The sequence below is a fragment of the Pseudomonas sp. GW821-FHT10C09 genome (assembly GCF_059415465.1).
In genome coordinates, this window is record NZ_JBWKNG010000002.1 from 1 (window position 1) to 230686 (window position 230686).

General features: G+C 59.3%; 194 protein-coding genes, 1 tRNA gene and 1 pseudogene (1 of these 196 cut by a window edge). 99 read left to right on the forward strand and 97 right to left on the reverse strand.

The annotated features are described in order from the left end of the window. The 3 genes from AC07N8_RS01475 to AC07N8_RS01485 all read right to left on the reverse strand — a co-directional run. Positions 1-377: DUF6124 family protein (locus AC07N8_RS01475; protein WP_493142277.1), on the reverse strand; the 377-nt coding region annotated here is incomplete at its 3' end. 535 nt (positions 378-912) lie between these two features. Continuing rightward, a complete protein-coding gene (locus tag AC07N8_RS01480; RefSeq protein WP_493142278.1) occupies positions 913-3321 on the reverse strand; it encodes a glucose/quinate/shikimate family membrane-bound PQQ-dependent dehydrogenase in 2409 nt (802 codons plus the stop codon). A 203-nt stretch (positions 3322-3524) separates the two neighbouring features. Beyond that, positions 3525-4907 carry a carbohydrate porin gene (locus tag AC07N8_RS01485; protein WP_493142279.1) on the reverse strand — a complete coding sequence of 461 codons (1383 nt, stop codon included), beginning with the start codon at positions 4905-4907 and terminating at the stop codon, positions 3525-3527. Between the two features lie 284 nt (positions 4908-5191). Here AC07N8_RS01485 and AC07N8_RS01490 point away from each other — a divergent pair, with 284 nt between their 5' ends. Continuing rightward, positions 5192-5422 (forward strand): VF530 family protein, encoded by a 231-nt coding sequence (locus AC07N8_RS01490; protein WP_007944895.1) that lies wholly within the window; start codon positions 5192-5194, stop codon positions 5420-5422. Between the two features lie 2 nt (positions 5423-5424). Beyond that, complete coding sequence (locus AC07N8_RS01495; RefSeq protein WP_493142281.1) at positions 5425-6063, forward strand: Pr6Pr family membrane protein; 639 nt, start codon at positions 5425-5427, stop codon at positions 6061-6063. A 138-nt stretch (positions 6064-6201) separates the two neighbouring features. On the opposite strand, the gene AC07N8_RS01500 is transcribed toward AC07N8_RS01495, so the two are convergent. After that, the gene (locus AC07N8_RS01500; RefSeq protein ID WP_493142283.1) at positions 6202-6999 is read right to left on the reverse strand and encodes a siderophore-interacting protein; all 798 of its coding nucleotides are present in this window, start codon (positions 6997-6999) and stop codon (positions 6202-6204) included. Then, a complete protein-coding gene (locus AC07N8_RS01505; protein ID WP_493142285.1) occupies positions 6996-7574 on the reverse strand; it encodes a PadR family transcriptional regulator in 579 nt (192 codons plus the stop codon). Before AC07N8_RS01505 ends, AC07N8_RS01500 begins: the two co-directional genes overlap by 4 nt. Positions 7575-8047: 473 nt before the next feature. Between AC07N8_RS01505 and AC07N8_RS01510 the strand changes: the two genes are divergently transcribed. The 6 genes from AC07N8_RS01510 to AC07N8_RS01535 all read left to right on the forward strand — a co-directional run bounded on the left by AC07N8_RS01510 (position 8048) and on the right by AC07N8_RS01535 (position 15047). Continuing rightward, positions 8048-8539: a CS1 type fimbrial major subunit gene (locus AC07N8_RS01510; RefSeq protein WP_483841921.1), complete on the forward strand. Its 492-nt coding sequence runs from the start codon at positions 8048-8050 to the stop codon at positions 8537-8539. Positions 8540-8648: 109 nt separating this feature from the next. After that, positions 8649-11171, forward strand: a complete 2523-nt coding sequence (locus AC07N8_RS01515) for a TcfC E-set like domain-containing protein (RefSeq protein ID WP_493142286.1) — start codon at positions 8649-8651, stop codon at positions 11169-11171. A gap of 40 nt (positions 11172-11211) precedes the next feature. Beyond that, positions 11212-11952: a molecular chaperone gene (locus tag AC07N8_RS01520; RefSeq protein WP_493142288.1), complete on the forward strand. Its 741-nt coding sequence runs from the start codon at positions 11212-11214 to the stop codon at positions 11950-11952. Between the two features lie 4 nt (positions 11953-11956). Next, positions 11957-12457, forward strand: coding sequence for a CS1 type fimbrial major subunit (locus AC07N8_RS01525; protein ID WP_493142289.1), 501 nt, complete (start codon positions 11957-11959; stop codon positions 12455-12457). Between the two features lie 91 nt (positions 12458-12548). Further along, entirely contained in the window at positions 12549-13736 is a 1188-nt protein-coding gene (locus tag AC07N8_RS01530; protein ID WP_493142291.1) for a hypothetical protein, read from the forward strand. A gap of 66 nt (positions 13737-13802) precedes the next feature. Next, complete coding sequence (locus tag AC07N8_RS01535) at positions 13803-15047, forward strand: hypothetical protein (RefSeq protein WP_493142293.1); 1245 nt, start codon at positions 13803-13805, stop codon at positions 15045-15047. 45 nt (positions 15048-15092) lie between these two features. On the opposite strand, the gene AC07N8_RS01540 is transcribed toward AC07N8_RS01535, so the two are convergent. The 3 genes from AC07N8_RS01540 to AC07N8_RS01550 form a co-directional block, all read right to left on the reverse strand. Next, positions 15093-20174, reverse strand: coding sequence for an NEL-type E3 ubiquitin ligase domain-containing protein (locus tag AC07N8_RS01540; RefSeq protein WP_493142294.1), 5082 nt, complete (start codon positions 20172-20174; stop codon positions 15093-15095). A gap of 166 nt (positions 20175-20340) precedes the next feature. Then, on the reverse strand, positions 20341-23457 hold the full coding sequence (locus AC07N8_RS01545; protein WP_493142296.1) for a transglycosylase domain-containing protein: 3117 nt from the start codon (positions 23455-23457) through the stop codon (positions 20341-20343). A 334-nt stretch (positions 23458-23791) separates the two neighbouring features. Further along, positions 23792-24250 carry an REP-associated tyrosine transposase gene (locus AC07N8_RS01550; RefSeq protein WP_493142298.1) on the reverse strand — a complete coding sequence of 153 codons (459 nt, stop codon included), beginning with the start codon at positions 24248-24250 and terminating at the stop codon, positions 23792-23794. Positions 24251-24915: 665 nt separating this feature from the next. Here AC07N8_RS01550 and AC07N8_RS01555 point away from each other — a divergent pair. Continuing rightward, positions 24916-26337, forward strand: coding sequence for an amino acid permease (locus AC07N8_RS01555; RefSeq protein ID WP_483841912.1), 1422 nt, complete (start codon positions 24916-24918; stop codon positions 26335-26337). Positions 26338-26392: 55 nt separating this feature from the next. Here AC07N8_RS01555 and AC07N8_RS01560 read toward each other — a convergent pair whose 3' ends face one another. Beyond that, the gene (locus tag AC07N8_RS01560) at positions 26393-27517 is read right to left on the reverse strand and encodes an OpgC family protein (protein ID WP_493142300.1); all 1125 of its coding nucleotides are present in this window, start codon (positions 27515-27517) and stop codon (positions 26393-26395) included. Between the two features lie 243 nt (positions 27518-27760). Here AC07N8_RS01560 and AC07N8_RS01565 point away from each other — a divergent pair, with 243 nt between their 5' ends. From AC07N8_RS01565 to AC07N8_RS01575, 3 genes are all read left to right on the forward strand, one after another. Next, positions 27761-29266 (forward strand): glucosyltransferase domain-containing protein, encoded by a 1506-nt coding sequence (locus AC07N8_RS01565; protein WP_493142302.1) that lies wholly within the window; start codon positions 27761-27763, stop codon positions 29264-29266. Between the two features lie 108 nt (positions 29267-29374). Continuing rightward, entirely contained in the window at positions 29375-29749 is a 375-nt protein-coding gene (locus tag AC07N8_RS01570) for a GtrA family protein (protein WP_483841910.1), read from the forward strand. Then, entirely contained in the window at positions 29746-31293 is a 1548-nt protein-coding gene (locus AC07N8_RS01575; RefSeq protein WP_493142304.1) for a glycosyltransferase family 39 protein, read from the forward strand. Before AC07N8_RS01570 ends, AC07N8_RS01575 begins: the two co-directional genes overlap by 4 nt. Here the strand turns inward: AC07N8_RS01575 and AC07N8_RS01580 are convergent. Together AC07N8_RS01580 and AC07N8_RS01585 are read right to left on the reverse strand one after the other, a co-directional pair. Then, on the reverse strand, positions 31271-32890 hold the full coding sequence (locus tag AC07N8_RS01580) for an FMN-binding glutamate synthase family protein (protein WP_493142306.1): 1620 nt from the start codon (positions 32888-32890) through the stop codon (positions 31271-31273). The two genes, AC07N8_RS01575 and AC07N8_RS01580, sit on opposite strands and share 23 nt — an antisense overlap. A 90-nt stretch (positions 32891-32980) precedes the next feature. Beyond that, positions 32981-33781, reverse strand: coding sequence for a helix-turn-helix transcriptional regulator (locus AC07N8_RS01585; RefSeq protein ID WP_483841907.1), 801 nt, complete (start codon positions 33779-33781; stop codon positions 32981-32983). 129 nt (positions 33782-33910) lie between these two features. Here AC07N8_RS01585 and AC07N8_RS01590 point away from each other — a divergent pair, with 129 nt between their 5' ends. Then, positions 33911-34732, forward strand: a complete 822-nt coding sequence (locus tag AC07N8_RS01590) for a carbon-nitrogen hydrolase family protein (RefSeq protein ID WP_493142308.1) — start codon at positions 33911-33913, stop codon at positions 34730-34732. Between the two features lie 223 nt (positions 34733-34955). After that, positions 34956-36281 carry an APC family permease gene (locus tag AC07N8_RS01595; RefSeq protein WP_493142310.1) on the forward strand — a complete coding sequence of 442 codons (1326 nt, stop codon included), beginning with the start codon at positions 34956-34958 and terminating at the stop codon, positions 36279-36281. Between the two features lie 78 nt (positions 36282-36359). On the opposite strand, the gene AC07N8_RS01600 is transcribed toward AC07N8_RS01595, so the two are convergent. Then, complete coding sequence (locus AC07N8_RS01600) at positions 36360-36815, reverse strand: DUF4234 domain-containing protein (RefSeq protein ID WP_493142312.1); 456 nt, start codon at positions 36813-36815, stop codon at positions 36360-36362. A gap of 215 nt (positions 36816-37030) precedes the next feature. Here AC07N8_RS01600 and AC07N8_RS01605 point away from each other — a divergent pair, with 215 nt between their 5' ends. Genes AC07N8_RS01605 through AC07N8_RS01615 form a run of 3 tightly spaced genes read left to right on the forward strand, consistent with a single transcriptional unit; the run spans position 37031 to position 38646 of the window. Then, on the forward strand, positions 37031-37465 hold the full coding sequence (locus AC07N8_RS01605; RefSeq protein WP_493142314.1) for an NUDIX hydrolase: 435 nt from the start codon (positions 37031-37033) through the stop codon (positions 37463-37465). Positions 37466-37489: 24 nt separating this feature from the next. Further along, positions 37490-38128 (forward strand): LysE family translocator, encoded by a 639-nt coding sequence (locus AC07N8_RS01610; RefSeq protein ID WP_483841902.1) that lies wholly within the window; start codon positions 37490-37492, stop codon positions 38126-38128. Positions 38129-38130: 2 nt separating this feature from the next. Next, entirely contained in the window at positions 38131-38646 is a 516-nt protein-coding gene (locus AC07N8_RS01615; protein ID WP_483841901.1) for a GNAT family N-acetyltransferase, read from the forward strand. 172 nt (positions 38647-38818) lie between these two features. Here the strand turns inward: AC07N8_RS01615 and metR are convergent, their stop codons facing one another. Continuing rightward, positions 38819-39736 (reverse strand): transcriptional regulator MetR, encoded by a 918-nt coding sequence (gene metR / locus AC07N8_RS01620; protein WP_007944922.1) that lies wholly within the window; start codon positions 39734-39736, stop codon positions 38819-38821. A gap of 108 nt (positions 39737-39844) precedes the next feature. Here metR and metE point away from each other — a divergent pair, with 108 nt between their 5' ends. After that, on the forward strand, positions 39845-42169 hold the full coding sequence (metE, locus tag AC07N8_RS01625) for a 5-methyltetrahydropteroyltriglutamate--homocysteine S-methyltransferase (protein WP_493142315.1): 2325 nt from the start codon (positions 39845-39847) through the stop codon (positions 42167-42169). A 43-nt stretch (positions 42170-42212) separates the two neighbouring features. Here metE and AC07N8_RS01630 read toward each other — a convergent pair whose 3' ends face one another. Continuing rightward, entirely contained in the window at positions 42213-47393 is a 5181-nt protein-coding gene (locus tag AC07N8_RS01630; RefSeq protein ID WP_493142317.1) for a dermonecrotic toxin domain-containing protein, read from the reverse strand. 204 nt (positions 47394-47597) lie between these two features. Between AC07N8_RS01630 and AC07N8_RS01635 the strand changes: the two genes are divergently transcribed. Next, positions 47598-48632 carry an alpha/beta fold hydrolase gene (locus AC07N8_RS01635; protein WP_483841898.1) on the forward strand — a complete coding sequence of 345 codons (1035 nt, stop codon included), beginning with the start codon at positions 47598-47600 and terminating at the stop codon, positions 48630-48632. A 188-nt stretch (positions 48633-48820) separates the two neighbouring features. Here AC07N8_RS01635 and AC07N8_RS01640 read toward each other — a convergent pair whose 3' ends face one another. Continuing rightward, positions 48821-49177 (reverse strand): DUF6124 family protein, encoded by a 357-nt coding sequence (locus AC07N8_RS01640; RefSeq protein ID WP_483841897.1) that lies wholly within the window; start codon positions 49175-49177, stop codon positions 48821-48823. Between the two features lie 533 nt (positions 49178-49710). On the opposite strand from AC07N8_RS01640, the gene AC07N8_RS01645 reads away from it, so the two are divergent. The 3 genes from AC07N8_RS01645 to AC07N8_RS01655 all read left to right on the forward strand — a co-directional run bounded on the left by AC07N8_RS01645 (position 49711) and on the right by AC07N8_RS01655 (position 52085). Next, on the forward strand, positions 49711-50376 hold the full coding sequence (locus AC07N8_RS01645; RefSeq protein ID WP_483841896.1) for a DsbA family oxidoreductase: 666 nt from the start codon (positions 49711-49713) through the stop codon (positions 50374-50376). 108 nt (positions 50377-50484) lie between these two features. Continuing rightward, the gene (locus AC07N8_RS01650) at positions 50485-51180 is read left to right on the forward strand and encodes a hypothetical protein (RefSeq protein WP_493142320.1); all 696 of its coding nucleotides are present in this window, start codon (positions 50485-50487) and stop codon (positions 51178-51180) included. Continuing rightward, on the forward strand, positions 51177-52085 hold the full coding sequence (locus AC07N8_RS01655; protein ID WP_493142321.1) for a hypothetical protein: 909 nt from the start codon (positions 51177-51179) through the stop codon (positions 52083-52085). Before AC07N8_RS01650 ends, AC07N8_RS01655 begins: the two co-directional genes overlap by 4 nt. Before the next feature lie 37 nt (positions 52086-52122). On the opposite strand, the gene AC07N8_RS01660 is transcribed toward AC07N8_RS01655, so the two are convergent. The 5 genes from AC07N8_RS01660 to AC07N8_RS01680 form a co-directional block, all read right to left on the reverse strand. Then, the gene (locus tag AC07N8_RS01660) at positions 52123-53511 is read right to left on the reverse strand and encodes a sigma-54-dependent transcriptional regulator (RefSeq protein WP_493142323.1); all 1389 of its coding nucleotides are present in this window, start codon (positions 53509-53511) and stop codon (positions 52123-52125) included. After that, on the reverse strand, positions 53501-55273 hold the full coding sequence (locus AC07N8_RS01665) for a sensor histidine kinase (protein WP_493142325.1): 1773 nt from the start codon (positions 55271-55273) through the stop codon (positions 53501-53503). The genes AC07N8_RS01660 and AC07N8_RS01665 overlap by 11 nt, the downstream gene beginning before the upstream one ends. A gap of 103 nt (positions 55274-55376) precedes the next feature. Continuing rightward, entirely contained in the window at positions 55377-56270 is an 894-nt protein-coding gene (locus tag AC07N8_RS01670; protein ID WP_483841891.1) for an alpha/beta hydrolase, read from the reverse strand. After that, positions 56267-57661: an aspartate aminotransferase family protein gene (locus AC07N8_RS01675; RefSeq protein WP_493142327.1), complete on the reverse strand. Its 1395-nt coding sequence runs from the start codon at positions 57659-57661 to the stop codon at positions 56267-56269. Before AC07N8_RS01675 ends, AC07N8_RS01670 begins: the two co-directional genes overlap by 4 nt. After that, positions 57654-58352 carry an MtnX-like HAD-IB family phosphatase gene (locus tag AC07N8_RS01680; RefSeq protein ID WP_493142328.1) on the reverse strand — a complete coding sequence of 233 codons (699 nt, stop codon included), beginning with the start codon at positions 58350-58352 and terminating at the stop codon, positions 57654-57656. The genes AC07N8_RS01675 and AC07N8_RS01680 overlap by 8 nt, the downstream gene beginning before the upstream one ends. 219 nt (positions 58353-58571) lie before the next feature. On the opposite strand from AC07N8_RS01680, the gene AC07N8_RS01685 reads away from it, so the two are divergent. Further along, positions 58572-59324 (forward strand): MipA/OmpV family protein, encoded by a 753-nt coding sequence (locus AC07N8_RS01685; RefSeq protein WP_493142330.1) that lies wholly within the window; start codon positions 58572-58574, stop codon positions 59322-59324. Positions 59325-59444: 120 nt separating this feature from the next. Here AC07N8_RS01685 and AC07N8_RS01690 read toward each other — a convergent pair whose 3' ends face one another. From AC07N8_RS01690 to AC07N8_RS01750, 13 genes are all read right to left on the reverse strand, one after another. Next, positions 59445-59846: a DMT family transporter gene (locus tag AC07N8_RS01690; protein ID WP_493142332.1), complete on the reverse strand. Its 402-nt coding sequence runs from the start codon at positions 59844-59846 to the stop codon at positions 59445-59447. Beyond that, entirely contained in the window at positions 59839-60213 is a 375-nt protein-coding gene (locus tag AC07N8_RS01695) for a DMT family transporter (protein ID WP_493142526.1), read from the reverse strand. Before AC07N8_RS01695 ends, AC07N8_RS01690 begins: the two co-directional genes overlap by 8 nt. Before the next feature lie 151 nt (positions 60214-60364). Continuing rightward, complete coding sequence (locus AC07N8_RS01700) at positions 60365-60694, reverse strand: GlpM family protein (RefSeq protein ID WP_191624655.1); 330 nt, start codon at positions 60692-60694, stop codon at positions 60365-60367. Between the two features lie 8 nt (positions 60695-60702). Further along, complete coding sequence (gene aauR / locus AC07N8_RS01705; protein WP_493142334.1) at positions 60703-62031, reverse strand: two-component response regulator AauR; 1329 nt, start codon at positions 62029-62031, stop codon at positions 60703-60705. Continuing rightward, positions 62028-63929: a two-component sensor histidine kinase AauS gene (aauS, locus tag AC07N8_RS01710; protein ID WP_493142336.1), complete on the reverse strand. Its 1902-nt coding sequence runs from the start codon at positions 63927-63929 to the stop codon at positions 62028-62030. The genes aauR and aauS overlap by 4 nt, the downstream gene beginning before the upstream one ends. 221 nt (positions 63930-64150) lie before the next feature. Next, positions 64151-64885 (reverse strand): amino acid ABC transporter ATP-binding protein, encoded by a 735-nt coding sequence (locus tag AC07N8_RS01715; protein WP_123434954.1) that lies wholly within the window; start codon positions 64883-64885, stop codon positions 64151-64153. Further along, positions 64882-65553, reverse strand: coding sequence for an amino acid ABC transporter permease (locus AC07N8_RS01720; RefSeq protein ID WP_123434953.1), 672 nt, complete (start codon positions 65551-65553; stop codon positions 64882-64884). Before AC07N8_RS01720 ends, AC07N8_RS01715 begins: the two co-directional genes overlap by 4 nt. Continuing rightward, a complete protein-coding gene (locus tag AC07N8_RS01725) occupies positions 65553-66299 on the reverse strand; it encodes an amino acid ABC transporter permease (RefSeq protein ID WP_483841884.1) in 747 nt (248 codons plus the stop codon). The genes AC07N8_RS01720 and AC07N8_RS01725 overlap by 1 nt, the downstream gene beginning before the upstream one ends. Positions 66300-66492: 193 nt before the next feature. Next, a complete protein-coding gene (locus AC07N8_RS01730; RefSeq protein WP_493142337.1) occupies positions 66493-67407 on the reverse strand; it encodes a glutamate/aspartate ABC transporter substrate-binding protein in 915 nt (304 codons plus the stop codon). Between the two features lie 342 nt (positions 67408-67749). Then, positions 67750-69288, reverse strand: a complete 1539-nt coding sequence (gene glpD, locus AC07N8_RS01735; RefSeq protein ID WP_493142339.1) for a glycerol-3-phosphate dehydrogenase — start codon at positions 69286-69288, stop codon at positions 67750-67752. Between the two features lie 320 nt (positions 69289-69608). Beyond that, the gene (locus AC07N8_RS01740) at positions 69609-70364 is read right to left on the reverse strand and encodes a DeoR family transcriptional regulator (protein WP_007943555.1); all 756 of its coding nucleotides are present in this window, start codon (positions 70362-70364) and stop codon (positions 69609-69611) included. Between the two features lie 94 nt (positions 70365-70458). After that, positions 70459-71964 (reverse strand): glycerol kinase GlpK, encoded by a 1506-nt coding sequence (gene glpK / locus AC07N8_RS01745; protein WP_483841881.1) that lies wholly within the window; start codon positions 71962-71964, stop codon positions 70459-70461. Positions 71965-72038: 74 nt separating this feature from the next. Beyond that, positions 72039-72890, reverse strand: coding sequence for an MIP/aquaporin family protein (locus AC07N8_RS01750; RefSeq protein WP_483841880.1), 852 nt, complete (start codon positions 72888-72890; stop codon positions 72039-72041). 371 nt (positions 72891-73261) lie between these two features. Between AC07N8_RS01750 and ybaK the strand changes: the two genes are divergently transcribed. Next, complete coding sequence (gene ybaK, locus AC07N8_RS01755) at positions 73262-73732, forward strand: Cys-tRNA(Pro) deacylase (protein WP_123434948.1); 471 nt, start codon at positions 73262-73264, stop codon at positions 73730-73732. A 15-nt stretch (positions 73733-73747) separates the two neighbouring features. Further along, positions 73748-74530 (forward strand): PhzF family phenazine biosynthesis protein, encoded by a 783-nt coding sequence (locus AC07N8_RS01760; RefSeq protein ID WP_483841879.1) that lies wholly within the window; start codon positions 73748-73750, stop codon positions 74528-74530. A 55-nt stretch (positions 74531-74585) separates the two neighbouring features. Here the strand turns inward: AC07N8_RS01760 and AC07N8_RS01765 are convergent, their stop codons facing one another. Both AC07N8_RS01765 and argF read right to left on the reverse strand, forming a co-directional pair. Further along, complete coding sequence (locus AC07N8_RS01765; protein ID WP_483841878.1) at positions 74586-75695, reverse strand: ABC transporter ATP-binding protein; 1110 nt, start codon at positions 75693-75695, stop codon at positions 74586-74588. Next, on the reverse strand, positions 75692-76612 hold the full coding sequence (gene argF / locus AC07N8_RS01770) for an ornithine carbamoyltransferase (protein ID WP_483841877.1): 921 nt from the start codon (positions 76610-76612) through the stop codon (positions 75692-75694). Before argF ends, AC07N8_RS01765 begins: the two co-directional genes overlap by 4 nt. A 461-nt stretch (positions 76613-77073) precedes the next feature. Here argF and AC07N8_RS01775 point away from each other — a divergent pair, with 461 nt between their 5' ends. From AC07N8_RS01775 to grxD, 5 genes are all read left to right on the forward strand, one after another. Beyond that, positions 77074-77280 carry a hypothetical protein gene (locus AC07N8_RS01775; protein WP_140668357.1) on the forward strand — a complete coding sequence of 69 codons (207 nt, stop codon included), beginning with the start codon at positions 77074-77076 and terminating at the stop codon, positions 77278-77280. Then, complete coding sequence (locus AC07N8_RS01780) at positions 77270-77596, forward strand: hypothetical protein (protein WP_483841876.1); 327 nt, start codon at positions 77270-77272, stop codon at positions 77594-77596. The genes AC07N8_RS01775 and AC07N8_RS01780 overlap by 11 nt, the downstream gene beginning before the upstream one ends. 82 nt (positions 77597-77678) lie before the next feature. Then, complete coding sequence (gene plzR, locus AC07N8_RS01785) at positions 77679-77969, forward strand: PlzR type 4 pili assembly inhibitor (RefSeq protein WP_483841875.1); 291 nt, start codon at positions 77679-77681, stop codon at positions 77967-77969. A 134-nt stretch (positions 77970-78103) separates the two neighbouring features. After that, entirely contained in the window at positions 78104-80209 is a 2106-nt protein-coding gene (locus AC07N8_RS01790) for a molybdopterin oxidoreductase family protein (RefSeq protein ID WP_493142342.1), read from the forward strand. A 97-nt stretch (positions 80210-80306) separates the two neighbouring features. Then, entirely contained in the window at positions 80307-80648 is a 342-nt protein-coding gene (gene grxD, locus AC07N8_RS01795; protein WP_007943565.1) for a Grx4 family monothiol glutaredoxin, read from the forward strand. Between the two features lie 85 nt (positions 80649-80733). Here grxD and bfr read toward each other — a convergent pair whose 3' ends face one another. Together bfr and AC07N8_RS01805 are read right to left on the reverse strand one after the other, a co-directional pair. After that, positions 80734-81210 carry a bacterioferritin gene (gene bfr, locus AC07N8_RS01800; RefSeq protein WP_046026484.1) on the reverse strand — a complete coding sequence of 159 codons (477 nt, stop codon included), beginning with the start codon at positions 81208-81210 and terminating at the stop codon, positions 80734-80736. A 198-nt stretch (positions 81211-81408) separates the two neighbouring features. Next, positions 81409-81627, reverse strand: coding sequence for a bacterioferritin-associated ferredoxin (locus AC07N8_RS01805; RefSeq protein WP_007943567.1), 219 nt, complete (start codon positions 81625-81627; stop codon positions 81409-81411). A gap of 314 nt (positions 81628-81941) precedes the next feature. Here AC07N8_RS01805 and AC07N8_RS01810 point away from each other — a divergent pair, with 314 nt between their 5' ends. Continuing rightward, the gene (locus AC07N8_RS01810) at positions 81942-82544 is read left to right on the forward strand and encodes a peroxiredoxin (RefSeq protein WP_483841873.1); all 603 of its coding nucleotides are present in this window, start codon (positions 81942-81944) and stop codon (positions 82542-82544) included. Between the two features lie 74 nt (positions 82545-82618). On the opposite strand, the gene rnt is transcribed toward AC07N8_RS01810, so the two are convergent. Together rnt and pyrC are read right to left on the reverse strand one after the other, a co-directional pair. After that, positions 82619-83296, reverse strand: coding sequence for a ribonuclease T (rnt, locus tag AC07N8_RS01815; protein WP_027922845.1), 678 nt, complete (start codon positions 83294-83296; stop codon positions 82619-82621). Continuing rightward, a complete protein-coding gene (pyrC, locus tag AC07N8_RS01820; RefSeq protein ID WP_493142343.1) occupies positions 83293-84339 on the reverse strand; it encodes a dihydroorotase in 1047 nt (348 codons plus the stop codon). Before pyrC ends, rnt begins: the two co-directional genes overlap by 4 nt. A 159-nt stretch (positions 84340-84498) precedes the next feature. On the opposite strand from pyrC, the gene AC07N8_RS01825 reads away from it, so the two are divergent. Together AC07N8_RS01825 and AC07N8_RS01830 are read left to right on the forward strand one after the other, a co-directional pair. Further along, positions 84499-85407, forward strand: coding sequence for a flagellar protein MotY (locus AC07N8_RS01825; protein WP_493142345.1), 909 nt, complete (start codon positions 84499-84501; stop codon positions 85405-85407). A 129-nt stretch (positions 85408-85536) separates the two neighbouring features. Beyond that, the gene (locus AC07N8_RS01830; protein ID WP_027922848.1) at positions 85537-86754 is read left to right on the forward strand and encodes an argininosuccinate synthase; all 1218 of its coding nucleotides are present in this window, start codon (positions 85537-85539) and stop codon (positions 86752-86754) included. A 154-nt stretch (positions 86755-86908) separates the two neighbouring features. Here the strand turns inward: AC07N8_RS01830 and AC07N8_RS01835 are convergent, their stop codons facing one another. Continuing rightward, positions 86909-87514 (reverse strand): hypothetical protein, encoded by a 606-nt coding sequence (locus tag AC07N8_RS01835; RefSeq protein WP_483841870.1) that lies wholly within the window; start codon positions 87512-87514, stop codon positions 86909-86911. A 592-nt stretch (positions 87515-88106) separates the two neighbouring features. On the opposite strand from AC07N8_RS01835, the gene AC07N8_RS01840 reads away from it, so the two are divergent. After that, positions 88107-88733 (forward strand): response regulator, encoded by a 627-nt coding sequence (locus AC07N8_RS01840; protein ID WP_483841869.1) that lies wholly within the window; start codon positions 88107-88109, stop codon positions 88731-88733. Between the two features lie 82 nt (positions 88734-88815). On the opposite strand, the gene AC07N8_RS01845 is transcribed toward AC07N8_RS01840, so the two are convergent. The 8 genes from AC07N8_RS01845 to metG form a co-directional block, all read right to left on the reverse strand. Continuing rightward, positions 88816-88995, reverse strand: a complete 180-nt coding sequence (locus AC07N8_RS01845) for a PA3496 family putative envelope integrity protein (RefSeq protein WP_007898493.1) — start codon at positions 88993-88995, stop codon at positions 88816-88818. 106 nt (positions 88996-89101) lie between these two features. Continuing rightward, complete coding sequence (nth, locus tag AC07N8_RS01850; protein WP_007943576.1) at positions 89102-89740, reverse strand: endonuclease III; 639 nt, start codon at positions 89738-89740, stop codon at positions 89102-89104. A gap of 30 nt (positions 89741-89770) precedes the next feature. Further along, entirely contained in the window at positions 89771-90280 is a 510-nt protein-coding gene (locus AC07N8_RS01855) for an Rnf-Nqr domain containing protein (RefSeq protein WP_493142348.1), read from the reverse strand. Then, positions 90273-90884, reverse strand: a complete 612-nt coding sequence (locus AC07N8_RS01860; RefSeq protein ID WP_493142350.1) for an RnfABCDGE type electron transport complex subunit G — start codon at positions 90882-90884, stop codon at positions 90273-90275. The genes AC07N8_RS01855 and AC07N8_RS01860 overlap by 8 nt, the downstream gene beginning before the upstream one ends. Beyond that, positions 90881-91870 carry an RnfABCDGE type electron transport complex subunit D gene (locus AC07N8_RS01865; RefSeq protein WP_483841865.1) on the reverse strand — a complete coding sequence of 330 codons (990 nt, stop codon included), beginning with the start codon at positions 91868-91870 and terminating at the stop codon, positions 90881-90883. The genes AC07N8_RS01860 and AC07N8_RS01865 overlap by 4 nt, the downstream gene beginning before the upstream one ends. Next, a complete protein-coding gene (rsxB, locus tag AC07N8_RS01870) occupies positions 91857-93071 on the reverse strand; it encodes an electron transport complex subunit RsxB (RefSeq protein WP_493142352.1) in 1215 nt (404 codons plus the stop codon). The genes AC07N8_RS01865 and rsxB overlap by 14 nt, the downstream gene beginning before the upstream one ends. Beyond that, complete coding sequence (locus AC07N8_RS01875; protein ID WP_493142354.1) at positions 93068-93637, reverse strand: electron transport complex protein RnfA; 570 nt, start codon at positions 93635-93637, stop codon at positions 93068-93070. Before AC07N8_RS01875 ends, rsxB begins: the two co-directional genes overlap by 4 nt. Before the next feature lie 142 nt (positions 93638-93779). Then, entirely contained in the window at positions 93780-95831 is a 2052-nt protein-coding gene (metG, locus tag AC07N8_RS01880) for a methionine--tRNA ligase (RefSeq protein WP_493142356.1), read from the reverse strand. Positions 95832-96118: 287 nt separating this feature from the next. Here metG and apbC point away from each other — a divergent pair, with 287 nt between their 5' ends. Then, positions 96119-97213, forward strand: a complete 1095-nt coding sequence (gene apbC, locus AC07N8_RS01885; RefSeq protein ID WP_493142358.1) for an iron-sulfur cluster carrier protein ApbC — start codon at positions 96119-96121, stop codon at positions 97211-97213. Positions 97214-97343: 130 nt separating this feature from the next. Here the strand turns inward: apbC and AC07N8_RS01890 are convergent, their stop codons facing one another. Then, positions 97344-98102, reverse strand: a complete 759-nt coding sequence (locus tag AC07N8_RS01890; RefSeq protein WP_493142360.1) for an SDR family oxidoreductase — start codon at positions 98100-98102, stop codon at positions 97344-97346. A 165-nt stretch (positions 98103-98267) separates the two neighbouring features. Between AC07N8_RS01890 and AC07N8_RS01895 the strand changes: the two genes are divergently transcribed. The 4 genes from AC07N8_RS01895 to groL all read left to right on the forward strand — a co-directional run bounded on the left by AC07N8_RS01895 (position 98268) and on the right by groL (position 101775). Continuing rightward, complete coding sequence (locus AC07N8_RS01895) at positions 98268-98999, forward strand: HugZ family pyridoxamine 5'-phosphate oxidase (RefSeq protein WP_123434931.1); 732 nt, start codon at positions 98268-98270, stop codon at positions 98997-98999. Positions 99000-99065: 66 nt separating this feature from the next. Beyond that, the gene (locus tag AC07N8_RS01900) at positions 99066-99542 is read left to right on the forward strand and encodes an FxsA family protein (protein WP_123434930.1); all 477 of its coding nucleotides are present in this window, start codon (positions 99066-99068) and stop codon (positions 99540-99542) included. A 246-nt stretch (positions 99543-99788) separates the two neighbouring features. Next, entirely contained in the window at positions 99789-100082 is a 294-nt protein-coding gene (locus AC07N8_RS01905) for a co-chaperone GroES (RefSeq protein ID WP_019827816.1), read from the forward strand. A 49-nt stretch (positions 100083-100131) separates the two neighbouring features. Then, positions 100132-101775: a chaperonin GroEL gene (groL, locus tag AC07N8_RS01910; RefSeq protein ID WP_008155543.1), complete on the forward strand. Its 1644-nt coding sequence runs from the start codon at positions 100132-100134 to the stop codon at positions 101773-101775. A gap of 154 nt (positions 101776-101929) precedes the next feature. On the opposite strand, the gene AC07N8_RS01915 is transcribed toward groL, so the two are convergent. Both AC07N8_RS01915 and AC07N8_RS01920 read right to left on the reverse strand, forming a co-directional pair. Further along, positions 101930-102673 carry a phosphatase PAP2 family protein gene (locus tag AC07N8_RS01915; RefSeq protein ID WP_493142363.1) on the reverse strand — a complete coding sequence of 248 codons (744 nt, stop codon included), beginning with the start codon at positions 102671-102673 and terminating at the stop codon, positions 101930-101932. Between the two features lie 53 nt (positions 102674-102726). Further along, positions 102727-104676, reverse strand: coding sequence for an LTA synthase family protein (locus AC07N8_RS01920; RefSeq protein ID WP_483841858.1), 1950 nt, complete (start codon positions 104674-104676; stop codon positions 102727-102729). A gap of 203 nt (positions 104677-104879) precedes the next feature. Here AC07N8_RS01920 and colR point away from each other — a divergent pair, with 203 nt between their 5' ends. From colR to AC07N8_RS01945, 5 genes are all read left to right on the forward strand, one after another. Further along, positions 104880-105563 (forward strand): two-component system response regulator ColR, encoded by a 684-nt coding sequence (gene colR / locus AC07N8_RS01925; protein WP_123434926.1) that lies wholly within the window; start codon positions 104880-104882, stop codon positions 105561-105563. Beyond that, a complete protein-coding gene (locus AC07N8_RS01930; protein ID WP_483841857.1) occupies positions 105553-106836 on the forward strand; it encodes a sensor histidine kinase in 1284 nt (427 codons plus the stop codon). Before colR ends, AC07N8_RS01930 begins: the two co-directional genes overlap by 11 nt. A gap of 161 nt (positions 106837-106997) precedes the next feature. Further along, the gene (locus AC07N8_RS01935) at positions 106998-107666 is read left to right on the forward strand and encodes a class I SAM-dependent methyltransferase (RefSeq protein ID WP_483841933.1); all 669 of its coding nucleotides are present in this window, start codon (positions 106998-107000) and stop codon (positions 107664-107666) included. A 4-nt stretch (positions 107667-107670) separates the two neighbouring features. After that, complete coding sequence (locus AC07N8_RS01940; protein WP_483841856.1) at positions 107671-108384, forward strand: lipopolysaccharide kinase InaA family protein; 714 nt, start codon at positions 107671-107673, stop codon at positions 108382-108384. 2 nt (positions 108385-108386) lie between these two features. After that, entirely contained in the window at positions 108387-108614 is a 228-nt protein-coding gene (locus AC07N8_RS01945) for a hypothetical protein (RefSeq protein WP_483841855.1), read from the forward strand. A 176-nt stretch (positions 108615-108790) separates the two neighbouring features. On the opposite strand, the gene AC07N8_RS01950 is transcribed toward AC07N8_RS01945, so the two are convergent. The 7 genes from AC07N8_RS01950 to AC07N8_RS01980 all read right to left on the reverse strand — a co-directional run bounded on the left by AC07N8_RS01950 (position 108791) and on the right by AC07N8_RS01980 (position 120558). Then, positions 108791-111826 carry a multidrug efflux RND transporter permease subunit gene (locus tag AC07N8_RS01950; RefSeq protein ID WP_483841854.1) on the reverse strand — a complete coding sequence of 1012 codons (3036 nt, stop codon included), beginning with the start codon at positions 111824-111826 and terminating at the stop codon, positions 108791-108793. Positions 111827-111839: 13 nt separating this feature from the next. Next, positions 111840-112988: an efflux RND transporter periplasmic adaptor subunit gene (locus AC07N8_RS01955; RefSeq protein WP_483841853.1), complete on the reverse strand. Its 1149-nt coding sequence runs from the start codon at positions 112986-112988 to the stop codon at positions 111840-111842. Between the two features lie 169 nt (positions 112989-113157). Continuing rightward, entirely contained in the window at positions 113158-114255 is a 1098-nt protein-coding gene (locus tag AC07N8_RS01960; RefSeq protein WP_493142367.1) for a DUF1513 domain-containing protein, read from the reverse strand. 14 nt (positions 114256-114269) lie between these two features. Next, complete coding sequence (locus AC07N8_RS01965) at positions 114270-115334, reverse strand: imelysin family protein (RefSeq protein WP_027922870.1); 1065 nt, start codon at positions 115332-115334, stop codon at positions 114270-114272. A gap of 27 nt (positions 115335-115361) precedes the next feature. Continuing rightward, complete coding sequence (locus AC07N8_RS01970; protein WP_493142369.1) at positions 115362-116789, reverse strand: di-heme oxidoreductase family protein; 1428 nt, start codon at positions 116787-116789, stop codon at positions 115362-115364. A gap of 218 nt (positions 116790-117007) precedes the next feature. After that, entirely contained in the window at positions 117008-118357 is a 1350-nt protein-coding gene (locus tag AC07N8_RS01975; RefSeq protein ID WP_493142371.1) for an imelysin family protein, read from the reverse strand. Positions 118358-118506: 149 nt separating this feature from the next. Then, entirely contained in the window at positions 118507-120558 is a 2052-nt protein-coding gene (locus tag AC07N8_RS01980) for a putative bifunctional diguanylate cyclase/phosphodiesterase (protein WP_483841849.1), read from the reverse strand. Positions 120559-121776: 1218 nt separating this feature from the next. Here AC07N8_RS01980 and AC07N8_RS01985 point away from each other — a divergent pair. Then, positions 121777-122145: a DUF6124 family protein gene (locus AC07N8_RS01985; RefSeq protein ID WP_493142373.1), complete on the forward strand. Its 369-nt coding sequence runs from the start codon at positions 121777-121779 to the stop codon at positions 122143-122145. Between the two features lie 204 nt (positions 122146-122349). Here the strand turns inward: AC07N8_RS01985 and AC07N8_RS01990 are convergent, their stop codons facing one another. The 3 genes from AC07N8_RS01990 to AC07N8_RS02000 form a co-directional block, all read right to left on the reverse strand. Continuing rightward, positions 122350-122946, reverse strand: coding sequence for a superoxide dismutase (locus tag AC07N8_RS01990; RefSeq protein ID WP_008034365.1), 597 nt, complete (start codon positions 122944-122946; stop codon positions 122350-122352). A 176-nt stretch (positions 122947-123122) separates the two neighbouring features. Beyond that, positions 123123-123725, reverse strand: coding sequence for a LysE/ArgO family amino acid transporter (locus AC07N8_RS01995; RefSeq protein WP_493142375.1), 603 nt, complete (start codon positions 123723-123725; stop codon positions 123123-123125). 5 nt (positions 123726-123730) lie between these two features. Continuing rightward, positions 123731-124132: an ACT domain-containing protein gene (locus AC07N8_RS02000; protein WP_483841846.1), complete on the reverse strand. Its 402-nt coding sequence runs from the start codon at positions 124130-124132 to the stop codon at positions 123731-123733. A 110-nt stretch (positions 124133-124242) separates the two neighbouring features. Between AC07N8_RS02000 and AC07N8_RS02005 the strand changes: the two genes are divergently transcribed. The 4 genes from AC07N8_RS02005 (at position 124243) to AC07N8_RS02020 (ending at position 128322) form a co-directional block, all read left to right on the forward strand. Next, on the forward strand, positions 124243-125136 hold the full coding sequence (locus AC07N8_RS02005) for a LysR family transcriptional regulator ArgP (RefSeq protein ID WP_493142377.1): 894 nt from the start codon (positions 124243-124245) through the stop codon (positions 125134-125136). A 54-nt stretch (positions 125137-125190) separates the two neighbouring features. Then, the gene (locus AC07N8_RS02010; protein WP_493142379.1) at positions 125191-126183 is read left to right on the forward strand and encodes an NAD-dependent epimerase/dehydratase family protein; all 993 of its coding nucleotides are present in this window, start codon (positions 125191-125193) and stop codon (positions 126181-126183) included. A gap of 119 nt (positions 126184-126302) precedes the next feature. After that, positions 126303-127181: an ATPase gene (locus tag AC07N8_RS02015; protein ID WP_493142381.1), complete on the forward strand. Its 879-nt coding sequence runs from the start codon at positions 126303-126305 to the stop codon at positions 127179-127181. 292 nt (positions 127182-127473) lie between these two features. Then, positions 127474-128322, forward strand: a complete 849-nt coding sequence (locus AC07N8_RS02020; protein WP_483841842.1) for a cache domain-containing protein — start codon at positions 127474-127476, stop codon at positions 128320-128322. A 135-nt stretch (positions 128323-128457) separates the two neighbouring features. On the opposite strand, the gene AC07N8_RS02025 is transcribed toward AC07N8_RS02020, so the two are convergent. Beyond that, positions 128458-129975: an MDR family MFS transporter gene (locus AC07N8_RS02025; protein ID WP_493142384.1), complete on the reverse strand. Its 1518-nt coding sequence runs from the start codon at positions 129973-129975 to the stop codon at positions 128458-128460. Between the two features lie 78 nt (positions 129976-130053). After that, positions 130054-131247 (reverse strand): 4-hydroxybenzoate 3-monooxygenase, encoded by a 1194-nt coding sequence (gene pobA, locus AC07N8_RS02030; RefSeq protein ID WP_493142385.1) that lies wholly within the window; start codon positions 131245-131247, stop codon positions 130054-130056. Between the two features lie 179 nt (positions 131248-131426). On the opposite strand from pobA, the gene AC07N8_RS02035 reads away from it, so the two are divergent. After that, a complete protein-coding gene (locus tag AC07N8_RS02035) occupies positions 131427-132323 on the forward strand; it encodes a helix-turn-helix domain-containing protein (protein ID WP_483841839.1) in 897 nt (298 codons plus the stop codon). A gap of 9 nt (positions 132324-132332) precedes the next feature. On the opposite strand, the gene AC07N8_RS02040 is transcribed toward AC07N8_RS02035, so the two are convergent. Together AC07N8_RS02040 and AC07N8_RS02045 are read right to left on the reverse strand one after the other, a co-directional pair. Further along, positions 132333-132509: a hypothetical protein gene (locus AC07N8_RS02040; RefSeq protein ID WP_170219114.1), complete on the reverse strand. Its 177-nt coding sequence runs from the start codon at positions 132507-132509 to the stop codon at positions 132333-132335. Positions 132510-132651: 142 nt separating this feature from the next. After that, positions 132652-133557 (reverse strand): LysR family transcriptional regulator, encoded by a 906-nt coding sequence (locus tag AC07N8_RS02045; RefSeq protein ID WP_493142387.1) that lies wholly within the window; start codon positions 133555-133557, stop codon positions 132652-132654. A 114-nt stretch (positions 133558-133671) separates the two neighbouring features. On the opposite strand from AC07N8_RS02045, the gene AC07N8_RS02050 reads away from it, so the two are divergent. Next, the gene (locus AC07N8_RS02050) at positions 133672-134559 is read left to right on the forward strand and encodes an MBL fold metallo-hydrolase (RefSeq protein WP_493142390.1); all 888 of its coding nucleotides are present in this window, start codon (positions 133672-133674) and stop codon (positions 134557-134559) included. A gap of 108 nt (positions 134560-134667) precedes the next feature. Beyond that, positions 134668-135282 (forward strand): NAD(P)-dependent oxidoreductase, encoded by a 615-nt coding sequence (locus AC07N8_RS02055; RefSeq protein WP_493142394.1) that lies wholly within the window; start codon positions 134668-134670, stop codon positions 135280-135282. Positions 135283-135377: 95 nt separating this feature from the next. On the opposite strand, the gene AC07N8_RS02060 is transcribed toward AC07N8_RS02055, so the two are convergent. Further along, the gene (locus AC07N8_RS02060) at positions 135378-136259 is read right to left on the reverse strand and encodes a LysR substrate-binding domain-containing protein (protein WP_493142396.1); all 882 of its coding nucleotides are present in this window, start codon (positions 136257-136259) and stop codon (positions 135378-135380) included. Between the two features lie 161 nt (positions 136260-136420). On the opposite strand from AC07N8_RS02060, the gene AC07N8_RS02065 reads away from it, so the two are divergent. The 6 genes from AC07N8_RS02065 to AC07N8_RS02090 all read left to right on the forward strand — a co-directional run bounded on the left by AC07N8_RS02065 (position 136421) and on the right by AC07N8_RS02090 (position 143843). After that, positions 136421-138058, forward strand: coding sequence for a 5-guanidino-2-oxopentanoate decarboxylase (locus tag AC07N8_RS02065; RefSeq protein ID WP_483841834.1), 1638 nt, complete (start codon positions 136421-136423; stop codon positions 138056-138058). After that, entirely contained in the window at positions 138055-139503 is a 1449-nt protein-coding gene (locus AC07N8_RS02070) for an aldehyde dehydrogenase family protein (protein ID WP_493142399.1), read from the forward strand. Before AC07N8_RS02065 ends, AC07N8_RS02070 begins: the two co-directional genes overlap by 4 nt. 217 nt (positions 139504-139720) lie before the next feature. Beyond that, positions 139721-140824 (forward strand): ABC transporter substrate-binding protein, encoded by a 1104-nt coding sequence (locus AC07N8_RS02075; protein WP_493142401.1) that lies wholly within the window; start codon positions 139721-139723, stop codon positions 140822-140824. A gap of 192 nt (positions 140825-141016) precedes the next feature. Next, positions 141017-141925: an ABC transporter permease gene (locus tag AC07N8_RS02080; RefSeq protein ID WP_493142403.1), complete on the forward strand. Its 909-nt coding sequence runs from the start codon at positions 141017-141019 to the stop codon at positions 141923-141925. After that, positions 141922-142770: an ABC transporter permease gene (locus AC07N8_RS02085; RefSeq protein ID WP_123432993.1), complete on the forward strand. Its 849-nt coding sequence runs from the start codon at positions 141922-141924 to the stop codon at positions 142768-142770. The genes AC07N8_RS02080 and AC07N8_RS02085 overlap by 4 nt, the downstream gene beginning before the upstream one ends. Before the next feature lie 17 nt (positions 142771-142787). Further along, complete coding sequence (locus AC07N8_RS02090; protein WP_483841830.1) at positions 142788-143843, forward strand: ABC transporter ATP-binding protein; 1056 nt, start codon at positions 142788-142790, stop codon at positions 143841-143843. 114 nt (positions 143844-143957) lie between these two features. Here the strand turns inward: AC07N8_RS02090 and AC07N8_RS02095 are convergent, their stop codons facing one another. Next, on the reverse strand, positions 143958-144887 hold the full coding sequence (locus AC07N8_RS02095) for an AraC family transcriptional regulator (RefSeq protein WP_483841829.1): 930 nt from the start codon (positions 144885-144887) through the stop codon (positions 143958-143960). Between the two features lie 335 nt (positions 144888-145222). On the opposite strand from AC07N8_RS02095, the gene AC07N8_RS02100 reads away from it, so the two are divergent. After that, on the forward strand, positions 145223-145576 hold the full coding sequence (locus AC07N8_RS02100) for an antibiotic biosynthesis monooxygenase family protein (protein ID WP_483841828.1): 354 nt from the start codon (positions 145223-145225) through the stop codon (positions 145574-145576). A 41-nt stretch (positions 145577-145617) separates the two neighbouring features. Next, positions 145618-145848 (forward strand): hypothetical protein, encoded by a 231-nt coding sequence (locus AC07N8_RS02105; protein ID WP_483841827.1) that lies wholly within the window; start codon positions 145618-145620, stop codon positions 145846-145848. A 1-nt stretch (position 145849) separates the two neighbouring features. Here the strand turns inward: AC07N8_RS02105 and AC07N8_RS02110 are convergent, their stop codons facing one another. From AC07N8_RS02110 to AC07N8_RS02150, 9 genes are all read right to left on the reverse strand, one after another. Further along, positions 145850-146479: a flavin reductase family protein gene (locus tag AC07N8_RS02110; RefSeq protein WP_493142406.1), complete on the reverse strand. Its 630-nt coding sequence runs from the start codon at positions 146477-146479 to the stop codon at positions 145850-145852. Positions 146480-146611: 132 nt separating this feature from the next. After that, on the reverse strand, positions 146612-146803 hold the full coding sequence (locus AC07N8_RS02115; protein WP_483841825.1) for a hypothetical protein: 192 nt from the start codon (positions 146801-146803) through the stop codon (positions 146612-146614). 251 nt (positions 146804-147054) lie between these two features. Then, complete coding sequence (locus AC07N8_RS02120; protein WP_483841824.1) at positions 147055-148374, reverse strand: MFS transporter; 1320 nt, start codon at positions 148372-148374, stop codon at positions 147055-147057. A 301-nt stretch (positions 148375-148675) separates the two neighbouring features. Further along, on the reverse strand, positions 148676-150010 hold the full coding sequence (locus AC07N8_RS02125; RefSeq protein WP_483841823.1) for a sigma-54-dependent transcriptional regulator: 1335 nt from the start codon (positions 150008-150010) through the stop codon (positions 148676-148678). Then, on the reverse strand, positions 150004-151770 hold the full coding sequence (locus tag AC07N8_RS02130; protein WP_493142409.1) for a sensor histidine kinase: 1767 nt from the start codon (positions 151768-151770) through the stop codon (positions 150004-150006). The genes AC07N8_RS02125 and AC07N8_RS02130 overlap by 7 nt, the downstream gene beginning before the upstream one ends. Before the next feature lie 97 nt (positions 151771-151867). After that, positions 151868-154612, reverse strand: a complete 2745-nt coding sequence (locus tag AC07N8_RS02135; RefSeq protein WP_493142411.1) for an RHS repeat domain-containing protein — start codon at positions 154610-154612, stop codon at positions 151868-151870. Beyond that, a complete protein-coding gene (locus AC07N8_RS02140; RefSeq protein WP_493142413.1) occupies positions 154609-159108 on the reverse strand; it encodes a SpvB/TcaC N-terminal domain-containing protein in 4500 nt (1499 codons plus the stop codon). The genes AC07N8_RS02135 and AC07N8_RS02140 overlap by 4 nt, the downstream gene beginning before the upstream one ends. A gap of 237 nt (positions 159109-159345) precedes the next feature. Then, on the reverse strand, positions 159346-160869 hold the full coding sequence (locus tag AC07N8_RS02145; RefSeq protein ID WP_019581511.1) for a fumarate hydratase: 1524 nt from the start codon (positions 160867-160869) through the stop codon (positions 159346-159348). A 163-nt stretch (positions 160870-161032) separates the two neighbouring features. Next, positions 161033-161182 carry a hypothetical protein gene (locus AC07N8_RS02150; protein ID WP_493142415.1) on the reverse strand — a complete coding sequence of 50 codons (150 nt, stop codon included), beginning with the start codon at positions 161180-161182 and terminating at the stop codon, positions 161033-161035. An 82-nt stretch (positions 161183-161264) separates the two neighbouring features. Between AC07N8_RS02150 and AC07N8_RS02155 the strand changes: the two genes are divergently transcribed. The 3 genes from AC07N8_RS02155 (at position 161265) to AC07N8_RS02165 (ending at position 164179) form a co-directional block, all read left to right on the forward strand. Continuing rightward, the gene (locus tag AC07N8_RS02155; RefSeq protein WP_123433027.1) at positions 161265-162371 is read left to right on the forward strand and encodes a GGDEF domain-containing protein; all 1107 of its coding nucleotides are present in this window, start codon (positions 161265-161267) and stop codon (positions 162369-162371) included. Beyond that, positions 162364-163299, forward strand: coding sequence for an iron-sulfur-binding ferredoxin reductase (locus tag AC07N8_RS02160; protein ID WP_483841818.1), 936 nt, complete (start codon positions 162364-162366; stop codon positions 163297-163299). Before AC07N8_RS02155 ends, AC07N8_RS02160 begins: the two co-directional genes overlap by 8 nt. Positions 163300-163429: 130 nt before the next feature. Continuing rightward, on the forward strand, positions 163430-164179 hold the full coding sequence (locus AC07N8_RS02165) for an enoyl-CoA hydratase-related protein (RefSeq protein ID WP_493142418.1): 750 nt from the start codon (positions 163430-163432) through the stop codon (positions 164177-164179). Positions 164180-164377: 198 nt separating this feature from the next. Here the strand turns inward: AC07N8_RS02165 and pyk are convergent, their stop codons facing one another. After that, a complete protein-coding gene (pyk, locus tag AC07N8_RS02170; RefSeq protein ID WP_027922904.1) occupies positions 164378-165829 on the reverse strand; it encodes a pyruvate kinase in 1452 nt (483 codons plus the stop codon). 157 nt (positions 165830-165986) lie between these two features. Between pyk and AC07N8_RS02175 the strand changes: the two genes are divergently transcribed. Continuing rightward, complete coding sequence (locus AC07N8_RS02175) at positions 165987-166361, forward strand: tetratricopeptide repeat protein (RefSeq protein ID WP_483841816.1); 375 nt, start codon at positions 165987-165989, stop codon at positions 166359-166361. A 241-nt stretch (positions 166362-166602) separates the two neighbouring features. After that, complete coding sequence (locus AC07N8_RS02180) at positions 166603-166962, forward strand: PilZ domain-containing protein (protein ID WP_483841815.1); 360 nt, start codon at positions 166603-166605, stop codon at positions 166960-166962. A gap of 150 nt (positions 166963-167112) precedes the next feature. Here AC07N8_RS02180 and AC07N8_RS02185 read toward each other — a convergent pair whose 3' ends face one another. Next, complete coding sequence (locus AC07N8_RS02185) at positions 167113-167487, reverse strand: DUF6124 family protein (RefSeq protein ID WP_483841814.1); 375 nt, start codon at positions 167485-167487, stop codon at positions 167113-167115. A gap of 1022 nt (positions 167488-168509) precedes the next feature. Between AC07N8_RS02185 and AC07N8_RS02190 the strand changes: the two genes are divergently transcribed. From AC07N8_RS02190 to AC07N8_RS02205, 4 genes are all read left to right on the forward strand, one after another. Beyond that, complete coding sequence (locus AC07N8_RS02190; protein WP_493142421.1) at positions 168510-171185, forward strand: hypothetical protein; 2676 nt, start codon at positions 168510-168512, stop codon at positions 171183-171185. A 139-nt stretch (positions 171186-171324) separates the two neighbouring features. Next, positions 171325-174906 (forward strand): Tc toxin subunit A, encoded by a 3582-nt coding sequence (locus AC07N8_RS02195; RefSeq protein ID WP_493142423.1) that lies wholly within the window; start codon positions 171325-171327, stop codon positions 174904-174906. A gap of 76 nt (positions 174907-174982) precedes the next feature. Beyond that, the gene (locus AC07N8_RS02200) at positions 174983-179098 is read left to right on the forward strand and encodes a Tc toxin subunit A-related protein (RefSeq protein WP_493142425.1); all 4116 of its coding nucleotides are present in this window, start codon (positions 174983-174985) and stop codon (positions 179096-179098) included. Then, a complete protein-coding gene (locus AC07N8_RS02205) occupies positions 179095-183456 on the forward strand; it encodes a hypothetical protein (RefSeq protein WP_493142427.1) in 4362 nt (1453 codons plus the stop codon). Before AC07N8_RS02200 ends, AC07N8_RS02205 begins: the two co-directional genes overlap by 4 nt. A gap of 39 nt (positions 183457-183495) precedes the next feature. Here the strand turns inward: AC07N8_RS02205 and AC07N8_RS02210 are convergent, their stop codons facing one another. The 6 genes from AC07N8_RS02210 to AC07N8_RS02235 all read right to left on the reverse strand — a co-directional run bounded on the left by AC07N8_RS02210 (position 183496) and on the right by AC07N8_RS02235 (position 190364). Beyond that, on the reverse strand, positions 183496-184827 hold the full coding sequence (locus AC07N8_RS02210; RefSeq protein WP_493142429.1) for a DUF58 domain-containing protein: 1332 nt from the start codon (positions 184825-184827) through the stop codon (positions 183496-183498). A gap of 148 nt (positions 184828-184975) precedes the next feature. Next, positions 184976-185977: an AAA family ATPase gene (locus tag AC07N8_RS02215; protein WP_483841808.1), complete on the reverse strand. Its 1002-nt coding sequence runs from the start codon at positions 185975-185977 to the stop codon at positions 184976-184978. Continuing rightward, a complete protein-coding gene (locus tag AC07N8_RS02220) occupies positions 185974-187137 on the reverse strand; it encodes a DUF4350 domain-containing protein (RefSeq protein ID WP_493142431.1) in 1164 nt (387 codons plus the stop codon). Before AC07N8_RS02220 ends, AC07N8_RS02215 begins: the two co-directional genes overlap by 4 nt. Next, entirely contained in the window at positions 187134-188678 is a 1545-nt protein-coding gene (locus tag AC07N8_RS02225) for a DUF4129 domain-containing protein (protein ID WP_493142433.1), read from the reverse strand. Before AC07N8_RS02225 ends, AC07N8_RS02220 begins: the two co-directional genes overlap by 4 nt. Continuing rightward, complete coding sequence (locus AC07N8_RS02230) at positions 188665-189642, reverse strand: stage II sporulation protein M (RefSeq protein WP_483841805.1); 978 nt, start codon at positions 189640-189642, stop codon at positions 188665-188667. Before AC07N8_RS02230 ends, AC07N8_RS02225 begins: the two co-directional genes overlap by 14 nt. Then, positions 189639-190364 carry an RDD family protein gene (locus AC07N8_RS02235; RefSeq protein WP_493142435.1) on the reverse strand — a complete coding sequence of 242 codons (726 nt, stop codon included), beginning with the start codon at positions 190362-190364 and terminating at the stop codon, positions 189639-189641. The genes AC07N8_RS02230 and AC07N8_RS02235 overlap by 4 nt, the downstream gene beginning before the upstream one ends. 181 nt (positions 190365-190545) lie before the next feature. Here AC07N8_RS02235 and sbcB point away from each other — a divergent pair, with 181 nt between their 5' ends. After that, on the forward strand, positions 190546-191976 hold the full coding sequence (sbcB, locus tag AC07N8_RS02240) for an exodeoxyribonuclease I (protein WP_493142437.1): 1431 nt from the start codon (positions 190546-190548) through the stop codon (positions 191974-191976). Positions 191977-192088: 112 nt separating this feature from the next. Here sbcB and mvaT read toward each other — a convergent pair whose 3' ends face one another. Further along, positions 192089-192466 carry a histone-like nucleoid-structuring protein MvaT gene (gene mvaT / locus AC07N8_RS02245; protein ID WP_007945872.1) on the reverse strand — a complete coding sequence of 126 codons (378 nt, stop codon included), beginning with the start codon at positions 192464-192466 and terminating at the stop codon, positions 192089-192091. A 338-nt stretch (positions 192467-192804) separates the two neighbouring features. On the opposite strand from mvaT, the gene purU reads away from it, so the two are divergent. Then, a complete protein-coding gene (gene purU / locus AC07N8_RS02250) occupies positions 192805-193653 on the forward strand; it encodes a formyltetrahydrofolate deformylase (RefSeq protein WP_027922916.1) in 849 nt (282 codons plus the stop codon). An 86-nt stretch (positions 193654-193739) separates the two neighbouring features. After that, positions 193740-193916 carry a hypothetical protein gene (locus AC07N8_RS02255; protein ID WP_483841802.1) on the forward strand — a complete coding sequence of 59 codons (177 nt, stop codon included), beginning with the start codon at positions 193740-193742 and terminating at the stop codon, positions 193914-193916. Here AC07N8_RS02255 and gpgF read toward each other — a convergent pair. From gpgF to AC07N8_RS02280, 5 genes and pseudogenes are all read right to left on the reverse strand, one after another. Then, complete coding sequence (gene gpgF / locus AC07N8_RS02260) at positions 193903-194898, reverse strand: glucosaminyl phosphatidylglycerol flippase (protein ID WP_483841801.1); 996 nt, start codon at positions 194896-194898, stop codon at positions 193903-193905. The two genes, AC07N8_RS02255 and gpgF, sit on opposite strands and share 14 nt — an antisense overlap. After that, positions 194895-195671 (reverse strand): N-acetylglucosaminyl phosphatidylglycerol deacetylase, encoded by a 777-nt coding sequence (gpgD, locus tag AC07N8_RS02265; RefSeq protein WP_493142440.1) that lies wholly within the window; start codon positions 195669-195671, stop codon positions 194895-194897. The genes gpgF and gpgD overlap by 4 nt, the downstream gene beginning before the upstream one ends. Then, the gene (gene gpgS, locus AC07N8_RS02270; protein WP_493142442.1) at positions 195664-196776 is read right to left on the reverse strand and encodes an N-acetylglucosaminyl phosphatidylglycerol synthase; all 1113 of its coding nucleotides are present in this window, start codon (positions 196774-196776) and stop codon (positions 195664-195666) included. The genes gpgD and gpgS overlap by 8 nt, the downstream gene beginning before the upstream one ends. 185 nt (positions 196777-196961) lie before the next feature. Beyond that, the gene (locus tag AC07N8_RS02275) at positions 196962-197726 is read right to left on the reverse strand and encodes a methyl-accepting chemotaxis protein (RefSeq protein WP_430539927.1); all 765 of its coding nucleotides are present in this window, start codon (positions 197724-197726) and stop codon (positions 196962-196964) included. Between the two features lie 93 nt (positions 197727-197819). Then, a pseudogene (locus AC07N8_RS02280) lies at positions 197820-198851 on the reverse strand (HAMP domain-containing protein); the annotation flags it as partial. Positions 198852-199035: 184 nt separating this feature from the next. On the opposite strand from AC07N8_RS02280, the gene AC07N8_RS02285 reads away from it, so the two are divergent. Further along, on the forward strand, positions 199036-200523 hold the full coding sequence (locus tag AC07N8_RS02285; protein WP_493142444.1) for a helicase HerA-like domain-containing protein: 1488 nt from the start codon (positions 199036-199038) through the stop codon (positions 200521-200523). Between the two features lie 122 nt (positions 200524-200645). On the opposite strand, the gene AC07N8_RS02290 is transcribed toward AC07N8_RS02285, so the two are convergent. Beyond that, a complete protein-coding gene (locus tag AC07N8_RS02290) occupies positions 200646-201101 on the reverse strand; it encodes a DUF721 domain-containing protein (protein WP_123432965.1) in 456 nt (151 codons plus the stop codon). A gap of 307 nt (positions 201102-201408) precedes the next feature. Here AC07N8_RS02290 and secA point away from each other — a divergent pair, with 307 nt between their 5' ends. Continuing rightward, positions 201409-204144, forward strand: coding sequence for a preprotein translocase subunit SecA (gene secA / locus AC07N8_RS02295; protein WP_483841797.1), 2736 nt, complete (start codon positions 201409-201411; stop codon positions 204142-204144). Here secA and AC07N8_RS02300 read toward each other — a convergent pair. Continuing rightward, complete coding sequence (locus AC07N8_RS02300) at positions 204116-204268, reverse strand: hypothetical protein (RefSeq protein ID WP_185045018.1); 153 nt, start codon at positions 204266-204268, stop codon at positions 204116-204118. The genes secA and AC07N8_RS02300 overlap by 29 nt on opposite strands. On the opposite strand from AC07N8_RS02300, the gene argJ reads away from it, so the two are divergent. From argJ to AC07N8_RS02315, 3 genes are all read left to right on the forward strand, one after another. After that, positions 204267-205484 (forward strand): bifunctional glutamate N-acetyltransferase/amino-acid acetyltransferase ArgJ, encoded by a 1218-nt coding sequence (gene argJ, locus AC07N8_RS02305; RefSeq protein ID WP_493142447.1) that lies wholly within the window; start codon positions 204267-204269, stop codon positions 205482-205484. The two genes, AC07N8_RS02300 and argJ, sit on opposite strands and share 2 nt — an antisense overlap. 155 nt (positions 205485-205639) lie before the next feature. Beyond that, positions 205640-206272, forward strand: coding sequence for a glutathione S-transferase family protein (locus tag AC07N8_RS02310; RefSeq protein WP_493142448.1), 633 nt, complete (start codon positions 205640-205642; stop codon positions 206270-206272). Next, positions 206269-207219, forward strand: coding sequence for a Nudix family hydrolase (locus tag AC07N8_RS02315; RefSeq protein WP_493142450.1), 951 nt, complete (start codon positions 206269-206271; stop codon positions 207217-207219). Before AC07N8_RS02310 ends, AC07N8_RS02315 begins: the two co-directional genes overlap by 4 nt. Before the next feature lie 104 nt (positions 207220-207323). Here AC07N8_RS02315 and AC07N8_RS02320 read toward each other — a convergent pair whose 3' ends face one another. From AC07N8_RS02320 to AC07N8_RS02330, 3 genes are read right to left on the reverse strand one after another with little or no spacing between them, the layout of a single operon-like run. Then, positions 207324-207905 (reverse strand): cob(I)yrinic acid a,c-diamide adenosyltransferase, encoded by a 582-nt coding sequence (locus tag AC07N8_RS02320; RefSeq protein WP_493142452.1) that lies wholly within the window; start codon positions 207903-207905, stop codon positions 207324-207326. Between the two features lie 3 nt (positions 207906-207908). Continuing rightward, on the reverse strand, positions 207909-209945 hold the full coding sequence (locus AC07N8_RS02325) for a sensor histidine kinase (RefSeq protein WP_483841792.1): 2037 nt from the start codon (positions 209943-209945) through the stop codon (positions 207909-207911). A 45-nt stretch (positions 209946-209990) separates the two neighbouring features. Then, positions 209991-210908 carry a putative 2-dehydropantoate 2-reductase gene (locus AC07N8_RS02330; RefSeq protein WP_483841791.1) on the reverse strand — a complete coding sequence of 306 codons (918 nt, stop codon included), beginning with the start codon at positions 210906-210908 and terminating at the stop codon, positions 209991-209993. Positions 210909-211048: 140 nt separating this feature from the next. On the opposite strand from AC07N8_RS02330, the gene AC07N8_RS02335 reads away from it, so the two are divergent. Beyond that, positions 211049-211534: a YajQ family cyclic di-GMP-binding protein gene (locus AC07N8_RS02335; RefSeq protein WP_007906601.1), complete on the forward strand. Its 486-nt coding sequence runs from the start codon at positions 211049-211051 to the stop codon at positions 211532-211534. Between the two features lie 150 nt (positions 211535-211684). Then, positions 211685-212527: a mechanosensitive ion channel family protein gene (locus AC07N8_RS02340; protein WP_483841790.1), complete on the forward strand. Its 843-nt coding sequence runs from the start codon at positions 211685-211687 to the stop codon at positions 212525-212527. A gap of 142 nt (positions 212528-212669) precedes the next feature. On the opposite strand, the gene AC07N8_RS02345 is transcribed toward AC07N8_RS02340, so the two are convergent. After that, positions 212670-213998, reverse strand: a complete 1329-nt coding sequence (locus AC07N8_RS02345) for an OprD family porin (RefSeq protein WP_493142456.1) — start codon at positions 213996-213998, stop codon at positions 212670-212672. An 876-nt stretch (positions 213999-214874) separates the two neighbouring features. On the opposite strand from AC07N8_RS02345, the gene AC07N8_RS02350 reads away from it, so the two are divergent. Then, positions 214875-215300: an HIT family protein gene (locus tag AC07N8_RS02350; protein ID WP_493142528.1), complete on the forward strand. Its 426-nt coding sequence runs from the start codon at positions 214875-214877 to the stop codon at positions 215298-215300. Positions 215301-215303: 3 nt separating this feature from the next. Continuing rightward, positions 215304-215510 carry a SlyX family protein gene (locus AC07N8_RS02355; RefSeq protein WP_010457497.1) on the forward strand — a complete coding sequence of 69 codons (207 nt, stop codon included), beginning with the start codon at positions 215304-215306 and terminating at the stop codon, positions 215508-215510. Between the two features lie 61 nt (positions 215511-215571). Here AC07N8_RS02355 and AC07N8_RS02360 read toward each other — a convergent pair whose 3' ends face one another. Further along, the gene (locus AC07N8_RS02360; RefSeq protein WP_123432954.1) at positions 215572-216174 is read right to left on the reverse strand and encodes a cold-shock protein; all 603 of its coding nucleotides are present in this window, start codon (positions 216172-216174) and stop codon (positions 215572-215574) included. Positions 216175-216619: 445 nt separating this feature from the next. Here AC07N8_RS02360 and AC07N8_RS02365 point away from each other — a divergent pair, with 445 nt between their 5' ends. From AC07N8_RS02365 to nadA, 18 genes are all read left to right on the forward strand, one after another. Beyond that, positions 216620-216943, forward strand: a complete 324-nt coding sequence (locus AC07N8_RS02365; protein ID WP_483841788.1) for a ribbon-helix-helix domain-containing protein — start codon at positions 216620-216622, stop codon at positions 216941-216943. Positions 216944-217079: 136 nt separating this feature from the next. After that, positions 217080-217301: an FmdB family zinc ribbon protein gene (locus tag AC07N8_RS02370; protein WP_010457489.1), complete on the forward strand. Its 222-nt coding sequence runs from the start codon at positions 217080-217082 to the stop codon at positions 217299-217301. Between the two features lie 120 nt (positions 217302-217421). Beyond that, entirely contained in the window at positions 217422-219197 is a 1776-nt protein-coding gene (gene aspS / locus AC07N8_RS02375) for an aspartate--tRNA ligase (protein ID WP_027922935.1), read from the forward strand. A 117-nt stretch (positions 219198-219314) separates the two neighbouring features. Further along, positions 219315-220061, forward strand: a complete 747-nt coding sequence (locus AC07N8_RS02380; RefSeq protein WP_483841787.1) for a YebC/PmpR family DNA-binding transcriptional regulator — start codon at positions 219315-219317, stop codon at positions 220059-220061. 158 nt (positions 220062-220219) lie between these two features. After that, positions 220220-220744, forward strand: a complete 525-nt coding sequence (gene ruvC / locus AC07N8_RS02385) for a crossover junction endodeoxyribonuclease RuvC (RefSeq protein WP_007945844.1) — start codon at positions 220220-220222, stop codon at positions 220742-220744. Positions 220745-220860: 116 nt separating this feature from the next. Continuing rightward, positions 220861-221478: a Holliday junction branch migration protein RuvA gene (gene ruvA, locus AC07N8_RS02390; protein ID WP_059182263.1), complete on the forward strand. Its 618-nt coding sequence runs from the start codon at positions 220861-220863 to the stop codon at positions 221476-221478. Then, positions 221479-222540, forward strand: coding sequence for a Holliday junction branch migration DNA helicase RuvB (gene ruvB / locus AC07N8_RS02395; RefSeq protein WP_027922938.1), 1062 nt, complete (start codon positions 221479-221481; stop codon positions 222538-222540). Positions 222541-222668: 128 nt separating this feature from the next. Beyond that, the gene (gene ybgC, locus AC07N8_RS02400; RefSeq protein ID WP_027922939.1) at positions 222669-223136 is read left to right on the forward strand and encodes a tol-pal system-associated acyl-CoA thioesterase; all 468 of its coding nucleotides are present in this window, start codon (positions 222669-222671) and stop codon (positions 223134-223136) included. Beyond that, positions 223126-223821, forward strand: coding sequence for a protein TolQ (gene tolQ / locus AC07N8_RS02405; RefSeq protein ID WP_140667542.1), 696 nt, complete (start codon positions 223126-223128; stop codon positions 223819-223821). The genes ybgC and tolQ overlap by 11 nt, the downstream gene beginning before the upstream one ends. A gap of 23 nt (positions 223822-223844) precedes the next feature. Beyond that, positions 223845-224297, forward strand: a complete 453-nt coding sequence (gene tolR, locus AC07N8_RS02410; RefSeq protein WP_161807482.1) for a protein TolR — start codon at positions 223845-223847, stop codon at positions 224295-224297. Further along, positions 224297-225376, forward strand: coding sequence for a cell envelope integrity protein TolA (gene tolA / locus AC07N8_RS02415; RefSeq protein ID WP_483841786.1), 1080 nt, complete (start codon positions 224297-224299; stop codon positions 225374-225376). The genes tolR and tolA overlap by 1 nt, the downstream gene beginning before the upstream one ends. Positions 225377-225393: 17 nt before the next feature. Continuing rightward, positions 225394-226674 (forward strand): Tol-Pal system beta propeller repeat protein TolB, encoded by a 1281-nt coding sequence (gene tolB, locus AC07N8_RS02420; protein ID WP_483841931.1) that lies wholly within the window; start codon positions 225394-225396, stop codon positions 226672-226674. Between the two features lie 52 nt (positions 226675-226726). Then, positions 226727-227224 (forward strand): peptidoglycan-associated lipoprotein Pal, encoded by a 498-nt coding sequence (pal, locus tag AC07N8_RS02425; protein ID WP_003178634.1) that lies wholly within the window; start codon positions 226727-226729, stop codon positions 227222-227224. Between the two features lie 6 nt (positions 227225-227230). Beyond that, positions 227231-228082, forward strand: coding sequence for a tol-pal system protein YbgF (gene ybgF / locus AC07N8_RS02430; RefSeq protein ID WP_483841785.1), 852 nt, complete (start codon positions 227231-227233; stop codon positions 228080-228082). A gap of 166 nt (positions 228083-228248) precedes the next feature. Next, positions 228249-228896, forward strand: coding sequence for a 7-carboxy-7-deazaguanine synthase QueE (gene queE, locus AC07N8_RS02435; protein WP_046032066.1), 648 nt, complete (start codon positions 228249-228251; stop codon positions 228894-228896). A gap of 1 nt (position 228897) precedes the next feature. After that, entirely contained in the window at positions 228898-229590 is a 693-nt protein-coding gene (gene queC / locus AC07N8_RS02440) for a 7-cyano-7-deazaguanine synthase QueC (protein ID WP_493142464.1), read from the forward strand. 63 nt (positions 229591-229653) lie between these two features. Beyond that, positions 229654-229729: transfer RNA gene (locus AC07N8_RS02445), tRNA-Lys, on the forward strand. A 273-nt stretch (positions 229730-230002) separates the two neighbouring features. After that, positions 230003-230686, forward strand: partial view of a quinolinate synthase NadA gene (nadA, locus tag AC07N8_RS02450; protein WP_493142465.1) — the 5' portion only. The gene runs 375 nt beyond the window's last position; only the first 684 of its 1059 coding nucleotides appear in the window; it begins with the start codon at positions 230003-230005; its stop codon lies beyond the right edge, outside the window.

Consider the following 230686-nt stretch of genomic DNA (forward strand, 5'->3'; position numbering starts at 1 on the left):
TAGCGATGTGGCGCGGGTTTGGGCAGTACGAGGTTGTCCATCATCCGGTTTGCCGCCAGTTCGGCGAGCATGACGATTTGCTGGATGGCCATGGCGGTGTTGCGGTGCGGGCCTTCCAGGTAGGCGGCAAAATCGCCGGCCATGACGCTGGCCTGGGCCAGGGTTTCACAGGTGTGGGCCAGCAGGTCTTCGTCGTTGAGGTCCGGTGCAAGCATGAACATGGTGCTGGGTTTGCGGGTGGGTGGTGATTTCAGTACTGCGGGGTTGAGGTAGTGATTCAACGCGCGTTCAGCAGCGTCGTGGAATTTTTTGGAATCGACGGATTCGTAGGGGGAAACGTCGTCTGTTTCGGGGGGATTTGGTGTTTCTTTGATCATGGTGAAGCTCCAAGTAAGTAATGGAGCTGCCACTAATCGCCGCGAAGCAATGGAAGGTGGCAGCTGTACGCAGGTTCGCGGACCGAGCACTTGGTAAACCCGGCATACCCGAAGGTATCCCGCGCACAGCCACCATGAAACCAATCGACAAACTATGAAGGAGAGTCGGTTGAGGGCGGTGATTATGCACCAAGTAAGCTAATTCAGGCCGCGAAGCCCGGTCGCTGATTTTGCAGCGACACCCAGAGCCTATCCCCATGACTTCCGACACAACAACCGACACAGCCTGTCGGAATCCCCCTCAAAAACCGCCACGGCTGTAGGACCCCCACAGATTTTCCAGACCATCCTCCATCCAATTGTGGGAGCGAGCCTGCTCGCGAAGGCTGTTTAACATTCAACATGAATGGTGGCTGACACACCGCTTTCGCGAGCAGGCTCACTCCTATTTGATCCGTGGGGTGACAAAAATCGCGGCCACAAAAAAAGGCGACCCCCTCACAGGAGTCGCCTTTGCATTAACCGCCGCTAAACCTTATTCGGACAGTTTGTACGCCATCACATAGTCACCTTGCTTGGTGCCCAGCGACCCGTGACCGCCCGCAACGACTAGCACGTATTGCTTGCCGTCCTTGCCGGTGTAGGTCATCGGTGTGGTTTGCGCGCCTGCCGGCAGGCGGCCTTCCCACAGTTGCTTGCCGTTTTTCACGTCGTAGGCGCGCAGGTATTGGTCGAGGGTGCCGCTCAGGAAGCCAACGCCGCCAGCAGTGACGAAGGTGCCGCCCAGGCTGGGTACGCCCATGCTCAACGGGATCGGAACCGGTGAGCTGTCGCGCACGGTGCCGTTCTTGTGCATCCAGATTTTTTCATGGGTGGTCAGGTCGACCGCGGCCACGTAGCCCCACGCCGGTGCCTGGCACGGCAGGCCCATTGGCGACAGCAGAGGTTCGAGGATCACGCCGTACGGCGCGCCTTTGTTTGGCTGCACGCCTTCGGTCTCGCTTTTGCGCGGGCCTTGGGCGGCAATTTCCGCAGCCGGGATCATTTTCGATTTGAAGGCCATCCAGTCCGGGTTCACGAACAGGATCTGACGCACCGGATCGACCGAGACACCGCCCCAGTCGAATACGCCGAAGTTACCCGGATAAACGATCGAACCTTGCAGCGATGGCGGGGTGAACGGGCCGTCGTAGCGCAGGGACTTGAAGGTGATCCGGCAGACCAGTTGGTCGAATGGCGTCACGCCCCACATGTCGCGTTCTTGCAACGGCGGCGGCATGAAGTTGAGGTCGGACTTGGGTTGGGTCGGCGAGGTGTGATCACCGGCGACAGCGCCTTGCGGCACCGGCACTTCGTTGATCGGCACGATGGCCTTTCCGGTGCTGCGGTCCAACACGTAGATGCTGCCTTGCTTGGTGGACGCAAGCACCGCCGGCTTCACGCCGTCAGCGGTTTTCAGGTCCATCAGGGTTGGCTGGCCGCCGACGTCCATGTCCCACAGGTCGTGGTGGGTGAACTGGAAGTGCCAGCGCACTTGGCCGGTGGCGATGTCCAGTGCGGTCAGGCCGGCGGCGTGCAGTTCCGATTCCGGGGTGCGAGCGCCACCGAACTGGTCCGGGGTCTGGTTGCCCATCGGCAGGTAGAGCATGCCGAGTTTTTCGTCGACGGCGAACATGGACCACATGTTCGGCGAGTTGCGAGTGTAGGTCTGGCCTTCGGCAATCGGCGTGGTGTCGTCCGGTTTGCCGCTGTCCCAGTTCCACACCAGTTTGCCGGTGTGTACGTCGAACGCACGGATCACGCCGCTTGGCTCGTCGGTGGAAACGTTGTCAGTCACGTGGCCGCCAATCACCACCAGGTCTTTGGTGACCGCAGGAGGCGAGGTGGAGTAGTAACCGCCGGCGGTGAAGCCGCCGATGTTGGCGCGCAGGTCAATCTGGCCCTTGTCGCCGAAGTCTTCGCACATCTTGCCGGTGTCGGCGTTGAGGGCAATCAGACGGGTGTCGGCGGTCGGCAGGAAGATCCGGCGTGGGCAGGCATTGGTCACGGCGGCGCTGGCGCTGCCGGTCGGGCTCTGCTCGGAGGCGTAGACGGCGTCATCGTGATACGACACGCCACGGCAGGTCATGTGCGCCCAACCCTTGAAGTTCGCCGCGTTTTGCGTGGAGAGCTTAGGGTCGAAACGCCAGATTTCCTTGCCGGTGTCCGGGTCCAGCGCGATCACCTGGCTGTGCGGCGTGCACACGTACAGCATGCCGTTGACTTTCAGCGGGGTGTTTTCAGCGGTGGTTTCGCCAGGATCGTTCGGGCCCGGCAAGTCGCCAGTACGGTAAGTCCACGCCGGGACCAGCTTGTGAGCGTTTTGCGGAGTGATCTGCGTCAGCGGCGAGTAACGATCGCCGTGGGCGCTGCGGCCGTAGGAATTCCAGTCACCGTCGGGCATGGCCGGCGCGGTGTTGGTCATGCCGGGCACGCTGTCGCGGTCCAGTTGACCCTTGATTTCACCCGGGTTGGTGAATTGGCTGGCCAATGCGGCCACGCCTGCCACGACCACGGCGACGCTCAGGGCGCCAGTGCCCATCGGTGCAGCGCCTTCGCGCAGCAGCGGACGACGGAACCATGGCAGCAGCATGACGATACCCAGCGCAAACCACAGCGCCAGACGCGGCACCAGTTGCCACCAGTCGAGGCCGACTTCCCACAGTGCCCAAACGGTGCTGGCGAACAGCACCAGTGCGTACAGGCCCAGCGCAGCGCGGCGAGCCATGATCAGCAGCACGCCGGTCAGCGTCAGGCCGATACCGGCCAGCAGGTAATACAGCGAGCCGCCGAGCATGCTCAGCTTGATCCCGCCGGCCAGCATGGCCAGGCCCATTAGCAGAAGCAGGATGCCGAGCAGGCTCGGCAACAGACGGCTTCGACTCAAAGCACCATCAGTGCTCATAGTGTGGTTCTCCGTGACGTTTTAAGTAGTCCCGCGCAAGTTCACTGTAGATGACGATCTGGCGTGGGCATGGTTCAGTTGAAATCTGTTCGGTTGATGCATTCCCTTGTGGGAGCGAGCCTGCTCGCGAAAGCGGAGGTTCAGTCAACATTGATGTCAAGGCTGACGGCCTCTTCGCGAGCAGGCTCGCTCCCACTGGGGGGTTAGAAGGATGAAGTGATCTTGATCCCGCCAATCAGGGCGTCATCGACCTGGTCCACGCCACCGGGATGGCGGATGTATTGCAGGTTCGGGCGCACGGTCAGCCAGTTCGTCACATGCACGCCGTAATAGAGTTCGGCGCTGTATTCGGTGTCTTGCGGTGGCAGGAACGACGGGTCGTCGTAGTTGAAGACGGCGCGGGCCTGATTGGTCGCCTCGGCGTTTTTGCGGTAGGCCGGGTTGACGTGAACCCGGGCCAGGGCGAAGCCGATGTCGTCTTTGGCGCGCGCATCGAACAAGCCCTTGTAGACCACGCCAGCCTGGACGTAGTTGTCGATGGCATTGGTCTTCTTGTCGTGCATCGTGCCGTTGGCGAACACGTTCAAACCACGACTGTTATCGCTGGCGACGCTGGTGATCTGCTGCTGAATGCCGAGCCACACGCCGTGTTTGCTCGATGCACTGCGATACGCTTCACCACTCAGGGCCGCTGGCTGACCATTGCTGTCCTTATAGACATCGGTGGCGCTGGCGCTGCTGTAGTAATACCCGGCACGGTATTCGCCCGGCAGGCCGTTGAGCTTCGGCGTCCACACCAGTTCCACCGGCAAAATCGCGCCTTGGGTGCCGCTGCCACTGAGCTTGAAGCCGTTGTCGCGATCCAGGTTCGACGGGTTTTGCTCGTAGGCACCGACCTGCGCGTACAGCTCTGGCGTGAGGTGGTATTTAACGCGCAACGCCCATTGGCTGACCGGCCAGTTGTACCAGATGTCGCCGACCCAGTTACCGACTTGCGAGCCGCAAAACGCCAGGTTCTGGAAGTCGCAGGGGAAGCTGTTGAAGTCTTCGCCTTCGCCGAAACGACCGGCCTTGATGTCGAGCTTCTGGTCGAAGAATTTCTGCTGATACCACATCTGCGTCAGGCGCCAGGTTTGCCCGCGGCCCCAGACCTCCTGGGCCGAGGTGAAGCCGCCCACGCGTGGATCATTGATGCGGTCATTGCTGATGTTGTTGCCGTTGCGCTCGGTGATGGTCAGCTGAAATTCGGCGTCGTCCCAACCGAGGATTTTCTGCAAATCCAGGTGCGTGCCGAAACCGAACTGGTCGCTGTAACGCGCGGTGCGGTCATGGTCGTAGCCGCCGTGCAGGTTGCTGCCCATTTCGCCGGTGTAATCGACTTTGAAGTCGTAGCCTTTTTCCGCAAGTTCGGTGCGCGTGCCGTTCCAGTCGCCGAGCATCCACGGTGAATCGCTGTCGAAGGCGGGCGCCGCCTGGGTGCAGGTGGCGAAGCCCAGCGCGGTGAATCCACCGATCAGGTTCAGGGCTTTCCGGCTGGCAATAGCTGTGCAGACAGCGCTGTCTCGCGAAGTTTGAAAGTCAGGCATAGAGAAGAAATTCTGGGTCTTTTTCTAGGGAAAATACGGAGTGCAGCAGGCGTGAAGCAGTGTGCGGAAGCGTTTCAGCTTGGCGGGCGCAAGGATAATGTTCTGTTACAAATAGAGAAAGGGCTTTTACTGACATGGATCATTTCAGATTCGGTAACAGTGCCGGGCGGCAGTCTTATCAAGGTCACCTACAGTAAGAGATAGCGCACAGAGCGCTTCCACCCGATCACCCCCTCGGCTAAGGTGCGCGGCTTCCCACTCCTTACATCGCTCGAAGGCCCGGCATGACCGAACAGAACAACAACCCGCTGCATGGCGTGACGCTGGAACAGATCCTCAACGCCCTGGTTGAACATTACGAATGGTCGGGGCTGGCCGAGCGCATTGATATCCGCTGCTTCAAGAGCGACCCGAGCATCAAGTCGAGCCTGACGTTCCTGCGCAAAACCCCGTGGGCCCGGGAGAAGGTCGAGCGTTTGTACGTGAAGTTGATGCGCACCAAGCGACCGGTCTGAACATGCCGGGCTCGGTCGCGAGGCGTCGTTTTGTTGCCGTTGCGGCGGTACTGGGCTGGGCGGGACTGGCCATTCAGCTGTACCTGATCCTGTATTCACGCTGGACGCTGGATGCCAGGCTGATCGGCGGTCTGGTGAGCTTTTTCAGCTATTTCACGGTACTGACCAACACGCTGGTGGCGACGGTACTGACCTGCGAATGGACGTCCCGTGAGTCGGCGGCTCGCCGCTGGTTTTTGCAGCCGTGGGTGAGCAGCGCGATTGCCGTGAGCATCGCTGTGGTGGGGTTGGTGTACAGCGTGTTGCTGCGGCATTTGTGGCACCCCGAAGGCTGGCAATTTCTGGCGGATGAATTGCTGCACGACATCATGCCGCTGCTGTTTCTGGCCTATTGGTGGCGGTGCGTGCCCAAAGGTACGTTACGCCTGCGGCACATTGGCCTGTGGGTGATTTATCCGCTGGGGTATTTCGCGTATGCGTTGTGGCGCGGGCATCTGCTGGCGGTTTATCCCTATCCGTTCATTGATGTGGATAAGTTGGGTTATCCACAGGTGTTTGTGAATGCGGGGGGATTGTTGGTGGGGTTTGTGGTGGTCGCGCTGATAGTGATCGGGCTCGATAGATGGCAGGCCCGAAAGTGAACCTGATTTGTGGCGAGGGGGCTTGCCCCCGTTGGGCTGCGCAGCGGCCCCAAAGTCTGGGAGCGCTGCGCACTCCAACGGGGGCAAGCCCCCTCGCCACAGAAGCCCCCTCGCCACAGGATGCTTGTCAGGCTTCAGTTATTCATCGTCGCTGTCATCCAGCCGCCAGTAGCCGACCGCTTTGACCATTTGCTCGTTCAGCCCGTGCTCATCAAGCAGCACCCGCCGAATCTGACGCGACACTTTGGTTTCAGTCGCCACCCACGCATACAGATTGCCGCTCGGCACTTGCAGTTGCTTCACGGTGGTCAGCAGATTGTCCTTACCACCCTCGCGCAGCACCCAGATGACATTGACCTGCGCGGCGCTTTTGAGATGTTGCTGCTCGGCACCGTTCTCCACTTCTACAACCACCAACGCACGGCGATTGGCCGCCAAGCCTTCGAGGCGGCGGGCGATGGCGGGCAGGGCGGTTTCGTCACCGATCAGCAGGTAGCTGTCGAACATGTCCGGCACGATCATCGAACCGCGTGGCCCGCCGATGTGCAGGAACTGGCCGGGTTGGGCTTGCTCGGCCCAGGTCGAGGCAGGGCCGTCGCCGTGCAGCACGAAATCGATGTCCAGCTCAAGCGTGTCGAGGTCGTAGCGACGTGGTGTGTAGTCGCGCATCGCTGGCGGCATTATCGACGTTGCCCCGTTGTCTTTGCCGGCGCCGAGCACCAACGTTTCCAGCGCCGCGTGTTCCGCCGCGTTCTGCGGGAACAGCAGTTTGACATGGTCGTCCGTGCCGAGGCTGACGAAACCGGCCAGCTCCGGCCCGCCCAAGGTAATCCGGCGCATGCGCGGGGTCAGGTCGACCACGCGCAACACTTGCAGACGACGGCGTTTGATTTCATGCATGACGCGGTGGATGGATTGCACGATCACTTCAGTCATTCGGCTTTCTCCTGAGCGGGTGGAACGGCAGGGCCATCGACAATGGCTTTGGCAGTGTTATTGAGCAAGTCGCGCACCCGCAGGATTTCTTCCGGGCTCCAGCGGCCGTGGTGCATCTGCAAGGCATGACGCAAGTTATGCACCGCCTCGTGGATCTCGGCCGGGCGGTCGTGGCCTCGCAGCGAACGCTTGCTGACGTCGATGCGCATCCTCACGCCGTCCAGCGCAATCGCCTGCTCGGTCAGTGACAGACGTCCGGCGTCGGTGATGCTGTAGCGTTTTTTACCGCCATCGGCGTCGCCCAGGATCATTTCGCTTTCTTCCAGGAACGTCAGGGTCGGATAGATCACGCCGGGGCTGGGGCTGTACGCGCCGTCGAACATGCTTTCGATCTGGCGGATCAGGTCATAGCCGTGGCAAGGCTGCTCGGCGATCAATGCCAGCAGCAACAGTTTCAGGTCGCCGGGGGCGAACACACGCGGGCCGCGGCCGCCGCGTTCACGGCCGGGGCCTGGGCGTTTTTCGAAGCCGTCGCGGCTGTCGCTGTGCTCTCGATGGGAATGATGGTCTCTCATTTTACGTCTTCTCTCGTCGTGTTTAGATACAACTTAAGATATATCTTTAGGCAAAAGCAAGGCCCCGAGACGAACGGTCGACCGTTGAAAATGATGAGAAGTGTGCTCTTTTAGAGTAATTGAACTAATTGTAAGGCGCTGCTGTTTATCATTGGCTTACTATTTAGTGATAGTAGTATTGTTCTGACGGAAGTTTGATTAAGTATTATCTGTGTGCTTTTTTAGTTTGAACTGTGTGTAGTATTTTTCTGAGGGTAAAACAATCCAGTTGTTGTTTTTGAGGATTTTTTCCTGCTGTTCAAAAGTCATTGTTACTACATGTGCTTAGGAACTTACGTACTTACTTTCTCGAGCGATTGGCCGATCATTCTCTGGCGTCGAAAGTTAAGCGAATTCACCACCGCCTCACGGTATGGCATTCGCTTGCTCTAACTTTTATTCGCCCAATCCTTTGAAAAAACAGGTACTCAACAATGTTCAAGAAGTTTGCAATCGCCGTTCCGATGACTCTCCTGGCCCTCAGTTCTTCGGCGGCGTTCGCTGCGGGAGACGCGCACACTGTCATCAACATCAGCGCCACCATTCCAAGCAAGGTCTTCCATGCTCAGCCGCGCAACCCAGACTTCGGTAAAGCTGAAAAGATGGCCTACGTTCTAGGGGCAGGCACATTGACGCCAATTCGTGCGACTTACGATGTGCAACACACCAATGGTTCGGTTGGCGCTTACATCGAAGGTGGCCCGCAGCCGTTGTCCAACGGTACCAACACCATCGCGTTGACTTATACCTTCAACGGCATAACCCTGTCGGGCGTCTCGCAAGAAGTAGTAGGCGACACTGAGTCCAACGGCGGCATGCAGGCCGATCTGGTGATCGCCGCCGTCAAGCCGGCTGACGGTCAGAATGGTCTATATAACTCCACGCCGGTGTTGATGTTCGACGCAATCCCCCGCGTAACTCCGTAATACGGTTATGACTTAAGGCTTTGTCCTTATTGATAACACTTACCGGTTGGCGGGTAACTTCTGCCCGTCGATCGGGTTTCAACGTATTTATCTTCAGAGTATCCCGTTCATGTTCCCGATGACTCCCATCGCGACGGCGCTTGCCCTTTTTTTCTGCGCAACCGCAATCGCCGCGCCAGCGGAAAACGGCACTACACCTCGAAGTCTGCTGGCGCAGGCCAAGGGGTTGCCGACTGAGTTCGAAGAGCACTTCTTTGACGTGCCATTGGCCGTGCGTGTGGAACTTGACCAACAATTTCTCGGTGAGGCGATGGTGGTGTTATCCCGCGACGACCGCGTCACCCTGGTTGACTTCACTGACATCAGTGACAGTACGATCAAGCCCAGCGAGCGCGATACCTGGTCGACTTATTTGAAGCAAGGTGTGGCGCTGGGCAGTTGCGAGGCCAAGTGCCCCGAGCAGCTTCTGGCGGTACATTACAGTCTGGAAAACTCGCTGCTGTCGATCGTCACGCAAAACGCCGAGCGTGACGAGCAAGCGCAGCATTACTACACGTTGCCCGAAGGCGGCAGCACCGGTTTGATCGTGCGCAACCAGTTGAACCTCAACGGTGGCCAGAACCAGGATCTCGGCGGCCGTTATGGTCTGGAAGCCAGCAGCAGCCTGGGTAACTGGACCCAAGCCGTCAACGTTCAGTGGTCCCGACTGGGCGGCATCGATAACACGCTCTATCACGCCGTGAATGAGCTGTTTACCCAGCGCGAACTGCAAGGCAACTTTCTGCGCCTGGGCCTGTTCACGCCCTCGTCCGAAGGCCTGACCCGCCAGCCCAACACCTTTGGCACCAGCCCCGACACGGCGCTGGGCGTGATGTATGGCAGCTCCGACAGCCTGGCCCTGAACAACCCGAAGCCAGCGGTTTATCCCATTTATGTCACCGCCAATCGCCAGGGATCGGTGGAGATCTACCGCGACGGTTTGCTGATCAATACCCAGGCCGTGCCCGCTGGTTTGCAAACCCTCGATACGCGTCCGCTGCCGGGTGGCATCTATGAAGTGGAAGTGCGTCTGATCGAAGACGGCCAAATCACCTCCAGCACCCAGGAACTGATCTACAAGCCGAACAACTGGCGTAACCATGACGAGCGCTGGCGCTACAACCTCTTCGCCGGCCGTGAATCCAAGGTGCTCAGTAACTGGGACGAACAGGACGATGGCGACATGACCGCTGGCGCCGCGTTCAACTACTTGCTGCACCCTCGGGTGATCCTCGGCCTGAGCGGCCGTCAGGTGCGCGACAGCCTGCAATACGGCACGTCGATCGACTGGTCGATCATCAATAACGCCAGCCTGTTCGCCAACGTCTACCAGACCGAAGATTACGGCACCGGCTTCGATGTGCAGGGGCTCTATTCCTATGGCAGCGGCAGCATCGTCGCCAGCCACAACCGCAGCTGGCTCGACACGACGAAACTGTATGACACCCTGCCGGATGGCACGCGAGTGCGTCAGCGCAACGTGTTTGTCGGGCAGACCAGCAACTCTTCGTTGTCGCTCAACCATCGCTTGACCAGCAAAAGTTCGGTCAATGCCCGTGTGTCCCACAGCGAGGGCAACACCAACGGCACGGGGGTGGATCTGGGATGGACCCAGCGCACCCGGCTGTTTGGCAGCGATGCCAACTGGCGACTGTCGCTGTTCGATCGGCCCGGCAGTATCAGTTCGGATGACGACCGCAACCGTGGCGTCGACCTGAGCGTCAACGTTGCCTTGGGCGGCCCCGGTGAACAGATCTCCGGCAGCATCGGCTCACGCACCGCGCGCGAGGGCGGTCGGGATAACAACGCCTCGATCTCCTACCGCAAGGACCTGCAGGATCACCTGCTGCAAAGTGTCTCGGCCACGGTTCTCACCGACACCTACGGCGTGGGGTTGAACGCGATGGGGACGATGCAAACGGACCTGGTCAACGGCGACGGATTTGTCCAGCGCTCGTCCTTCAACAACGACTTCACCGGTGGCCTGAACCTGGACAGCACCGTGGCCGTCGGCGGCCAGAAAATGGTCGTGACCAGCCAGTACCACCGCAACGGTGCGGGCATGATTATCGATGTCGAATCGGACATCACCGACATCGCCTTGCGCGCCGACGATTTGAGCGGCAGCAGCACGGTACTCAAACCCGGGCGCAATTTTGTGCCGATCACTGCCTACAAAAGCAGCTCGGTCAGCTTCGATTTCGAGGGCAACCATGTGCCCGCCGCGACCATCCAGCCCGCCCGTTCCAGTTATCACTTGAACAAGGGCGGCGTGGAGTATCGCCAGATCAAGGTCATGCGCACCCTCACCGTGCTCGGTCGCCTGATCGACCCCGCGGGCAACCCGCTCAAGGGGCACCACATCATCAACCACGCCAGTCGCGGCGTGAGTGAAGTGGACGGCTTTTTCTCGATGGAAATGAACGCCGGCTCACCGACCCTGGAAGTGCGCCACGGTGATCAGTTGCTGTGTCAATTCCGCCTCGACCCGAGCAATGGCCGCACGGAAAACAACGTGCTGATGATCGGTGATTTGCGCTGCACGCCGGACACCTTGGCGGATGCAAGTTTTGTGGCTCGAACGGCGGGTTGATGGCCCGGCAGAACGTGATTAATCAACGAGGTAAAGGACGATGAAACGTCTGTTGGCAGTATTTGGTTTTTGTTTGATAACCCAAGCAACGCAGGCAACACCGAGCATCAATATCGGCACCGTTTACGACTATCTGGACGGCGACAAAAGCACCTTTTTGAAACGGGTGTTCAATGGCGGCGACAGCACGGCTTTCGTGAAGGTCAACATTCTCGAGATCCTCTATGACGCCGAAGGCAAATCGCAGGAAGTGCCGCTCAAGACCAGCACGGATGGCAGCGCCCGTGATGGCTTGATGGCCAGCCCGGCTCGACTGATCGTCCCGGCCAATGGCATGCAGGGCACGCGATTGTTGTTCATGGGGGAGCGCGACAAAGAGCGCTATTTCCGCGTGCGTTTTGTACCGGTGGTGCCCGAGAAGGAAGACGAGTTCGCCGTCTCCAAAGAAGAGCGTGACGACTACAAGAAAACCCTCTCCGCCGGGGTCAATGTACTGGCGGGTTACGGCGCGGTTTTTTTCGTACGACCCAAGCTGGCACGCTTTGACAGCGCGATCGAAAACGGCGCGGGCACTTATCGGATCCGCAACAACGGCAACACGGTCGTGGTGATCGATGAGTTCAAGGATTGCTCGGTTAAAAGCGAGCAGGACTGCCAGCCGACCACCAAGCATCACATTCTTGCCGGCCGTACGTTTACCTTCGAAAAACAGGCCGGACGCCAGTACCAGTTCACGCTGGTGGAAGGTGCAAACAGCAAAAAACTCGACGTGAAGGGTTGAAGCCATGACCAGGAAACTGATCTTCGGGTTGTTCGCGGTGGCTGCTGCGTGTGCGAGTCATCCGGCCTTTGCCGCCAGGGAAGTGCATCAGTTCGAAGTGTTCGTGACGATCCCGACGCAGGCGTTCTACGTGATTCCCTCCGACCCGACCTGGATCCATCGCGAGCAGCAACTGCCCTGGAACCTGACCGCGTCGACGCTGGGCGGTTTGCGCAAGCATTTCGACGTCAAGAACGAAGCCGGCTCGATCGAGGCAAGGCTTGAAGGTCGACCGTATCTGTCCAACGGCACCCCGGCCGATGACATTGGTTTGCGGGTGCTGTTCAACGGCACGTTGTTGAGTGAGCTTGAAAGCAGCGAAGTGGTGTCCCTGACCGATGCCGCCCCCGGCAAACGCGTCTTGCTGGAAATCGTCCCGATGCCGCCGGCCGACGGGGTTTACAAGCCCGGCAATTACTTTGGCAACGTCAACATGATCTTCAACGCGGTGATGCCGGGTGCTTGAGTGATAAACCATGAAACCTAAAAGAATGGAAAGAGTTGCGAGGCTTTTTGTCTGGAGTGTGATGGTAATTCTATGGAGTGTTGAGTCGGCCATGAGTGCCACCATGGAGATCAGGGCGGTATTTCGACCGGATCCCTCCAAACCTATGGAAAATAAGTTCGTTAATCAAACGCCTGTGACGGGGCATTGCCAATTACAACCGGAGTTCTGTAACGACAGAGGTCTGTTCTCACTTCTGATGCCGATCGATTTCGTGTCTGTGGCGCCCATTGAAGCCAAGCACCCTGATTCGCGCAAAGGGGCGATGTTTCGCGTGCCAAGTCACTGGCAGGTGCTTCGTGTCAGGAATGTCGATACTCAAGAGTATGCGGAGCTGGAGGTGCGCATAGCCTCGATCGGCGGCCGTTATATCCTTCCGGATACCGCCGAAAACCTCGTGGGTGAAGGTGAACCCACAACCGTTCAGGGCTGGCACACTCGATTATGGGGCGATTGGACATGGAATCCGCCGGCTCCCTGTCAGGGAACTGGCGGGATGTATACCGCGCCGAACAGTAGAACCTTTTTCTGGATAACACCGACCGCGAATCAATGTGCGGCAACCGCCAACTATCGCATTTCGAATCTGGCTTACGACAGAATGCAGATCGGCTATGAGCTGCGTACACCTAATCCGTTGGGAATGTCCTCCGGTCTATACACCGGAGATTGGACCTATTTCTTCGGACCGGGAAAGGACTTCGACATGGGCGACATCATGGAACCCACCAGTCCGACCCTGACGCTGAACTTCATCCTGGATGTTCAGCACACCCTCAAAGTGGAAATACCCCCGGGGGGCAACCGTGTGGAACTGGTGCCGCAAGGCGGCTGGCAGTCGTGGCTGACCCAAGGGCGCAAACCGACACGCCTGTTCCGCGACCAGACGTTCAATCTTTCCGCCAGTTCACGTTTCAAAATGCAGCTCGAATGCCAATACACGCAGGATGGACAGCATTGTTCCTTGCGCGAACCTGTCAGCGGTCACGCTGTTCCCCTGAATGTCAGCGTCAGCCTGCCCCATGGCTTGAGCGATGCCAGTGGGAAACCGGTCAGTCGTTTACCGCTGCGGATTGACGGCAGTGGCACGGAGCTGTTTCAACCGGGCATTTATGTGGATCGCAAACCGGGAACGCTGCACTTCGAGGTGCCTGCCGAGCAGGTGGCAGAAATGATTGGTCCGGGCGTGGCACGTCAATACTCGGGCAACGTGACAATGATCTGGGATTCGGATATTTAGCGCTCCGTCAAACGCTGCCACGGTTGCAACGGGCCGAGCATTACTATGATTTTTGAAGGAAAGACAATGAACTGTCTGCGTACGCAATCATTTGGAAAATTGACCGGCCTGTTGTGCGCCGTGTTGGCGATGTCGGCGCACGCCGTGACGGTGGACATCGAAGCAACCTTCAAGCCCGATTCGTCCAATCCGCAGAGCAATAAATTCATCAATCAGACACCGTCCGAAGGGTTCTGCCAACAGGTTCCGCAGGCCTGCGAGCCCTATGGGCTGTTCAGCCTGGGTGCGCCCATTTTGTTCACGGCCAATGCGCCGATCCTGGCCAATCACACCGACCCTCGTCAGGGCGGCATGGCCCGGGTGCCCTCAGAGTGGCGAGAGGTGCCGGTGACGCATGAGTCGGGTGATACCCGAATGCTTTCCATACGGATTGGCGGTATTGGACACGAGGCACAGACTCCGCTCCCCGTCAGAGAGTTGACCGGTGGCGGATACTGGGACCAGCTGTGGGAAGGAGGGGGATGGGCGTATGCGCCTGCGCCTTGTCAGGGTGTGGGTTGGTATACACATGGCTCGCGGGGTTACAACAGCTTCTGGAGAGTGCCGGAGAATGTGGGCGTGTGCAGCAAGAAGGCGCTTTTCGACATTCCGATGTCCTTCCGCTACCTGTACTTCGTTTTCGCTTATGAGCTGCGTACACCGGACCCGCTGAACATGAAGGCGGGTAAATACACGGGCTCCATCCCGTACTCGGTCGGTCCTCGCCAGGATTTCGACATGGGCGATGTGATGATTCCGGATGACGAGCAGTTGATCCTCAATTTCACGCTGGATGTTCAGCACACGCTCAAGGTGGACATTCCTCCCGGTGGTACGCGCATTGAACTGGTGCCGCAAGGTGGCTGGCAGGCCTGGTTGACGCAAGGGCGCAAACCGACGCGGTTGTTCCGTGATCAGACGTTCAATATTTCGGCTTCGAGCCGTTTCAAGATGAACCTCGAGTGCCAGTACGTCAGCGGCAATACCTGCGCGGTGCGGGAACCGACGGCGGGACATTCGGTGCCGCTCAACATCAGCGTCACCTTGCCCAGCGGTTTGACCGATGCCGCGAATCAGCCGGTCAACCACCGCCCGCTGTTGCTCGATGGCAGCGGCACACACTGGTTCCAGCCTGGCGTTTACGTGGATCAAAAACCCGGGACGCTGCATTTCGACGTGGCCCGGGACCAGGTCGAGGAGATGCTCGAACCGGGCGTTGCCCGAAGTTACTCGGGCAACATCACGGTCATCTGGGATTCAGAGGTGGGCTGATGCCAGTCCCTCAATGCCTGCGGCGAGACTGGCATCGACACGCATCTATTTCGACGGATCGGCCTTTTGCAGGGCTTCACGGGTCAAGCGTCGGCTCAACGCCTTTTCGTCATAGCCGATCTCGTTGAGCAACCGCTCATACACGGCATCGGTCATCTCGGCGCCGGTAAACACCACGTTGTGGGGTACGGGCAGTTGGTCGGCGAGATCCTGCAACTGTCGGCGCAACGGAGCCCGGTGCAGTTCCGACCATCGGGCGGAGTGTGCCCAGGCGCGTTGCGCATCGCGCAGCTGATCCAGCAGCTCGGGTTTGCCCCGGTAGATTCGGGCGTTACGGTGGTAGGCGTCGGGGTAGGCTTCACGCAGGTACTTTTCCCAGAAGGGCTGCTCGATCATTTCATTGACCAGCCCGTCGCCGGCCTCCATGGAGATCACGGTGTCAAACGCCGTATCGAGGTTTTTGGCGCTTACGCCGGCCGTGGTTTCAAAGAGCATCGTATTGGATTGCCATGGCAGGCCCAGGCGGTGGGCCAGGCCGGTTTCGTAGGCCAGGTATACCTCGACTTCATCGGGATTGCCCGCTCGGCTGCGGACATCGGCACCGGCGATGTCATCCACCCGTGCCAGGCGCGCGGCGCCTTTTGCCAGGGTCACCAGCCTGCTTTCCAGAATCTCGGCCGAAGCAGAGAGGGCATAAGCTTCGGCGGTGAGGACCTTGATCCCCATGTTGTTGAATAACTGGGCACCGGCATCGGCGCAGGTGGTAGGGGCGGAGGTCATCTCGAACAGCTCGGTGCGCAATTCAGTGTCCAGGTCCATGGCCTCGATCATGCGCCAGACGCGCCCGCTGAGGTGATCGCGCAGTGCTCCACCGGCTCGGTAGTCGGCCGTCTGCTTCAATTTTTCAATCAAAGCGAAGAAGTCTTTGGAGCCCGGCTCGCCCATCAAGTCGTGCCAGGCTTCTTCCTTGAACGTGCCCAATCCGGCGACGACCCGACTCCACCAACGGGAATCATCCGACATCGGCCAGGCATCGATCGCATGCTCGGCGGCACTGCGGTAGATATGTCTGGGGCTCAAGCCCACCGACTTTCGGTACTCCTCATAAGCGAAGCGGTTTGCATCGGAGAGCTGCTTGGTGAACAAACGCGTGCGGGCCACGATGCGTGCATCTTCGGAGCCGGGCGTCACGGCCGGCAGTTCAGTGAGCGGGTTCTCCATCAGGTCGAGGAGAAACCCCCGGGGGCGGCGTTTCTTGAACAGACCCTCAGGCCAGCGCGTCACCCCGGTGTTGCTCAAGCTGAGGATCATCAGTTTGGGCATACGCTCGACATTGGGCAGCAGGCCCAGCTTCGGGTTTTCATCGAGCCTGAGCGTTTCCATGCGGGTGAGGTTTCTAAGGATCTCGACAGCTTTGGGTGTCAGGGTGATGTGGTTGTCCGTCAGGCGCAGGGTGCGCAGAAAGTGCATCTTGTCGATGTCGTCCGGCAAGTGGGCCAGCCGGCAGCCTCTGGCACTGAGCTGCTCAAGCTGGGTGAATTTTTCCAGCAGGCTGCCGGCTCTGGGGTTAAAGGTTGCACGGTCCAGGTTCAGCGTGGTGACCTTAGACAGGTGGTGCTGGATGTCCGGCAGTTTGTTCCACCACAGATCGAGGTTGATGACATTGAATTCTGCCGACAGATCCAGCGTGTATCCACCGTCGAGGCTGGCGCTGCGCTCACCGAAGACCATCGATCTTCGTTCAAAACACTGCAACAATCGTTCGGCAATCAAGCTCCCGCCGTTGTACCTGAAACTCATCCATTCGGGGTCAACTTCACTGTCACCCGTGCCGTCATAGGGCGCAGGTTCCCAATTTTCCAGAGTCTGTCGCAGCTTTCCAAGTTCGTCCTCCAGCGCGTTCATGACCTTGAACGGCTCTTCTTTGGCATTCAAGGATTGAGCGAAGGCAGCCACTTCGCGTTCGTTCAGGTGGGGGTACAGATTGCGTACCCGATCCTCCAGTGTCGCGGCGGGCTTGGAAAACAGCTTGCCACGCAATAGGGTGACCGTTTCGGGGGGCAGGACGGGCACATTCGGCGGCTCGGCGAGCAGTACCCGACGCACGCTGGGCATTTCGGTCTTGGCCATGATCCATTGCTTGAAGAAAAGGCCTTGTCCGGGCCGGTAACCCAGTGCCTGACGCTTGTTGGCGGGCACAGCGTGGAGTACCGACTCCATAAAATCGTCGGCTTCATGCAGTTTGTTGTTGGCGCCGTCCCGCACTTCGTATTGGCCGGATTCCTCGCGGATCAGCAGTCGCACGGTCGTCGCACCCTCAGCACCGACGCTGCATCGCAGGGCGCCGTCGAAGCTGCCTTCGCGCACTTCAATGCGCAGCTCGGCGAAGGTGTCGCTGTGCAGCCGCAAGGTATTGAGCACCAGGCTTTCAGTATCTGGCCTCCACTGTGCGTCAGCATAAAATCCCTCATAGGCGTGGCTGAGCCGTGCTTCGAAGGCGGCTTCGCGGGCCAGGGTTTTCAAGCGCAGCGGCGGGCGCTGTTCTTTTGACAGGCGCTCCAGTTCAGCGCCACGGGCCCCGGCCAGCAGTGTTTCGGCCGTGCGCGCCGGCAGCTCCGGTACCGTTTGACGAAGCACGCGGATACGCGGGTTGTCCGAAGTTTGCCCGGCCTGGTAGAGATAATTGAAGATGTCTGTCCTGATCTCGCTGGCTTCATCAGCCAGTCGATTACGCAGGGCCTGCACGCGATCACCCTTGGCGACCTGCGGGCCGAGCAACGTTTCCAGCTCGGCGTCGTTGAAAAAGTCGACGACGCTTTGCGCAAATTGCTCGCTCGTGACATGGGCGAGACTGGTGGCGAGGGTCTGTTCGTCGCTGGCCTCGCCGTCGCCAAACTGGCGAAAATGCCCGCTCAGGTCGGTGTTTTCGTAAACCTTCAGCGCTTTCTCTGCGGGCCAGCCGTCCAGATAGGTCACCAGTGGCGCGAACCAGTAAGAGGTCGGTTCGAGGGACTGCCCGGCACGGATGTGTCCGATGGCGGTGTCGATCTGCCGGTCAATCTTCCAACGCTGCAGGCTGTCTGCAAGCAGCGGCGGCGGTGGCGTATTGTCGATGTACATTCGGCGCAGCGCATCGTCGTCGGTGCCGCTGGCGATGCGAACCCGCTCAAGCGCTGCATCGCTGATATCGTCCACGTCATGGCCAAGACGGCGCATCAATGTCGGGCCTTCCCAGTCCTGTGGGGTTTCGCCCTCATGGATCCAGGCACCCAGGCCATTGGTCTTCAATTCGGGTAAGTAGGCATTGGCGCGCTGAGGATGCTTGATGCGGTAGCGACCCTGCTCTACCTGGTGTTGCACGGCGTAGTGTTTGCCCTCCAGTGGCAACACACTTTGCCCCTTGTGCGAATGCAGGCCACGTTCATCCGGTCGCGAATCGTCCGGCAACGTGAGATCGGGCTGTTCGTAGGGTTTGAGATCTGGATGCCACAGCCGGGACTGACCGTTGGGCAGCCTCACCGGTTTCATGCCTTCGATCAAGGGCGAAAGCCTCAGGCGTGCGAATTTGCCAAGCTCCGCACCTGCCGCAATAGCCGCCAGTTGAATGATGTTCGTCACCACCTCGACGATGTGTTCGGCGGCTTCGGTCCATAACCCTTCGGCCATGTCGACGATGGATTCGACCACGTCACTGGTGATCTGGTAGGCGGTATAGGCCATCATCAACTCACCCAGGAAGGGCACGAACGGCGTGATGACAATCAGCGCGACGTTGAAGATGTCCGAAACGATCTTCTTGAAGTTGTCCCACCAGGCCCAGCGGGCATTGCTGTCGGCATCGGCGGTGGACACGGCGATGTGTCTGGCGTCGTTGAGAATCTTGTTCAGTTTCTGCTGATAGAGATGCGTCCACAGATTGTCGTTAATCAGTTCGGTACGAAAATGCAGCCGAGGGTGAGCCACCGGCTCTTCGCGCCATGGCGGACGCTGATCCAGTGGCTCTTTTTTGTGCCAGCGCACCTCGGTCAGGTTCTGCTGGAGTTCGGCGAAAAACAGCCCGCGTTGCTGATGGGGGACGAATTGACTGAAGTATTGGCGGTAGGTCATGCCGCTGGATCTGATCAGTTTGTTTTCCCGCAACTGGCGTATCAGTTCGTTCAGGAAGTCGGGGAGCGAGGGGTATGTTTTCAGCGGATGTTCGGGGTCTTGCGGGACATAGGCGATCACTGGCTCGATTTGCCATGTCCGATCCAGATCCGGGGCGATCAGGACGATGCCGGTCAACGCCGTGTCGAGCATCGACAGTTGGTGAAACCGCAAGGTCTTGCCTTTGAGTTTTATGGTTTGCTGGCTATCAAGCATCGCCAGGACAACATCACGGGTATGCGGTCCGATGTCACCGGTCACCACCGCCAGTTGCGTCGCCGCTTTGAAGGCGGCTTTCTGACTTCTGACGACTTTTTTCTTCAAGAGCGTTTTGGCAACGGCATCGTCGGGCAACAACCTGCTTTGCAGGTATTGGTTGTATCGGGCGCCGATATCCAGTTCGCGACACAACGTCTGGAACTGAGCGATGGACATCTTGCGTTTGATCGGTTTGATGTCGAACAGCCCACGTTCATCGGGTTGGCTGATGAAATCCGAATCGGCCTCGCAGGTTTCGGTACGGGCGAAGTTGTGCAGTGCGGCATCCAGCAGGGATACCGTTCGGGCGACCACACCTTTTGAAATATCGATGGCGTACCACGGCTGTTGCTTGGGTAAATAAAGATGCAGGAAGGTTGTTCTGACGTTGTCCTCGACGCCAAAGTGTTCCTTCAGTGCGGCACTCAATAAGGGTTCGGAAAACTCATAAACATTTTGCAACTTGTCGAGTAACTGGTCGACAGTGTTGTGTTCCGTCCATAGTTTCAGATTGGCGTCTTGTAACTGCTTGTGATCAGCGTCCGGAGTGGTTGGCCAGCGTGCCGTGGCTATTGGCGTAGCGGCGAGTTCCTGCGCTCTTCTTGGCGATGCACTTTTGAATACGTGAGGGATTCGGTTTTTTATAAGTTCGTAATGACGCCCGCTGTCTGCAGGTGTGTCAGATTGTGGCTGGTTAGTTATACGTCCTTGTAAGTCAGACATTGTTTTAGTGAGCCTTGAATATAAGTTGGAGTTCCCAGCCTACCGTTCATGGCTCAAAGTTAAAGTTTGAATTACTGCTGTTGAGTCGGTGTGGGTCCTTGAAAAAGCATTGGAATTATCAATGCCGAAAATAATTAATTACCGCCCGCCCGCCATGACCCTTGTGTTAACGCCGTACGACTTCAATCGGCAGGCAACCCGTGTTGCTGGCGGGTTGCAGGTACGGCGTCAGGATCGGCGCCATGCCCTTGAGTACCTGCACCGGCAACGCCGAGGTGAACGTGAATGTTTCGGCAGAGCGACCCGGCACGAAGGCGGTGAGGGTGCCGAAATGGTGATCGCCGATGTAGAACACGAAGGTCGCCGTGCGGTTCAGGGATTTCGAACTGATGACCTGCCCGCCGGAACCGATGGCGGAAATGCGGTTGTCGCCGGTGCCCGTCTTGCCGCCCATGGCCAACGGTTTGCCATCGGGCAGGGTGAAACTGCCGGACACACGTTTCGCTGTACCGGCGTCCACCACTTGCGACAAGGCTTCGCGCATGGCAGTGGCGACTTCGGACGGCATCACCCGTTTACCCGCGACCGGGTCATTGATCAGTTTGGTTTCGTACGGCGTATCGGCCGCGAAATGCAGCGTGTCGATGCGCAGTGTCGGCATGCGCACGCCGTCGTTGAGAATGGTCCCGATCAACTCGCCCAGCGCTGCCGGACGGTCGCCGGAGCTGCCGATGGCCGTGGCCAGCGACGGCACCAGGTGATCGAACGGATAGCCGACTTTCTGCCAGCGCTGGTGAATGTCCAGGAAGGCTTCGATCTCGAGCATGGTGCGGATGCGGCTGTCGCGGGCGCCCTTGTGCTTGCTTTTGAACAGCCAGCTATAGACTTCCTGACGTTCGAACTGGCTGGCTTTGACGATCTGGCCCCACTTCGCGTCAGGGTTGTTCAGCAGGTAGCCCATCAGCCACAGGTCCAGCGGGTGAACCTTGGCGATGAAGCCCTGGTCCGGCAGGTCGTAGGCGCCGGGGCTGTAACTTTCGTACAGCCGTTGCAGGCGTTCGTCAGTGAGTTTTTCGGTGAGCTTGGCGCCTTTGAGGTGCGAGCGCACAAAGGTGTTGAAGCTTTCCTGGCTGGCCTGTGGCTGCAGATACCGGTGGACCGCTGCCATGCGGATCGGCGTCGGGCGCATGCCGTCGAGGAAGGTGTCGAGCCGTGCCTGGGTGTCCTTGTTTTTGTACTTCTTCCAGAACTTCAGCAGGAACGAAGTGCCTTCTTTGTCGGCGAAATTCGCCAGGTATTCCTGACGGCGTGGGTCTCGGTCGTCCTTGAGCAGTTCGGCGCTGCTGTTGGGGCCGGAATACGTGGTGTAGCGCACCAGGTCGCGCATCAGCCGGATGAACGGCAGGTTGATCGATTCGCGCAGGGCATCGCGCAAGGTCGGTATGCGGCCGTTGTCTTCCTTGCGGAAGTTATGGAACACGTGCAAGCCGCCCCCGGTGAAAAACGCTTCGCCAGGGCTGGCCGAGTATTTGCGATCCAGCGCCGCGCCGAGCATGGCCGGCAGGTTGCGGTCTTTGTTTTCGATCAGGTAGTCGACGGCCCAGCGGCTCAGGCGGTCCTGGTCGGGGACATCGACTTTCTTCAGTTCAGGAACGGTCATCCCGGCATATTTATCGTGCAGCTCGGCGATGATTTGCAGGTAGGTGGTGAGCACGCGCATTTTTGCGGTGGAGCCCAGTTCCAGCTTGCTGCCTTCGTTGATGTCGAACGGCTGGTCGGTGCTGTCGGTCTGGATCCGCACGCGCGCGCCGTCCGGCGTCAGTTCAAACAGGGTGAAGCTGTAGCGCACCTGAGTGGTGCTGGTGGGCGTGAGCAAGCGTTCGCCCATCAAGCCGATCTGCGTGGCAAACGCCGGGTCGGCCAGATGCTTGAGGTACTCGGTGGCCCTGGTTTGCAGGTCGCCTTGCAGGGTGCTGGTGGCGGACAGGTCGAGGCGATCAAGGTCGTACAGCGGACGATTGAGCAACCCGCCCAGGCGACTGCGGGCCACGCTGATGCCTTTGTTGGTTTCGATCGGTTGAATGGTCGGTTGGGTTTGCCAGTCGCGGTAAGTGACCTTGCTGGCCAGCGCTGCCGCTGCGAACGGCGCATCGATCACGTTGTTCTGGGCGAGCAGGCGAATGTGACTGTCGGTGAGGTCGACCAGTTCATCACGGCCCTTGGTCAGGTAGTGGGAAGGGCGGCGCTGGGCAATCATCAGTGAGAGCATTTCACGCAGGGCCAGGCCTTTGGCGGCCATCGTCTTTGGGTCGGTGTCAGGGCTGTTCAGCGTCTCGTTGGCCTTGTCGAAGTCGGCGCCGTACCAGACGCGCAACCCTTCGGCCATTCCATGCACTTCACCATGGCCGGGCACGGCGGACAGCGGCACGCTGTTGAGGTAGTCGCGCACCACATTTTTCCGGGCCTCAAGGGTTTCCGGACCGGCCTGATAGGCGCGTACGGTGGCAGAGATCATCTGCCGGATCTTTTCCGCGCCCGACACCGTCAGGCCATCCGGTGAATGCCGATACTTTTCAAGCTGTGTCGCCAAGGTGCTACCGCCCGCCGACTGGCCTGGCAGGTGAATCAATTTGGCCACCTGCGACCACGCGGCCATGCCGAAGCGCGGCCAGTCCACGGCGGGGTTGGCCAAGGGTTGCTTGGGGTCGAGCAGGAAGCGGTTCTCGATGAACAACAGGCTGCTGACCACCACCGGCGGGATCGAATCAAAGCTTGAGTACAGCTGTTGCGGGTATTTGAACTGGTACAGCGGCATGGCACGGCAGTCGGTGATGGACAGGCCTGCCTGGATTTTCTCGGAGTAGGGCACGAATAGGCCCTTGCCGCTGTAATCCATCAACTTTTGGGAAAAACGGGTTTGGGCTGAAATCACGTAATCGCGCTTGAGCAACCGCGGCAGGAACTCATCCAGTGAGCTGTAGCCCAGACGTAAATCAAAAGGCCCGGCGCCAGGGTAACGAATGGCATCGCTGGGGCCTGGTTCCAGGGAATAGCTCAGGGACGCGGCAAATTTGCTGACTTCCCTGGATTGGAATTTCGAGGTGCGCATTTCCTTGGCGGCCGCCAGTCCCACGACAATCGCGATGATCAGCAGCAACAACCAAAACGCCTTCCAGCCGTGTTTGACACGACTGGTGCGAGGTTTTTCAGGTGATGGCGCTTCATCCACACGTTCAGTTGGGACCACAGTTTTACTCGTATCGGTTTGCCACAAAGCGCCCATAGCCGATTGATCCATTCACGCAGATTGATCTGACTTGTCTGAAGCTTAGACGGTGGTTGGCGATGGGGAAAAAATTGTGAGTGCACAAATATCGAATATTTCCCGTGACCTGCGGCGATGGTGGTGTTGTGGCGAGAGGGCTCCTGTGGCTAGAGGGCTGTTGTGGCGAGGGGGCTTGCCCCCGTTGGACTGCGCAGCAGTCCCCAATAGTTTAAAAACAAATCGACGACTGCTGCGCAGCCGAACGGGGGCAAGCCCCCTCGCCACAACAGCCCTCTAGCCACAGCAGCCCCCTCACCACTGCAAGTCATCACAAGGAGATAAGTGTGCGGGTTTACAGCCAGTTCGCATCCCACAACGGGTAATCACCTATTTTTTCCACCAGCCCGGCACGCAACGGGTTGGCAACTATGTAGCGGGCGAACGGTAGGAGCTCTTCGCCATCTCGGATTGCACGGTCGTGGTAGCCGGTTTGCCAGAACGATCCACTACGACCGGTAAGTTTGTTCACTGCCAGGGTGCTGCGTGACTTGATGGCGCCCACCATCCTGCCCAAATCCTTGTCCTTGAGCTGCATACGCCAGTGGACGTGATCGGGCATAACCACCCAGGCAATTGAATCTACTAGCCCTGTGTCGTGTGCTCTTCGCATTTCTGCTACCAGCAAACGCCCAATTCGCCAATCAGAAAATATGGGTTGGCGGTCGTGCACAACCGCAGTGATGAGATAGGCGCGGCCGTTCTCGGAGTTTCTGCCTAAGCGCAGGCGATGGGAGTTTGGTTGAGTAGGCAATCCATTGCTTCCTTACGTGATAGTCAAACGACGTTGTCAGGCTAGTAGGCGGTGGGCTGTATCGAAGCTGAGACTGTTGAACGAAATTTCTGACTCTCTTGAAGGACAGATGAGTTCCTTTAAAGAGGAGGGCTTTTGTGGCGAGGGGGCTCCTGTGGCGAGGGGGCTTGTCGGAACGCCGCATCGCCCCGTTCGGCTGCGCAGCAGTCGTCGATTGGTTTTTAGACTATGGGGACTGCTGCGCAGTCCAACGGGGGCAAGCCCCCTCGCCACAACAGCTCTTCTTGCCTGAGGGGGCGGTTGGTGTCTGAAATAGCTGAGCTAGACACGTCGTCTGGTAAATGCGGCGAAGGTCTGGGCATGACGATGCACCAATGCTGTGCAATACTCGGCGCCGTTTTCTGCAACGGGTGAAATCACTTTTAGCCAGTTAAAGCCTCTCCGTAAAAGCCGCTTTTACCGAGAGTTGTGGCTGTAATTTATGGTTTATAGAGTGAAAACACCTGAGCAATGCTTTTTATACTGCACGTCCCGCTGATCCTGGAGGTTTTGTCCTACAGGACGGTCCTGCTCACGAAGCAGGCCGGTTTCAGGCAAGCAATGGCTTATCGGTCAGCGCTTCGACACTCGGTGGCTATATCCAATAACAAGACGAGGATGTCCCTATGCCTGCTGGCAATCACCTGCCCCACGGCGAGACCGCTCAGGGCGGCCCGCTTAAACGCGAACTCGGCGAACGGCATATTCGCTTGATGGCACTCGGTGCCTGTATCGGCGTCGGCCTGTTCCTGGGTTCGGCCAAGGCCATCGAAATGGCCGGCCCCGCCATCATGTTGTCCTACATCATCGGCGGTCTGGCGATCCTGGTGATCATGCGTGCCCTCGGCGAGATGGCTGTGCACAACCCGGTCGCCGGCTCGTTCAGCCGTTACGCCCAAGACTACCTCGGCCCCCTGGCGGGCTTCCTCACCGGCTGGAACTATTGGTTTTTATGGTTGGTGACCTGCGTCGCGGAAATCACTGCCGTGGCGGTGTACATGGGCGTCTGGTTCCCGGATGTGCCGCGCTGGATCTGGGCGCTGTCGGCGTTGATCAGCATGGGCACCATCAACCTGATCGCGGTCAAAGCCTTCGGTGAGTTCGAGTTCTGGTTCGCCCTGATCAAGATCGTCACCATCATTGCAATGGTGATTGGCGGTATCGGCGTGATTGCATTCGGCTTCGGTAACGACGGTGTGGCGCTGGGGATTTCCAACCTCTGGGCGCACGGCGGTTTCATGCCCAATGGCGTGCAAGGCGTGTTGATGTCGCTGCAAATGGTCATGTTCGCCTACCTCGGCGTCGAGATGATCGGCTTGACCGCCGGTGAAGCCAAGAACCCGCAGAAGACCATCCCGGATGCCATCGGCTCGGTGTTCTGGCGGATTCTGCTGTTCTACGTCGGCGCACTGTTCGTGATCCTGTCGATCTACCCGTGGAACGAAATCGGCACCCAGGGCAGCCCGTTTGTGATGACCTTCGAGCGTCTGGGCATCAAGACCGCCGCCGGCATCATCAACTTCGTGGTGATCACCGCGGCGCTGTCGTCCTGCAACGGTGGCATCTTCAGCACCGGGCGCATGCTCTACAGCCTGGCGCAAAACGGCCAGGCCCCGGCCGGTTTCGCCAAGACCTCGAGTAACGGCGTGCCCCGTCGCGCCTTGCTGCTGTCGATGGGCGTGTTGCTGCTGGGCGTGTTGCTCAATTACCTGGTGCCGGAGCAGGTCTTCGTCTGGGTCACAGCAATTGCCACTTTCGGTGCGATCTGGACCTGGGTGATGATCCTGCTGGCCCAGCTCAAATTCCGCCAGGGCTTGAGCGCCAGCGAACGTGCCGGCCTCAAATACAAGATGTGGCTGTACCCGGTCAGCTCGTACCTGGCGCTGGCGTTCCTGGTGCTGGTGGTCGGCCTGATGGCGTACTTCCCGGAAACCCGCGTGGCGCTGTATGTCGGCCCGGCGTTCCTGGTGCTGCTGACGGTGTTGTTCTACGTGTTCAAGCTGCAACCGAGCAATGTGTCGCAAGGCGCAGTGCGTTCGGCTTCGTAAGACGTAACGCTTGAAACGCAAAAGCCCCGGTCGAGATGACCGGGGCTTTTTGGTTTCAGGCGACTGCGTTTTGCGGTGATCGTGTCAGGCGTTTATTGAACTCCAGCCAGACCGCCAACAACCCCATCAACCCGGCCCCCACCAGCGCGGTGAAAATCTGCATGGCAAACGCATCGTCGGTCAGGGCGTTGACCATGTCAGCCAACGGCGCCAGCAACACACCGAGGCAGAACACTTCCAGCGAGTAACGACCCATGCGCGAACATTGCCGGGCCAGCCAGTGTTGCGTCCAGCCCGTGTCCGGCAACAGTTTCGCCGTGACATACGCCAGGGCCAGAAAGTGCAGCAGGCGCACCGGCGACAGGTCGGTCTTGCTGATTGGGTACAGCAGGTTGCTCAGCAGGGAGGGCATCAGCGCGTCATGTATTTGCGGCCAGCGCCAGGACACGGTAATCACCCCGGCCAGCACCGCATAAATCGCCGCACTGACAAACAATGGCTGGCGCAGCAGCGCACGCGTCTCGGCCGATCGAGGCTTTTGCCCGTGAATCGCCGCCGCGCCGCCGAGCACAAACAGCAGTTGCCAGGTGACAGGGTTGAAGTACCACACGCCGTCCTTGATCGCGGCCAGGTTCCAGCCAAACGAAGGCGCCAGCAGGTAAACGGTCAACGACACTGCCACCACCGCCCACGCCTTGCGCACCAGCATCGGCAACACCAGCGGCAATCCGGCCAGCAACACGATGTACAGCGGCAACGGGTCCATCAGGTTCGGTTTGAAGCGCAGCAGCAGTTCATCCGTCAACGCCTGCTGCGGGTTGGTGATGAAGTGATGCAGACCCATTTCCTCGACCAGATCTCGGGTTTCCACATGGCTGTTAGCGAAAAACACGATGCCCATCAGCATCGCCAACAGGAAAATATGCACCACATACAGCACCCAGGCGCGGCGCAGGATTTTCACGCAGGCAATCAAGTAACCGTCGCGTGCAAGGATTTTGCCGTAGGCCAGGACCGCCGCATAACCGGCCAGAAACACGAAGATCTCCGCCGCATCGCTGAAGCCGACATTACGCAGGGTGATTTGACCCAAGGGGTTGTGAGGCACGTGATCCCAGAAGATGAAGATCAGTGCCAGGCCTCGGAAAAAGTCGATTCGGTGATCGCGTTCAGTCGTCATGGCGGCGGGCTCTTGAACGGTTTTGAAGTAGGAACGGGGCGCCATAAAGGTAACGCGCCGCACATCGGCGGCGCGCAGGGTGCCGTGATTTGGGGGTAATTGCAAAAGTCCGGGTATTACCGAATGTCTCTGAGCATTGCCGAAGGATAACCGCCTGTCTGAAAGACTTGCGGCCCAGTGATCTCTGGCGCGCGCCAGGTTCAAAGGTTTATTGATTTAACGCAGTTCCCATGAGGTTTCGGGATGAAAATCAGTGACTGGCTCGAAAAAGAATTGGGAGGCCGTCAGGTCTGGCTGAGTTTTCTTTTCGCAACGCTGCTATTCGTCCTGCCGCTGATCCTCGCGGATTACCCCTACATCGACGACAACTGGCGTTCCCTGGCCGCCGGCACGGCGTGGACGGAGGAGGGTCGCCTGTTCGCGCAATGGTTTTATCACCTGCTGACCTTCAGCGGTGCCGCGCCCAATATCTTCCCATTGCCGTTGTTGATCGCCACGCTGGCCATGAGCGCCGCCCTGACGCGCCTGACGTTCCACTATTTCCCCGAACCGACGTTTACCCATTGCCTGGTGTTGCTGCCACTTTGGTACAACCCGTTTTTTCTGCAAAACCTGTCGTACCAATACGACGGGCCGACCATGGCGCTGAGCGTGGTGGCGGTGATCTGCGCGATCACCTTCCGCAGCCTTTCGCGCGTTCAGCAACTCATCGTTCCGGCCCTGCTGATCGCATTGGCCATCGGCCTATATCAGGTCAGCATCAACGTGTTTCTCGGGCTCTGTTGCCTGGAACTGCTGCGGGGGGCCAGCGACCGATTAGCGTGGCCCGCATGGTGCAGATTGCTTGGCTGGAAAGGCGCGCAGTTGCTGCTGGCTGGCTTGATCTATTACGCCACGGCTTTTGCCTATATGAGTCAAGCACGCACCTCGATGCTGAACGGCGAGGCGGCACCGCTGCTGCAAGTTGAAATCAATGCTGGCCGGGTCCTGGAAAAAATCGTGCTGCTGTTTCATGGCGGATTTGCCTGGGTGTTCGGCGCGCTGTTGTTGTGCGCCATCGCCGGTGGCGTGTGCGTGGGGCGCGGTGTGCTGGCGCGGTGGGACTCGGGCCTGCACAAAGCGGTAATCGGTATCGCCTGTCTTTTAATGCTGCCGGTTTTGCTGTTGCTGGTGCCCGGCGCCTCCTTGTTTTTCCGCGACTTCAATGAAGGCGCCCGAACCTTGATGGGCTTCGGCGTCGTCCTGGTTTTGTTGTTCTACCTGAGTCATCGGGTGCTGGCGTCATTGCATGCAAAGCTGCCATTGCTGTTGTTGATCCCGCTGTTGGCGACGCTCTCGTTGTCCTTCGCCTATGGCCGCGTGCTGACCCTGCAAAAGACCTTCACGACTAACGCCTTGTACGCCTTGAGTGCCGACATCGCCTCTCGCCCGGCATTGCGCAACGCCAAGCGCATTTATCTGTCGGTCAGCTATTCGGATCACTGGCTGGTGGCGGCCGCCGGGTCATTCAAGCAAATGCCGGTGTTGCACTACCTGCTGAACATCGACTTCTACATGCTCGCGGAAAACCTGCCCAAAACCGGCATCACCAACGTGGTCAGGGAAAAGGAGCGGCGCAACGCCACGCGGGTGGGCTACCAGGGTTATCCACCGCTGGTGGACAGCCTGTTCTATCGCATTTATCTGCTGGGGGATTACGGCTTTATCGTCATGAAAGAACCACCCCGGGTCACCACGCTGCAGTGGTAATCGACCGCTGGTCTGGAAGGTCGCGCTACCTGATAGTTCTGACAGTAGACGCACACTTGCGCTGGCTTTAGGTTGACGCCTGAAACAGCAACCAGCCAGGGAGCGGACATGAAAGCCTTATGGAAGGAGTTTTCCACCTACGCGGTGGTTGGCGTGGCCAATACGCTGATTCATTGGCAGCTCTTTTATGTACTGAACACGGCCGCCGGATTTAGTCAGGCCGCCAGTAACTTTTCGGCATTTTGTGTGGCAGCGACGTTTTCCTTCTATGTGCATGCGCTGTACACATTTGAAGCCGGGGCGTCGGTGGTTCGTTATCTGGTGTATATCGGCTTCATGGGCGTACTGAGTGTTGTGGTTGGCCACTATGCCGATGTGTGGAAGCTCCACGGCCTGGTGACCGTCGCATCGTTCTCGCTGTTGAGCCTGGTCTGCGGGTTTTTCTTTTCGCGATTTATCTTGTTCAGCGAGCGCGAAGCGTGAAAATTTCGCGCTGCACTGGGGAGGTGGCGGCGCTGTTTGTGGTGGTGGCGATCGCGTTATTCGTGAGATTTCACGCCATCACCACGTCGCCCGTCTGGTTCCACGAAGCCTTTAGCCTGCTGCTCGCCGAGCGGTTGCCTGCGGATATCTGGAACACCACGGCTCGAGACGTGAATCCACCGCTTTACTACGTGATGTTGCATTACTGGATCCTGATGTTCGGTAATGGCGCCCTGGCTGCGCGTTCGCTGAGTGTCCTGGCCGATGTCGGCACGTTGTTGCTGTGCATCAAGCTGATGAGTCTGGTGGCGACACGAAGGGCAACCTGGATGGCTGCATTGTTGTTTGCGTTGCTGCCGATATCGGTTCGCTACAGTCAGGAAATCAGGATGTATGCCCTGCTTGGTTTCTGGCTGATGGGCGCCACCGTGGCGTTGGTGTGTTGGGTCAATTCACCGCAGCAAAAGCGTTTTGCGATCATTTATGTGCTGCTGATGACGGCAGCGTTCTATACCCATTTTTTCGCCGCGTTGTGTGTCGTCGTGCATTGGGTTTTTTGGTGGCGGTCGCGCGGTTTATCCGCCCGTGCATGGATAGGCGCCAACGCTGCCATTGTCGTGTTGTTCCTGCCGTGGTTACCCCATTTCATCGATCAACTGCAGTACGGAAATCGGCACGACTGGATACCGCCTCTTACGTGGGAGGTCGCACTGACGGTTGTTTGGTCATTCATGGCGATGAGTGATGTGCCAGCGTCTTTAGGGTGGCGTCTGGTGCCGACGGTATTGGTCGTTGCTTGCGCACTATTTGTGTTGTCGAAAGACCGGAGTCAACACCGCTACAGCGCGCTGCTGGTGAGTTACTTCTTCGTACCGGTACTGATTGTTTTTCTGCTGTCGCAAATCCTCCCCCTTTTCCTCCAACGATACCTTGTGTTCGCGGCTGCAGGATTACCCATGATCCTTGCTGTTGCGCTGGAAGGTTTGGGACGGCAATGCAGAATCCTCGCCACTTTGGCTTTTGTTCTGGTTGTCGGGGTGCAAACGTATGGGCTGACGGCGGTATACGAGCAGTCTGATGTAATGGGCGATGCCGTTTTTCGTCACGAGGCCAGGCTGGACGTGCTAGCGGCCGGGATCGCTCGCGAGGCTCGCCCGGATGATGAAATCGTGGTCGAAGGATTATTTTGGTACTTGCCGTTCATGTACTACAACACAACGGGCATCCAGCCGAAGATGTACGTTGTGAAATCGACCGGCGTGTCCTGCGACACCTACGGTTTTGGGGGGTGTGCGTTAGTCCCCGGGCGAGCAGAGGGCACCGCATTCATGGATTTTTCGGCCATGAAGCCGAAGGCGAGAAGGGTCTGGTGGGTAGCGGGTCAATCCGATCCTGAACACCGCCGATTATTTCCAAACGACTGGATACACGTACTAACGCTCAGGGGAGGAGAAAGCGAGGCCCGCTTGTTCGTCCTGGACGGCGCTCCTACTCCCCATGAAATCGTTTTTCAGCCGTTATTTACGCAGCAACTCCCTCATTAGGCTCAAAACTGTCCGCCCGCGCCATCTGCCACATCCGCGAGTAAAACTCGCCATTCACTTCACCCGTGAGTAATTCCCCCGGTTTCAAGAACACATGCAGCTGCGAGAACAACTTGATTTCGGTCGCCGACATGCGCCGTACCAGATGCTTGGCCGACAGTTGTGACGGGTGATCGAGACCGGCCGCCGCGAGCATTTCGGCCAGGGCCTTGAGTGTGTTGCGGTGGAAGTTGAACACGCGCTGGGCTTTGTCCGGGACCACCAGTGCGCGCTGGCGCAAGGTGTCCTGGGTGGCGACGCCGGTCGGGCATTTGTTGGTGTGGCAGCTTTGCGACTGGATGCAACCGATGGCGAACATGAAGCCGCGAGCCGAGTTGGCCCAATCGGCACCGATGGCCAGGACGCTGGCGATGTCGAAGGCGCTGACGATCTTGCCGCTGGCACCGAGTTTGATTTTGTCCCGCAGGTTCAGGCCGACCAGTGTGTTGTGCACGAACAACAAACCTTCGCGCATCGGCACGCCGATGTGGTCGGTGAACTCCACCGGCGCGGCGCCGGTGCCGCCTTCCTTGCCGTCGACGACGATGAAGTCCGGGAGGATGCCGGTTTCCAGCATGGCTTTGGCGATGCCCATGAATTCCCACGGATGGCCGAGGCAGAACTTGAAGCCCACCGGTTTGCCGCCGGACAGTTCACGCAGTTGCTGGATGAAATGCATCAGTTCGATTGGCGTGGAAAACGCACTGTGCCGCGACGGCGAGATGCAGTCTTCGCCCATCATGATGCCGCGGGTTTCAGCGATTTCCTTGGTGACCTTGTGCTTGGGCAGGATGCCGCCGTGGCCGGGTTTGGCGCCCTGGCTCATCTTGATTTCGATCATGCGCACTTGCGGGGTCTGTGCTTGGGCGGCGAAGCGTTCCGGGTCGAAGCGGCCGTCGGCGGTGCGACAGCCGAAGTAGCCGCTGCCGAGTTCCCAGGTCAGGTCGCCGCCATTTTCCCGGTGATAAGCGCTGATGCTGCCTTCGCCGGTGTCATGGGCGAAGTTGCCGAGCTTGGCGCCCTGGTTCAGTGCCCGAATCGCGTTGGCGCTGAGCGAGCCGAAACTCATGGCCGAGATGTTGAACACCGAGGCCGAGTACGGCTGGGTGCACTGCGGGCCGCCGACGATCACGCGAAAGGCGCTCGGATCGCTCAACGGCGCCGGGCGCATCGAGTGACCGATGAACTCGAAGCCTGATTGATACACGTCGATCAGGGTGCCGAAGGGCTTGTCGGCACTTTCGTTCTTGGCGCGCGAATAGACCAGCGACCGCTGGGCCCGGGAGAAGGGCAGGGCGTCGCTGTCGGATTCGAGCAGGTACTGGCGGATTTCCGGACGAATACCTTCCACCAGGTAACGGATATTGCCCAGGATCGGGTAGTTGCGGCGCACCGCGTGCGGGCTTTGCAGCAGATCGAACAGGCCGATCAGGCTGAGCACGCCGGTGATGGCGGTGATCGGCCAGAGCCAGTCGTATTCGAGGAAGGGCAGGCTGGCGAGGGTGAAGATCACGCAAGCGGCAAAGAAGGCGTAGCGGCTCAGGAGTGACAGGCTCATACGGTTTCCTTGGGTTCGGACTCAATTATTTCAACGCAGCAGGTGTTGGATACACACAGATCCCACAGTAAAAAGCACTCCGCGTTTCAGTCAGGCATTCTGCGCCTGCAGAAAAATCGAAAACAGCTCGGACTGGGATTTGATCCCCAGCTTGCTGTACATGTGTTTCTTATGGACTTTCACGGTTTCCACGGAGATTTCCAGCTTACGGGCGATTTCTTTACTGGAGCAACCGCTGAGCATCAATCGCCCGACGTCCAGTTCCCGAGCGGTCAGTTGCGCACCTTTGAGTTGCTGCACCGACGCTTCCAGCTGCACGCGCCAGTCAGGTTGCGGTGGCGACGGCGCGAGGGCCACGACTTCATTGATTTCGTAGGGCAGGCGCTGGCGCAACAGGCCCAGCACCCACGGCTGAATCAGCGACAGCAAGGCAATCTGCTGGGCACTGAAACGCTGCTTGCTGCCCAGTGACAGGCACAACGTGCGGTCGCCTTCGAGCTGGCAATTGAACTGGATTTCATCAGCGACCACATTCAGACGAAAGTAGCGCTGGTAATACTCGGTCAGCTCAAAGTGCTCCGGCGCCACTTCCGACAAGCGATAGAGGCCGGTGCGCGACTGCTCGCGGCACGCGATGTAGAACGGGTCGAGCAGGTACAAGCCGCGCAGGTAATCCTGAAACAGCTGATCCGGGCTGCCGTCCTCGCCGGGGCATTCGGCGAACACTTGCGGGTGCTGGTCGGCGCTGAAAAGCAGGGCCACCCAACTGTCGAAGGTCACGTATTGATCCAGCAGACGCACCAGTTGCGTCCAGAAATTGGGCTTGTCCAGCGCGTCGATCAGTTGCCCGACCGAACGGTGCCAAGCGATGTCGTCCAGCGAAAGTGTCATGCCTCTACCCCTATCGGGTTACCCCAGCGGCGTGATTCCCCGGCCGGTGGCTTGCTGCGCATACTGGCGCACAGAAACCGGCCGGGCAATCTTTCTGCCGCCCGGCCTCCCCAAGAACAAGGAATACCGATGAAAGTCGAACTCGCCCAGTTGGCGGGCCGTGACAACGGCACCGCGTACAACCTCGAACGCGCCCTGGCGGCGATTGCAGCCTGCGCTGCCGACACCCAACTGATCGTCTTCCCGGAAACCCACCTGATGGGCTTTCCGACCGCCGACACCGTGGCGCAAACCGCCGAACCGCTGACCGGCCCGACCGTCAGCGCGGTCCTTGCCGCCGCCCGCGAGCGCAACATCGCGGTGGTGATCGGCATGGCCGAAAACGACAACGGCCGTTTCTACAACACCACGCTGCTGATCACCCCTGAAGGCATCGCGCTGAAATACCGCAAAACGCATTTGTGGGCCTCGGATCGCGGCGTGTTCGAGCCCGGCGACCGTTACGCCACCTGCGAGTGGAACGGTGTGCGGGTCGGCCTGCTGATCTGCTACGACATCGAGTTCCCGGAAACCGCCCGCGCCCTCGCGCAACTGGGCGCTGAACTGCTGATCGTCACCAACGGAAACATGGACCCCTACGGCCCGACGCACCGCACCGCGATCATGGCCCGCGCCCAGGAAAACCAGGCGTTTGCGCTGATGGTCAATCGAGTGGAGCCGGGCGATGACGGGTTGATGTTCGCCGGCGGCAGCGCGCTGGTGGATCCGCTGGGCACGCTGTTGTTCGAGGCGGGGCGCGATGAAGGGCAATTTACGGTTGAGCTGGATTTCAACCGGCTGGACGCGGCACGCAAGGACTACCGGTATCTGGATGATCAACGGCTGAAGCTGCCGGGAGAGATTGTGGAGCGGGCTGGCGGGGTTCGGGAGTTGCTGATTCCTTCGCGCTGATCCGGAGGTTGCATTGCTCCGCCTGGCCCTTTCGCGAGCAGGCTCGCTCCCACATTGGATGTGTGTCCACTGGAGATCCCCTGTGGGAGCGAGCCTGAACGCGAAGAGGCCCTGACAGACAACACACCTGTTTGACCGATCACCCAAAACAACAAAGTAACGCCCGAAATTTAGCGCCGAACTCGGCTCTGCCATAAATCTAATAAATTCGGAGTAGTCGCTCATGGCTCGTTTGCAACGCACCCTGTCATTGGGTTCGGTGGTGCTGTTTGGCATTGCCTACATGACGCCGATCATTGTGCTCGGCACCTTTGGCATCCTCGCTCAATCCACCGCTGGCATGGTGCCGGCCGCGTACCTCGCGGCACTGGTGGCGATGTTTTTCACCGCCATGAGCTACGGCCGAATGGCCTCGGCGTTCCCCGTCGCAGGCTCGGCCTACAGCTACGTGCGCAAAGCCATCAGCCCGAAACTCGGCTTCATCGCCGGTTGGGCGGTGCTGCTCGATTACCTGTTCCTGCCGATGGCGATCTGGCTGATCGGCGCCGCCTACCTCAACTCCGCGTTCCCGGCCGTGCCGCAATGGCTGTGGGTGCTGGCGTTCATCGGCATCACCAGCGCGATCAACATCGTCGGCCTGAAACTGGCCAACGGCATCAACGCCTTGCTGATGTTGGTGCAAGCCCTGGTGCTGATCGCTTTCGTGGTGCTGTGCATCCACTACGTCGGTGGCGACGCGAGCACACCCTTGTGGTCGATCAAACCGTTCTTCAACGGCGACATGCAGATGCCGCTGATCATGAGCGGCGCGGCCATTGCCTGTTACTCGTTCCTGGGCTTCGACGCGGTCAGCACCCTGACCGAAGAAACCCGCGATCCGCGCCGCACCATCCCGCGGGCAATCATGCTGATCACCCTGATCGGCGGGCTGATCTTCGTCAGCGTCTCCTACTTCGTGCAGATCGCGCACCCGTCGTTCCAGTTCGACAACGTCGACTCGGCGGCCTATGAAATCGCCCGCAATATCGGCGGCGACCTGTTCGTGTCGATCTTCCTGATCGGCCTGATCGTCGGCCAGTTTGCCTCGGGCCTGTCGGCGCAGGCCAGCGGTTCGCGTTTGCTGTTCGCCATGGGCCGCGACGGTGTGTTGCCGAAATCGTTCTTCGGCACCTTGCACGAACGCTTCGGCACCCCGGTCAACAGCATCCTGTTGTGCGCCGTCGTCGCGTTGCTGGCGCTGAAACTGGACGTCACCACCTCGACCTCGTTCATCAATTTCGGCGCGTTCCTCGCCTTCAGCCTGGTCAACCTGTCGGTGATCTTTCACTACTGGATCGGCGGCGAGAAAAAAGGCCCGCGTGAACTGCTGCTGTTCCTGGTGTTCCCGTTCATTGGTCTGGTGGCGGACTTGTGGCTGATGGTCAGCCTCGACCACCTGGCGATTTACCTCGGCCTGAGCTGGCTGGCCATTGGCGTGGTGTACCTGGCGGTACTGACCGGCGGTTTCCGTCGCCAGCCTCCGGAGATGGATTTCCAGGAAGCCACGTAAATCCCCCCAAAAAACGCAGGATCATCGGTTACAGCAGTAAAAGGGCAGGCAACTTTCGGTTACCTGCCCTTTCTTGTTTCAGGCTTGAACGGAGTGGGATGTCGATGGTTTTTTGTCTTGGTGTTTTTGCTTGTCCCGGGGGAGGGAATTGATGCAGTAGTTAATGTGGAAAAAGGTGAACAGGACGGAGTAGACACGATTCATACGTAATTCGAAATTGTGTTCAGTCAAAGCGTAAGCCCTGAGCGCTCTTCGTACCCGAAAGCACCATGCAAGTGAGAGCAGCCAGACAGCCAGCGCCAGCGAGAAACCAAAAACAGGCGTGCTGCTCAGTACACCGCCAATACCACACAAAGTCAGATATCCAATCATGAATCTCGTGCTCAGGGTCTTGATACCCGTGAGGTCTTCCACCGCTACAGCGGTTTTGTACAACCAGACATTGGGATACAGTCCCATCGTCAATGCAGTCAATAGAATGAAGTGGAATGTCTTGAGGTTGTTCTTTTCTTTGAGCGTCGAGATATCGGACATGCAACATGTTCCTTGCGAGGCGAGGTAGGCAAATGACGGCTGAATAGATGTCGAACACGCTACCAAAACCACGCGTGGGAAATTTCCGAGCTGGTACGTGGATAGATCCTCTTGTTCAGGCGATTCGACTGTCAGAACTTGTAGTGTCCGTCGGATGACGAGCACCCGGTGAGCATGGGATCCTTGCGGTCTTTACCCAAGGCCCTCTCCGACCCATGACCCTTCCCTCCCCTGATTCGCCACGCATCATCCGCATCGCCGCCGCCCTGTTGATCGGTCCCGACGGCCGTACATTGCTGGTGCGCAAGCGCGGCACCGAAGCCTTCATGCAACCGGGCGGCAAGATCGAAATCCATGAACAACCGGTTCACGCACTGGCCCGTGAGCTGGAAGAAGAGCTGGGGTTGATCATCGATCCCGCGCACGCCAGCTACCTTGGGCAATTCTCGGCACCGGCGGCCAATGAGCCGGGATTTGTCGTACAGGCCGAGCTGTTTTTGCTGACCATCAATGCGGATGTCACCCCCGCTGCCGAGATCGAAGAAGTGATCTGGATCGACCCGGCCACCGACGGCGGTGTCACGCTGGCACCCTTGACACGGGACCTGATCCTGCCGTTTTATCGAGCATCGCTGACTGAACCTGCCTGATCATTTCCGGACGAAGGATTGCCCATGATCCCGCTTCAAGACCTACTGATTTTCGCCGCTGCTGCGTTGCTGATGGTGCTGACGCCGGGGCCGAACATGATCTACCTGATCTCCCGTTCGATCTGCCAGGGGCGCAAGGCGGGCGTGACGTCTTTGCTGGGCGTGGTCGCGGGCTTCTTTGTGCATTTGTTTGCGGCGGCGGCCGGTTTGACCGCGGTGTTTCTGGCGGTGCCGATGGCGTATGAAGTGTTGAAGTGGGCGGGGGCGTTGTATTTGCTGTGGCTGGCCTGGCAGGCGGTCAAACCCGGTGCCCGTTCGCCGTTCGAAGCGCAGCAGTTGCCGCCGGACTCGTCGCGCAAATTGATCACCATGGGCTTTCTCACCAGCGCGCTCAACCCGAAGATTGCGGTGTTCTACCTGTCGGTGTTTCCGCAGTTCATCAACCCTGAACACGGCTCGGTGTTCAGCCAAAGCATCATCCTCGGCCTGACCCAGATCAGCGTCAGCTTCTGCGTCAACCTGCTGATCGCGCTGTTCGCGGCGGGCATCGCTTCGTGGTTCGTCAGGAACCCGACCTGGCTGGCGGCGCAGCGCTATGTCATGGGGTTTGTGTTGGCGGCGCTGGCGGTGCGGCTGATGCTTGAGCAACGCAGGACGGCTTGACCATGTGGATTGAACGTCTGGACGCCAGTCATGCACTGGCTTACCGGGAGCTGATGCTCGAAGCCTATGACCGGCATCCGCAGGCGTTCACCTCCAGCGTGCGCGAGCGCGCGGCGATGCCGCTGAGCTGGTGGGAAGGGCGCCTGACCAGCAAACTGGATGTGGTGTTCGGGGCATTCGAGGAGGGCAAGCTGGCCGGCATCGTCGGTCTCGCCTTCGAACCTCGGGAAAAGGCCCGGCACAAGGCGACACTGTTTGGCATGTACGTGTCCGGTACGGTTCGTCAGCGCGGGTTGGGGTATCAGCTGGTGCAGGCGGCGTTGGCCGAGGCGCAACAGCATCCGGGGCTGAAGGTGATTCAGCTGACGGTTACTGCCGGCAATGAAGCCGCGTTCAACCTGTACCAGCGTTGCGGCTTCATCCAGTTCGGCCTGGAACCGCTGGCGGTGCGCGTGGGCGAGGACTACTTCGACAAAATCCACATGTGGCGCGAGATCACCACCGATCCTGCTGGATAAAAACTTTTGTGGCGAGGGAGCTTGCTCCCGCTGGGCTGCGAAGCGGCCCCAAACCTGCCACCGGATTTCTGAGGTAAACCAGCATTCACTGGATTTACGACTGCTGCGCAGCCGAGCGGGAGCAAGCTCCCTCGCCACAGGGATTGCTGTGGTCCTGTGGTCCTGTGGTCCGTCAGCGAACAGCGCTCACACCATCGAGCGTCGAGAACGACGTATCCTTCGCCGTCAGCAAGAAGTCGCGCATATACGGCGCATCCAGCATGTCCGCGCGTATCCCCGCGTACAACGTCGCAAACAAACCCTTCTCGCCCAGCCGCTTGGCCTTCACGTAACCCCGTGAGCTGTATTCGTGCAGCGCCCAATGCGGCATGCCGCATACGCCGCGACCGCTGGCCACCAGCTGCATCATCATCACCGTCAGTTCCGAGGTGCGGACCTGCGCCGGTTCGATGTCGGCCGGTTCGAGGAAACGGGTGAAGATGTCCAGTCGATCACGTTCCACCGGATAAGTGATCAAAGTCTCGGTGAGCAAATCTTCGGGAACGATGTACGCCTTGCTCGCCAAGCGGTGCTGGTTGGCCACCGCCAACATGGCTTCATAGGTGAACAGCGGCACATAGGTGATACCGGCGATGTCCAGCGGATCGGACGTCACCACCAGGTCCAGATCACCGCGAGCCAGCGCCGGCAGCGGCGCAAAGGAAAACCCGGACGCCAGGTCGAGCTCGACTTCCGGCCACGCATCGCGAAACTGGTCGATGGTCGGCATCAACCATTGGAAGCAACTGTGGCACTCGATCGCCATGTGCAAGCGCCCGGCAGTGCCGCCGGCCAACCGCGCGATGTCACGCTCGGCGCCACGCAGCAGCGGCAGTGTGGCGTCGGCCAGTTGCAGCAGGCGCAGGCCGGCGCTGGTGAAACGCACCGGTTTGGTCTTGCGCACGAACAGCGGCATGCCCATGCGCTCCTCCAGTTCCTTGAACTGGTGGGACAGGGCCGATTGCGTCAGGTGCAAACGGTCGGCGGCATCGACCAGGCTGTCGGCTTCACGCAAGGCGTGCAGGGTCTTGAGGTGGCGGATTTCAAGCACCGGATGGCTCCATGAGGAAAACTTGTGATCAACACGAAAAGGTTGAGTTTGTCTCATGTTGGGTTGGCTGTCGACAATAGCGCCATCTTTTACAAGGAGCAATTCACCATGGCCCTGGCCCACACACTTGGTTTCCCACGCATCGGCGCGGACCGTGAACTGAAAAAAGCCCTCGAATCCTACTGGAAGGGCGACATTGATCAGGCTGCCCTGGACCGCGTTGGCCGCCAATTGCGCGCCATGCACTGGCAATTGCAGAAAGGCGCCGGGATCGACCTGCTGCCCGTGGGCGACTTCGCCTGGTACGACCAGGTGCTGACCCATTCGCTGACCTTCGGTGTGATCCCCGAACGTTTCGACAGCACCAAGGATGCCGCCGGCCTACCGACCCTCGACACCTTGTTCGCCATGGCCCGTGGCGCCACGGCCAGTTGCTGCGGTGGCGAGCACAGCACCGCGCAATACGCCCAGGAACTGACCAAGTGGTTCGACACCAACTACCACTACCTGGTCCCGGAATTCAGCGCCGACCAACAATTCAAACTCAGCTGGGAGCAGTTGTTCGACGAAGTGGACGAAGCCAAGGCCCTCGGTCACACCGTCAAACCGGTGATCATCGGCCCTTTGACTTACCTGTGGCTGGGCAAGGGCAAATCCAAGGGCGGTGGCAACGACTTCGACAAGCTCGACCTGCTGGAACGCCTGCTGCCGGTGTACAACGAAATCCTCGGTCGCCTCGCCGCGCAAGGCGTGGAATGGGTGCAGATCGACGAACCGATCCTGACCCTCGACCTGCCGCAAGCCTGGAAAAATGCGTTCGAACGCGCTTACCACATCCTCCAGTACTCGCCGCTGAAAAAACTGGTCGCAACCTACTTCAGCGGTCTGGAAGACAATCTCGGTCTGGCCGTCGGCCTGCCGGTGCAAGGCCTGCACATCGACGCCGTGCGTGCGCCGGATCAACTGGGCCAGGTGCTCGATCGCCTGCCGACCTACAAGATTCTCTCGGTCGGGCTGGTCAACGGTCGCAACGTCTGGCGCTGTGAACTGGAGCAGGCGCTGGCTCAGCTGCAACCGGCGCAAGAGCGTTTTGGCGACAACCTGTGGGTCAGCAGTTCTTGCTCGTTGCTGCACAGCCCGGTGGATCTGCGCCGCGAAGACAAACTCGACCCGGAACTGAAAAGCTGGCTGGCGTTTGCCGTGCAGAAGTGTGGCGAAATCGCCGTGTTGCGCGACGCCCTCAACGATCCACAGTCGCCCAAGGTGCAAGCCGCTTTGGCCGAGAGCCGGGCGATCCAGGCCAGTCGCGCCGAGTCACCGCGTATTCATAAAGCTGCCGTGCAGGCGCGCATCAACGCCATCGGCACAGCGGACAGCCAACGCCATTCGCCGTTTGCCCAGCGCATCGAACAGCAACGCGCACGCTTGAAACTACCGGCATTCCCGACCACCACCATCGGCTCGTTCCCGCAGACCGGTTCGATCCGTCTGGCGCGTCAGGCGTTCAAGCAAGGCAAGCTGTCGGCCAACGACTACACCGATGCCATGCACAGCGAAATCCGCCACGCCGTGCAAGTTCAGGAACGCCTGGGCCTCGACGTGCTGGTGCACGGTGAAGCCGAACGCAATGACATGGTCGAATACTTCGCCGAGCAACTGGACGGCTACCTGTTCACCCGTTTCGGCTGGGTGCAGAGCTACGGCTCGCGCTGCGTCAAACCGGCGATCATCTACGGCGACCTCAGCCGTCCGAAGGCGATGACCGTCGACTGGATCACCTATGCACAGGGCCTGACCGACAAGGTCATGAAAGGCATGCTCACCGGTCCCGTGACCATGCTGATGTGGTCGTTCCCGCGAGAAGACGTGTCGCGCAAAATCCAGGCGCAGCAGTTGGCGCTGGCCCTGCGTGATGAAGTGGTGGACCTGGAAAACGCCGGCATCAAGATTGTGCAGATCGACGAAGCCGCGTTCCGCGAAGGTTTGCCGTTGCGCCGGGCGCAATGGCAGGAATACCTCGATTGGGCAGTGCAGGCCTTCCGCTTGAGTGCTTCTGGCGTGCGTGACGAAACCCAGATTCACACCCACATGTGCTACAGCGAATTCAACGACGTGATCAAGGCCATCGCCGACATGGATGCCGACGTGATCACCATCGAAACCTCGCGTTCGGACATGGAGTTGTTGGAGGCGTTCGAAGTGTTCGCCTACCCGAATGACATCGGGCCGGGTGTGTACGACATCCACTCGCCACGGGTGCCGGACACGGCCGAGATGGTCAAGTTGATGAGCAAAGCCGTGAAGCGAATTCCGGCCGAACGTTTGTGGGTGAATCCCGATTGCGGGTTGAAGACCCGGGCGTGGCCGGAGACCGAAGCGGCGTTGGTGAATATGGTGGCGGCGGCGCGTCAGTTACGTAGTCAGCTGGCATAAGGAACCCAAAACGGGAGCGGAAAAACCGCTCCCGTTTTGCGTTTTAAGCCGGGTCGAAATGTTTAAGCGCTACGGATTTCTTGCCGATGTCGGCGTAAGGCAGGTCGACGTTGTCCGCGTGTGTCAGAAACCGGTGCTCCGGCAGTTTGAGGTGGGCCTTTTCAAACTCGCCGAATGCAGGGGCTGCCTTACTGTAGTGAAAGTGGGCATACCACATCACCTTGGGCGGTGTTTGCGTCAGGTCTCGCACCTCGTATTCCTGCAGGTAGTCGGTGCGTCCGTCCGCACGTTTACCCAACGTTTCCATCGGTTTTTGTTTTTGGATATCGACGATTTTTTTCTCCGCGGAATTTTGCTGCATGAGGTAATCCAGCATGCCGTCGGTCGGGTTTCGACTGTTCATCGAGTACTCGATACGCAGTGCCCGTCCGGTATCGGTCAGTTCTGTGGCCTTGTCACGCAGCTGCTGGATGAGCGCATTAGCAGGCTGAAGATCTTCAATCATCCGGGCACGCCGGCCGAGTTCGCCTGCCTCGCTGAGCATCATGTGTTCCAGATCAACGGGTAGCATGTCCTGTCGGGCATAGGCCTCGACGCGGATTTTGTACGCCGCTTGCGCAGCAAGTCGGCGGCTCGCATCGGCCGTTAACACTCCAAGGTCTTGGTGAGCGGGGTGAGCACCCTGTTCCTGTGGATTGAGCAGGCGAAACTTGCCGTTTGTCCCTTGCTCCCAAACCTCCTCGAACCCGCCCTGGCCTGTCAGGGTGTATTGGCGCTTTTGGGTCGTCGGTTCCCAGCGCTCCTCCCCGATCAGCAATTGACCGTCTTCGGTGGTGAACACTTTTTTGCCGCGTTGCCCCGCGGGGGATGCAGGCGCGGGTTGATCGATGGCCTTGCGTGCCCGTTCGGCCATTTTCTCGATACCCAGCAGCAGTGGCCCCACGGCGTCCAGATGGAAGTGCTGGGGATAGCTGGCGGTCCAGGCATTCATGTTGCGGCGAAACTCCCCGTAAAGATTCAGGCACTCTTGCAATATCTGATTGCGCTGGGCTCGGGTGGCGCTCACTTCCGGCAGGCTGTGTTGGGTGAACAGGGCGCGATCGACTTTGGTTCGCAGCGTCTGTGCCTGCGTTTGCAGGTAGAACCAGGAAACATCGCTGGTGCTGTCGTAGCGTTTGACGATTTCCAGCAGTTGACCGGTTTTCAAGTACAGCTGACTGGCCTCATTGAGCCTCGCGTTCAAGTCCGCGAAGGCGCGGCTCAAGTTTGTTTTTGTCGGTTTGTCGGTAATGCGCGGGTACCACAGGTTGAGGTCGCGCATGTGGGCATCGATGGCGTCGAAGTCGCGCATTATCTCCAGACGCAGCGTCCTGACGTCCTCCAGAATACGCAAGCGCTGGCCCAGTGCCTGGGCAGGCAGTGCGTCCAACTGGTCCAGAAGATCGTCGATCCTGTCCGTCAGGGCCAGTGCCCGTTGACCGGTCAGGACCACCCGTTGTCTGGACCGATCGGCCAGTAAAAAGGCGACATTGCTTTGTATTTCCTTGATCTCGCGCATGTTGTTGCCACGCGTCATGGGTCGCAGCTCAGCCAGAGTCTGGTAATGCTTGCTGCCCAGTTCCATGTCCTTGATGCACGCGACTTCAAATGCCTGTGCCAGCGCCGGGCGAAGGTTTTCGGGGCTGGCGTTGTACGTTTCCATCAGGGCGGTGGTACGCGTCATCTGGGCGTCGAAGAGCGTGGCCGTGGCATTGGCGGATTCGCTCAGCGCTTGTTGGCGGCGCAAGGTCTGGTCGGTCCACCAACGCGGCAGACGTTCGCGAATGACGGCCGGCCAGAGAGGATCAAGGCCGTCCGCCAAGTGTCCGAGCACACCACCGCCCCCCAGCCCGCCGCCCTCGAACGTCACCCCATAGACACCGAAATAGGTGTCCCAGTTTCCGGCCTCATCGAGGCCGACCGGTTGCTTGTAGGTTTTTTGTCGAGTGCCGCAAAGACGCCAGTTGCGTGAATCGCTGCTGCGCTCAACCTGGAAGATACGGCCCTGGCGAACGATAAAGTCACCGTCGGCATGCCGGTAGACATTGCGGTAAATCCCTTGGGTCGCCGGTTCCAGGCCGGTCAGGGAGATCAGTTTTTCGTACTCATACCCGGCGAACCGCTGGACAACATGCCGGGCTCGGCGCTTCGACGGCGCTTGCAGTGCCCCGGCGTTTTTTCCCAAGGCGCGAAGCTGACGAATACGCGTCAGCGAGTGAGCGCCCTTGGCGGTTCTGGCACTGACGGACGCCCCCGGAAGAAGGTCCATGGCGGCATCGACCAGTGACAACAACACCGATTCAATCTCTGTCAGGCCGTCACCGACCTCACCGCGCAACAAGGACGCAACGGCGTGGTTGGCGCTGCTCCAGGCATCGTAGAGGGCGATGCCCGCTCCGACAAAGGGCACCATGCCCAAGGCCATTTTTATGTAGTTGAACGCCCTCGGCCCGCTGAGCGCATAGCGCTCTTGATATAAGGCATCGTTGGAACGCGAGGTGCCGCGATGCGCTTCGATCAGGCGTCCCATGTGCGCATTGAGCAGATGGGACGCCAGTGACGTGGTTTTCGGCCAAGGCAAGCCGACCCCGATCATCGCGTCGAAATGCTTGAGCACGGCCTGGTTGATGCGACTGGCATGGGCTCGCACGTCACCGATCAAGGCGCGTGCGGCCAGATAACTGACCATCTCGCTGCGCAGGCATAGATTGAACAACGCCCGGCGAGCAGTCTCGAGGTTGTCGTAGCGGCGCAGGAAACGGCCGTCAGGGCTGTCAGGCAGATACAACAGGGTCATCCCGCTGACTTGTTCTTGAACGAAGGTCACCCCGGACAAAGTTGTGCCTCCTTCGTTGGGTGTGTCCTTGCCCCCGGCGCTGAGGTACGCCGGCAGGAGCACGATGCGCTTGCCCGCAACGTTCCAGGCCTGCGGGGTATCGGCCGCTATGGCGATGTTCAACACCTGCCATTCATCCTGATTGATCTGCTTTTGCAGGCGTGCGCAGGTCCCCTGCAACTGGAGCATCAGGCGCCAGGGTTCTATCAGGCATTCACGCCGGTGTTCCTTCACGAACGTGGTCTCGGTGGCCGAACCCATGAAGGCATCGCGAATCAGGTTTTCGTAGGCTTGGGGCAGGTCCATTTCAGGCAGCACCTTGCGCAGCCAGGGCAGGGTGATACCGCGGGTCAACGCCCGGCGTTCGGTTTCATCCGCCGCCGTGACCTCAAGTCGCATAAAGCCCAGTCGCAGTGAAAGAGGCTCCAGTTGCATCGAGGGCGTGTTGTCGATGTTGAGCTGGGCGAGTGCTTCGAGTGACATTTTGCTGCGGGCTTTACTGGGCACCGCGACGAGTTTCTGCGGGGTTCCAGGGGCGGCGCCATCGGCCAGTTGTTTTTGCAGCGTCACCGCGTCGGGCAGATCAAGCTGCACGGCAAAATGCCCGTTGAGCGAGAAGTCCTTTCGCAGACGCGCCTGCACATGCTGGCGGGTGAAATCGTCACGCGGTGGCAGGGCGATTTCCAGTTGTGTGTGGCTGCGACGCATGGCCAGGAGGTAAGCCTCCACTAAACCCTTGAGTTCAACTCGCTCGGATGCAGACAAGGTGGCCAGCCAATCGGGCAACAGGGAGAAGAGTTTCGCGCTGCGGCTTTGTTCCAGCAGGTGTGCAAAGGCCAGGTTTCTGGCGGCTGGCATCGGGACTTGCAGGGTCACCAGCGTTTGTTTGCGCAGCGTTTCCAGTGGGTCTGCATGTTGGCGCAGGTGCGCGGCGTGTTCTTCGAAGTGGCTGACCTGCTTATCGAGGCTGTCATGCAGCGGGTCGGTGACGATGTTGTTCAGCAGCAAGGCCAGCATCTGGTCGTGGTCCTGGATCTTGAACAACTGTCGCTCCAGTTCTGCGCGGTTGGCAAACCGTTGCAAACCGCCGCCTGAACCTGGCCAGTACAGCAAAAGGCTGTGCGGCGATGGCGCATCTCGGGTGATGACGAAGGGACCGTTGAGTGCCTGGGTGGTGATGCCGCCATTAGCGTCGGTCATCGACAGCGTCAGGCTGGCGGCGGTGATGGCCGCGTCGCGATCAGCCGCCAGCGGCGAGTCCAGCACAGCCATGAGCAGGCTGAACTCATCGCCGTCGAGCTGTTTGAGCGCCAATTGAAGTTGGGCCTCGGCGCGCAGGCCATCCTTGTGCGCCTGATAGAGCGCGCTGAACTCGCGATTGAAGGTTGCAAAATCGAATGCGCGCGATCTGTAAAGCAGAGCGGTTGCCGCCGTGTTGGCGGCGTGCTCTGCCGTCTCCAGCGCCGTCAGTGCTGTTTTGAATGACGGGTGACGGTCGCTGTCGAGCTCGTCGCCCAACAGCGCTTCGAGCGCATCGCGCTGCCGGTTCAGTGAAGCCTGGCGCTGGGGCCAGGGAATGTCGGCAAACAGGCTGTCGAACAGCGGTGGTTCATCTTCTATCGGGCTGTCCGGCAGGGGGGGGTCAAGGTCTGGAGGCGCGGCGAAAACGATGGCGTTCGCATACGGCGGGCGTAAAAGCAGCTCTGTAATTGCGACCGTGAGCGGCTCGGCTTTCGCGGTGTATTCAAAGCGCACGTCATTGTCGGGCAGGCCCTGCGGGACGAGGGATTGCCCGGACAACCAGTCTTCCATGTCACTGCGCCGAGTGAAGTGCTGAATGGGCACAGGCCGGCCCGGCAGGTACAGCCACTGCGCGGCGGGTTGGCGATTGCCCACGCTGATGACCCACGCGGCGGGGAGTTTCAGGGTGCCGCTGTCGCTCAATACCAGGGTCAACTGCTCGGTCTGGATCGGTTGATCATTCAAGTGCAGGGCCGAGGCGGGCGGGTCCAGGATCAACAGCAACGGCTGCAGCTGTTGCGCCGTCAACGTTCGACGAGCGAATGCCACCTGGGCGCAGGCCTCGAAATGACTGCGGTACAACTGACTCGCCCGCTCGCGCCGCGACACCGGCGTACCGGGCGCCCGAGCGTCCCAATAGGCATTCCAGCGTTCGTTGAGCGCCGGTTCCGGGCGCTGACCTCGAAGCGGTGCGGTGTCGAACAACGCCTGCAAACCCTGGCTGCACTCGCGCCAACGCGCCCAAGCGCTCAGCAACAGGCTGTCATCAGGGTTGTTTTTCAGGAACGCAGTGGAAACGGGCAAGGTGCTGAACGCACTTTCAATCATGGCAACGTGGCTCTGTGCAGGGGAGCGGCGTATCCGCTCTTGAGCGCACCATTAAAAGGAACCTGCCGCCGTCCATGGCACTACATAGTTATCGCATTGACCATTGGGCAGCATTCACGAAATTGTCATGGAACTGTGGCAGCGCGCTTGAACAAACATCATCAGACTCGCGCTCTACTGGGGTTCTGCGTTTTGGTGTTTTTCATGGGTGTTTCATTTCTTTCAAGAGTTGTCTTTTTGGCCGCGCTGCTGTTCGGCCTGCCGTCTTTCGCGGCGTCGCGTTGCGATGTCAACGTTCCAACCGAACACGTCGATCTGGCGCAGGTGAGCCTGGCGTACCAGAGCATCGGCCGTGCGTCGGACCCTGCGCTGTTGCTGGTGATGGGCCTGGGCGGGCAGTTGATTCACTGGCCGGACGAGGTTGTGGTTGCGCTGTGTCAGCAGGGTTTTCGGGTGATTCGTTACGACAATCGTGATGTCGGCCTGTCCACCTGGCGGCAAACTCCGGCCGAGGCCAACCTGACCTTCGAAGCCTTGCGCTACAAACTCGGCTTGCCGGTGTCGGCGCCGTACACCCTGACCGACATGGCCGACGATGCGTTGGGCCTGATGGACGCCTTGCACGTCGAGCAATTCCACGTATTGGGCGCGAGCATGGGCGGGATGATTGCCCAGCACATGGCGGCGATGGCGCCGCAGCGTGTGGAAAGCCTGACCCTGATCATGACCAGCTCCGGTGCCGAGGGTTTACCGGCGCCGACTGCCGCGCTGGTGCAATTGTTGTCGAGGCGTGGCGCGCCGAATCGTGAAGTGGCGCTGGAACAACAGGCGGATTTGCTGGCGGCATTGGGCAGTCCGTCGGTGACGGACGACCGCCAGGCATTGCTGCATCAAGCGGCGCTGTCCTACGACCGGGCGTTCAACCCTGAAGGTGTGAAGCGCCAGATCATGGCGATCCTTGCCGAACGCAGTCGTGTGGATTTGCTCAACCACTTGCGTGTGCCGACGCTGGTGGTTCACGGCACGGCCGATCCGTTGTTGCCGGTGATGCATGGCGTGCATCTGGCGGCGCACATTCGTGGGAGTCAGTTGGTGCTGATTCCGGGGCTGGCGCATCGCTTCCAGGAAGCGTTCAAGGCACCGTTGCTGGCGGCGGTGCTGCCGTACTTGCAGGCCCATCGCGAAGACACTTCGCATTGGGCGCAAATCGACCCGGTGCCGTCCCCGAATCTCCTCTAATCCCCCATCCATCAGTTGGAACTAAATCCAACTGTGGGGCTAAATCCTGTGGCGAGGGGGCTTGCCCCCGTTCGGCTGCGCAGCAGTCGTAAATCCGGTGCATGCGATCTAATTTTGAAATGCTGGGGCGGCTTCGCCACCCAACGGGGGCAAGCCCCCTCGCCACAGAAAAACTCTTCAGCCAGGGGTTAGGTGGGGACGACGTTATCCAGCATCAGGTTCACCGCCAGTTCACCCAACATGACCGAGTTCTGAATACCGAGCACGGTGTTGCGCTGGGTGCCGTCGACCGTTGCGGCGAAGTTGCTCAACATCACGCTCGCTGACGCCAGGGATTCACAGGCGTTGACCAGCAGGGTTTCGTGATCGGTGTTGGGGGCGATGAAGTAGATGGTGCTGGGTTTGCGAGGCGTGTCTTTGGGGATGACCGGTTTCAGGTAGTAGTCGAGGGCGCGGTCGGCGGCTTTGTTGAGCTTTTTGGACTCAGGGGTTTCGTAGGGGGAAACGTCGTCGGTTTCCGGTGGGTTCGGCGTTACTTTGAACATAGATAAATTCCTCTAGTAGAGCCGCAACCATCTCGCTACTAAACGGAGGGTGGCGGCTGTGCGCAGGTTAGTAGACCGGGAGGAATCAAACCGGCGCGCCCGAGGGCGCCAAGCGCACAGCCACCATCAAGTGCAGGCGAAAACCTGACTGAATGACACTTGTGCTTCCGTTGAAACCTACCCGGGCTACTAAACCCGATCACTGGGAATCAGTGACAGAACCAAGTTACCGACGGCCCTCCAGGCGCACAAGCCGGCGGATTCTGACGTGCTTGTAGGCGATGGCGCAAGGCGCTGTAGCTTTCAGGAAGTAACCCTAAACAGAACTAAACACTCCCGCCAAAACACCGCCGTTCCCCCTGTGGGAGCGAGCCTGCTCGCGAAAGCGGTGTAACAGTCAATGCAGTATTGAATGACACGACGCCTTCGCGAGCAGGCTCGCTCCCACAGGGGATTGTGGTATGGCTGCCACCGTGGGCCTGTCGGGTGTATCGTTCCAGCTTTCCCGCGCGATCCAGCCAGCGAGGTGTGTGATGAGTACCCCTTTGAAAATCGATTTCGTCAGCGACGTGTCCTGCCCCTGGTGCGTTGTCGGCTTGTACGGCCTGACCCGGGCGCTGGAGATTCTGCGCGATGAGGTCCAGGCCGAGATCCGTTTCCAGCCGTTCGAACTGAACCCGAAGATGGGCCCTGACGGCCAGAACATCACCGAACACATCACCGAAAAATACGGCTCGACGCCCGAGCAATCCCAGAAGAACCGCGAAATGATCCGCGCCCGTGGCGCCGAGGTCGGCTTCGCGTTTCGCACCGACGGCAACAGCCGCATCTACAACACCTTTGATGCTCATCGGTTGTTGTTTTGGGCAGGGCTGGAAGGCTTGCAGTTCAACCTGAAAGAAGCGCTGTTCAAGGCGTATTTCAGCGACGGCGGTAACCCGTCCGATCACAGTCAGTTGGCGCAGATCGCTGAAAGTGTGGGGCTGAACCGGCAACGGGCCGAGGCGATTCTGGCGTCGGATGAATACGCCAAAGAGGTGGTTGAGGAAGAGCAATTGTGGCTGACCCGTGGCGTGAGTTCGGTGCCGACGGTGGTGTTCAACGGGCAGTACGCCGTCACGGGCGGGCAGCCGGTGGAGACGTTTGTCGGGGCGATCCGGCAGATCATGAGTGAGTCCAAGGGCGGGCAAGTGAACTGAAGCCCGCCCGCAGAGCGTTGCGCGTAAAAAAATATCAATGTGCCACTACAGTTGAAACAAAGGCTGCCGACACAGGAAGCACTGTTATCAATCATAGGGACTTGATCCATGACCTTTCGCGCGTTTCGTACTTGGGCTGCCATCACGTTGCTGGCCTGTCTGACCCTCACCGGGTGCGCCCACGTCCAGCCTCCCGTACCGCTGGACCATCAATTCTGGGATGCCAAAGAGCCGACCATCGGCGTGGCAATCACGGTGCTGCCAGCGCCGGTGCTGGCTCTGACCGGTAATCAGGGCCTTATCGATTACGCGATCAACCGCGGCGTCAACAGCAAGCTCAGCGACAACGTGGAGCATTGGCAGACCCGCGACCTTAATACGTTGCCGGATGTGATCGTCGCCAAGCTGCAAGCCAAAGGCTACAAGGCCAAGCGGATCGACGAGCCGCTGGACCTGCAAAAATTCAAGGAAACCAGTTTCCGCGAAGGCTACACGGTTCGCGACTTGACCCCGATCAAAACCGCTCATGGTGTCGATCGCCTGCTGTTGGTCAACGTCTTCGCCACCGGCGCCACTCGCAGCTACTACAGTGTCGTTCCAACCAGCGCGCCAATGGCCCAGGTGACCGGGCAGGGCATGGTGGTCGATCTGGCGGACAACAAACTGTTGTGGTTCCAACCTTTTGCCGCGGTACAAGCCGCTCAGGGCGAATGGGATGAGCCAAACTACGCCAACTTGTCCAACGCTTTCTACCAGGCCATGGACACGAGCCGTCAGCAAATGATTACCCCGTTCGCACAATGAAACGCTCAAGCGCAGCTGCTGCGGCGCTGACGTTGCTGATGTTGGGCGGTTGTGCGCAGAAACCGGGCCTCGAACCCGGTTTCAAGGATCAGGGCGCGTTGCCCTATGTCCAGGCTCACGGGCTGAAGGTTGAGGTGCAACTACCACCGACGTTTGTCGGTGCCAGCACGGTGATCGATACCAAGGCAGCCCAGGCCGCCGCGACCTCGAGTTACAACATGGTGGCGAGTTCGGGCAACAGTGCCGGGCTTGCTGGCGTGTTGGTTGCCAGCCTGGTCAATACTCAAATGGGCAGCGGCACCTTGCAGCGCGATGCCGAAAAAGCGGCGCTCAATGAGGCGCGGCCCATGGCCGACTTACTCTCCGGCATACCGTTACAGGAGCGTCTGCAACAGCGTTATCAACAGGCCTCGAACGTGGCCGGGCTCAAACAGGGCGAAGGGGCCGTCACCGCACGTTTGGTCATCGAACCCAAGCTGATGCTCGGCCCTGACCGTGGCAGTTTTGTGCTGATCAATCAGGTGCAGGTTCAGGATATCGCCGGTTCGGCGCTGTATCGCATGCGCATCGAAGTGGTCAGCCAACCGATCCGGCGCTGCGGCAGCCAGTGCATCGACGACGGCGGTCTTGACCTGGCGAAGGTCACGGCAGTGCTCAACGAGTGCATTGATGAGTCGATGCGGGTGCTCGCCACCGACCTGATGCAGCCAACGCCACCGCCGGCGGCCCAGGAAACCTTGCGTTATGTTCTCGATGGTCAGAGGGTGGTCGAGCGCGGTTATCAACTGGCCACCAACGGCAGCTACTGGCGCTATCGCAACCTCTACGGCGCGGTGAAATCGGTGCCGGTGCCCTTTGAAGACGCCATGAGCCAAGCACAGTTGCAGAAGGTGTATGCGCACTAGCCGTGCGACGATGGGCAATCGCCGCAGGGTTCAGTGATCAGCGGACAATCTTGTCCACATGTATCCCCAGTTTTTTCAGCCGATACCAAAAGCTGCGCTCGGAGATTCCGATCAACTGCGCCGCCGCAGCCTGCACGCCATTGCTCTGCGCCAACGCCGCCAGAATGTAGGACTTCTCCACTTGGGCCAGCGCCGCTTCCAGGTCCGCTGGCACACTGCCTTCCGCGATCAGTACACCGCTGTCAGCCGATCGCGACGCAAACAAATACGCCGGCAGATCATCCTCTTCAATCACCGCCGCGGACGCGACGATGGTCGCGCGCTCCACGCAGTTTTGCAGTTCTCGGATATTCCCCGGCCACGAATAATTGGCCATCGCCTGCAACGCCTCGGCGCTGAAACCGGTGATGCGTTTGCCCGCCGTGGCCCCCAGCGTATGGGCGAAATGCCGGGCCAGCGGCGCGATGTCTTCGACCCGTTCGCGCAGCGCCGGCAACGGGATCGGGAACACGTTGAGGCGGTAGTAAAGGTCTTCGCGAAACTCCTTGTTCGCCACCGCGTCCAGCAAGTTCTTGTTGGTCGCCGCGATCACCCGCACATCCACCTTGCGCTCGCGCGGATCGCCCACCGGTTCGATCACTCGCTCCTGCAACGCCCGAAGGATTTTCGCCTGCAAGGCCAACGGCATTTCACCGATTTCATCGAGAAATAACGTGCCCTTGTCCGCCTGCATGAAACGCCCGACCCGATCTGCCACGGCGCCGGTAAACGCGCCTTTGCGGTGGCCGAACATTTCGCTTTCCAGCAGGCCTTCCGGGATCGCCGCGCAGTTCACCGCGACGAATGGCTTGTCCGCGCGATTGCCGTGTTTGTGGATGGCGCGGGCGACCATTTCCTTGCCGGTGCCGCTCTCGCCGGTCAGCAGGATGGTCGCGTTGCTTTCACGCACCGAGTCGATGGCGTGCAGCACCCGTCGGAAGCTCGGGCTGTCGCCGATCAGGCTGTCGATCTGCTGGTGTTCATCGAGTTCGGCGCGCATGCGCTGGTTGTCTTTGAGGATGTCGCGAAACTGCAGGGCCTTGTTGACGGTGATGTCCAGTTCGTCGATGTCGAACGGTTTGGCGATGTAGTCGAAGGCGCCGTTGCGCATCGACTGCACGGCGTTTTTCACCGTGCTGTAGGCGGTCATGACGATCACCGGCAAGTGCGGATATCGGGTTTTGATTTCCGCGAGCAATTGCGGGCCGTCCATGCCGGGCATGCGCCAGTCGCTGATCACCAGGTCGATGTCATCGCACTCCAGCACCTTGAGCGCGTGCAGGCCATTGCCAGCGGTGAACACCTGAATGCCGCTCTGACTCAACGCCGATGCCAGCAGGTCGCACAGCTTGGGTTCGTCGTCGACTACCAGTACGTTATGTGTCATCACTGCCCCTGTCGAACGGTTCGCCGTTGGCCGGAATGTACAAGGTGAACGTCGCCCCGGCTTCTATTTCACTGACGCATTCGATGCGTCCGTCGTGACTTTCCATGATCGAGAAGACCTTGGCCAGACCCAGCCCGGTGCCGGACGCCTTGGTGGTGACGAACGGCGTGAAGATCCGTTCGAGCATGTCCGCTGCGATGCCCTGGCCGGTATCGCTGATGCGGATGACGGTGTAGTGCTGCTCGCTGCTGATCCCGACCGTCAGGCGACCGCCCCCGGGCATGGCGTCGATGGCATTGACGATCAGGTTCAGCCCGGCCTGCTTGAGTTGCCGCGCGTCGGCATACAGGGTCGCGGCCGGCGCCCGGTCGTCGATGTGCACTTCGATGTGGTGGCTGGCCAGTTCCGGCGCACAGAAGCCGATCAATTCATCCACCAGCGGGCGGGCCAGCTGCGTCGAGCGCATCGGTGCGCTGGGCTTGGCGAAGTCGAGGAAGTCGGTGATCAGGTCGTTGATGCGGCTGACTTCGCTGACCACGTATTCCAGGTGACGCTTGTCGGTCTCGGGCAAATCGGCGCGCCGGTGCAGCAATTGCGTGGCGGTTTTGATGATGCCCAGCGGGTTGCGGATTTCATGGGCCAGGCCCATCGCCACTTCGCCCAGCGCATGTAGACGGTCGCGACGGCGCAGCTGCGATTCCAGGTGTTGCAACTCGCCGAGGCGTTCGCTCATGTGGTTGAACGTGCTGCTCAGTTCCGCCAGTTCGTCGCCGCCGGTGACCTCCAGGCGCTGGCGGTAATCGCCGGCAATCACCGCTTGCACGCCTTTGGCCAAGCCGCGCAAGGGCTTGGTCAGGCGCTGCGACACCAGCCAGCCGACCGCCAGGGACGCCGCCGAGCTGAGCAGGAAAATCAGGATGAACAGGTTGCTCTGGTTCACTAGCCCGACCAGGCTGGTATGGCGCAGCAGGCCGCTGAAGATCACGCCTTGCAGCTCGCCGTTTTCATTGAGGATCGGTTGATAGATGCCGCTGTAGCGGTTGGTGAATTGTTCGATCGGTTGCTTGGTGGTGCGCAGGATCTGTTCGATTTTCTCCGGCACGGTCGTCGGGTGATCTTCGAAGCGCTGGGTGGCGAAGATCTCCGAGAAGTCGTCGGCCTTGGCCAGGTACAGGCGCAGATCAAGAGAATGCACGTCGGCCACGCTGGTGAGGAAACTGCTGTCGAGGTACGTCGCGACCACCAGTTTGTAGTCGACGTTGTCCTGATCGGTCTCGAAGGTCGAGACCACCGTCCCGGTCGCCACGCCGCCGACTTGCAGGGTCTGCAACACCGCTTTGGGCTCGGTGCTGATTTGCCGGACGATGTCGTCGGCGACGGTGCTGAACACCACTTTGTGATCGCTGTTGCGCACCAGCGCCACCACGTCGATGCCCATGGAGTCGGCAATGTCAGTGGTGAGTTTGTCGTGCCTGGCCGACAGTCGATCCGTGGGCGGGCGGGTGTAGCGCAGGAACAACTGCGCGGCCCGGGCGTTGTCGCGCAGGATCTCGCTGATTTCGTCTTCGACGATCTTGGTCGATTCCTGCAGCCAGATGCGCACGTTACTGTCGAAAATCTGCGACAGCGTGGTGGCCGCCAGTTCGGCGGCGATCATGGTCGGGATCACGCTGACCAGCCAGAAGGCGAGCACCAGTTTGCGTTGCAGGCTCCAGCCGGAGAGGGCGAACGGTCGGGCGGTGACGGGTGATTCTTTGGTCATTGGGTTTCGCTTATCGCAGCAAGTCCGATCGGATAAACCGTTTCAATACAGTAGCCGACTTCGCCCTGTAGCAGCAGGCTTCGCCAATTGCTACAGGTCGTGTTCAGGCCAGTTGGCGATAGTCCTGGCGAATGGGCTGCGGGGCGTAGCCTTGTTGCATGAAACGGTGCTGGATGAAATCCGCGCTCAGCTCCACCACGCGGCGGTATTGCAGGTCGACGGTGATCATGTGATAGCAATCGTCGAGCAGCACCTTCACCACCGGCCCGCCGAGTTTTCGCTCCACGTAATCGGCATTCCACGCGCTGGTGATGTCGTCTTCCCTTGAGTGCAGCACCAATGCCTGAGTGGTGATCTGCGGCATGCGTTTTTTCACCGCCGCCACTAACCGATGCAATTCGCGAACGCTGACCCCGGACATGGTCAGCAGTCCGGCATTGCTGCTTTCACCGGCCTTCATCTGCCGCTCGACAATCGCGCGCAAGCGTTCGTCCTTGATGCCGAACGGTGATTTTTCGTTGAAGCGGCACAGGTGCACGCCGTACGGAAGCGACATCACCAGGCTGCTCAATTTTGCCACCCAAGGCATGTTCCAGCCGTCGTACCGCAGGGTCGTCGAGTACAGCAACAAGCCTTCGATCTGCCCCGGATGCTCGGCGGCCAGGTACATCGACAACACCGCGCCCATGGACAGACCGCCGACAAACACATGCTCGTGCTTGCGTCGCACGCCGACGAAGGTGTTGCGCGCGCTTTCGTACCAGTCGCGCCAACCGGTGGCTTGCAGGTCGGCGTTGTTCCCGCAATGGCCGGCCAGGGTTGGCACATACACCGTGCACCCGGCCTTGGCCAGGCCCATGGCGACCCGACGCAACTCAGTCGGGGTGCCGGTGAGACCGTGGATCAACAACACCGCGACCTCCCCTGAACCGAGAACGAAACCGGCGCTGCCTTCGCCCATGTCGATCTGCACTTCGTCTTCAAAAACCGCGTTCATCGTTTCATGGCTCGATGCAGCAAGCGGTCGAGCAGGGCGATGCCGAGGTCGATTTCCTGGTAGCTGATTTCCAGCGAAGGCGCGAGGGTGATCACGTTTTTGTAGTAACCGCCCATATCGAGAATCAGGCCGAGGCGTTTACCGTCGATTTCGATGTCGCCCTTCATGCCTTCATCGACCATGAAATCCAGGGTCGCCTTGTCCGGCGTGAAGCCGTCCGGGCCGCAGATTTCGCAGCGCAGGGCCAGGCCCAGACCGTCGACGTCGCCGATGATCGGGTAGCGTTTCTGCAAGTCTTTCAGGCCTTCGAGGAAATATTTGCCCTTGTTCATCACCATCGCGCCGTAGTCGAACTCGCTGGTCATCTTGAACATTTCCAGGCCCACCGCCGTGCCCAGCGGGTTGGAAGCGAAGGTCGAGTGGGTCGACCCTGGCGGGAAGATTTTCGGGTTGATCAACTCTTCCTTGGCCCAGATGCCGCCCAGCGGATTGAGGCCGTTGGTCAAGGCTTTGCCGAAGACGATGACGTCCGGTTTGACGTCGAAGTGCTCGATCGACCACAGCTTGCCGGTGCGGTAGAAGCCCATCTGGATTTCGTCGACGACCATCAAAATGCCGTGCTGATCCAGCACATGCTTGAGTTCGCTGTAGAAGTTCATCGGCGGAATCACGTAACCGCCGGTGCCCTGGATCGGCTCGACGTAGAACGCTGCGTATTCACTCTGGCCGACTTTGGGGTCCCAGACGCCGTTGTATTCGGTCTCGAACAGGCGGGCGAATTGCTGCACGCAATGGCTGCCGTATTCTTCCTTGGTCATGCCTTTGGGGCCACGGAAGTGGTACGGGAACGGGATGAAATTGGCGCGCTCGCCGAAGTGCCCGTAGCGACGGCGATAGCGGTAGCTGGAGGTGATCGACGAGGCGCCGAGGGTCCGACCGTGATAACCGCCCTCGAAGGCGAACATCAGGCTTTTGCCGTTGGTGGCGTTGCGCACCACTTTCAGCGAGTCCTCGATGGATTGCGAACCGCCGACGTTGAAGTGCACGCGACCGTCGAGGCCGAACTTTTTCTTGGCGTCGACCGCGATCATTTCCGAGAGCTCGATCTTGCCTTTGTGCAGGTATTGGCTGGCGATCTGCGGCAGGGTGTCGATCTGTTGTTTCAGCGCGTTGTTCAGGCGCGGGTTGGCGTAGCCGAAGTTGACGGCCGAGTACCACATTTGCAGGTCGAGGTAGGCCTGGTCTTCGGTGTCCCAGACGTAGGAGCCCTTGCAACGGCTGAAAATACGCGGTGGGTCGATGTAGTGAACGGTGTCGCCGTAGGAGCAGTATTTGGCTTCTTTATCCAGGAGGATCTGGTCTTCAGGGGTCGCGATTCGAATATCAGACATGGTGGAAGAGTTCCTGTGTTTCAACGTTGAAAGTGGTGGCGTTGGCGGCGCTGGCGTTTGGCAGCAGGGCCAGCAGGGCAGGGAGTTCGGCGAAGCTGTCGAAGCGCGCATGAGGAATGCCGTTGCGCTCGCAGTGCTCGGCCAGGCGATCCTTGGCGAACACGAAATCGGCGGTGGCGGCCACGCACATGTCGGACTGGCCATCGCCGATCACCAGCACTCGTTTAGCGCTGGGGGTGGATTTGCATTTGCAGTTGCCGGACGCGGCGCGGCAGGCGTCGCTGGCATGCGGGAAGTCGATGCGCCAGCTGTCGTGGCCTTGCTGCCGCAAGCGGTTGGCGAGGATCGGCAACAAGCTTACATAGTTGCGCGCCAGGATCCGGGCGATGCCTTGCTCGATGCCGTCGCTGACCACTTCAAACGAAGCGCCGAGGCCGATGGCGTGGTCGACGAAGTCGGGGAAGTCCGGGTCGATCTCGATGGCGTCGAAGAACCCGAGCAGTTCACTGGGTGTGGCCTTGACCAGCGCGAGCTGGCGGCTGAGGCATTCACGGGAACCGATGCTACCGGCCAGCCACTCGTTTTCGATCGCTTCCCAACTCGGGTCGGCGAAGCGTTGGAGGATGCTGTCGATCACGTCGGTGCGGGTGATGGTCCCGTCGAAATCACACACGATATGCCAGTCAATCATCTGCAGTACCTATTGGGCGTTGCGCGCTGTCTGCGCTTGCCAAGGGAGTAGAGCAGGGACTGTGCCAACCGGGTCTGGCCCAGCAGGGCTGGGGTTGTGGCGGGATTTGAGCGCCGCGAAGCTACAATTTTTGTAGGTCGCTACAAACAACATGAGTGCTTGCGCGGGGGAGGTGAAACGGGGATTGATGCGCGCCTGTCCCGTACAAGGAATGGCCTCATGTCGAGGATCACTGTTGTTCTATTCGCTGCACTGACGTGCCTGTCGGCCAGCGTTTCAGCGGCCGGCATTACCGGAGAGGCCGGGGCCGGTCTCAGCTATCAGCCACACGATCCGAGCGGCAGTCGCTACGAAGTCCGGCCGGTGCCGTACCTCGATCTGGACTGGGGCGATGTCAGCCTCGGTACGGATGACGGCCTGACCTGGAATGCGTTGAAGGCCAACGGTTTCAGCGCCGGACCGTTCGTCAATTACCTGCCGGGACGGACTGCCAACGGTGAGCTGCAAGGCTTGCACGACGTGCCGGACATGGGCGAAGTGGGCGGGTTTGTGCAGTACGCACCGGCCGATTTCTGGCGAGTGTTTGCCTCGGTCGGGCAAGCGGTGGGCGCGCGTGGCGGGATGTTGGGCCGTGTCGGCGGGGAGGTGGGTTATCCCGTGGGTGGCGGGGTGATTGGCAGCTCCAATGTGACGGCGCGCTTTGCCAATGCCCGGCAGAATCAGGCGTTTTTTGGTGTCAGCGGGGATGAGTCGCTGGCTTCCGGGATTCGGCCTTATAACGCCGGAGGTGGCTTGCAGAATGTGGCGTTGACCCAGAGTTTTGAGTTTCCGCTGGCGCCGCATTGGTCGTTGTTGACCAGTGCGAGCTGGATTCACCTGACGGGATCGGCGGCGGATAGCAGCATCGTCAAAGCGGTCGGGGATAGCAATCAGGGGGAAGTGCAGGCGGCGATTGCTTACAAATTTCGGTGACTGGACTGACGCCTTCGCGAGCAGGCTCGCTCCCACAGTTGACCGCATTTCTCCAGAATGAATGCGTTCCCTTGTGGGAGCGAGCCTGCTCGCGAAGGCGTCTTCAAGTTCGATGGATATCTAGCTTTCTTCACCTTCAGCCAACAACGCAATCCCGCCAATAATCACCGCCACCCCCACCCAGTGCAGCCCGCTGATCTGCTCCCCCAACCCCAGCCACGAGCCGAGCAAAACCCCGACAAACACCAGCGAACTCAACGGAAACGCCAGCGACAAACTGCTACGTCGCAAGATCAGCATCCACACAAAAAACGCGCCGATACCGCAGCCCACGGCACTCAGTACGCCGGGGTCGACCACTACGGCTTGCAGCCATTGCAGGGTAAACGTCATCTGCCCCAACTGATCGCCGCCGACCTTGGTCGCAATCTGCCCGGCACTTTCCAGAACAATCAGCAGCGCCCACAGCACCACGGTTCCGAGCCGCCCGTGCAGCCAATCCATCGATCTGGAATCAGGCATGGCCGGCACACACGAGCATCACGCCCACCGTAATCACCAGGGTTGCCAGCCAGCGTCGGTGGCTGACGGTTTCGCCCAGCACCACTTTGCCCGCCAGCACCACGCCGCAATAGGCCAGCGCTCCGGCCGGGAACAACAGGCTCAAAGGGGCTCGGGACAACGCTTCAAGCCAGACGAAAAACTCCAGTGCATAGGCGCCGATCCCGCACCACAGCAGCGGCGCGTTGAACACCTGGCCCCAGAAGGCGTTCAGCCGAAAACCGCCTTCGAGTTCCGGCAAACGGTCCAGGCCGAGCTTGAAACAGAGCTGGCCGATGACGTCCAGCACGATGGAAAAAGCGACCAGCAGAATGACGGTGAAGGTCAGGTCGGGATCTAGGATAGGCACGGTCAGGATTCACCCTTGGCGGACGCTCCCGGACACCGGGTTCATCGAACATGAAGACCGGCCGGGAGGGCTTTGCGGGGTAAATGCAAGGGACGGGCCAGTGAGCCTGATGGAGATCCCCTGTGGGGTGTCAGGAGTGAAGGCGGACCCACACGGTGACGAGGATGGTCGCCGCGATCAACCAACCCACTGCCGCGACGGCGAGTGAAGCCTCCAGCCGCATCCGGTCCACCATCACATACAGCGTCGCCAGGTAAACGAAGTACGGAATGATCGACCACATGCCAAACACGATGGTGGTCTTCAAATCTTCCACCGAGCGTCCTTTGCCGACGATGAAATGCGCAATCAGCGCAAAGGTCGGAAACAACGGCACCAGCCCGGCGATGTAGTAATTTTTGGTCTTGGCCAGCGCCGCCAGAATCAGCACGACCGCCGCACCCAGAGCCGCTTTCAGAATCAGATCCATCAGTGGCTCAGCCCGTACTTTTTGACTTTGTCGAACAGCGTGGTCTTGGCCATGCCCAGTTCCAGGCTGGCTTGGGTCAGGTTGCCGCCGCTGCGTTGCAAGGCGTCGCCGAGCAAGGTGCGTTCGAAGGCTTCCACCGCTTCGGCGAACGCCAGGCCCTGATTACTGCCACTGGCGCCGGTTTTCTTGAAGGCCGGCAGGCCGAGGGCGAAGCGTTCGGCGACGTTGCGCAGTTCCCGCACGTTGCCCGGCCAGTCGTGGCTCATCAGGTTCGACAGGGTCTGGTTGTCCAGCTCCGGTACGGCGCGGTCAAAGCGCAGGGAGGACTGCTGCAAAAAGTGCTCGAACAATTGCAGGATGTCTTCGCGACGTTCGCGCAACGGTGGCAGTTCCAGGGTTACCACGTTCAAGCGGTAATACAGGTCGCTGCGGAACTCACCGGTCTTGCTGGTTTCGGCGAGGTCGGACTTGGTGGCCGCGATCACCCGGCAATCCACCGCCACGCTCTGGTTCGAACCGAGGCGTTCGAGGGTGCGTTCTTGCAACACCCGCAGCAATTTGATTTGCAGGGGCAGGGGCATGCTTTCGACTTCGTCGAGGAACAACGTGCCGCCATCGGCGTGTTCGATCTTGCCGATCCGTCGCTTGCCGGCACCGGTGAACGCGTTGGCCTCGTGACCGAAGATTTCGCTTTCGAACAGGTTCTCCGGCAAGCCGCCGCAGTTCAGCGCGACGAATTGTTTGGTGTGGCGGCGACTGAAGTCATGCAGGCAACGCGCGACCAGTTCTTTACCGGTGCCGGTCTCGCCTTCGATCAACACGTTGGCCGAGGTGTCGGCGACGTTGGCGATCAACTCGCGCAAGTTCTGCATGGCTGGCGAACGGCCGATGATCCGGCCTTCCAGCGAGTCGCGCTCCGCCAGTTGCCGGCGCAACGAAGTCACTTCGCGGGCCAGGCTGCGTTGTTCCAGCGCACGGCGGGCGACGTCCACCAGGCGTTCGGGGGAGAAGGGTTTCTCCATGAAGTCATAGGCGCCTTTTTGCATCGCGCCGACCGCCATGGAGATGTCGCCGTGACCGGTAATCAGCACCACCGGCAGGCTGCGATCGCGGGCCTTGAGGCGGTTCAGCAGCTCCAGGCCATCGATGCCGGGCAGGCGAATGTCACTGATGACGATGCCGGCGAAATTGTCGCCGACCCGTTCCAGCGCTTCTTCGGCGCTGCCGACCCCGACGCAGGGAATGTCTTCCAGGGTCAGCGCCTGTTGGCAGCCGAGCAGCACATGAGGGTCGTCTTCGACGATCAGCACACTAAGGTCGTTGTTCATATTGGCTCGGCGAGAGTGGGGCTTACCAACGGTAAACTGAGGACGAAGGTGGTACCACCGCTGGCCGGGTGTTCAACACCCAAGTGCCCGCCAGTGGCGGCGGCCAGGCTGGCGGACAGGGTCAGGCCGAGGCCCAGCCCTTGTTCGCCGGGTTTGGTGGTGAAGAAGGGTTCGAACAGGTGCTTGCGCGCTTCGGCGTCAATGCCGTGGCCGTTGTCGCGCACGCGCAGGCGATATTTGCCGTCGAAGACGTCGCCTTCCAGCCACAGTTCCGGCAACGGCTGGGCCTGCATGGCGTCGAGGGCGTTGCCGATCAGGTTGACCAGAATCTGTTCGAGGCGGGTCTGGTCGATCTGCACCTGCACATCGGCGAACTCCCGATGCAATTGCAGATGAACACTTTCCACCCGACCGCCGAGCAGTTGCAGAGCCGCGTCCACGGCTTTGCCGAGGCAGGCCTGGCCTTTGTCGTCGCCACGACGGGCGAAGGAGCGCAGGCTGGCGGTGATCCGGCCCATGCGGTCGATCAATTCGTTGATGGTCTTGAGATTGGTGCTGGCGACATCCAGCTGACCGCGCTCCAGAAAGCGCACGGTGTTGCCGGACAAGGTGCGCAGCGCCGCCAATGGCTGGTTCAATTCATGGGCAATGCTGGTCGACATCTGGCCGATGGCCGCGAGCTTGCCGGCCTGCACCAGTTCATCCTGGGCGCGGCGCAGCGTCTCTTCAGCCTGCCGGCGTTCGCGGATCTGCCCCTTGAGCCGCTCGTTGCTGGCGCGCAGGTCGGTGGTGCGTTCGGTAATCCGACGCTCCAGTTGATTGTTGGCTTCCTGCAAGGCTTCCCGGGCGGCGAGGCGGGTGGCGATGACCTTGCGCCGCTCGTTCCAGGCAATCAGCAGGAATGCAACGAGGGCAAACGCCACCGCCACCAGAATCCCTTGGTTGATTGCCTCGCGGCGCAAATCCTGCAGCGGGGTGAGCAGGGTGAAATTCCACGGTGTGTCGCTCAGGGGCCGGGTCTGGGCCAGGTAGCTGATGTCCTCTTCGTCAGACTCCACTTCGCTGTTGGCGGGGAAGGTCAGTTTCTCCACACCCTCGGCCAGGGTTTCACGGGCCAGCGGTTGCAGTTCGTTCAGCGGGAACCAGTAGTATTGGAGGCTGCGGGCGAGTTTTTCCTTGGTCTCGTCGCTCAGCGGCACGACCGACTTGAGGCGCCGCGCCGGATCGCTGGAGAGGATGATGATGCCGTTCTCGTCGCTGACGAACGCTTCGAGGCGCGCCCGTTGCCAGCGTTCTTCCATGGCTTCGAGGCGCACTTTGACCACCGCGACGCCGATGATCTTGCCGTGTTCTTCCAGGCCGTGGGCCAGGTAGTAACCGGGTTCGCCGTTGGTGCTGCCGATGCCGTAGAAACGACCGGGCTGGCCACGAATGGCGTTCTGAAAATAAGCGCGGAAGGAAAGGTCTTCACCGAGGTAACTGTCGACATCGCGCCAGTTACTGGTGGCCATGACACGGCCGGTGGTGTCCATCACATAGATAGCCCGACTGCGGCTGCGCCGGTTCAGGCCTTCAAGGTAATCATTGACCGTTTGCCGGTGTTCCGGCGACGGGTCGGCCAGCAGTTTCGACACACTGGATTCGAGTTCCAGCAGGCTGGGCAGGTAGGTGTACTTGCTGATCTCGCTCTCGACGGCGCGGGCGTGCAGTTCGAGCTGCCGCTGGCCGTTCTCGCTGAGGCTGCGAATGCCGTAGTGTTCACTGATCCAGAAGCCGGCATAACCCAATCCGATCATCAGGGCGATGATCAGCGGCGGCAGGAACAAATGGCGAATCAGACGGGGTTTCACGGCAAGTGATGGCGGCGCTGCGCGATGGAGAGAGGGGTCGCATTTCATCACAGATGCCTTGGGTCAACCACAACACTTGCTAGGCAATCACAGCCGGCCCCTTGTGGGAGCGACCTGTGGCGAGGGGGCTTGCCCCCGTTCGGCTGCGAAGCAGTCGTAAACCCGTTGAATGCGGTTTGACTTCGACACGCAGGGGTCGCTTCGCAACCCAACGGGGGCAAGCCCCCTCGCCACAAAGGCTCGCTCCCACAGGGGATCGGTAGCAGGGCTTAGTGCTGCAAAATTTTGTTGAGGAAGTGCTGTGTCCGCTCGGCACGGTGGCTGATGTCGCCGAAGAACTCTTCTTTCTGGCAGTCCTCGATGATTTTGCCCGCGTCCATGAAGATCACCCGGTCCGCCACTTTGCGGGCGAAGCCCATTTCGTGGGTCACGCACATCATGGTCATGCCTTCGTGGGCCAGTTGCACCATCACGTCGAGCACTTCGTTGACCATTTCCGGGTCGAGCGCCGAGGTCGGTTCGTCGAACAGCATGACGATCGGGTCCATCGCCAGCGCACGGGCAATCGCCACGCGCTGTTGCTGACCACCGGAAAGCTGACCCGGATGCTTGTGCGCATGGGCCGACAGCCCGACGCGCTCAAGCAGTTGCAGGCCTTTCTTGGTGGCTTCTTCCTTGCTGCGGCCCAACACCTTGATCTGCGCGATGGTCAGGTTTTCGGTGATGGTCAGGTGCGGGAACAGTTCGAAATGCTGGAACACCATGCCCACGCGCGAACGCAGTTTCGGCAGGTTGGTCTTCGGGTCGGCGATGGACGTGCCATCGACCACGATGTCGCCCTTCTGGAACGGTTCCAGCGCGTTGACGCATTTGATCAGGGTCGATTTGCCGGAACCGGACGGCCCGCACACCACGATCACTTCGCCTTTTTTGACCTCGGTGCTGCAATCAGTCAGTACCTGGAAGTCGCCATACCACTTGTTGATGTTCTTGATAGAGATCATACGGCAAACCTTTTTTGCAGACGCTTGACCAGCAGCGAGGCGGCAAAGCTGATTGTGAAGTACACGAGACCTGCGAAGACCAGGAACTCATTGGAGCGACCAATAATGTCGCCACTGGCACGCGAAGCATTGAGGAAGTCCACCAGGCCGACCGCGTAGACCAGCGAGGTGTCCTGGAACAGGATGATGCTTTGTTGCAGCAACAGCGGGGTCATCTTGCGGAACGCTTGCGGCAGGATGATCAGACGCATCATCTGGCCGTACGTCATGCCCAGTGCCTGGGCTGCGCCCATCTGGCCCTTGGGAATCGACTGCACGCCGGCCCGGACGATTTCGCAGAAGTACGCGGCTTCAAACATCATGAAGGCCACGATGCACGAAGCGAACGCGCCGATCGGGGTGTCTTCGCCGGTGATCCAGCGCAGTACGAACGGCACCGCCAGATAGAACCAGGTGATCACAAGCAGCAGCGGGATCGAGCGGAAGTAGTTAACGTACGCGCCGGCCAGGTTCGACAGCAGTTTGCTGTGGGACAGACGGCACAGCGCCAGGATGGTGCCGAGGATGATCCCGCCGATCACGCCCAGCGCCATCAGTTGCAGGGTCATGACCATGCCGTTCCACAAGCCCGGCAGGGACGGGATGATGCCCGAGAAGTCGAATTCCATCATTTACCCCCTACGGAGATCAGGCCCGGTACGGCGACTTTCTTCTCGACCATGCGCATCAGCAGCATCAGGCTCATGTTCAGGGTGAAGTAGATCAGGGTTGCCAGGGTGAACGCCTCGAACAAGTTGGCGGAGAACTCGGCGGTCTGTTTGGTTTGCGCGAGCAGCTCCATCAGGCCGATCAGCGAGGCCACGGACGTGTTCTTGAACACGTTGAGGAATTCCGAGGTGAGCGGCGGAATGATGATCCGGTAGGCCTGGGGCAGCAGCACGTTCCAGTAGATCTGCGGCAGCTTGAAGCCCATGGCGCGGGCCGCGGCTTCCTGGCCTTTGGGCAGGGCCTGGATACCGGTGCGCACTTGTTCGCAAACGCGAGCGGTGGTGAACAGGCCCAGGCAGACGACGACGCTGAGGAAAGCCGAAGTGGTCGGGTTGAGGTCCTGTTTGTACCAGTCCTGCAGGTTTTGCGGCAGCAGATCGGGTACCAGGAAGTACCAGATGAACAGCTGAACCAGCAGCGGCACGTTACGGAAGAGTTCGACGTAGCAGGTCGCGATGCCCGATACGATGCGATTCGGCACGGTGCGCATGACGCCCAGAATCGAGCCCAGTGTCAGGGCAATGATCCAGGCCACGATGGCGATGGCAATGGTCCAGCCCAGACCGGTGATGTACCAGTCGAGATAAGTCTCGCTGCCAACGCCGGTGGACTTGAAGAACACGCCCCAGTCCCAGTTGTAATTCATTAGGGTCTCCCCTCAGATCGATCGATGTACAAGTGCCCGCCTGGGGAAGCTCCGTTCCCGCCCGACCATGATAGTCAGGCACACACGAGCGGCTCGACAGCCACCGGTTCGAGTGTTTCCAAAAATGCCAGCAGGGAGTGACAAACTCCTGGGAGGGCAGCGGCCCTCTCAGGAGATAAGGGTAGTCAGAAAATCAGGACTTCTTGTCGTCAGCCGCTTTATCGGTCGGATTGGCGATCAGGGCCTTGAGCTCGTCGCTCATCGGGAAGTTCAGGTTCAGGCCTTTTGGCGGGATCGGAGCCATGAACCATTTTTCGTAGATCTTGTTGATCTCGCCCGACTTGTAGGTGGCGACGATGGCGTCATCCACAGCCTTTTTGAACGGCTCGTCGCCCTTGCGGACCATGCAGCCGTAGATTTCGTAGGACTGTGGAGTACCGGTTACGGCCCAGTCGGCGGCGTTCTTGGCTTTGGCAGCTTCGCCGGCCAGCAGGGCGTCGTCCATCATGAACGCAACAGCGCGGCCCGATTCCAGCATCTGGAAGGACTCGCCGTGGTCTTTGGCGGAGATGACGTTCATGCCCATTTGCTTGTCGGCGTTCATCGACTTGAGGATGCGCTCGGACGTGGTGCCCGCGGTGGTCACGACGTTCTTGCCTTTGAGGTCGGTGAAGTCTTTGTACGGCGAATCTTTCTTGGACAGCAGACGGGTGCCGATCTCGAAGATGCCAACGGAGAAGTCAACTTGCTGCTGACGCTCGACGTTGTTGGTGGTGGAGCCGCACTCGACGTCCACGGTGCCGTTCTGCACCAGCGGGATACGGGTTTGCGAGGTCACCAGGTTGTATTTGACCTGAAGGTTCGGCATGTCCAGGTCTTTCTTGATGGCTTCAACGATTTTCAGCTGCAGATCGTGGGAGTAGCCAACCGGTTTGCCGGAAGCGTCCGCGATGTAGGAAAACGGAATGGAAGCATCACGATGCCCGAGGGTGATGACACCGGACTCTTTGATCTTTTTCAGGGTGCCGGTGAGTTCGGCGGCGAAAACCGGAGTGCTGATCAGAGCGGCAGCAATGGCTGCGCCCAGGATATGGGGAACGATGCGCATCAAATTTTCCTCGACATTGTTTTTCTTATGGAGCCAGTTCGTCGGCCCTTTTGTGCTTCGAATCCCGGTGTACTCCTGAGGAGGTGCAACAGGCATTCGTCGAAGAAGTGTAGAGCATGACTCGTGCCAGGCCAGGCGTGATAGATCAACGTGTTGATTTATAAGGGTATTAAATATTTATGGCGTTATTTTTCGCGAGGAAAAATCCGGTTAACCGAATCGACTGACGGGTCGCGTTCGGAAAACCGAATGAGATCTCAGGCCTGACAGGTGGTGGCTGGGGGAAAGTAAAAAGCCCCTGAATCTCTCGATTCAGGGGCTTTGCTTTAACCGGCTTCCCGATCAGGCCGCTTCGATCTTGCTGCGATTCTGTTCAACCTTGCTCAGGTAATCCGCCAGCTTCTGCTGTTCGGCCGGGGTGGTGAACAGCCCGAGCTTGCTGCGACGCCACAAAATATCGTGAGCGGTGGTCGCCCACTCATCGCTGCACAGGTAATCGACTTCGCGGGTGTAGAGCCCGCCGCCGATATGTTCACCCATGTCACTGAGGTTCTGTACGCCTTCGAGCATGCGCCAGGTGCGGCTGCCATAAGTAGTGGCCCAGCGGCGGGCGATTTCGGTCGGTACCCAGTCGTACTTGTCGCGGATCAAAGCGCATAAGGCTTGCGGGGTGGTCATGTCTTCGCCACCCGGCAGCGTGGCGCTGGCGGTCCAGCTTGGCTTGATGTGCGTGAAGTACGGTGCCAGTTGTGCCAGCGCCGACTCGGCCAGTTTGCGGTAGGTGGTCAGCTTGCCGCCGAACACCGACAACAATGGCGCTTCTTCGCCAGTGCCCGACAGCGCCAGGGTGTAGTCGCGGGTGACGGCCGACGGGTTGTCGGATTCGTCGTTGCACAGCGGGCGAACGCCGGAATAGCTGTGCAGGATATCGTCGCGGCTGATCTGCTTCCTGAAGTGGGCGTTGACCACTTTCAGCAGGTAGTCGGTTTCGCCTTCGGTGATTGCCACTTTGGCGGGATCGCCGGTGTACTCACGGTCGGTGGTGCCGATCAGGGTGAAATGGTTCAGGTACGGAATGGTGAAGACGATGCGCTGATCTTCGTTTTGCAGAATGTGCGCGTGTTCGCCTTCGTACAGCTTCGGCACGATCAGGTGGCTGCCCTGGATCAGGCGGATACCGTATGGCGATTCCATCTTCAGGTCGTCACGAATGAACTTGGCCACCCACGGGCCGGCCGCATTCACCAGGGCCTTGGCGCGGATCGAAAACAGGCTGCCATCGGCACGCTCCAGGTGCAGGTGCCACAGGCCTTTGGTGCGACGAGCGCTGACACAACGGGTCTGGGTGTGAACGTGGGCGCCTTTTTCGCGGGCGGCCATGGCGTTCAGCACAACGAGGCGCGCGTCATCGACCCAGCAATCGGAGTATTCGAAGCCTTTGGTTATTTCGCTTTTCAGTGCGCTGTCCGCACCGAACTTCAGGCTTTTCGAACCTGCCAGTTTTTCCCGTTTGCCGAGGTGGTCATACAGGAACAGGCCGGCGCGAATCATCCACGCCGGGCGCAAGTGGGGGCGATGCGGCAACACGAAGCGCATCTGCTTGACGATGTGCGGCGCCTTGGCCAACAGCACTTCGCGCTCGGCGAGGGCTTCACGCACAAGGCGGAATTCGTAATGTTCGAGGTAGCGCAGGCCACCGTGGATCAGCTTGCTGCTGGCCGAGGACGTGTGGCTGGCCAAGTCGTCCTTTTCACAAAGGAACACCGAAAGACCGCGGCCGGCGGCATCCGCTGCGATCCCTACGCCATTGATCCCGCCACCGATGACGGCGATGTCGTAGACCTCAGCGAGAGGGGGCGTAGGCAAGGTGGAAGTGGGCATCGGCTGGCCTCGGTGCTTGTTTTATGTATTTGAATTCGAACATTAATGTTCATTTGCGAAAATGGTAGCCCATAAAGACGCCCACAGCCAGCTAACTTCGATTGAAAAAACTGATCGAAGGGTGGTTAAAGGAAAATTTTCGAACATTGAATGAAGGGGGTGCTGACCTTTGTGGCGAGGGAGCTTGCTCCCGCTGGAGTGCGCAGCACTCCCAAAAAGGGGATGTGGTTTACCTGGCAGACCGCATTGTCTGGTTTGGGGCGGCTTCGCCACCCAGCGGGAGCGAGCTCCCTCGCCACAGGGGAGCTGCTTCTGAAGGACTAAACGACTTCGAGTCGAATCTTGTGCTGACTCAACAACTGCGCCAACGCCGGCACCGGCGGCTGGTCGGTGACCAGGCAATCGATCAGGCTGATCGGCCCCAAACGAATCATGGCGTTGCGCCCGAATTTGCTGGAGTCCGCCGCTAGAATCACCTGCCGCGCATTGGCGATGATCGCCTGCGACACCCGCACTTCCTGATAGTCGAAGTCCAGCAGGCTGCCGTCTTCGTCGATGCCGCTGATGCCCACCAGCGCAAAGTCGACTTTGAACTGGTTGATAAAGTCGACACTCGCCTGACCGACCACACCGCCATCGCGCCGCACGTTGCCACCGGTCAGCAGAACGTCGAAGTCGTCCTTGGCGCTGAGCATCGAGGCCACGTGCAGGTTATTGGTGATGATTTTCAGGTGATTGTGGTTGAGCAGCGCCCGGGCAATCGATTCGGTGGTGGTACCGATATTGATGAACAGCGAGGCGTGATCGGGAATCTGGGCTGCAATGGCTTCACCGATACGCTGTTTCTCATCGCGCATCTGGTCGGCGCGCATGGCGTAGGCGGTGTTTTCGACACTGGAATCGTAGGCCGCGCCGCCATGGTAGCGACGCAACAGATTGGCTTCCGCGAGCTGATTGATATCGCGGCGGATGGTTTGCGGTGTGACGACGAACAGCGTGGCCATTTCCTCGATACTGACGTAACCGCGTTCGCGAACCAGCTCGAGGATTTGCTGCTGACGGGGAGGCAGATTCATGGGGCTTCCTTTGGGCTGCCGTGCAAAATTTGCCCATGATGCCGCAGGAATCCGCTCCCGACCAGTTACAACCTATTGCGAACCTGTTGTTGGCTTATTCAGCGCCTTCATGCGGTTCCCAATCGCGGGTGCGGCTGACGGCTTTTTTCCAGCCGGCGTAGAGTTTTTCCTTCGCGGCTTCGTCCAGGGTCGGTTCGAACTCGCGCTCGATCACGGCCTTGCCGCGCAGTTCTTCCAGGCTACCCCAGAAGCCACACGCCAGGCCGGCCAAGTAAGCGGCGCCGAGTGCGGTGGTTTCACGCATTTGCGGACGTTCGACCTGAGTGCCGAGGATGTCGGCCTGGAATTGCATCAGGAAGTTGTTCGCTACCGCGCCGCCATCCACGCGCAGGGCTTTGAGGCGTTCGCCGGAATCCTGCTGCATGGCGTCGAGCACGTCGCGGGTCTGGTAGGCAATCGATTCCAGGGCGGCACGAATGATGTGGTCCACGCGCACGCCGCGGGTCAGGCCGAACAGGGCGCCACGGGCATACGGGTCCCAATATGGAGCGCCCAGACCGGTGAAGGCCGGCACGAGGTACACGCCGTTGCTGTCCTTGACCTTGTTGGCGAAGTATTCGGTGTCATGGGCGTCGTTGATGATTTTCAGTTCATCACGCAGCCACTGAACCGTGGAACCGCCGTTGAATACCGCGCCTTCCAGCGCATACGCCACTTCGCCGCGTGGGCCGCAAGCGATGGTGGTCAGCATGCCGTGCTTGGATTTCACCGCTTTGTCGCCGGTGTTCATCAGCAAGAAGCAGCCGGTGCCGTAGGTGTTTTTTGCCTGGCCGGGCTCGACGCACATCTGGCCGAACAGCGCGGCTTGCTGGTCACCGGCAATACCGCCGATGGCGATGCCGCTTTTGGTGTGGCCGTAGATTTCCGAAGACGACTTGACGGTTGGCAGCATTTCGCGCGGGATATCCAGCACCTCCAGCATCTTCGCGTCCCACTCCAGGGTGTGGATGTTGAAGAGCATGGTGCGCGAGGCGTTGGTGTAGTCGGTGACGTGGACTTTGCCGCCGGTAAATTTCCAGATCAGCCAGCTGTCGACGGTGCCGAACAGCAGCTCGCCGTTGCGCGCACGCTCGCGGCTGCCTTCGACGTTGTCGAGGATCCACTTGAGCTTGGTGCCGGAGAAGTACGGGTCGGTGACCAGGCCCGTGGTGTCGCTGATGTATTGCTCGTGACCGTCGCGCTTGAGTTGCTGGCAGATCTCGGTGCTGCGCCGGCACTGCCAGACGATCGCGTTGTAAATCGGGCGGCCGGTGGTCTTGTCCCAGACCACGGTGGTTTCGCGCTGGTTGGTGATGCCGATGGCCGCGACCTGGTCGTGATGCAGGCCGGCTTGTGCCAGGGCCTCGACCATCACGGCGCTTTGGGTGGCGAAGATTTCCATCGGGTCATGTTCGACCCAACCGGCTTGCGGGTAATGCTGGGCGAATTCGCGCTGGGCGGTGCAGACCACGTTCGCATCGCGGTCGAAAATGATCGCGCGCGAGCTGGTCGTACCCTGATCGAGGGCAATGATGTAGTTCTTATTCTGAGTGTCGGTCATGTCGATTGCCTTGGACGAAATTAGGGAGTGAGGTCAGGCGCGCGCCACAGGGGCAGGGTCACGCGCCTACGGTATCAAGAAGTTCTTGGTTTGCCGTCAATGGCCGGTGTTGCTTCCTTTGTAGCAGGTGTGGCGCTGGGCAGATGACGGGCAATCAGCCCGCGATAGGCGGCAGCACCGAGGCAGGCACCGACAATCGGTGCAAAAACAGGAATCAGGAAATACGGGATATCACGCCCGCCGGTGAAGGAAATTTCACCCCAGCCCGCGAAGAAAGTCATCAGCTTCGGTCCGAAATCACGCGCCGGGTTCATCGCGAAACCAGTCAGCGGGCCCATCGAGCTGCCGATCACCGCAATCAGCAGGCCGATCAGCAGCGGCGCCATTGGCCCGTTGGGCAGACCGTTGTTGTCATCGGTCAGGGACATGATCACGCCCATCAGGATCGCGGTGATGATCACTTCCACCAGGAATGCCTGGGCCGTGGTCAGGGCCGGATTGGGGAAGGTCGAGAACACCGACGCCAATTCCAGGCTGGCTTGAGTGCCGCGGACCATGTGGTGGGTTTGTTCGAAATCGAAGAAGAGATTGCTGTACAGCGTGTAGACCAACAGTGCGCCGCAGAAGGCGCCCGCCACTTGGGCGAGGATGTAAAACGGCAATTTACGCTTTTCGAAGTCAGCGAAAATGCTCAGGGCAATGCTCACGGCAGGATTGAGGTGCGCCCCGGAAATCCCGGCAGTCAGGTAGATCGCCATGCTGACGCCGACGCCCCAGATGATGCTGATTTCCCACAAGCCAAAGCTGGCACCCGCGACCTTGAGCGCGGCAACACAACCGGTCCCGAAAAAGATAAGCAGGGCAGTGCCCAGGAACTCGGCCATGCATTGGCTCGAGAGCGACGGTTGTTGTAAAGCAGTTGTCATTGAAAACCTCAATTGTTTTTGTTGTCTGGCGCTTTTTTCATCATGGTCGAAGCGCGATTTTCACCAAGGCAGGATCCCCATCCTGGTCTTGGTTTACTGCCGGGTGCTGCTGTAGGACTTTCGTGCTGTATTCAGATTCGAAAAAATATAGACAAGAAACACTGCTGTCAAAGGTCGAAAGTGAACTGTCGGTCACAATCAAACTATTAGTCAGGTGAATGATCGTATTGTTCACGCAGTGGTTTCTGCACGGACGAACGGTAAAAGTCGGCGCGAGCCCTTTAAAACAGGGCCGCAATAGAGCCTTTTGCGAGGCAATGTCCTAGAATTCAGCGCAAGATTCTTCTTCTGCCGCTCAGTCTGGAACTGTCATGACCCCCGCATTGGATTTGTTGAAAAAAGTTCGAGCCGAACATCGCGTGCACAGTTACGAACATGACCCCAAGGCCGCGTCCTATGGATTGGAGGCAGCGGAAAAGCTCGGGCTCGACCCGGCGCAGGTGTTCAAGACCTTGCTGGCGGCCAGTGAAAAAGGTGAATTGCTGGTAGCGGTGGTACCGGTCGTCGGGAGTCTGGACTTGAAGCATCTGGCGCATGCGGCGGGAGTGAAAAAAGTCGAAATGGCCGATCCGGCGGCTGCGCAGCGAGCGACGGGGTATCTGTTGGGCGGAATCAGTCCGTTGGGGCAGAAGAAGCGTTTGCGTACCTTCATCGATAATTCGGCTCAGCCTTTCGCCAGCATTTTTGTCAGTGCCGGTCGACGTGGTCTGGAAGTGGAGTTGGCGCCGGCGGTACTGGCTGAGCACACTCAAGCGAAATTCGCCGATATCGGCCGCGCTTGAATCAGGGAGATGGTCATGCAGCTTGAATTTCACCAGGTCGACGCGTTCAGTGATCGGCCGTTCAGTGGCAACCCGGCGATGGTCTATCGGCTCGATGCCTGGCTCGCCGATGAGTTGATGCAGAAAATCGCCGCCGAACACAATCTCGCCGAAACCGCCTTTGTCGTGCGCGAAGGGCAGGGGTGGCACATTCGCTGGTTTACCCCGACCACCGAGGTGCCGTTGTGCGGCCACGCGACGCTGGCCAGCGCTTATGTGTTGTTTGAAGTCTATAAAGAACCCGCCGAACGCCTGGACTTCATTTGCAAGTCCGGCCCGTTGAGTGTGAGCCGCGAAGGTGAGCGTTTGTGGCTGGACTTCCCGGCGATCACGCCCTCAGAAGTGGGTGTCACCCTGGATGTCGAGCGCGCCCTGGGCGTCGAAGTGGTCGATGTGCTGGGTTCAAACGAGTTGTTTGTGGTGCTGGAGTCGGAACAGGCTGTGCTTGATTGCCAGCCAGACATGGCCGCATTGGCGAAGCTGCCGTGGCCCGGGGCGATCGTGACCGCCAAAGGCAACAAGCATGATTTTGTCTCCCGCTATTTCGCGCCAGCGATTGGTATCAACGAAGACCCGGTGACTGGCTCGACCCATTGCAGCCTGATTCCGTATTGGTCGAAACGGCTGGGTAAAACGAGCCTGACCGCGTATCAGTGTTCGAAACGCGGAGGGGAGTTGTTCTGTCGGTTGGAAGGTGATCGGGTGAAGATTGGCGGGAATGCGACGCTCGTTGCGAGCGGCACGCTGAAATTGGCCTGACGCAAAACAACTGTGGGAGCAAGCCCCCTCGCCACAGGGGCTCGCTCCCACATTGTCAGTTGGCGTTGCTGTAGCGGCGCACGCCCGATTCGACGACCGGGATCTGCGCGGCAATGCTGCCAGACGCCTGAAACAGCACCAGGTGATCAGCCGCCACACGAATACCAACGTCAGCACCGACCTGATGATCCGCATGGCTCGGGAAAATCGATTCCAGTTGTGCCCCGGTTGGCATCTGCAACCGATACAACGTCGACGCGCCCTGGAACGACTTGCCGACAATTCGCGCCTTCAACGAGCTGTCCGGCGCATAGACGATATCGTCCGGGCGCAACAACACGTCCACCGCACCACCCATCGGCCAGGTGTAAGCCCGATTGCCGCGCAATTCACCCAGCTCGGTCTGCACCGATTCCGGGCTGCTCAACTGACCACGGATGAAGTAACCCTGGCCAATGAAGCTGGCGACGAACGGTGTCTGCGGTTCGTGATACAGGTTGTAAGGCGTGTCCCACTGTTCCAGCCGACCTTCCTTGAACACGCCAACATGATCGCTGACGGCAAACGCTTCTTCCTGGTCGTGGGTCACCAGAATCGCGCTGGTGCCACGGGCCTTGAGAATGTCACGCACTTCATGGCTGAGCTTGCGTCGCAGTTCGCCATCAAGGTTGGAAAACGGTTCGTCGAGCAGCAGCAGTTGTGGTTCCGGTGCCAATGCCCGGGCCAGTGCAACACGCTGCTGCTGGCCGCCGGACAGTTCATGCGGGAAGCGCTTGCCGAGGTTCTTCAGGTTTACGAGTTCCAGCAGCTCCTCGATGACGCGATCCTTTTGCGGATGCTTGCGGATCCCGAAGGCGATGTTCTCGGCCACGCTCAAATGCGGAAACAGCGCGTAATCCTGGAACACCATACCGATCCGGCGTTTCTCCGGGGCGAGGGTGAAACCGGCGCGGGAAATGGTCTCGCCGGCCAAGGTGATTTCACCTTCGTGCACCGGTTCGAAACCGGCAATCGCCCGCAACGTGGTGGTTTTGCCGCAGCCCGAAGAGCCAAGCAGGCAACCGATGTCACCGGCATTCAAATGCAGGTTGAGGTTCTGCACGACCCGCTGGTCTTGATAGCCGCAGGCGAGGTTGCGCAGATTAAGCAGTAATGGCTGGCTCATGCGTGGTGATACGCCGGCTCGACGAGAAATTCGAGCAGGGCCTTTTGTGCATGAAGACGGTTTTCGGCTTGATCCCAGGCGACCGAGCGTTTGTCGTCGAGCAGGTCGACGCTGATTTCTTCGCCGCGGTGGGCCGGCAGGCAGTGCATGAACAGCACGTCGTCCGCAGCCAGGTCGAGCAGAGCACGATTGACCTGGTAGGGCGCGAACAGCTTCAGGCGCTTGGCGGTTTCTTCTTCCTGGCCCATGGAGGTCCAGACGTCGGTGCTCACCAGATGGGCGCCGCGTACGGCTTCCTTTGGATCGCGGACAATGGTCACGCGATTGCCGGCCTTGGTCACGAAATCAGGGTTGGGTTCGTAACCTTCAGGACAGGCAATGCGCAGCTGGAAGTCGAACTGGATCGCCGCTTCTATATAGCTGTTGCACATGTTGTTGCCGTCGCCGATCCAGGCCACGGTCTTGCCCTGGATCGAACCGCGATGTTCGAGGAAGGTTTGCATGTCGGCCAGCAACTGGCACGGGTGCAGGTCGTCGGACAGGCCGTTGATCACCGGCACACGGGAGTTGGCGGCGAATTCGGTCAGGGTGCTGTGGGCAAAGGTTCGGATCATCACGGCGTCGAGCATGCTCGACATGACGATCGCGCAGTCGCCGATCGGCTCGCCACGGCCCAGTTGCGTGTCGCGCGGCGAAAGGAAGATCGCCTGGCCGCCGAGCTGGATCATGCCGGCTTCGAACGAGATCCGGGTACGGGTCGAGGACTTCTCGAAAATCATCCCCAGGACGCGGTTTTTCAAAGGCTCGAACAGTACGCCGCGGTTACGCAGGTCCTTGAGCTCAACGCCTCGACGGATCACGCTGACCAGCTCTTCGGGCGTGCAATCCATCAGGGAGAGAAAGTGCCTTGCGCTCATCATTGACTACCTTTTTGCTACAAACCGCAGATGCTCAAAGCCTTGTTTAACGGAACAACGGGCGAGACCTGCGGCGTAAGCCGCACGGGGCGACGAAATAGGGGAAGGCGCGATCTTATAATTAAATGTCGCGTCTTACCAATAGGGGGCTCATTTTTACCACTTCGACAGGTTGCAGCGCTGCAACCGTTCTATGCAAACGATGAATTTTTGATCCTCGTCGCTCAGCATTTGTACACGGTGCCCAAGTGGGTATGCAACCACCCCTTTGATCAGGCTCGCGCATTGAACGCGCGCGTCTGCCCTGGGGTTGTGCGCCGAAGATGGCTTGTTTTCTCAGGGGCTGCGTTGTCTGTTGTTACGGTTTAGCGTGCGGGAATCAGACGGTACTCAGGTAATCTGCGCCTCGTTGCGTAATGTCGACTGAATCAAGTCAAACACTCCCAAGGAGGGACCCCCGTATGTCGATCAATAAAACCGGATACGCAGGCCTGACACGGCTTCGTCGGGTCTCTCCGGCGTTTGATATGGCAGTGCTGTCCACGGTCATGGGCTTCGCGATTATCGCCAGCACGATTTATCCCGGTGTTCCGAGCGCCGTGGTGGGGGCTATCGTCGGTGCTTTTATTGGTGTGAAGAATTTCAAGGACGACACGAGTGCAGATTGATTCGACCCAGTGTTTGGTAGTGGGTGGATTGATCGCAACGGGCATTTATCTGGGGGCTTCACTGCTCTACCGATCAACGCCTGACCTTAAGCATGGCGCTGCGTTGGTAGTTGCGTGGTTTACCGTGGTAAGCGTTGTCGATATTGCGTTGCAGGTCTATCAAGCGGAACCTCATCAACTGGGCATCCTGGCAAACCAGAAAGCAATCATCCTGATCGGCTCTGGAATCATGCTTTGGTTGGCCGTCGGAGGTATCTGGACGGCATTGATTTCACCTCTCAAGAAGAAAGCGTTGAAGGCTTCTGCGTCCCGGTAAAGTCCGGGTCAGGCCTGAAACATTTGCTAATGCAAAGTGCTGGGTTATAACTACCTGACGAGTGACGCAGGAAGCCTTCGAAATGGAATCGAAAGAACAGCTGTTAATGGATTTACTCGGCCTCACGGCCCGCTCGCTGACCCACCTCACCGCCTCAATGACCTCGATGTGCTTCGAGCTGATGCGCAGTGAGGACGAAGTGACCAAAGCCGCCGGTCGACGGATGATTGATCGCATGGCAACCATCAGCACCGGGCTCGACGAGCATTGGCGACTGATCGGCGAGCTCACCGGGGTGCATGTTCCCCAGGAGCAGGTCGAAACCCTTCAGGAAGTCCAGTTGCAGGCGCCACCCCGGTTGCCGCCGAACTGAGTGCACACGGCCATCGGCTGGCCTGATGGGCGCTGATTCACGAGACGAACGTCGCTGGCGCAGGAGCCTGTCTGGCGCCATAGTTTTGATCCCGCGGCCGATATTGCCCGCCCAGAACAAGACAGAGACTGGCCATGACCAAGACTCTCCATCACCGTGCGTGCCACTTGTGTGAAGCCATTTGCGGCCTGACTATCGAAACCACCGAAGCCGACGGCGCGGTGCAGATCACCTCGATCAAGGGCGACCCGCTGGATACGTTCAGCCGTGGACACATCTGCCCCAAGGCGGTGGCCCTGCAAGATATTCAGAACGATCCCGATCGTCTGCGGCAGCCGATGCTGCGAGTGGGCAGCGAATGGCAGCCTATTGCGTGGGAAGACGCCTTCAGCCTGGTAGCCGAACGCCTCGCGGCGATTCAGGAACGTCACGGGCAGAACGCGGTGGCGGTGTATCAAGGCAACCCCAGCGTGCATAACTACGGGTTGATGACCCACAGTAATTATTTCCTTGGCTTGCTGAAAACCCGTAACCGTTTTTCCGCGACGTCGGTCGATCAGTTGCCGCATCACCTGACCAGTCATTTGATGTACGGCCACGGCTTGCTGTTGCCGATTCCGGACATCGATCACACCGATTTCATGCTGATCCTGGGCGGTAACCCGCTGGCTTCAAACGGCAGCATCATGACCGTGCCGGATGTGGAAAAACGCCTGAAGGCGATTCAGTCCCGGGGCGGCAAAGTAGTGGTGGTCGATCCGCGTCGCAGCGAAACCGCCGCAATCGCCGATCAGCACCTGTTCGTGCGTCCCGGTGGCGATGCGGCGTTGTTGTTCGGGCTGCTCAATACCTTGTTCACTGAAAACCTGACGCGTGAGAGTCATTTACCGGTCGACGGTCTGGATGACGTGCGCCAGGCCATCGCCACGTTCACCGCCGAAGCCATGAGCCCGTTGTGCGCAGTGCCGGCCGAACAGATTCGCCAACTGGCGCGGGATTTTGCGGCGGCGCCGACAGCCGTGTGTTACGGCCGCATGGGCGTCTCGACCCAGGCGTTCGGTACGCTGTGCCATTGGCTGGTGCAATTGATCAATCTGGTCACCGGCAACCTCGATCGCGTCGGCGGTGCGTTGTGCACCGAGCCGGCAGTGGACCTGGTGGCGTCGACCTCGGGCGGGCATTTCAATCGGTGGCAAAGCCGTGTGTCCGCACGTCCGGAATACGCCGGCGAGTTGCCGGTATCGGCGCTGGCTGAAGAAATGCTCACCGAAGGGGAAGGGCAGGTCCGCGCGCTGATCACCGTCGCTGGCAATCCGGTGCTGTCGACACCCAATGGCCGGCAACTGGAACAGGCGCTGGATGGCCTGGAGTTCATGGTCAGCGTCGACCTGTACATCAACGAAACCACGCGCTATGCCGACCTGATCCTGCCGTCGACCTCGGCGCTGGAAAACGATCACTACGACACGACGTTCAACATGTTCGCCGTGCGCAACGTCACGCGTTTCAACCGGGCGATTCTGGCCAAGCCTGAAGGCGCACTGCATGACTGGGAGATCTTCGTCGGCCTGGCCAAGGCGTTTGCGGCGAAGACCGGGAAGGAACTGAAACCGACAATTGCGCCCGCGCAAATGATCGACCTTGGCTTGCGGATGGGGCTGTATGGCGATGCGTCGGAACACAAGCTGTCTCTCGCCACGCTGTTTGATCATCCGCATGGCGTCGATCTGGGCGCGTTGAAATCCAACCTCACGCCACGCCTGAAAACCGCCAATCAGCGCGTGCAGGCAGCGCCGCCGGAGATCCTTGCTGACCTTGCGCGTTTCGCTGCACTACAAGCACCGGCCGCTGATCAATTGCTGATGATTGGTCGCCGTCACGTGCGCAGCAATAACTCGTGGATGCACAACTATCACCGACTGGTGAAGGGCAAACCGCGCCATCAGCTGCTGATGCATCCGGACGACTTGTCCAGTCGCGGGCTCAGCGACGGGCAGCGTGTGCGGGTGAGTTCGCGGGTCGGGATGATTGAAGTGGAAGTGGTTGCCAGCCTGGACATGATGAAGGGCGTGGTCAGCCTGCCGCACGGTTGGGGGCATGCGCGGCCGGGTGTGCAGATGACAATTGCCAGTGGCCAGCCGGGATCCAGCGCCAATGACCTGACCGATGAATGTCAGCTCGACGAGCTGTCAGGGAATGCGGCGTTGAACGGCGTGCCGGTCACCGTGGCGGCGGCGTGATCGTGTCTGTCGGGGAGACCGAGCGTGGCGCTCGGGTTTCCGTTACAATGCGCCACCGTGCCGACCTCTGAGTCGGAAAGTTCAGCCGAGGTGCTTCATGGATATCATCGAAACGATTAAAGAGCAGATTGCTAACAACACCATTCTGCTTTACATGAAAGGTTCGCCGAATGCCCCGCAGTGTGGCTTCTCCGCGAAAGCCGCGCAGGCCGTGATGGCATGTGGCGAAAAGTTTGCGTACGTGGACATCCTGCAGAACCCGGAAATCCGCGCCAACCTGCCAAAATACGCCAACTGGCCAACCTTCCCGCAACTGTGGGTCGGTGGTGAGCTGGTCGGCGGTAGCGACATCATGACTGAAATGGCTGCTGACGGTTCGTTGCAGACCACGATCAAAGCCGCTGTTGAAGCGGCAGCTGCCAACAAGACCGAAGCTTGATTCGATCTTTGTAGGCAATAAAAAAGCCCCGCCTCTTTAAAAGAGTGTGGGGCTTTTTAATGCCTCGAGTTTAGCGGGCGCTAACTTACTCGTCTTCGCCCATCTGCGATTGCAGATAGTTCTCAAGACCGACTTTATCGATCAGGCCCAGTTGGGTTTCCAGCCAGTCGATATGTTCTTCCTCGGACTCGAGAATGTCTTCGAGCAGTTCGCGGCTACCGAAGTCGCCGACCGTTTCGCAATGAGCGATGGCGACTTTCAGATCGGCATGGCCGATGCGTTCGATACGCAGGTCGCACTCAAGCATTTCCTTGGTGTGCTCGCCGATGTGCAACTTGCCCAGGTCCTGGACGTTCGGCAGGCCTTCAAGGAAAAGGATGCGCTTGATCAGCTTGTCCGCGTGCTTCATCTCGTCGATGGATTCGTGGTACTCGTGCTTGCCCAGCTTGTTCAGGCCCCAATCTTCATACATGCGGGCATGCAAAAAGTATTGATTGATCGCGACCAGCTCATTGGCAAGGATCTTGTTGAGATGCTGGATGACTGTAACGTCGCCTTTCATGATGGGGTCCTGCCCTGAGTAGCTGTCTATAGGGCAGAGTTTGAGCCGCGTATGTAATAGTGTCAAACCTAAGTTATTGAAAATTATATGAAAATTAATCGGAATAAGAATGTTTGTGTTCCGCGTCTAGAGCGTAAGCGGTTGATTTTCAGACATAAAAAAACCGGACATCAAGTCCGGTTCTTTGAATCAGGGTCTTTACGCGGCAGTAAATTCTACCGGGAAAGGAATGGCTGCCTGGGCCGATTGCAATTTGGTCAGGGTTTCGCGAACCACTTCCTTTGCAAGGCAGGCGCATTTGCCGCATTGGCTGGCAACGCCGGTGGCCTGACGGACTTCCTTATAGCTGCAGCAACCTTCATAGATTGCATCGCGGATTTGACCGTCGGTGACGCCAGTGCAGAGGCAGACATACATAAGAAAAAACCGTCGCTGGTTGTGACTCAATTGCGATGGATCTTAATGTTAACGAGAATGATTGTCAAAGTGGTTTCTGAAAGCTTTGCGTTATAAGCGGGCGTGACCGACGAACGGTTTTCCCCCAGGCAATCTGCCAGTAATGCTCCCGATCGCAATTTTCACCCTGCGTAAAAAAACCGTTGAGGACAGCCTAAAAACGCCGTGTATGATGGTCGGTCCTTTGAAGGGGGATCGTGTCACAGGGCTGTCGCCTGAGGGTGGCAGGCTGATGCGAATCCAGTTCTTCACGTTAATAGACCAGGAGATATCCAATGAGCGTACTCGTAGGCAAACAAGCCCCGGACTTCACCGTTCCAGCCGTCCTCGGCAATGGCGAAATCGTAGACAGCTTCACCCTGTCGTCGGCCATCAAAGGCAAATACGGCCTGGTGTTCTTCTACCCACTGGACTTCACCTTCGTTTGCCCGTCCGAGCTGATCGCTCTGGACAACCGCATGGCTGACTTCAAGTCCCGCAACGTTGAAGTGATTGCCGTGTCGATCGACTCGCACTTCACCCACAACGCCTGGCGCAACACCCCGGTGAACAATGGCGGTATCGGCCAGGTTCGCTACACCATGGCTGCCGACATCAAGCAGGAAATCATGAAGGCCTACGACGTTCAGTCCGCTGACGGCGTTGCTTTCCGTGGCGCATTCCTGATCGACGACAAAGGCGTTGTCCGCTCGCAGATCATCAACGACCTGCCGCTGGGCCGTAACATGGAAGAGCTGATCCGTCTGGTCGACGCTCTGCAATTCCACGAAGAGCACGGCGAAGTTTGCCCTGCCAACTGGAAAAAAGGCGACAAAGGCATGAACGCTTCGCCAGAAGGCGTTGCTGCTTACCTGACCGAGCACGCTGCGGCGCTGTAAGCCCAAGCGTCAGGCATAAAAAAACCGGCCTCAGTGGCCGGTTTTTTTATGCGCGGGGATTAATCAGCGACAGATCAGTCGTTGAAATCTTCCCAGCCGCCCATTTGTTTCCAGCGATTGACGATGCCGCAGAACAGCTCCGCGGTCTTCTCGGTGTCATAACGAGCCGAGTGGGCCTCGCGACCGTCGAAGTCGATATCCGCCGCCTGACAGGCCTTGGCCAGTACAGTCTGACCGTAAGCCAGGCCGGCAAGGGTCGCGGTGTCGAAGCTGGAGAACGGATGAAACGGGTTACGTTTCATGTCCAGGCGTGCGACCGCAGCGTTGAGGAAGCCCAGGTCGAAGCTGCTGTTGTGGCCGACCAGAATCGCCCGTTTGCAGCCGTTGGCTTTCAGAGCCTTGCGGATGCCGCGGAAAATATCGGTCAGCGCCGCTTCTTCACTCACTGCCATGCGCAGCGGGTGATCGAGTTTGATCCCGGTGAACTCCAGCGCCGCTGCTTCGATGTTCGCGCCTTCAAAAGGCTCTACACGGAAGAAGTAGGTGTGATCGGGGTACACAAACCCTTTCTCGTCCATGGCGATGGTGGTTGCAGCAATTTCCAGCAGGGCGTCGGTGGCCGAGTTGAAACCACCGGTTTCTACGTCGACGACGACCGGCAGGTAGCCACGAAACCTGGCAGCCATTGGATGACGAGGACCGCCTCCACCGCCTTGACCGTCCTGTTCGTCGTCGAAATGGTCTTCACTCACGCGTGTTCCTCCAGCAGGCGCCAGCGCAGTTTTTCACCGGCGCGCAGCGGGATAACGGTCAACTCGCCAAATGGCAGGCTGGTTGGGGCGGTCCACTCATCGCGGACCAGGGTAATGCGGTCGGTGTTCGCTGGCAGGCCATAGAAGCGTGGGCCGTTGAGGCTGGCGAAGGCTTCGAGCTTGTCCAGCGCGTTGCGTTGTTCGAACGCTTCGGCGTACATCTCGATGGCCGCATACGCGGTGTAGCAACCGGCGCAGCCACACGCGGCTTCTTTGGCGTGCTGGGCGTGGGGGGCCGAGTCGGTGCCCAGGAAGAATTTTTCGCTGCCGCTGGTGGCGGCGTCGAGCAGGGCTTCCTGGTGCGTATTGCGCTTGAGAATCGGCAGGCAATAGAAGTGCGGCCGAATCCCGCCCACCAGCATGTGGTTGCGGTTGTACAGCAGGTGATGCGCGGTGATGGTGGCGCCGACGTTGGCCGAAGCCTCGTTGACGAACTGCACGGCATCGGCGGTGGTGATGTGTTCAAACACCACTTTGAGCGTCGGGAAACGCTCGACCACACGGCGCATGTGCTCATCGATGAAAAATTTTTCGCGGTCGAACACGTCGACATCGCCACGAGTGACTTCACCGTGAATCAGCAGAGGCATCCCGACGTCGGCCATGGCCTCTAGCGCAGGGAAGATCTTGTCGATGCTGGTTACGCCAGAATCCGAGTTGGTGGTCGCGCCGGCAGGGTACAGCTTGGCGGCGTACACGAAACCGCTGGCCTTGGCCTCGCGAATTTCTTCGGGCTGGGTGCGGTCGGTCAGGTAAAGCACCATCAACGGTTCGAAGCGACTGCCGGCCGGGCGTGCAGCGAGGATTCGCTGGCGATAGCCGTCGGCTTCAGCGGCGTTACGCACCGGAGGTACCAGGTTGGGCATGATGATGGCGCGACCAAAGGTGCGCGCAACATCCGCAACGGTATTGGTCAACACGGCACCATCGCGAAGATGAATGTGCCAGTCGTCGGGACGCAGCAGGGTCAGGCGGTCGGGCATGAGGGGATTCCAGGCGGGTCAAACTCAAGGGAATGCTACCGGAAAAGACTCTTGCAGGCACTCGCTATCAAGTTTTGCAGGAACCTACCGATATGAATCAGGTATGCCGGAAACATGCGTGTGTCGGTCTTTTTGTTGTAGAAGCCAGTGGAGCCTCCCGTGCGCCAGCGTTATTTAGCCTTGCTCAGTGTGTTTGCCAGCCTTCCTGCGATGGCGCTCACTTTCCAGACGCGTCTGGAGAGCATCGAGTGGACGGTCGAAGGTGACAAGTTCGAATGCCGCCTGACTCAGCCGATCACCGATTTCGGCTCGGGTGAATTCGTGCGCCGTGCCGGTGAGCAGGCGATATTTCGCCTGAATACCTACAACGCGATGATCGGTGGCGGTTCGGCAACCTTGCTGGCAGCCGCCGCGCCGTGGCAACCGGGGCGTGGCGACATCAATCTGGGCTCGGTACGCCTGGGCAGCGGTAATGTGCTGTTCAACAGCTCGCAAGCGCAGGCCGGGCGCCTGATCAGTGGCTTGATCGATGGCCGCAGTCCGGTGATCCGGCATGCCTCCGGTGATGGCCGGGTGTCGGAAGTGCGACTGTTGCCGGTCAAGTTCAGCAAGGCATTCAACGATTACCAAAGCTGCGTGGCGAAACTGCTGCCGAAGAATTTCGAACAGGTCAAACAGTCCGAGATCACCTTCACGGGTGCTGAAGGCATCGATCTTGATGCGCACGCCAAGGCGCAGTTGCAAGTGATGCTGGAGTTCATGAAGGCCGATCCGTCGGTCAATCACATCGAGCTCGACGGGCACTCCGACAACAGCGGCAATCGCCTGGCCAACCGTGAACTGTCGCGCCGCCGCGCATTGGCGGTGATGGATTACTTCAAGGCCAACGGCATTCAGGAATCGCAGATCACCATGCGCTTCCACGGTGAGCGTTACCCTGTGGCGCCCAACACCAACGCCGTCAACCGTGCGAAGAATCGCCGGGTTGCCGTGCGTCTGGAACGCGTTGCGCCGACCGAGAAAGTCGCGCCTCAAGTCGCTTCTGGTAATGCAGCAGCCACTTCCTGACTTGCCGGTCATCGTCGCGCTCTCGACAGATTCTGTCGCTTCGTCGTCATAAGCTGTCGCGCCACTGTAAATTATTTCGTATGACCGGTAGACTTCACGGCTTTCCGTAGAACCCCGTGGAGTGATGGCATGGCGGACGTAAACAAGGTCGTTCTGGCGTATTCCGGCGGCCTGGACACTTCGGTGATCCTCAAGTGGCTGCAGGATACTTATAACTGTGAAGTGGTGACCTTCACCGCTGACCTGGGTCAGGGCGAAGAGGTCGAACCTGCGCGCGCCAAGGCACAGGCCATGGGCGTCAAAGAGATCTACATCGACGACTTGCGCGAAGAATTCGTGCGTGATTTCGTTTTCCCGATGTTCCGCGCCAACACCGTTTACGAAGGCGAGTACCTGCTGGGTACTTCCATCGCTCGTCCGTTGATCGCCAAACGCCTGATCGAAATCGCCAACGAAACCGGCGCTGACGCCATTTCCCACGGCGCCACCGGCAAGGGCAACGACCAGGTTCGTTTCGAACTGGGCGCGTACGCCTTGAAGCCAGGTGTGAAAGTGATTGCTCCGTGGCGCGAGTGGGACCTGCTGTCCCGTGAAAAGCTGATGGATTACGCTGAAAAGCACAACATCCCGATCGAGCGTCACGGCAAGAAAAAATCCCCGTACTCGATGGATGCCAACCTGCTGCACATCTCCTATGAAGGCGGCGTGCTGGAAGACACCTGGACCGAGCACGAAGAAGACATGTGGAAATGGACCGTCTCCCCGGAGAACGCTCCAGACAAGCCGCAATACCTGGAACTGACCTACCGTAACGGCGACATCGTTGCACTGGACGGCGTCGAAATGACCCCGGCCACCGTGCTGGCGACCCTGAACCGTATCGGTGGTGAACACGGTATCGGCCGTCTCGACATCGTCGAAAACCGTTACGTGGGCATGAAGTCCCGTGGCTGCTACGAAACTCCTGGCGGCACCATCATGCTGCGCGCTCACCGTGCGATCGAATCGATCACCCTGGACCGCGAAGTGGCTCACCTCAAAGACGAGTTGATGCCCAAGTACGCAAGCCTGATCTACACCGGTTACTGGTGGAGCCCTGAGCGTCTGATGCTGCAACAGATGATCGATGCGTCCCAGGCCCACGTGAACGGCGTTGTTCGCCTGAAGCTGTACAAGGGCAACGTGATCGTGACCGGTCGCAAGTCTGACGAATCGTTGTTCGATGCCAACATCGCGACTTTCGAAGAAGACGGCGGCGCTTACAACCAGGCCGATGCGGCTGGCTTCATCAAGCTCAACGCCTTGCGTATGCGCATTGCCGCGAACAAAGGCCGCAAGCTGTTCTGAGCCTTTTGAGCGGGTAATAGAAGTGTGGCCTTGTCGGTGACAAGGCCACACCTCGAAAGGGGGATGTTCTGCCTGGCATTCATTGAGCATTCAGTTTTTTCTTGATGCCCGTTACACCTTCCTGCTGTTTTTCTCTCCTTGTGCTCTTCAAGAGCTATCTGCCGGTCTCTGCCGGATAAAACGTTTGCCCAATGATTGTCAGCGCTTGAGAGCTGGAATTAAAAGCAACGCAGAAGATGGAGCCGCTGCGCTTCTTTGTCAGTTTCGAATGCTTGAGCACGCTTTCTTTCAGCGATGTCTCCGAGTCTGCGCACGTGAGAAATACGATCACTTGCGCGAGGTTTTTCTGTGGAAGCTGAATGCTCTCCAGCAGCGAGCTGAACGCCAATGGCTGACCCGTCAAGCGTGCATCGACGATGTGCAGATCCTTCAGCCTTTCAGGCAGGCAAACGTAATGCCGGGCCGGAAGATTAGGTGGGGAGGGAGTATTGTCCTTGCGACCAGCGCTTTTCATGACTGTCAAAAAATCCTCGCCCTTTTCAAAATCAGAAGGCGCGTAAAGCGATCGATAGTTGAAGTTAAGGGTCGCGAAGAACAGGAAAAGCAAATAAAACGGAAAGCTGATCAGAAACCAGATATAGAGCGCTCGTTCTTCATCGTCGAGAAAGGGCAGTGACACGGCCGCCGATGCTTCAGACAGTGTTGCGAATATTGCAATGATAGTCATGGGGTTCGTAATTTTGCTTTTTAGTTTTATCATATTCTTTGCTCATTATGGTTTTAACTTTTGCTCGATGGGTTGAAGAGTTGTTTGTTGGGTGGTTGGTTATATCGTATGAAGGCTGTTAGTGATTTAACTTGGTGAGTCTCCACTTTGGGATTGTGTTTTTTTGGGGGGGATAGAGTAGCGTTATTGTTTGTATGTGAGTTGGGCGGGGCGTGTTTTACTGGAGAATATTGTGCGGTTGTCTGGTTTTTAAGTGTGTCCTTAAATAAGCGGTTAGCTGTTTCTGAAGGTGACGTTTTTTTGTGTAAGGCTTTTTATCGGTGGGGCGTGTCTTGCTTGTTTTAAGCGTAGCTCAGTCCAGGTTTGTTGTCGGAGGCGCGTGCGTGATGGATTGCGATTTTTTTTTGCCGTAATTCGATACAGAAAAATTTCCGGAAGGCCGACTGCGCGAAGTTTAATACCACGCAGGATGCAATTTGTTTTAAGAAATTTGTAGGACTAATCTTTTAAATTTGTAAGAAATGTCTCTGGCTGTGGGTGGCCGAGGGGGGCGGCATGCCATGGATGAAGCGACTAGGCTATTGTGCGGTCTCTAAAAATTCGAACAGCGAAATTGGACTTGCCCATGAATAAAGTGCTGATCGTGGATGATCACCCCGTCATTCGTCTTGCGGTACGTATGCTAATGGAGCGCCATGGCTACGAAGTCATTGCAGAAACAGATAACGGCGTGGACGCATTACAACTTGCCCGCGAACTTATGCCGGACATTGTAATTCTGGATATTGGAATACCCAAGCTGGATGGGCTGGAGGTCATTGCTCGACTGACATCGACGACGATGCCACTTAAAGTGCTGATATTGACTTCACAGGCGCCGGGGCATTTTTCCATGCGTTGCATGCAGTCGGGGGCTGCCGGCTATGTGTGTAAACAGCAGGACCTGACTGAATTGCTCAGTGCGATAAAAGCCGTGCTGTCAGGCTACAGTTACTTCCCGAATCAAGCGTTGCATACCGTGCGGTCAAGTCTTGGTAATGCCAGTGAAGCCGACATGGTGGATCGATTGTCCGGGCGCGAAATGATGGTTTTACAACAGTTGGCCCGAGGAAAGACCAATAAGGAGATTGCCGATGGAATGTTTCTCAGCAATAAAACCGTCAGTACCTACAAAACCCGCTTGTTGTTGAAGCTCAATGCGCGCTCCCTGGTCGATCTGATCGAACTGGCTCAACGCAATGGCCTGGTATAAGTACCACCCACGTCTGATGAAGCCATTTTCATCAGCGATTGGGGCTTAGTAAAAAGCCTCCGTTTCGGGAGGCTTTTAGGTGTTACAGGTCAAAATCATAATCGGCCAATTGCTTTTGCAGTCGGCGCTCCTCCAGCAAATTGTCGATGGTGCGACGTTTGCTCAGGTTGGTCTTTGCCACTTCTACCACCGGTTCCGCGTCATCGGCCTCAACGGGTGTGAAGTCGTCTTCTACGTCCAATTGCTCTTTGCCAGTGCTCATAGGTCAACTCCAGGCTAAGACTGCCTTTGGCGCCCCTTATATCGACAATCGCCCGGCGGGTAAAAAAGATTTTTTCAATCGATACATCAATAATTTTAATAGTGCCTCAATCGTCCGAAGTCTTTTGCTTGTATTCGCACAAGTCCTCGATCCGGCAGCTGCCGCAGCGGGGCTTGCGGGCCAGGCAAACGTAGCGCCCGTGAAGGATCAGCCAGTGATGGGAGTCGAGCAGGTATTGCTTGGGTACAAACTTCATCAGTTTCTGCTCAACCTCGACGACATTCTTGCCGGGAGCAATGCCAGTGCGGTTGCTGACCCGGAAGATATGGGTGTCCACGGCCATGGTCAGTTGGCGAAAGGCGGTATTGAGCACCACGTTCGCCGTCTTGCGGCCGACGCCAGGGAGCGCTTCCAGTTCCTCGCGGGTTTGCGGGACTTCGCCGCCATGGCGCTCCACCAGCAAGCGACAGGTTTCGATCACGTTTTTCGCTTTGCTGTTGAACAGGCCGATCGTCTTGATGTATTCCGACAGCCCTTCGACGCCCAGCGCGTGGATCGCCGCCGGAGTGTTGGCCACGGGATAGAGTTTGGCGGTGGCCTTGTTGACGCCGACATCGGTCGATTGAGCGGAAAGAATGACGGCAATCAGCAATTCGAAGGGTGACGAATAGGCCAGTTCAGTCTTGGGTTCCGGGTTGTCTTCGTGAAACCGGCGGAAAATTTCCAAACGTTTTGCGGCATTCATGGACGATGCGTTTCCCTAAAAAGCAGTCAATCAATGTGAGGGCGTCGAGCGAGCCCAAGCCTGGCGTGCGGCGATCAACACTCCCAGGAGGATGAACCCGCCGGGGACGAGCGTGGCGAGGTGCAGGCCACCGTTGCCAAGGAGTTGGCGCAGCAGGCCCAGGCCCAACATCAATGCGCCAAACACGGCGCACAGACGCAAGCGATCAAAGCGTGGGCTCTGGAAGAAACCGTTGTATTCCAGCACAACGCATTGCAGTGCGATCAATCCTGCGTAAAGCGCCACAGGCTGTTGCCATTGAAGTGACAAGACTTGTGCGGCCAATTGCGCGCAGCTGGTGAGCGTGGCGGCCAGCAGGACGCTGGCAAGCAAGCGGGCGGACGGAACCAATCGAGATCGCAACGCCCACATGCCAACGCCATAAGCACTGATGATCACGATGAACATCAGCCACAGCCCCAGCGCTGCCGCCCAGGAAGTCGTGGCACCGATCAGGGGCGCCAGCATCAATGACTTTTGCAGGGTCGACGACTTAGTCATGGGTGCTATTCCCGATCAAGGGTTGCCGGTGTTCATCGAAGTAGCGCAAGGCGTCATGAATGGCGCTGATCACCGCCCTTGACGTGATGGTCGCCCCTGCCACCTGATCAAATTGTCCCTGATCCTTTTTCAAGGCCCAGCCCGTGTCGCCGGGGTCGTTGCGGGACTTGCCGGTAAACGTTTGAAGCCATGCGTTCGGCCAGTCGGCGATCTTGCCACCCAGCCCCGGGGTCTCAGATTGCTTGAGGGTTTTGACCCCCAGCAACTTGCCGTTGGCATCAATGGCAATCATCAACTCGATTTTGCCTTCATAGCCCAGTGTCTGGCTGCGCAGCAACACAGCGCTCGGCTGGCCGGCCTTGGTCGCCAGGTAGCCGCCCAGCAGTGTGCTATTGGACAATTGGATGCTGGCGAGGTTGAGCGGCTGCTCCAGCGGCTGATTGTCGTAGCTTTGCGTCGGTAGCAGGTCCAGCAGGTTGCGACTGTCGATCAGCCGTTGTTCGGCGGCAATGCGCGGTGCGCTGGTGTAATGCGCGAGGTAAGTCGCGCCGATTCCCAATCCGGCCAACAGCACCGGAATCACCACACTGGACGCTCGGCTCATGGGGTCGCTGGCTCCTGCCTGGACGCTATAAAACGCTCCAGCGCCGGTACACAAAGGTTCATCAGCAATACCGCAAATGCCAATCCGTCCGGATAGCCGCCCCAGGTCCGTATCAGGTAAGTCAGCAAGCCCACACCGATACCAAAGAGCAATCGGGCACCTGCGCTTTTTGCCCCGGACACTGGCTCCGTGACAATGAAAAACGCCCCCAGCATGGTCGCGCCCGTGAGCAGATGAAACAGGGGTGAGCCATGGGAGTCGGAGCCCGAACCGTTCCAGCACAGCAGGCTGATGACAAACAGGCTGGCGAGCATGCCGACCGGCGCATGCCAACTGAACACCCGGCGTTGCAGGAGAAACGCGCCGCCGGCCAGAAAGGCCAGGTTGACCCATTCCACGCCGCGTCCGCCGAAATGGCCGAATGCCGGGTTGCCGGCGAAGAGTTCGTCCATGGTGAGGCTTTTGTTGATGCGCAGGCTGTCAAGCGCGGTGGCCTGGGCCCAGGCGTCTGGTGAGGCGCTGAGGTTGAAGCCGAATATCTGTTGCAGGCCGCCGAGCAAATCCATGCCGTGGGAGGACGGCCAATGCGTCATTTGTTGGGGAAAGGTCACGACTACCAAGGCGAAACCGAGCATCGCCGGGTTGAACGGATTCTTGCCCACGCCGCCATACAACTGTTTACCCAGTATCGCGAACGCCGCTGCACAGACCGTCAACCACCACGGGCAGTATGGCGGCAATGCCAGCGTCAGCAGCGTCGCACTGACCAGCGCGCTGCCGTCGCTCAACGTTGGTTTCAGCGGGCGCTGGCGCAGCCGCAACACGGCGCCTTCAACCGCCAGCACGGTGGCGGCCGCCAGCATCAGGTTGATCAAGACGCCCCAGCCATACAGCCAAAACAACGTCAGCATCCCCGGCACGGTGGCCAGCAGCACCAGCTTCATGGCCTGCTGGAGGCGTTCGTCCACCGATTCAAGGGGCGACATAGGCATCCACCTGGTGCTGGGCTTCCAGCAGCCGCGCGCGGGCCTTGTCGATCAATTCGCTCGGGGTGTCCGCACCTCGTTCGAGTTTGCTGACGTCGGCACGGGCGTAGGCCAATTCAGTTTTCAACTGTCGAAGCTGGCTGTCGATGGGACGCTTTTCGACGCGTGTCAGGTCCGGCAGCGGTTGTTCACTCGCCGCTTCAGCGACGTGCAAGGCCTGTTCGGCCTCGCTGAGTGCGCGTTCCAGGGCTTCGAGCTGTTCGGCCGGTGCTTCGTTGACCTGGGCTTTCTTGAGTTCGGCGCGGCGCATGGCCAACTGGATCTTCGCCCGCTTCAACTCGGCGTCCTTCGCCGGGGCAGCCGGCGGCGGGGGTGGCGCTGAAGCGCTTTCCAGTTGCGCCAAAGCCTGTTCGGCGGCCTCGAACTGTTGTTGCAGCACGATCAGTTGCGACTGCTGCTCGAAGGTCGGTGGATGACCAAAGGCCTTGAGCGACTTGTTCAATTGCGCCCGACTCATCGCCACATCGATCTTGGCCTTTTTCAGCGCCGCATCAGCGTTCGCCGCTTTTTGTGCGCGCACGCGTTCAAGCGCCGCTTGCACCGGGTCCGCCGTCGTCACTTCACTGTGTGCAACGGCGCGTTGGGCGCGGGCCTGACGTTCTGCGATTTTCTGTTGTTCCTCGCGCAGCAAGCGGGCGTTGCGTTGTTCAAAGCGGCGCCGTGCGTGGTTGCGTTTGGCGGCGCGAGCCCGTTGCTCTTCCAGGCTTGTGGCCAGGCCCCCGACAATCGGCAGCACGGTGGCCAGCGGCAACGGGCGCATCTCGATGCAGTCCACCGGGCAGGGCGCCACGCAAAGGTCGCAACCGGTGCATTCATCGACGATCACCGTGTGCATCAACTTGGCCGCGCCAACGATGGCGTCGACCGGGCAAGCCTGGATGCACTTGGTGCAACCGATGCATTCGGCTTCGCGAATATAGGCAATCTGCGCCGGGGCTGAACCGCGACTGGTGTCCAGTTCCAGCACCGGTACTTTCAGCAATTCGGCCAGGGCTGCAATGGTTTCGCTGCCACCGGGCGGGCACTTGTTGATTGGCTCGCCGCTGGCGATGCCTTCGGCGTAGGGCTTGCATCCGGGGTGGCCACACTTGCCGCATTGAGTCTGCGGCAGGAGGGCGTCGATGCGTTGAATCAGACTCATGTTTTGATCAGTCCGCTAAATCCGAGAAATGCCACTGCGATCAGTCCGGCGCCGATCAGCTCGATCGGCAGGCCACGAAAGGGCAGGGGAATATCGTTATCGAGTGTGCGCTGGCGCAAATCGCTGAACAGGCTCAGCACCAGCCAAAACCCCAGCCCGGCGCCAAGGCTCAGGAAGGCGGCGTGAAAGAATCCCTTGTCATCCTGAGCGTTGAGCAACGTCAACCCGAGCACACCAGCATTGCCCAAAAGAAGCGGCCAGAGCCCGTCGAACGTTAATTTTGGCAGCAGCCGAGACAGCGCTTTCAACAGCGGGCCGATCAACAAAACGCTTAAGGGCAAGAACACAAACAGGCGCAGCGACGTCAGCTCCAGCGGCACCAGCAACCAACGGTCGGCGGTATAGCCCAGCGTGCCAGCCAGCAGCATCAAACAGGTGGTCGCAATGCCCAGCGCATGGACTTGCCGATGCTCGTTACCCAGCAGCGGATCGGTGCCCAGCGGCCAGTGCAACACGACAGTGTTGATCAGGGCAGCGCTGATAAGCGTAAGCAGTATCTCGGTCATGATCGTGCCGGCAAGAACGGGGGCTTTTTAACGAGCGGTCTAAAAAGCTTAGGCATTATCCGGCAAGGACGGAGGGTGGGCCAGATATGAAAATCCCACAGTCGCGTCAGGCACGACTGTGGGATCGGTTTACAGCAAGACCTTACTTGATGCGCTGACCCGGCTTGGCGCCGCTATCAGGGCTGAGCAGGTAGATTTCTTCGCCACCGGGACCGGCCGCCATCACCATGCCTTCGGAGATGCCGAACTTCATTTTTCGTGGCTTGAGGTTGGCGATCATCATGGTCAGGCGACCATCGAGCTTGGACGGATCCGGGTAAGCGCTCTTGATCCCGGAGAACACGTTGCGTTGCTCGTCACCGATGTCCAGGGTCAGGCGCAGCAGCTTGTCGGCGCCTTCCACGTGTTCAGCCTTGACGATCAGTGCGACGCGCAGGTCGATCGCCGCGAATGCGTCGAACTCGATCTCTGGCGACAGCGGATCCTTGGCCAGTTCGCCGTTGCCGGCCGGTGCTGCTTCGCCGGTATCGGTTGCGCTGGCGGTCAGGTCTTCTTTGGACGCGTCGCTCATGGCCTGTACTTTTACCGGGTCTATACGCGTCATCAACGGTTTGAACTCGTTCAGCTGATGGTTGCTGAGCAGGGTCGCGTGGTCGTTCCAGGTCAGCGGCGCGACGTTCAGGAACGCCTCGGCATCGGCAGCCAGCAACGGCAGGACCGGCTTGAGGAAGATCACCAACTGGCGGAACAGGTTGACGCCCAAGGCGCAGATCGCCTGGACTTCGTCCTGCTTGCCTTCCTGTTTGTTCAACGACCACGGTGCCTTGTCGGCGATCCAGGCGTTGGCACGGTCGGCCAGGCCCATGATTTCACGCATGGCGCGGGCGAAGTCGCGAGCCTCGTAAGCCTCGGCGATGCTTGGCGCCGCGGCCAGGAACGCTTCGGTCAGTTCAGGCGCGGCATTGCCGGCCACCAGCACACCGGCGTTGCCTTTATGGATGAAACCGGCACAACGGCTGGCGATGTTGACGACTTTGCCGACCAGGTCCGAGTTGACCTTCTGCACGAAGTCTTCGAGGTTCAGGTCCAGATCGTCGACGCCACGGCTCAGCTTGGCCGCGTAGTAGTAGCGCAGGTATTCCGGCGACAGGTGATCCAGGTACGTCCGGGCCTTGATGAAAGTGCCACGGGACTTGGACATTTTCTGACCGTTGACGGTCAGGTAGCCGTGCACGTTGATGCCGGTCGGTTTACGGAAACCGGCGCCTTCGAGCATGGCGGGCCAGAACAGGGCGTGGAAGTTGACGATGTCCTTGCCGATGAAATGGTACAGCTCGGCGGTGGAGTCCTTGCCCCAGAACGCATCGAAGTCCAGCTCCGGCGTGCGGTTGCACAGGTTCTTGAAGCTCGCCATGTAGCCGATCGGCGCGTCCAGCCAGACGTAAAAGTACTTGCCCGGCTCATCGGGAATCTCGAAACCGAAGTACGGCGCATCGCGGGAGATGTCCCACTGTTGCAGGCCCGCGTCCAGCCATTCGGCGATCTTGTTGGCGACGGCGTCTTGCAGGGTGCCGCTGCGGGTCCAGGTTTGCAGCATTTCCTGGAAGTCCGGCAGCTTGAAGAAGAAGTGCTGGGAATCCTTGAGCACCGGGGTGGCGCCAGAGATCGCCGACTTCGGATCCTTCAGGTCGGTCGGCGCGTAAGTCGCACCGCATTTTTCGCAGTTGTCGCCGTACTGGTCTTCGGTGCCGCATTTCGGGCAGGTGCCCTTGATGAAGCGGTCGGCCAGGAACATTTTCTTTTCCGGGTCGAAGTATTGCGTGATCGAGCGCTGGGCAATGTGCCCGGCGTCGCGCAGCTTCAGGTAGATCTGGCTCGACAGCTCACGGTTTTCTTCGGCGTGAGTGGAGTGAAAGTTGTCGAAGTCCACCAGGAACTCGGCAAAGTCGGCGCTGTGTTCAGCCTGGACGTTGGCGATCAGTTGTTCCGGGGTGATGCCTTCCTTTTCCGCGCGCAGCATGATCGCCGAACCGTGGGCGTCGTCGGCGCAGACATAAATGCATTGGTTGCCGCGGTGCTTCTGGAAGCGCACCCACATATCGGTCTGGATGTATTCCAGCATGTGGCCAAGATGGATCGAACCATTGGCATAGGGCAGGGCGCTGGTGACGAGGATCTTGCGTGGCTCGGACATGGGGCTCGGCTACTTGATGAAACGGAGGTCGGCCACTATAAAGCGCCGGCACATATTTTTCACCCCTGTGGCGAGGGGGCTTGCCCCCGTTCGGCTGCGCAGCAGCCGTGAATCCAGGCAATTCGGTCTGTCTGACAGATTGAAAGGGGCCACTTCGCGGCCCAACGGGGGCAAGCCCCCTCGCCACAGGAAAGCGTTCGCAACAATTGATCTTCAGGCATGCCGATAGGAGAGTAGAACGGTTAGGATACCCGCCTGATTTTCCAGTCTTGCTATCGGAGTTGCCCATGAGCGCCGTCAATCGCGCAGCGGTGGAAGCCGTCCTTCGCCAATACACCGACCCTTATCTGAACCAGGACCCGGTCAGCGCCGGATGCGTGCGCACTATCGACATCCAGGGCGATCGCGTCAGCGTCCAGCTGGAGTTGGGCTACGCCGCCGGCCTGTTCAAGAGCGGCTGGTCGCAGATGCTGCAAATGGCTATCGAAGGCCTCGACGGCGTGACGACCGCCCGTGTCGACATCACCAGCGTGATTGCCGCGCACAAGGCCCAGGCGCAGATCCCGGGGCTGGCCAACGTGAAAAACGTGGTGGCCGTGGCGTCCGGGAAGGGTGGCGTGGGCAAGTCCACCACCGCTGCGAACCTGGCGCTGGCGCTGGCCCGTGAAGGCGCCAAGGTCGGGATTCTCGACGCGGACATCTACGGTCCGAGCCAGGGCATCATGTTCGGCATCCCCGAAGGCACCCGACCAAAGGTCAAGGATCAGAAGTGGTTTGTGCCGATCGAGTCCCATGGCGTTGAGGTGATGTCGATGGCGTTCCTGACCGACGACAACACGCCGATGGTGTGGCGTGGGCCGATGGTCTCCGGTGCGCTGCTGCAACTGGTCACCCAGACCGCGTGGGGCGACCTCGATTACCTGGTCATCGACATGCCGCCAGGCACCGGTGATATTCAGCTGACCCTGGCGCAGAAAGTCCCGGTGGCCGGTGCTGTGATCGTCACGACCCCGCAAGACCTGGCGCTGCTGGATGCGCGCAAGGGCGTGGAGATGTTCCGCAAGGTCAACATTCCGGTGCTGGGCGTGGTGGAAAACATGGCCGTGCACATCTGCTCCAACTGCGGGCATGCCGAGCATCTGTTCGGTGAGGGTGGCGGTGTGAAGCTGGCCAATCAGTATGGCGTTGAGCTGCTGGCCTCGTTGCCGCTGGCAATGGCCATTCGTGAGCAGGCCGATGGCGGCAAGCCAACGGTGATCGCCGAGCCGGACAGCCCGATTGCGCTGGTGTATCAGGAGTTGGCCCGCCACGTTGGTGCGCGGATCGTGTTGCAGGAAGCGGCGTCGCCGGCGATGCCGAACATCACCATCAGCGACGATTGATTCGCTGAGTAAAATGCGTCCCCTGTGGGAGCGAGCCTGCTCGCGAATGCGGTGCGTCATTCAACAGATTAGTTGACTGATCTACCGCTTTCGCGAGCAGGCTCGCTCCCACAGTTGTTTTGGGTGTTGCTTAGATCCGCAACCCGCCATCCATTTCGAGGATCCGGCCGGTGTAGTAGTCGTTCTCGAAAATGTACGCCGCCGAATGGGCGATCTCTTCCGGTTTGCCCATGCGCTTGAGCGGAATACCGGCCGTCATCTTCTCCAACGCTTCAGGCTTCATGCCCAGCGTCATCTCGGTTTCAATAAAGCCCGGGGCGATGCCCGCCACGCGAATGCCGTAGCGCGCCAGTTCCTTGGCCCAGGTCACGGTCGCTGCCGCCACGCCAGCCTTGGCGGCCGAGTAGTTGGTCTGGCCAACGTTGCCGGCACGCGAGATCGAGGAGATATTGATGATCGCGCCGCTGGTGTTCAGCTCGACCATTTTTGCCGCGACTTCACGGGTGCACAGGAACACGCCGGTCAGGTTGACGTCGATCACCGCCTGCCATTGGGCCAGGCTCATCTTGGTCATTTCGCCGTCCTTGACCTTCAACAGCAGGCCATCGCGCAGGATGCCGGCGTTGTTGATCAGGCCGTGGATCGCACCGAAATCTTCGGCGACCTGGGCAACCATGTGGGTCACTTGCTCTTCATTGGCGACGTTGCACAGGTAGCTGCGCGCCTCGACACCCTTGGCCTTGCACGCGGCGACGGCGTCGTCGAGCTTTTCCTGGTTCAGGTCTACCAGCGCCAGCTTCGCGCCTTTACCCGCGAAATACTCGGCCATCGAACGGCCTAAACCCTGGCAACCGCCAGTGATAATGATTACTTTGTCAGTGAGTTGCATTCGCATGCCCCAATAGCAGGTCAGAGTGGTTTCCTAGTAGAGGGCCTCTCGATCTGCACCTGATGTGGCCTGGCTGCACATGAGAACTGCCCCGATGGCGTTCTGGATACTTATCCCCAGGCGCCTGTCCGTTTTTTCGACGGATTCTATTTAAGGAGTCATAAATTGAGCGTAGAAGCGGCCAAGAATGCCCGAGAATTGCTTCTCAAGGAATACCGGGGAGTGCTTTCGACCCACTCCAAGTCGATGCCGGGTTACCCGTTTGGCTCGGTAGTTCCTTACTGCCTGGACGAGCAGGGCCGGCCGCTGATCCTTATCAGCCGCATCGCCCAGCACACGCATAACCTGCAAAAAGATCCGAAATGCTCGCTGTTTGTGGGCGAGCGTGAGGCTGATGACGTGCAAGCCGTTGGTCGGTTGACGTACCTCGCCGAAGCAGAAAAGCTCGAGGACGAGGCGGCCATTGAAGCGGCCGCCGAACGCTACTACCGCTATTTCCCGGATTCGCAGAGTTATCACAAGGCCCATGATTTCGATTTCTGGGTGCTCAAACCCGTGCGTCACCGCTACATCGGCGGCTTCGGCGCGATTCACTGGGTCGATCACCTGACCCTGGCCAACCCGTTTGCCGGCAAAGCCGAAGTGAGCATGGTCGAGCACATGAATGCCGATCACGCCAAAGCCATCGCGCACTACGTCGAACTGGCGGGCCTGCCGAAAACCGAACCGGCGCAACTGGCCGGCATCGACACCGAAGGCATGCATTTGCGCATCGGCCAGGCGCTGTACTGGTTGCCGTTTCAAGCGCCTTGTAATACGCCGACACAAGTCCGGGAAGCCTTGGTTTTCCTGGCTCACGCCGAGCATTGGCCCAAAAAAGAAGTCGCCGACGCTTGAATTCACGAAAGGGCGACGTCATCTAAGGCTTACTGGCAAGGCATTCTTGCGTTGAGGAACCATTTGATGCGCCCTTTTTTATTGCTCTTTGTACTGTTCCCGGTGTTGGAGCTCTTCGTATTCGTCAAAGTCAGTGGGGCTATCGGGTTTTTCCCGGCCCTGCTGCTGATCATTCTCGGCTCGATGCTCGGCGTGTTCGTGTTGCGCATCGCCGGTCTGGCCACTGCGCTGCGTGCCCGTGAAAGCCTGAATCGCGGCGAGCTGCCGGCCCAGACCATGCTGGAAGGCTTGATGCTGGCCCTGGCGGGCGGTCTGTTGATCCTGCCGGGCTTCGTCTCTGACGTTCTGGGCCTGATCATGTTGCTGCCGATTTCTCGTCGACTGCTGGCCAACAAAATGCGCCAGCGCGCCGAAGAGGCCGCGATCCGTCAGCGTGCCTTCGCCGACGACCTGCAGCCACGTGGCGGTCCTGCTCCACGCGAGCCGCTGGGCCGTGAGCCCAACGTGATCGAAGGCGAGTTCGAACACCGCGACACCAAGTAAAACGTTTCACCTGCGCGGCACCTTCGGGTGCCGTGTCTGTTTCAGGTCATCGATGTAAAAAATTTCGACCCCCGCCCTTGTAATAAGCTTATGCGCCCTTATGTAACGGTCACCGCAAGGTTTCTGGCGATCACGCCAGACAGACTTCCGCGTCTCGCTTGTCGAGCCGCACCCGGCACCGCCGGATTTGTTAAACCCGCCGGGAATACACCGGCCGATGAAAACCACAATTAGGAGAGATCGACAATGAAGCTTCGTCCTCTGCATGACCGCGTCGTCATCCGTCGCAGCGAAGAAGAAAAGAAAACCGCTGGCGGTATCGTCCTGCCAGGTTCGGCTGCCGAAAAAGCCAACAGCGGCGAGATCCTCGCTGTCGGTACCGGCCGCGTGCTGGACAACGGTGAAGTGCGTGCACTGGCCGTTAAAGTGGGTGACAAGGTTGTGTTCGGCCCGTACTCCGGCAGCAACACCGTGAAAGTTGACGGCGAAGACCTGCTGGTAATGGCTGAGAACGAGATTCTCGCTGTTATCGAAGGCTGATACCCCGCTCATTTTCCCGCTACTACAAAGTATTTAAGGAATATCGATCATGGCTGCTAAAGAAGTTAAATTCGGCGATTCCGCCCGCAAGAAAATGCTCGCCGGTGTGAACGTCCTGGCTGACGCAGTAAAAGCGACCCTGGGCCCTAAAGGCCGTAACGTGATCATCGAGAAGAGCTTCGGCGCTCCGACCATCACCAAGGACGGCGTTTCCGTTGCCAAAGAAATCGAGCTGAAAGATCGCTTCGAAAACATGGGCGCGCAGCTGGTCAAAGACGTTGCCTCCCGTGCCAACGATGACGCAGGCGACGGCACCACCACCGCTACCGTTCTGGCTCAATCGATCGTCAACGAAGGCCTGAAAGCCGTCGCTGCCGGCATGAACCCGATGGACCTCAAGCGCGGCATCGACAAAGCGACCATCGCTATCGTCAAAGAGCTCAAAGCCCTGTCCAAGCCTTGCGCTGACACCAAGGCAATCGCTCAGGTCGGCACCATCTCGGCCAACTCCGACAGCTCCATCGGCGACATCATTGCCGAAGCCATGGAAAAAGTCGGTAAAGAAGGCGTGATCACCGTTGAAGAAGGCTCGGGCCTGGAAAACGAACTGTCGGTTGTTGAAGGCATGCAGTTCGACCGTGGCTACCTGTCCCCGTACTTCGTCAACAAGCCAGAGACCATGACTGCCGAGCTGGACGGTCCGCTGATCCTGCTGGTCGACAAAAAGATCTCCAACATCCGCGAAATGTTGCCAGTACTGGAAGCCGTTGCCAAAGCCGGCCGTCCACTGCTGATCGTGGCCGAAGACGTTGAAGGCGAAGCCCTGGCGACTCTGGTTGTGAACAACATGCGTGGCATCGTTAAAGTCGCAGCCGTCAAGGCTCCAGGCTTCGGCGACCGTCGCAAGGCCATGCTGCAGGACATCGCTGTCCTGACTGGCGGTACCGTTATCTCCGAAGAGATCGGTCTGAGCCTGGAAAGCACTACCCTGGAACACCTGGGTAATGCCAAGCGCGTGATCCTGTCGAAAGAAAACACCACCGTGATCGACGGCGCCGGCGTTGAGGCTGACATCCAGGCTCGCGTTCTGCAGATCCGTCAGCAAGTGGCTGACACTTCGTCCGACTACGACCGTGAAAAACTGCAAGAACGTCTGGCCAAGCTGTCCGGCGGCGTTGCAGTGATCAAGGTTGGCGCTGGTTCCGAAGTTGAAATGAAAGAGAAGAAAGCCCGCGTTGAAGACGCCCTGCACGCTACCCGTGCAGCCGTTGAAGAAGGCGTGGTACCTGGCGGCGGCGTGGCACTGGTTCGCGCTCTGCAGGCTATCTCCGAGCTGAAAGGCGACAACGATGACCAGAACGTTGGCATCCAGTTGCTGCGTCGTGCTGTTGAAGCGCCACTGCGCCAGATCGTTGCCAACTCCGGCGACGAGCCAAGCGTTGTAGTCGACAAGGTCAAGCAGGGTTCGGGTAACTACGGTTACAACGCTGCCACCGGCGAATACGGCGACATGATCGAAATGGGTATCCTGGACCCGGCTAAAGTGACTCGTTCGGCTCTGCAAGCGGCTTCGTCGATTGCCAGCCTGATGATCACCACCGAAGCCATGATCGCCGAGATCAAGGAAGACGGCCCAGCTGGCGGCGGCATGCCAGACATGGGCGGTATGGGCGGTATGGGCGGCATGATGTAAGCCAGCCTTACCCCTGTATTGAAAAACCCCGCCTGCGCAAGCAGGCGGGGTTTTTTATTGCCCTCATTCCGGTCCAGTCGGGAGTGCGCGTCGCCGCCATCGCGGGCAAGCCACGCTCCCACAGGTACAGCGTGATCTCTGTGGGAGCGGTGTTTCAGGCGTTGACTGTTTTCGCTTTGGCCACCGATTCAACCTTCGAAGCCGGACGGTAAAGCACGTAGTAATACGACCCCAGGCAAATCAGCCAGCAGAAAATTGCGGTCCACACGTTGTGCGAAAAGAAGTGCGCACCCTGCATCATCCGGCCAATCGAGAACACCGAGCCCAAGGCGAAGGCGAAGATAAACGCCGCGCGCGCCATACGTGGACGACGGTCACGCAACACAAAGAACAGCGCAAACAGGGTGAAACCCGTGGCGGCATGACCACCCGGCCAGCAGCGACCGGGCTTATTCGTGTGCGGGCGAGGGCTGAGCAATTCGCTGTAGGTCTCGTGACCGCCGAATTGCTCCAGGCTCCATGGGCATTGCACCGCCGTCACTGCTTTCATGGGGGTGACAAAGGAAGTTGCCAGACCCAGCGACAGCACAAGGCAACCCATTTCCCGTTTGAATGGCTTGAGTTTGTCCACGAAGAAAGAGGCGATAAAGCCGATGATCGCAAACACGGAAAAGGCGATGACCACCTCTTTGGCGCGGTCATGCAGGATGTCTTCCAGGAAGTAACTGTGACGCCCGATGAAATCCCCTGCCACTGGATCGTAAAACAGCTTGGCCAGGTCCATGTCCAGTGACGTCAGTTCGAGCAGCACCAGAACGATCGCCGCAACGGCGGGGACGCCCAGGCACACCCAGAAATTGAGCGGGCGCGGGGCAGGACGGACAACGGTTGATGACATGGTGGATCCTGAACAAAGGAAAAACCCCGGGGCATCAGCCCGGGGCGATTCGGTTAACGTACGCTGATTTGGCCGGCACCCTCCTTGGGCGCCTTCCAGCCAAGCAGCTGTTGCTTGAAGCCATAACTGGCTGTTTGGTAATAAGTAATCGCCCGGGTGATCAATGGATCAGTGGCCGTGGCACGTGACTCGCGACTTTCTGTCAGCGCTTCATCGTGGCGGCGCAACCCTTGGCGCGGGCTAAGGATCGCCAGATCCTTGCCGTCAAACAACCCCAGGTGTTGATAATTGCCAACCACCACTCGCGGCGGCAAAGGATTGTCCTGCAACAGGTTGCGACCAAAGAATGTCGATTCGTAATCCAGATTCAGCAGGCCCAGCAATGTGGGGGCGAGGTCGATCTGGCTGGCCAGTTGTGCAGTCTCACGGGCCGGGATCAACTTCGGTGCATAAATGAACAGCGGAATCTGGTAGTTGGTGATCGGCAAATCTTCTTTACCGGCGCTGCCCGCGGTGTGGTCGGCGACGAAGACGAAGATTGTATTGTCAAACCACGGCTTTTTGCGCGCCTGATCGAGGAACTGACCAATGGCATAGTCGGTGTACTTCACTGCGCCGTCGCGGCCATTGCCGGATTTGATGTCGATCCGGTTGTCCGGGTAGGTGTAAGGACGATGGTTGGACGTGGTCATCAGTTGCAGCAGGAACGGCTGTTGCTTCGCATAATCGGCGTCCGCCAGTTTCAGCGTCTGCGTGTACAAATCTTCGTCAGCCATGCCCCAGGCATTCTTGAAGTGAATCTCGGTTTCATCGACGCTGCTCTGGTCGACCACGCGGTAACCGTTGCCGCCGAAGAACGCGTTCATGTTGTCGAAGTAACCGCGACCACCGTAAACGAACACGCTGTCGTAACCCACGGCGTTGAGCTGTTGGCCGAGGCTGGCAAACCCGCTCTCGCGGCCGATGCGCTTGACGATCGAACGCCCCGGTGTTGGCGGGATAGCCAGCGTGATGGCTTCCAGGCCGCGATCCGTACGGGTGCCGGTGGCGTAGAAATTGTTGAAATACAGGCTCTGCTGGCGCAGGGCATCGAGGTTAGGTGTCAGGTTACGCTGGTCACCGTTGCTGCCCATGTACTTGGCACTGAAGCTTTCGATGGTCACCAGCACGATGTTGGGTTTGCGCAGGGTGCCGGGGTTATCGATATCCCTACGGATGTCCTGAGGGTCCTTACCGACAAAACGTGCATTGGGTTCGCTGAGCTCGGCCCGAATCTGCTGTGCGACAACGTCGGCCGGCAGCGTGCTGTAGAACTGCGGGTAATCCAGATCGTTGTTACGGAACGCTGCGAAAAACTGGTACGGGCCATTGCTCGACAGTTCGTTCTGGTAGGCGTTACCGCCCTGGGCGCGAGGTGAATCCTGGCTGAGCAGTTGCAGGCTCAGACCGGCGACGATCAACAGGCCCAAGGCATTCAGCAAACGCCCGCGCAGTGGCGGCAACGGGGCGTTCATCGCGGCATTGAAGGGTTTGCGTAATACAACGCTCAAGACCAGCGCGAGGACTGCGAGCAGACTCAACAGTTTGCCGATCGGATAGGACTCGAGCAGGTTGTTCAGCACTTCATCGGAATACACCAGGTAGTCGACGGCGATGAAATTGAAGCGCACGCCGAATTCATCCCAGAACAGCCATTCGGCCACTGCGGTGAACAACATGGCGAACAGGCTGACCGTCAGCAGGCCCTGAAGCAACCAGCGGTGCCCGCGGCGACGCCACAACGCTGGCGGACACAGCAGCAAGTAAAGGCCCATGGGCAATGCCGCATAGGCAATAAAGCCCAGGTCATACAGCAAGCCGATGCCGAACACGGACAAGAAACCGCTGCCGGCCTCGTCCAGGTGAGTGAGGAGCAGAACCGTCCGGGTCAGGAAGAAAATCGCCAGCCAGACGCCGGTGACCAGCAGGAGAAAGCGCATTGGCGCCGTCTTGAAGAAGTCCATTGTGTATACATTCCTTGTTATCAATTGCGCGGTATTTTCACTCGAGTGCTGTCGTCAGGGTGTGAACCGATAGTGAAAAAGGTGTCAACCGTACCATTTGGTGGCGCGAATTGATTCTGCGATGCGAAACCCTAGTCCTCAGCCACACTTGGCCTTAAGCTGCGCGGGCCAAGACGGCCGTTACTGTGTACGGAGGAGTGCCCATGCGAATTCTATTGGTTGAAGACAACCGCGATATCCTCGCCAATCTGGCTGATTACCTGGGCCTCAAAGGCTACACCGTGGATTGCGCACAAGACGGATTGTCGGGCCTGCACCTGGCGGCCACCGAACATTACGACTTGATCGTGCTCGACATCATGCTGCCCGGCATCGACGGCTACACCCTGTGCAAACGCCTGCGCGAAGACGCCCGCCGCGACACGCCGGTGATCATGCTCACCGCCCGCGATCAACTCGACGACCGGCTGCAGGGCTTCAAGTCCGGCGCCGACGACTACCTGATCAAACCGTTTGCCCTGTCTGAACTGGCCGCGCGGATCGAGGCGGTGATGCGTCGCAGCCAAGGGGGCGGTCGTCGCACGTTGCAGGTCGGCGATCTGGCCTACGACCTCGACACCCTCGAAGTGACCCGCGAAGGACGACTGCTGAAACTCAACCCGGTGGGCCTGAAATTGCTGGCCGTGCTGATGCAGAAAAGCCCGCACGTGCTGCGCCGGGAAATTCTCGAAGAAGCCCTGTGGGGCGATGACTGCCCGGACAGTGACAGCCTGCGCAGCCACGTCCATCAACTGCGTCAGGTAATCGACAAGCCGTTCGCCAAGCCATTGCTGCAAACCGTTCACGGTGTGGGTTATCGCCTGGCCGAGGGCCGTGATGGAGTTTAAGCAGAGCCTTGCTCAACGGATCATCATCGCCTTTGCGCTCATGAGCGCATTGGTGGCCGGTGCCTTTGCCATGGGCATTGTGGCGACCGTGCACGTGGTGGAAGAAAAGCTGATTTCGTCCGGGCTGGGCGGCGATCTGCAGCGTCTGTTGCTGATGGACAGCATGTCGGACTGGAGCCATCGTCCCGAGCCGGACCAACTGTTCTACTTCAGCGGCGGGGCAGGGGATTTCGAACTGCCCAAGGATCTGCGCAACCTCGATTCGGGTTTTCACGAGGTTTTCCGCGATCAGCTGTCGTATCACGCGATGGTCGAAATCGTCGACGGCCGACGCTACGTGCTGCTGCAGGACCAAAGCGATTTCGAAGAGCGTGAACGGGTGCTGTTTGCCGTGGTGCTGGTCGGTTTCGTCCTGAGCCTGGCGCTGGCGGTTTTTCTCGGCTGGGTCCTGGCACGCAAAGTCATGGCGCCGGTGGTACGGCTGGCCCGCCAAGTGCGTCATCGCGATCAGTTGTTGGGGCTGGCGCCGCCTCTGGCACCGGATTATGCCGCTGACGAAGTGGGCGAGTTGGCCGTTGCCTTCGACGCCACCTTGGGGCGTTTGCGCCAGGCGCTGACCCGCGAACGGTTGTTTACCAGTGACGTCAGCCACGAACTGCGTACGCCCTTGATGGTGTTGGCCAGTTCCTGTGAGTTGCTATTGGAGAACCCCGGTATCGACCAGCGCGGCCGCGCCCAGGTCGAACGCATTGCCCGGGCCTGTGAAGAGATGCGTGAACTGGTACAAACCTTCCTGATGCTGGCTCGCGCGCAACGTGAAGACGCCAGCATGTCGCCGCAGCAGAACCTCAATCAGGTCGCCGACGGATTGCTCAATCTGTGGCGAGAACCCATCGAAACCAAAGGGCTGAAGCTGGTTTTTGAACCGGGTCCCGCTCCAACCGCCAGCTACAACGCAACGCTCCTGCATGCGGTGATGGGCAACTTGCTGCGCAACGCTTTGCACTACACCGAGCGCGGCTTCATTCGCCTGACCCTCACGGCCACGGGGTTTTTGGTCGAGGACAGTGGTGTGGGTATTCCCGAAGAAAAACGCGAGGCGATGTTCGAGCCTTTCGTACGGGGTACCGAAAAACGCGGCGAGGGCCTTGGCCTGGGGCTGTCGCTGGTGCAGCGGATTTGTGAGAACCAGGGCTGGACCGTCAGCCTGACGACCATGGAGCCCAACGGCTGTCGTTTTCAGGTCGACTTAAAGGCATCGGATGTTGGTTGAGTGGACGGTTGCAGTTGGATGGCCCTGAGCTATCGTTGTTATCCTGTAAAACCTTGAAATAGTTCGGGGTTTCCCTCAACGAAATTTTCACAAATGAATGACCTGACTCTGACACTAAACTACCTAAGGTTGGTGACATCAGCATTTCAGGAGACCTGATGATGGACGGCCCGATCAAACTCGATTTTTCCGAAAAGTACGACGATCAACACGCTAAACGCTACCTGCAAAAGCATCAGGATGGCCTCGGTCGCAAGTTGTCCCACTGGCGCGACGTACAGCTGGGGCGCAAGGCGCTGAAGCTGGTCGGCGAGCCTGGGCTGGTACTCGATTTGCCATGCGGTGCCGGACGTTTCTGGCCAATGCTGGCGGAAAAATCCAATCGGGCGATCATCGGCGCCGATAACTCTGAATCGATGGTGAAGATTGCTTGCCAGGCGCAACCCGCTGATGTCGTAAAACGGGTACAACCCTTGCACACTTCTGCCTTCGACATCGCCTTGCCAGATAACGCCGTCGACAGCATTTTCTGCATGCGTTTGCTGCACCACATCGGTGAAGCCGAGCATCGACTGGCAATTCTGCGCGAATTCCAGCGTGTCACCCGTGACAGCGTGATCCTTTCGTTGTGGGTGGACGGCAACTTCAAGGCCTGGAAACGCAAGCGTTCTGAAGCGCGGCGTGGGCAGGAAGGTTACCAAAACCGCTTTGTGTTACCGGCCGCAACGGTAGAAAAAGAATTCGAGCAAGCGGGTTTCCGCATCCAGGAAAAACTGGACTTCATACCGCTCTACGCCATGTGGCGCGTTTACGTATTACGCAAGAGGTAACAGGATGGCAGTGCAATGTGCAGCAGAAACGGAAGTCGCTCCCAAGGACCGCTTCGACTATTTCTGGAACCAGCGTGGTGAATGGGTAGAAGAGCCCAACGTTCGCCGTGGTGGGGAAAGTGGCGTGCAGCGTGTCATGGGCAGCGATGGACAATTGCTCTATGCCAAGCGTCAGACCGGCCATATCTATCGCAGCTGGCTGCACCCGTTTGGCCGCCCGACCGTGCTGCGCGAGCAAGATGCGCTGATCGGTCTGCGCAAGCTCGGTGTGCGTGTTCCTGAAATCGTTTTCTGCGGCGCACAGCGCGACCCTGTGCACAAATGGCGCGCATTGCTGGTGACCAAGTCGCTGGATGGCTTCGAGGAAATCGAACACTGGTACGCCGGTGGTGGTCGCGAGCGTCATGGCGAGGAGGTGAATGATCGCGTGTTGAAGGATCTGGCCGAGAACCTCGCCCGCATGCACAAGGGCCGTTGGCAGCACAGTTGCATCTACATCAAGCACGTGTTTTTGCGGGTGACCGGTGAAGGTGAATCGGCCAAGGTCGAAATCGCCTTGATCGATCTGGAGAAGTGTCGACAGCGCATGACCGCTTCCCAAGCGGCCGCTCATGACATGAAGCAACTGCGTCGCCATTCGTCATTCAGCGATGCGGACTGGAAAAAACTCGTCTACTTTTATGAGACGGCGTTTGGCAGCGCTATCAAAGGTTTATAGCGATGAAACTAGAAATTGCACGAGGTTTGTTTTTAGTTGGAGCCTTGGCAGTTGCTACATTGGCGGTGGCTGCCTGGGAGCAGCCTCGCACGCAAGTCCTCAGTTCAGTGAGCAGCGATGCTCACTGTCCAGTACCGCGAGCAATCAAAGCCTCGGCGGCAGCGCAACCAGACCATGATTTGTTATTGCTCATGTTCGGGCTTGCCCAGGGGATGAGGCCGCAAAGTTGACCAGATTGAAGCCAAAATAAAAGGCCTCGCATGTGCGAGGCCTTTTTTTTACTTACGATTCCCAAGTCACGCCGCCAATCAACTGGGGGAGCGAGCCTGCTCGCGAATGCGGTGTGTCATCCAACGGATTAGGTGACTGATCTACCGAATTCGCGAGCAGGCTCGCTCCCACAGGGTTATGGGTGTTCCTTGGGATCGGGTTTGGCTAGCAAGGTGTAGATGCATGGCAACACGAACAAGGTAAACAACGTCCCGATCGACATCCCCGTCGCAATCACCGTCCCGATATCAAACCGGCTCACCGCGCCCGCGCCCGTGGCAATGATCAACGGCACCATGCCAAACACCATCGCTGCCGTGGTCATCAGCACGGGACGAAGCCGGATCGCCGCCGCTTCCTCCACCGCTTCGCGAGCCGTCAAGCCTTTTTCCTTGCGCAGCAGGTTGGCGAATTCGACGATCAGGATCCCGTGCTTGCTGATCAGCCCGATCAGCGTCACCAGCCCCACCTGGGTATAAATGTTCATGCTCGACCAGCCGAGGAACAACGGGATCAACGCCCCGCAAATCGACAGCGGCACGGTCACCAGAATCACCAGCGGGTCGCGAAAGCTTTCAAACTGCGCGGCCAGCACCAGGAAGATGATTGCCAGCGCCAGGGCAAAGGTGACCCACAGCGCACTGCCTTCCTGGACGTATTGCCGTGATGCGCCGGCGTAATCGACGGCGAAGCCTGCCGGGGCTTCTTCCCGGGCGATCTGCCGCACGGTGTCGAGGGCTTCGCCCATGCTGACCAGCGGCACCCCGGACAGAATGGCCGAGTTGAGTTGCTGGAACTGGTTCAGCTGTCGCGGTCGCGCTCGGTCGGTGACGGTGATCAGGGTCGACAGGGCCAGCAATTCGCCCTTGTTGTTCTTCACATAATAGTTGTTCAGCCAGTCCGGGTTATCCCGGAAGGGGCGTTCGACCTGCGCGATGACCTTGTAGCTGCGGCCCTCGATGGTGAAACGGTTGATTTCCGCCTCACCCAGCAACGTCGCCAGCGTTCCGCCCAGGTCCTGCATCGAGACGCCCATCTGCGCAGCTTTGGCGCGGTCGATATCGACCACCACTTCCGGTTTGTCGAACGCCAGGTCGACGTCGACGAAGGCGAACTTGCCGGACTCCATGGCACGCTTTTTCACCCGGTCCATGACCTGCAAGAGCAGCTCGTAATCATTGGCCGTGTTGATCACGAACTGAAACGGCAGGCCTTCGCCGGTACCGGGCAGGGAGGGCAGGTTGAAGCCGAAGATCTGCAACCCGGAAATGCTCTCCAGTTTGCGCTGGACCTCGGGCAGGATCGCCATCTGCGTGCGGTGGCGTTCATTCCACGGCTTGAGCAGGAAACCGCCAATCCCCGATTGCACGCCGTTGAACCCATTGATCTGGAACGAGGAGTAGTACTCGGGAAACTCCTTGAAAATGGTGATGAATTCGTCGGTGTAGGTGTTCAGGTAGTCGAGGTTGGCCGGTTGCGGGGCGTTGGCCAACATGAAAATGATGCCCTGGTCCTCGTCGGGTGCCAGCTCCGACTTGGTGAATTTGAGCAGCACGGGAATCAGGCAGAGCACGATCACCGCAAACACCAGCACCACCGGCCGGGTGTTCAGGGTGCCGTGCAGCAGGCTTTGGTAACGACGCTTGAGGCCTTCGAAAATCAGGTCCAGGCGGTGCGCGAGACCGCTGGGATTTTCGTCGTGACGCAGCAAAAAGGCGCACATCATCGGCGACAGTGTCAGCGCAACCACGCCGGAGATCACCACCGCCCCGGCCAGTGTCAGGGCGAACTCCTTGAACAGCGCCCCGGTCAGCCCGGTCAGGAAACCGATCGGCGCGTAGACCGCCGCCAGGGTGATGGTCATCGAGACCACCGGCATCGCAATTTCCCGAGCACCTTCGATGGCCGCGTCAAAAGGCGTCTTGCCTTCCTCGATGTGACGGTGAATGTTCTCCACCACCACGATGGCATCGTCCACCACCAGACCGATGGCCAGCACCATCGCCAGCAGCGTCAACAGGTTGATCGAGTAGCCCATCATCTGCATGAAAAACATCACGCCGATCATCGACAGCGGAATGGTCACCACCGGGATCACCACTGACCGCAGCGCCCCGAGAAACAGGAACACCACGACGATGACGATCAGCACCGCTTCGAACAGGGTTTTCACCACTTCATCGATCGAGGCCTGGATGAACAGAGTGGCGTCGTAGGCGATTTCACCCTTGAGATTTGGCGGCAACTGGGCTTCCAGGTCCGGCATGATCTTGCGCACTTCCTTGATCACGTCCAGCGGGTTGGCGCCCGGCGTGGCCTTGATGCCGATGTACACCGAGGGGGTGCCACCGAAGGAGCTGATGGTGTCGTAGTTTTCCGCACCCATTTCCACCCGCGCGACATCGCTGAGCAGCACGCGGCTGTCACCGTCGACCTTGAGCGGAATCGCGGCGAAGGCTTCGGCGGATTTGAGCTCGGTGTTGGCATTGATGCTGGTGACGACGTATTCGCCTTTCACTTCGCCGGCGGCGGAGAGGAAGTTGTACTGGCGCACCGCATTGGTCACGTCGCTGGCACTGAGGCCGAAACCGGCCAGCTTCACCGGGTCCAGCCACAGGCGCATGGCAAACACCTGATTGCCGAGAATCTCGGCTTCGGCCATGCCGGGCAGCGTGGCCAGTTTCGGCTGGATGACCCGCGACAGGTAGTCGGTGATCTGCGGGTTGCTCAGCTCCTTGCTGAAGAAACTGATGTACATGAGTGCCGAGGCATCGGCCGCCTCCTTGCTCAGTACCGGGTCTTCGGCGTCCTGAGGCAACTGGTTCTTGACCTCGTTGGCCTTGGCCAGCAGCTCGGTGAACAAGCGGTCGCTGTTGGAGCCGATACGCGCGTAGATCGAGATCACCGAGAAGTTCTGGCGACTGACCGACGTCATGTAGTCGATACCCTCGGCACTCGCCAGACTCTGCTGCATCGGTTGGGTGATGTAGCCCTGGATGGTTTCGGCGTTGGCGCCGGGGTACGCCGTGGTCACCGTGATCAGGGCGTTTTCCATTTGCGGGTATTGGCGCAGCGGCAGCTTGCTCCAGGCCTGGAAGCCCAGCAGCACAATCAACAGGCTGACCACGGTCGCGAGGACCGGGCGGCGGATGAACGGGTCGGTAAAAGCCATGGGGATTCCTTGATCAGTCCGCGCGCGGCTGACTGTTCTTCTCGGCTAGGGTCTTGTCGTCGCTGATCGCGATGTGCGCACCGTTGTCCAGTTTGATCTGGCCGGCCGTGACCACTTTCTCGCCGTTCTGTACACCTTTGGTAATCATCACCAGCCCGTCGCGGCGCTCGCCGGTTTCGATGAAACGTCGTTCGGCGATCAGGATCGGTTGGCCCTTGTCGTCTTTTTCCAGGCTGCCGTCTTCGGCTTTTTTCTGCGCGACGACGTAGATCGAGTTGCCGTACAGCGTGTAGGTGATCGCGCTTTCCGGCACGACGATGCGCGGCTGTGGGTCGGGCAACAACACCTGCAGGTTGGCGAACATCCCCGGCAGCAACGTGCCGTCAGGATTGGCCAGGGTCGCGCGGATCTGGACGTTGCGCGTGCTGTTTTCGACTTTCGGGTTGATCGCACTGATGGTGCCGGGGAAGGTTCGCGTCGGGTAGGCCGCGACAATCACCTGCACCGGTTGGCCGAGGGCGATTTTCGGGATCGACTGCTCGGGCACGAAGAAGTCTACATAGAGACTGCTGAGGTCTTGCAGGGTGGCAATCATGGTGCCGGTGGCGACGTAGTCACCGACGTCCACCTGACGAATGCCGATGGTCCCGCTGAAGGGCGCAGCGATGCTCTTTTTGCTGAGCGCAGCCCTGAGCTGGTTGACCGTGGCCTTGCTCTTTTTCTGCACGGCTGACAGTCGGTCGAATTCACCTTTGGAAATCGCCTGGCTGCCGACCAGTTGGCTACCGCGACCGTAATCGAGCTGGGCCAGCCCGAGGTCGGCCAACGCGGTTTCCAGCAAGGCACTTTCCACGGCGCTGTCGAGCCGCAGCAGCGGTTGACCGGCCTTGACCTTCTGCCCTGACTCGAACTGCAAGTCGATGACCGTGCCGTCGGTCTCCAGGCTCAGGTCCACGCCTTGCAACGCCTTGAGCGTGCCAACGGTGGGCAGGCGCGCTTGCCACGGCCGTTCGGTGGCGGTGGCCACGGCGACACTGATCGGCGGTTTTGGCGCGGAGAAGCCTTGAATCATCGTGTAGATGGAGAAGGCTTTATAACCGGCCAGGACCAGCACGATCAGCAGAACAACACCCAACATGATCAGCATGCGGCGACGCAGCATATTTCCAGTTCCTTGGAGAAAATCAGGTGAGACAGGGAGGCACATTACTCCGAGTGCGCGGGTGATTCCAACTGACACATTTCACAGTCAGGAAAACAACGAACCCTAAACCTGTGGCGAGGGAGCAAGCTCCCTCGCCACAGGGTGATCACCAGCGGGGAGGGTGGGATCAGATGAGGTGCAGGTGGTTATCCCAGAGGCCGGCCGGCAGCTCCAAGGGTTTTGCAACAAGGTTTGTCTGACGGCAATCGTAGTACCGGCAGCGGCCCTGGCCCGAGGTCACGACAAAACCGTCGGCCACGGCGCCGACCCCGGCGCAATCGGGCAATGGCGCATCCAGGCGCACTTCGCCGCTGTCCAGGTCCCAGATGAAAAAGCGGTTGCCCCGTGGCGCGGTCAACGCCACCAGGCGCAGTTCGCTGTGCACGGCGACGCTGGCGGTGTAATGCCCCATCGCCTGCAACTGATGCTCGGGCACCGGGAACGCCACGAATGGCTGGCCGGGACGCTTGATCGCGAGCAGTTCCGACGACTCGTGGGACGCCCCCATGAATTGCTGACCGGCAACGATGGTGCCGTCGCTGGCGATCCCCAGATGCCGCACGCTGTTCATCTGCTGGGCGAGGGTTTCCTTGCTCAACAGGGTGCCATCGCGTTGCATCAGCACCAGGCTCGGTTCCATGGCATTGAGGTTCATCTCGACCCGGCTTTCGGCCTCGGTGCGAATGCCGCCGTTGGCCACCACCAGGGTTTCGCCATCGGGCATCCACGACACCTGATGCGGGCCAATGCCATGGGTGGAAATCTCACCGCTGTGCACCAGCCGCTCACCTTCGAACTTATACACACCGAGCAAGCCCCGGCCTGGATCGGACGTATCGTTCTCGGTCGCGTACAGCCAGTCGCCGCTCTTGTGAATCACCGCATGCCCGTAGAAATGCCGGTTTGGCAGCGACGTCACGGTTTGCAGCAACGTGCCGTCACGCAAGTCGATCAGGTAGCTCTCGGTGCCCGGACGACGGGCCACGAACAGCGCCATCGGCAACGTCGGGTGGTTGATGATGTCGTGGCAGCGCTGGCCGACCTGGGTGGCGAACACCCGGGTGCCGTCCAGCCGATAACCGACGGCGTAATGCTTGCCGTCGGTATCGTCCCGCGCCGACAGCAGCAGCGGGCTTTTGTCCTTTTGCTTGAACAGCGTCCAGCCGCCCAGTGTCACTGCTCCCAGCAGCAAGCTACCTAAAGTCAGAGCCTGACGTCGCAGCATGGCACTCGTCCTCATCAGTCACCGTCGTTGGCGTTGAAGCCCAGTTGAATGCCCAGCGCCTTGGCCAGTTCGCCTTCGTGCAGGCGATGGACCACGTTGAGGCTGTCGTAGAGATCGTTGAGCTGTTGGCGACCGGCATCGTCGTTGAGCATTTCGGTCAGCGAGCGCTGATTGCTGGCGAACAGTTTCAGCGAGGCGGCGTAGGCCGCATCGATCTTGTCGGCCAACGGTTTCTGGTCGCTCGGCAACAGACCACGCAGGCCTTTGTTGTCGACGCCTTCCCACACGGTTTTGGCCGCGGCGAGGCTGGCTTCGAGGCCGGTCAGGGACGACTGGCTGCGCCATGCATCGGCCTGGAACGGCTGCGGCACGCCTTTGCTCTGGCGGCCCATTGGCGTGCCGAGTTTTTTCTTCAGGGTGTCGATGGCGGTGACTTGCACGCGCAGCAAATCGGCGATGGCTTCGTGGGAATCGGCGTAGCGCTGGTTCGGGAACTTGCTCATTTGCGCGAGCATGCCGTCGGTGTTGTTCCAGCTTTGCAGAATCTCTTCGGCCAGTTGTTTCTGACGCTCGCCGATGGCTTTCAGCAGCGGGCAATACTTGGCTTTCTGCGCGTCGTTGGCCACGTCCGGCTTGCTGTCGAACAGGATGTATTCATAGGCCGAGAGGCCCTGAACCACCACGCTGGACTTGGCCAGGGCGGCGGCATCGATCTGCGGCTGCGCGGTGACCAATTGCTCGACCTGACGGCCGACCAGGTTCTTCTTGTCCGGCCAGAATTGCACCTGCCACGAACGGTTGCCCTCGGCCAGCGGCCCGATCAGCAGCGGTTGCAGCTCGGCCCAGGCTTTCTGCGCGTGCAGGAAGTCGGTGCGGGCGGTGTCGAGGTTTTCCTTGCCTTCGCAGTAGGCGAGGGCGCTGGCGGCCAATTGGCGGTCGGCTTCAACCCAGCGGGTGTAGGTCGGCAGGATCACCGATTTGGCGATGGCGGCGGACGTCACGGCTTGCGGGTCCTGCGGTGAGCAGGCGCCCAATGCGAGTGCGGCAAGGCTGGTGAACAACAATTTGGGGCGGAACATGTCGGGCTCCCGATGCTTTATAAGTGCTTAAAGTGAGTTCAAAAATGCCAGCAACGCAGCGCGCTGCTCGGCATTGAAAGACAAAACCTGTTGCTGCGCGGCCGTCGCTTCGCCGCCATGCCAAAGCACGGCTTCGAGCAGATTGCGCGCGCGGCCATCATGCAAAAACTGGGTGTGGCCACTGACCGCTTGCGTCAGGCCGATACCCCACAACGGCGGGGTGCGCCAGTCGCGGCCACTGGCCTGGAATTCTGTGCGGTTGTCGGCCAGGCCATCGCCCATGTCATGCAGCAGCAGATCGCTGTACGGGCGAATCACTTGATTGGCCAGTTCAGGTTCGGCGGCGTTGGCGGCGGTGGTGTATTTCGGCGTGTGGCAGGATTGGCATCCGGCCTGGAAAAACAGGTTTTTGCCGGCCAGGACGTCGGGCGCACTGATATCGCGGCGGGCCGGTACGGCAAGGTTTCGGCTGTAGAACAGCACCAGGCGCAGGATGTTGTCGCTGACTTCCGGCTCACCGTCGGGGCCGGTGCCATTGGGTGCCTGTTTGCAGGCGGTTTGCGCGTCGGTGCAGTCATCAAACGGTCTCAGGCGGGTGGTCAGGCCCATGTCGCCGGAAAACGCATGCACATTCTGTTGATTGAGGTTCGGTTGCCCGGCTTTCCAGCCAAATCGGCCGAGGACGGTTTTCTGCTGGGCGTCATCCCAGACTCGGTTCGGACGTCCGGCGATGCCGTTGTTGTCCTTCGCCTGCGCTTGGGCGTTGGCCAGGATCGCCTCGTCGGGAATCGCTTCGAGCAAGCCCAGGCCGATCATTGGCGGGGCGACACGAGCCGAAAAACGGGTGTCGGGGTGCATCGGGCCGTAGCCCAGTTGGGTGATGTTCAGACTCGGCTTGCGCAACTCGACTTCGGTGCCGTCCTTGAAACGCACGGGGACGGGCGTGTAATCGACGCGCACCTTGCCTTCCGGTGCAACGCCCGGCACGGCCATGTCCTGGAACTGACCGCCATAGACCGGCTCCGGCACCACGCCTAGCTGCTCGATGACCTTGGCATAGGCCGGTGCGTTGGGGATCGACAGGCGCACCAGCATCGACACGGCATTCGGTGCATCGGGCGGTGGCGGATGACCGCGCCCGTCCTTGATGTGGCAGCCCTGGCAGGCATTGGTGTTGAACAGCGGGCCGAGTCCATCGCGGGCCGTGGTGGTCGACGGCGCGATCACCCACGGGCTGCGGAAAAAACTGTTACCGACGCTGAAATCCACGCGCCGTGACGGCGGCAGGTTGGCGGACGGCAGGGAAAACGCGTTCTGATCAGTCTTGCGCACGGTCGCGCTGCCACCGGACCGGGCTTCACCGGGTTCGGCCTTGGTAAAACGCGGGGCGTCATCGCAGGCACTCAGGCCCAGGGCCAGTAACAGTGCGGACAAGCGAAGAGGCAGCGGGGGCATCAGACATCCTGCGAGACGAGCAAAACAAGGGCGCAAAGTCTAACAGGGCAGGGGAGTTTGAATAAGAGGAATTATCGTTTGCTTGATGTGGCGCAAGGTTTTCGCATGAGACCGGGTCGCGGCCATCGCGGGCAAGCCACGCTCCCACAGGGGGATTGCATTCACGCAGGTATGAAAAAGGCGACCCTAAGGTCGCCTTCTTGTACCGCCAGCGTTGATCAGAACTCGTGATCAGCGTTGTCCGGGTTCAGGTCGCTGATACCCAGTTTGCCAGCAGCGGCTTCGATCGAACCGGTCTGCTTGACCAGCGAAGCGATGGCGTCACGGACGATCTGGTTGCCAGCGGTGTTGCCAGCGGCGATCAGTTGGTCGTAGTGCTCACCCTTGTTGGCGTGGTCAACCATGACCTGGATCTTGGCTTCGGTAGCGGCCAGATCAGCTTTCAGCGCGGTATCGGCAGCCGGGTCGGCCTTGGCCACCAGGGACGACAGGCTGGCGCCGGTCATTTTGGTGCCGTCGACGCGGGTGTATTCGCCCAGGTACACGTTACGAATGCCTTTGGCATCGTAGAAGTGCGAGTTGTGGGTGTTGTCGCTGAAGCAATCCTGTTCGTCTTCCGGGGAGTTGGCTTCCAGGGACACCTTCATGCGCTCGCCCGCCAGTTCGCCCAGGGACAGGCTGCCCATGCCGAACAGCATTTTGCGCAGGCCGGTATCCACCGGTTCGGCTTCCAGGGTGGCGCGGTAGTTGTCGGCCACGTTCGGCTTCCAGTTACCGACCATTTCTTCCAGGTCGCTGACCAGCAGTTGGGTCACGGACTTCAGGTAAGCGCGGCGACGATCGTTGTGACCGCCAGTGGCGCCTTTGCCTTCCAGGTAGTCGGAAGCAGGACGGTTGCCGGCGCCTGGGCCGGTGCCGTTCAGGTCCTGGCCCCACAGCAGGAATTCGATGGCGTGGTAGCCGGTCGCAACGTTGGCCTCGGAACCGCCCAGCTCGTTCAGGCTGGCGAGTTTTTCCGGGGTGATGTCTTTCACGTCGACCTTGTCTTCGCCGACCTGGACTTCAGTGTTGGCGATGATGTTGGCGGTGGCGCCCGGGTTACCCAGTGCGTGTTCGTAGGATTTGTCGACGTAGTCGATCAGGCCTTCGTCCAGTGGCCAGGCGTTAACCTGACCTTCCCAATCGTCGATGATGGTGTTGCCGAAGCGGAACACTTCGCTCTGCAGGTAAGGCACGCGAGCAGCGACCCAGGCAGCCTTGGCGGCTTTCAGGGTGTCGGCGTTCGGCTTGGCGAGGAAGGCGTCAACGGCGGTTTGCAGGGTTTTCGCGGTGGATTCGGCATCGCTGTAAACGGCGAAGACGATGTCGGCGTAATGCGCGACAACGGCTTTGGCGGCCGCTTCATCGACTTTGCTGGTCGCAGCAGGGGCGGCAGCTGGCGCAGCAGCGGTGCTGGCGGCCGGAGTCGGCGCTGGCGCAGCGGCGGTCTTGTCTTTGCCTTCGCCACAACCGGCGAGGGAAATAGCGATGGCCAACAGACTGGCGGTAGCCAGAGGCATACGAATCATGGCGAACATCCTGCTTCGAGAGGGGGTGGAAGGCGCTTCACACGCGCAAAACTGCGACATAATGCAAATCTTTCGCATTATGTGTAAAGGGTTGCAGGTGGAAATATTTCTTATTCACGCGGCGCAGTACGTGTAGCGGCTGCGTCGTTTTAGAGAATTGCCGCGTTACTGCGCTGGGCCTGTTTCAGGTAGGCGCCCAGTTCCCGTGCCGGCAACGGTTTGCTGTAGTAGTAGCCCTGACCTTCGTGACAGCCTTCGGAGATGATGTAGGCCTCTTGCTCGGCGGTCTCCACGCCCTCGGCAATGACTTGCATGCCGAGGCTCTTGCCCAGCTGGATGATCGCCCGAACGATGGTTGCATCGTCGTCGTCATCGAGCAGGTCTTGCACGAAGCTCTTGTCGATCTTGATCTTGTCCAGCGGCAGGCTTTTCAGATAACTCAGTGACGAATAGCCGGTGCCGAAGTCATCGATGGCGATCAAGGCGCCGGAGCGACGCAGGCTCAGCAGGTGCTGGGCGGCGGTGCTGATGTCTTCCATCAGGCCGGTTTCGGTCACTTCCAGTTCCAGGCTGCGCGGTGGCAGGCGGTACATTTGCAGCAGGTTGTTCACCACACGCGGCAATTCGGCGTGGTGCAGTTGCACGGTAGACAGGTTGACCGCCATGCGCAGGTCGGGGAAGCCCTGGTCGTGCCAGTCGCGCAATTGTTTGCAAGCCTGATCCAGCACCCATTCGCCGATGGCAATGATGGTGCCGTTCTGCTCGGCCAGCGGGATGAACAGGTCCGGCGGCACCAGGCCGTGTTCGGGATGCTGCCAGCGAATCAACGCTTCGACGCCTACCACCCGGTGGTCGCGGTAGCTGATCTGTGGCTGGTAGACGAGGTAGAACTGATCGCGGGCCAGGGCATCGCGCAGGTCTTTTTCCAGTTCGCGACGACGACGCATCTCGGTGTCGACGCTGGCGATGTAGAACTGATAACGGTTGCGCGAGCGGGTTTTGGCCAAGGTCATGGTCTGCTCGGCTTTTTGCAGCAGTTTCTCGGTGCTGTCACCGTCCTCGGGGAACAGGGTGATGCCGATGGTCGCGCGCAGGCGGATTTCCTGATGGTCGAGGGCAAACGCCGCTTCCAGATCATCAAGGATGCTTTGCGCCAGTTCGGCGGCTTCATAGGGTTGTTCGATATCAGCCTGGACCAGGGCGAACTGGTCGCCGCCGAGACGGGCGAGGGCGCCAAGGCGACCGCTGTGAGCGCGCAGCCTGTCAGCCAACGCCAGCAGCAATTGGTCGCCGGTCTGGTAGCTGAATTGTTCGTTGATGCCTTTGAAATCGTCCAGTCCCACCACCAAAACCGCGACCCGACGCTGCAATTTGCCGGCGTCGACCAGGATTTTGTCCAGTTGTTGCTGCAATTGCTGGCGGTTGGGCAGGCCGGTCAGGAAGTCGTACTGGGCCATGCGTAACAGGCTGTTTTCTGCTTCGTGGCGCAGATGGGTATTGCGTTCGATGGATTCGAGCAACTGGTTGGCGGTGTTGATCCAGATGCCCAGTTCGTTCTTTTCGTGACCCTTGAGTTGCGGAATTTTGTGTTCGCTGGGGCGATCCGGGTTGATTTCGGTCAGGTGCTCGATGATCCGCGACAGCGGTTTGGTCAGCAGCCAGTGGTAGACCAGGTACAGCACCAGGCCCATGGCCATGGCGCGCAATACGCCGGAAATGAAGATGATCACCGAGCTGACGATGAACCCTTGGCCGTAGGTGGCGGTGTCGAGGGTGATGCTCAGGTCGCCGTAATACTCGCTGTAAGGGCCACGACCGACCAGTTGGGTGGTGAAGGTGCGTTCCTTGCCGAGGATCAGGTCGGTCAGCCAGCGGCTGTTTGAGTGCTGCAACTCACGGGTTTTTTGCGCGAGCATGGCTTCGTTGGGGTGGCCGATGGAGGCCTTGCGCACGGCGTCGTCCTGGAACAGGCCTTCGATCACTTGCATGCCCATTTCCCGGTCCAGGCTGTAGACGGCCTGGGTAGACGGGTCGCGGAACATGTCGAGGATGCGTTCGGCGTCGTTGGCCACGGCCTGGCGTGTCTTGTAGGCGTCGAAAACGATTTGCGCACAGCTCAAGACCACGCCGACGATCAATGCCGACAGGAGCACGACCCGGAGCAACTTCACCGACAAGCTGTTCTTGAGTTCCAGCTTCAAAGGGTTATTCCTTGTTCCGTGCGGGTAGCCATCAAGTTGCCATGAGTATTGGCAATCCCGTGTTGGCAGTCAAAGGGACATTTATTCACAGGGGATTTTGTCTGTGGGCTTGGCCGATTTGCTGTTGTCCGGGGTGTTTGTCCTATTAGTACTGTGTCGGTAGTTGGGTCCTTCAACTTGAGGGGATCGGGATAATTTTTCCTTCTCGGTTGATGGTAGCCGGCTATGGCGTTGGGGCAAGGGGGGTTAGGCTGGTTTCATTGTCAGCAATTGACCTGTTTTCTGCGGATGTACATATTCCAAATGTGGGAGCGAGCCTGCTCGCGAAGGCGTCCTGACAGACGACCATTCTCTTCCCTGGTGTACATATCCATTCCTGCGGTAACGGCCGCTAATGGTTCCGCCCTTACGGCGTGTCACTTTGGCAAACGCCGGGGTGCCGGCCCAGCCCAAAGTAACCAAAGGTCTCGCCCCGAGCGTCCGGCCCCTCGCTTAGGCTCGGCGTTCCTTCGTTCCGGTATCCATCCGGGGACACTGCCCTCCGGTCTGCTTCGCTACGACCTACATGCAGCGTGTTCGACTGCGTCGAACGGCGCTACGCGCCACTCCCCGGATGCACACCTCCACTCAGCCTCCCGAGGGGGCGGGTGGATCAAGATCAAAAGCTGCAGGCGAGCTAACGCTCGGCCTGTTGAGTGGTGAGGAGCAAGGGCTGTACACCGATCTAGTGTAGGAGCCTGGCTTGCCAGCGATGGCGGCCTGACAGCCGACCAATCTCTATCTGATGTACCTCGATCAAAATGTGGGAGCGAGCCTGCTCGCGAAGACGGGCTCACAACCGACCAATCTCTTTCTGCTGCCCCATGACTGATCGTTCCCACGCTCCATTTTTGTGTGTTGAAAAATGTGTAAAAAGCACAGAGCTTTCCCACGCATTTTTCAGGTTGTCGGGTAGGAAGCCTTGTCTCTAACCTCTGGCTGTCGCTGAAAACTCAGCGACCGGGTGTGAGAGCCCGGCAACTTATGGTCATCCAGTGTCTGTACACGCATAATCGCCGCCAGCTTATTCGCTGCCAGCAAATGCGTTATGGCGGCTGTGTGCGGGCGGACTTCGGTCCGGCCGGGTGTCCATAACCGGTCTTCTCACCTCGCACATAGCTGCCACCTCTTCGCCGTGTGAGAAGCGGCAAGTGGAGGCTCCAACGCTGGAGAAATACAATGGACAAATTGATTCCCGATCCACCCTTGAACACCACCACCCCAGACGCCGAAGAGACCCAGTCCGAAGCACTCCTGCGAGACCGCGAAGCCATCAAACGCGCCCTCGACTACTACCTCGATCCCCCATCCCAATACACCGAAAAACCCCGCCGCCCGAGCACGATGTACATGATCGCCCCGAACATGGACACCGAAAGCCTGCTGGTCCAGGCCTGCGAGTCACTGGCCTCCGCGAGCGTCATGACCAGTGATTTCGCCGCGCACCTGATCGGCCCGCAGCGTAATACGGTGTTGGCGATTCAACAGATCATCATGCTGGCGGAGTTGGCGGTGAACCGGGCCTTGGATAACGTCGATCCGGCGTAAACCGCGTTATCGTTCTTCGCGAGCAGGCTCGCTCCCACACAAAAAATACTGTGCTCACCGCAGATCCACTGTGGGAGCGAGCCTGCTCGCGAAGGCAGCCGGATAGTCGACTCAATTCTCCAAGTTCCACAGCGCTTTCAAGCATTCCCAAACCCCATAAAAAAACCCGGCAATAAAAGCCGGGTTTTTTGTCTGGCATCGATCTTAAGCGGTGAAGGTTTTGCCTTCGAACTGCTCAGCCACGAATTTCCAGTTGACCAGGTTCCAGAACGCTTCGACGTATTTCGGACGAACGTTGCGGTAGTCGATGTAGTAGGCGTGTTCCCAGACGTCGCAGGTCAGCAGCGGGGTGTCGCCGTTGGTCAGCGGGTTGCCGGCGCCGATGGTGCTGGCCAGGGCCAGGGAACCGTCAGCCTTTTTCACCAGCCAGCCCCAACCGGAACCGAAGGTGCCGATGGAAGTCTTGCTGAATTCTTCCTTGAACTTGTCGAACGAACCGAACGAAGCGTTGATGGCTTCAGCCAGCGCGCCGGTAGGTTGACCGCCGGCGTTTGGCGCCAGGCAGTTCCAGTAGAAAGTGTGGTTCCAGACTTGAGCGGCGTTGTTGAAGATGCCGCCCGAGGAAGATTTAACGATTTCTTCCAGGGTCTTGCCTTCGAACTCGGTGCCTGGCACCAGGTTGTTCAGGTTCACGACGTAGGTGTTGTGGTGCTTGTCGTGGTGGTATTCCAGAGTTTCCTTGGAAATGTGCGGCTGCAGGGCATCGTGTGCGTAAGGCAGCGGCGGCAATTCGAAAGCCATGATGATTCTCCTAATCAGGTCAGTTGCGGTGAGCGCAAGGCCGATCACGGGCGGCCAGACAAGCGCCGGGGAGTTTGTACTCTTTGCGGCGCAGGGAATCGGATCATAGCACCGGGGGTGCGGCATAACCACGCAACAACTGTGTGGAATAGAGGTTCCAGAGCCTTTTGGAATATTCAGGGGGTGACGATTAATTGAAACGCCACCGCAAACATCATCACCGCCACCAGCAGATCGAGAATTCGCCAGGTGCTTGGCCGCGCGAGCCACGGCGCCAACCATGCCGCGCCCAACGCCAGGGTAAAGAACCACAGCAGCGAAGCACTGGCCGCGCCCACCACATAAGCGCCGGGCTCGGTTTGTTGTGCACCGAGGGAGCCAATCAGCAACACCGTGTCCAGGTAAACGTGCGGGTTGAGCAACGTCACCGCCAGCGCACTGAGCATCACTGCACGCAGTGAACGCACGGCCTGGTTTTCACCCTGTTGCAGGCTCTGTTTCGAAAAAGCCCTGCGCAGCGCCTGGCTGCCGTACCAAATCAGAAACACCGCGCCGCCCCAACGGGCAACCGCCAGCAAGGTCGGGTTATGCGCCAGTACCGTGGCGAGGCCAAACACCCCGGCGGCGACGAGCAAGGCATCGCAAACCACGCACAATGCCGCCACCGGCAGGTGATGTTCGCGACGAAGACTTTGCGCCAGCACAAACGCATTCTGCGTGCCGATCGCCATGATCAGCCCGGCGGCCACCAACAGGCCGTTTACATAGCTTTGCCACATATTTTTTACTCCGCGTTGGCCGCCAGGTCCCGCAGCACGTGGAGTGCGCGTTCGGCGTCGGCCTGACCGACAAACAGGTGATCGTGGTAGTAGCCGGCGACTACGTTGCAGCTGATGCCGGCCTTGCCCAATGCGGTGGCGAAGGCGGCGGTCAGGCCGACCGCTTCCAGCGCGGAATGAACATTCAGGGTGATCCAGGCCGCGACGTAGTCGAAGCTGAAACCGGCCTGTTCGGCGTGGGAACGTTCCAGGATCACGGTCAGACCTTCCTGCTCGCGAAAGCTGCCGACGATCTCGAGGCCCGCCGGCAGTTTGCCGTCGCGCAGGGTGCAGAACACGTATTCGCCGGCGTTGAGTTGCGGGCTCATGCTGCGCAGCAGGGTTGCCAATGACGTTTCGCCAGCCATGTCGGATTCCTTGATGAAGAGATTCTTGTTGAAGAGATCTTGATGGGCATTCTCCGCTGCTAACCTGTATAAGAAAAACCAATCATGCTGATCGCTCATTAGGAAAACTGATGTTCGACTATAAATTACTCTCTGCTTTGGCCGCTGTGGTCGAGCAGGCCGGTTTTGAACGGGCCGCGCAGGTGCTTGGCCTGTCGCAATCGGCGATCTCCCAGCGGATCAAACTGCTGGAAGCGCGGGTCGGCCAGCCGGTGCTGGTACGGGTCACACCGCCGGCGCCGACGGAAATTGGCCGGCGTCTGCTCAACCATGTGCAGCAAGTGCGTTTGCTGGAGCGCGACTTGCAATCCCTGGTGCCGGCGCTGGATGAAGAAGGCCTGCCGGAGCGCCTGCGTATCGCGTTGAATGCTGACAGCCTCGCGACTTGGTGGGCGCAGGCGGTGGGTGACTTTTGTGCCGAGCAACATCTGTTGCTGGATCTGGTGGTCGAAGACCAGACCGTCGGCCTCAAACGTATGCGCGCCGGCGAAGTGGCGGCGTGTGTCTGCGCCAGTGAGCGCCCGGTGGCTGGGGCGCGCAGCGTTTTGCTGGGGGCGATGCGTTATCGGGCGTTGGCCAGTCCGGCGTTTATCGCGCGCCATTTCCCGGACGGTGTTCGCGCCGATCAACTGGCGAAAACCCCGGCGCTGGTGTTTGGCCCGGACGATTTCCTGCAGCATCGCTACCTCGCCTCCCTCGGGGTGGACGGCGGTTTCGAACACCATTTATGCCCCTCGTCTGAAGGCTTCATTCGCTTGACCGAGGCGGGTCTCGGCTGGGGGCTGGTGCCGGAACTGCAGGTGCGCAAGCAACTGGAACGCGGTGTTTTGCGCGAGCTTTTGCCAGATAAGCCCATCGATGTGCCGCTGTACTGGCATCATTGGCGCAATGGCGGTCAGCTACTGGGGTTGTTGACCGATCAATTGGTGCGTTCGTCGAAGCAATGGCTGGTGCCGTTGGACTGACGGGCAGCGTCAAGACTCACGAATCAGGCAAAACGAAAGACATCGGAGCACTACATGAAAATTCTGGTCACCGGCGCAAGCGGCTTCATCGGCGGACGCTTCGCGCGTTTCGCCCTGGAGCAGGGCCTGGACGTGCGGGTCAACGGTCGCCGGGCCGAAAGCGTCGAACACCTGGTGCGCCGTGGCGCCGAGTTCATTCAGGGCGACTTGAGCGACCCGGAACTGGCGCGCGAGCTGTGTTCAGACGTCGAAGCCGTGGTCCATTGCGCGGGGGCAGTGGGGCTTTGGGGGCGTTATCAGGACTTTCATCAGGGCAACGTCCAGGTCACCGAAAACGTGGTTGAAGCTTGCCTGAAGCAGCGGGTCCGGCGGTTGGTGCACCTGTCGTCGCCGTCGATCTACTTTGATGGCCGTGATCATCTGGGTTTGACCGAAGAGCAAGTGCCCAAGCGCTTCAAGCATCCCTACGCGGCCACCAAGTTCCTCGCCGAGCAAAAAGTCTTCGGCGCCCAGGAATTCGGCCTCGAAACCCTGGCCCTGCGCCCGCGCTTCGTCACGGGCGCGGGTGACATGAGCATCTTCCCGCGCCTGCTGAAAATGCAGCGCAAAGGTCGCTTGGCGATCATCGGCAATGGCCTGAACAAGGTCGACTTCACCAGTGTGCAAAACCTCAACGAAGCGTTGCTCAGCAGTTTGCTCGCCAGCGGCTCGGCCTTGGGCAAGGCCTACAACATCAGTAACGGCACGCCGATTCCGTTGTGGGACGTGGTCAATTACGTCATGCGCAACATGCAAGTCCCACAAGTGACGCGCTACCGTTCCTACGGTTTGGGCTACACCGTCGCGGCCCTCAACGAGGGGGTGTGCAAGCTGTGGCCGGGGCGTCCCGAGCCGACCCTGTCGAGACTGGGCATGCAGGTGATGAACAAAAATTTCACCCTGGACATCAGCCGCGCCCGGCATTATCTGGACTACGATCCGAAAGTCAGTGTCTGGGCCGCCCTCGATGAATTTTGCAGCTGGTGGAAGGCCCAGGACATCCGCTGACGCGCCAGGACCTGCCTGCCCGCACTGAACCGAGTGGGGTATAGAGAGTCAATCGGTGCGGCAGTGGGGTTTATACTCGCCGCATACAGCCATCACCGCGTTCCACAAAGGTTGACTCAATGTCCATGCGTAACGATGCCAACGACGATTTCGATGATGTACCGAGCCTGCGCGCCGACATCCTCGACGATGACGATTTTCCGCCCACCACGCGTACCAGCGTGCATTCGCGTCCGGCACCGGTGGTGAAGGTCAAAGGCGCCAGCACCGGCCCGCTGTGGGCGTTGGTCGGCGCGTTGTTTTTTGCGTTCGCGGGCCTGGCCTGGTGGAGTTTTCAGCAGATTTCGCTGATGGAGCAACAACTGGTCGCCACCCAGGAAAGTTTCGCGCGCATCAGTGAGGAAGCGGCGGGGCGCTTGCAGGATATTTCCGGCAAGGTCGTCGCCAGCCAGACCAACGTCACCAGCGACAGCGAAGCACTGAAACTGCAAATCAAGGACCTCGAATCCAAACTGCTGGACCAGAGCAAACAGCAGCAGGGTGTCGTCGGTCAGACCACCGATCTGGACAAGCGCCTGGCGCAGATGACCGCGCAAACCAGCGACCTGGACAAGCGTCTGGCGCAACTTGCCGCCCAGAGCACCGAGCATCAGACGGCCAATACTCAGTTGCAGGCGCAGCTCAAAGCCTTGAGCACCGAGTTGACCGCCCTGAAAAGCGCGCCGGACGACAGCAGCAAATTCGACGCACAGCTCAAGAGCCTCGGCGCCGATATTGTCGCGCTGAAAAAACAAGGCAATCCAAGCGCCGCGATCGAGCGTCTGGAACAAGACATGATCGTGCTCAAAAGCGAGCAGGACAACCGCCCGGCCGCAGCCCAGAACCCCACCAATACCGCCGAGTTCGACGCGTTCCGCGGCCAGGTCACGCGCAACATCAACACCCTGCAGGCGCAGATCCAGAACCTGCAGCAGCAACTGCGCGCCCGGGGGCAATAGTCTGGAGGTTGCGGCATACCTGTGGCGAGGGAGCTTGCCTGTGGCGAGGGGGCTTGCCCCCGTTGGGTGGCGAAGCCACCCCAAAACCATCCACCGCAACTCTTCAGTTAAATCGCGGTGCCTCGTTTACGACTGCTGCGCAGCCGAACGGGGCGATGCGGCGTTCCGACAAGCCCCCTCGCCACACAAACACCATTTGCCACAGGATTCTGTGTGGTGGTGTGGTGAATACTCGTACATCTCCCATTGCCGTCTACGCTCTTGAAACACCGACAAGAACGAGGGATGCGCTATGGGGGTTCTGCACAAACTGGCCTTATTGGGCGGGATGCTGTTGCTGTGCCTGGGGCAGGTTCACGCCGCCACGGCGGAAAAGGATGACAGCCAGGCCGCCAAAGCCTTGCTGGAAAAAGCCCTGGCTTACTACCACGACAACGGCGACAAGGCCTTCGCGGCGTTCAGCCGTCAGGGCGAGTTTGTCGACAAGGACCGCTACGTTTTCGTGGTCGATACCAAGGGCGTGATGCTCGCCAGCGGCGGGCCGTCGGCGGCGTTGATCGGGCGGGACGTCACCGAGACCCTTGGGCCGGACTTGCAGAAAGCTTTCAAGGACGCCTTGAAAGTGCCGGAGGGCAATGGCATCCAGCAGGCGGAATACCGTTGGCAGAACTGGTCCGACGGCAAGGTCGAGCGCAAGCATGTGTTCTATCAACGCGTCGGCCAGCGGATTCTGGCGGTCGGTTACTACCTGCCACGGGCCTCGGCGGAACAGGCGATGGCGCTGCTGAACAAAGCCGCGACCGATCTGGCCAAGGACGAGAAGGGCACACTGACCGCGATCAATTCCCTCAAGGGCGGTTACCTGCAGGATGACCTGTACGTGTTTGTCGTCGACCTGGACACCCAGCGCTACGTGGCCCACGGCACCAACCTGCGGCTGATCAACACCGACTTCGGCAAGATCAAGGACCCGGAGGGCAAACCGGTGGGCGAGCCGATCCTGGCATTGATGGCCAAGCAGGATTATGGCGAATACGAATACCGCTGGAAAAACCCGGTGACCAGCAAGGTTGAGGACAAGCATGCCTACCTGAAGAAGGTCGGGCATTTTCTGGTGGCTGTCGGGTATTACAGCCCTTGAACCTTCGGCGCCTGTAACGGCCCCTTCGCGAGCAAACCCGCTCCCACAGTAGATCTCCAGTGATTACAAATGTTGTGTACGCCAGAGATCCCCTGTGGGAGCGAGCCTGCTCGCGAAGGCCACGACTCGGTCCAACTACCGAACCTTGTCTTCCCGCCCCCGCAACAACATATTCGGCATTGCCACGGCCGCCGCCAGCCCCAGCAACGACACCGCCGCACTCACCATCAGCAAATGCCTGAACGTCAGCAACAACTCCGCACGCAAGGCGTTTTGCGCATCGCCCGGCGCAGCGTTCAAACCGTCAAGCAAGACATTCCCCGAACTGCCCTCGACAATCAGCGACGAACCGGCAATGTGCGCAAAGCTCGAATCCTGCAACAACGCCAGCAACAGCGCCGACATCAACGCCACCCCCACCGCACCGCCCAATGAGCGGAACAGGTTGGTGGTGCTGGTGGCGACGCCGATGTCGCGCTGTTCCACCGAGTTCTGCGTGCCGACCAATGACGTCGGGAATTGCATGCCGCTGGCGATCCCGCACAGCAACATGAACAGGCTGCTGAGCACAAACGCCTGAGGCGGGCTGAACGCCATGCCCAGAATCGCCATCGGCATCAGCGCCGCGCCGGTCAGGATCATCGGTTTGTAGCGCCCGGTCACCGAGGTCCGGCGTCCGGCAAAGTAGGCGCCAATCGGCAAACCCATCGCCAGCGGCAACAGGTGCAGCGCGGCGCTGTCGGCCCCGGCGCCGGTGACGCTCTGGAAGCGCAGCGGCATCAGTACGATCAGCGAGATCGCCTGGAAACTGGTGAAGAAAATCGTGCACCAGCAGAAAATCGCGTTGCGGTTGGCGAACAGATGCATCGGCAGTAATGGCTCCCGCGCCCGACGTTCATGCCAGACGAACAACCCAAGTATCACCACCGCACCGGCAAACAGTCCCAGCACTTCAGCGCTGCGCCACGAATGCCCCTGACCGACCTGCGTGATGCCCAGCAACAACGTGGTCAAGCCGATGATCATCAGTAACGTGCCAAGGTAGTCGATCACCGGTTTGCGCTGCGGCACCGGCAGGCCCACCAGCGTGCGATTGGCCACCACCCAGGCACCGAGGCCCAGCGGCAGATTGATCAGGAACACCCAGCGCCACGACAAATACTCGGTCATGTAACCGCCAAGCACTGGCCCGGCGACGCTGGCCACGGCGTACATGCTGCTGAAGTAACCCTGATAACGACCGCGTTCCCGGGGCGGGACGATGTCACCGATGATCGCCTGACTGACCGAAATCATCCCGCCGGCACCGATGCCCTGAATGATCCGCGCCAGCACCAATTGCTCCATGCTCTGGGCCATGCCGCAGAACAACGAGGCGAGGGTGAACAAGCCCATGCCGAACAGCATCAGCTTGCGCCGGCCATACAAATCGCCGAGCTTGCCGTAGATCGGCACCGCCACCGTCATCGCCACCATGTACCCGGAAATCACCCAGGCCAACAGGCTGACGTCCTTGAACTGGGCGGAAATCGCCGGCATCGAGACGGCGACAATGGTCTGGTCCAGCGCGCCGAGAAAGATCGCCAGCATCAGGGCGATCAGCACGCTGCGAATGGCCGGTTTGGGCGTGTCAGGCTGGTTGAGATTGGTCACGGTAGAACCTGCGGGCAGTAATGGACCCGCCGGGAGCGAGGCGAGCGGGGATGCTCGCCAGTGTAAGTCGATAGCAAGCTATTCGATAGCCTCGTACGGAAGCCCGACGTAATTTTCTGCAATGGTTTTTCGACCGGCTTCGGAGCCGACAAAGTAATCCAGCTCCGACTCGCTGATGCGCTGACTGAAGGCGTCATGGTCGTCGAAGCGGTGCAGCATCGACGTCATCCACCAGGAAAACCGCTCGGCTTTCCACACGCGGCGCAGGCAGATTTCGGAGTACTTCTCCAGCAAATCCACGCGTCCTTCCTGATAGACCTTCACCAGAATGTTGAACAACGTGCTGACGTCACTGGCGGCCAGGTTCAGGCCCTTGGCGCCGGTGGGCGGGACGATGTGCGCGGCATCGCCGACCAGGAACATCCGCCCGAACTGCATCGGTTCAACGACAAAACTGCGCAACGGCGCGATGCTTTTTTCGATGGACGGGCCGGTGACCAACGACGCTGCCAACGCTGGCGGCAGGCGCAATTTCAGCTCATCCCAGAAACGCTGATCCGACCAGTCCTGCACCTGGTCGTCGGCCGGCACCTGAAGGTAATACCGGGTACGCGTCGCCGAGCGCATGCTGCACAACGCAAAACCGCGCTCGTGGCGAGCGTACACCAGCTCTTCGTGCACCGGCGGCGTGTCGGCGAGGATGCCGAGCCAGCCAAACGGATAGACCCGCTCGAACACCTTAAGGCAGTCGTCGGGGATCGATTGGCGCGCCACACCGTGGAAACCGTCGCACCCGGCGATGTAGTCGCAGTCGAGGCGATACGTCTCGCCGTCCTTTTCAAAGGTGACGAAAGGTTCTGCGCTTTTCATCCCGTGCGGCATGACGTTGACGGCGTCGTAAATCGTCTGCGCGCCGGCCTCCCGACGAGCGGCCATCAGGTCGCGGGTGACTTCGGTCTGGCCATACACCATCACGGTTTTGCCACCGGTCAATGCCTGCAGATCGATGTGCACCTGACGGCCATCGAGTGCCAGTTCGAAGCCGGTGTGCACCAGGCCTTCGGCGTCCATGCGCTGACCTACGCCGGCCTGACGCAACAGCTCTACCATGCCTTGTTCAAGGACCCCGGCACGGATTCGCCCGAGCACATAATCCGGGCTCTGGCGTTCAAGAATGAGGGTGTCGATGCCGGCGTTGTGCAGCAATTGGCCGAGCAGTAAACCGGCAGGACCGGCGCCAATGATGGCGATTTGAGTTTTCAGCGTTTTCATTGTTGTTAGGACTCGCAAGCTCCACGCGACCACGGCCGGTGAATTATTTTTATGGATCGAGTGCTTGCATTTTTCCCTTGCGAGTCTGTCAATTGAAGGTGAAAACTGAGCCGATACCTGTTCTTTCTGCCAATCGGTGCGATTATCGCCCGTAACCCCCCGAGGCCTGGATTGAAGTGATGAACAAGCCTGACCTGCCTTCGATTCCAGTGTTCAAGCTCTACGGTGAAAGCCTGGATTGGCCGACCCCCGACTTGCTGCACTGCGAAACCATTTCCAAACGCAGCCGCGAACACCAATGGGAAATCAAACCCCACCGTCACGCCGATTTGTGCCAGTTACTCTTCGTCTTCAAAGGTCAGGCAGAGCTTGAGATCGAAGGTAAACGCACGCAACTGACCGAGCCGACCGTGCTGATCCTGCCGCCGTTGTCGGTGCACGGTTATCGATTCTCCGAAGACGTCGAAGGGTTCGTCTTGACCCTCGCCGCGCCGCTGATCGCCCATCTGCAAGCGCAACTGGGTAACTCGGTGAATGCCCTGGCCCAGGCCGAAAGCTACCCGGCGGGCAAGGACGGCGACTACCTCAACAGCCTGTTTTCAGCGCTGCAAGACGAATACACCGGTCACCAACCGGCGCGTGAAATGCTCATGCATTCACTGGTCAGCGTGATCATGGTCTGGGTCAGTCGGCAGGTGATTTCACGTCGCAGCGCCAGCCAGCGTCCGCAGCGTGCCCGGGAATACCTCAACGGGTTTATCCAGCTGGTGGAAGAGACTTACCGCCAGCACGTCAAGGTCGAAGACCTGGCGCATCGGCTGGGGATTTCCGTGTCCCACCTCAACGGCACGTGCCGTGAACTGGCGGGACAGCCGGCGTTGCAGATCATGCACGAACGGCAATTGCTGGAGGCCAAGCGGTTGCTGACCTACACCAGCATGACCATTTACGAAATGTCCGACGTGTTGGGTTTTTCCGATCCGACCAACTTCACGCGCCTGTTCCGGCGTCGCGTGGGGATTTCGCCCAAGGCGTTTCGCGACCGCTTGAAGGCCGATCAGGACAGCGAGGCCTGATCCCCTTCGTCAACGCAGGGCGTTGAGGGTCGCGTTGTGGGGGATGCAGCGTTCGAAGTTACAGCTCGCAAACTCACGGGGCAGTTGCCGTGCCTGCTCGACCCGCCAGGCCGCGGTGCCATACAGCGCCAGCGTCACCGCGCAGGTGATGAAAATGGTGAGGTATCTTCTTGTTTTGATGTTCATGGCGTAGACCTCTGAACGAAATACCCTTGGGTATTACTTTGAGCATAGGTCAGCGCCGGTGAGTTGCCACTAAAGCGGCATCGTATCTACCCCGATATTCAGAACACTGATGGTCCCACTGTGGGAGCGGTGTTGCGGCGAGTTACAGGCCGATATCCCACTCCGGTTCTTCCGGGAACCTTAAAACAAGGAAATCCAGCACGCTGCGCAGCGCGGCCGGCATGTGTTTGCGTGACGCATACACCGCGTAGATGTTCATCTGCCGGGGTTCGGCCTGGGGTAGCAGGCGGATCAGTTCGCCGCTGTGGATATGCACACCCGCCTGATAGCTCGGCAGCATCGCCACCCCCGCGCCGGCGATGGTTGCGCGCAGCAAGGTGCTGGCTTCGTTGGCGCTGATGTTGCCCTGTACCGGCACCGAGACCGGTTCGCCGTCCTCCTCGAAATGCCAAAGGCTTTTGCCGAAGTAGGAGTGGGTCAGGCAATTGTGCTGGCTCAGGTCCTCCACCCGCTGCGGCACCGGATGTTCGCGCAGGTAGGCAGGGGAGGCGCAGATTACCGAGCGACACACCGTCAGCCGTCGGGCGATCAGGTTCGGGTCCAGGTCGTTGCTGGTGCGGATCGCCAGATCGATGCGCTCATCCACCAGGTTCACGGTGCGGTCGAGCATTTGCAGATCAATGCTGACGCCGGGGTAACGTTTGACGTAAGCCGCCATGGCGTCCGCCAGTTGTGCCTGGCCAAACGAAGTGCTGACGCTGATGCGCAGCAACCCACGCGGTGCATCGTCCGGCTCGCTGACGGCGGCTTGCATGTCGTTGGACAACTCGAGCATCTGCCGACAGCGGGGCAGCATCTCGGTGCCGGCAGCGGTCAGGCTCAATTTGCGGGTCGTGCGGTGCATCAGCCGGGCGCCGATCCAGTCCTCCAGTTCCGCCAGATAGCGTGAAACCACCGGCCGTGACAGGTCCAGATGATCGGCGGCGGCCGACTGGCTGCCGAGGTCGACGACCGTGACGAATACGCGCATTGCTTGAAGACGATCCATGATTTGCCCGCTTTCAGAAACAAACTATGTTCAAGCATCGCATTTTTTGTACTGAGTCATGCAACTAAGCTCCCTCCCATCGCCAAGCACGGCATTCGGATTACGGAGCAACAGATGATCGGTTTCACCACCCTCAAGCGTATTTTGCTGGCCAGCGCCGCCCTCGGTTTCGCGGCCCATGCAGCGGCGGCCTCGACCTTGACCCTGGATGTCTACAACCCCGGCGACAAGGCGATTTTCCCGGTGACGTCGGTGCTGGTCAGCGGTGAGAAAGAAGCGATTCTGGTGGATGCGCAGTTCGGCAAATCCCAAGCCGAACAAGTGGTCGAGAAAATCCGCGCCAGCGGCAAGCAACTGACCACTATCTACATCAGCCACGGCGACCCGGATTACTACTTCGGCCTCGACACCCTGACTGCCGCGTTCCCCAACGCCAAAGTGCTGGCCTCGCAGCCGACCGTGGACCACATCAAGCACACCGTCGACGGCAAACTGGCGTTCTGGGGCCCGAAAATGGGCGCGGACGTGCCGGCGAAAACCATCGTGCCGCAGGTGCTCAAGGGCGACAGCCTGATACTGGAAGGTCAGAAATTGCAGGTGGTGGGACTGGACGGCAAGCAGCCGGATCGCACCTTCGTCTGGATTCCGTCGATCAAAGCGGTCGTCGGTGGGGTGGTCGTGGCAGAAAACATTCACGTCTGGATGGCCGACACGCAAACCCCGCAGTCCCACGCCGATTGGTTGACTACGCTGCACTCCATCGAAACCTTGAAACCGAACACGATCGTGCCGGGTCATTACCTCGGTGACAGCGCCCGCTCGTTGGCGGCTGTGCGGTTCACCGCGGATTACATCAAGGCGTTCGACGAAGAGACCGCCAAGGCCAAGGATTCCACCGCACTGATCGCCGCGATGAAAAAACGCTTCCCGACACTGGGCGAAGAAAGCTCGCTGGAGCTGAGCGCCAAAGTCGCCAAGGGCGAAATGAAGTGGGGTGAATGAGGTAGCGGGATAACGGATGCCTGTGGCGAGGGAGCAAGCTCCCTCGCCACAAAAGTTTCACTGGTCAAACAATCAGCGCACCACAGCTGTATCCAACTGGAGAACGTCATGAGCAAAATCGCAATCATCGGGGCCACTGGCCGCGCCGGCAGCCAATTGCTGGAAGAAGCCCTGCGTCGTGGTCACAGCGTCACCGCCATTGCCCGCGACACGTCGAAGATCGGCCAGCGTGCCGGTGTGGTCAGCAAGAATGTCGATGCCCTTGATGGCGAAGCGTTGCAAGCCGCTGTGGCGGGTCATGACGTGGTCATCAGCGCCGCGCATTTCTCGACGCTGCCCGCCGCTGCCGTGATCGGGCCGGTGAAAAAGGCCGGGGTGAAACGCCTGCTGGTGGTCGGCGGTGCCGGCTCCTTGTTGTTGCCGGATGGAACCCGCGTCATCGACAGCGAGGGCTTTCCCGAGGCGTACAAAGCCGAGGCGGGTGCCGGTGCTGTGTTCCTTGAGAACCTGCGTCAGGAAAAGGACCTGGACTGGACCTTCCTGTCACCGTCGGCGGAGTTTGTCGAAGGTGAACGCACGGGTGTGTTCCGGATCGGCCAGGACGATTTGCTGGTGAGCCGAGAAGGGCGCAGTTGGATCACGTTTGCCGATTATGCGATTGCGCTGATCGATGAAGTGGAAGTGCCGAAGCACTCCCGCCAGCGGTTCGCAGTAGGCTACTGACGCACTGAACCCTTGTGGGAGCGAGCTGTGGCGAGGGGGCTTGCCCCCTCGCCTCAGATCGCTCCCACAGGGGACCGCATCAAGATTTTAGGGGTTTAGCGCGCTTGAGCCTGCTCTACCAGCCACCCCAACAATTCCTGCAACTTCGGCGAAGGTGCCGGCTTGTGCGGCAAAACCAGGTAATACGCCAGCCCGGTCTTCACCTTCAATTCAAACGGCATCACCAGCCGTCCGGCGCTCAAGTCATCGCCAATCAACGACCAGTCGCCAATCGCCACCCCCGTCCCCTGTGACGCCATCGACATTGCCAAATCCAGCGTTTCGAAATGCTGGCCCTTGCCGACATTGCTCAAGTGAACATTGGCCGTGGCCAGCCAGGCTTTCCAGTCCCGCTCATCACGGGTGGGGTGCAGCAGCATGTGCCGCTGAAGGTCTTCCGGGGTCTGCAACGGCACCGGGCCTTCAAGCAGCGGTTTGGAACAGACCGGCGTCAATATTTCTTCGAACAGGCGTTGCGACGCCAACGTGCTGTCCGGTGGCACGCCGTACATCACTGCCGCATCGAACTGCTCACGGTGAAAATCCACACCGTGCTTGACCGTAGTGGTCAGTTCCACCGGCACGTCCGGACGCTCCCGTTGCCACTGCAAAAGACGCGGCAACAGCCAGCGCATCACGCAGGTGGGCGCCTTGAGTTGCAAGGTTTCGCGCTTCTCGCCGATCTGCTCCACGGCCTCATCGATCAAGCCGAAAATCTGCTGCACCCGTGGCAGCCATTCCCGCCCTTCGGCCGTCAGGTCGAGGCCGCGAGCCTGGCGGATGAACAGCTCATAACCGAGGTGATCTTCCAGCCCGGCGATCTGCCGGCTCACCGCGCCTTGGGTGATGTGCAGCTGTTCGGCGGCCCGGGTGAAGTTGCAGCACTGCGCGGTAATCAGAAAAGTGTGCAGCGCCGGCAGGGGAGGCAGTCGTTTCATTGGGATCCAAGGTATGACGTGAGGACATGGCTAGTATGACTTTTTATCCATTGTTGCGGCTACGTGTCGCCCGTTCCAATGAGGCCATCCCTGGACCTGCCCACTCATCATAAACACTGCGCAGGCCCGGCGTCTCAAACGAACAAGAAGGGCAAAACACAATGGCGACGTGCGGCGAAGTATTGGTCAAGTTACTCGAAGATTACGGGGTTGAGCAGGTGTTCGGCATTCCCGGGGTTCATACCGTGGAGCTGTATCGCGGGCTGGCCCGTTCGAGCATCAACCACGTCACTCCGCGTCACGAACAGGGCGCCGGTTTCATGGCCGACGGTTATGCACGCACCAGCGGCAAACCGGGTGTGTGCTTCATCATCACCGGCCCAGGCATGACCAACATCACCACGGCGATGGGTCAGGCTTACGCCGATTCGATCCCGATGCTGGTGATCTCCAGCGTGCAATCGCGCAGCCAGTTGGGCGGCGGTCGCGGCAAGTTGCATGAACTGCCGAACCAGGGCGCATTGGTCGCCGGTGTCGCGGCGTTCTCCCACACCTTGATGTCGGCCGCCGAATTGCCGGGCGTGCTGGCCCGTGCCTTTGCGCTGTTCCAGGCCGGCCGTCCGCGTCCGGTGCACATCGAAATTCCGTTGGACGTACTGGTTGAAGAAGCCGATGACCTGCTGACCAGCGTACCGGTGAACATCGACCGCGCCGGTGCATCGCCATCCGCCGTTTCGCGTATGACCGAGTTGCTGGCCGGCGCCAAGCGTCCGCTGATTCTCGCCGGTGGCGGTGCCATCGATGCCGCTGCCGAATTGACTGAACTCGCTGAATTGCTTGATGCGCCGGTGGCCCTGACCATCAACGCCAAAGGCATGCTCGAATCCAATCACCCGCTGCTGATCGGCTCGACCCAAAGCCTGGTCGCGACCCGCGCTCTGGTGGCCGAAGCCGACGTGGTATTGGCGATCGGCACCGAGCTGGCCGAGACCGACTACGACGTCACCTTCGCCGGTGGTTTCGAAATTCCGGGCCAACTGTTGCGCGTGGACATCGACCCGGACCAGACCGTGCGCAACTACCCGCCGCACGTGGCGCTGGTGTCCGACTCGCGCAACGCCGCCCAGGCCTTGCTCAGCGCGCTGTCCCACAAGTCGCTGGCCGAGCGCCGCAACGATTGGGGCCAGGTGCGTGCCGCTCGTTTGCGTGAAGAACTGAACGAGGGCTGGGATGCCCCGACACTGGCGCAAACGCGCTTCCTCGAGACCGTGCTGCACGAGCTGCCAGACGCGGTGTTTGTCGGCGATTCGACCCAACCTGTCTACACCGGCAACCTGACCTTCAACCCCGAGCGCCCGCGTCGCTGGTTCAACTCGTCCACCGGTTACGGCACCTTGGGTTACGCCTTGCCGGCAGCGATTGGCGCCTGGCTCGGTGGCAGCGTCGAGGGCGGTTCGCGTCCTCCGGTGGTGTGCCTGATCGGTGACGGCGGCCTGCAATTCACCCTGCCGGAACTGGCCAGCGCCGTTGAAGCGCGCACCCCGGTGATCGTGCTGCTGTGGAATAACCAGGGCTACGAAGAGATCAAGAAATACATGGTCAACCGCGCCATCGAGCCAGTCGGCGTGGACATCTACACCCCGGACTTCATCGGCGTGGCCAAGGCCTTGGGCTGCGCGGCGGAAGCCATCAGCGGCGTCGAGCAACTGCGCACCGCACTGCGTGCTGCGGCGGATCGCCAAGGCCCGTCCCTGATTGAAATCGATCAGACCCAGTGGATGAAGGCGGTGTCGAAATGAGTTTTCCAACCACGCTCGACGGTCTGTTCATCAACGGCCAATGGTCGGCCGGCAACGAACACTTGCGCGTGATCAACCCGGCGACCGAAGCCTTGTTGACCACCGTCAATGGCGGCGATGCACAGTCTGTCGATCACGCGGTGAGCGCGGCGACCGCTGCGTTTGCCGACTGGTCGAAAACCAGCGGTGCCGAGCGCGGCGCGATCCTGCGCAAAATCGCCGTGGGCGTGCAGGCCGGTCGCGAACAGTTGATGCATGTGCAGTCGAGCAACAATGGCAAGCCGTTGTTCGAAGCGGCCATCGATGTCGACGACGTGATCGCTACGTTCGAGTATTACGCCGGTCTGGCCGAAGGCCTCGACGCTAAACAAGACAGCGCCGTTGAATTGCCTAGCGACGATTTCAGCGCGCGCCTGCGCCGCGAACCGGCCGGTGTGGTCGGCCTGATCGTGCCGTGGAATTTCCCGATGGTCACCACCGCGTGGAAACTCGCCCCGGCCCTGGCTGCCGGTTGCTGCGTGGTGCTGAAGCCTTCTGAAGTGACCCCGCTGCCGGAACTGGAGCTGGCGTCGATCATCGCTGACGCCGGTTTGCCAGCCGGCGTCTTCAACCTGGTGTGCGGCACCGGTCTGGCCGTTGGCGCGCCGCTGTCGGCGGATTCGCGCATCGCCAAGATCTCCTTCACCGGCAGCAACGCGGTGGGCGTGCAGGTCATGCAACGCGCGGCGGAAACCGTCAAAGGCGTGAGCCTGGAACTGGGCGGTAAATCGTCGCTGCTGGTGCTGGCCGATGCCGACCTTGATCTGGCAGTAGAAGTGGCCTGTGGCGGTGGTTTCTTCAACGCAGGGCAAATGTGTTCCGCCACCAGCCGCGTGCTGGTCGCCGATGAACTGGCGGATGAATTCCTGTTGCGCCTGAAGGCGCGCGCCGAAGCCATTCGCGTGGCCGACCCGTTCGACCCGGCGGTGGAGATGGGCGCACTGGTCAATCAGGCGCAATACCAGCGTGTACTGGGCCACATCGATCGTGGTTTGAGTGCCGGCGCCAAGCTGATCTGTGGTGGCAATCGTCCAGCCGACCTGCCGCGCGGTTATTTTTTGCAGCCGACAATCTTCACCGAAGTGCCCCTCGACAGTGCGCTGTGGTGTGAAGAGATTTTTGGCCCGGTGATCTGCGTGCGCAGTTTTGCCACCGAAGCCGAGGCGATTGCCCTGGCCAACGACAGCCAGTTCGGCCTGGTGGCCAGCGTGGTCACGCGCAATGCCGAGGCCGCTGATCGGGTCGCCAACGCCTTGCAGGCGGGCCTTGTGTGGATCAACGCGCCGCAGGTGATCTTTCCGCAAACCGCGTGGGGCGGCTACAAGCAAAGCAGCATCGGCCGCGAGTTAGGGCCTTGGGGCTTGCAGGCGTTCCAGGAAATCAAACACGTGATTCGGGCCGTCTGAGGGCACGAAAAAGGTGAGCGCATGCCTCGAAAGGAGGCATGCGCTGGCGTCATGGCTTCGATGAGTTTTTATCGATAGTCAGGTGTTTTACACGACCTCAGGATGAACTTGCTGGCTCAGCCAAACCCCCGAAAATACGGGGGCTAATGCTGGTCCGGTCGCGCGGATGCAACAGTTTCGACCTGCCTTATACCTACAAAAACAAAGGGAGTCCGTAATGGGCGAACATGATCTGAACAGACGTCAATTCATCAAGACCGTGGGCGTAGCCTCGGTAGCTGCGGCCGCCATGAGCATGCCGTTCATCAAGGCCAATGCCAGCGACACACGCTTTGCCGGCAAGACCCTGCGTTTGCTGACCTGGTCCGATGACACTGGCCTGGCAGCCCTGCGCAACATCGCCGCGACCTTCGAAGACAAGTACGGCTGCAAAGTCATCGCCGACCGCACCGGCAGTACCTCGGAAATGGTCGCCAAACTCAAGGCCGGCGGTGATCGTCCGCAGTACGACATCATCACCCTGGCCGGCGTCGGCGCCGAAGGTCTGGCCGCCGCCAACCTGCTGGAAAAACCCGACCTCAACCGCATCCCGAACCTGGTCGACGTACCGGAAAAATACCGCACCGGCGCCAATGGCCACGGCATCGGTTACCTGCTCTGGTGCAACAGCCTCGTCTACAGCACCCGCACCCAGAAAGAAGCGCCGACTAGCTATGCTGCCCTCTGGGACCCGGAGCTGGCACCGAACATCTTCCTGCCGCCGCCGAACTGGACCGAGGCCATGGACCTGATCATCATCGCCGCCAAACTGGCCGGTGGTGACGAACACAACATTGAGCCGGGCTTCAAGAAACTCGCCGAGCTGAAAGACCGCGTGGTCACCCTGGGTGAAAACCCGAACCAGATCGCCGAGTTGTTCCGCACCGGTTCCCTGGACATGGGCGGCCTGTACGCACCGGCATTCTTCCCGAAACAGATCCGCGACCCGGCCTACGGCTTGAGCGCAACCTTCGGCATGAAGGAAGGTTTCTACACCGACTTGATGCAATCGGTCATGCCGAAGAACCGTCCGGGCGACACCGACATGGCGTACGCCTTCATCAACCACTCTCTGGACCCGCTGGTGCAGGGCAAGATGGCTGAAGACATCTACAACGGCCCGGTCAACGCCAAGGCGATCATCTCCGCCGAAGCGCGCAAGAGCCCGTTCATCCTCACGCCAGAGCAGATTGCCGAGAAGGCGATCATGCACGACAACGCCTTCCTGGCCACCGTGCATGACCAATGGATTCGTCGCTACACGGAAATCTTTTCTTCCTGATTGAGTGACAACCAAAAGTCTTTAGAACACTGCCCCCCCCTGTGGGAGCGAGCCTGCTCGCGAATGCGTCGGCACATCCAGCATCGATGTGACTGACACACCGCTTTCGCGAGCAGGCTCGCTCCCACAAGGGGAGCAGGGTGGTTCAAGGACTGTGTTTGTCAGCTGCTTTCCATTGACGAGACCCTTGCTATGGAACACCAACCTCTGACTCATCCGGTAAGTGTCGCCCCCGAGCGTGCGCAACGGGGTGTTTCGCCGACGACCCGCGCCTGGTTTTTCCTGTCGCCGTCGATGCTGTTTCTGGGTGTGCTGATCGCCGCCAGCCTGCTGGTCCTGCGCATGAGTGTGGGCACCAAGGGCGCGGAATGGACCGGGTTCAGCCTGGCCAGTTACGCCCAATTGCTCGAACCGTATTACCTCAAATCCTTGCTGCTGACCCTGCGTCTGGCACTGATCAGTGCAGTGATCGCCGTAGTCCTGGCGATCCCGGTGGCCTACACCATGTCGCGACTGAGCTCACCGTTCGTGCGCCGGGTGTTCCTTGCTGCGGTGCTGTTGCCGTTGCTGGTCAACCTGCTGCTGCAAAGCTACGGCTGGCTGGTGATCCTCGGCCCGGGCGGCATGCTCAATCAGGCGTTGATGGGCCTTGGTCTGATCAAGCGCCCGATCATGCTGCTCTACAACCAGAACGGCGTATTGATGGGCCTGGTGCAAACCGCGTTCCCACTCGCGGTGTTGCCAATCGCCAGCGCCATGCGCGGCGTCGCCCGTACTTACGAAGAAGCCGCCGCGACCCTGGGCGCCAGTCGCTTCCAGGTGTTCCGCCAGGTGGTGTTGCCGATGAGCATGCCCGGGATCATCACCGGCGCGACGTTGGTGTTCGCCTACAACGCCAGCAGCTTCGTGGTGCCGTTGCTGCTCGGTGGTCGACGCGTGCCGATGCTGGCGGTGATGGTCCATGACCAGATCGCCCCGCTGATGAACTGGCCCGCGGCCTCCGCTGCCGGTGTGGTGCTGATTGTCACCACGCTCGCGATCATGACTTTGTCCGAATACATCACTGGCCGCCGTCGGCGCATGCTGGAGGCTTCGCAATGAGTACCCTGACCAAGAAACGTTATGGGCTGCTGCCGGGCGAAACCGGCAAGTTCGCCGGCATCCTCTCGGGCTTCATCCTGTTGCTGGCGGTGTTGCCGATCCTGACCATGATCGTGATGTCGTTCAGCGGTTCGTCGAACCTCGACTTTCCGCCGAGCAGCTACAGCCTGCAATGGTACAAAGCGGCCTGGCACACCTTCGTCTCGCCGGACGGCAACGACGTGCTGAGCCTGGGCAAGGCCATGACCACCAGCCTGATGGTCGCGTGCCTGACCATGGTTTTCGCCACGATCATCGCGGTGCCGGCGTCTTACGCGCTGACCCGTTGCGAGTTCCGTGGCAAAGCCGTGGCGTTGCAACTGATGTCGCTGCCGTTGGTGTTTCCGATGGTGGTGTTGGGCCTTGCGTTGCTGCTGGTGTTCGACAGCCTGCCGTTCCAGATGACCACCTCGCGACTGGTGATTGCCCACGTGATCCTGGCGTTGCCGTTCGTGGTGAAAAACTGCACCGCGGCGATGCTGTCCATCGGTAGCGAAGTCGAGGAGGCCGCGCAAATGCTCGGTGCTTCGCCGACCCGGGCGATTGTCGATGTGGTGGTGCCGTTGATGAAATCGGGGATTCTGGCGGGTGCGCTGCTGGCGTTCATCGTCTCGTTCAACGAATTCACCGTGACCTACTTCCTCTACACCATCGACGTCATGACCGTGCCGATCTGGATGTACAGCCGCACCGTGTCTTCGCTCGACCCTACCGTTTTCTCGTTTGCCGTGCTGATTGTGTTGATCGACTTTGTCCTGATTTGGGCGCTCGAAAAACTGGTCGGTGAAGGTGGCGTTTCGTTCTGATTCTTGAGGTGATTCACATGTCTGGTCTGATTCTGGAAAACGTCGAGAAACACTACGGCTCGGCCTGCGCGGTAAAGGATGTAAACCTGCATTTGCCCGAGGGCAAACTGGTGTGTTTTCTCGGCCCGTCGGGCTGCGGTAAAACCACGTTGCTGCGGATGATCGCCGGCCTCGAAACCCTCACCGGCGGCGAGATTCGCCTGGACGGTGAGGACATCGGCCACACCCCGGCGCATCAGCGCAATTTCGGCATGGTGTTTCAATCACTGGCCTTGTTCCCGCACATGACCGTGGGGGAGAACATCGCTTATCCACTGAAACTGCGTGGCGTCAGCAAGGCTGATCAGCAGGCGCGGGTGGTGGAATTGCTGGAGCTGATCCAGCTGCAGGAAATGATTGATCGCCCGGTGGCCAAACTCTCCGGCGGTCAGCGTCAGCGCGTGGCGATTGCCCGGGCGATTGCTTCGCGACCAAAAATCCTGCTGCTGGATGAGCCGCTGTCAGCGCTGGACGCCAAGCTGCGCGAATCGATGCAGGTGGAAATCCGTCAGCTGCAACAGCGCCTGAACATCACCACGATCATGGTGACCCACGATCAGCGTGAGGCGATGACCATGGCCGATATCGTCGTGGTATTGGGTGAACACCGTGTGCAGCAAGTCGGCACGCCGATTGAGATCTACCGCCACCCGGCCAACGAATTTGTCGCGGACTTTATCGGTTCCGGCAACATCTTCCCGGCCACGGCGCTGGGCAATGGCAAGGTCGGTTTGCCGGGTGGCGATGCACTGGAAGTGCCGATCTGCAGCAGCATTGTGGTCGGCGAGAAAGTGAAAATGCTGATTCGCCCGGAAGACCTGCAACTGTCGCACCCGCAGGCAACGGCGGGGAATCGTTTGCTGGGCACGGTGACGTTCGTGCGTGATATCGGCGCGACGATTGAAACCACCGTGGAGTGTTCCGGGGTGTCGTTTACGGCGCTGAGCACGCCGTGCCAGGGGTTTGGGTTGAGCATTGGCAACCCGGTGTCGGTGACGTTGCCGGCTGAGGCTTGCCGCGTACTCGGTGCCTGACTGACTGGCCCCTTCGCGAGCAGGCTCGCTCCCACAGGGTTCTGGTGTACACCGGTCCATTGTGGGAGCGAGCCTGCTCGCGAAAGGGCCGGCAAAGCCAGCACAAAAATCAGATCAAACCGACAACCGCAACCGCGCCAAATCCCTTAACGGCGGCGCCCCAAACAGCCGGCTGTATTCGCGGCTGAACTGCGAAGGGCTTTCATACCCCACCCGATACCCCGCCGCTGAAGCCTCCAATCCCTCAGCCAGCATCAACCGCCGCGCTTCCTGCAACCGCAGCTGCTTCTGATACTGCAACGGACTCATGGCCGTCATCGCCTTGAACCGGTGATGCAACGTCGACACGCTCAGGTTCACTTCCTTCGCCAGATCATCAATCCGCAGCGGCTGCTCATAGTTGCCGTTCAGCCATTGGATCGCCTGGCTGATGCGGTGGCTCTGGCTGTTGGCGATCGCAATCTCATACAACCGATGCCCCTGCGGGCTGCGCAACAACCGATAAAGAATTTCCCGACGAATCAGCGGCGCGAGCATGGCGATGTCTTTTGGCGTGTCGAGCAAACGTGCCAGACGCAGCACAGCGTCGAGCATGGCGCTGTCGACCCGCTCGACATACAGGCCACGGCCGGTGGGGCGGGTCGGCACACCTAAAGGTCCGGCATCGGCAATCAGCGCAGTGATTTCCGCAGGGTCGATGTCCAGCCGCACTGAGAGGATCGGTTCTTCAGAGGTGACGTTGACGATCCGTCCGCTCAGGGGCATCGAGACCGAGACCACCAGGTAATGCAGCGGGTCGTAATTGAAGTATTCGTCCGCCAGCCGCACCTCTTTGCGCCCCTGCGCCATGATGCACAAGGCCGGTTGCGCGAGCACCGGGGCGAAGTCGTGGGACTTGCTGTGTTTGGCCATGAACAGTGAGCCGACGGCGGTCTCATAATTGCCATCATCCGTTGTATAGCGACGGATGATAGCGGCCAGTTCCGCGCGCTGTTTCTCCATCTCGGCATCCAGCGGGGCTTGAAAATGATCGAGTGACGACATGCAAGGCATCCTCGGAGGGGCTTGAGTAATGGGCTCAGCTTATGTTTGTGCAAGACGAAGCGGTAGACACATCCTGCCTCAACCTTGCCTGATTCTGCACGGGGTGATTTAACGGCGCCTCTAGCATTGGGCAGCCCCCGCAAAACTTGCTTGAAAGCCCTGTTTCATTGACCTGAAAGCCCTGTGCCGGGTGATGCGGGTTTTTTGCGACCCGCGCAGGATTGTGCAACAAGCCGGCAGGAATTGACTAACCGCGCTGGCGGGTGCGCGATTAACCTTTGATCCTGTCGCAGCCCGTCCCACGGCTGCCACTCGAGTACCTGGGAGGGTTGAACATGTCTACGCAGATCCCCGTCAGTCATATGGCTTTTGTCCGTGCCCACGCCGGGCGTTCGGTGGAACTCGGTGCGCGCCTGAGCGCCCTGATCGAGCCGACGCGCAATGCACCGGGTTGCCTGAGCTTTAGCCTGCAACAATCGCAGTGCGATGCCGAGTTGTGGCTGGTGTCCGGTTTCTGGATCAACCAGCAGGCCATGACCGCGTACTTCAGCACCCCGGCGATGGAAGTGTTTGCCGAGTTGGTGCAGGACCTGGTGGTCAACAGCCTGGATTTCCACACCTTCAAGGAAGTGTCGGCCGCCCAGGCGCTGGGGCAGACCCAGTCGTGGGTACACAAAATGGCGGGTTGAGGGTTTAATGAGCGCATTCTCAACCAGCCAGGATCCGCGACATGGCACGTAAAGCCTTTGAACACTTCGAAGCCGTTTCCGCAGTAGTACCGGGTGAGGGTGGATACCACGCCGCCATCGCCGTCAAAGCCCTGGGTGGTGCGGGCGCACCGCGTTTCCACAAAGTCCTCGAAGACCAGATCTTCAAGACAGCCAACGAGGCCGATCTGGCCGCCGCCAAAGAGCTGACCCGCCTCAAGGACGTCAAGGAAAACACCGACCTGCTGTGGTGAGTTACCTCTTCGCCCCCGGGCGATACATCTTGAACAACGCCTCTGGCCCCAGCTGAAAATAGTCCGCTGGCCCGCCGCCGCGCAGAAGCGGTTCTGCCGCGGCGGTGTCGTAGACGCCATCCTTCAACAGCCATTTGGCAATATGCACGGCGACCACTTCGCCGAGAATCAGCCAGCTCGGCACCACATTCCCGTCCGCGCGTTGCAACTGGATGATCTGAGTGACCTTGCATTCGAAGGACACCGGGCTTTCCGCGACCCGTGGCACCTGAATGATTGTCGAGGCGGCGGGGGTTAACCCGGACAACTCGAATTCATTCACTTCTGGCCCGACCATCGCACAGCTCTGGTTTATCTGCTCGGCCAACGGGCGAGTGGCGAGGTTCCAGGCGAACTCGCCGGTCTGTTCGATGTTATTCAGGCTGTCTTTGCGCCCGATACTGGAAAAACCAATGATCGGCGGAATGTAGTTGAACGCGTTGAAGAAACTGTACGGCGCCAGGTTCAAGCGGCCGTTGGCATCCTGCGAGGAAATCCAGCCGATAGGGCGCGGGCCGACGATGGCGTTGAACGGATCGTGGGGCAGGCCGTGGCCGTTGGCGGGTTCGTAATAGTGGATGTCGTCGGGCATGAGGTTCATTCCAGGAGCTCTCGTGAGACGACCATGGTGCAAGGCCGAGCCAATAATTTCCAGCAATGAGATTCCAATGTGGGCGAGCCTGCTCGCTCCCACAGGGTTTTGTGTTGGGTTTTGCTGGCGTGATCAGCCGATCGCTTCGGCGGTGCCGGTTTTGTCGAAACCGTCAGCGGCGTAGCTGTCAGAGTGGGTGCGTTCGATGGAGGCGCTGGCGCCGTGCTCGTAGGACGCCGAGCCGGTTTTGTCATAGCCATCGGCGGCGAACGTGTTAGCGGCCAGTACGGAAAGCATCAGGAGCAGGAACAGACGGATTTTCATGACGGTCACTCCAAAGGTGGATGAGTCAGACACCTTCAGGGTCGGCGGAGTGCATTAACCGGTGATTAATCGATTGGCTGCCTTGAGTGACAGATTTTTCATCAAGTGATGAATGGGTGCACAGAACCGAGGTGCGGCCTTCGCGAGCAGGCTCGCTCCCACATTTGACCGCATTCTCATGAAAGAACCCGGTCAGTGTGGGAGCGAGCCTGCTCGCGAAGAGGCCAGTAAAGCCACCCTCAATCCAGCGATCAGTCAGTCTCGATCCGCGAATGCTTGCGGGTGTCTTTCATGGTCACATACACCAGCAACGACACCGCAATACACGCCGTCACATACCAGTAATACCCGGTTTCCATGCCAATGCTCTTGAACCACAGCGCGATGTATTCCGCCGTACCGCCGAAGATCGACACCGTCAGGGCGTAAGGCAAGCCAACCCCCAGTGCACGAATTTCAGTCGGGAACAGTTCGGCCTTCACCACGGCATTGATCGAGGTGTAGCCGCTGACGATGATCAGCGCCGCCATGATCAGGAAGAACGCGCCCCACCAGGTTTGAACGGTGTGCAGCGTGGTCAGGATCGGCACGGTGAACAGCGTGCCCAGAATGCCGAAGGCAATCAGGATCGGCCGACGACCGACTTTATCCGACAGCCCGCCGATGATCGGTTGCAGGCACATGAACAGGAACAGCGTCGCCGCGGAAATAGTGGTCGAGTCGGAGATGCTCATGCCGACCGTGTTCACCAGGTATTTCTGCATGTAGGTGGTGTAGGTGTAGAACGCCAGGGTGCCGCCCATGGTCAGGCCGACCACGGTCATCAGTTCCTTGGGGTGGCGCATCAAGGTGCGCATTGCGCTTTCCTTGGCCTTTTCTTTCTTGGTGAAGGACTCGGTTTCTTCCATGCCACGACGCAGGTACAGCGCGACCACGGCACACAGCGCGCCGATGGCAAACGGGATGCGCCAGCCCCAGGCGTACAGCTCTTCGGTAGTCAGCACTTGCTGCAACACGATCAGCACCGCCAGGGCGATGAGCTGGCCGGAGATCAGGGTCACGTACTGGAAGCTGGAGTAGAAACCGCGACGATCCTTGGTCGCCATCTCGCTGAGGTACGTCGCCGAGGTGCCGTACTCGCCACCGACTGACAGGCCTTGCAGCAGACGGGCGAAAATCAGCAGGATCGGTGCGCCGATGCCAATGGTTTCATAACCCGGGCTCAGGGCGATCAGCAGCGAGCCGAAACACATCAGGTACACCGAAGCCATCAGCGCTTTCTTGCGGCCGGCCTTGTCGGCGTAGAGGCCCATCAGCCAGCCACCGATCGGGCGCATCAGGAAGCCCACGGCGAAGATCGCGGCGGTGTTCAGCAGTTGGGCGGTGGTGTCGCCTTTGGGGAAAAAGGCCTTGGCGAAGTACAGGGAGAAGGCGGCGTAGACGTACCAGTCGTACCACTCGACCATGTTGCCGACGGAGCCGCTGAAAATCGATTTGATGCGACTGGCAGTGGTTCTTTCTTTAGCCGGCACGGCAGCCGACCCAAGGGGCAGGGCGTTGGAGTTATCCATTGAAGGATCCTTCATTTAATTGTTTTTGTGGAGCGCGTTGAAACGCAGCCTGCTGGGGCTATAGCAGGAGGTGTGCCAAGGGGGGAGAGGGGCGGTTTAGAGGGGTTTTGACGGCTGGATGAGCGGAAATCCGCTTATTCTGGATTGGGTGTGAGCGGAAAATTGCTTATGTGGTCATGGATTTGTGTTGCCTGTTCCGGCCTCTTCGCGAGCAGGCTCGCTCCCACAGTGGATGGGTGTGTACAGTTCAAATGTGGGAGCGAGCCTGCTCGCGAAGGGGCCAGTCCAGCCACTGCAAAAATCAGCTGTCAGTCAGGAACATCTCCCGACTCAACCCATGCCGCTGCATCTTTTCATTAAAAGTCCGGCGCGGCAGTTGCAGCTCTTCAAGCACTGCTTTCACATCCCCCTTGTGCCGGGTCAACGCCGCGCGCAGGCAATGCGCTTCGAACGCTTCCTGCTGCGCTGCCAGCGACTGCCCCGGATCGATGCCCACCGGTTCCGGCTCCCCCAACCCCAGCACTTGCCGTTCGGCAACGTTCGCCAGTTCGCGCACATTGCCCGGCCAGTCGTGGCTCAGCAGATGACTCAGCTGCGGGCCCGTCAACGGTGGAAAGGTCCTTCCCAAACGTTCGGCGGCATTTTGCGCAAACGACTCGAACAACAACGGAATATCTTCGCGCCGATCACGCAACGGCGGCAGCCGCAACTCGGCCACATTCAAGCGATACGCCAAATCCTCACGAAAACGCCCGGCCCGCGCTTCATCCAGCAGATCCGGTTTGGTCGCGGCAATGATCCGCAAATCCACGCGAATACTCTGGTTCGACCCAAGGCGCTCAAGCTTCTGCTCCTGCAACACCCGCAGCAATTTCACCTGCTGGGCCAGGGGCATGCTTTCGATTTCGTCGAGAAACAGCGTGCCGCCATCGGCATATTCGAGCTTGCCGATGCGTTTCCCTGTAGCGCCGGTAAACGCACCGCTTTCATGGCCAAACAACTCGGCCTCGAACAACTGCTCGGGAATCGCCGCGCAGTTAAGCGCCACGAACGGCTTGTCGGCCCGCGGCCCGAAGTCATGCAGGCAACGGGCAACCAGCTCTTTGCCGCTGCCGGTTTCACCGCGGATCAACACGTTGACCGGCAACGCCGCCAGGTCCAGCACTTGCCGACGCAACGTCTGCAAACCACGGGACACGCCGAGCAGGGTGGCGTCGAGTTTGGCGCGGTTGTCGGCCTGCTCATGCAGGGCACGGTTTTCCAAAACCAGCCGACGCTTGTCCAGCGCCCTGCGCAAACTGCTCAGCAGGGTTTCCGGGCTGAAGGGTTTTTCGAGAAAGTCATACGCGCCATCGCGCATCGCTTCGACCGCCATCGGCACATCGCCGTGACCCGTCAGTAGAATCACCGGCAAGTCCGCATCGCGACGCTGGACTTCGGCCAGCAACTCCAGCCCGGTCATGCCGGGCATGCGCACATCGCTGAGGATCACCCCGGGAAAGTGCGCGGGCAATTGCGCCAGGCACTCATCGGCGCGACTGAACAACTGCACCTCGAAACCCGACAGGCTCAGCCATTGTTCGACGGCGCTGCGAATGCTGCTTTCGTCGTCGACCACCATCACTGAATTCAGCATGGGACAGGCGTCTCCAGGTCGATGGGCAAGGTCAGGGTGAACACCGCGCCGTTGCCGTGATTGTCGGCACTCAAGCGTCCGCCCGCTTCGTGAACGATGGCAAACGATACCGCCAGACCAAGGCCTAGGCCATCGCCCACCGGTTTGGTGGTGAAGAACGGGTCGAACACGTTTGGCAGGTGTTCTTCGGCGATGCCGCCACCGTTGTCACTGACCGTCAGGCGCCACAATTGCTCGTCGGCTTCGAGGCGGATTTCCAGGCGCTTGCAGGGTGTGTGCTGCATGGCGTCGAGGGCATTGCGCAGCAGGTTGATCAGCACCTGTTCCAGGCGAATCGCATCGCCGCGCACCCACGCCGGGCGCGTCAGGTGCAGCACCGTGCTGACTTGTTCATCCCGCAGACGCGCATCGAGCAGTTGCAGCGATTGGTCGACCACCGCGGCCAGGTCCAGCCGTTCGCGCAGGCCACTGGGGCTTTTGCGGGCGAAGGTTTTCAGGTGGCCGGTGAGGGCGGCCATGCGTGTGAGCATGTCATCCACCGGTTTCAGCGCCTTGTAGGCGTCGTCGACCCGACCGTGATCGAGCAGCAACCGCAGAGTAGCAAGCTGCATGCGCTGGGCGGTCAGCGGCTGATTGATTTCATGGGCCAGCGCCGCGGACATCTGCCCCAACGCAGCGAGTTTGGCCGATTGCACCAGCCCGTCCTGAGCGGTGCGCAGGTCGCGGGTGCGTTCTTCCACCAGTTGCTCAAGCTCCTCGCGGCTGCGCTGGCGCATTTTCGCCAGGCGCCAGCGTTGATTGAGGAACAGCAACAGAAACACCAGCGCCAGCCACAACCCGGCAGCGGCGAGCGCGGCATTGCGACTGTCTTCGAACGCGACCTGCGGGCGACGCAACAGGTGCAGTGTCCAGCCTTCGGTGGCCAGCGGCAGCGATTCCCACAGGTAATCCGCCGCCCCGTCAGGGCCGACCACCCGCGCCAGATCGCTGTTGTCGTCGAAGCGGCGCAGGGATTGAAACTCAAGCGGCGTCAGCGGTTGTTTGTCGTACTGGCGGGTCGCCTTGAGCGCGGCGTGATCGATGTCGTTCAACGGTTTCAACAGGCGATAGCGCCAGCCCGGCTGATTGGCGATGAAGATGATCCCGCGTGCGTCACTGACCAGCAACGTGTCACTGCCCTGACGCCATTCGCGCTCCAGTTCCGGAAATTCGAGTTTGACTACCATTGCGCCGAGAAACTCGCCGTCGTCGCCAGTCACCGCGCTGGACAGGAAGTACCCCGGAATGCCGCTGGTCACGCCCACCGCGTAAAAGCGCCCGGTGCCTTGGGTGCGGGTCTCACTGAAGTAGGGGCGAAAGCCGTAGTTGTGGCCGACATAACTGCTGGGCAAGCGCCAATTGCTGGCGGCCACGGCGAGGCCGGTGCGGTCGAGCAGTTCGAGGGTCGAGGACTGGGCGGCGCCGTTGATTTTTTCCAGCTTGCGATTCAGTGCGTCCTGTTGCTCAGGCGATACCGTGCCATTGAGGGCTGTGCGCAACTCCGGGTCCAGCGCCAGCACGGCGGGCAGGGCTCGGTAGCGATCGATCAGGGTGTGCAACGAGTTGGCGTACAGCGCCAACTGCTGATTGGCGCGCGCGGCGTCTTCCACCAGGGCCTGACGTTCGGCGTGGCGCATGGCGAAACCGGCAGCCAGCGCCGCGCCCGCCAGGATCAACAAGGTGTACAACGAAAAACGCAGGGTACGAGAGATCGGCAGCATGCTGGCGCTAGCAGGTAGAAAGTCGGGCGGGCACCATAGCATGGCGTGCCCGCCTTAAGAAAAAAGGGGCTCCAGAAGTTCGGGGCCCCCCAATGCTCTACATACGAGTAACAACTGACCTGAGGCTGGAGCTGTTCGAACCGGCAGACCTATAGCTCGAGATGCTTGTGGTGCTCGAACTTCTGGACACGGGTACGGGTATTCGACTTTGTGAACGGCTGGCATTGCTGGATCGCCGAGACAATGTTGGCGGCACCACGGGGAGGGGGTCTATTTCAGACATGCCATAGTGAGGCCCCAATGCTCTGATTGACTCAAGCATATCAATTGTTCTTGATGAACTGCCTATCAAGCTTTCGAGTTTGAGTACTTGATTAATGAGTGTGGTCTGGGCGTTCTCGGGTACTACGCCTGAGGGAAACATCTGTTGCTGGAGAATGGTCGCGTCGAGATTGATTATCAGCGCACTTGCTTCAGCTTTTTTTTCAGCCTTTTCTTTTGTCCCCCTGAACTGGTCAACGTAGCCGCCAACTATCAAGGCCAACGGAGGGCCGATCACCTGTGCAGCAAGGTTCGCGATCAGTCCTTTTGTGGCATAGGCGAGGTTGACAGCTTGGGTTACCTCAAAGGGGGGGACCTCGCCATTTTCCGCTTGAGGCCACGTGGCGGGCAACGACCAGCCCGGGTTAGGCTGAGTCAGTTGTACTGCAAACAATGAGATGTTTGTCGCCAGCGCGGTCACGATGATCGGCGAAGCAGGACTCGAAGTTCCGGTCGGAAGTACCGCCAATCCCAAGGGAGAGTTGATGGCCGATAAAGCCATTCTCTTGCTCCATGCACCCCACTCCTCGACTGGCATGGGGGGAGGTGTCGCAGGGTCTGGGAGGTGGGGGCCGTATTCATTCGCTGCGCCGTCAACGACAGATCCTGTGGATGAACTTTGTTGAGGAGGGAGTGTTATGACTCCACCCATGTCATCAACAAAGTTAATCGGATTGTTTCCCACCATCTGATAAAGATTCAATCCATCCACGGCCCCCAACGGATCCGGATTGATCCACCTCCACAACCACGGCGCGTAATACCGCAACCCGTAGTAGTAGAGCCCACTGACATCCATCTCCTTACCCGAATAGCGAATGGTCTTGTAGCTGACTTCCAGCGCCGAGTCCGCCATCAGCCACGCCGTGCCGCCAAACGGGTAGTAAGCTTCGTGGCTGATCAACTGGGCGTTTCGATCAAGCTCCATGACGCTGGAGCCCAAGTGATCGTCGAGGCTGTAGCGCAACTGATCCTGATCGATACCGTCGGGTTTTTTGCTGACCCAGTGCAGGCAACGAACACTGCCTCGCCCACCGGGTACTGCAATGACGTGCAGTTCTTCGCCATTGTCGCGGGTGCGGATTTCCAGCCCCGGCAGGTAAATCACCTGGTGGAAGTGCGTGGTCGATGGCGTATGGGTTTCGTGGCGTTTGAAGACGCGCGTGCCCTGACTGTAGCGATACGTTTCCTCATCGTCGAGGCTGTCTTCACGGTGAACCAGCGTCGCCGATGCCAGCTGATCGCGGTTGTTCCAGTGCAGGGGCCGTCCCGGGTTCGAGGCCCGGAGGTTGCCATGGCGGTCGAACAAGCTGTCGAAATCTGGGGCGGGATCTCCCTCTTTATGACGCACGCCCCGGTTGCTGTTCGGGTCGATGAACATCTGTTGGGTGTAGCCGCCCACCGCACGCTCATGGATCAACTTGATCAGGTTGCCGCCGGAGTCGTAGGTGTAGGTTTGCTTGTAGTTGAGATGATTGTTGGGATCACTCGGCAGAGGGCGGCCCGGCAGGTCTGAGCCTGGGGTGGCGTCATGGCCGGTGGCGCCAGTCAGCTGGTACAGCGAGTTGTAGCTAAATTCGCGGTGGCCATCGATAAGCTGATTGGCGAAGTGCACCGGTTTAAAGGTGAGGTCGTCGATGCGCAAGGCGTTACCGACGCGGTCGTAAAAGTACTCGAAGTGCTGGAGCAGGGCTTGCCCCGGTACACCAGCGGTCAACGTCGCGAGACGAGCTTCGGCCTCGTCGTAAGTCCAGGTGCTGAGCACGGTGTTGCCGGCCTGTTGCTCAATGATCTGGCCGGCGGCGTTGTACCGGGCCGCTTCCAGAACAGCCTGCCAGGCGCCTGTGGGTTCAAGCAGCAGGTGAACCTGGTGCAGTTGCCCGGCGATGTCGTACCGCATCCGTTGCTGATGATCACCGGCATCGGTCTGGGTCAACAACGCGCCGTGCGGGTTGTAGGTTCGGCTGCTGGCGAAGGTGCCGGCTTCGGTGAGGGTTCGACTGTCGCGCAACGGCTGGCCCTTGAGGCTGAAGCTGCTGAGCTCCAATGCGCCAGAGGGATCGGTTTGTCGGATCATCTGACCGCGAAGATTGTGGCTCGGGTCAGCCAGTGCAGTGGCGTAGGTATAAGCGTCCACGGTGTCTTGGTCGCTTTCTTCAAGCGTGAGCAGGCGCAATTGGTTGTCGTAAGTGCTGCGCCAATGATTGCCGCGATGATCCCAGTGCTGGAGGATTTCACCGGCCAGCCCCTTCAGGGTTGTGCGCCTGCCGGCGTCGACACTGTCAACGTTTGCCGGTTGCCCGGCAAGGGTGTAAATCGTCGACAGGTTGGGCTTGGGGGCGTCGGTCAGTCGCGCGTCCCGTTGCTCTACGAGCCGCCCGGGAGCGTCAAAGCATTGCCGGGTTATGAGGGATTGCGTGGTACCGCCCGCGACATCGCGCAAGTAGGCCATCTGGCGTACCGCCAGACCCCGGGCATCATTGGACGTCACTGACGGGGTTTTCCAGTCGACGGTGTTCATTCGCGCTTGCCTGCCTTGAACCCTTGCGCGCCCGTCGCGACATGGGTGTCATTGAAATCCATTCTGGTGGTGGACCAGGGGTGAATGATTTCCAGCGCGACATCCCCTTTGGCGTTGATGATCTTGATCAGGCGGCCGAGGACGTCGTAGTAACTTTTGTCGTGATAGCCGAAATCCCTGAAAGAGTGGTCATGGATGTAGCCATAGGCATTGGCGAAATAGGGGCGATAGGTGCGTACCGCCAACCCCTTGTTGTTGTATTCCACGCGCTCGCTGATGCGCCAGCGTTGCTCGGCATGCGCCACTTTCGGCTGGCCGTTTTCGATCACCAGTTCGCCGTTTTCCACCACATAAGCCTCTCCAGGCTCTACCCGTTGCTGGGTTTGCAGGGCCCGTCCGAATCCATCGACGATACTCACAATGGTGTGGATTTGCGGCTCTTCTTCATCGTAGTAATAGCGGTCGGCGGCCAGGACGACGCTGTGGACCGGCGCGCGAAGGTTGTTCAGCAGCAGGTCCCACAATGCTTGCTCTGCCGGCGTCCGGGTCTTGAGCCGTGACAGGCGCAGTCGGGCGCTGGCGCGGATGTGAAGGCCAGGCAGCACGTAGCCTTGCAGGATCCAGTCGGTGAGCCAGTCGGGCTTTTGACTCACGGTCTCAGAAAGCCTGCCCATCCAGCTGAACAGATCCTTGCGAAAGGTGCTGGCAGCATTTTGCAGCGCCTCCTTGGGGAATTCGATCGCCACACTCGGGCTTAGGTTTTCGGGGCGGATGTAGTCGCTAATGCGCAGGAAGCCGGCGGGCACGCCGTTTTCTGTTCCGTAAAATGTAGTTGTGTGCGGACTGCCGGACGGATCGTAAAGGGCTTCTTCAACGTTTTCGTTGGCATCAATGATGCGCAGCGGTTGCAGTGAGTGGTAGTCATACTCGACGCGAGTGGTGCAGCCATCCGCTAGTTCGACACTGAGGGTTGCGAAAGCGTACTCGTCGCTGGTCGCCTTGGTCACGCCATGGCTCGGGGTGTCGTTGAATTCAATCACCCGGTAGAAGCGATCGAGGTCTGCATACCGGGCAAAGTTGTATTGGCTGGACCAAAGATTTCTTAGTGTGTCTTCTTCCTCATCCGCCTCTTTGTCCGTCCCGAGAAACAGCGGCATACACAAATAACCGATCTTCGTCAGTTCCTCCCGGATATCAATGGGAGGGCTAACGTTGCCGTAGACCTCCAGCGCCGTCTTGTTCAGTTGCGCCATTTCCAGCGGGCCTGCCAAAGCCTCGAACTCGGCGGTGCCGTCCGGCATCACCGTTTGCCCCTGGGTGTTGAGGTAGCGCTGCACTGTTTGCGCGGTCAGCTCCCGCCCGGTCGCCCATTCGGCGCAAGTGAACAGGTCAATGAACGACTCATAGCCAATGGCTTCGGGGTTCAGGCCCGCCGGTGCAGCGCCCTTGGGCAAGACCAGCGCATTGCCACGTTGCTGATAGGGCAGGCCGAGCCTCCAGCCTTGCAGGTCGACCAGATGAATAAATCTGGCGCGGGTTTCGGCCAGGTAATAGGACTGTTGAGCCGGGTCATGGGCGTCGCTCCACCATTTGCGTTCATCGATATCGGTAAAGGGTGGCTCATCAAGCTCAGTCAGGCGCCGGGCATAACTGACCGTAATGCTGTGGGTGGTCAACCCGAATGCATCCCGCCCCAGGTTAAGGACATGGCGGATCAGTGGGTCATTGATGAAGCGCTCAGAGTGGTAGCTGATGGTTTCCAGCGGCGACACCATCAACACGTTGTCAGGATCGTGCTGACCGCGCTCACGTACTTCACGGACGATGTAGCGGGACTGTTCGACCAGGAACGGAGTGGCCGGGTCATTCTCCGCATAGGTTTCTACGCGCAGCACATTACCGGCAAGCGCGCGGGCGATTTCGTGGGCGGTGGCTTCATCGTCAGGCGTAATGAGTTCTTCACACTCGTCGCCCGGGTGAAAACGACAAAACAGCGTTTTGCCCAACGGGTGTGCCTCGGCGTCACCGTTGAAGTAACTCTCGCCAGGCATGTCGATCTGTTGGCCGGTATGAAACCAGGTGCAGACCAACGCCGGCGCGGTAAAGCTTTCGTCTTCGCCCGAGCCGGTTTCGCTGTCGGTCTGGTGCAGTAACCCGAAGCCACGGAACTCCCGATCCCGGTCGTCGTAGTAACCCTGAAAGTAACGGAAAAACTGGCTCAGGCGATTGCCGGTGATTTCATCGAGCTGGCTTTGATGGCTCACCACCTGGATGGCGAAGGGCAGGTGACAGGTGAGGTGGGTGCTGGTTTTTTCGTCCAGCCATTCTTGTGCCGAACTGCGATACACCACCTCAGTGCTGCACCCCATGTTGTTATTGCTGGCGATCATCACGTACGGCTTGGCGCTGACGAAGTCATAGCGCCAGTGCTGGGGTTTGATGTGTGGAACGGTCAGGATCAGGCTGGCGCAGCCCAGGCCTTGCAGGTCGGCGAGCGTCACCTGGCACAGGTTGTCGTAACGCACGCCTTCGGGCCAGGAAACCCGAGTAGGGGTCAGTTCAATACCATTGCCGCCGAGGTTGAGATAAATATCGAACCCGTCGGAATTCAGATAGATCAGCGCCGGGGCACCCGAGCCATTCAAATCGGCGATACGCACACGTGCCGCGTCGAAGGTGGCGTAATCGAACGTCGGGCCTTCGATGACAAATCCCGTGCCGAATGAGCCGTTCCCAAGGTTCGGCCAGCATTTGATTTCGTCGTGGCGGATGCGGCACAACTCGGTGGTGTCGCTACCCAGCAGGTTGCCCAGAAACACCAGTTCGCTGCGCGAGTTACTGAACAATGGCAGACGGTCATCCTCCGGTGTGTGGTCGACGTCTTCGCCTACGGCGAAGCCTTCCTCGCGGCGATTGGCGTACAGGCGAACAGCGTTGGGGCCGATCAATACCAACGAGCTGAGGCCATTGCCCTGCAAGTCCCCCAATTGCGACAGGACCATGAAAAACTCTAGCGGGAACGCCTTGAACGGAATAAACCCTGACCAGCTTCGATCCGGGTTCAAGGCATGGAAACCCGCCACACCGGGTTGGGCGATGACCCAGTCCAGGCGACCGTTTCCGGTCAGGTCCAGCAGGGCTTGATGACTTTGCTTGCTGCGGTCGGCGACCGGAATGTCGTCGAGCGCAGTCCATGGGCCATAGGTGATGCGATCGCCGCCGGCGAGGTCACGCAGGGGTTCGCGGTAGTACCAGCATTGGTCATAGCGACACAGGAAACCCGGCAACCCCTCGCCGAACAGGTCGATGCATTGATAGTGCTGGCCGTCCTCGATACCTGGCATGTTGTCGAACGGGAAAAACGCTGACGGCTGCGTATTGAGTTCAGCACCCGAATACTCGAACTCGATTGGCGGCATGCTTTCCACGGCACCGCTGGCGTCGTACGCCTGATAATGCGCCGCGATGATTTGGCTGTAGGACCAAGGCTCTACGTTGCCGGAGTACTCCAGCAGCAGGCGGCGGACCAGCGCCGGTTCGTTACCCAGCTCCGCAAAGGTGTGAAACACCAGCACTTGCCGGCAGAGGCGGCGGGTGCCGACTTCAAAGCCCTGGCCATAGGATGAAAAGGGGTCATTGCGGACCAGCCACGGCTTGAGCGTCGGGCCGTCATAAACCGGTTTATCCGTCAGTTCCAGCGTGCGTTCGCCGTAGTCGAACACCACGTGAAAGAGCCACGAAGGTGTCGGTGTCTGTGGCAGTTCCCAGCCGTACAAATCCGCACACGCAGCAAGGTTGCCGTAGAACACGTGATGCAAATATCGTTGCGCGCGGTAGTCGCGCGGGTCAGGAAGTTCGCTCGGTTCCTCTGACCGATATACGTAGCGGATATGCTCGCCATGGGCGTTCACGCTTTCCTGCAACAGCCACGCTGACACATGCAGTGGCGCTTGCGGGTCTGCAATGCGCGAACTGTGGTCTTTGCCGAAAAGGTGCAGGCTGCCGTCCGGGGCGTGCACCAGCCAGAAGCCTTGGGGGGTGGACACGGAACGCCAGAACTCGACGAGCTCGAACGTCTGTTCTACCCGCGGCCGATACCGCACCACCGTATGGTCGCCAATCGATTGGCCACGGTATTGGCTTTCGACTCTGGACTGGATGTTGCCGTCGGCATAGCGTTCGGGCATCAGTTTTTCGCCGGCGGTGTTGAGGAACACGTCGTCGTCGAGATAACGCGGCACGCCTTTTTTGGTTTGGCGGGTGATGGCCGAGAGGCCCAAATACCAGCCGACACCGAATACACCGTTCCCTGACTGGCTGCTGTAGTTCAGTGATAACTGAGGATCAAAGCCTCGGCCGGGTGAAAAAGGCAGCGGCAACATAAATGACGCGACTCCGGTCGGCCCCACCTTGCCCCAGCTTTTGCCGATGGTGGCGATCGAAGCACTTTTTGCAATCGAGGGTTCAGTGATACTCAGGGACGTTTGGTCTGGCATGGGGCTGATCCTGGTTTGGCGTGGCGCTCGCCCGTGGCGACGGAATCCGCTGGGTGGGTCAGACGCTAACAAGATAGGCGCCCTGCGTAACCTGTCAGATCTGACAGGTAGAGAGGGTTTTTCAAGATCAGTTTGCTGTAAGAAACACGGTTTTAATGCCATTGGCATTATTTACAGGCAAAAAAACGGCCGGGTCACCTTCAGGCAACCCAGCCGTTGTTTGGCCAGCTGAAGCGCTTACTGCACTTCTACTGCCAGGCTTTCACTGATCTTTTTCTGCCAAATGGCAGGACCGGTGATGTGAACCGACTCGCCCTTGCTGTCGACAGCAACAGTCACTGGCATGTCTTTCACGTCGAACTCGTAGATGGCTTCCATCCCCAGTTCGGCGAACGCCACGACGCGGGATTTCTTGATGGCTTGCGCCACCAGGTAAGCCGCGCCGCCGACTGCCATCAGGTAAACAGCCTTGTGGTCCTTGATCGCTTCGATCGCGGTAGGGCCGCGCTCGGATTTGCCGATCATGCCCAGCAGGCCGGTTTGCTCGAGGATCTGACGGGTGAACTTGTCCATCCGCGTGGCGGTGGTCGGGCCGGCAGGGCCCACCACTTCTTCGCGCACCGGATCAACCGGGCCGACGTAGTAGATGAAGCGACCCTTGAGGTCCACTGGCAAGGTTTCACCCTTGTTCAGCATCTCGACCATGCGCTTGTGCGCCGCGTCGCGACCGGTGAGCATCTTGCCGTTGAGCAGGACAGTTTCGCCCGGCTTCCAGCTCTGCACTTCTTCCGGGGTCAGGGTGTCGAGGTTGACGCGACGGGCCGACGGGCCGGCTTCCCAGACGATTTCCGGGTAGGCGTCCAGCGGTGGCGCTTCCAGCGAAGCAGGGCCGGAACCGTCGAGCACGAAGTGCGCGTGACGGGTGGCGGCGCAGTTCGGGATCATGCACACCGGCAACGAAGCGGCGTGAGTCGGGTAATCCATGATCTTCACATCGAGCACGGTGGTCAGGCCACCCAGGCCCTGGGCGCCGATGCCCAGTTGGTTGACCTTCTCGAACAGCTCCAGACGCATTTCTTCAATGCGGTTCTGTGGGCCACGCGCTTTCAGCTCGTGAATGTCGATGGATTCCATCAACACTTCCTTGGCCATGACCGCGGCTTTCTCGGCGGTGCCGCCGATGCCGATGCCGAGCATGCCCGGTGGGCACCAGCCGGCGCCCATGGTCGGAACGGTCTTCAGAACCCAGTCGACGATCGAGTCGGACGGGTTGAGCATGGCCATTTTCGACTTGTTCTCGGAACCGCCGCCCTTGGCCGCCACGTCCACTTCCACGGTGTTACCCGGAACGATGGAGTAGTGAATAACGGCCGGGGTGTTGTCCTTGGTGTTTTTACGAGCGCCCGCCGGGTCGGCGAGGATCGAGGCACGCAGAACGTTTTCCGGCAGGTTGTAAGCCCGGCGCACGCCTTCGTTGATCATGTCGTCCAGGCCCATGGTGGCGCCATCCCAACGTACGTCCATGCCCACACGAACGAACACGGTCACGATGCCGGTGTCCTGGCAGATCGGGCGGTGGCCGGTGGCACACATGCGCGAGTTGATCAGGATTTGCGCGATGGAGTCGCGCGCGGCCGGCGATTCTTCACGCAGGTAGGCTTCGTGCATCGCCTGGATGAAGTCAACGGGGTGGTAATAGGAAATGAACTGCAGGGCGTCGGCAACGCTCTGAATCAGGTCGTCTTGCTTGATCACGGTCATGAGTCGCGCTCCTCTAAAAGACGGGAACATTCAATAAGGTGCTTGCAGCTTGGGTGCATCGGTCGGTTGCAAGCACCTTTCAAGGCACGCCGGGGCTGCTGGCGCGACGCTAAAAAGGCGCGGCAGTATACCGCGCCTCGCGGGCGGGTACACGCGCCGGCAGTCAATCGTTGGTCGCATAAAGGCTGGCGCGGAGCTTTTGCTTTTGCTTTTGCTTTTGTGGCGAGGGAGCTTGCTCCCTCGCCACAGGTTTATCGTCGTTCGGAGACATGCTTTTGACGCCAGTTTTTTGCCCCGAAAATTGAATGGTCATTTGTCCGGCTCGCCACTAAAGTGGCAGTCGGCCTGTAGAGTAGGACACTCAAACAGCCTCCTTTCGCATGGTGAGTCAACGATTGACCCATAACGCCATCCAACGGCTTTTACTCAAACGCTTTGCCCTTGCAGCCGGCACGTATGCCTTGGCCTTGATGCTGCTGTGGCTGGCGTTTTTCACCGGACATTACGACGAACCCGTGGCCAGCGTGGCCGTCGGCACGGCCCTGGTGGTCATCAGCCAGGCGGCGTTGTTCGTGGTGTTTTACAGCGGTTGCAACCTGCGTTTTTCCGATCCCAGCCTGACCGAAGTGCAAGTGTTGATGGGGCTGGGCTGGCAAACCTGGCTGATCGCCAACCTGGATGAAGCACGCGGCGCCTTCCTGGTGTTTTACGTGCTGATCCTGCTGTTCGGGCTGTTCCATCTGTCACGTCGGGCGTTGGTGCGATGTGCGCTGCTGGTGTTTTTCAGTTTCAGTGCGATCACGCTGTGGGAGGGCTACCACTTTCAGTTGCCCGACCCGGCGCTGGCCGGGTTGCAAGTGTCTGTGCTGTTTATCGTGTTGATCTGGCTGGTGCTCTACGCCCGTTATGTCCAGGCCTCACGTCAACGCATGCGGCAACGGCGCTTTGCCTTGCAAGCGCACCAGGACACCCTGCGCGGGATGATGCGCCAGCTCGAAGACCTGGTCGCTACCGACGAACTCACCGGGCTGTTCAACCGCCGCCATTTCCTGCGCCTGGCCTCACGTGAACTCAACGCCATGGACGCCGGCGTGATGCATGGCCTGGCGCTGATCGACCTTGACCACTTCAAACGCATCAACGATGTGCACGGCCATGCGGCGGGCGACCAGGTGCTGCAAGCCTTCGCCGGCGTCGCGACGGCATGCCTGCGCGACGGCGATGTGCTGGCGCGTTATGGCGGTGAAGAATTCGTGGTGCTGGTACCCGATTGCGATGCCGAACGCCTGACTGCGTGCTGTGAACGGTTGCGCATCGCCTTCACCGATGTGGAGTTGATCGGCCTAAATGTCGCGCATCTCAGTTTGTCGGCGGGCATGACGTTGCTGGAACTCGGTGACGATCTCGACGATGCCTTGCAGCGCGCCGATCAGGCGCTCTATCGCGCCAAGCGTGACGGGCGCAACCGGTGCGCGGCGGCCTGGGAGAACGTCGATGCCTGAGTTACGCGTCGGCGAGCGCCACTTTACGGTGGCGCCGGGCAGCAACCTGCTCGATGCCCTGAATCAAAACGGCGTGCCTGTGCCCTACAGTTGCCGCGCCGGCAGTTGCCATGCCTGCCTGGTGCAATGTGTACAAGGCCTGCCGAGCGACAGCCGCCCGGATGCCTTGAGCGCCGAGCAGCGCCAACAAGGCTGGCGCCTGGCGTGCCAATGCCAGGTGGTCGAAGACCTGCAAGTGCACACCTTCGACCCGCAACAGGACGGTCGCCCGGCCGAGGTGACCGCCGTGGATTGGTTGAGCGCCAGTGTGTTGCGTTTGCGCCTGACCCCAGAGCGTCCGCTGCGCTACAGCGCCGGGCAACATCTGGTGTTGTGGGCGGGCAATGTGGCGCGGCCTTATTCGTTGGCGAGCCTGCCGGAAGAAGACCGCTTTCTGGAGTTTCACCTTGATTGCCGTCAGCCGGGGGAATTCAGCGACGCGGCCCGTCAGCTGAAAATCGGCGATTCGATCCGCCTCGGCGAACTGCGCGGCGGGGCCTTGCATTACGATCCGGACTGGCACGCCCGACCGCTGTGGCTGCTGGCCGCCGGCACCGGTTTGGGGCCGCTGTTTGGCGTTTTGCGCGAAGCGCTGCGTCAGGATCATCAAGGGGCTATCCGCGTCATTCACCTGGCCCATGATGCCGATGAGCATTACCTGGCCAAACCCCTGCAAGCCATGGCCGATGGCCGGGAAAACCTCAGCGTCGAACGCTGGACCCCGGCCGAGTTGCCGCAGGCATTGGCGCAACTGCGGCTTGTCTCCCGGCAAACCCTGGCCTTAGTCTGCGGAGCCCCCGACAGTGTCGACGCCTTTTCCCGGCGCCTGTACCTCGCGGGCTTGCCGCGCAATCAACTGCTGGCCGATGTGTTCCTGCCTCGTGGTTGAGCGCTGATTCTTGTGGCGAGGGGGCTTGCCCCCGTTGGGCTGCGCAGCGGCCCCAAAAGTGTGTGAGCGCTGCGCACTCAAGCGGGGGCAAGCCCCCTCGCCACAGTGACCTCCCAGATCAGGACTCGCCATGACCGATGCCATCCAGATTGAACGCGAACGCGGTGTGCTGACACTGCGCCTGAATCGCCCCGAAAAGAAAAACGCCCTGACCCGCGCCATGTACAGCCACTTGGCCGAAGCGTTGAAGCAGGCGGATTCCGACCCCGAAATCAACGCCGTGCTGATCACCGGCAGCACCGAGTGCTTCACCGCCGGCAACGACATTGCTGACTTCATCCAGCAACCGCCAGGCAACCTCGACAGCCCAGTGTTTCACTTCATGCTCAATTTGCTGGAGTGCCGCAAACCGGTGATCGCCGCCGTGGCGGGTGCGGCGGTGGGGATTGGCACGACGATGCTGCTGCATTGCGATCTGGTTTACGTCAGCACGGATGCTCGCTTGCGCATGCCGTTCGTCAATCTCGGGTTGTGCCCCGAGTTCGGCTCCAGCCTGATCCTGCCGCGTTTGCTCGGGCATGCCAAAGCGGCGGAGTTGTTGCTGCTGGGTGAAGGGTTCAGCGGTGAGCAGGCGGCGGCGTGGGGCATTGCCACCGAGGCGCTGGGCAGTGGCGAAGCGACGTTGGCCAAGGCGCGGGAGATGGCGCTGCGCTTCGAAGCGTTGCCACCGGAAGCTGTGCGCATCAGCAAGCAATTGATGAAAGCACCGGACCGGGAATTGCTGCGCAAGGTGATCGAAGAAGAGGGCGCGTTGTTTACCCAGCGGCTGCGCTCCCCGGAAGCGTTGGCGGCGTTGACCGGGTTTATCAAGCGACATTGAATCTGCGGTGGCTGAGCTGGCCCCTTCGCGAGCAAGCTCGCTCCCACATTCGACCGAGTTCTCCAAAGGGAATGCGTTTAAATGTGGGAGCGAGCCTGCTCGCGAAGGCGTCAGTCCTGACAACACAACTTCAGCACCAGAAACCAAAAAGCCCCGCCATTCACATGGCGGGGCTTTTGTTTTTCAGCAATCGGTCACTCAGACCATCGGGTCGCCAACGTGCAGGATTTTCATCCCGTTGGTGCCGCCGATGGTGTGGTAGCTGTCGCCCTTGGTCAGGATGACCCAGTCGCCTTTCTCCACAACACCGCGCTTGAGCAACTCGTCGATCGCAGCCTGGCTGACTTGCTCAGGCGGCAGCGATGCCGGGTCGAACGGTACGGTGTAGACGCCACGGAACATGGCCGCGCGAGCCTGGGTTTCGCGGTGCGGGGAGAACGCGTAGATCGGCACCGAAGAACGGATGCGCGACATGATCAACGGCGTGTAGCCACTTTCGGTCAGGGCGATGATCGCCTTCACGCCCGGGAAGTGGTTGGCGGTGTACATGGCCGCCAGCGCGATGCTTTGGTCGCAGCTTTCGAAGACCTTGCCAATGCGGTGGCTGGAGGTCTTGCTGGTCGGGTGCTTTTCAGCGCCGACACAGATACGCGCCATCGCCTGCACAGCTTCCAGCGGGTACAGGCCAGCAGCACTTTCGGCCGAGAGCATCACGGCGTCGGTGTAGTCGAGCACGGCGTTGGCTACGTCGGACACTTCGGCGCGGGTCGGCATCGGGTTCTGGATCATCGACTCCATCATCTGGGTCGCCACGATCACAGCCTTGTTGTGGCGGCGTGCGTGCAGAATAATTTTCTTCTGGATGCCCACCAGCTCGGCGTCGCCGATTTCCACACCCAAATCACCACGGGCAACCATGACCGCGTCGGACGCCTGGATCAGCGCGTCGAGGGTTTCGTCGTCGGCCACGGCTTCGGCGCGTTCGATCTTCGCCACCAGCCAGGCAGTACCGCCGGCCTCGTCGCGCAGTTGACGGGCGTATTCCATGTCGGCAGCGTCACGCGGGAAGGACACGGCGAGGTAGTCGACTTCCATCTCGGCAGCGAGCTTGATGTCGGCCTTGTCTTTCTCGGTCAGGGCCGGAGCCGTCAGGCCACCACCGCGACGGTTGATGCCTTTATGGTCGGACAGCGGGCCGCCGATCAGCACGGTGCAGTTCAGTTCGGTGGCGGTGGCTGTATCAACGCGCATCACCACGCGGCCGTCGTCGAGCAGCAGCTCGTCGCCCACGCCGCAGTCTTTGACCAGGTCCGGGTAGTCGATGCCGACCACTTGCTGGTTGCCTTCGGTCAGAGGATGGCTGGTGGAGAAGGTGAATTGATCACCGATCTTCAGCTCGATCTTCTTGTTGGCGAATTTGGCGATACGGATTTTCGGGCCTTGCAGGTCACCCAGCAGGGCAACGAAGCGGCCGTGCTTGGCGGCGAGGTCACGCACCAGCTTCGCGCGAGCCTTGTGCTCGTCGGGGGTGCCGTGGGAGAAGTTCAGGCGGGCGACGTCCAGGCCAGCCAGAATCAGCTGTTCGAGAACTTCCGGCGAGTTACTGGCCGGGCCAAGGGTAGCGACGATTTTGGTACGACGGACGGACATGCAAAGACTCCTGAGTTCAAGCGCTGAGTGAGGCTACTATGCTCTAGGGGTGTAGTCATTGTTCGGATGCACTACTTTTTCGTTTGTTTTTTGAAATGAACATTCCTGAAGATTTTCGCCCGCAGGCCGATACAGCGCTCAAGACAGGAGATCCCCCATGCGATTTGCGCTCATTGCCGTCCTTGCCCTCAGTGTGACGGGTTGTGCCCGTTGGTCGATGAACCATCATTTAAACCTCGCGTACAGCGCCTACGACCGTGGCAATTGCGAGCAGGTCATGCTCGAACTGTCGAAAGTCGAGCGCTCCAGCCGTGCGCGGCCTTATGTGTGGCCGGAAGTGTCGATGATGCGCGGCCAGTGCCTTGAACGGCAGATGCTGTTCGTCGATGCGGCGCAGACTTACCAGTACATCATCGCGACCTACCCGGAAAGCGAATACGCCTACCGCGCCCGCGCCCGACTGGAAACCCTGCAGAGTACGGGCCATTACCCACTGCGCAGCGCGGCGACCCCACGCCCGTCGCCGTACTGATTGCGGTTATCCCTGGCCGCTCGGCGGGGGTGAGCTATAGTCCAGGAGATCGGTTTTAGAGCCTTGGGCTTTAAAACCGAGGTCATACCTGTGATCGGCAGGAGTAAGCGTCAGCGGTTGCATGGACTGTCGCACCGGGAACGGGGAGAGCGCGCCTTCACTTCCATGGCTTAAATGGAAGCGAGCCCGTTCCGAAGCATTAGTGCGGCCCTGCTTAAGGGCCTTGCTGGGCCATTTGCGCATGTTTACCGACCGCCGGATCGAGCGGCATCAGCTGCCGTATTTCTTGAGAGTGTTCAACAGCATCACCGACAAACCCATCGGCTTTCTCGGCAACGTATCTGCAGACGGGCTGATGCTCATCAGCCAGTTGCCCATGATGGTGGGCGTCGACTTTGACCTGCGTCTGAAAATCCCCGCCCTCGACGGTTGCCAGCAGGTCATCGACCTGACGGCGTGTTGTCTGTGGTGCCATGAAGACGAAACACCCCACCACTATGACGCCGGGTTCAGCCTGCAACGGGCGCCGCCGGAGTTTGGGCAACTGGTGAGGGCGTTGACGCAGTACTTCAGTTTTCAGCCGTTGCCTGCTTCGGCCTGAGGGTTGTGGTGTCTGGGCAATCGCCTTCGCGAGCAGGCTCGCTCCCACAGTTGAATCGAAGTTGAGCACAAGATTTGTGCACACCGCAGAGCCAATGTGGGAGCGAGCCTGCTCGCGAAAGCGTCAGTACAGTCATCTGATACTTAACGGTCAGGCCGTCTTGATCGCCCGCTCGTTATCCAGCGACCGCTCCACCAGCATCAGCCCCAACTCACTCATTCGATAAATCGCCATCGCCAGATGCCGCGGCGCGTTGTCCAGGCTTTCAGCCAGGTCGAGCAGCAGAATGCTGACCGTCGAAAACGTTTCGTAGGTCTCGATGGTCAAGGCTTCGGGGTTGGCGTCCGGAGCAACGGCGAACATTTTCATGGCGCGGTCCTGGGAAGAGCGAAGGGTTTCGATGTCGGGTTTGAGGTAATGGTCGAGCGCCTTGTCGGCGGCGGCGTGGAGCTTTCTTGAATCGAGGGTGGCGTAGGGGGAAACCGGGTCGGTTTCGGGGGGTGGATTGGGTGTTGGTTTGAACATGATCGATCTCCGTTATAGGGCTGCCACCGTCTCGCGACTAAACGAGGGGTGGCGGCTGTAAGCAGGTTAGTCGACCGGCGGAGATACGAATTCCGGCGCGCCCGGGGGCGCCCTGCGAACAGCCACCATCAAGTGCGGGGATAGGGAATACCCGACTGGATGACGCTTATACACATGTATCGAACCGCCGGGCGACTAAACCCGATCGCTGATTGGCAGCGACTTGGATCAAGTTACGGGGCAGAGACAAGGTGCACAAGCCGGCGGATTCTGGCGGATGTGTAGTCCGTTGCGCAAGGTTGTGTAGTCAATGGGCCGAAGGCTGAAGGGGCTGCTCATTCGCGCTAAAAAAGCAGGGCGCCGTTCGTCGGAACTGTCAGATTTTACAGGTTGTCGGATCGCACCGATTCGGCGCTCAATCCTCCATGCCTCTTTTTTGACGATCGGGCGCAGCTGACCCGTTCAATCTCTTATCACGGTACGGTGGGGAATGGATGATGGATGAACATTATGGTATCGAAGGAGTCCTTCCGGAAAAGTCATCGAGCGATGTTCCCCCACTCGCGGACGTTATTCATTCACACATTAGGGTGACTTATGACTCAATGTGGGCGGAGCTTTATTTTTTCTACTGGTGGAGTGAAGGTGGGACAGGGCTAAATTGTTATTCGTCAGGTTACCGCACATTCAATAATGGACGTCGTGACGGAAATATCAATCTGGGATTTAGCTCCCCAAACGGAGGAGGTTCCTGGACTAAGGAACTTACTCGTGGGGCTGTCCAGGATGGCCAGACACATGAGCTGAATGACGGTGGTTATATATTTGTAAGTGGGAATAGTGGGAGAAAGGCAACTATAGGGTTTGGTTATACTTTTGATACTTCTGGAGGGGATCCCTCTGCGTACGGCGTCCTGGAGGTTCTGTACGTTCCTGACCCTGTGATCACTAGCCCAACCAACAATGGATCAGTGAATAGACGGTTCACTGCCCACGGTAATAATGGGCAGTCGCTCAATTTGGTGGCAGTCAAACTTTATAACGCTGCCGGTGACCTGTATTTGAGTGACGCGAGTGTGGAACTTAACGGTAACTGGAGTGCGAATATTGACTTTCCAGCCGGGTCACAGCTGACGTTCTACGCGCAGCAGACAGTCGGCAATACCTCCGCCCAATCCCTTCCCGTCACTGTTTCGTTGGTGGTGGCTGATGTCAGCATCTTGTCACCGAAAGTAGATGATGTATTTCGCGAGTTGAACCCAGAGGTTTTCGGGTTGGGCGAGCCCGGTGCGAGGATCGGTATATATGAGAGCGGCAGTGGAGCCATTGAGTATGGTTCGACGACAGTTGCGGGCTCTGGGTGGATTACACGGCTCAGCGTGCCTCTGCCAGAACGTGAAATTGTCCTTATTGCCTCGCAGGATTTTCACGGAATACGAAAATGGTCAAACAACGTAAGCGTCACAGTACGGATTGCGCCCTATCCGCCTGTTATTACCACACCCGCCGCGAGTTCTACACAGAACCCAACGTTTACGCTTTCAGGGACGGGTGGTGAGGCGGGTGCCACGATGCGGGTATACCTTGATTTGTCGCAGACCTTGGCAGGCCAAGCTCATGTAGCAGGTAGCGCTTGGAGTGTACCGGTCAATGTCCAACCAGGGGCACGCTCGCTGGTTGCCGATCAGACTTTGAACGGTCGCCCATCCGGTCCTAGCGACCACCGAACATTCAACGTCCGCCCGCCCCGAGTCGAACAACTCAGGGCCGTGGCAACCAACAACGGCACCGTCACGATCACTGGCACAGGATATATCGGTGCCGAGCTCGATATTTGGATTACACGCGGGAGCGTTATAAAAACCTTTACGGTAGCCGCTACCTCGTGGACGAAAAGTTACCCTGACTGGCTACCAGGCGCCTACAGCATTGATGCACGCCAGAAAGTCAGAGGTCTGAGCAATGCCTGGATAGACTCTGAGTGGAACACCCAACCCGCCACGTTCACGGTTAAAGTCCCTCCTCCCACCCTCACGCATAGCGCCGGCGCTGACCAGAAGCCGGCATTTTCCGGCAGTGGCAATGTGTGGGACGGTCATGCTCCGGCCAGAGTCGAATTGCAAATCACCGGGTCTTCCAACCCCCTTCCTACGATGCCGATAGTCAACGTTGTTAACGATCGTTGGGCGAATACGGCGACCGCTCAGTGGGAGCCGGGCACTTATTCCGTAAAGGCCCGGCAACTGTTCAAGCCCAATGGCAAGCCGGATCTTCAGTCGGACTGGACGTCGGCTGCGCAAGTGGTCGTCAAGGCGCCGCTGCCCTCCATCGACACCATTACCGACAATGGCCTGTCCCCGGACTTCGCCGGCACCTGCTGGAAAGGCGCGGTGGTCAATCTCACCTTCAGCGACAGCGCAACGGTCTATCCGGTGTCTGACGCCGACAAGGACGGTCGCTGGACCTACCGTCGTCCTGCGCCATTTCAGCCGGGTTCGTACACCGTCAAGGCGACCCAGACATTCGGCGGGCAGACCTCGAACGAGTTTACTAAAAACTTCTCCGTGGCCGTTCCCAGACCCGTCATCAAATCCATGGCGCCCCCGGTGGGCCATGAGCCGATCATTGAAGGTGGCGGCGGCTATGCCGGTGCCGAGATGACTATTTACGATTATTTGACCGGCCAGCCACTGCACCAGATGCCGGTGACAGAAGACGCGTGGAAGGTACCGCTGGCGCTCAAGTTTAGTGACTATCAGATTTATGCCATTCAGTCATTCAACGGGTTGTCTTCTGAACACAGCGAACTCATCAGCTTTAAAGCGGAGTTGTTGCCACCCATCGTCAACACGCCGCAACCTGTCGACACGGTTGCACGCTCCTTCAGAATCGAAGGCCTTGCCTGCAAAAAAATCGGTATTGAAGTAGCGTCGGTTGAGGTGTGGCTGGAGGGGGGAACCGAGCCTTGGGCGAGAATACCGGTGAACTATGCAGGTGTGTTTTGGTTCAACGCGACCTTGCCGCTGGGCACCCGCACCTTGAAGTTCAAACAGCGGATCACGGATGTGGAATCTGCATTCGGAAATGATCTTGTACTCGTGGTCGTGCCGGCCAAACCAGTCATCGAAACTCCAGCCGAGGGTGAAGCTATCGAGTCGCGCCTGGCCGTTTCCGGCTTTGGTTACCCAGGCGATACGGTCAGCGTCGCCTTCGCGGATGCCCTTGATGTGATCCTCGGCACCACGCAGGTGGAGCAAAACGGCACGTGGTCGCTCTGGCTCTTGCTTGACCGACCGGCCAGCCATCCCTCACTCGTGGTTCAGCAGAGTTTCGAAAATCATCTTTCCGGGTGGACAGCGCCGCGGCCGGTTGAGCTGCGGACTCAGCCACCGCAATTTACGACGCCACTCCCCGGCCGATGGGTCGAGCCCAAGCCGACATTTGCGGGCACGTCGTGGGCGGGCGCAAAGATTGAGCTACGAGACTGGTCCAACCCGGACATCAGTCTGACCATCTCCCATGCTGTCGACGATGCCTGGGAAGCGACACCCACGAATGATTTACGCCCAAACGAGCATTGGGTGTGTGCGACGCAAAGCGCACAGCAGTCCGGCGGTGTCACCCAGGTATCTGCCAGCGCGGACAGCCCTCGATTCGAAGTCATGGCCGTTAACGACGACCCTGATTCAATTCCTTGATTCCCCGATGAACGGTCACCTCTACTGTCATTTATGACAGTAGACGCGGTGCGGGTGATGCAGCCAAATGGCTGCACAGGGAATGACAGTCTGGTCATTCGTTTCACATCAATGATGTGCCGGTCGCAGGAGTCACAGCATGGCCAACTCCCCCATTCGAATCGCTCGACAGATGTACGAGCAACTCTTCGACGAGCCCTTGCGCCAGCAGTTCTCCGCGCTCAGTGACTATCTGGACCAAGACGGTTCGGTGTGTGTGCTGGCGCAAAAAGGCGTGGGGGGGCTGGTGTCCGAGTTCGGCCTCAGCGATCAGCAGGCGCGTGCCTTTCAACAACGGATCAACGGTCTGGCGACGCAGGTCATGCGCCGGTTTATCGAATATCGGTTAGCCCACGATGAGGCCTCAGTACAGCCGATGGCAGGGCTGAACAATGGTCCGACCTATGCGCTTTTGTTCAAACCCAAGTTCGATGAACTCTGCCCGGTCAATGCAATTGAAGCGATCCATTCGCCCGCGGCTTATCTGGTCTTTCTGATGCATTGGGCACTGAAGCGGCTGGGTATCGCAGACGGGACGGCGTTGCCTCTGACAGACCGACGCCCCGACCTTCAGAAAATGTTGATTGACAACTTGGCGATCAATGGCGAAGTCACCTCGGTGGAGGTCATTACCCGTGTGATGGAAACCTTTATCGAGAACACGAGCGGCGCGACGCAGGACATTGACAAGGACCTGAGCGAGCAGTTTTTTCCTAATGACTTGCCGTTTCACACCCCTTGGGAAACGCTCGATTACGTGCTGCGCAAAGGCGCCGAGTCGGTCGGTAGCGTTGTGCGGTTGTGTGACCCGTTGTTTCCGTATTTCATTCGCCCGCAGCCCTGGAGTGCCGAGTTCGACAAGGCATTCACCCAAGCCGCGAGACTTAGCCCTGCCCAGCGAAAAATATTGACCGAGCGACGGACATTTCCAGACGACTTGGAGGATTTGTACGAACGCTACTTCGGGGTGAAGGGGCCAGAGGAAGGCAATCTCAGGGTCGTGAGCTTTTTCAATGAGCGAACGAAGCGGGGTTATCCGGACCTGGAAGCGTTGTTGTCGATTGAAGGGTTTTCGATCACTTTGTCTGAAAATGTGCAGAATGTGCCGGATTACATGGACACATTTGACCTGCCTGTTTCAGGGGTGAATGCCGGATCAGTCTTCATTCATGAGGGTGTCGATCCTCCTATCTCTATCGTGTATGAAGACAGTGGTCAGGTGGTTTTAAATCACTTCAAGGACTTTAGTCACGACCGCTTTGACCGAATGAACCGAAAACTGCGCTTGGACAAGTGGCTGGAGCTACATAGCCACGAAGTCGATGCAGTGATTGTCGCGGCCATGAATGCCGAAAGTTCGCCACAGTCCCCTTCGTACGTGATAACGGAAAACACCATTCGGGCACTGGGCCTGTTCCAGGAGTTGCGCGAGCAATATGCCTGCTCGGCCGAGGATTTTGCGGCGTTCTTCTGGAGGATTTCGATTTTTGGTCGGGGCACCGAAAAAGCTCAGTTTGACCGTGTTTTCAACGAACAAATGCGCTTCTCAGCCCCTTTGAAAATCGACGACGAGCCGTTTGCAATCATCCCGGTCACCCCGGAAGACCTGCTGACGGTCAATCAGTTGCGCAGTGGTCTGGGCATCGACCTGGAAACCTATTTTTACCTCGCGCATTTTGTCGCCGATGCCCATGGCGTGACCGAGCTTGCGCGCAGTTTACCGATTGTTTCCAGTTTCTATCGCATGGCCAGGTTACCGCGTTTGCTGGGGATTACACCCATTCAGGCCATTCTCTTGTTGGGCGTATTAGGCGGCGAAGCCTGGGTGACCCCGCTGGCCGGTGCGTCTCGTATCGCCACCCCGCGCAATGCAGCAACACCGGATACGCTGAGCGTCATTCACGCCCTCATGGACTGTGTTCGCTGGTGCCGCGACGCCGAACTGCCGGTGCATTGGGTGATCGAGCAGGTGACGCCGATCACGCAATCGTCACTGCCGAGCGACGCACAACGTGAGCTATTTTCTCAATTGCAAGTCCAGCTCCCGCCCGTGCTGTTGACCGAGCAAGCGTTGACCATGGTGGGTGTTCCGACCTTGTCGAATAACCGCCAATGGATGAATGAGTTGTGGGCACTGGTGGATGAACAAGGGCTGGTGATTCACTTTGCGCAAACGCCGCAACAGTCATTTGAGTCCTATGCCCGAGTGGTGATTGACAGAGTTGTGCAGGCCGCTATTGGCGGTATCGACGAGGATGCCCGACGGGTCATCGTCGAAAAAATCCTCGCGGTGGTACTGCGCACCGAAGCCGGCCAGCGCAATGTGGTGCAAGGCAGCCTGGGCACGTATGCCGGGCTGGCTTCGGAACAGGTTCTGCCGGTGCTGACATGGTCCGGGTCAACGGTGTATGGCGTACTGGTCGAGGTGCTCGCGCGTTTGCCGGCCGATTCCGGCAGTGCTTCGGGCCGACGAGCCGCCGAAGAGCCGGGCGACCCTTTCCTGAATGTGCTGGCAGAGTTTTCGCGACGCAGTAACGTGGCCACAACGCTGCAACTGAGCGCGGGTTTCCTGACGCACTTTATCCAAAACGGTTACGAGCAGTGGTTTGCGCTTGAGACCGTGCAAGCGTTCTCGATATCGACCCTTTATGACCTCACGGTTTACAAGCGTGCGGTCACGATGACCGGCCAACCTGAGGAAAAACTGCTCGATTACCTGCGCCGGGTCAATGCCTTGCCCAACCTTGTCGGTGACGGGAAGCTGTTGGTTCAAGAGCGGGCGGCAAAGCTGTTGGCTGAACTGTTTGCGTGGAGTGTTCGGGAAGTGCGCGCCTGCGCTGATCACGTAAACAATGGGCAGGGTTTTATCCGTACTTTGGCGCAGCTTGACGTACTGACCCGTATTCGACAGCTCGCGCAGCAAACAGGTCTGAACGCGGAAACCTTGCTGGACGTGGCCAAGCTGCCGGCGGACAGCACCTATGAGGCTTACGCATCAGTGGCTGAACAGGTCAGCGCCAGTTTGTCCGAACGTACCGACCCGACTTTGGCCGACGACATCGTCGCGATTGGCCTGGATGTGCTGGTCACTTGCACGGTCAACGCGACACAGCTGATAGCGAACCACCCCACCGATTTTGTCGAGTACACCGTGAAGGTACTGGACCGTGCGAGCAAGCCGCTGAAATCGGCCAATGTGCATTGGCGCTCCGGGCTGGGCCGATTCGCGTCGTCGATGAGCAGCACGGGTACTGACGGAACCGCCACAGTGAAATTTTACCCGGGCTCGCAGATGGGCACGGCGGTTCCATCGTTCCATCTTGACCTGGGCAATGATCGGGTCGCGCCGGCGGTCGAGATCGGCCTGGACCGGGCATCACTGAATATTAATACGGACCTCACTTATCCGGGGCCTCCCAGCCAGGTGCTGCTCGGCACACCCGTCACCCTCAGGGCAACGGTGACCGATAAGTATGAAAACCGTTTTGTGAACGAGCAGGTGACATGGATCCTGAAGCCCTTGCTTCAACCTGACATCCATACCCAGACCAACAGCAAGGGGATCGCCGAACTGACGTTTACCAGTGATGTAGCCGGGAAAGTAGATGTCACCGCCAAGGCGGGAGGCCAATCCCTCGCGTTCCGGTCGATCACATTCGTTGAAGCGCTTCCTCAACCCTAATGAGTTCACTGGCTTTTGAGTGCCGTGGCATGCGCCAGGACGAGCCGTGAAAAATTGATACTGACAGGAGACGGTGATGGCCAAGCAATCGTTCGATGACCTGGCGGCTCTGCGGCGCAATGCCTTGATAGACCTCAGCCTGAATGCCAAGCACACCCAGGAAAACCGGCCGTTTCCGATGAAGCTCAAAACGGCCGATGACTTGTTCGAGTGGCTACGCTCAGACCCTCTGGACAGTAAGCAGATCAAGACCTCCTGGGGGGCGGAGGGGGTGAGCTGCCTGCAGCAATACATCCATGCGGTGTATCAAAAGCTCGAGCCGGGTTACAGCGGTCGCAAATTTGACCCGGACGACCTCGAAGAATGGGACATCGCCAGCAGCTACGGCCCCTGGTCGGCGAGCCAGTTGCTCAAGTGCACACCCGAAGATTACATCACGCCTTTTGTGCGCATTCGCAAAAGCAGTTTGTTCAAAGCCCTTGAGAGTCATCTGAATCAGACTCGCCTGACCACGGATTCGGTGCAACAAGGGGTGCAGGAATACCTGCGCACCTTCGAGGAAACCTGCAACCTGAATGTGCTGACCTGCTACATGGATGGCTCAAACCCGAAGAACAGTCAGTACTACTTTGTTGGCCGGGAGCGTGTAACGCCTTATCGCTATTTTTGGCGCAAGGCGGACATAGAGGTTGCCGACAACTCTGAAGCCGTAAACCCAACAGCATGGGGAGAGTGGCAACAGGCGGACATCCCGACCGACGAAAGCGTGCTGGACAGCCGACTGGTGTTTTGGGAAGGCCGTTTGTGCATGGTCTGGGTTGAGTGGCGCGCCGGGCTGTTCGACAAGCTTGCTAATGGAACGCTGCAAAAACCTTATGAGCTGGAAATCAAAGTAGCTTTCATTGCGTTGAACGGGCGCTGGTCACCGCCTATCCGCTTGCATCTGGCGTATTTTGACCAGGACGTATCGCAGGGCTGCCGGTTGGTGGCGGTGGTTTTGCGCAATGAGCTGGATACCCGATATCCCGAAGGCCGGTTGGCTGTGCATGTCACCAATGGCAAGTCCGGTACGGACAAATCGGACCAATATGTGGCGATCTACGAAACCCGTGATCCGCTACTGCGCAAACTTCCGGATGAAGGTCCGGTCATGGATTATCTGGCCAATGCGCTGTTTGCTGATCCTCTCACGGTTCAGCGACGGATCGCGCCAAGCCAGTTTCCTTCCGTCACCAGCGCCATCGGCACAGGAACATTGGCTGATCACCTTGGCATCAAGGCTTACATTGTTGCTGACGGAGACGACTACAAATTACGTATTCAGGGGTTTTGTGCGCTTAAGGAACCAGGCAAATCAGGGACACAGGAGCAATTCACGCTAGAGGTGATACACGGGTCAGAAAACGAAACTCCCATTACCAGCAGCTATTCCAACAACGGAGGCTGGTCGACGGATTGGCTGGAAGTGAAGAGGGCTTCTTTTGCCAAATACACGATTACTTGCACATTGGCCGGCGCCTCTGGGGACAGAACCGTTGTTATTGAGGTCCCCGCAACACTGCCTGCCCAGGGCTCTCTGCCGTTCATCCACAAACCTGCAGCAGGAGCGCCGGATAAAGGCGCGCAGTTTCTGGGTTTCAACCAACCTGTCCCTTTCAAACTCAAGTACGTTCGGCTGAACACGCTGATCGGCGCCGATCTGGTGTTTCGCTCCAATGTATCGATGGGCGCGGTGCTCGACTGGTCCACCCAGTTCCCGGACGTGCCGCTGCTTCCTCAGGGGACTGAGCCCAACGGTCCGTTCGACAGCAGCAACGGATTGTTTTTCTGGGAGCTGTTCTTCCATTTGCCGCATCTGGTGGCGTCTCGCTTGCGCGATGAGCATCGTTTTCTCGAAGCTCAGCAATGGTTTCATTATCTGTTCGACCCTCAGGCGCCCGCCGAAAAAGCCGATGGCCCTGTCGGTGCGAAGATTGCTTACTGGCGATGCCGGCCATTGGCAGTAAAAGAAAGCACGATTGAATACGAAGCCTTTGCCCCCACCGACCCGGACGCGATTGCTTACTCATCGCCTCGGCATTATCAAATCGTGATTTTTCTCGACTATGTGCACAACATTATTGCCTGGGGCGATTCGCTGTACCGGCAGTTGACTCGCGACAGCCTGGTGGCCGCCAAGCTGCAGTATGTGCGCGCCCTGTCCCTGATGGGACAAGCGCCCGACGGTCGAACCCGCAACGATTGGACACCCCGGCAGTTGATGGATCTGGTGGCTGAAGTCGACGCTCGATCGGCACTGGCAGACTTTGAAAAAACACTGTTGCTGGAGGCGGACCAGCTACCGGTAACGACTGCCCGTTTCATCCATCCAGGGGTATTCGGTACGACCTCCTTCAAATTGCCCGTGAGCCCGCGGTTGCGCGAGTCTTACGACCTGCCGGCCAAACGCATCTACAACCTGCGCAATAACCTGACCATCGACGGCAAGGAATTATCGATTCCACTGTTCAGTGCCATGGACCCCAGCGCCTTGTTGAACCATCTGGCGGCGGGCGGTAAAGGAAGTGCACGACCGATGGGGGGCCAATTGCGAGTGGCGGCGTTTCGTTGGCGAGTGTTGTTCGACGTGGCGATACGTTCCGTGCAGTTGCTGCAAGATTTCGGGAGTGAGGTGCTGCGTCTGCTCGAGCAACAGGATCGTGTTGAACTGGAAGAAATGCAGCAGCGGCATCTGGGCGAACTGGGAGACTTTGCCCGTCAGGCGCAAGAAGAATTCCTGGAGCAACAGCGCGAAAACCTGAAAGCATTGCAAAGCAGCCGGACCATGGCCGAGGAGCGTCAGGAGCATTTCAGCCGCCTGCACACCGGCAATATTTCCGACGACGAATACAAAGTCATGGAGGAAATCGACGCGGCTAATACGCTGGCAAGTGTTTCGACCGGGTTCAGGGTCGCCGGGGCTGTCATTGCGGCATTTCCCAACGTTTTCGGGCTTGCGAATGGCGGCCACCGACTAGATGCGTTGCCCGAGGCGGTAGCGTTTGGTTTACAGATTGGCGCGGAGTCCGCGCGCTATCGAGCCGAAAAAACCGAAAGGTCCGAAAACTATCGTCGTCGCCAGCAGGAATGGGGGCTGGCAAGGGACCAGGCCAGCGCTGAAATGAACGCCATCGATGCACAAATCATCGCCCAGAGGCGCGCTATCGCTTCGGCCCAGGCCAGTCTGGATCAAACCCTCAAGGCCAACGCCCAGGCACTCAGCCAGTTTGATTTCCTGAAAACACGGGCGACTAACCTGGAGTTGTATCGCTGGTCGATCGGTCAGCTCAAGACCTTGCATTTTCAGGCCTACGACGCCGCCGTGGCGTTGTGCCTGGCGGCACAGACGGCCCTTCAGGCAGAAACCTGTGAATTCACGAGAAGCACCATTCGCCCGGATGTCTGGCTCGATCAGCGTCACGGTTTGATGGCCGGCGCTTCGTTACGGGCGGATTTGTTGCGCATGGAGTCGGAACATCTGCAGCGCTATGAGCGGCGCCTGGAGCTGGTCAAGACTATTTCCCTGCGCCGGTTGTTCGACGATGTCACCACTGGGCAGACGGGGTCCGACAGCTGGGATGAAGCCTACGGCGAGTTGCAAGAGACCGGCATCCTGAACTTCGAGCTGACCCAGCTACTGTTCGATCGTGACTACCCCGACCATTACTGTCGGCAAATCAGTGCCGTCGAAGTGACGCTACCGGTACTCAAACCTCATTACGAGGATGCCAAGGCCACGCTGTTGCAAGTGGGCAGCTACACGGCCACGCAGCCGTCGTTCCAGTCGCTGGATTACTTGTACGGTTCCAGTGAGGTGGCGCCTGCGGATGTTCTGATCAACTTGAGCAGCGGCCAACGCGTCGCCTTGTCTGTCGGGCTGGACGACAACGGCATGGTCGCCTTCAAGCCTGATGAAAGCTTGCTCAATCCGTTCGAAAACACCGGCGCCGTGTCGCGATGGAAGCTGACGTTTCCCTGGCCGAAGCGAACCCGCCAGGCCGCCATGCTGGCCTCGATGACCGACATCCTGGTCAAGGTCATCTACACCGCCAAAGTCGGCGACGCCGCGTTTGCCAAAGAAGTTGAAAAGTGGGTGATCAAGGCTGATCCGAAGCCTGAGCCTGAGCCCGAGCCAGAGGTCAAGCCATCATGAAAAAGCTGCCTGATAACACGAACAAGAACCTGGTACTTAATGGGGATTTTCAGAAGCTCTACGATGATTGGGAAGATCTCAACAATCCCCAAGGCTTTCAGGTGAAAGGAGACTCTTGGCAGGGAGAGTCCATCTTTTATGCGGCGCTCAAAAATGAGGCATCGGTTTTTCAATCGATGAAAGTTGCGGTCGAGCCAGCCGCAGGGGCGCGTTATCACCTGCGTTTTCTTTACCAAAACACCTACAAGACGGCGCCAGGTAAAGTATTGATCGGCAAAAAAGGCGCCGGCAATATCGATAAGTTGAGCATCGATTTGCCTTCCACGGGAGGGAGCACCAGCGCGGAGCCCATGGCGCTCGAGCTTCAAGAGCTGGCGCAGCATCTACCGCTCGACCTCGATCTTCATAAGGATGACGATCTCGACATTACCCTGATCAGCCCGAAAAGAACGCCCGACGACAATTCCACTGCGGACATACGGCTGACGCGCATCGAGCTTCATGTGGAACTGGTGCCGCTGCAATTGCTGGGATTGTTTCATGACGACCAGCGCGTTGATGCTGGCCAGTTACTTCATCTGTGTCTGGGGGCTGAAAAGGAACAAAGGCATCAATTGAAATTTGAAGTTCTCCCGGACAGCGAATGGGCGGGCACCGACGCTTTGCTATGGTCCGAGGACAACCCGCAAGAGGCAATAATCACATCGCCCGACCTTGGGGTTAACCAGTCGATCGAGCTGCCGTGGTTGCTCGATTGCCCTGTGTTGGAAGGTGAAGCGCCTTATCTGTTCGATCTGAATATCTACAGCCACTACACCGCAGAGCCTTACCCTGTTGCGGTATCGCTGGGGCATCATCGGCTGACGCTGAACGTGCTCAAAGGCGCCACTTTTTGGCCGGTTCTGGAGTATGGCCAGACGCTGCCATTTCAAGTTCAAGTGTTGTCGCACTACACCGGCCTACCGGTGGCGGGTGTGGAGGTGAACTGGCACTTAGGTGAAGACCTGCTGCATAGCGGCATCTCCGATGGCGAAGGGAAAGCGGGTTTTGACTACATTCCCGGCGTTGATGGGTTGCAGATCATTGATGTCTCGGTACCAAGTCCTTACTACAACGATCCTGTCGTGCGGGAGTCGCTTGACGTCCTTGTGCTGAGGGACGATCCATTGAAAGCGGTACAGGTCCGGTTCGAGCGTATGGAGGCCACTGCCTGGGGCGAAAAAACCGGGTATCCCGACCGTGGCAGTAGCTACGCATTCAGCTTGATTTTCCCTGCAGGCAGCCCGTTGTTGGGGGCGAAAATCGCCGTGGGGTGGCGCGAGGGAGGGTACGATCCTGAAGATCTGGACGTGCGTTCGGTGCCTGGCTTTGGTGAATTGGCGCAGGTCACGGGCGACGAGCTTGAATGGACGCTCTTCTGCGGCGATGTGCTGGATGCACCCTTTGGCCTGTTTCTCTCCTGCCCGATGTTGCAGCGCGAGTCGCGTGATAACGCCATGTCACTGGCGCGTAACAACCTCAAGATCGGCGAAGTGCGCGAGGCCAATAAATCACCGGCGGTGGATGAGGGCGATAGCGTGTACTGCATGGTGCAGGTGCTGACGCTCAACAATGAACCGGCACTCAATGTTCAGGTGGATTGGGTCTTGTCTCATGGCACCTTCACCTCCTACACCGGCGTCGGAGGTTGGGCTAGCGCCTTCGATAAACCGACGGTCGCCGGCCCGTACGCGATGGTGGCGCAGATCAAGGTAAGGGAAGGCGCGCCCCCGCTGTCGCATTCATTCCCGATTGTTGCGTTGGCCACCAGTGAGTGGAAGGACGACATCGATTTCGTGTTTGATCAAACAATCATCGACAGCCAAGGGATGGGCATTTTGTGCTGGCGTGGCGGATCCCATACCTTCTCGATTGTCCCGAAACACTCGGGCAGCCCGTTCATTGGTCAGATGATCTCCCTGAATTGGCGCAATGGGGTAGAGCCGGACCTTGGGCTGGTTTTCAGTCCACCCTTGGGGAGCAAGGTGTTGCTGACCCAAGAGGGGGTGCAATGGTCAATCACCTCCGGCAACGCACGAAGTGGCATTTTTGAGCTGGAGGTTGAAAGCGACTATTTGCCGCGCAAACGGGAGCTGACCGGTCGTTTGATGGCCACGCAATTCGATGATGAGGTCACGCTGGTGTTCGATCAGATGACTTCGCCGATTGGTCGCAGTGATCTGCATCCGTGCATTGGGGCGATTCATCAACTGACCCTGTTGCCGCATGCGTTCAGTCCGTTGCAGGGGGTTGAGGTGCTTTGGGGCAACTCACCCACCGCGCCATTACCGGAAAATATAGAAATCACTCCAGGCCTTCGATCGTCCGTACCCATCACCGCAGGTGGTGTGCGATACACGTTTGACTGTTCAGCGAGTTCGGGAAAGACACCGCTTTCAATTTCCTACAGTTTGAGAAAGCTCCAGTTCAGAACCTCCGACCAACTTTTTAAACTGGACCATAACAAACTGAAGCTCGGTGCCGTACGTCAAGCGGCAATTGACCCTGTGCTGAGTAATGCTGAACGCGCCTGGTTGCAGATTCAGTACCTGTCATGGTTCACCGACTTGCCCGTCCCGGGAATGCCCGTGCAGTGGAGCGATGCGAAATCGCAACTGGCCCGATCCGAGACGGATGCCGAGGGTTGGGCGGGTCATGACTATGAACCGCTGGTGCCTGGGCCAAACACGGTCAACGCGCAGGTGGTGAATCTCTATGACGGCAGTTCTGCCGGTGACGACTTCGAGGTCTTGGCCCTCGATGCCGATCCCTGGCTGGGCCTTAGCGTCAAGACGATTGACACGCCTGACGCTCATGGCTGGGCCGAGAAGACATTTTTCCCCCGGCGTAGCGGACAGTTCGATTTTGTTTTATCGGCGAACGAAGACAGCTATCTGCACGGTCGGGATCTGGCGCTTGGGATCACGGGAGCGGGGCCGGGTGAACTGGGGTTGTCGATGGGGCCGGTTACGTTCGGACAATGGCGGACACTGGTTGGCGAGTTGCCCTGCACGCTGACCGCTTGTGACGAGAAGGATGGCGGTTTTTTCTTGCAGTGGGCGGCCTCGCGATTGCTGGCACGGTCACCTCGCAATGCGGTGTCACTGGGGGCGGGGACCAGAGCGATCAAAATGTCCGCCATCAACAGCAGCATGCAGGTTATTGACTGGGGCTCGATGGTTGAGTGCCAGGTAACCATTCGATCGGCCTTATCAGGCAAGCCTGTCGTCGGGATGGTGGTTGAATGGGATGGGCCGGAACTGGAACGGGTATCAACAGTGACCAATTTCTATGGCGTGGCGAGCGTGCGTTTTATGCCTGCATTTACCGGTTTGGGGCAAGTGACGGCTACGGCTGGTGATAACACGTTGTCGCTGAGTTATAGGGTCAACGAACCTCGAGAGATTCTTGAAATAACCAGCCCGGATTTGGTCGGCTATCCAGGTGAGGAAGTTGGCGCACAGGTTACTGTGGTCGGCGCTGGCGGCAAGGTACTCAGCGATGTTGAAGTCATGTGGCGATTTCAAGGTGTGGAGCTGACGCCGACAATGACGGGAACAGACGGTAAGGCAATCATTCGCTTTAAATTACCCTTCATTCAAGGCGACGGAGCGTTGACCGCTTCTGTCAGGGGCGGTGAAGAGGGATGGGTAGCGGAGCGTCTGGTGTTTACGGTGCTGGAAGATGAATGGGTTGTTGGAGACGTTAGCTCTGACTCCTCTGATGTTTACCTGGGCGAGTCAATGACCGCCGAAGCGAAGGTGGTGACTCGCCAACACGGAATCGCCGTGGGTGATGCCGAGGTGTCATGGCGGTTTCCGTTGCTGGAATTGTTACCCTCACATACTGATGCTCAGGGAGTTGCCACTATCGAACTCAAGCCTGTTCAGTTGGGTCAGCATGATTTAATCGCCAGCGTCGATAACGGGACTCCGAGTTCTAAAGGCCTCGTTGTAAAAGTACTTGATCCGGCTACGTCACCGAAGCACGCGACGATTAAAAGTGTTGTGGCATCCAGAGACTCAATTACTCCACGGGAAACCGTGGTGTTTACAGCCGTGATCGTTTCCACCGTCACTCAAGAACCGATGCCAGGCAGAGAGGTGTTTTTGTCTCTGAACGAGGGGGAATATATTCCTGTTGTCACTGACATTAGAGGGGAAGTGTCTCGGATTGTGGGGGGCGGGGGGGGGCAAGTGACGGGATATGTCAGTTTTTATATCGAAGTCAAAAACCCGGGTGGCACAACGCAGATACGCGGGAAGACAGTTGCCGTTGATCTGAACAAACCCGGTGACGCGCTTGGTAGTAATGGTTGAAAGACGAGGCCGCGCTGGGTGTTGGGTTGCAAAGTGCCTCTAAAAAACCCCGGCCTTCTTCCAGCTCAAATACCGCGTCACTAACTCGGCCCCCAGCTCTTGGGGCCGAGCATCCACCACTGGAACTCCATGAGCACTCAACCGCTCATGGAGTTCCGCCCGGGCATTCAAATAATCCACTGTTCCACAATAGGCCAGCGCCTCCGGCAAGGTTTGCACCGGCGCGTGCCGCAAATGGTCGAGCAAGTCTTCGCGCAGACTCGCCACCAGCACCCGATGCTGTTTGCTCAGGCGTTTGACCGCGGTCAGCAGTTCTTCATCGTCTTCATCGCGCAGGTTGGTGACCAGCACCACCAGCGCCCGTCGTTTCTGTCGGGCCAGCAACTGAGTGGCGGCTGCCTGGTAATCGGCGGGGCGTTGGCTGCTGTCGAGGTCGTAGACGCTGTTGAGCAAGACGTTCAGTTGGTCAGTGCCTTTGACCGGGGCCAGGTAATGCGCGCGGTCGCTGGCGAACGTGCTCAGGCCCACCGCATCGCCCTGGCGCAGGGCGATGTAGCTGAGTAGCAGGCAGGCATTCAGGGCGTGATCGAAATGCGCAAGTTCGCCATCCTGGCTGCGCATGTGCCGGCCGCAGTCGAGCATGAAAATAATCTGTTGATCGCGCTCGTCCTGATACTCACGGGCGATGGGCGTGCGTTGGCGGGCGGTGGCTTTCCAGTCGATCTGGCGCAGGCTGTCGCCTTCACGGAATTCTCTCAGTTGGTGAAATTCGAGGCCCAGACCACGTCGTTGTTTTTGGCGTACGCCGAGCTGGCTGATCCAGTTGTCTACCGCCAGCAGTTCACCGCCATAGAGGCGAGCGAAGTCAGGGTAGACGCGGGTGCTGTCGACCGCGTTCAGCAGGCGTTTATCGGACCATAAACCCAACGGGCTCGGAAGGCTGATTTCGCAGTGTTCGAAGCTGAAGTGGCCGCGTTTGAGCGGGCGCAGCCGATAGCCAATCTGGCTCTGCAGACCGGGTTGCAGTTCGACGGACAGGGGCAGGTTTTCGAAACTCAGCCCCGGTGGTACATGGTCGAAAAGGCTTACGTTCAAAGGTTGAGCAAACGCATGTTCAACGTCCAGTCGCACTTCACTCCAGCGACCCAATGCCAGGCTGCCGGGCATGTGTCGGCGCAGGCGCGGTGAGGGCAGGCATCTGAGGCGAATGGCGTCGAGCACGGCCAGCGCGAACAGGGCCAGCAGCAGTCCCCAGTTGATCGACAGAAGGGTCGATGGGACCGTGATTTCCAGTGCCCGCAACGCGCCCAGCACGATGCCGATGACCAGCAGGGTCGCGAGCCAGATCAACAGCAGACGAGAAGGCTTCATCGCAACACAGTTCCTGTGGCGAGGGAGCTTGCTCCCCCTCCAGTGCGCAGCGCTGGCGAGCTCTTCGCCCTGTCAGAAATGTTGGGACTGCTGCGCAGCCCGGCGGGAGCAAGCTCCCTCGCCACAGGGGGGGTACGTATGAGCTTTTTCACAGGCGCGGCGCCGGTACTTGATCGAGCACTTGCTTGAGCACCTGATCGACGTCCAGCCCTTCGATGTCGAGTTCCGGCGCGATCCGTACGCGATGGCGCAGTACCGCCAAAGCGCAGCCTTTGATGTCATCCGGAATCACGAACTCGCCGCCGCGCAGCAAGGCACGGGCTCGGGCGCAGCGCACCAGTGCGATGGACGCCCGAGGGCCGGCGCCGAGGATCAAGCCGGGCCAGGTGCGGGTCGCTCGGGCCAGGCGCACGGCGTAATCCAGAACCTGATCGTCCAGTGGCAAGTCGCTGGCAATGCGCTGCAAGGCTGACACGTCTTTGGCTTGCAACAGGGTGCGCAGCGGTTGCACGTCGAGCATGTCGGCGCGGGTCGAGCGGCTGACCTGGCGGACCATGTTCAGCTCTTGCTCGGCGTCGGGGTAGTCCATGCGCACTTTGAGCATGAAGCGGTCGAGCTCGGCTTCAGGCAATGGGTAAGTGCCTTCCTGCTCGATGGGGTTTTGCGTGGCGAGCACCATGAACGGTTGCGCGATGGGCAGGGCGCGGCCTTCGAGGGTGACCTGGCGTTCCTGCATGGCTTCGAGCAGGGCGGCCTGGGTTTTTGCCGGGGCGCGGTTGATCTCGTCGGCCAGCAGCAGGTTGGTGAACAGCGGACCTTTGCGCAGTTTGAACTGCTCGGTGTTCAAGTCGTAGACGGCGTGCCCGGTGACGTCGCTGGGCATCAGGTCGGGGGTGAACTGGATGCGGGCGAACTCACCGCCGAAACACTTGGCGAGGGCACGCACCAGCAAGGTCTTGCCCAACCCCGGCACGCCTTCGAGCAGCACATGACCGCCGGCGATCAGCGCCGTCAGCACGTCGTCGATAACGCTGTTCTGACCAATCACGGCTTTCTGCAATTCGCCGCGCACGGCCTGGGCCAATTGACTGGCACGCTGGCGTTGCTGGGCGACGTGAGTCGGCGAGCCGGGCTCGATCTGTTCACTCATAGCGTGTTCCTCAAGGTTTGCAGGTGGGCGACCTGACGGCTGAATTCGGCACTGGACAGCCGCTGTTTCGGTCGCGGGCTCATGGCCTGGCTGATTGCGCGTGTGGGTTGGCCGGTCAGGCGTGCGAGCACCAACCATTGCTCGGCGACGCCGAGTTGTTCGAAACCGGGATGACGGCGCCGCACACGGCGCAGGATGTCTTGTTGCAAGGCTTGCAACAGGTGCTGCTGACCCTGGCGGCGCAATATGAAATCGGCGCTGGCGCGCAGGTGTTCCTGGAGTTGGCGACGGCCTTTCGAGGCGGGTTCCAGCAGCGGACCCTGGCGCACGCCAACGTGCCAGAAAGCCAATCCGATCAGCGCAATCAAAGCCACCAGCGCCTGTGGGAAATAACGCCACAACAAGGTCAGCAAGCTGTCGTGATCGGTGTTGAACAACAACGTCACGCTTGTGTCTGCCGTCAAATACCAGAGCAGCCAGGCGTTGTCGTACTGGTCGATGGCGGGGGTTTTCCACAGGTCGGCGTCGGTGACCACGGTGATCGACCCGAGTCCATGGTTGAGCTGCATCATGTGCGTGGCCTTGCCGCTGTTGGCCCAGGCTTGCGCGAGATTCTTCGGGTCTTCAAGGTGGAACGCCGTGTCGAAGCTGGCGTAGGCCGGTGCGTCTTCATCTTCCAGATAGAGCTTGGTCAGTTTGGGATAGGGATCATCCGGGATGCCGGGTGGCGCCTCCTTGAGGTCCTTGCTCAGGGTCTGGTGCAACTGCACCCGATCGAGCAGCAGGTCGTTGCTCTGGCCGGTCTTTTCATCCCACAACGACTGGGCGACAAACAACAAGCGGCCACCGGCCCGCGTCCAGTTCATCACCTGATCTATCTGGCGTGGGGTCATGTTGTAGCGGTCACCCAGCAATAGCAGGCTGTGCTGACGAGGATCGAGGGTGGGTAACACGTCGATGCCGTTGGCATGGCTGACGGTCAGGCCCTGCTTGCGTAAAAAGTGTTCGGCGGCGAGGTAGGGATTGGCCTGTGCTTCAGGGGATGGGCCGTGATCGATTTCCGTCTGGTAGGGCGTGGCTTTCAGGTACAGGTAAATACCCAGTGCGCCGACCAGCAAGGCGATGACCATGCCGACAAACAACCCTGAACGCCGGCTCAATGGGCGGCTCCCGGGCCGAACAACGTGCGCCAGCCGTCACACAGTTCCTGTTGTGAATGCGCGGGTGGCAGGCGATGACCGTAAGCCATGTTTTGCCAGTGGCCGGTCAGGGTTTTACTAAAGGCCAGCAACGCCGGTTGTTGCAGTTGTTCGACTCGCTGGAGTACTTCGCCTTCGGTGTCGGCGGTTTTCAGCGCCATGTGGTGGTCGTGCAGCAAGTGGCTGAGCAAGGCACGATAAAGCAGGCCAAGGGCTGCGCGCGGGTCCGTTTGCCAGAGGCTTTCGGCACTGGTGGCAATGTCGTCAGGCAGGGTTTCGCGGTTGAGGTCCAGGCCAAAAGCCTGCTGCGGAATCGGACGGGCGACTTTGCTTTTCAATGAAGGGCGACGGCTGACGAACGCCTGAAACCAGTCTCGGTAACGCCAGACCAACAAACCGACGCCACCGATCACCGCGCCCCATAACAGCACTTCGATCAGGGTGGCGAGGAAGCCGAATCGCTGACTGTCGAGCAGGGCCAATAAAGCCTTCAGCCATTCGGGCGTCTTGCGGTCGTCCGGGGTTTTTGTCTCGGGTTTTTCTTCGCCAAACCGATAGCGGGTCACCGTTTCCTTGTTCTTGAACGGTGGCTGTTCGAGGAGGGCCTTGATGCTGTCTTTTGATGCCTGGCTGGTCAGCGGTTGATCGAGCAGGCGAGGGCTGTCCGGTGTGATGACGGGCTCGGCGGCCCAGACGTGTTGTGGGCCCGGCACCCACAGGATGGCCGCCAGCAACAGGGGAAGGGCGGTTGTGCTGAGGCGTTGGCGCAATCGCCGGAACACCAGTTCGATGTCCCACGCCTCCAGCACCGTGCGGCGGTTCAGGTAAAGACTGAAGCCACAGGCCACATAGATCGGCTCCCAAATCATCAGCACCAACACATAAAAAGCGTTGATGAGATGTTCCAGCCATCGCCAGTCCTGCACGGCGGCGGTGATCAAGGTCTGCCAGCTCCAGTCGAGTTCGATCTGCTGCGGCAGGAGCAGGTAGAACAACACCATCAAGCCAATCCACAGCGCGCTCTCCAGGTGCACGCCGATAATCGTCAGCCATTGCGCGGCACCGGCATTGCGCTGCAGCAGTACCTGCAAGCGCTGTTCGCGCGCGTGACCGTGGAGGCCTTCGAGTTGCACCACCGGCATCACAAAACTACGGCTCAGGCTCAGGCGGCGCCAGGTCAGGCTGGCCAGCAGTTGCGGCTTGAGCAGGCGCGGCCATTCGCGCAGCGCCTGTTTTAACGTTGGTGTTTCGCCGAACAGGCTTTTGGACAGGATGAACAACGGCAAGCGATCGAACGCCGGTTTGAGCCACCAGAAGATGAACACGGCGAGGGTCGGCGAATCCCAGAAGATTGCCGTGAGCAGGGCGAAGATCGGCAAGGTGACGATGGCCCAGCTGGTCATCAGCAGACGTCGATGGCGCTGGCTCATCAGCACACCCAGGTCCATGGCTTCCCAGGTGCTGCGCGGACGGATCACAACCGTGGCGTCACTCAGGCGCATGGCGAGTCCGTCCGGCAAACAGCAGATACGTTGCCACCAACGCCCAGAGTGCAGCGCCGACCAGGTATTTGGTCATGGGCTCCGGTGCTGTCATCGATGACCAGTACGCTTCGATGAACGCCGCAATCAACAGAAACAACATCACGCCGCAGATCAGCAACACGCTCTTGCGCGCCGCCAGTCGCAACGCTTCGGCGCGGGGCAGGCGACCCGGTGCGATCAAGGCCCAGCCCAGTTTCAGGCCTGCGGCACCGGCCAGGGCGATGGCCGTCAGTTCAAACGCGCCGTGGCCGATCACGAACGACCAGAAGGTTTGCCCATAGCCGACGTGCGTCAGGTGTCCGGCCACCGCGCCGATGATCAAGCCGTTGAACAGCAGGAAAAACGCGCTGCCCAGACCGAAGAACAACCCGCTGGCAAAGGTCTGAAAGGCGATGCCGATGTTGTGCATGATGTAGTAACCGAACATCACCCAGTCTTCACTGGCGGCGCGTTCCGCCGTGCGTCCCAGATGGCCGGCGACGGGGTCGTACATGCTTTGCATCTCGCTGACCTGCTCGGCCGGGATCAGGTTGTAGACCAGGTCCGGGAACAGGTACACCAGCAGCGCGAAGCTGATCAGGCTGCCAAAAAACATGACGCCGGCGGCCAGCACAAAACGCCATTGTTCACGCACCAATCGCGGGAAGTCGGCCAGGATAAAGCCCAGTACGTTGGCGCCCAGTCGGCTGCGATGCCGATACAACTGTTGATGCCCACGCAGCACGAGTTGCTGCAAGGAATCGATCAGGAAACTGCTGTAGCCGCGTTCCCGAGCCAGCGCCAGGTGTTGGCATAGCTGCCGGTAGTCCTTGGGAAAACCGGCGATCCGGGACGCGTCTTTGCCGCGCTCCAGTCGGTCCAGTGTCAGGGAGAACTGCTCCCACTCGGCCTTGTGGCAGGTTTCGAAAAGGCTTTGCTTCATGCGGGCCCCAACAAGCCGCGGGCGATGCCGTTGAGTGCGACCACCGCGTGCGGCGCCGGGACCTGCAACGGTTGAGCAAGGATCGACGCCAGTTCGTGGGCCCGTGCCTCGGAGAGTTCACCCTGGCGTTCGGCGAAACCGAGGATAGCGCGTTGTTCGGGCAGGGTCAGGGCAAAGGCCGGGCGCAGGGGCGTGGCTTCGGGCAGTTGCGGTCGGGTCAGCGGTTGCTCGCGGTAGATCACCAGCGTGCCGGCGGCGAGGTCGCCGAGGCGTTTGAAGGTCGGGTGTTGCAGGCAGCTGATAGCCCCGAGGAAGTAGCCGAACGGCAACAGATCGACGAAGCGCAACAGGTTGCGCAGCAGCGAAGCGGACCAGCCGATCGGTGTGCCGTCGTCCTGCACCACGCGCAAGCCCATCCACTGTTTGCCTGGCGAGCGGCCCTGATTGAGCACTTCGAACAGCACCATGTACCACCAGCTCACCCCGAACAGCAGGATCGAGCCCAGCCCGGCGCCCAGCTTTCCGAGAAACGCCAGGATGATAAACAACAGAGCGAGGATCAGCCCGCGTATGCCCAGGTCAATGGCGAACGCCAGCGCACGGACCATCAACCCGGCCGGGCGCAGTGGCAAGTCGATGCCTTCGGGCGTTTCGACTTGATGCCGCGTATCCAGTGGCGGGTACAGCGTCGCTTTCCTTGGCAGTGCTGTGGTCTCGAGCATGGGCAACCTTATGTGGCCTGTTCGGGATTCGATGTCTACCCGATGCTAGCAGCCTCTCGGGGGAAAACGACATAACTATGTATTGCACGGTGAGTGGCCAGAGGTGATTGAATGACAGATTACTGGCCGGGGCGGGATGTGAACGCCTAGACTTTGCCGATCTTCAGTTCAGGAACAGCCCGTGACCTCGATCTTCTGGTACGACTATGAAACCACTGGCATCAACCCCCGTTGCGACCGCCCGCTGCAAGTGGCGGGGATTCGCACCGACTTCGATCTCAATGAAATAGACGAGCCGGTCAACCTTTACTGCCAGCCCAGTGAGGACATCCTGCCGCATCCGGCGGCGTGCGCCATTACCGGAATCACACCCGGTAAACTGGCTGAACAGGGCTTGAGCGAAGCGGACTTCATGACCCGGGTGCATGCCCAGTTGGCGGCGCCGGGCACGTGCGGCGCGGGTTACAACACCCTGCGCTTCGATGACGAGATGACCCGTTACAGCCTGTATCGAAACTTTTTCGACCCGTATGCCCGCGAGTGGCAGGGCGGCAACAGCCGCTGGGACCTGATCGATGTGGTACGTGCGGCGTATGCCTTGCGCCCCGACGGGCTCGAGTGGCCGACGGATGACGAGGGGCGAGTGACGCTCAAGCTCGAACGCCTGACCGCCGCCAACCACATTGATCATGGCAATGCCCACGAAGCGCTGTCGGACGTTCGCGCCACCATTGCACTGGCTCGGCTGATTCGTGAAAAACAGCCGAAGTTGTATGACTGGCTGTTCAAGTTGCGCAGTAAACAAAAGGTGATGGACCAGATTCGCCTGTTGCAACCGATGGTGCATATCTCCGGGCGATTCTCGGCGGCGCGCAGTTATGTCGGCGTGGTGCTGCCCCTGGCCTGGCACCCGCGCAACAAGAACGCCTTGATTGTCTGTGACCTGCATCTGGACCCCCAGGGTTTGCTGGATCTGGATGCCGACACCTTGCGTCAGCGGCTGTACACCCGTCGCGATCAGCTGGCCGAAGGCGAACTGCCTGTGCCGCTTAAACTTATTCACATCAACAAGTGCCCGGTGGTCGCACCGTTGTCGGTACTTCGACCTGACGATCAGCAACGTCTGGGGCTGGACATGGGGCTTTATCAGGAACGGACGCTGCGGCTAATCGACGCACAACTAGTTTGGCAAGATAAAGTACAGGCGATTTATGCCGGCGAAGATTTCACGCCGAGCCAGGATCCCGAGCAACAGTTATACGATGGTTTTATCGGTGATCGGGACCGACGTCTATGCGAGCAAGTCCGAATCGCGGACCCTGTCCAATTATCACAAGAGCAGTGGCCTTTCGATGACGAACGTTTACCTGAATTATTGTTTCGATATCGCGCACGCAACTTCCCCGACACGTTGAATTTCGAGGAGCAAGAGCGCTGGCGAATGTTCTGTCAGCAGCGTCTGACTTTGGCCGAATGCGGGGCACCCAATACGCTGAATAGTTTTGCCGAAGCCGCGGCCCAATTGAATGAAACTGCTACATCGTTTCAGCGAGAGGTGCTCAATGAATGGCAGAATTATGTCGAAGCATTACGCAAACGTTTGAATCTTTGAAAACGAAAATAAACATGCCTGACTTGCAGGCATAAAAAAACGCCAGCATTCGCTGGCGTTATTTTTTGTCACTTTTCTTCTGTGAGAAGCTATTTGTGACAAGCGCTACGGCTTAGCCCAGCAGGGTAGCCCAGCCTTCAACCACGTCACCGCCCCACTTGGCTTTCCACTCTTTCAGAGTTTTGTGGTTGCCACCTTTGGTTTCGATGACTTCGCCGTTGTGCGGGTTTTTGTATTGTTTAACTTTGCGAGCACGCTTGGTGCCGGTAGTTTTTACTGCACCGCCGCGTGGCGCTTTGGATTTGGACTCTGGATCCAGCAGCGCGATGATGTCACGCAGGGACTTGGAGTATTCGCCCATCAGGGTGCGCAGTTTGCCTTCGAATTCCAGCTCGGTTTGCAGTTTGTCGTCTTGGGACAGGTTCTTCAAACGGGCTTGCAGCTCTTTGATTGCTTCTTCGGTGGCACGATATTCGTTGATCAAGGACATGAGGACTACCTTATGTTGGAGACTGGATGGCAGGGGGACAGTGCCGCAATAATAGTCAGGCTGTTTCATCAAGTAAACATTTAACCGGCGTTTTAATTAAATTAGTTGTCAGGAATAGGGCGCAAATTGAAGAGCTGATTAAATAGTGTGATGCAGTCAACACAGATCTTCACAAATGGACTCTTGATATCGACTAAAAGATCACCACCGCGCGGGGAACGGGTGCTTTCCTGAGCGGCTCCGCAGACCGTGTGCCGGGCAAGACGTCATCAATACTGCAGTTTTGTTGCGTAATCGCTAGAATGGCGGCCTTTGCGAAGTTCTGGAGTTTCCCCCTCATGCGCACTTTTCGGCTGGTGATTGCTTGCCCGGACCGCGTCGGCATCGTTGCTAAAGTCAGTAACTTTCTGGCGTCACATAACGGCTGGATCACTGAAGCGAGCCATCACTCGGACAACCTCAGTGGCTGGTTCTTCATGCGTCACGAAATTCGTGCCGATTCGCTGCCTTTCGGTATCGAAGCCTTTCGCGAAGCCTTCGCGCCCATAGCCGAAGAGTTCTCGATGAACTGGCGCATCACCGATACCGCGCAGAAAAAACGCGTGGTGTTGATGGCCAGCCGCGAATCCCACTGCCTGGCTGACTTGCTGCACCGCTGGCACAGCGATGAACTGGACTGCGAAATCTCCTGCGTGATTTCCAACCATGACGACTTGCGCAGCATGGTCGAGTGGCACGGCATTCCTTATTACCATGTGCCGGTCAATCCACAGGACAAAGAGCCGGCGTTCGCCGAAGTCTCGCGTCTGGTCAAACAGCATGATGCTGAAGTGGTGGTACTTGCCCGTTACATGCAAATCCTGCCGCCGGCGTTGTGCAGCGAGTATGCGCACAAGGTCATCAACATTCACCACAGCTTCCTGCCATCGTTCGTGGGCGCCAAGCCGTATCACCAGGCTTCCCTGCGCGGTGTGAAGTTGATCGGCGCCACCTGCCACTATGTGACCGAAGAGCTGGATGCCGGCCCGATCATCGAGCAGGACGTGGTGCGTGTCAGCCACAGTGACAGCATTGAAGACATGGTGCGTTTCGGCCGCGACGTCGAGAAAATGGTGTTGGCGCGCGGTCTGCGTTATCACCTGGAAGACCGGGTGTTGGTACACGGCAACAAGACTGTCGTGTTCTGATAACAGCGCAATACAGTTGAAATTCGAAGGGCCTGGGCGTTCAATCGCTTCAGGCCCTTCGCCGTTTCTGCACTGAGGACATGACCATGGCCGATCCATTGGACAAAGCTACTTCCAAGGCGCCCGCTACTTTGGGCGAGGGTTGTCTGAGTCGTTATGACCCGGAGGACATGAGTCCGGAAGACGGCACGGAGTTTCCCGGTGCTGCCGAGTTGTGGGAACAGTTACAGCAAGACCCCGAAGACAAGATCAAGCCTGCTTGAACTTCATCAACTTCCTTAATAGCGGCCGTCCCAGCATCAACAAAAACACCGGGCCACCCGCGATCAGATAGAAGTAATAAGTCACCGCCCGCCAGATCAGAATCGCCGCAGCTGCGGTTGATTTACCCACCATGGGCGCCAGCAAGGCTGCCGACGTCAACTCCGCCGCCCCGGCGCCGCCCGGCAGCAGGCTGAATTGCCCTGCGCTGAGCGACAGCATCTGGATCAGGAAGCACCAGGCCCACTGCAAATCCGCCCCCAGCCCGCGCAATGCCAGGTACAACACGCTGTAGCGCAATACCCAATGCACACAGGTCAGCGCAAACACTGTGATCAATGTCTGCAAGGGCAACTTCAATGTGTCAGTGAATGCGGCGAGGAAGTGCAGGAGTTTTCGTGCCCAGCGCAGGCGCGTCGTGCTTTTGACCTTCAGGCGAGCCAGTAACCGCCCGCTCAGGCGAATCAGCAGACGATGGTAGCGGGCGACCATCACGCAGCAGACCAACCCGCCGAACATTGATATCACGCTGACGGTCAGTAGCCATTCCATGCGCTGGCTGAGGTGCTGGAACAGCGCATAAATCAAAATCCCGCTCAACGCACAGAGAAAAAACAGCAGGTCGCTGAGTTGATCCATGGCGAACACCGCGCTGCCCTTGGCCGGTCGCACGCCATTGCGCGCCAGCAACGCCATGATCGCCAGCGGTCCGCCACTGCCGCCGGGTGTGGCGCAATAGGCAAATTCGGCGGCCATGACCACGCCGAGACTTTTGAGCGGGCTGACCTTGTCACGCTGATCACCCAGCAACAGGCGCAGGCGCAGGGTGTTCACCCCCCAGCACAGCAGAATCATGCCGAACATGATCAGCAGCCAGCTCACTGGAAAACTTTGCAGCCGCGCCCAGGTCTGGTTGCCGCCCAGCAGCAGCGGGATCAGCACTGCCGCCAGCAGGGCGACGAACAGCAGAATGCCCCGGCTCATGCGGCGCGACCGATCGGGGTGCGTTGCAGCGCCAGCCATTGCGATTTGGTCATCGGCACGCGCCCGCCGTCGAGCAAGCGCTTGAGGGTTTGCAACCAGTAGTGACGGGAGAACTCGTGGCGCATGTCCACCGGGTGCAGGCCCAGCCGAATGACCGGCGCGGCTCGCCATTGTTGTTCGCGTTGATCGCTGAGCAGTTTCGACAGGCCCCGGCGCCAGGCACTGCGTGCACTCCAGACCAGGCCGGGTGCATCAATCGGGGTGAAATCCGGCAGTTGATACAAATGCTGCGAATCGCTGGTGTAGTGCAGTGGCAGTTGGCGCAAGGCCTCGCGCGTCCCTTCGCTCATCAGCCAGGCCGGGGCGACAAAACCTTCCAGCGGCCAGTTGTAACGATCAAAGACCTCAATGCCGGCGCGCAACCGGTCGAGCGCGGCGTGTTGCGACAGGGTGTAGAACTCGCCTTCATGGGTGTAGATCCGACGCATGAACCAGTCTCGCGGGGTGCCGGGCGGTGGGCCCTCATCGCAATGAAAGTAGCCGTGCAACGCCAGTTCGTCACCCCGCGCAACACGATGAGTGAGCACATGTCGAAATTCCGGATGAGCCTCAAGGCTGTTGTGTCTGTGAAAATCCGGCACCACCAGCCAGGTCATCGGCACCTCGCCCAAGGCGTCGACGGCTTCAACGAAAGGTAGATAGTCGGCCAGGGTGGGCGGCGCAACGTCGTGCAATACCAGTAACACGCTGGGCGAAGTCATCGGGTTAACCATTGGCCGCCTGCGGCCATTGGCTGCCGAGTACGGCGTGATAATGCCCCAGCAGGCTGTTGACCACCGTGTCCCAACTGTATTGTCGCTCGACGTGACGGCGCGCTGTTTTGCCCAGCGCCACGCTGCCCTGACTGAACAACTCGCGAACGGCATTGGCCATGGCTGTCGAATTGTTTGGAGGGCAGAGCAAACCGCATTGCTCCGTCACAATTTCCGGAAAGGCGCCGGCGGCCACGGCGACCACCGGAATGCCGCTGGCCATGGCTTCGAGTATCACCAGCCCGAACGTTTCCTGGTCGCCGGCATGCAACAAGGCATCGGCGCTGGCCATTAATCGCGCTACGTGGGTGGCCGGGCAGAACCCATCGACCACCGTGACGTTGTCCGGCACCGTGGCCGGCATAGAAGAACCCACCAGCAGCAAATGAAAACGCGGCCCCAGACGTGCCATGCACTTGAGCAGCACCGGCAGGTTTTTTTCCTTGGAGCCGCGCCCGGCGAAAATCAGCAGATGGGTGTTTTCATCAATGCCCAGTTCGGCGCGCAGGCCGGGGTCCCGGGCCTCGGGATTGAAGGTGTTCAAATCGACGCCCAAGGGTTGGACGTAGACGTTTTTCACGCCCAGTCCGCTCAGTTTGTCGGCCATGACCCGGCTCGGCGCCAGCACCCGGTCGAAGTTGCCGTAGAGCTTGCTGACGTAGGCTTCAACGTTAGTGGTGACCCAATTGCCCATTCGGTTGCTGACCAGCAGCGGCAAATCCGAGTGATAGAAACCGATGACGGGGACATCCAGTTGGCGCCGCGCGTCGAGTGCCGCCCAGGCGGTGAGGTACGGGTCGCCTACTTCGATCAGATCGGGCTGTAAATCCTGCAGGACGTTTCGCCAGGGAGCGAGGCGAAGGGGAAAACGATAGCCCTTGCCAAAGGGCAGGGCGGGGGCGGGAACCGTGTAGACGCCATCCGTTTCACTCAGGTGCGCGCCGGGAATCAACAGACTGTGGCGAATGCCTGGCTTGATCCCCAAGCGACGGTGCTTGGCATCCAGATACGTGCGCACGCCACCGCTGGCCGGGGCGTAGAACATGGTGATGTCCGCGATATGCACGATGAGCGGCCCTCCGGTCTGTTGTTCTCCCTTGGTTGACCTTTATGAAGGATAGATGTTCGGTTGGGGTTTTGTGGTGTCAGGCAGATTGCCTTCGCGAGCAGGCTCGCTCCCACATTTGATCGTGTGAACTACACAGATCCAATGTGGGAGCGAGCCTGCTCGCGAAAGGGATGGCTCAGATATCAGATTCGGAAACTGCCTACCAACTGCTTCAGCCGCGAAGCCTGCTGCTCAAGGTCCGAGCACGCGCGCAACGTCGATTGCAGGTTTTCCACGCCTTCCTGGTTGAGCGTATTGATCTCGGTAATGTCGACGTTGATCGACTCCACCACCGCCGTCTGCTCTTCAGTTGCCGTGGCCACCGACTGGTTCATCCCGTCGATTTCACCGATGCGCAAGGTCACGCTATTCAACCGCTCGCCTGCCAGGTTGGCGATTTCCACGCTGTCCTGACTGTGGCGCTGGCTGTCGCTCATGGTGCTGACGGATTCGCGGGCGCCAACTTGCAGCTCCTCGATCATGGTCTGCACCTGTTGCGCCGATTCCTGCGTGCGGTGCGCCAGGTTGCGCACTTCATCGGCCACCACCGCGAAACCACGGCCGGCTTCACCGGCGCGGGCTGCTTCGATGGCCGCGTTGAGTGCCAACAGGTTGGTTTGCTGGGAAATGCTGGTGATCACTTCGAGGATCTGGCCGATGTTCACGGTTTTGCTGTTCAGCGATTCGATGTTGGTGCTCGAGGCACTGAGCATGCTCGACAGCTGATTCATCGCCTTGATGCTGCGGTCCACCACTTGCTGGCCGTCTTCGGCCAGGCTGCGGGCGTCGCTGGCCTGACTCGACGCTTGCGCGGCGTTACGGGCGATTTCCTGGGCGGCGGCCCCGAGCTGATTGATCGCGGCGGCGACGCTGCTGGTGCGCGAGGCCTGCTGATCGGAGTTGAACATCGACGAGTTCGAGGCGGCGACAACACGCAGGGCCACTTCGTTGACTTGCCCGGTGGCCGAGGACACTTCGCGAATCGAGGTGTGAATACGTTCGACAAAACGGTTGAACGCGGTGCCGAGGATGCCGAATTCATCATTGTTCTGGATGGTCAGGCGCTTTGTCAGGTCGCCTTCACCGTCGGCGATGTCTTCCATGGCGCGGGTCATGACGTGCAGCGGCTGGATCAGGATGCGGATCAGCATGCCCAGCAGCGCGATGATGATCGCCACGGCAATGATGGTCGCGACCAAGGCCGAGGCGCGGAACGAACTGAGCATCGAGAAGGCTTTGTCCTTGTCCACCGAAAGGCCGATGTACCAGTTGACCGATGGCAGGCCTTTGATCGCGGTAAAGGTGACGATACGGGTCTTGCCGTCGACGTCGACCTCACTGAAGTCGCTGCTGATGCGCGGGGTATTTTTCGGGTACGCCTCGCTCAGGGACTTCATGACCAGGGCTTTGTCCGGGTGCACCAGGATCTTGCCGTCGGCGCTGACCAGGAAGGCGTAACCCATGCCGGCGAAATCACGGGCGCTGAGGGTGTCGATCAGGGTTTGCAGGCTCAGGTCACCGCCCACTACACCGACGCTTTGCCCGGCCTTCTTCGAGGCGGTGGCGATGGAAATGATGGTCTGGCCGGTGGCCGCGTCGATATACGGTTCGGTCAGGGTCGCGGTGCTGCTGCTTTCGGCGCCTTTGTACCAAGGGCGAACCCGTGGATCGAAGCCGGCCGGCATCTTGGCGTCGGGGCGAATGGTAAAGCTGCCGGTGGCATCGCCCAGGTAGGACGCCATGAAGGTCGACGTCAGGGCTTTCTGCTCGAGCAGGCTGGCGACGTTGGACTGTTCAGGGTTGATGGCGATGTTTTGAGCGAGGCTGTCGATCAGCAGGATTCGACCGGCCAACCAGGTCTGGATGTTGTTGGCGGTGACGTCGCCCATCTCATTGAGGTAATTGTCCAGGTCTTCGCGGATGGCGTTGCGCTGTAAATAATCGTTGTACAGGGTGAACGAGGCGAAGGCAGCAATAACAATGAGGGCGGCGGCAAGCAAAATCTTATGGCTGAAGCGCAGGTTTTTGTTCATGGCTTGGGGTTCCGCTAAGGTCTTATTGTTCTGGGCGTGCTTTTATAAAGGCACGCAAAACGGGCAGGGTGAAAAGCAGCTGATAGTTCTGTCCTGTCCTTAGGGAATACCGACGCTGATTTCTGTGTAGTCTCTTGTTTTGTATCGGCCGCGCCGGATCAAAGATTAACCATTAGGTGACAAAATGCCTGACTCATTGCAACTCGTTCTCGGTGCCGATCTTGCCGGTCAGCCCATCGCCCAGGCCATGCGTCTGGCGAACCGTCACGGTCTGGTCGCCGGCGCTACCGGGACCGGTAAAACCGTCACCTTGCAACGCATGGCCGAAGCCTTCAGCGACGCAGGCGTGGCGGTGTTCGCCGCCGACATCAAGGGCGACCTGTGTGGCCTCGGCGCCGCCGGCAACCCCCAAGGCAAGATCGCCGAGCGCATTGCCGGGATGGCGTGGCTGAACCACAAGCCTCAGGCGTATCCCGTGACGCTGTGGGACATCCATGGTCAGTCCGGTCATCCATTGCGCACCACCCTGAGTGAAATGGGCCCGTTGTTGCTGGGCAGCCTGCTGGAACTGACCGACAGCCAGCAGTCGGCGCTGTACGCGGCGTTCAAAGTGGCGGACCGCGAAGGGCTGTTGCTGCTGGATCTCAAGGACCTGAAGGCGCTGCTCAATCACCTGCGTGATAACCCCGAATTGCTCGGCGATGATGCCGCGTTGATGACCACCGGCTCCAGCCAGGCGCTGTTACGGCGGCTGGCGACGCTGGAACAACAAGGCGCCGAAGCGCTGTTCGGCGAACCGGCGCTGCAACTCGAAGACATTCTGCAACCGACCGCTGACGGTCGCGGGCGCATTCATTTGCTGGATGCCAGTCGTCTGGTTCATGAAGCCCCGAAGGTGTACGCGACTTTCCTGCTGTGGCTGCTCGCCGAGCTGTTCGAGCAATTGCCGGAACGCGGTGACGCGGACAAACCACTGCTGGCGTTGTTTTTCGACGAAGCACATTTGCTGTTCGCCGGGACGCCCAAGGCGTTGCAGGATCGACTGGAACAAGTGGTGCGGTTGATTCGCTCGAAAGGCGTGGGCGTGTATTTCGTCACTCAATCACCGGGTGACCTGCCGGATGACGTGCTGGCCCAACTGGGTTTGCGGATCCAGCACGGTTTGCGCGCATTCACCGCCAAGGAGCAGAAATCCCTGCGCGCCGTGGCCGAGGGCTTCCGGCCGAACCCGGCGTTCGATGCCCTGTCGGTGTTGACCGAACTGGGGATCGGCGAGGCGCTGGTCGGGACGCTGGCCGATAAAGGCACGCCGGAGATGGTCCAGCGTGTGTTGATCGCGCCACCGCAATCGCGGATCGGGCCGTTGAGCGAGGCCGAGCGTGCGGCACTGATCGCCGGTTCTCCGTTGCAAGGGCGTTATGACAAGCCGATTGATCGGGAATCGGCTTATGAAGTGCTGATGGGACGTAAGGGCCTGGCACCTGATCCCGATGCCGCGCCCGCCAAACCTGCGCCCGAAGAGCCAAGTTTCACCGAGCAGGCCGGGGAGTTTCTCGGGACGGCGGCCGGACAGGCGTTGAAATCGGCAATGCGACAGGCGGCTAATCAGTTGGGCCGACAATTGGTACGCGGGCTGATGGGCTCGCTGCTCGGCGGCAAAAAAAGCCGCTAACAAGCGAACACAATAATCCCCTGTGGGAGCGAGCCTGCTCGCGAAAGCGGCCGATCAGACAACATCGATTTGAATGTCAGATTGCTTTCGCGAGCAGGCTCGCTCCCACACTGGGTTTTGTGTCAGGTTTTGGGTTTGGCGTGCGCCGCGAGGCGTTCAAGCGCAGCCCGCAGATTCGGATCGCTGATCCCCTCAGCCGTGGCCTGAATCGTCGCGCCCGCATCCGACGACAAACTGATGGTGTGTCCCGCCGCGCCTTGCTGCACGGTCGGTGGCTGCACCTTGAACAGAATCCGCGTCAGGCTGGCGAACTCGTCAAACATCTGTAACTGGCGTTGCAGACGTTTTTGCTGATAACGCAGGCGCGTGGCCCAATGGCCGTCGGTGACGATCAGCAACAAACTGCCTTCGCGCCACGACGCCACATGGCAGTGTTCGCGAGCGGCCGGTTGCAATTGGCTTTCGAGCAGACGTTGTAAATGACCCAGGCGTTGAGCGTGGCCAAAAATAGCTTTCAGCGGCTTGGCTTCGCGAAGCAGAACGGCGGGTGCTCTGGCCGTAAGAGGGCGAAATGCCATGATCAGACACCTGAAGTAACAGAGCCGCTATGGTAGCAGAAAGCACCTGGTGCACCTGACCCATTGCTTTGCGAGCGCTTTACCCATTAAATCAACAAGTAACTTCTGCCGTGAACGGCTTGAAGTTCAGCAAAAAGCCCTTATTTTAAGTGAGCCCCGTAACAGCGCAGTGCATGCATCGTGGAATAACGCCACTTTCCTCACCATCGTTTCCGGGTAGAATGCTCGTTCGCATGCGGCCATGAGGGCTGCACGGGCGACTCACGGGGCCGCCCTCCATCCCTTTAGTGTGGAAGATCCTGCCGATATGTTTGCGCCTTTGTTAAAGAAACTTTTTGGAAGCAAGAACGAGCGTGAAGTCAAACGCATGCTCAAGACGGTGCAATTCGTCAATGCCTTCGAAGAGCAAATGGTGGCCCTTTCGGACGATCAATTGCGTGCCAAGACAGACGAGTTCAAGGCCCGCATCGCCAAAGGGGAAACCCTCGACAAGCTGTTGCCTGAAGCCTTTGCGGTCGCCCGCGAAGCCGGCAAGCGCGTCATGGGTATGCGCCACTTCGATGTCCAGCTGATCGGCGGCATGACCTTGCATGAAGGCATGATCGCGGAAATGCGTACCGGTGAAGGCAAGACCCTGGTGGCAACACTGGGCGTTTACCTCAACGCGCTGTCCGGCAAGGGCGTGCACGTTGTGACGGTGAACGACTACCTGGCCCGTCGTGACGCCAACTGGATGCGTCCGCTCTACGAATTCCTCGGCCTGACGGTCGGCGTGGTCACGCCGTTCCAGCCGCCGGAAGAGAAACGTCTGGCTTACGCCGCCGACATTACCTACGGCACCAACAACGAATTCGGTTTCGATTACCTGCGCGACAACATGGCGTTCAGCATGGAAGAAAAATTCCAGCGCGAACTCAATTTCGCCGTGATCGACGAAGTCGACTCCATCCTCATCGACGAAGCCCGTACTCCACTGATCATTTCCGGTCAGGCCGAGGACAGCTCCAAGCTGTACATCGAGATCAACAAACTGATCCCGCGCCTGGAATTGCACGTCGAAGAAGTTGAAGGCGAAGTCACCAAGGCCGGCCACTACACCGTCGATGAGAAGACCCGCCAGGTCGAACTCAACGAAGCGGGCCATCAATTCGTAGAAGAATCGCTGACCTCCCTCGGCCTGCTGGCTGAAGGCGAAAGCCTGTACTCGGCACACAACCTGGGTCTGCTGACCCACGTTTATGCCGGTCTGCGTGCGCACAAACTGTTCCATCGCAACGTCGAGTACATCGTGCAGGACGGTCAGGTTGTGCTGGTCGACGAACACACCGGTCGTACCATGCCGGGCCGTCGTTTGTCCGAGGGCCTGCACCAGGCCATCGAAGCCAAGGAAAACCTGAACATCCAGGCCGAAAGCCAGACCCTGGCATCGACCACGTTCCAGAACTACTTCCGCCTGTACAACAAGCTGTCCGGCATGACCGGTACGGCCGACACCGAGGCGTTCGAGTTCCATCAGATCTATGGCCTGCAGGTCATGGTCATTCCGCCGAACAAGCCGTTGGCCCGTAAGGACTACAACGACCTGGTGTTCCTGACGGCCGACGAGAAGTACACGGCCATCGTGGCGGACATCAAGGAAAGCATGGCGGCGGGCCGCCCGGTGCTGGTGGGTACCGCGACCATCGAAACCTCCGAGCACATGTCCCGCCTGCTCGTGGAACAAGGCATCGAACACAAGGTTCTGAACGCCAAGTTCCACGAAAAGGAAGCCGAGATCATTGCCCAGGCCGGTCGCCCAGGCGCACTGACCATCGCTACCAACATGGCCGGTCGTGGTACCGACATCCTGTTGGGCGGTAACTGGGAAGTGGAAGTGGCGTCCCTGGAAGATCCAACACCAGAGCAGATTGCCCAGATCAAGGCCGACTGGCAGAAGCGTCACCAGCAAGTGCTCGAATCGGGCGGCTTGCAGGTGATTGCTTCCGAGCGTCACGAATCGCGCCGTATCGATAACCAGCTGCGTGGTCGTGCCGGTCGTCAGGGCGACGCCGGTTCCAGCCGCTTCTACCTGTCGCTGGAAGACAGCCTGATGCGTATCTTCGCCTCTGACCGGGTGAAGAACTTCATGAAGGCCTTGGGCATGCAGCCAGGCGAGGCGATCGAGCACCGTATGGTGACCAACGCCATCGAAAAGGCTCAGCGCAAGGTTGAAGGCCGTAACTTCGATATTCGTAAGCAACTGCTCGAGTTCGACGACGTCAACAACGAACAGCGTAAAGTGATTTATCACATGCGTAACACGTTGCTGGCCGCTGACAACATTGGCGAAACCATCGCCGATTTCCGTCAGGACGTGCTCAACGCCACCATCAGTGCGCACATTCCACCGCAATCGCTGCCTGAGCAGTGGGACGTGGCCGGTCTGGAAGCGGCGTTGCAGAGCGACTTCGGTGTGGCGCTGCCGATCCAGCAATGGCTCGACGAAGACGATCACCTGTACGAAGAAACCCTGCGCGAGAAGCTGATGCAAGAGCTGATCGCGGCGTACAACGAGAAAGAAGACCAGGCGGGCGCCGAAGCGTTGCGCAGCTTCGAGAAACAAATCGTGCTGCGCGTGCTGGACGACCTGTGGAAAGACCACCTGTCGACCATGGACCACTTGCGTCACGGCATCCACTTGCGTGGTTATGCCCAGAAGAACCCGAAGCAAGAGTACAAGCGCGAGTCGTTCACGCTGTTCTCCGAGCTGCTGGATTCGATCAAGCGCGACTCGATCCGTGTGTTGTCCCACGTTCAGGTTCGCCGCGAAGATCCGGAAGCCGAAGAGCAACGCCTGCGTCAGGAAGCCGAAGCACTGGCCGCACGCATGCAGTTCCATCACGAAGAAGCACCGGGTCTTGAGCAAGTGGAACCGTTGGGCGAAGAGATTGATGTCGCCCTCGCCGTGGCACCGGTTCGCAACGAGCAGAAGCTGGGCCGTAACGAACTGTGCTACTGCGGTTCGGGCAAAAAATTCAAGCATTGCCACGGGCAGATCCAGTAAAACCCGTTTCAATCGCTGAAATACCCGCGCCGCGACCGGCATCAGCCGTCGCGGCGTTTTGCCATTTAATACCGCCGTTCATCGCATGACGGTGATGACTACATTTTTTGAGGAGCGCATTCATGGCTGTTGGTCTTGGTCCTTTGCCAACGTTGCACCCGGTTGCCGGTTTTGAACTCGGTATCGCCTCGGCCGGCATCAAGCGCCCGGGGCGCAAGGATGTCGTGGTCATGCGCTGCGCCGAAGGCTCTACCGTCGCGGGCGTCTTCACCCTGAACGCCTTTTGCGCCGCGCCGGTGATCCTGGCCAAGCAACGCGTGCAAGGCCCGGTGCGTTACCTGTTGACCAACACCGGCAATGCCAACGCCGGCACCGGCGAACCTGGCCTGGCCGCTGCCGAGCGTACCTGCGCGAAGCTGGCTGAACTGACGGGTGTGGATGCCAGCCTGGTGCTGCCGTATTCCACCGGCGTGATCGGCGAGCCGCTGCCAGTCGAGAAAATCGAAGGCGCGCTGCAAGCGGCCCTCGACGACCTGTCGATCCACAACTGGGAAGCGGCCGCCACCGGCATCATGACCACCGACACCCTGCCCAAGGGTGCGAGCCGCCAGTTCCAGCATGACGGCGTGACGATCACCGTCACCGGCATCAGCAAAGGCGCGGGCATGATCCGTCCGAACATGGCGACCATGCTCGGCTACATCGCCACTGACGCCAAAGTCTCCCGTGACGTGCTGCAAAACCTGCTGCTGGACGGTGCCAACAAGTCGTTCAACCGCATCACCATCGACGGCGACACCTCGACCAACGACTGCTGCATGCTGATCGCGACCGGTCAGACTGCACTGCCGGAAATCACCCGTGCCGAAGGCGAGTTGTTCGCCAAGTTGAAGCAAGCGGTGTTTGAGGTGTGCATGGACGTGGCCCAGGCCATCGTTCGCGACGGCGAAGGCGCGACCAAGTTCGTCACCGTTGAAGTCAATGGCGGCGGCAATCACCAGGAATGCCTGGACGTCGGCTACACCGTGGCGCACTCGCCGCTGATCAAGACGGCGTTGTTCGCTTCCGACCCGAATTGGGGCCGCATCCTGGCCGCCGTTGGCCGTGCCGGCGTGCCGAACCTGGACGTGAGCAAGATCGACGTGTTCCTCGGCGAGGTGTGCATTGCCAGCCGTGGCGCACGTGCTGCGACGTACACCGAAGCCCAGGGCGCTGCGGTCATGCAGCAGGAAGAGATCACCATCCGTATCGAGCTGGGTCGCGGCGATTGCAGCGAAACCATCTGGACCACCGACCTGTCGCACGAATACGTGAAAATCAACGCCGAGTACCGTACTTAAGATCGAGTCGCTCCCTTCGCGAGCAGGCTCGCTCCCACATTCGATCGCATTCATCCTGGAAGCACTCGGTCAACTGTGGGAGCGAGCCTGCTCGCGAAGGCGGGCTTCCAGTCACCACAAGACTGGCCTGTACCCCTCATCAAAAGGTCCCGAACATGAGCCTCCACCTGATCATCGGCGACAAACTGCTTTCCTCCTGGTCCCTGCGCGGTGCATTGGCGCTCGACCTGACCGGCGCGGCCTACACCGAAGAATTGATCAAGCTGGGCCAACCCGACACCCGCGAACGCCTGCTCAAGCATTCGCCGACCGGCAAAGTCCCGCTGCTGAAAACCGAACACGGCACCATCGCCGATTCCCTGGCGATTGCCGAGTACCTGGCCGAGCAATTCCCCGATGCCGGCCTCTGGCCAAAAGACACCGCCGCCCGTGCCCAGGCGCGTTCGGCTTGTGCGCAGATGCACGCCGGGTTCTTTGCCATGCGCGGCAACATGCCGTTCGACCTGAGCCGCGATGCGCCGCTGGTGCCGACACCTGAAGATGTTCAGGCCGACATCCAGCGCATGCTGGCCTTGTGGGCAGAATGCCGTGCTGTGGCGACCGACACCGGGCCGTTCCTGTTCGGCGGCGCAACCCTGGCCGATGCGTTCTTTGCGCCGATTGCCGTACGCCTGCGCACCTATCAGGTGAAATTGCCGGCTGCAGATGAAGCTTACGTCGAAGCAATCTACCAATGGCCGGCGTTCAAAGCCTGGCAGAAGGCAGGTCTGGAGGAGGTCGGGCAGTGAAACGAGTTCATGTAGCCGCTGCCGTTATCCGTGATAACAGCGGCAAGATCCTGATTGCACGCCGTGCCGATACTCAGCACCAGGGCGGTTTGTGGGAGTTTCCCGGTGGCAAGGTCGAGGGCGACGAGTCTGTAGAAACCGCGCTGAGCCGTGAACTTCAGGAAGAACTGGGCATTGTGGTCAGCGCCGCACGACCGCTGATCAAAGTTCATCACGATTACCCGGACAAGCAGGTGTTGCTGGACGTCTGGGAAGTCTCGGCCTTTACCGGCGAACCCCACGGCGCCGAAGGTCAGCCGCTGGAGTGGGTGTCGCCACGCGACCTGCTGAACTACGAGTTCCCGGCGGCCAACCAGCCAATCGTCGCGGCGGCACGTTTGCCTGCCGAATACTTGATTACCCCCGAAGACCTGGAAACTCCGGCCCTGCTGCGCGGCATCCAGAAAGCCATCGCCGGCGGGATCAAACTGATCCAGCTGCGGGCGCCCAACGGCTACGATCCGAAGTACCGTGACCTGGCGGTAGACGCGGCCGGGCTGTGTGCCGGCAAGGCGCAGTTGATGATCAAGGGGCCGTTCGAATGGCTCGGTGATTTTCCGTCCGCCGGTTGGCACATCACCTCGGCCCAGTTGCGTAAATACGCGGCGGCGGGGCGACCACTGCCGGCGTCGCGCTGGTTGGCGGCGTCGTGTCATAACGCTGAAGAACTGGCGTTGGCTGAGCAGATGGGCGTGGACTTTGTGACCCTGTCGCCGGTGCAGAAAACCCAGACTCATCCAGATGCGCAGCCGTTGGGCTGGGATCAGGCTTCGGCGTTGATTGCGGGCTTCAGCAAGCCGGTGTTCCTGTTGGGCGGTGTTGGCCCGGCGGAACGGCAGCAAGCCTGGGAGGCCGGGGCGCAGGGTGTGGCGGGGATTCGGGCGTTCTGGCCTGATTCTTTGGTGTAGCCACTGGCCCCTTCGCGAGCGGGCTCGCTCCCACATTGGATTTGTGAACACCCCGATCCATGTGGGAGCGAGCCTGCTCGCGAAGGCGGCTGTACAGGCGCTACTTAATCCTGAGGTTTCACCGCCGCCTGCCACAAAATCTCCGCAACCCTTTGCCGCTTGGCAATCACCCGCGCCACCACAAACAACACATCCGACAACCGATTGATATACGCCAACCCAACCCCGGCCAACGGCTCAATCGCATTCAACTGCTGGCACCGCCGCTCCGCGCTGCGCGCCAGGCATCTGCACACATGCGCTTGGGCGATCAGCGCTGAACCGCCGGGCAGAATGAAATTCTCCAGCGGTCCCAACTCTTCATTCCAGCGATCAATCGCCGTTTCCAGGCGTTCGATTTCTACCGCGTCCAACGCCTGGTACACCGGCATTGCCAACTCGCCACCCAAGTCGAACAAACGGTGCTGACAAGGCGCCAATACTTCGATGACCTCGTTCAACCCCGGATACGTGACGCTTTCTGCTGCCAACCCGGCCAGCAGCACGCCGACCTGGCTGTTCAGCGAATCGACTTCACCGATGGCCTCGATTCGCGGGTGGTCCTTGGGCACCCGGCGACCATCGCCGAGCCCGGTTTCGCCTTTGTCGCCAGTGCGGGTGTAAATCTTCGACAAGCGAAAGCCCATGGGTTACCTCGATAGCTGATTGAGTTCTTGGGAGATGACCGGCGCGCCCGACAAGGGCAGGCGCAAGGTGAAGCAGGTGCCTTGGCCTGGCGTTGACTGCACTTCCATCTGGCCCTTGTGATTGTTGGTGATGATGAAATAGGAGACCGACAGGCCCAGCCCCGTGCCCTGGCCGATTTCCTTGGTGGTGAAGAACGGCTCGAACGTGCGTTTGCGCACGTTCTCGCTCATGCCGATGCCATTGTCCTCGACCTGGATTTCCGCCCAGGGCGGGTTCAGTCTGGTGCGCAGAATGATCCGCCCCGGTTCGCTATCGTCCTCGCGCTGGTGAATGGCCTGAGCGGCGTTTTTTAACAGGTTGAGCAGCACCTGTTCGAGTTCGTTGGCGGTGCCCGGCACCGGGCCGAGGGCTGGATCGAACTGGCGAATGATCGCCTGGCCCTTGAAGTCGAAACCGATCGCCAGGTCGAAGTCGTTACCGGCGATTTCTACCGCTTGATCGATCAGTGCCGGCAGGTCGCACGGGGCCATTTGCCGGGTGCTGCGGCGGCTGAAGCTGAGCATGTGCGTCACAATCTTCGCCGCCCGGGCGCCAGCCTGCTGAATGCCATCGAGCAATTGCGGGACTTCGCGCACCTTCAGGTACTGGTTGACTGTTTCCAGCTCGATGCCGATGTGCTCGGCTTGCTCCAGGTTTTTGGGCAGGTCAGGTGACAGGCGTCGGCGAATGTTCTGCACGTTGTGCAGGATCGCGCCCAGCGGGTTATTGATTTCGTGGGCCATGCCGGCGGCGAGGCCACCGACCGAAAGCATCTTTTCCGACTGCACCATCATTTCTTCCAGTGACAGGCGCTGGGTGATGTCGTCGATCCGGATCACCACGCCGCGCCCGGCACCGCCCATCAGTGGGTAAAAGGTCAGGGCGTAATGCTTGGGCTCATCGTCCTTGAACCACGTTACCCGTTCGATCTTGGCCACGGTGTGCTGCTCGACGGTTTGCTTGAGCTGCGGCAGAAATGGCTTCAACGGTTCGAAGGCGAGGAAGATCGGCTGGTTCAGCGCTTCATCCAGACGGGTGCCGGAGAGGGCGCTGGCTTCCTGATTCCACTGGGTCACGTAGAGCTGCTCGTCGAGGGCGATCAACGCCGACGGCATGGAGTCGATGATGCTGTTGAGGTAATTCTGGAAACCGGTGAGCTTTTTCTCGATCTTGCTGCGCACCTGGACTTCAAGTTCCAGTTTGCGATTGGTATGGCGCGTTTCTTCGGCCAGGCCCTGCGCCTGGTCATAAGCGGCCTGGGAGTCGTCACGGGCGCGCTTGAGTTGCTGCTCCCGGGCCTCGATCCGCGAGAGCATGGTGTTGAACGCCTCCGCGAGGCTGCCGATTTCGTCGTGGTTGCCGCGGGAGGCTCGCAGCGCGTAGTTCTCTTCGCGGGTTACTTGCCGGGACAGCTCTTCGAGCTCATGGATGGGGCGGGTAATCAGGCGTTTGATTTGCCGGGCGATCACCAGCCACAACAGCACGCTGAAGATCAGAATGCCCAGACTGGCCGTGAGGGTGCCGGTGTAGAACGCCATCGGCAGCTCGCTGCTGGCTACCAGCAATAAATGACCGGGCTCGGTGCCAGGGCGAGGCAGGGTGATCAGTTGATTGCTGCGAAACTCGGTCGCTTGCCAGGCTTCAATGTGTTGATAGCGCCCCGGCAGGCTGAGTTTGTCGCCATGTTGCAATTGCGCCAGTCGTTCGCCCTTGCCGTCATAAATGGCGGCGGCACGCAGCGGCGAGTAACTGTTGAGTTCGTTGAGCAGGCGTTCGGCGTTTTGTGGCGTCTTCAAGGCGTCGGCCACCAGGCTCGGGTTCGACACCAGTCGGCCAATGGTCTGCAAGGCTTGGGGCGCCATGCTTTCCTGGGAGATGTAATACGCCGCGCTGATGAAGGTCAGGTTGGCAACCAGCAGGATGGTGATCAACAGCACCAGCAGGGCGGCCAGCAATTTCTGGCCGACGGGAAGGTTTTCGAGGCGCTGGCGCAATGGCATCAGGTTCGTCGCTTAAATGGAACACGTGGCCAGCGTAGCCGCTGCTCAGTCGCTGGGCAATCCAAGGCTGTGCAGATGGCCGATCAGCCGCTGCTGTAATTGATGCAGGTGGGGCAGGTTCAGTTGATGACGTTCGGCCACTTTGCACACATGGCCCAGCAGGTAGGTGATTTCGGTGCGGCGCTGATTCGCGACGTCCTGATACATCGAGGAGTAATTGGCCGCCGTGGCCTGGATCACGCGCTCGACTTCCTGTTGCAGGTTTTCTGCCGCGGCGGGCTGACCACAGCGTTCCAGCAACTCGGCCAATTCACCGCAGAGGGTCGCGACCTCACACTGATGTTCTTGCAATCCGCCATTGCGGCAATTGTGAAGAACCGTCAGGGGGTTGATCGCACAGTTAAGCGCCAGTTTTCGCCACAGTCGCGTGAGGATGTCGGTGCTCCATTCATGGGGGATTCCGGCAGCTATCAGATCATCCAGCCAGATCGGCGCAACCGGATGGCCTGCATCCCCCAGCCAGGTGTAGCCGTGGCCCGCGAACACCACACGCCAATCGCCATCGCGAAACGCACCTTCGGTACTCGATGCACTCACGCAACGGGCTTGCGGCACCTGCGCCGCCACGGCGTCCTGACTGCCGAGGCCATTCTGCAACAGGATCAGCTCGGCGTCGGGTGTCAGGCGTGGCGCCAGTTGTGCGACGGCTTTCTCGGCGTCGTAAGCCTTGCAGGCCACCAGCAGGCGGCTGATCGGTTCGTGGCTGTCCGGTGTTTCGCCGGGGATGTCATAGGTGTTGGCTACGCCGTGCTCGACCAGCGTCAAACCGCCCGCGGCGTGATACGCCTGCAAGCGCTGCGCATCCCGAACGATCAGCCGGACCGGCAAATCGGCCCGCGCCAGACGCGTGGCCCACAATGTGCCAAGGCTGCCGGCGCCCAATACATGCCAAGTGGTCGACATCAGCTTTTTGCTCGGTTTGAGGCAGGCATGTGAGGCTCGCAGTATCGGTTGGAAAAGACCCGTTATAATGAGCCCGATTTTAACCGCAAGCCAAGCGCGCGCCATTGCAATCGAGCGCGCCTTTTTATTGGAGAGATTACATGCCGTCGTTCGACGTGGTATCCGAACTGGACAAACACGAAGTCACCAACGCGGTCGAAAACGCCGTCAAGGAACTCGATCGCCGTTATGACCTGAAGGGCAAGGGCACCTTCGAGTTCAAGGAAAAGGACCTGACCGTCAACCTGACCGCCGAGGCCGACTTCCAGCTCGAAGCGATGATCGAGATCCTCAAGCTGGCGCTGGTCAAGCGAAAAATCGACGTGCAGTGCCTTGAAGTCAAGGACGCCTACGCATCGGGCAAGCTGATGAAGCAGGAAGCGGTCCTCAAGGAAGGCATCGACAAAGAGCTGGCGAAGAAAATCGTCGCTCACGTCAAGGACGCCAAGCTCAAGGTCCAGGCTGCCATTCAGGGCGAGCAAGTGCGCATTACCGGCAAGAAGCGTGACGATTTGCAGGAAGCCATCGCAGCCCTGCGCGCCAAGACGTTCGATATGCCGCTGCAGTTCAACAACTTCCGCGACTGACCTTTAACTCGGGACCTGTGGGAGCGGGCTTGCCCGCGAAGGCTGCTTCACATTTAGCAGAGATGCTGGGTGATCCAGCGTTTTCGCGAGCAGGTCGGATCGCCGCACCGTCGCTCCCACCCGGATTGCACATAACCCAGGAGAAATTAGATGGATTTGAATACTGAAGTGGACAACCTGGTCAAGGCATCCCAAGCCTGGATTCCAATGATCATGGAATACGGCAGCCGTGTGTTGCTGGCAGTGATCACCCTGGCCATCGGCTGGTGGCTGATCAACAAAGTGACGCAAAAACTCGGTGGCCTGCTGGCCCTGCGTAACGCTGACCTCGCGCTGCAAGGGTTCATCAGCAGCCTGGCGAACATCATTCTCAAGGTTTTGCTGATTGTCAGCGTTGCGTCGATGATCGGCGTGGAAACCACCTCCTTCGTCGCGGCGATTGGTGCGGCGGGTCTGGCCATCGGTTTGGCCTTGCAAGGCAGCCTCGCTAACTTCGCCGGCGGCGTGTTGATTCTGTTGTTCCGTCCGTTTCGCATCGGTGACTGGATCGAAGCCCAAGGGGTTGCCGGTACGGTCGACAGCATTCAGATCTTCCACACCGTACTGCGTACCGGCGATAACAAAACCATCATCGTTCCCAACGGTAACTTGTCGAACGGCATCATCACCAATACCAACCGTCAACCGACCCGCAAAGTAGTGTTCGATGTGGGTGTGGATTACGAAGCAGACTTGCAGAAGGCCCGCGAAGTGTTGTTGGAACTGGCCAAAGATCCGCGCGTATTGGCAGATCCGGCACCTCAGGCAGTAGTTTCTACGCTGGGTGACAGTTCGATCACTCTTTCGCTTCGGGTCTGGGTAAAGACGGCGGATTACTGGGATGTGATGTTCATGTTTAACGAACAGTCCCGTGATCGTTTGAAAACTGCCGGTGTTGATGTTCCATTGCCACAACGGATGATTCGCGTGGTTCAGGAATCTGCAGTGCAGTGATTGTTTTTTGATCATGTCTGACTCTTTGGTCAGGCATGTTTCTCACGGAATTGATCGCTTTAACGCATTGTTTGTAGCAAACGAAAAAAGGCCCATCCGAAGATGGGCCTTTTTTTGATTACCGCAAACTAACGTTCTGCAATTACAGAATGTTGAGTGGGTAGTCGGTGATCAGGCGGAACTCAGAGATATCGCCTTCGCCTTCGTCTGCGTTGGCGGTGTGCCATGCTTGACGGATGCGGAACGACAGATCTTTAGCTGGGCCGGATTGAATAACGTACTTGGCTTCCACGTTGACTTCGTGGTGTTTACCGTCAGCACCGTACAGACCAGCGTAAGCGCTGCCTGCTGGAGTGTTGGTACCGTCGATGTCCCAACCTTTCACGTAACGGGTCATGAAGCTCAGACCAGGTACGCCGTATTCGGCCATTTTCAGGTCGTAACGGGCTTGTACCGACTTCTCGCCAGGGGCGTTGAAGTCAGAGTACTGGATGGAGTTGGCGAGGAAGATCGAGTCGCCACCGCGGTTGTTTTTACCCACACCGATGTAGTCGAACGGGGTATCGCCGTTCACTTTCTGGAAGCCCAGGGTCAGGGTGTGCGCTTTCAGGAACGAGAACGCAGCAGCCAGGGAGTAGGCGTTGTTGCTGATTTCGCCTGCTTTAGCGTTACCGGTGTCCTTGGTGTTGTAGTAGTTGGCGTCGAAGTTCAACGACTGATCGCCACCCAGTGGGAGGGTGTAGTTACCGTTGGCGTAGTACTGGTTCCAGACGTCTTCGAGCTTGGCACCGTAGAGCGAGAAGCTCAGGTTGTCGGTAACGCCATATTTGCCGCCGAAGTAGTCGATGGAGTTGGCTTTCACGCCAGCGTAAGTAGCCCACAGGTCGCCGTCACGGGCGTTGCTGTCCTGGCTGGTCGCCGAAGTGAAGTGGCCGCCTTCGAGGTCAAGGTCTTTGACTTCGCTGCTCTGCAACTGGATGCCAGTAGCAGTTTGGTGAAGGATACGCGAACCGCCAACAGCGAACACTGGAGCAGTGCTTGGCTGCATGTCACCGATTTTCAGCTCGGTCTTGGAGATGCGGAACTTGGCAGCAGCGCCGGCTTTGCCCTGGCTGTTGTTGACTTCGCCATCACCGTCCACGGACATGTTGCCCGAACCCGCATACTTGTCGGAGCCGTCCAGTTTGATAGCCAGTTGGCCCCAAGCTTCAACGCCAACACCGATCAGGCCTTGGGTGTAGCCAGAGCTGAAGTTGCCCTGAATGCCCTGGGTCCAGTCTTTGTCGTCGGTAGCGCCGTCTTTCTTGTTACGGTTGTAGTAGTAGTTACGAACCAGAATGTCGGCCTTCGCGTCTTCAACAAAACCTTTGGCTTCTGCCTGGTCGCTTACGAAAGGTGCGGCTACTGCCAACTGAGTACTGGCTGCTGCTGCAACTGCCAGTGCGATCATGCTCCACTTCATCACGCGCATCGTGATTTGCTCCTTTGGTTTTAGAAGAGTACTGCCGTCCCACCTGTTTTATTATCTGGGCGGCTCTTTCTTTTTGTGTCGGCGCAAACTTATATCACGCCGACCATGTTGGCGATACTTGCGTATCTAACCTTTCAGCTTCTTTACGACCCTGTCGCAAACAGCTTGGTAGATGTCGCAAATTTACAGCCTCAATGCAAGCGGACCGGCAACTTTAACGTTGTTTTCCAGGGCTTGAACATCGGTAAAAAGAGTCCTTGGTGAAACGTCTGAATCTCCATCGGGCAACCCTGCCGCTGTTTTTATTTGCCTTGAGTCCTCCACTTCCAGCAGAGGCAACCAAGGCGATGTGGGTGTGAATGCAACAAGCGTGCACAAAACAGAAATCTGTTGCTGTTTTTTTCTGCTGGCCTGTCTATACGTGTAAAAACCTCATAAAACCGGGCGTTTCAAGCACGTTTTGTTCGGGCTTGACGCCAGGGTTTGCATAGTGTCTCAGCTTCCGGTTCGGCAGCGTGACAACCAAAAACGTTACCGGTTCACCCCAAAAGTGAGTAGATCGCGGATGCTGACCGACTCAGCGTAGACGAGCTGTGCGGTTTTGGTGCAAAAAATCTTAATCGCTGTACTGAATTCATACAGTGTTGTTATTTGTCTGGTTCGAACACATCGTTGTTAATCAGTCATTTCGGCGCTTTTGGCCGGATCGTTGGTCCTGTAATGGTGCGCCTGGACAAAAAATGTCTCATGGCGGGGCGCGTCTCTGGTCGTGAAGCGAGCGTCGTTCGCAGGTATGCTGCCGTCCTGTCGCTTGGCGCGCCGTCCCCAGGGAGGGGCGCTAAGCTGAAAAATGAGAACCAGGCGGGAGTGCGCACAGTGTTCGCTTTAGATCCACGGCTTCAACAAGACACGCTACCGATCGGGGATTTCCCGCTCTGCCGGCTGCTGTTGTCCAACGACTCGAATTATCCCTGGTTCATCCTGGTGCCTCGTCGCGACGATATCAGCGAGATATTTCAGTTGGGTGTCGCCGAGCAGCAACAGCTGTGGCAAGAGACGACCGCGCTCGCGGAAACGCTCAAGGATGCGTTTGACGCTGACAAGTTGAATGTTGCAGCGTTGGGTAATGTTGTCAGTCAATTGCACATGCATGTGATCGTGCGCAAGCGCGAGGACGCTGCCTGGCCTGCGCCGGTTTGGGGCAAGGTGCCGGCCAAACCCTACGAGGCAGACCAGATCGCTGCGATTCGCGAACGGCTGCGTTTGGTATTAACCGAAGACTTTGCGTTTCTGGAGGGTTGAGTCATGAGCCTGGAAGATCGCGTTACCGATCTGGAGAGCCAGCTGGCGTTTCAGGATGACACCATCCAGTCATTGAGTGATGTGCTGGCGACGCAGCAGCGTGCAGTTGAACGCCTGCAGCTGCAAATGGCTGCACTGCTCAAGCGCCAGGAAGAAATGGCCGGGCAGTTCGAAACCTTCGAAGAAGAAGCACCGCCGCCGCATTACTGAAATGCTGGCCATAAAAAACCGCGAACAGCCAGGCTGTTCGCGGTTTTTTTTAGCCTTTGAATCAGCGACGCGGCAGTGCGGCGATCACATCTTCGGCTTGCAGGCCTTTGTCACGGTTCATCACGGAGAATTCCACGCGCTGGCCTTCGACCAGAACGCGGTGACCTTCGCCACGAATAGCCCGGAAATGCACGAAAATATCATCGCCGGAATCGCGGGAAATAAAGCCGAAGCCTTTGGAAGTGTTGAACCACTTGACGGTGCCGGTATCGCGGTTGCTCATGTCATAGCTTGGCGAGGCGGCGGCCGGTGACGATTTGTAGAAGCTGACGCCCAGGTGCAGTAACACCGCGCTCAGGGCTGCGACCAGGCTGAACAGGACGGCAGGTTGACCGGCGATGACAGGCATCGGCGCGAGCAACGTCAGGATTTGCAGGAGAACGGCCAGCACCAGCAGAACGCTGACCAGGTTTTGCAGTTGGTGACGCGGGCCTTTGTTCCAGTAGGGGATAACCGGAGCAAGGGTGAGGTTCAACAGGCCGAAAAAGGCCAGGTACAGTGCATCGGGTTGTTGCAGGTAAGGGACCGCTTCAGCTCGCAGGCTGGGGATGAAGGACAGCAGCAGGGCTGCTGCGCCCGTTAGCAGGTGGACGATTTTCAACATTTTGATTAACTCACGTTAAGACGGATCACAAGGAAGAGCTGAGGGAAGACGGTTCGCTTCGGAACAATAAGAGGCGTTGGGCACGTATTCGGTATCAGCCTATGCGCAGCCCCCGGAAAATAGGCGGTCGCGACACCCTGTCTATTTAACAGCAAAGCCTGCGGCTACTCAAATCAGGCAGTCCGGCGGTGCCCGGGAGGTTGATTTGTTCGCACTTTGCCGTTTTGCTTCTACAAATCTCATTTGCACGCGGTAAAACGCGTCTGATCACGTAGGAAATTGGCCGGCCTAGGACGCTCTCCATGATCCCCATTCAGCTGTTGGCTTATCCTACGTCGATGGTCATAAAGTCATCTGGATATACCTTTGCGCCTGCGCTTTTATAAGGCAACACAACAAATGTGGGTCTTATAGAAGGCAAGGATGACAAAGGAGTGTCAGCGATATGGTTTACGAAGACAGGTCTGGCGAGGGGAGGGATATCAGGGTTGATCCGTTCGTCAGTGAATTTGATATGGGGCTGGCCCGGCCGTTATCCCGTTCGGTGCGTTTGAATGGTTTTGCGACCTGCTTGCGGCTTGAGCAGGTCTACTGGGACATTTTGGGTGATATGGCCAAGGTCAATCGCTGTTCGGTCAGCGCACTGTTGTCCCATGTGGACCGCGAAGTGCATTTGCGTCATGGCGGAGTCAAGAACTTCACCGGGTTGGTGCGGGTTGTCTGCGTCGTGCGTAGCTTGAAGGAAGGTGGCGGCGTTGCGACACCCTAGTCGCGGCGGCGTAACGGACTGAGTGTCAGTCTGTGCAGTCTTACGGCTGCACAGGCTGCATTTAATGGATATAATCCCGCTCTTTGCCGCAAAACCCAGCGTGTGCGGTAGCAATCTGATCGCCGAGACAACCCCCATGCCGATGTACGACTATCAATGTGCTTCCTGTGGTCATCAGTTGGAAGCCATTCAAAAGATCAGCGCAGCACCGCTGGTCGACTGCCCTGCCTGCCAGGCGCCAGAGCTGAAAAAGATGCTGTCCATGCCAGGTTTCCGCCTCAGCGGCACCGGCTGGTACGAAACCGATTTCAAGACCGGCTCGAAGAAGAACCTGGCCGGCGGCGACAAAGCTGACTAGGGTCTAGGGCCTGAGTTGAACCACACGTGCGAGCGCTTGCATCATCGGGCACCTTATATAAAGGGCAGGATATGCAGGGCTCCGACCGAATTTCGAATTACGAGAAGCGAAACCACTACCATGATGCGCAGCCATTATTGCGGCCAACTGAACGAAAGCCTGGAAGGCCAGGAAATTACTCTTTGCGGTTGGGTTCACCGTCGCCGTGACCACGGTGGGGTGATTTTCCTCGATATCCGTGATCGTGACGGTCTGGCCCAGGTGGTGTTCGACCCGGACCGCGCTGAATCCTTCGCCGCCGCCGATCGCGTGCGCAGCGAATACGTCGTGAAGATCACCGGCAAGGTTCGCCTGCGTCCGGCCGGTGCGACCAACGCCAACATGGCGTCGGGCATGATCGAAGTCCTCGGCTACGAACTGGAAGTGCTGAACGAATCGGAAACCCCGCCGTTCCCGCTGAACGAGTTCTCCGATGTCGGCGAAGAAACCCGCCTGCGCTATCGCTTCCTTGACCTGCGTCGCCCGGAAATGGCCGAGAAGCTGCGTCTGCGTTCGCGCATGACCACCAGCATCCGTCGTTTCCTGGACGAGAACGGCTTCCTCGACGTCGAGACGCCGATCCTGACCCGCGCGACCCCTGAAGGTGCTCGCGACTACCTGGTGCCGAGCCGTACTCACGCCGGTTCGTTCTTTGCCTTGCCGCAATCGCCACAGCTGTTCAAGCAGCTGCTGATGGTGGCTGGCTTCGACCGTTACTACCAGATCGCCAAGTGCTTCCGCGACGAAGACCTGCGGGCTGATCGCCAGCCGGAATTCACCCAGATCGACATCGAGACCAGCTTCCTCGATGAAAACGAGATCATGGGCATCACCGAAAAAATGATCCGCAACCTGTTCAAGGAAGTGCTGGACCTGGAATTCGGCGACTTCCCGCACATGACCTTCGCAGAAGCCATGCGCCGTTACGGTTCCGACAAGCCGGACCTGCGTAACCCGCTGGAACTGGTTGACGTTGAAGATCAACTGAAAGAAGTCGACTTCAAGGTGTTCAGCGGCCCGGCCAACGACCCGAAATGCCGTATTGCCGCGTTGCGCGTTCCAGGCGCTGCGAGCATGCCGCGCAAGCAGATCGACGACTACACCAAGTTCGTCGGCATCTACGGTGCCAAGGGCTTGGCGTACATCAAGGTCAACGAGCGCGCCAAAGGCGTTGAAGGTCTGCAATCGCCGATCGTCAAGAACATCCCTGAAGCCAACCTCAATGTGATCCTCGATCGCGTTGGTGCGGTTGACGGCGACATCGTGTTCTTCGGTGCCGACAAGGCCAAGATCGTCAGCGAAGCGCTGGGTGCACTGCGGATCAAGGTCGGTAACGATCTGAACCTGCTGACTTGCAAGTGGGCGCCAATGTGGGTCGTCGACTTCCCGATGTTCGAAGAGAACGACGACGGCAGCTTCACCGCCTTGCACCACCCGTTCACCGCGCCGAAGTGCACTCCGGAAGAACTGGAAGCCAACCCGGCGACCGCTCTGTCCCGTGCCTACGACATGGTGCTGAACGGCACCGAGCTGGGTGGCGGTTCGATCCGTATCCACCGCAAGGAAATGCAGCAGACTGTATTCCGCCTGCTGGGCATCAACGAAGCTGAACAGGAAGAGAAGTTCGGCTTCCTGCTCGACGCCCTGAAGTACGGCGCGCCGCCACACGGTGGCCTGGCCTTCGGTCTGGACCGTCTGGTGATGCTGATGACCGGCGCCCAGTCGATCCGTGAAGTGATCGCCTTCCCGAAAACCCAGAGCGCGGCGGACGTCATGACTCAGGCACCGGGCCAGGTGGATGCCAAGGCATTGCGCGAACTGCACATTCGTCTGCGCGAAACGCCAAAGGCTGAGTAAGGCTGACCGCAAAGGCGCATCCTTTTGGGTGCGCCTTTTCTTTAGGTCGAGATTTTTTGGTTGCTGGCCGACACTGAGTGCGGCGGGCAATGTTTCAAAGAGAATTCGGAGCGAGTTATGGCGGGTCATTCCAAGTGGGCGAACATCAAGCACCGCAAAGAACGTCAGGATGCCAAGAAGGGCAAGATTTTCACCAAGTGGATTCGTGAACTGACCGTTGCTGCCCGACAGGGTGGCGGTGACCCGGGCTCCAACCCGCGCCTGCGTCTGGCGCTGGACAAGGCCCTTGGCGCGAACATGAGCCGCGACATCATTGATCGCGCCGTTGCGCGCGGTGCCGGTGCTGCCGACACCGACGACATGGTCGAGCTGAGCTACGAAGGCTACGGCCCGGGTGGCGTGGCGGTGATGGTCGAGTGCATGACCGACAACCGTAATCGCACTGCGGCCGCTGTTCGCCATGCGTTCAGCAAATGTGGCGGCAACCTCGGCACCGACGGTTCCGTGGCTTATCTGTTCGAGCGCAAAGGGCAGATTTCCTTCGCGCCAGGCGTTGATGAAGACGCGCTGATCGAAGCGGCGATGGAAGCCGACGCCGATGACGTGGTCACCCACGAAGACGGCTCCATTGATGTGTTCACCTCGTTCGCCGGCTTCTATTCCGTGCGCAACGCGCTGGAAGCGGCCGGTTTCAAGGGTGAAGACGCTGAAATCGTCATGTTGCCGACCACTAGCGCCGAACTGGACCTGGAAGGCGCCGAGAAGGTGCTCAAGCTGATTGACATGCTTGAAGACCTGGATGATGTGCAGAACGTCTATTCCAATGCGGACATTCCTGAATCGGTAGCCGCACAGTTAGGTTAAGGGCGACTAAGATTCAATGTGGGAGCGAGCCTGCTCGCGAATGCGGATTTTCACGCAACATCGTTGCTGAATATGAAACCGCTTTCGCGAGCGGGCTCGCTCCCACATTTGTTATTCGCTGAATTGAATATCGTGCTTTTACTGAATCCGCAGGCGTTATGACTTTAATTCTTGGTATCGACCCCGGTTCGCGTATTACCGGTTATGGCGTGGTGCGCGATACCGGGCGTGGCTGTGTGTATGTGGCATCGGGCTGCATTCGTACCGGCTCGGGAGAATTGCATGAGCGTCTGCAAATCGTTTATCGCGGCGTGCGTGAAATCATCCAGACATACGGCCCGGTCACCATGGGCATCGAAAAAGTGTTCATGGCGCGCAATGCCGACTCTGCACTGAAACTGGGGCAGGCGCGCGGTGCGGCCATCGTTGCCGGTGCCGAGGAAAGTCTGGAAATCGCCGAATACACCGCAACCCAGGTCAAGCAGGCAGTGACCGGCACCGGTGCGGCGAATAAAGAACAGGTGCAAATGATGGTCATGCACATGCTGAAATTGACCAGCAAGCCGCAAATCGACGCCTCTGACGCCCTGGCCATCGCCATTTGCCATGCGCACACCCGTTCCAGTCTGTTGCCCCATGGCCTGGGGACGGCACGCAGTCGTGGCGGGCGCCTGCGTCTCTGATAGCATCAGCAATCATTTTTTATGGAATGAGGGTTTTCGTGTCTGTGTTGTCGACACGAACCCTTGCTCTGTCGGTCGCCAGGCATTGATCTGGCCAACGCTCAAGGATCTGTAACGTGATTGGACGCTTGCGCGGCACACTGGCTGAAAAACAGCCGCCGCACCTGATTCTGGATGTAAACGGTCTGGGGTATGAGCTGGAAGTGCCCATGACCACGCTGTATCGCTTGCCGTCGGTCGGTGAACCGCTGACCTTGCACACCCACTTGGTCGTACGCGAAGACGCGCAGTTACTCTATGGCTTCTTTGGAAAGCGTGAGCGAGACTTTTTCCGCGAGCTGATCCGTCTCAATGGTGTAGGGCCGAAATTGGCGCTGGCATTGATGTCCAGTCTGGAAGTCGATGAGCTGGTCCGTTGCGTACAGTCCCAGGACACCTCGGCGCTGACCAAGGTGCCGGGCGTGGGCAAGAAGACGGCGGAACGTTTGCTGGTGGAACTCAAGGACCGCTTCAAGGCCTGGGAAACCGTACCGGCTATGTTCGCGCTGGTGCCCAATCAGCCGGGCGGGCCAGATGCGCCGGCGCCGGTCGCCACCGCCGAAAACGATGCGGTCAGCGCGTTGATCTCCCTGGGCTACAAGCCGCAGGAGGCCAGCAAGGCGATTTCCGCGATCAAGGAGAAAGGCTTGAGCAGTGAAGACCTGATTCGTCGTGCCCTGAAGGGAATGATTTAAGTGATTGAAGCTGATCGTCTGATTGCCGCCACCCCGGGTCCCCGTGACCGCGAGGAAGTCCAGGACCGGGCGATTCGTCCCGTCAGCCTGGCCGAATACATCGGCCAGCCGACCGTTCGCGAGCAAATGGAGTTGTTCATCCAGGCGGCTCGTGGGCGCAACGAGTCGTTGGATCACACGCTGATCTTCGGTCCGCCGGGTCTGGGTAAAACCACCTTGGCGAACATCATCGCCCAGGAAATGGGCGTGTCGATCAAGAGCACATCAGGTCCGGTGCTGGAACGCCCGGGTGACCTGGCGGCGCTGTTGACCAACCTTGAACCCCACGACGTGCTGTTCATCGATGAAATCCATCGCCTGTCGCCGATTGTCGAAGAAGTGCTGTACCCGGCCATGGAAGATTTCCAGCTCGACATCATGATCGGCGAGGGGCCGGCCGCGCGTTCGATCAAGCTTGATTTGCCACCCTTCACCCTCGTCGGTGCAACGACCCGTGCCGGCATGTTGACCAACCCCTTGCGCGACCGCTTCGGGATCGTCCAGCGCCTGGAGTTCTACAGCACCGCGGACCTGGCAACGATTGTCAGCCGTTCGGCGAGCATCCTTGGTTTGCCGCTGGACCCGGAAGGCGCCTTCGAAATCGCCCGGCGTGCCCGCGGTACGCCGCGGATCGCCAACCGATTGCTGCGTCGGGTGCGCGATTTCGCCGAGGTGCGCGCCAAGGGCCACATCACCAAGCCGATTGCCGACCTCGCGTTGAACCTGCTGGATGTCGACGAACGTGGCTTCGACCACCAGGACCGGCGCCTGCTGTTGACCATGATCGAGAAGTTCGACGGCGGGCCGGTCGGGGTGGACAGCCTGGCCGCGGCCATCAGCGAAGAACGCCACACCATTGAAGACGTGCTGGAGCCGTACCTGATCCAGCAGGGCTACATCATGCGCACCCCGCGGGGGCGAGTGGTGACCCGGCATGCGTATTTGCACTTCGGTTTAAATATCCCGTCACGATTGGGCGAAATGCCCGTGGTAGACGAGTTCCTTGACGCCGTGGATGATTAATAATTTTTGCGCGCTGATATATTCGGCTTTTGTGCGGTCCGAGGACCGTGCTTTTGCGAAAAAGCCCGCAGATCAATGAAAAACAGTTGCCTGGCCGGATTGGCAACCTGAGGAGTAAGCACTAGAGTATGCGCGCGCAAAACGGGCTTGAGCCGTTCACACATCGTTGTCGCGTTTATTACGAGGACACCGATGCGGGCGGCATCGTGTATTACGTCAATTACCTCAAGTTTATGGAACGGGCTCGAACCGAGCGGCTCCGGGATCTGGGCTTTGCCCAATCGGCGCTGGCAGGGGAGGACCTGTTGTTTGTCGTGCATTCCAGCGAAGCGCGTTACCACGCGCCGGCGCGACTGGACGACGAGCTTCTGGTAAGCGCTGAAGTAATCGAATTGAACCGGGTCAGCCTGCGTTTCAAGCAGCAGGTCAGGCGGGCAACGGATAATGTGCTGCTCTGCGAAGGGCAGTTTTTGGTGGCCTGTGTGCGCACTAACAGTTTGAAACCCCGGGCCATTCCCGAAGCTCTACGTGCGGCCTTTGCCGACGTGAGCGGCGCGGGTACACACTCAAAGCAGGAGATAAAGCGTGGAAGCTAACGTCGTCGACCATTCCTCCATGTGGAGCCTGGTCAGCAATGCCAGTATCGTGGTGCAACTGGTAATGCTGATCCTGGTAGCCGCATCGGTGACCTCATGGATCATGATTTTTCAGCGCAGCAATTTGATTCGTGCCGGTCGACGTGCCCTGGAGAGCTTTGAAGAGCGCTTCTGGTCCGGTATCGACCTGTCCAAACTCTACCGTCAGGCCGGCAGCAACCCTGATCCGGATTCGGGCGTCGAGCAGATTTTCCGTGCCGGTTTCAAGGAATTCTCCCGTCTGCGCCAGCAGCCAGGCGTTGACCCGGAAGCGGTCATGGAAGGCGTGGCCCGTGCCATGCGCGTTGCCATTTCCCGCGAAGAAGAGAAGCTCGAACAGAGCCTGCCATTCCTCGCCACCGTCGGCTCCGTGAGCCCGTACATCGGTCTGTTCGGTACGGTCTGGGGCATCATGAACTCCTTCCGTGGCCTGGCCACTGCCCAGCAAGCGACCCTGGCCACTGTGGCTCCGGGTATCGCCGAAGCACTGATCGCCACCGCGATCGGTCTGTTCGCTGCCATCCCGGCCGTTATTGCTTACAACCGCTTCTCTGCTCGCAGCGAAACCCTGCTGAGCCGTTACTACACCTTCGCCGATGAATTCCAGGCGATCCTGCACCGCAAAGTGCACACCAGCGAAGAATAAGCAGGTAATTTCCAATGGCTTTAATCGCTCGAGCTCGCAAAAAGCGCAAGCCGGTTGCCGAGATGAACGTAGTGCCTTACATCGACGTGATGCTGGTACTGCTGGTCATCTTCATGGTGACCGCGCCGATGCTCAATCAGGGCGTGAAAGTTGATCTGCCCAAGGTTTCCAGCGAAGCCTTGCCGCAGGACAACAACACCCAGGTCCTGACCATTTCGATCAAGGCTGACAAGACCTACTACTGGAACCTTGGCAGCGAAGTCGACACCGAAAAGCAGCAGGACAAGGCCATGACCTTGCCGCAGATGACTGACGCGGTGACCAAGATCATTCGTGCTGGCACTGAAGGTGGCAAGCGCACTCAGGTGTTCATCCGCGGCGACAAGACCGTCGACTACGGTTCGGTCATGGGTGCCATGGGCGGTTTGCAGAAAGCCGGCGTCGGTAACGTTGGCTTGATTACCGAGGCGCCCTGATGCAGCAACAACGAGAGCCAACAGCCTCGGAAAGCTACTTCTGGCCTAGTGTCTGGGCGATTGGCTTGCACGTGCTGGTGTTCGGCATGCTGTTTGTCAGTTTTGCCATGACGCCTGAGTTGCCGCCGGCCAAGCCGATTGTCCAGGCGACCCTGTACCAGCTGAAATCGAAAAGTCGGGCGACCACCCAGACCAATCAGAAGATTGCAGGTGAAGCGCAGAAAACTGCTGCGCGTCAGACCGAAGTCGAACAGTTGGAACAGAAAAAGGTCGAGCAGGAAGCGGTGAAGGCTGCGGAACAAAAGAAAGAAGAAGCGGCTCAAAAGGCCGAGGAAGCCAAGAAGGCCGACGAGTCGAAGAAAGCGGATGAGGCGAAAAAGGCTGATGAAGCCAAGAAAGCCGATGAAGCGAAGAAGACCGCCGAAGCCAAGAAGGCCGAAGAGAAACAATTGGCTGATATAGCCAAGAAGAAATCCGAAGAAGAAGCCAAGAAAGCCGCTGAAGAAGAGGCCAAGAAAGAGGCCGCTGAAGAAGCCAAGAAGAAAATCGTCGAAGACGCGAAGAAGAAAGCCGCCGAAGACGCCAAGAAGAAAGCTGAAGCTGAAGAGGCGAAGAAGAAAGTCGCCGAAGACGCGAAGAAGAAAGCTGCTGCCGATGCTGCGAAGAAGAAATCGCAGGATGCGGCACGTAAATCTACCGAAGACAAAAAGGCCCAGGCCTTGGCAGATTTGCTTTCCGACACGCCACAGCGCCAGCAGGCCTTGGCGGATGAGCAGGGTGACGAAGTCGCCGGCAGTTTCGATGATTTGATTCGTCTTCGTGCAGCGGAAGGCTGGGCTCGTCCTCCTTCGGCACGCAAAGGTATGACAGTTGTGCTGCAAATCGGCATGTTGCCGGATGGTACGGTGACTTCGGCCAGCGTGGCCAAGTCCAGTGGCGACGGTCCGTTTGATGCGTCTGCTGTAGCGGCGGTCAAGAATATTGGACGTTTGACAGAAATGCAGGGAATGAAGCCGAGCGATTTCGCTCCGTATCGTTCATTCAAGATGACATTCACGCCTGAGGATTTAGCCCCGTGAGAAACCTTCTACGAGGAATGCTTGTCGCTATCTGCTGCCTGGCAGGGATGGCGATGGCGGATGAGAAAAACATTCTGGTCACCAGCGGCAGTGATCGGGCCACCCCGATCGCGGTCGTTCCGTTTGCGTTCCAGGGCGGTGCGGTACTGCCGGACGACATGTCCGAAATCATCGGTAACGACCTGCGCAACTCGGGTTACTACTCGCCGATTCCAAAGCAGAACATGATCAGCTTGCCGAGCCAGGCCAGCGAAATCATTTTCCGTGACTGGAAGGCGGTTGGTGCCCAGTACATCATGGTCGGCAGCATTGTTCCGGCCGGCGGTCGCCTGCAGGTTCAGTACGCTCTGTTCAACGTCGCCACCGAGCAGCAAGTGCTGACCGGCAGCGTGTCGGGCAGCACTGATCAACTGCGCGACATGGCGCACTACATATCCGACCAGTCGTTTGAAAAGCTGACCGGTATCAAAGGTGCGTTCTCGACGCGTCTGTTGTACGTGACTGCCGAGCGTTTCTCCGAGAAGAACACGCGCTACACGCTTCAGCGTTCGGACTATGACGGTGCCCGTGCCGTGACCCTGCTGCAATCGCGCGAGCCGATCCTGTCGCCGCGTTTTGCACCGGATGGCAAGCGCATCGCGTATGTGTCGTTCGAGCAGAAGCGCCCGCGTATCTTCATGCAGAACATCGACACCGGTCGCCGCGAGCAGATCACCAACTTCGAAGGCCTGAATGGTGCGCCAGCCTGGTCACCGGATGGCAATCGTCTGGCATTCGTCCTGTCCAAGGACGGCAACCCGGACATCTATGTGATGAACCTGGGTTCGCGTCAGATCTCTCGCGTCACCAACGGTCCCGGCATCAACACCGAACCGTTCTGGGGTAAGGATGGTTCGACCATCTACTTCACCTCCGACCGTGGCGGCAAGCCGCAGATCTACAAAACCAGCGTCAGTGGTGGTGGTGCGGAACGTGTGACCTTCGTTGGTAACTACAACGCCAACCCTAAATTGTCGGCTGATGAAAAGACCCTGGTGATGATTCACCGCCAGGACGGCTTCACCAATTTCAAGGTGGCAGCCCAGGATTTGCAGCGAGGTAGTGTAAAGATCCTCACTGATAGCACTCTGGACGAGTCGCCTACTGTCGCGCCCAACGGCACCATGGTAATCTACGCCACCCGCCAGCAGGGCCGGGGAGTCTTGATGCTCGTGTCCATTAATGGACGCGTAAGGCTCCCGCTTCCTACCGCTCAAGGCGAAGTTCGAGAACCTTCCTGGTCCCCTTACCTGAACTGACGCGGCGCTACACGTTTTACTTAACACACTGGGGTTCATTAGGAGTTTCACGATGGAAATGCTGAAGTTTGGTAAATTTGCTGCGCTGGCTCTGGCCATGGCTGTAGCTGTAGGTTGCTCGTCCAAAGGCGGCGACAACGCCGGTGAAGGCGCTGTTGATCCAAACGCTGGTTACGGCGCAAACACTGGTGCCGTTGACGGTTCCCTGAGCGAAGAAGCTGCTCTGCGCGCAATCACCACCTTCTACTTCGAATACGACAGCTCGGACCTGAAGCCAGAAGCCATGCGCGCTCTGGATGTTCACGCCAAAGACCTGAAAGCAAACGGCGCTCGCGTTGTTCTGGAAGGCAACACCGACGAACGTGGTACTCGTGAGTACAACATGGCACTGGGCGAGCGTCGTGCGAAAGCCGTTCAACGCTACCTGGTACTGCAAGGTGTTTCCCCAGCTCAGCTGGAACTGGTTTCCTACGGCGAAGAGCGTCCAGTTGCTACCGGCAACGACGAGCAGTCCTGGGCTCAAAACCGTCGCGTCGAACTGCGTAAGTAATTCGTCATGCGAACGTGCCGTCGTGCTGTAACTGTCTTGGCTCTCAGTCTCGCACCGCTTGCGGTGTGGGCTGCGGTTCCTGTGGTCGATAACAACTCTGGTTCTAACAGCGGGAGTAGTTATCCGCCTGCGGGTTACGGTACGAACGGCGCCTATGCCGGGGGAGGGGTTTCGACCCCTGTCTCGGCACAGGGCCAGCTGTTCAACCAACTGCAACAAATGCAGGAGCAGATCTCGCGCCAACAGGGTGTGATCGAAGAACTGCAAAATGATGTAGCGCGCATGAAGCAAGAGAACCTGGAGCGATATCAGGATCTTGATCGGCGCATAGGAACCGGCGTTGCACCTGCCGCGACTCCTGAAAATTCTTCCACTGGTGGTGATTTGAACGCCCCTAGTGCAGCAGCAGCTGGCGCAAGTGCAGGAGCGGCCGCCGCTGCCACTTCCACACAAGCGCCTGCCGCGGGTAGCGAACCGGCGGATCCGGCGAAGGAAAAGCTGTATTACGACGCAGCCTTCGACCTGATCAAAGCCAAGGATTTTGACAAGGCCAGCCAGGCTTTTGCCGCTTTCCTGCGCAAATACCCGAACAGCCAATACGCGGGCAATGCCCAGTACTGGTTGGGCGAAGTGAACCTGGCCAAAGGCGATCTGCAAGGTGCAGGTCAGGCGTTTGCCAAGGTTTCACAGCTGTACCCAAAGCACGCCAAAGTGCCTGATTCGTTGTACAAGCTGGCTGATGTAGAACGCCGCCTCGGTCACACCGACAAGGTCAAAGGCATTCTGCAGCAGGTTGTGTCGCAGTATCCGGGCACTTCCGCCGCTCAGCTGGCCCAGCGTGATCTGCAAAAAATGTAAGGCTGCTTGACCCGTTTCGAAGAAACCCGCGCTTGTCGCGGGTTTTTTCGTTAGAATTCACGCCCTTTTTATGAAACACGCTTTTTGGGATCTGCGCGGTGGCGGGGTTCCTTGAAGTGCCTGACGGAGGCGGACAGCCTGTTTAGCTGTTATGCCCGTGGCGACTATGCAAGACACATTGAGAATTACCGAAGTTTTTTACTCGTTGCAGGGTGAAACGCGAACTGCCGGGCTGCCCACAGTATTTGTGCGCCTGACCGGTTGCCCTTTGCGTTGCCAATACTGCGACAGCGCCTACGCGTTCACTGGCGGCACCATTCGCCCGCTCGACGACATCCTCGAGCAAGTGGCCGGTTTCCGCCCGCGTTACGTGTGTGTTACCGGTGGCGAGCCACTGGCACAACCTAACGCCATCCCATTGCTCAAGCAGTTGTGCGACGCCGGTTACGAAGTGTCACTGGAAACCAGTGGTGCGCTCGACATCTCGGCGGTAGATTCCCGGGTCAGTCGCGTTGTCGACCTGAAAACCCCGGGTTCGAAGGAAGCACACCGCAACCGCTACGAAAATATCGAGCTGCTCACGCCTAACGATCAGGTGAAGTTTGTCATCTGCTCGCGGGAAGACTATGACTGGGCCGTGTCCAAGCTGATCCAGTACGGTCTTGACCGGCGCGCCGGCGAAGTCCTGTTCTCGCCAAGCCACCACGACCTGAATGCTCGGGACCTGGCGGATTGGGTGGTGGCGGACAACCTGCCAGTGCGTCTGCAATTGCAGCTGCATAAATATCTTTGGAATGACGAGCCGGGGCGCTGATATGACGGAACAACTGAACACCGCTGAAAAACGTGCAGTCATCCTGCTGTCCGGCGGGCTGGACTCGGCCACTGTCGTGGCCATGGCCCGCGCCGAAGGCTACAGCTGCTACACCATGAGCTTCGATTACGGCCAGCGCTCTCAAGCAGAGTTGCACGCCGCCGCACGCGTCGCCCGTGACCTGGGTGTGGTCGAGCACAAGGTGATCGGCCTCAACCTGAACGGTATGGGCGGCTCGGCGCTGACCGACAGCAGCATCGACATTCCGGAGGAGCTGGGGGAGGGCATTCCAGTGACTTACGTGCCGGCGCGCAACACTGTATTCCTGTCGCTGGCCTTGGGCTGGGCCGAAGTGCTCGGTGCGCGTGACATCTTCATTGGTGTGAATGCGGTGGATTACTCCGGTTACCCGGACTGCCGTCCCGAGTTCATAGAGTCCTTCGAGCGCATGGCCAATCTGGCAACCAAGGCCGGTGTAGAGGGCAATGGCTTTCGTATCCAGGCACCCCTGCAGAACCTGAGCAAGGCGCAGATCGTTGAGGCGGGCGTGAAGCTGGGCGTGGATTACGGGCTGACGGTTTCCTGCTATCAGGCTGACGATGACGGCCGTGCTTGCGGCAAATGCGACAGCTGCCGACTGCGTGCAGAAGGCTTCGCGGCGGCCGGAATCAGCGACCCAACACCTTATTTTTGATTTATTTCAAATTAGGTGTTGAATAGTCCTTAAAAATCAGTATTATACGCGCCACCACACAGCGGGTCGTTAGCTCAGTTGGTAGAGCAGTTGGCTTTTAACCAATTGGTCGTAGGTTCGAATCCCACACGACCCACCATTTTTGTAGCAGTTTTAAAAGTCTGGAAGGCCCACGCAAGTGAGGATTTCCGGATTTTTTTTTGCCTGCGATTTGAGGTCGCCCAGGTGCAGGGCTGCACCGCGTGACACAGGTCAGAATCATCTTTTGCATCCACGGGATATTCTGTAGCCTTGCGCAACTTCAACGCTGTCCGTGCCTGATGAATACTCACTTTCCCGGCGGTACCCTGACGGGTCCGGAGCCGGGTGTATACTCGACTTTCGCGCGAAAGCGCCTGCAGGTCTTGCGAACATGACGCAGATTTCCGAACGCCTTCTGGTTCAAGCTCACCTCGACGCCAAGCAGCCCAAGCCGCTGACCGCCGAGGAAGAGGCTTATTACCGTGCCGCCATCGCCGCCGAGCTCAAAGCTCAGGACGCGGTGCTGGTTGCCCACTTCTATTGCGATCCGGTGATTCAGGCCCTGGCCGAAGAAACCGGTGGTTGCGTCTCCGATTCGCTGGAGATGGCTCGTTTCGGCAGAGATCACTCGGCCAGGACCGTTGTGGTCGCCGGTGTGAAGTTCATGGGCGAAACCGCGAAAATCCTCACCCCTGAAAAACGAATTCTGATGCCCACCCTCGAAGCGACGTGCTCGCTGGACCTGGGTTGCCCGGTAGACGAGTTTTCGGCGTTTTGCGACCAGCACCCGGAACGCACAGTGGTGGTGTATGCCAACACTTCGGCGGCGGTCAAGGCGCGGGCGGACTGGGTGGTGACATCCAGCTGCGCGCTGGAGATCGTTGAAAGCCTGATGGATAACGGCGAGACCATCATCTGGGGCCCGGACAAACACCTGGGCACCTACATTCAGCGCCAGACCGGTGCGGACATGCTGCTGTGGGACGGTGCCTGCATCGTTCATGAAGAGTTCAAGTCCAAGCAGCTTGAAGACATGAAAGCGCTGTACCCGGATGCCGCCATTCTGGTGCACCCG

What these genes read in the sequence shown, in the direction of transcription:
- AC07N8_RS01965 (WP_027922870.1), bottom strand. Translation starts at nt 115,334, where the DNA reads ATGTTCCGCCCCAAATTGTTGTTCACCAGCCTTGCCGCACTCGCATTG.
- AC07N8_RS01920 (WP_483841858.1), bottom strand. Translation starts at nt 104,676, where the DNA reads ATGGACTTCTTCAAGACGGCGCCAATGCGCTTTCTCCTGCTGGTCACC.
- AC07N8_RS01540 (WP_493142294.1), bottom strand. Translation starts at nt 20,174, where the DNA reads ATGTCTGACTTACAAGGACGTATAACTAACCAGCCACAATCTGACACA.
- pobA (WP_493142385.1), bottom strand. Translation starts at nt 131,247, where the DNA reads ATGAAAACGCTGAAAACTCAAATCGCCATCATTGGCGCCGGTCCTGCC.
- AC07N8_RS02255 (WP_483841802.1), top strand. Translation starts at nt 193,740, where the DNA reads ATGGCCGATCCATTGGACAAAGCTACTTCCAAGGCGCCCGCTACTTTG.
- AC07N8_RS02150 (WP_493142415.1), bottom strand. Translation starts at nt 161,182, where the DNA reads ATGACCATTCAATTTTCGGGGCAAAAAACTGGCGTCAAAAGCATGTCT.
- metG (WP_493142356.1), bottom strand. Translation starts at nt 95,831, where the DNA reads ATGTCCGAGCCACGCAAGATCCTCGTCACCAGCGCCCTGCCCTATGCC.
- secA (WP_483841797.1), top strand. Translation starts at nt 201,409, where the DNA reads ATGTTTGCGCCTTTGTTAAAGAAACTTTTTGGAAGCAAGAACGAGCGT.
- AC07N8_RS02040 (WP_170219114.1), bottom strand. Translation starts at nt 132,509, where the DNA reads ATGAACATCAAAACAAGAAGATACCTCACCATTTTCATCACCTGCGCG.
- AC07N8_RS01580 (WP_493142306.1), bottom strand. Translation starts at nt 32,890, where the DNA reads ATGAGCCTGTCACTCCTGAGCCGCTACGCCTTCTTTGCCGCTTGCGTG.
- AC07N8_RS02145 (WP_019581511.1), bottom strand. Translation starts at nt 160,869, where the DNA reads ATGACCGTGATCAAGCAAGACGACCTGATTCAGAGCGTTGCCGACGCC.
- AC07N8_RS02085 (WP_123432993.1), top strand. Translation starts at nt 141,922, where the DNA reads ATGAGTACCCTGACCAAGAAACGTTATGGGCTGCTGCCGGGCGAAACC.
- AC07N8_RS01630 (WP_493142317.1), bottom strand. Translation starts at nt 47,393, where the DNA reads ATGATTGAAAGTGCGTTCAGCACCTTGCCCGTTTCCACTGCGTTCCTG.
- AC07N8_RS02070 (WP_493142399.1), top strand. Translation starts at nt 138,055, where the DNA reads ATGAGTTTTCCAACCACGCTCGACGGTCTGTTCATCAACGGCCAATGG.
- ybgC (WP_027922939.1), top strand. Translation starts at nt 222,669, where the DNA reads ATGCGCGCGCAAAACGGGCTTGAGCCGTTCACACATCGTTGTCGCGTT.
- AC07N8_RS01835 (WP_483841870.1), bottom strand. Translation starts at nt 87,514, where the DNA reads ATGATAAAACTAAAAAGCAAAATTACGAACCCCATGACTATCATTGCA.
- AC07N8_RS02045 (WP_493142387.1), bottom strand. Translation starts at nt 133,557, where the DNA reads ATGGATCGTCTTCAAGCAATGCGCGTATTCGTCACGGTCGTCGACCTC.
- AC07N8_RS01865 (WP_483841865.1), bottom strand. Translation starts at nt 91,870, where the DNA reads ATGTCGCCCCTTGAATCGGTGGACGAACGCCTCCAGCAGGCCATGAAG.
- AC07N8_RS02345 (WP_493142456.1), bottom strand. Translation starts at nt 213,998, where the DNA reads ATGCGCGTGATGAAGTGGAGCATGATCGCACTGGCAGTTGCAGCAGCA.
- AC07N8_RS02320 (WP_493142452.1), bottom strand. Translation starts at nt 207,905, where the DNA reads ATGGGCTTTCGCTTGTCGAAGATTTACACCCGCACTGGCGACAAAGGC.
- AC07N8_RS01955 (WP_483841853.1), bottom strand. Translation starts at nt 112,988, where the DNA reads ATGCTGCGTCGCCGCATGCTGATCATGTTGGGTGTTGTTCTGCTGATC.
- AC07N8_RS02020 (WP_483841842.1), top strand. Translation starts at nt 127,474, where the DNA reads ATGGGGGTTCTGCACAAACTGGCCTTATTGGGCGGGATGCTGTTGCTG.
- AC07N8_RS01730 (WP_493142337.1), bottom strand. Translation starts at nt 67,407, where the DNA reads ATGCGCATCGTTCCCCATATCCTGGGCGCAGCCATTGCTGCCGCTCTG.
- AC07N8_RS01740 (WP_007943555.1), bottom strand. Translation starts at nt 70,364, where the DNA reads ATGAATCTGCCTCCCCGTCAGCAGCAAATCCTCGAGCTGGTTCGCGAA.
- AC07N8_RS02200 (WP_493142425.1), top strand. Translation starts at nt 174,983, where the DNA reads ATGGCCAAGCAATCGTTCGATGACCTGGCGGCTCTGCGGCGCAATGCC.
- ybgF (WP_483841785.1), top strand. Translation starts at nt 227,231, where the DNA reads ATGCGAACGTGCCGTCGTGCTGTAACTGTCTTGGCTCTCAGTCTCGCA.
- AC07N8_RS02095 (WP_483841829.1), bottom strand. Translation starts at nt 144,887, where the DNA reads ATGTCGTCACTCGATCATTTTCAAGCCCCGCTGGATGCCGAGATGGAG.
- tolB (WP_483841931.1), top strand. Translation starts at nt 225,394, where the DNA reads ATGCTTGTCGCTATCTGCTGCCTGGCAGGGATGGCGATGGCGGATGAG.
- mvaT (WP_007945872.1), bottom strand. Translation starts at nt 192,466, where the DNA reads ATGTCCTTGATCAACGAATATCGTGCCACCGAAGAAGCAATCAAAGAG.
- AC07N8_RS02175 (WP_483841816.1), top strand. Translation starts at nt 165,987, where the DNA reads ATGCGATTTGCGCTCATTGCCGTCCTTGCCCTCAGTGTGACGGGTTGT.
- AC07N8_RS01890 (WP_493142360.1), bottom strand. Translation starts at nt 98,102, where the DNA reads ATGCAACTCACTGACAAAGTAATCATTATCACTGGCGGTTGCCAGGGT.
- AC07N8_RS02365 (WP_483841788.1), top strand. Translation starts at nt 216,620, where the DNA reads ATGGTTTACGAAGACAGGTCTGGCGAGGGGAGGGATATCAGGGTTGAT.
- AC07N8_RS01510 (WP_483841921.1), top strand. Translation starts at nt 8,048, where the DNA reads ATGTTCAAGAAGTTTGCAATCGCCGTTCCGATGACTCTCCTGGCCCTC.
- AC07N8_RS02005 (WP_493142377.1), top strand. Translation starts at nt 124,243, where the DNA reads ATGTTCGACTATAAATTACTCTCTGCTTTGGCCGCTGTGGTCGAGCAG.
- AC07N8_RS01995 (WP_493142375.1), bottom strand. Translation starts at nt 123,725, where the DNA reads ATGTGGCAAAGCTATGTAAACGGCCTGTTGGTGGCCGCCGGGCTGATC.
- groL (WP_008155543.1), top strand. Translation starts at nt 100,132, where the DNA reads ATGGCTGCTAAAGAAGTTAAATTCGGCGATTCCGCCCGCAAGAAAATG.
- AC07N8_RS01565 (WP_493142302.1), top strand. Translation starts at nt 27,761, where the DNA reads ATGAAAATCAGTGACTGGCTCGAAAAAGAATTGGGAGGCCGTCAGGTC.
- plzR (WP_483841875.1), top strand. Translation starts at nt 77,679, where the DNA reads ATGGAATCGAAAGAACAGCTGTTAATGGATTTACTCGGCCTCACGGCC.
- AC07N8_RS01545 (WP_493142296.1), bottom strand. Translation starts at nt 23,457, where the DNA reads ATGGGCGCTTTGTGGCAAACCGATACGAGTAAAACTGTGGTCCCAACT.
- AC07N8_RS01900 (WP_123434930.1), top strand. Translation starts at nt 99,066, where the DNA reads ATGCGCCCTTTTTTATTGCTCTTTGTACTGTTCCCGGTGTTGGAGCTC.
- pyrC (WP_493142343.1), bottom strand. Translation starts at nt 84,339, where the DNA reads ATGCCCGACCGCCTGACCCTGCTGCGTCCCGACGACTGGCACATTCAT.
- pal (WP_003178634.1), top strand. Translation starts at nt 226,727, where the DNA reads ATGGAAATGCTGAAGTTTGGTAAATTTGCTGCGCTGGCTCTGGCCATG.
- AC07N8_RS02105 (WP_483841827.1), top strand. Translation starts at nt 145,618, where the DNA reads ATGGCACGTAAAGCCTTTGAACACTTCGAAGCCGTTTCCGCAGTAGTA.
- AC07N8_RS02035 (WP_483841839.1), top strand. Translation starts at nt 131,427, where the DNA reads ATGAACAAGCCTGACCTGCCTTCGATTCCAGTGTTCAAGCTCTACGGT.
- AC07N8_RS02335 (WP_007906601.1), top strand. Translation starts at nt 211,049, where the DNA reads ATGCCGTCGTTCGACGTGGTATCCGAACTGGACAAACACGAAGTCACC.
- AC07N8_RS01945 (WP_483841855.1), top strand. Translation starts at nt 108,387, where the DNA reads ATGAAACTAGAAATTGCACGAGGTTTGTTTTTAGTTGGAGCCTTGGCA.
- AC07N8_RS01500 (WP_493142283.1), bottom strand. Translation starts at nt 6,999, where the DNA reads ATGACTGAAGTGATCGTGCAATCCATCCACCGCGTCATGCATGAAATC.
- AC07N8_RS01520 (WP_493142288.1), top strand. Translation starts at nt 11,212, where the DNA reads ATGAAACGTCTGTTGGCAGTATTTGGTTTTTGTTTGATAACCCAAGCA.
- AC07N8_RS01680 (WP_493142328.1), bottom strand. Translation starts at nt 58,352, where the DNA reads ATGATTGACTGGCATATCGTGTGTGATTTCGACGGGACCATCACCCGC.
- purU (WP_027922916.1), top strand. Translation starts at nt 192,805, where the DNA reads ATGCGCACTTTTCGGCTGGTGATTGCTTGCCCGGACCGCGTCGGCATC.
- AC07N8_RS01690 (WP_493142332.1), bottom strand. Translation starts at nt 59,846, where the DNA reads ATGCCTGATTCCAGATCGATGGATTGGCTGCACGGGCGGCTCGGAACC.
- AC07N8_RS01670 (WP_483841891.1), bottom strand. Translation starts at nt 56,270, where the DNA reads ATGAACGCGGTTTTTGAAGACGAAGTGCAGATCGACATGGGCGAAGGC.
- AC07N8_RS02325 (WP_483841792.1), bottom strand. Translation starts at nt 209,945, where the DNA reads ATGCCATTGCGCCAGCGCCTCGAAAACCTTCCCGTCGGCCAGAAATTG.
- AC07N8_RS01765 (WP_483841878.1), bottom strand. Translation starts at nt 75,695, where the DNA reads ATGAGCCAGCCATTACTGCTTAATCTGCGCAACCTCGCCTGCGGCTAT.
- AC07N8_RS01595 (WP_493142310.1), top strand. Translation starts at nt 34,956, where the DNA reads ATGGCTCGTTTGCAACGCACCCTGTCATTGGGTTCGGTGGTGCTGTTT.
- AC07N8_RS01660 (WP_493142323.1), bottom strand. Translation starts at nt 53,511, where the DNA reads ATGACACATAACGTACTGGTAGTCGACGACGAACCCAAGCTGTGCGAC.
- AC07N8_RS01805 (WP_007943567.1), bottom strand. Translation starts at nt 81,627, where the DNA reads ATGTATGTCTGCCTCTGCACTGGCGTCACCGACGGTCAAATCCGCGAT.
- AC07N8_RS01590 (WP_493142308.1), top strand. Translation starts at nt 33,911, where the DNA reads ATGAAAGTCGAACTCGCCCAGTTGGCGGGCCGTGACAACGGCACCGCG.
- tolA (WP_483841786.1), top strand. Translation starts at nt 224,297, where the DNA reads ATGCAGCAACAACGAGAGCCAACAGCCTCGGAAAGCTACTTCTGGCCT.
- AC07N8_RS01685 (WP_493142330.1), top strand. Translation starts at nt 58,572, where the DNA reads ATGTCGAGGATCACTGTTGTTCTATTCGCTGCACTGACGTGCCTGTCG.
- AC07N8_RS02225 (WP_493142433.1), bottom strand. Translation starts at nt 188,678, where the DNA reads ATGCGCCTGAGTGACGCCACGGTTGTGATCCGTCCGCGCAGCACCTGG.
- AC07N8_RS01760 (WP_483841879.1), top strand. Translation starts at nt 73,748, where the DNA reads ATGCAGCTTGAATTTCACCAGGTCGACGCGTTCAGTGATCGGCCGTTC.
- AC07N8_RS02165 (WP_493142418.1), top strand. Translation starts at nt 163,430, where the DNA reads ATGACCGATGCCATCCAGATTGAACGCGAACGCGGTGTGCTGACACTG.
- AC07N8_RS02180 (WP_483841815.1), top strand. Translation starts at nt 166,603, where the DNA reads ATGTTTACCGACCGCCGGATCGAGCGGCATCAGCTGCCGTATTTCTTG.
- queC (WP_493142464.1), top strand. Translation starts at nt 228,898, where the DNA reads ATGACGGAACAACTGAACACCGCTGAAAAACGTGCAGTCATCCTGCTG.
- AC07N8_RS01655 (WP_493142321.1), top strand. Translation starts at nt 51,177, where the DNA reads ATGAAACGCTCAAGCGCAGCTGCTGCGGCGCTGACGTTGCTGATGTTG.
- AC07N8_RS02055 (WP_493142394.1), top strand. Translation starts at nt 134,668, where the DNA reads ATGAGCAAAATCGCAATCATCGGGGCCACTGGCCGCGCCGGCAGCCAA.
- AC07N8_RS02110 (WP_493142406.1), bottom strand. Translation starts at nt 146,479, where the DNA reads ATGCCCGACGACATCCACTATTACGAACCCGCCAACGGCCACGGCCTG.
- AC07N8_RS01555 (WP_483841912.1), top strand. Translation starts at nt 24,916, where the DNA reads ATGCCTGCTGGCAATCACCTGCCCCACGGCGAGACCGCTCAGGGCGGC.
- AC07N8_RS02235 (WP_493142435.1), bottom strand. Translation starts at nt 190,364, where the DNA reads ATGCTCGAGACCACAGCACTGCCAAGGAAAGCGACGCTGTACCCGCCA.
- AC07N8_RS01935 (WP_483841933.1), top strand. Translation starts at nt 106,998, where the DNA reads ATGGACGGCCCGATCAAACTCGATTTTTCCGAAAAGTACGACGATCAA.
- ybaK (WP_123434948.1), top strand. Translation starts at nt 73,262, where the DNA reads ATGACCCCCGCATTGGATTTGTTGAAAAAAGTTCGAGCCGAACATCGC.
- AC07N8_RS02215 (WP_483841808.1), bottom strand. Translation starts at nt 185,977, where the DNA reads ATGAGTGAACAGATCGAGCCCGGCTCGCCGACTCACGTCGCCCAGCAA.
- AC07N8_RS01715 (WP_123434954.1), bottom strand. Translation starts at nt 64,885, where the DNA reads ATGATCTCTATCAAGAACATCAACAAGTGGTATGGCGACTTCCAGGTA.
- AC07N8_RS02290 (WP_123432965.1), bottom strand. Translation starts at nt 201,101, where the DNA reads ATGGCATTTCGCCCTCTTACGGCCAGAGCACCCGCCGTTCTGCTTCGC.
- AC07N8_RS02185 (WP_483841814.1), bottom strand. Translation starts at nt 167,487, where the DNA reads ATGTTCAAACCAACACCCAATCCACCCCCCGAAACCGACCCGGTTTCC.
- AC07N8_RS01775 (WP_140668357.1), top strand. Translation starts at nt 77,074, where the DNA reads ATGTCGATCAATAAAACCGGATACGCAGGCCTGACACGGCTTCGTCGG.
- AC07N8_RS01940 (WP_483841856.1), top strand. Translation starts at nt 107,671, where the DNA reads ATGGCAGTGCAATGTGCAGCAGAAACGGAAGTCGCTCCCAAGGACCGC.
- AC07N8_RS01530 (WP_493142291.1), top strand. Translation starts at nt 12,549, where the DNA reads ATGAGTGCCACCATGGAGATCAGGGCGGTATTTCGACCGGATCCCTCC.
- AC07N8_RS01750 (WP_483841880.1), bottom strand. Translation starts at nt 72,890, where the DNA reads ATGACAACTGCTTTACAACAACCGTCGCTCTCGAGCCAATGCATGGCC.
- AC07N8_RS01645 (WP_483841896.1), top strand. Translation starts at nt 49,711, where the DNA reads ATGAGTACCCCTTTGAAAATCGATTTCGTCAGCGACGTGTCCTGCCCC.
- AC07N8_RS01585 (WP_483841907.1), bottom strand. Translation starts at nt 33,781, where the DNA reads ATGACACTTTCGCTGGACGACATCGCTTGGCACCGTTCGGTCGGGCAA.
- AC07N8_RS01990 (WP_008034365.1), bottom strand. Translation starts at nt 122,946, where the DNA reads ATGGCTTTCGAATTGCCGCCGCTGCCTTACGCACACGATGCCCTGCAG.
- argF (WP_483841877.1), bottom strand. Translation starts at nt 76,612, where the DNA reads ATGAGCGCAAGGCACTTTCTCTCCCTGATGGATTGCACGCCCGAAGAG.
- AC07N8_RS02135 (WP_493142411.1), bottom strand. Translation starts at nt 154,612, where the DNA reads ATGAACACCGTCGACTGGAAAACCCCGTCAGTGACGTCCAATGATGCC.
- AC07N8_RS02285 (WP_493142444.1), top strand. Translation starts at nt 199,036, where the DNA reads ATGCCTGACTCATTGCAACTCGTTCTCGGTGCCGATCTTGCCGGTCAG.
- AC07N8_RS01490 (WP_007944895.1), top strand. Translation starts at nt 5,192, where the DNA reads ATGACCGAACAGAACAACAACCCGCTGCATGGCGTGACGCTGGAACAG.
- nth (WP_007943576.1), bottom strand. Translation starts at nt 89,740, where the DNA reads ATGAATGCCGCAAAACGTTTGGAAATTTTCCGCCGGTTTCACGAAGAC.
- aauR (WP_493142334.1), bottom strand. Translation starts at nt 62,031, where the DNA reads ATGAACAACGACCTTAGTGTGCTGATCGTCGAAGACGACCCTCATGTG.
- AC07N8_RS01855 (WP_493142348.1), bottom strand. Translation starts at nt 90,280, where the DNA reads ATGACTAAGTCGTCGACCCTGCAAAAGTCATTGATGCTGGCGCCCCTG.
- AC07N8_RS01845 (WP_007898493.1), bottom strand. Translation starts at nt 88,995, where the DNA reads ATGAGCACTGGCAAAGAGCAATTGGACGTAGAAGACGACTTCACACCC.
- AC07N8_RS02100 (WP_483841828.1), top strand. Translation starts at nt 145,223, where the DNA reads ATGTCTACGCAGATCCCCGTCAGTCATATGGCTTTTGTCCGTGCCCAC.
- AC07N8_RS02125 (WP_483841823.1), bottom strand. Translation starts at nt 150,010, where the DNA reads ATGCTGAATTCAGTGATGGTGGTCGACGACGAAAGCAGCATTCGCAGC.
- metE (WP_493142315.1), top strand. Translation starts at nt 39,845, where the DNA reads ATGGCCCTGGCCCACACACTTGGTTTCCCACGCATCGGCGCGGACCGT.
- AC07N8_RS01535 (WP_493142293.1), top strand. Translation starts at nt 13,803, where the DNA reads ATGAACTGTCTGCGTACGCAATCATTTGGAAAATTGACCGGCCTGTTG.
- AC07N8_RS02015 (WP_493142381.1), top strand. Translation starts at nt 126,303, where the DNA reads ATGTCCATGCGTAACGATGCCAACGACGATTTCGATGATGTACCGAGC.
- AC07N8_RS02115 (WP_483841825.1), bottom strand. Translation starts at nt 146,803, where the DNA reads ATGAAAATCCGTCTGTTCCTGCTCCTGATGCTTTCCGTACTGGCCGCT.
- AC07N8_RS02060 (WP_493142396.1), bottom strand. Translation starts at nt 136,259, where the DNA reads ATGAAACGACTGCCTCCCCTGCCGGCGCTGCACACTTTTCTGATTACC.
- AC07N8_RS01635 (WP_483841898.1), top strand. Translation starts at nt 47,598, where the DNA reads ATGGGTGTTTCATTTCTTTCAAGAGTTGTCTTTTTGGCCGCGCTGCTG.
- queE (WP_046032066.1), top strand. Translation starts at nt 228,249, where the DNA reads ATGCAAGACACATTGAGAATTACCGAAGTTTTTTACTCGTTGCAGGGT.
- grxD (WP_007943565.1), top strand. Translation starts at nt 80,307, where the DNA reads ATGGATATCATCGAAACGATTAAAGAGCAGATTGCTAACAACACCATT.
- AC07N8_RS02340 (WP_483841790.1), top strand. Translation starts at nt 211,685, where the DNA reads ATGGATTTGAATACTGAAGTGGACAACCTGGTCAAGGCATCCCAAGCC.
- AC07N8_RS02075 (WP_493142401.1), top strand. Translation starts at nt 139,721, where the DNA reads ATGGGCGAACATGATCTGAACAGACGTCAATTCATCAAGACCGTGGGC.
- colR (WP_123434926.1), top strand. Translation starts at nt 104,880, where the DNA reads ATGCGAATTCTATTGGTTGAAGACAACCGCGATATCCTCGCCAATCTG.
- bfr (WP_046026484.1), bottom strand. Translation starts at nt 81,210, where the DNA reads ATGAAAGGCGACGTTACAGTCATCCAGCATCTCAACAAGATCCTTGCC.
- AC07N8_RS01790 (WP_493142342.1), top strand. Translation starts at nt 78,104, where the DNA reads ATGACCAAGACTCTCCATCACCGTGCGTGCCACTTGTGTGAAGCCATT.
- AC07N8_RS02120 (WP_483841824.1), bottom strand. Translation starts at nt 148,374, where the DNA reads ATGGATAACTCCAACGCCCTGCCCCTTGGGTCGGCTGCCGTGCCGGCT.
- AC07N8_RS01930 (WP_483841857.1), top strand. Translation starts at nt 105,553, where the DNA reads ATGGAGTTTAAGCAGAGCCTTGCTCAACGGATCATCATCGCCTTTGCG.
- aauS (WP_493142336.1), bottom strand. Translation starts at nt 63,929, where the DNA reads ATGAAATGCGACCCCTCTCTCCATCGCGCAGCGCCGCCATCACTTGCC.
- AC07N8_RS01970 (WP_493142369.1), bottom strand. Translation starts at nt 116,789, where the DNA reads ATGCCCCCGCTGCCTCTTCGCTTGTCCGCACTGTTACTGGCCCTGGGC.
- AC07N8_RS01665 (WP_493142325.1), bottom strand. Translation starts at nt 55,273, where the DNA reads ATGACCAAAGAATCACCCGTCACCGCCCGACCGTTCGCCCTCTCCGGC.
- AC07N8_RS01675 (WP_493142327.1), bottom strand. Translation starts at nt 57,661, where the DNA reads ATGTCTGATATTCGAATCGCGACCCCTGAAGACCAGATCCTCCTGGAT.
- AC07N8_RS01480 (WP_493142278.1), bottom strand. Translation starts at nt 3,321, where the DNA reads ATGAGCACTGATGGTGCTTTGAGTCGAAGCCGTCTGTTGCCGAGCCTG.
- glpD (WP_493142339.1), bottom strand. Translation starts at nt 69,288, where the DNA reads ATGCCCACTTCCACCTTGCCTACGCCCCCTCTCGCTGAGGTCTACGAC.
- AC07N8_RS02380 (WP_483841787.1), top strand. Translation starts at nt 219,315, where the DNA reads ATGGCGGGTCATTCCAAGTGGGCGAACATCAAGCACCGCAAAGAACGT.
- AC07N8_RS01515 (WP_493142286.1), top strand. Translation starts at nt 8,649, where the DNA reads ATGTTCCCGATGACTCCCATCGCGACGGCGCTTGCCCTTTTTTTCTGC.
- gpgF (WP_483841801.1), bottom strand. Translation starts at nt 194,898, where the DNA reads ATGAGCCGGGGCATTCTGCTGTTCGTCGCCCTGCTGGCGGCAGTGCTG.
- AC07N8_RS02355 (WP_010457497.1), top strand. Translation starts at nt 215,304, where the DNA reads ATGAGCCTGGAAGATCGCGTTACCGATCTGGAGAGCCAGCTGGCGTTT.
- AC07N8_RS01905 (WP_019827816.1), top strand. Translation starts at nt 99,789, where the DNA reads ATGAAGCTTCGTCCTCTGCATGACCGCGTCGTCATCCGTCGCAGCGAA.
- AC07N8_RS01560 (WP_493142300.1), bottom strand. Translation starts at nt 27,517, where the DNA reads ATGACGACTGAACGCGATCACCGAATCGACTTTTTCCGAGGCCTGGCA.
- AC07N8_RS01570 (WP_483841910.1), top strand. Translation starts at nt 29,375, where the DNA reads ATGAAAGCCTTATGGAAGGAGTTTTCCACCTACGCGGTGGTTGGCGTG.
- AC07N8_RS01615 (WP_483841901.1), top strand. Translation starts at nt 38,131, where the DNA reads ATGTGGATTGAACGTCTGGACGCCAGTCATGCACTGGCTTACCGGGAG.
- AC07N8_RS02310 (WP_493142448.1), top strand. Translation starts at nt 205,640, where the DNA reads ATGAGCCTCCACCTGATCATCGGCGACAAACTGCTTTCCTCCTGGTCC.
- AC07N8_RS01720 (WP_123434953.1), bottom strand. Translation starts at nt 65,553, where the DNA reads ATGGAATTCGACTTCTCGGGCATCATCCCGTCCCTGCCGGGCTTGTGG.
- AC07N8_RS02160 (WP_483841818.1), top strand. Translation starts at nt 162,364, where the DNA reads ATGCCTGAGTTACGCGTCGGCGAGCGCCACTTTACGGTGGCGCCGGGC.
- AC07N8_RS02230 (WP_483841805.1), bottom strand. Translation starts at nt 189,642, where the DNA reads ATGAAGCAAAGCCTTTTCGAAACCTGCCACAAGGCCGAGTGGGAGCAG.
- AC07N8_RS02210 (WP_493142429.1), bottom strand. Translation starts at nt 184,827, where the DNA reads ATGAAGCCTTCTCGTCTGCTGTTGATCTGGCTCGCGACCCTGCTGGTC.
- AC07N8_RS01985 (WP_493142373.1), top strand. Translation starts at nt 121,777, where the DNA reads ATGGACAAATTGATTCCCGATCCACCCTTGAACACCACCACCCCAGAC.
- AC07N8_RS01915 (WP_493142363.1), bottom strand. Translation starts at nt 102,673, where the DNA reads ATGTCATCAACCGTTGTCCGTCCTGCCCCGCGCCCGCTCAATTTCTGG.
- AC07N8_RS02090 (WP_483841830.1), top strand. Translation starts at nt 142,788, where the DNA reads ATGTCTGGTCTGATTCTGGAAAACGTCGAGAAACACTACGGCTCGGCC.
- AC07N8_RS01840 (WP_483841869.1), top strand. Translation starts at nt 88,107, where the DNA reads ATGAATAAAGTGCTGATCGTGGATGATCACCCCGTCATTCGTCTTGCG.
- AC07N8_RS01830 (WP_027922848.1), top strand. Translation starts at nt 85,537, where the DNA reads ATGGCGGACGTAAACAAGGTCGTTCTGGCGTATTCCGGCGGCCTGGAC.
- AC07N8_RS01605 (WP_493142314.1), top strand. Translation starts at nt 37,031, where the DNA reads ATGACCCTTCCCTCCCCTGATTCGCCACGCATCATCCGCATCGCCGCC.
- pyk (WP_027922904.1), bottom strand. Translation starts at nt 165,829, where the DNA reads ATGTCCGTCCGTCGTACCAAAATCGTCGCTACCCTTGGCCCGGCCAGT.
- AC07N8_RS01950 (WP_483841854.1), bottom strand. Translation starts at nt 111,826, where the DNA reads ATGGCTTTTACCGACCCGTTCATCCGCCGCCCGGTCCTCGCGACCGTG.
- apbC (WP_493142358.1), top strand. Translation starts at nt 96,119, where the DNA reads ATGAGCGCCGTCAATCGCGCAGCGGTGGAAGCCGTCCTTCGCCAATAC.
- AC07N8_RS02065 (WP_483841834.1), top strand. Translation starts at nt 136,421, where the DNA reads ATGGCGACGTGCGGCGAAGTATTGGTCAAGTTACTCGAAGATTACGGG.
- AC07N8_RS01640 (WP_483841897.1), bottom strand. Translation starts at nt 49,177, where the DNA reads ATGTTCAAAGTAACGCCGAACCCACCGGAAACCGACGACGTTTCCCCC.
- rsxB (WP_493142352.1), bottom strand. Translation starts at nt 93,071, where the DNA reads ATGAGTCTGATTCAACGCATCGACGCCCTCCTGCCGCAGACTCAATGC.
- AC07N8_RS01860 (WP_493142350.1), bottom strand. Translation starts at nt 90,884, where the DNA reads ATGAGCCGAGCGTCCAGTGTGGTGATTCCGGTGCTGTTGGCCGGATTG.
- AC07N8_RS01810 (WP_483841873.1), top strand. Translation starts at nt 81,942, where the DNA reads ATGAGCGTACTCGTAGGCAAACAAGCCCCGGACTTCACCGTTCCAGCC.
- argJ (WP_493142447.1), top strand. Translation starts at nt 204,267, where the DNA reads ATGGCTGTTGGTCTTGGTCCTTTGCCAACGTTGCACCCGGTTGCCGGT.
- gpgD (WP_493142440.1), bottom strand. Translation starts at nt 195,671, where the DNA reads ATGGTTAACCCGATGACTTCGCCCAGCGTGTTACTGGTATTGCACGAC.
- AC07N8_RS02360 (WP_123432954.1), bottom strand. Translation starts at nt 216,174, where the DNA reads ATGTTGAAAATCGTCCACCTGCTAACGGGCGCAGCAGCCCTGCTGCTG.
- AC07N8_RS01485 (WP_493142279.1), bottom strand. Translation starts at nt 4,907, where the DNA reads ATGCCTGACTTTCAAACTTCGCGAGACAGCGCTGTCTGCACAGCTATT.
- AC07N8_RS02000 (WP_483841846.1), bottom strand. Translation starts at nt 124,132, where the DNA reads ATGGCTGGCGAAACGTCATTGGCAACCCTGCTGCGCAGCATGAGCCCG.
- AC07N8_RS02050 (WP_493142390.1), top strand. Translation starts at nt 133,672, where the DNA reads ATGATCGGTTTCACCACCCTCAAGCGTATTTTGCTGGCCAGCGCCGCC.
- AC07N8_RS02010 (WP_493142379.1), top strand. Translation starts at nt 125,191, where the DNA reads ATGAAAATTCTGGTCACCGGCGCAAGCGGCTTCATCGGCGGACGCTTC.
- AC07N8_RS02330 (WP_483841791.1), bottom strand. Translation starts at nt 210,908, where the DNA reads ATGTCGACCACTTGGCATGTATTGGGCGCCGGCAGCCTTGGCACATTG.
- AC07N8_RS01495 (WP_493142281.1), top strand. Translation starts at nt 5,425, where the DNA reads ATGCCGGGCTCGGTCGCGAGGCGTCGTTTTGTTGCCGTTGCGGCGGTA.
- AC07N8_RS02140 (WP_493142413.1), bottom strand. Translation starts at nt 159,108, where the DNA reads ATGCCAGACCAAACGTCCCTGAGTATCACTGAACCCTCGATTGCAAAA.
- AC07N8_RS01725 (WP_483841884.1), bottom strand. Translation starts at nt 66,299, where the DNA reads ATGAATTACAACTGGGACTGGGGCGTGTTCTTCAAGTCCACCGGCGTT.
- AC07N8_RS01960 (WP_493142367.1), bottom strand. Translation starts at nt 114,255, where the DNA reads ATGCTGCGACGTCAGGCTCTGACTTTAGGTAGCTTGCTGCTGGGAGCA.
- aspS (WP_027922935.1), top strand. Translation starts at nt 217,422, where the DNA reads ATGATGCGCAGCCATTATTGCGGCCAACTGAACGAAAGCCTGGAAGGC.
- glpK (WP_483841881.1), bottom strand. Translation starts at nt 71,964, where the DNA reads ATGACCGACACTCAGAATAAGAACTACATCATTGCCCTCGATCAGGGT.
- AC07N8_RS01600 (WP_493142312.1), bottom strand. Translation starts at nt 36,815, where the DNA reads ATGTCCGATATCTCGACGCTCAAAGAAAAGAACAACCTCAAGACATTC.
- AC07N8_RS01650 (WP_493142320.1), top strand. Translation starts at nt 50,485, where the DNA reads ATGACCTTTCGCGCGTTTCGTACTTGGGCTGCCATCACGTTGCTGGCC.
- AC07N8_RS01875 (WP_493142354.1), bottom strand. Translation starts at nt 93,637, where the DNA reads ATGACCGAGATACTGCTTACGCTTATCAGCGCTGCCCTGATCAACACT.
- AC07N8_RS02300 (WP_185045018.1), bottom strand. Translation starts at nt 204,268, where the DNA reads ATGAATGCGCTCCTCAAAAAATGTAGTCATCACCGTCATGCGATGAAC.
- AC07N8_RS02195 (WP_493142423.1), top strand. Translation starts at nt 171,325, where the DNA reads ATGGCCAACTCCCCCATTCGAATCGCTCGACAGATGTACGAGCAACTC.
- ruvC (WP_007945844.1), top strand. Translation starts at nt 220,220, where the DNA reads ATGACTTTAATTCTTGGTATCGACCCCGGTTCGCGTATTACCGGTTAT.
- AC07N8_RS02130 (WP_493142409.1), bottom strand. Translation starts at nt 151,770, where the DNA reads ATGCTGCCGATCTCTCGTACCCTGCGTTTTTCGTTGTACACCTTGTTG.
- AC07N8_RS02370 (WP_010457489.1), top strand. Translation starts at nt 217,080, where the DNA reads ATGCCGATGTACGACTATCAATGTGCTTCCTGTGGTCATCAGTTGGAA.
- AC07N8_RS01525 (WP_493142289.1), top strand. Translation starts at nt 11,957, where the DNA reads ATGACCAGGAAACTGATCTTCGGGTTGTTCGCGGTGGCTGCTGCGTGT.
- AC07N8_RS02080 (WP_493142403.1), top strand. Translation starts at nt 141,017, where the DNA reads ATGGAACACCAACCTCTGACTCATCCGGTAAGTGTCGCCCCCGAGCGT.
- AC07N8_RS01975 (WP_493142371.1), bottom strand. Translation starts at nt 118,357, where the DNA reads ATGATTCGTATGCCTCTGGCTACCGCCAGTCTGTTGGCCATCGCTATT.
- AC07N8_RS02275 (WP_430539927.1), bottom strand. Translation starts at nt 197,726, where the DNA reads ATGTTCAACTCCGATCAGCAGGCCTCGCGCACCAGCAGCGTCGCCGCC.
- AC07N8_RS01505 (WP_493142285.1), bottom strand. Translation starts at nt 7,574, where the DNA reads ATGAGAGACCATCATTCCCATCGAGAGCACAGCGACAGCCGCGACGGC.
- AC07N8_RS02205 (WP_493142427.1), top strand. Translation starts at nt 179,095, where the DNA reads ATGAAAAAGCTGCCTGATAACACGAACAAGAACCTGGTACTTAATGGG.
- AC07N8_RS01610 (WP_483841902.1), top strand. Translation starts at nt 37,490, where the DNA reads ATGATCCCGCTTCAAGACCTACTGATTTTCGCCGCTGCTGCGTTGCTG.